The sequence below is a fragment of the Polynucleobacter sp. MWH-UH25E genome (genome assembly GCF_018687095.1).
Classification (GTDB): Bacteria; Pseudomonadota; Gammaproteobacteria; order Burkholderiales; family Burkholderiaceae; genus Polynucleobacter.
The window spans coordinates 915,842-1,146,527 of sequence record NZ_CP061286.1 but is presented as its reverse complement, the minus strand read 5'-3'; the positions used below and the strand labels follow the sequence as shown (position 1 = coordinate 1,146,527).

Annotated in this window: 241 protein-coding genes and 1 tRNA gene (2 of these 242 cut by a window edge); 69 read left to right on the top strand and 173 right to left on the bottom strand. The window is 45.2% G+C overall.

The window, feature by feature from the left end:
* A protein-coding gene (locus tag ICV39_RS06050) for a YqaA family protein (RefSeq protein WP_251372763.1) crosses the window boundary here: on the bottom strand, nt 1-314 show its 5' portion. Its footprint begins 190 nt before the window's first position; the window shows 314 of its 504 coding nt (coding positions 1-314); it begins with the start codon at nt 312-314; its stop codon lies beyond the left edge, outside the window.
* A 147-nt stretch (nt 315-461) separates the two neighbouring features.
* On the opposite strand from ICV39_RS06050, the gene ICV39_RS06045 reads away from it, so the two are divergent.
* Entirely contained in the window at nt 462-1,631 is a 1,170-nt protein-coding gene (locus tag ICV39_RS06045) for an acyl-CoA dehydrogenase family protein (protein WP_215389253.1), read from the top strand.
* A 12-nt stretch (nt 1,632-1,643) separates the two neighbouring features.
* Entirely contained in the window at nt 1,644-2,828 is a 1,185-nt protein-coding gene (locus ICV39_RS06040; RefSeq protein WP_215389252.1) for a CaiB/BaiF CoA-transferase family protein, read from the top strand.
* Here the strand turns inward: ICV39_RS06040 and cls are convergent.
* The 3 genes from cls to ICV39_RS10125 are packed head-to-tail and all read right to left on the bottom strand — an operon-like array spanning nt 2,825 to nt 5,249.
* Nucleotides 2,825-4,300, bottom strand: coding sequence for a cardiolipin synthase (gene cls / locus ICV39_RS06035; protein ID WP_215389251.1), 1,476 nt, complete (start codon nt 4,298-4,300; stop codon nt 2,825-2,827). The two genes, ICV39_RS06040 and cls, sit on opposite strands and share 4 nt — an antisense overlap.
* Complete coding sequence (locus ICV39_RS06030) at nt 4,297-5,040, bottom strand: endonuclease/exonuclease/phosphatase family protein (RefSeq protein ID WP_251372762.1); 744 nt, start codon at nt 5,038-5,040, stop codon at nt 4,297-4,299. The genes cls and ICV39_RS06030 overlap by 4 nt, the downstream gene beginning before the upstream one ends.
* 14 nt (nt 5,041-5,054) lie before the next feature.
* The gene (locus tag ICV39_RS10125) at nt 5,055-5,249 is read right to left on the bottom strand and encodes a (2Fe-2S)-binding protein (protein ID WP_215389249.1); all 195 of its coding nucleotides are present in this window, start codon (nt 5,247-5,249) and stop codon (nt 5,055-5,057) included.
* Nucleotides 5,250-5,316: 67 nt separating this feature from the next.
* Between ICV39_RS10125 and ICV39_RS06020 the strand changes: the two genes are divergently transcribed.
* Both ICV39_RS06020 and ICV39_RS06015 read left to right on the top strand, forming a co-directional pair.
* Nucleotides 5,317-6,012 (top strand): ABC transporter permease, encoded by a 696-nt coding sequence (locus ICV39_RS06020; protein WP_215389248.1) that lies wholly within the window; start codon nt 5,317-5,319, stop codon nt 6,010-6,012.
* On the top strand, nt 6,005-6,712 hold the full coding sequence (locus tag ICV39_RS06015) for an ATP-binding cassette domain-containing protein (protein WP_215389247.1): 708 nt from the start codon (nt 6,005-6,007) through the stop codon (nt 6,710-6,712). Before ICV39_RS06020 ends, ICV39_RS06015 begins: the two co-directional genes overlap by 8 nt.
* 11 nt (nt 6,713-6,723) lie before the next feature.
* On the opposite strand, the gene ICV39_RS06010 is transcribed toward ICV39_RS06015, so the two are convergent.
* From ICV39_RS06010 to ICV39_RS05945, 14 genes are all read right to left on the bottom strand, one after another.
* On the bottom strand, nt 6,724-7,005 hold the full coding sequence (locus tag ICV39_RS06010) for a hypothetical protein (RefSeq protein WP_215389246.1): 282 nt from the start codon (nt 7,003-7,005) through the stop codon (nt 6,724-6,726).
* 10 nt (nt 7,006-7,015) lie between these two features.
* On the bottom strand, nt 7,016-8,068 hold the full coding sequence (locus tag ICV39_RS06005) for a formate dehydrogenase subunit gamma (RefSeq protein WP_215389245.1): 1,053 nt from the start codon (nt 8,066-8,068) through the stop codon (nt 7,016-7,018).
* Between the two features lie 54 nt (nt 8,069-8,122).
* Complete coding sequence (locus tag ICV39_RS06000) at nt 8,123-8,356, bottom strand: hypothetical protein (protein ID WP_215389244.1); 234 nt, start codon at nt 8,354-8,356, stop codon at nt 8,123-8,125.
* The gene (gene fdh3B, locus ICV39_RS05995) at nt 8,356-9,012 is read right to left on the bottom strand and encodes a formate dehydrogenase FDH3 subunit beta (protein WP_215389243.1); all 657 of its coding nucleotides are present in this window, start codon (nt 9,010-9,012) and stop codon (nt 8,356-8,358) included. Before fdh3B ends, ICV39_RS06000 begins: the two co-directional genes overlap by 1 nt.
* Nucleotides 9,013-9,046: 34 nt before the next feature.
* Nucleotides 9,047-12,025, bottom strand: a complete 2,979-nt coding sequence (locus ICV39_RS05990; RefSeq protein WP_215389242.1) for a formate dehydrogenase subunit alpha — start codon at nt 12,023-12,025, stop codon at nt 9,047-9,049.
* A 66-nt stretch (nt 12,026-12,091) separates the two neighbouring features.
* On the bottom strand, nt 12,092-12,313 hold the full coding sequence (locus tag ICV39_RS05985; protein WP_215389241.1) for a hypothetical protein: 222 nt from the start codon (nt 12,311-12,313) through the stop codon (nt 12,092-12,094).
* 115 nt (nt 12,314-12,428) lie between these two features.
* Complete coding sequence (locus ICV39_RS05980) at nt 12,429-13,079, bottom strand: molecular chaperone (protein ID WP_215389240.1); 651 nt, start codon at nt 13,077-13,079, stop codon at nt 12,429-12,431.
* On the bottom strand, nt 13,076-15,166 hold the full coding sequence (locus tag ICV39_RS05975; protein WP_215389239.1) for a 4Fe-4S binding protein: 2,091 nt from the start codon (nt 15,164-15,166) through the stop codon (nt 13,076-13,078). Before ICV39_RS05975 ends, ICV39_RS05980 begins: the two co-directional genes overlap by 4 nt.
* A 10-nt stretch (nt 15,167-15,176) precedes the next feature.
* A complete protein-coding gene (locus ICV39_RS05970; protein WP_215389238.1) occupies nt 15,177-15,794 on the bottom strand; it encodes a DUF3306 domain-containing protein in 618 nt (205 codons plus the stop codon).
* Complete coding sequence (locus ICV39_RS05965) at nt 15,791-16,309, bottom strand: DUF3305 domain-containing protein (RefSeq protein WP_251372637.1); 519 nt, start codon at nt 16,307-16,309, stop codon at nt 15,791-15,793. Before ICV39_RS05965 ends, ICV39_RS05970 begins: the two co-directional genes overlap by 4 nt.
* A gap of 31 nt (nt 16,310-16,340) precedes the next feature.
* Nucleotides 16,341-17,429 (bottom strand): iron-sulfur cluster carrier protein ApbC, encoded by a 1,089-nt coding sequence (gene apbC / locus ICV39_RS05960; RefSeq protein ID WP_215389236.1) that lies wholly within the window; start codon nt 17,427-17,429, stop codon nt 16,341-16,343.
* 132 nt (nt 17,430-17,561) lie between these two features.
* Nucleotides 17,562-18,503, bottom strand: coding sequence for an anion permease (locus ICV39_RS05955; RefSeq protein ID WP_371816573.1), 942 nt, complete (start codon nt 18,501-18,503; stop codon nt 17,562-17,564).
* Nucleotides 18,504-18,583: 80 nt separating this feature from the next.
* Nucleotides 18,584-19,231, bottom strand: coding sequence for a DUF47 domain-containing protein (locus ICV39_RS05950; protein WP_173956107.1), 648 nt, complete (start codon nt 19,229-19,231; stop codon nt 18,584-18,586).
* 67 nt (nt 19,232-19,298) lie between these two features.
* Entirely contained in the window at nt 19,299-19,493 is a 195-nt protein-coding gene (locus ICV39_RS05945; RefSeq protein ID WP_215389234.1) for a heavy-metal-associated domain-containing protein, read from the bottom strand.
* Nucleotides 19,494-19,543: 50 nt separating this feature from the next.
* Here ICV39_RS05945 and ICV39_RS05940 point away from each other — a divergent pair, with 50 nt between their 5' ends.
* The gene (locus tag ICV39_RS05940) at nt 19,544-21,820 is read left to right on the top strand and encodes a cation-translocating P-type ATPase (protein ID WP_215389233.1); all 2,277 of its coding nucleotides are present in this window, start codon (nt 19,544-19,546) and stop codon (nt 21,818-21,820) included.
* Between the two features lie 18 nt (nt 21,821-21,838).
* Here ICV39_RS05940 and ICV39_RS05935 read toward each other — a convergent pair whose 3' ends face one another.
* Nucleotides 21,839-22,636: a DUF3047 domain-containing protein gene (locus tag ICV39_RS05935; RefSeq protein WP_215389232.1), complete on the bottom strand. Its 798-nt coding sequence runs from the start codon at nt 22,634-22,636 to the stop codon at nt 21,839-21,841.
* A 47-nt stretch (nt 22,637-22,683) separates the two neighbouring features.
* On the opposite strand from ICV39_RS05935, the gene ICV39_RS05930 reads away from it, so the two are divergent.
* From ICV39_RS05930 to ICV39_RS05910, 5 genes are read left to right on the top strand one after another with little or no spacing between them, the layout of a single operon-like run.
* Nucleotides 22,684-24,180 carry a glycosyltransferase family 39 protein gene (locus ICV39_RS05930; RefSeq protein WP_215389231.1) on the top strand — a complete coding sequence of 499 codons (1,497 nt, stop codon included), beginning with the start codon at nt 22,684-22,686 and terminating at the stop codon, nt 24,178-24,180.
* A 49-nt stretch (nt 24,181-24,229) separates the two neighbouring features.
* The gene (locus tag ICV39_RS05925) at nt 24,230-25,279 is read left to right on the top strand and encodes a lysylphosphatidylglycerol synthase transmembrane domain-containing protein (RefSeq protein ID WP_215389230.1); all 1,050 of its coding nucleotides are present in this window, start codon (nt 24,230-24,232) and stop codon (nt 25,277-25,279) included.
* Nucleotides 25,280-25,294: 15 nt separating this feature from the next.
* Nucleotides 25,295-26,554, top strand: coding sequence for a glycosyltransferase family 9 protein (locus ICV39_RS05920; RefSeq protein ID WP_215389229.1), 1,260 nt, complete (start codon nt 25,295-25,297; stop codon nt 26,552-26,554).
* A complete protein-coding gene (locus ICV39_RS05915; protein WP_251372636.1) occupies nt 26,460-27,350 on the top strand; it encodes a phosphatase PAP2 family protein in 891 nt (296 codons plus the stop codon). Before ICV39_RS05920 ends, ICV39_RS05915 begins: the two co-directional genes overlap by 95 nt.
* Before the next feature lie 5 nt (nt 27,351-27,355).
* Nucleotides 27,356-28,225: a 23S rRNA (adenine(2030)-N(6))-methyltransferase RlmJ gene (locus ICV39_RS05910; RefSeq protein WP_215389227.1), complete on the top strand. Its 870-nt coding sequence runs from the start codon at nt 27,356-27,358 to the stop codon at nt 28,223-28,225.
* Nucleotides 28,226-28,235: 10 nt separating this feature from the next.
* Here ICV39_RS05910 and ICV39_RS05905 read toward each other — a convergent pair whose 3' ends face one another.
* Genes ICV39_RS05905 through ICV39_RS05850 form a run of 12 tightly spaced genes read right to left on the bottom strand, consistent with a single transcriptional unit; the run spans nt 28,236 to nt 36,978 of the window.
* A complete protein-coding gene (locus ICV39_RS05905) occupies nt 28,236-29,180 on the bottom strand; it encodes an LD-carboxypeptidase (RefSeq protein WP_215389226.1) in 945 nt (314 codons plus the stop codon).
* Nucleotides 29,177-29,635 carry a tRNA adenosine(34) deaminase TadA gene (tadA, locus tag ICV39_RS05900; protein WP_215389225.1) on the bottom strand — a complete coding sequence of 153 codons (459 nt, stop codon included), beginning with the start codon at nt 29,633-29,635 and terminating at the stop codon, nt 29,177-29,179. The genes ICV39_RS05905 and tadA overlap by 4 nt, the downstream gene beginning before the upstream one ends.
* A complete protein-coding gene (gene queD, locus ICV39_RS05895) occupies nt 29,636-30,100 on the bottom strand; it encodes a 6-carboxytetrahydropterin synthase QueD (RefSeq protein ID WP_215389224.1) in 465 nt (154 codons plus the stop codon).
* A gap of 39 nt (nt 30,101-30,139) precedes the next feature.
* Entirely contained in the window at nt 30,140-30,793 is a 654-nt protein-coding gene (gene queE / locus ICV39_RS05890) for a 7-carboxy-7-deazaguanine synthase (protein WP_215389223.1), read from the bottom strand.
* 28 nt (nt 30,794-30,821) lie between these two features.
* Nucleotides 30,822-31,550: a hypothetical protein gene (locus ICV39_RS05885; protein WP_215389222.1), complete on the bottom strand. Its 729-nt coding sequence runs from the start codon at nt 31,548-31,550 to the stop codon at nt 30,822-30,824.
* A complete protein-coding gene (locus ICV39_RS05880) occupies nt 31,526-32,023 on the bottom strand; it encodes a hypothetical protein (protein ID WP_215389221.1) in 498 nt (165 codons plus the stop codon). Before ICV39_RS05880 ends, ICV39_RS05885 begins: the two co-directional genes overlap by 25 nt.
* A 40-nt stretch (nt 32,024-32,063) precedes the next feature.
* Complete coding sequence (locus ICV39_RS05875) at nt 32,064-32,228, bottom strand: hypothetical protein (RefSeq protein WP_215389220.1); 165 nt, start codon at nt 32,226-32,228, stop codon at nt 32,064-32,066.
* A gap of 27 nt (nt 32,229-32,255) precedes the next feature.
* Nucleotides 32,256-33,053, bottom strand: a complete 798-nt coding sequence (locus ICV39_RS05870) for a ferritin-like domain-containing protein (protein ID WP_215389219.1) — start codon at nt 33,051-33,053, stop codon at nt 32,256-32,258.
* A gap of 16 nt (nt 33,054-33,069) precedes the next feature.
* Complete coding sequence (guaA, locus tag ICV39_RS05865) at nt 33,070-34,677, bottom strand: glutamine-hydrolyzing GMP synthase (RefSeq protein ID WP_215389218.1); 1,608 nt, start codon at nt 34,675-34,677, stop codon at nt 33,070-33,072.
* 36 nt (nt 34,678-34,713) lie between these two features.
* Nucleotides 34,714-36,177 (bottom strand): IMP dehydrogenase, encoded by a 1,464-nt coding sequence (gene guaB / locus ICV39_RS05860; RefSeq protein ID WP_215389217.1) that lies wholly within the window; start codon nt 36,175-36,177, stop codon nt 34,714-34,716.
* A 26-nt stretch (nt 36,178-36,203) separates the two neighbouring features.
* The gene (locus ICV39_RS05855) at nt 36,204-36,554 is read right to left on the bottom strand and encodes an RnfH family protein (RefSeq protein ID WP_215389216.1); all 351 of its coding nucleotides are present in this window, start codon (nt 36,552-36,554) and stop codon (nt 36,204-36,206) included.
* Nucleotides 36,547-36,978, bottom strand: coding sequence for a type II toxin-antitoxin system RatA family toxin (locus ICV39_RS05850; RefSeq protein ID WP_215389215.1), 432 nt, complete (start codon nt 36,976-36,978; stop codon nt 36,547-36,549). Before ICV39_RS05850 ends, ICV39_RS05855 begins: the two co-directional genes overlap by 8 nt.
* Before the next feature lie 25 nt (nt 36,979-37,003).
* On the opposite strand from ICV39_RS05850, the gene smpB reads away from it, so the two are divergent.
* The 5 genes from smpB to ICV39_RS05825 all read left to right on the top strand — a co-directional run bounded on the left by smpB (nt 37,004) and on the right by ICV39_RS05825 (nt 41,731).
* A complete protein-coding gene (gene smpB, locus ICV39_RS05845) occupies nt 37,004-37,456 on the top strand; it encodes an SsrA-binding protein SmpB (protein WP_215315717.1) in 453 nt (150 codons plus the stop codon).
* A 126-nt stretch (nt 37,457-37,582) separates the two neighbouring features.
* Nucleotides 37,583-38,995 carry a circularly permuted type 2 ATP-grasp protein gene (locus tag ICV39_RS05840; protein WP_215389214.1) on the top strand — a complete coding sequence of 471 codons (1,413 nt, stop codon included), beginning with the start codon at nt 37,583-37,585 and terminating at the stop codon, nt 38,993-38,995.
* Between the two features lie 3 nt (nt 38,996-38,998).
* Nucleotides 38,999-39,976, top strand: coding sequence for an alpha-E domain-containing protein (locus ICV39_RS05835; RefSeq protein ID WP_215389213.1), 978 nt, complete (start codon nt 38,999-39,001; stop codon nt 39,974-39,976).
* Between the two features lie 12 nt (nt 39,977-39,988).
* Nucleotides 39,989-40,786: a transglutaminase family protein gene (locus ICV39_RS05830; protein ID WP_215389212.1), complete on the top strand. Its 798-nt coding sequence runs from the start codon at nt 39,989-39,991 to the stop codon at nt 40,784-40,786.
* Nucleotides 40,787-40,849: 63 nt separating this feature from the next.
* Nucleotides 40,850-41,731, top strand: a complete 882-nt coding sequence (locus ICV39_RS05825; protein WP_215389211.1) for a proteasome-type protease — start codon at nt 40,850-40,852, stop codon at nt 41,729-41,731.
* Between the two features lie 39 nt (nt 41,732-41,770).
* On the opposite strand, the gene ppsA is transcribed toward ICV39_RS05825, so the two are convergent.
* Nucleotides 41,771-44,176, bottom strand: a complete 2,406-nt coding sequence (ppsA, locus tag ICV39_RS05820; RefSeq protein WP_215389210.1) for a phosphoenolpyruvate synthase — start codon at nt 44,174-44,176, stop codon at nt 41,771-41,773.
* A gap of 105 nt (nt 44,177-44,281) precedes the next feature.
* Between ppsA and ICV39_RS05815 the strand changes: the two genes are divergently transcribed.
* A complete protein-coding gene (locus tag ICV39_RS05815; protein WP_215389209.1) occupies nt 44,282-45,109 on the top strand; it encodes a pyruvate, water dikinase regulatory protein in 828 nt (275 codons plus the stop codon).
* A gap of 10 nt (nt 45,110-45,119) precedes the next feature.
* Here ICV39_RS05815 and ICV39_RS05810 read toward each other — a convergent pair whose 3' ends face one another.
* From ICV39_RS05810 to rpsB, 16 genes are all read right to left on the bottom strand, one after another.
* Nucleotides 45,120-45,944: an RNA methyltransferase gene (locus ICV39_RS05810; protein ID WP_215389208.1), complete on the bottom strand. Its 825-nt coding sequence runs from the start codon at nt 45,942-45,944 to the stop codon at nt 45,120-45,122.
* Nucleotides 45,945-45,947: 3 nt separating this feature from the next.
* Nucleotides 45,948-46,541, bottom strand: a complete 594-nt coding sequence (gene rnhB, locus ICV39_RS05805) for a ribonuclease HII (RefSeq protein ID WP_215389207.1) — start codon at nt 46,539-46,541, stop codon at nt 45,948-45,950.
* Nucleotides 46,538-47,806 carry a lipid-A-disaccharide synthase gene (gene lpxB, locus ICV39_RS05800; protein WP_215389206.1) on the bottom strand — a complete coding sequence of 423 codons (1,269 nt, stop codon included), beginning with the start codon at nt 47,804-47,806 and terminating at the stop codon, nt 46,538-46,540. The genes rnhB and lpxB overlap by 4 nt, the downstream gene beginning before the upstream one ends.
* On the bottom strand, nt 47,766-48,563 hold the full coding sequence (lpxA, locus tag ICV39_RS05795; RefSeq protein ID WP_215389205.1) for an acyl-ACP--UDP-N-acetylglucosamine O-acyltransferase: 798 nt from the start codon (nt 48,561-48,563) through the stop codon (nt 47,766-47,768). The genes lpxB and lpxA overlap by 41 nt, the downstream gene beginning before the upstream one ends.
* Nucleotides 48,563-49,012 carry a 3-hydroxyacyl-ACP dehydratase FabZ gene (fabZ, locus tag ICV39_RS05790; protein ID WP_173956137.1) on the bottom strand — a complete coding sequence of 150 codons (450 nt, stop codon included), beginning with the start codon at nt 49,010-49,012 and terminating at the stop codon, nt 48,563-48,565. Before fabZ ends, lpxA begins: the two co-directional genes overlap by 1 nt.
* Before the next feature lie 69 nt (nt 49,013-49,081).
* The gene (gene lpxD / locus ICV39_RS05785) at nt 49,082-50,134 is read right to left on the bottom strand and encodes a UDP-3-O-(3-hydroxymyristoyl)glucosamine N-acyltransferase (RefSeq protein WP_215389204.1); all 1,053 of its coding nucleotides are present in this window, start codon (nt 50,132-50,134) and stop codon (nt 49,082-49,084) included.
* Nucleotides 50,135-50,137: 3 nt separating this feature from the next.
* Nucleotides 50,138-50,665: an OmpH family outer membrane protein gene (locus ICV39_RS05780; RefSeq protein WP_215389203.1), complete on the bottom strand. Its 528-nt coding sequence runs from the start codon at nt 50,663-50,665 to the stop codon at nt 50,138-50,140.
* Between the two features lie 19 nt (nt 50,666-50,684).
* A complete protein-coding gene (gene bamA / locus ICV39_RS05775; protein ID WP_215389202.1) occupies nt 50,685-53,000 on the bottom strand; it encodes an outer membrane protein assembly factor BamA in 2,316 nt (771 codons plus the stop codon).
* 29 nt (nt 53,001-53,029) lie between these two features.
* Entirely contained in the window at nt 53,030-54,157 is a 1,128-nt protein-coding gene (locus tag ICV39_RS05770; RefSeq protein ID WP_215389201.1) for an RIP metalloprotease, read from the bottom strand.
* Between the two features lie 26 nt (nt 54,158-54,183).
* A complete protein-coding gene (ispC, locus tag ICV39_RS05765; RefSeq protein ID WP_215389200.1) occupies nt 54,184-55,374 on the bottom strand; it encodes a 1-deoxy-D-xylulose-5-phosphate reductoisomerase in 1,191 nt (396 codons plus the stop codon).
* The gene (locus ICV39_RS05760; RefSeq protein ID WP_215389199.1) at nt 55,374-56,201 is read right to left on the bottom strand and encodes a phosphatidate cytidylyltransferase; all 828 of its coding nucleotides are present in this window, start codon (nt 56,199-56,201) and stop codon (nt 55,374-55,376) included. Before ICV39_RS05760 ends, ispC begins: the two co-directional genes overlap by 1 nt.
* 18 nt (nt 56,202-56,219) lie before the next feature.
* The gene (uppS, locus tag ICV39_RS05755) at nt 56,220-56,993 is read right to left on the bottom strand and encodes a polyprenyl diphosphate synthase (protein ID WP_215389198.1); all 774 of its coding nucleotides are present in this window, start codon (nt 56,991-56,993) and stop codon (nt 56,220-56,222) included.
* A gap of 21 nt (nt 56,994-57,014) precedes the next feature.
* Complete coding sequence (gene frr, locus ICV39_RS05750) at nt 57,015-57,575, bottom strand: ribosome recycling factor (protein ID WP_215389197.1); 561 nt, start codon at nt 57,573-57,575, stop codon at nt 57,015-57,017.
* A gap of 11 nt (nt 57,576-57,586) precedes the next feature.
* Nucleotides 57,587-58,297, bottom strand: a complete 711-nt coding sequence (gene pyrH / locus ICV39_RS05745; protein WP_173956146.1) for a UMP kinase — start codon at nt 58,295-58,297, stop codon at nt 57,587-57,589.
* A gap of 179 nt (nt 58,298-58,476) precedes the next feature.
* Nucleotides 58,477-59,361 (bottom strand): translation elongation factor Ts, encoded by an 885-nt coding sequence (gene tsf / locus ICV39_RS05740; RefSeq protein ID WP_173956147.1) that lies wholly within the window; start codon nt 59,359-59,361, stop codon nt 58,477-58,479.
* Nucleotides 59,361-60,110, bottom strand: a complete 750-nt coding sequence (gene rpsB, locus ICV39_RS05735; protein WP_215389196.1) for a 30S ribosomal protein S2 — start codon at nt 60,108-60,110, stop codon at nt 59,361-59,363. The genes tsf and rpsB overlap by 1 nt, the downstream gene beginning before the upstream one ends.
* 268 nt (nt 60,111-60,378) lie before the next feature.
* Between rpsB and map the strand changes: the two genes are divergently transcribed.
* Together map and ICV39_RS05725 are read left to right on the top strand one after the other, a co-directional pair.
* Nucleotides 60,379-61,215 (top strand): type I methionyl aminopeptidase, encoded by an 837-nt coding sequence (gene map / locus ICV39_RS05730; RefSeq protein ID WP_215389195.1) that lies wholly within the window; start codon nt 60,379-60,381, stop codon nt 61,213-61,215.
* A 31-nt stretch (nt 61,216-61,246) separates the two neighbouring features.
* Nucleotides 61,247-63,814: a [protein-PII] uridylyltransferase gene (locus tag ICV39_RS05725; RefSeq protein ID WP_251372635.1), complete on the top strand. Its 2,568-nt coding sequence runs from the start codon at nt 61,247-61,249 to the stop codon at nt 63,812-63,814.
* Here the strand turns inward: ICV39_RS05725 and ICV39_RS05720 are convergent.
* From ICV39_RS05720 to smc, 6 genes are all read right to left on the bottom strand, one after another.
* Entirely contained in the window at nt 63,803-64,267 is a 465-nt protein-coding gene (locus ICV39_RS05720; RefSeq protein WP_215389193.1) for an NUDIX hydrolase, read from the bottom strand. The genes ICV39_RS05725 and ICV39_RS05720 overlap by 12 nt on opposite strands.
* Nucleotides 64,268-64,270: 3 nt before the next feature.
* Nucleotides 64,271-65,467, bottom strand: a complete 1,197-nt coding sequence (locus ICV39_RS05715; protein ID WP_215389192.1) for a multidrug effflux MFS transporter — start codon at nt 65,465-65,467, stop codon at nt 64,271-64,273.
* Nucleotides 65,468-65,480: 13 nt separating this feature from the next.
* Entirely contained in the window at nt 65,481-67,112 is a 1,632-nt protein-coding gene (locus ICV39_RS05710) for an FAD/NAD(P)-binding protein (protein WP_215389191.1), read from the bottom strand.
* Nucleotides 67,113-67,185: 73 nt separating this feature from the next.
* On the bottom strand, nt 67,186-69,201 hold the full coding sequence (gene ligA, locus ICV39_RS05705) for an NAD-dependent DNA ligase LigA (protein ID WP_215389190.1): 2,016 nt from the start codon (nt 69,199-69,201) through the stop codon (nt 67,186-67,188).
* An 8-nt stretch (nt 69,202-69,209) separates the two neighbouring features.
* On the bottom strand, nt 69,210-70,286 hold the full coding sequence (locus ICV39_RS05700; protein WP_251372634.1) for a cell division protein ZipA C-terminal FtsZ-binding domain-containing protein: 1,077 nt from the start codon (nt 70,284-70,286) through the stop codon (nt 69,210-69,212).
* On the bottom strand, nt 70,287-73,808 hold the full coding sequence (gene smc / locus ICV39_RS05695) for a chromosome segregation protein SMC (RefSeq protein WP_215389189.1): 3,522 nt from the start codon (nt 73,806-73,808) through the stop codon (nt 70,287-70,289).
* A gap of 175 nt (nt 73,809-73,983) precedes the next feature.
* Here smc and dapD point away from each other — a divergent pair, with 175 nt between their 5' ends.
* From dapD to prmB, 3 genes are read left to right on the top strand one after another with little or no spacing between them, the layout of a single operon-like run.
* Nucleotides 73,984-74,811: a 2,3,4,5-tetrahydropyridine-2,6-dicarboxylate N-succinyltransferase gene (dapD, locus tag ICV39_RS05690; RefSeq protein WP_215389188.1), complete on the top strand. Its 828-nt coding sequence runs from the start codon at nt 73,984-73,986 to the stop codon at nt 74,809-74,811.
* Nucleotides 74,812-74,832: 21 nt separating this feature from the next.
* Nucleotides 74,833-75,984, top strand: coding sequence for a succinyl-diaminopimelate desuccinylase (gene dapE / locus ICV39_RS05685; RefSeq protein ID WP_215389187.1), 1,152 nt, complete (start codon nt 74,833-74,835; stop codon nt 75,982-75,984).
* A 40-nt stretch (nt 75,985-76,024) separates the two neighbouring features.
* Nucleotides 76,025-76,921: a 50S ribosomal protein L3 N(5)-glutamine methyltransferase gene (gene prmB / locus ICV39_RS05680; RefSeq protein ID WP_215389186.1), complete on the top strand. Its 897-nt coding sequence runs from the start codon at nt 76,025-76,027 to the stop codon at nt 76,919-76,921.
* Nucleotides 76,922-76,943: 22 nt separating this feature from the next.
* Here prmB and radA read toward each other — a convergent pair whose 3' ends face one another.
* Genes radA through ICV39_RS05665 form a run of 3 tightly spaced genes read right to left on the bottom strand, consistent with a single transcriptional unit; the run spans nt 76,944 to nt 80,796 of the window.
* A complete protein-coding gene (gene radA, locus ICV39_RS05675) occupies nt 76,944-78,308 on the bottom strand; it encodes a DNA repair protein RadA (RefSeq protein WP_215389185.1) in 1,365 nt (454 codons plus the stop codon).
* A gap of 38 nt (nt 78,309-78,346) precedes the next feature.
* A complete protein-coding gene (locus ICV39_RS05670; RefSeq protein WP_251372633.1) occupies nt 78,347-78,838 on the bottom strand; it encodes a hypothetical protein in 492 nt (163 codons plus the stop codon).
* A gap of 14 nt (nt 78,839-78,852) precedes the next feature.
* On the bottom strand, nt 78,853-80,796 hold the full coding sequence (locus tag ICV39_RS05665) for a potassium transporter Kup (RefSeq protein WP_371816524.1): 1,944 nt from the start codon (nt 80,794-80,796) through the stop codon (nt 78,853-78,855).
* Between the two features lie 155 nt (nt 80,797-80,951).
* On the opposite strand from ICV39_RS05665, the gene ICV39_RS05660 reads away from it, so the two are divergent.
* A tRNA-Met gene (locus tag ICV39_RS05660) sits at nt 80,952-81,028 on the top strand.
* Between the two features lie 190 nt (nt 81,029-81,218).
* Nucleotides 81,219-81,620, top strand: a complete 402-nt coding sequence (locus ICV39_RS05655; protein ID WP_215389183.1) for a hypothetical protein — start codon at nt 81,219-81,221, stop codon at nt 81,618-81,620.
* A 5-nt stretch (nt 81,621-81,625) separates the two neighbouring features.
* Here ICV39_RS05655 and ICV39_RS05650 read toward each other — a convergent pair whose 3' ends face one another.
* From ICV39_RS05650 to ICV39_RS05635, 4 genes are all read right to left on the bottom strand, one after another.
* On the bottom strand, nt 81,626-84,058 hold the full coding sequence (locus tag ICV39_RS05650; protein WP_256437488.1) for a DNA internalization-related competence protein ComEC/Rec2: 2,433 nt from the start codon (nt 84,056-84,058) through the stop codon (nt 81,626-81,628).
* A 64-nt stretch (nt 84,059-84,122) separates the two neighbouring features.
* The gene (locus ICV39_RS05645) at nt 84,123-84,959 is read right to left on the bottom strand and encodes a TatD family hydrolase (protein ID WP_215390904.1); all 837 of its coding nucleotides are present in this window, start codon (nt 84,957-84,959) and stop codon (nt 84,123-84,125) included.
* Nucleotides 84,960-84,969: 10 nt separating this feature from the next.
* Nucleotides 84,970-85,665, bottom strand: coding sequence for an ABC transporter ATP-binding protein (locus ICV39_RS05640; protein WP_215389181.1), 696 nt, complete (start codon nt 85,663-85,665; stop codon nt 84,970-84,972).
* Complete coding sequence (locus ICV39_RS05635) at nt 85,658-86,917, bottom strand: lipoprotein-releasing ABC transporter permease subunit (RefSeq protein ID WP_215390903.1); 1,260 nt, start codon at nt 86,915-86,917, stop codon at nt 85,658-85,660. Before ICV39_RS05635 ends, ICV39_RS05640 begins: the two co-directional genes overlap by 8 nt.
* 70 nt (nt 86,918-86,987) lie before the next feature.
* Here ICV39_RS05635 and ICV39_RS05630 point away from each other — a divergent pair, with 70 nt between their 5' ends.
* From ICV39_RS05630 to lysS, 4 genes are all read left to right on the top strand, one after another.
* Nucleotides 86,988-87,953 carry a hypothetical protein gene (locus ICV39_RS05630; RefSeq protein WP_251372632.1) on the top strand — a complete coding sequence of 322 codons (966 nt, stop codon included), beginning with the start codon at nt 86,988-86,990 and terminating at the stop codon, nt 87,951-87,953.
* Nucleotides 87,950-89,707 carry a single-stranded-DNA-specific exonuclease RecJ gene (recJ, locus tag ICV39_RS05625; RefSeq protein WP_215389179.1) on the top strand — a complete coding sequence of 586 codons (1,758 nt, stop codon included), beginning with the start codon at nt 87,950-87,952 and terminating at the stop codon, nt 89,705-89,707. Before ICV39_RS05630 ends, recJ begins: the two co-directional genes overlap by 4 nt.
* A gap of 35 nt (nt 89,708-89,742) precedes the next feature.
* A protein-coding gene (gene prfB, locus ICV39_RS05620) for a peptide chain release factor 2 (RefSeq protein WP_215389178.1) occupies nt 89,743-90,847 on the top strand; the annotation gives its coding sequence in 2 pieces (ribosomal slippage) (nt 89,743-89,814 and nt 89,816-90,847; 1,104 coding nt in all).
* 12 nt (nt 90,848-90,859) lie between these two features.
* Nucleotides 90,860-92,416 carry a lysine--tRNA ligase gene (gene lysS / locus ICV39_RS05615; protein WP_215389177.1) on the top strand — a complete coding sequence of 519 codons (1,557 nt, stop codon included), beginning with the start codon at nt 90,860-90,862 and terminating at the stop codon, nt 92,414-92,416.
* A 77-nt stretch (nt 92,417-92,493) separates the two neighbouring features.
* On the opposite strand, the gene ICV39_RS05610 is transcribed toward lysS, so the two are convergent.
* Nucleotides 92,494-92,976, bottom strand: a complete 483-nt coding sequence (locus tag ICV39_RS05610; protein WP_215389176.1) for a disulfide bond formation protein B — start codon at nt 92,974-92,976, stop codon at nt 92,494-92,496.
* 163 nt (nt 92,977-93,139) lie between these two features.
* Here ICV39_RS05610 and ICV39_RS05605 point away from each other — a divergent pair, with 163 nt between their 5' ends.
* The 8 genes from ICV39_RS05605 (at nt 93,140) to ICV39_RS05570 (ending at nt 100,671) form a co-directional block, all read left to right on the top strand.
* Nucleotides 93,140-93,916, top strand: a complete 777-nt coding sequence (locus ICV39_RS05605; protein ID WP_215289257.1) for a ferredoxin--NADP reductase — start codon at nt 93,140-93,142, stop codon at nt 93,914-93,916.
* A gap of 127 nt (nt 93,917-94,043) precedes the next feature.
* Nucleotides 94,044-94,208 (top strand): hypothetical protein, encoded by a 165-nt coding sequence (locus tag ICV39_RS05600; RefSeq protein ID WP_173956168.1) that lies wholly within the window; start codon nt 94,044-94,046, stop codon nt 94,206-94,208.
* A 13-nt stretch (nt 94,209-94,221) separates the two neighbouring features.
* On the top strand, nt 94,222-95,016 hold the full coding sequence (locus tag ICV39_RS05595) for a sulfite exporter TauE/SafE family protein (protein WP_215389175.1): 795 nt from the start codon (nt 94,222-94,224) through the stop codon (nt 95,014-95,016).
* Nucleotides 95,013-95,741, top strand: coding sequence for a phosphoadenylyl-sulfate reductase (locus ICV39_RS05590; RefSeq protein ID WP_215389174.1), 729 nt, complete (start codon nt 95,013-95,015; stop codon nt 95,739-95,741). The genes ICV39_RS05595 and ICV39_RS05590 overlap by 4 nt, the downstream gene beginning before the upstream one ends.
* Nucleotides 95,742-95,787: 46 nt before the next feature.
* Entirely contained in the window at nt 95,788-96,711 is a 924-nt protein-coding gene (cysD, locus tag ICV39_RS05585; RefSeq protein WP_215389173.1) for a sulfate adenylyltransferase subunit CysD, read from the top strand.
* Nucleotides 96,711-98,057, top strand: coding sequence for a sulfate adenylyltransferase subunit 1 (locus ICV39_RS05580; RefSeq protein ID WP_215389172.1), 1,347 nt, complete (start codon nt 96,711-96,713; stop codon nt 98,055-98,057). Before cysD ends, ICV39_RS05580 begins: the two co-directional genes overlap by 1 nt.
* A gap of 131 nt (nt 98,058-98,188) precedes the next feature.
* Nucleotides 98,189-100,018, top strand: a complete 1,830-nt coding sequence (locus ICV39_RS05575) for a putative nucleotidyltransferase substrate binding domain-containing protein (RefSeq protein ID WP_215389171.1) — start codon at nt 98,189-98,191, stop codon at nt 100,016-100,018.
* On the top strand, nt 100,015-100,671 hold the full coding sequence (locus ICV39_RS05570; RefSeq protein ID WP_215389170.1) for a 3'-5' exonuclease: 657 nt from the start codon (nt 100,015-100,017) through the stop codon (nt 100,669-100,671). Before ICV39_RS05575 ends, ICV39_RS05570 begins: the two co-directional genes overlap by 4 nt.
* 48 nt (nt 100,672-100,719) lie before the next feature.
* Here ICV39_RS05570 and ICV39_RS05565 read toward each other — a convergent pair whose 3' ends face one another.
* From ICV39_RS05565 to uvrB, 10 genes are all read right to left on the bottom strand, one after another.
* A complete protein-coding gene (locus ICV39_RS05565; protein WP_215389169.1) occupies nt 100,720-102,447 on the bottom strand; it encodes a cation acetate symporter in 1,728 nt (575 codons plus the stop codon).
* Entirely contained in the window at nt 102,444-102,752 is a 309-nt protein-coding gene (locus tag ICV39_RS05560) for a DUF485 domain-containing protein (protein ID WP_215389168.1), read from the bottom strand. Before ICV39_RS05560 ends, ICV39_RS05565 begins: the two co-directional genes overlap by 4 nt.
* Nucleotides 102,753-103,025: 273 nt before the next feature.
* On the bottom strand, nt 103,026-103,364 hold the full coding sequence (fdx, locus tag ICV39_RS05555; protein WP_215389167.1) for an ISC system 2Fe-2S type ferredoxin: 339 nt from the start codon (nt 103,362-103,364) through the stop codon (nt 103,026-103,028).
* 35 nt (nt 103,365-103,399) lie between these two features.
* Complete coding sequence (gene hscA, locus ICV39_RS05550) at nt 103,400-105,265, bottom strand: Fe-S protein assembly chaperone HscA (protein WP_215389166.1); 1,866 nt, start codon at nt 105,263-105,265, stop codon at nt 103,400-103,402.
* Between the two features lie 17 nt (nt 105,266-105,282).
* Nucleotides 105,283-105,810, bottom strand: a complete 528-nt coding sequence (hscB, locus tag ICV39_RS05545; RefSeq protein ID WP_371816523.1) for a Fe-S protein assembly co-chaperone HscB — start codon at nt 105,808-105,810, stop codon at nt 105,283-105,285.
* Nucleotides 105,788-106,111: an iron-sulfur cluster assembly protein IscA gene (iscA, locus tag ICV39_RS05540; protein WP_068948041.1), complete on the bottom strand. Its 324-nt coding sequence runs from the start codon at nt 106,109-106,111 to the stop codon at nt 105,788-105,790. Before iscA ends, hscB begins: the two co-directional genes overlap by 23 nt.
* A 40-nt stretch (nt 106,112-106,151) precedes the next feature.
* Nucleotides 106,152-106,538 (bottom strand): Fe-S cluster assembly scaffold IscU, encoded by a 387-nt coding sequence (iscU, locus tag ICV39_RS05535; protein ID WP_173956180.1) that lies wholly within the window; start codon nt 106,536-106,538, stop codon nt 106,152-106,154.
* A gap of 34 nt (nt 106,539-106,572) precedes the next feature.
* Nucleotides 106,573-107,832: an IscS subfamily cysteine desulfurase gene (locus tag ICV39_RS05530; RefSeq protein ID WP_371816522.1), complete on the bottom strand. Its 1,260-nt coding sequence runs from the start codon at nt 107,830-107,832 to the stop codon at nt 106,573-106,575.
* Between the two features lie 28 nt (nt 107,833-107,860).
* Nucleotides 107,861-108,430 (bottom strand): Fe-S cluster assembly transcription factor, encoded by a 570-nt coding sequence (locus tag ICV39_RS05525; protein WP_215389164.1) that lies wholly within the window; start codon nt 108,428-108,430, stop codon nt 107,861-107,863.
* Between the two features lie 145 nt (nt 108,431-108,575).
* Entirely contained in the window at nt 108,576-110,732 is a 2,157-nt protein-coding gene (gene uvrB, locus ICV39_RS05520) for an excinuclease ABC subunit UvrB (RefSeq protein ID WP_251372631.1), read from the bottom strand.
* A 159-nt stretch (nt 110,733-110,891) separates the two neighbouring features.
* Between uvrB and ICV39_RS05515 the strand changes: the two genes are divergently transcribed.
* The 5 genes from ICV39_RS05515 to ICV39_RS05495 are packed head-to-tail and all read left to right on the top strand — an operon-like array spanning nt 110,892 to nt 115,216.
* Entirely contained in the window at nt 110,892-112,091 is a 1,200-nt protein-coding gene (locus ICV39_RS05515) for an amino acid aminotransferase (RefSeq protein WP_215389163.1), read from the top strand.
* Between the two features lie 38 nt (nt 112,092-112,129).
* Nucleotides 112,130-113,398 (top strand): polyhydroxyalkanoate depolymerase, encoded by a 1,269-nt coding sequence (locus ICV39_RS05510; RefSeq protein ID WP_215389162.1) that lies wholly within the window; start codon nt 112,130-112,132, stop codon nt 113,396-113,398.
* A 51-nt stretch (nt 113,399-113,449) separates the two neighbouring features.
* The gene (gene rsxB / locus ICV39_RS05505; RefSeq protein WP_215389161.1) at nt 113,450-114,142 is read left to right on the top strand and encodes an electron transport complex subunit RsxB; all 693 of its coding nucleotides are present in this window, start codon (nt 113,450-113,452) and stop codon (nt 114,140-114,142) included.
* Nucleotides 114,142-114,798, top strand: coding sequence for an endonuclease III (gene nth, locus ICV39_RS05500; RefSeq protein WP_215390899.1), 657 nt, complete (start codon nt 114,142-114,144; stop codon nt 114,796-114,798). The genes rsxB and nth overlap by 1 nt, the downstream gene beginning before the upstream one ends.
* The gene (locus ICV39_RS05495) at nt 114,785-115,216 is read left to right on the top strand and encodes a DUF1841 family protein (protein ID WP_251372630.1); all 432 of its coding nucleotides are present in this window, start codon (nt 114,785-114,787) and stop codon (nt 115,214-115,216) included. Before nth ends, ICV39_RS05495 begins: the two co-directional genes overlap by 14 nt.
* Before the next feature lie 14 nt (nt 115,217-115,230).
* Here the strand turns inward: ICV39_RS05495 and ICV39_RS05490 are convergent, their stop codons facing one another.
* The 9 genes from ICV39_RS05490 to ICV39_RS05450 all read right to left on the bottom strand — a co-directional run bounded on the left by ICV39_RS05490 (nt 115,231) and on the right by ICV39_RS05450 (nt 123,470).
* Nucleotides 115,231-115,641: a Zn-ribbon domain-containing OB-fold protein gene (locus tag ICV39_RS05490; protein WP_215389159.1), complete on the bottom strand. Its 411-nt coding sequence runs from the start codon at nt 115,639-115,641 to the stop codon at nt 115,231-115,233.
* Nucleotides 115,638-116,819 (bottom strand): thiolase domain-containing protein, encoded by a 1,182-nt coding sequence (locus tag ICV39_RS05485; protein ID WP_215389158.1) that lies wholly within the window; start codon nt 116,817-116,819, stop codon nt 115,638-115,640. The genes ICV39_RS05490 and ICV39_RS05485 overlap by 4 nt, the downstream gene beginning before the upstream one ends.
* A gap of 34 nt (nt 116,820-116,853) precedes the next feature.
* Nucleotides 116,854-117,828 (bottom strand): tripartite tricarboxylate transporter substrate binding protein, encoded by a 975-nt coding sequence (locus ICV39_RS05480; protein WP_215389157.1) that lies wholly within the window; start codon nt 117,826-117,828, stop codon nt 116,854-116,856.
* The gene (locus ICV39_RS05475) at nt 117,829-118,494 is read right to left on the bottom strand and encodes a 3-oxoacid CoA-transferase subunit B (protein ID WP_215389156.1); all 666 of its coding nucleotides are present in this window, start codon (nt 118,492-118,494) and stop codon (nt 117,829-117,831) included. It lies immediately after the preceding gene.
* Entirely contained in the window at nt 118,491-119,162 is a 672-nt protein-coding gene (locus ICV39_RS05470; RefSeq protein WP_215389155.1) for a 3-oxoacid CoA-transferase subunit A, read from the bottom strand. Before ICV39_RS05470 ends, ICV39_RS05475 begins: the two co-directional genes overlap by 4 nt.
* Before the next feature lie 65 nt (nt 119,163-119,227).
* On the bottom strand, nt 119,228-119,668 hold the full coding sequence (locus tag ICV39_RS05465; RefSeq protein ID WP_215389154.1) for an HIT family protein: 441 nt from the start codon (nt 119,666-119,668) through the stop codon (nt 119,228-119,230).
* 103 nt (nt 119,669-119,771) lie between these two features.
* Nucleotides 119,772-121,070, bottom strand: a complete 1,299-nt coding sequence (aceA, locus tag ICV39_RS05460; protein WP_173956193.1) for an isocitrate lyase — start codon at nt 121,068-121,070, stop codon at nt 119,772-119,774.
* A gap of 262 nt (nt 121,071-121,332) precedes the next feature.
* The gene (locus tag ICV39_RS05455; protein WP_251372629.1) at nt 121,333-122,199 is read right to left on the bottom strand and encodes an amidohydrolase; all 867 of its coding nucleotides are present in this window, start codon (nt 122,197-122,199) and stop codon (nt 121,333-121,335) included.
* Between the two features lie 8 nt (nt 122,200-122,207).
* Entirely contained in the window at nt 122,208-123,470 is a 1,263-nt protein-coding gene (locus ICV39_RS05450) for an MFS transporter (RefSeq protein ID WP_215389153.1), read from the bottom strand.
* Between the two features lie 110 nt (nt 123,471-123,580).
* Here ICV39_RS05450 and ICV39_RS05445 point away from each other — a divergent pair, with 110 nt between their 5' ends.
* Together ICV39_RS05445 and ICV39_RS05440 are read left to right on the top strand one after the other, a co-directional pair.
* A complete protein-coding gene (locus ICV39_RS05445) occupies nt 123,581-125,308 on the top strand; it encodes a 5-oxoprolinase/urea amidolyase family protein (RefSeq protein ID WP_215389151.1) in 1,728 nt (575 codons plus the stop codon).
* 11 nt (nt 125,309-125,319) lie between these two features.
* A complete protein-coding gene (locus tag ICV39_RS05440) occupies nt 125,320-126,054 on the top strand; it encodes a 5-oxoprolinase subunit PxpA (RefSeq protein WP_215389149.1) in 735 nt (244 codons plus the stop codon).
* On the opposite strand, the gene ICV39_RS05435 is transcribed toward ICV39_RS05440, so the two are convergent.
* Together ICV39_RS05435 and clpB are read right to left on the bottom strand one after the other, a co-directional pair.
* Complete coding sequence (locus ICV39_RS05435) at nt 126,051-127,283, bottom strand: MFS transporter (protein WP_215389148.1); 1,233 nt, start codon at nt 127,281-127,283, stop codon at nt 126,051-126,053. The two genes, ICV39_RS05440 and ICV39_RS05435, sit on opposite strands and share 4 nt — an antisense overlap.
* A gap of 50 nt (nt 127,284-127,333) precedes the next feature.
* Complete coding sequence (gene clpB / locus ICV39_RS05430) at nt 127,334-129,937, bottom strand: ATP-dependent chaperone ClpB (RefSeq protein ID WP_215389147.1); 2,604 nt, start codon at nt 129,935-129,937, stop codon at nt 127,334-127,336.
* A gap of 108 nt (nt 129,938-130,045) precedes the next feature.
* On the opposite strand from clpB, the gene ICV39_RS05425 reads away from it, so the two are divergent.
* Nucleotides 130,046-130,297, top strand: a complete 252-nt coding sequence (locus ICV39_RS05425; RefSeq protein ID WP_215389146.1) for a GIY-YIG nuclease family protein — start codon at nt 130,046-130,048, stop codon at nt 130,295-130,297.
* A 3-nt stretch (nt 130,298-130,300) separates the two neighbouring features.
* Here the strand turns inward: ICV39_RS05425 and ICV39_RS05420 are convergent, their stop codons facing one another.
* A complete protein-coding gene (locus tag ICV39_RS05420) occupies nt 130,301-131,020 on the bottom strand; it encodes a sulfite exporter TauE/SafE family protein (RefSeq protein ID WP_215389144.1) in 720 nt (239 codons plus the stop codon).
* 62 nt (nt 131,021-131,082) lie between these two features.
* Here ICV39_RS05420 and fnr point away from each other — a divergent pair, with 62 nt between their 5' ends.
* Nucleotides 131,083-131,853 carry a fumarate/nitrate reduction transcriptional regulator Fnr gene (gene fnr, locus ICV39_RS05415; protein ID WP_215389143.1) on the top strand — a complete coding sequence of 257 codons (771 nt, stop codon included), beginning with the start codon at nt 131,083-131,085 and terminating at the stop codon, nt 131,851-131,853.
* Nucleotides 131,854-131,855: 2 nt separating this feature from the next.
* On the opposite strand, the gene ICV39_RS05410 is transcribed toward fnr, so the two are convergent.
* The 10 genes from ICV39_RS05410 to ICV39_RS05365 all read right to left on the bottom strand — a co-directional run bounded on the left by ICV39_RS05410 (nt 131,856) and on the right by ICV39_RS05365 (nt 141,071).
* A complete protein-coding gene (locus ICV39_RS05410) occupies nt 131,856-132,116 on the bottom strand; it encodes a hypothetical protein (protein WP_215389142.1) in 261 nt (86 codons plus the stop codon).
* Nucleotides 132,113-132,316, bottom strand: a complete 204-nt coding sequence (locus tag ICV39_RS05405; protein WP_215389140.1) for a FixH family protein — start codon at nt 132,314-132,316, stop codon at nt 132,113-132,115. The genes ICV39_RS05410 and ICV39_RS05405 overlap by 4 nt, the downstream gene beginning before the upstream one ends.
* Nucleotides 132,317-132,346: 30 nt before the next feature.
* Entirely contained in the window at nt 132,347-133,804 is a 1,458-nt protein-coding gene (gene ccoG / locus ICV39_RS05400; protein ID WP_215389139.1) for a cytochrome c oxidase accessory protein CcoG, read from the bottom strand.
* 21 nt (nt 133,805-133,825) lie between these two features.
* On the bottom strand, nt 133,826-134,752 hold the full coding sequence (ccoP, locus tag ICV39_RS05395; protein WP_215389138.1) for a cytochrome-c oxidase, cbb3-type subunit III: 927 nt from the start codon (nt 134,750-134,752) through the stop codon (nt 133,826-133,828).
* Complete coding sequence (locus tag ICV39_RS05390) at nt 134,749-134,916, bottom strand: cbb3-type cytochrome oxidase subunit 3 (protein ID WP_371816520.1); 168 nt, start codon at nt 134,914-134,916, stop codon at nt 134,749-134,751. The genes ccoP and ICV39_RS05390 overlap by 4 nt, the downstream gene beginning before the upstream one ends.
* Nucleotides 134,917-134,929: 13 nt before the next feature.
* Nucleotides 134,930-135,580: a cytochrome-c oxidase, cbb3-type subunit II gene (gene ccoO, locus ICV39_RS05385; protein WP_215389137.1), complete on the bottom strand. Its 651-nt coding sequence runs from the start codon at nt 135,578-135,580 to the stop codon at nt 134,930-134,932.
* An 11-nt stretch (nt 135,581-135,591) separates the two neighbouring features.
* Nucleotides 135,592-137,031, bottom strand: a complete 1,440-nt coding sequence (gene ccoN / locus ICV39_RS05380; RefSeq protein ID WP_215389135.1) for a cytochrome-c oxidase, cbb3-type subunit I — start codon at nt 137,029-137,031, stop codon at nt 135,592-135,594.
* Nucleotides 137,032-137,194: 163 nt separating this feature from the next.
* The gene (ccoS, locus tag ICV39_RS05375) at nt 137,195-137,374 is read right to left on the bottom strand and encodes a cbb3-type cytochrome oxidase assembly protein CcoS (protein ID WP_215389134.1); all 180 of its coding nucleotides are present in this window, start codon (nt 137,372-137,374) and stop codon (nt 137,195-137,197) included.
* Between the two features lie 9 nt (nt 137,375-137,383).
* Entirely contained in the window at nt 137,384-139,825 is a 2,442-nt protein-coding gene (locus ICV39_RS05370) for a heavy metal translocating P-type ATPase (protein WP_215389132.1), read from the bottom strand.
* Nucleotides 139,826-139,835: 10 nt separating this feature from the next.
* Nucleotides 139,836-141,071 (bottom strand): nitrate/nitrite transporter, encoded by a 1,236-nt coding sequence (locus ICV39_RS05365; protein WP_215389131.1) that lies wholly within the window; start codon nt 141,069-141,071, stop codon nt 139,836-139,838.
* An 85-nt stretch (nt 141,072-141,156) separates the two neighbouring features.
* On the opposite strand from ICV39_RS05365, the gene ICV39_RS05360 reads away from it, so the two are divergent.
* Nucleotides 141,157-142,128: a tripartite tricarboxylate transporter substrate binding protein gene (locus ICV39_RS05360; RefSeq protein ID WP_215389130.1), complete on the top strand. Its 972-nt coding sequence runs from the start codon at nt 141,157-141,159 to the stop codon at nt 142,126-142,128.
* Nucleotides 142,129-142,133: 5 nt separating this feature from the next.
* On the opposite strand, the gene ICV39_RS05355 is transcribed toward ICV39_RS05360, so the two are convergent.
* From ICV39_RS05355 to ICV39_RS05255, 21 genes are all read right to left on the bottom strand, one after another.
* Nucleotides 142,134-142,457 (bottom strand): hypothetical protein, encoded by a 324-nt coding sequence (locus tag ICV39_RS05355; RefSeq protein WP_215389129.1) that lies wholly within the window; start codon nt 142,455-142,457, stop codon nt 142,134-142,136.
* Nucleotides 142,454-143,827 carry an acyclic terpene utilization AtuA family protein gene (locus ICV39_RS05350; protein ID WP_371816519.1) on the bottom strand — a complete coding sequence of 458 codons (1,374 nt, stop codon included), beginning with the start codon at nt 143,825-143,827 and terminating at the stop codon, nt 142,454-142,456. Before ICV39_RS05350 ends, ICV39_RS05355 begins: the two co-directional genes overlap by 4 nt.
* A 13-nt stretch (nt 143,828-143,840) precedes the next feature.
* Entirely contained in the window at nt 143,841-144,596 is a 756-nt protein-coding gene (locus ICV39_RS05345) for a 2OG-Fe dioxygenase family protein (RefSeq protein ID WP_215389128.1), read from the bottom strand.
* Nucleotides 144,597-144,622: 26 nt separating this feature from the next.
* Complete coding sequence (locus ICV39_RS05340) at nt 144,623-144,781, bottom strand: hypothetical protein (RefSeq protein ID WP_215389127.1); 159 nt, start codon at nt 144,779-144,781, stop codon at nt 144,623-144,625.
* A 70-nt stretch (nt 144,782-144,851) separates the two neighbouring features.
* Nucleotides 144,852-146,156, bottom strand: coding sequence for a TAXI family TRAP transporter solute-binding subunit (locus ICV39_RS05335; protein ID WP_215389126.1), 1,305 nt, complete (start codon nt 146,154-146,156; stop codon nt 144,852-144,854).
* 17 nt (nt 146,157-146,173) lie between these two features.
* Complete coding sequence (gene ccmI, locus ICV39_RS05330) at nt 146,174-147,358, bottom strand: c-type cytochrome biogenesis protein CcmI (RefSeq protein WP_215389125.1); 1,185 nt, start codon at nt 147,356-147,358, stop codon at nt 146,174-146,176.
* A gap of 4 nt (nt 147,359-147,362) precedes the next feature.
* Entirely contained in the window at nt 147,363-147,836 is a 474-nt protein-coding gene (locus ICV39_RS05325; protein WP_215389123.1) for a cytochrome c-type biogenesis protein, read from the bottom strand.
* Entirely contained in the window at nt 147,833-148,363 is a 531-nt protein-coding gene (locus tag ICV39_RS05320; protein WP_215389121.1) for a DsbE family thiol:disulfide interchange protein, read from the bottom strand. The genes ICV39_RS05325 and ICV39_RS05320 overlap by 4 nt, the downstream gene beginning before the upstream one ends.
* The gene (locus tag ICV39_RS05315; protein WP_215389119.1) at nt 148,360-150,279 is read right to left on the bottom strand and encodes a heme lyase CcmF/NrfE family subunit; all 1,920 of its coding nucleotides are present in this window, start codon (nt 150,277-150,279) and stop codon (nt 148,360-148,362) included. The genes ICV39_RS05320 and ICV39_RS05315 overlap by 4 nt, the downstream gene beginning before the upstream one ends.
* Nucleotides 150,276-150,710 carry a cytochrome c maturation protein CcmE gene (gene ccmE / locus ICV39_RS05310; RefSeq protein WP_215389118.1) on the bottom strand — a complete coding sequence of 145 codons (435 nt, stop codon included), beginning with the start codon at nt 150,708-150,710 and terminating at the stop codon, nt 150,276-150,278. Before ccmE ends, ICV39_RS05315 begins: the two co-directional genes overlap by 4 nt.
* Nucleotides 150,707-150,895, bottom strand: a complete 189-nt coding sequence (gene ccmD / locus ICV39_RS05305) for a heme exporter protein CcmD (protein ID WP_215389117.1) — start codon at nt 150,893-150,895, stop codon at nt 150,707-150,709. Before ccmD ends, ccmE begins: the two co-directional genes overlap by 4 nt.
* Complete coding sequence (locus ICV39_RS05300) at nt 150,895-151,671, bottom strand: heme ABC transporter permease (RefSeq protein ID WP_215389116.1); 777 nt, start codon at nt 151,669-151,671, stop codon at nt 150,895-150,897. Before ICV39_RS05300 ends, ccmD begins: the two co-directional genes overlap by 1 nt.
* A complete protein-coding gene (gene ccmB / locus ICV39_RS05295) occupies nt 151,668-152,333 on the bottom strand; it encodes a heme exporter protein CcmB (protein WP_215389115.1) in 666 nt (221 codons plus the stop codon). Before ccmB ends, ICV39_RS05300 begins: the two co-directional genes overlap by 4 nt.
* Nucleotides 152,330-152,977 carry a cytochrome c biogenesis heme-transporting ATPase CcmA gene (gene ccmA, locus ICV39_RS05290; protein ID WP_215389114.1) on the bottom strand — a complete coding sequence of 216 codons (648 nt, stop codon included), beginning with the start codon at nt 152,975-152,977 and terminating at the stop codon, nt 152,330-152,332. The genes ccmB and ccmA overlap by 4 nt, the downstream gene beginning before the upstream one ends.
* A 192-nt stretch (nt 152,978-153,169) precedes the next feature.
* On the bottom strand, nt 153,170-153,721 hold the full coding sequence (locus ICV39_RS05285; protein WP_215389113.1) for a flavodoxin family protein: 552 nt from the start codon (nt 153,719-153,721) through the stop codon (nt 153,170-153,172).
* Between the two features lie 48 nt (nt 153,722-153,769).
* Nucleotides 153,770-154,198 carry a DoxX family protein gene (locus ICV39_RS05280; protein WP_215389112.1) on the bottom strand — a complete coding sequence of 143 codons (429 nt, stop codon included), beginning with the start codon at nt 154,196-154,198 and terminating at the stop codon, nt 153,770-153,772.
* 26 nt (nt 154,199-154,224) lie between these two features.
* Nucleotides 154,225-154,644, bottom strand: a complete 420-nt coding sequence (locus ICV39_RS05275) for a MarR family winged helix-turn-helix transcriptional regulator (RefSeq protein ID WP_215389111.1) — start codon at nt 154,642-154,644, stop codon at nt 154,225-154,227.
* A 136-nt stretch (nt 154,645-154,780) separates the two neighbouring features.
* Nucleotides 154,781-155,635, bottom strand: a complete 855-nt coding sequence (locus tag ICV39_RS05270; protein ID WP_371816518.1) for a metal-dependent hydrolase — start codon at nt 155,633-155,635, stop codon at nt 154,781-154,783.
* Between the two features lie 105 nt (nt 155,636-155,740).
* Nucleotides 155,741-157,177 (bottom strand): transglycosylase SLT domain-containing protein, encoded by a 1,437-nt coding sequence (locus ICV39_RS05265; protein ID WP_215389110.1) that lies wholly within the window; start codon nt 157,175-157,177, stop codon nt 155,741-155,743.
* A gap of 6 nt (nt 157,178-157,183) precedes the next feature.
* Entirely contained in the window at nt 157,184-157,594 is a 411-nt protein-coding gene (locus tag ICV39_RS05260; RefSeq protein WP_215389109.1) for a carboxypeptidase-like regulatory domain-containing protein, read from the bottom strand.
* Between the two features lie 73 nt (nt 157,595-157,667).
* Complete coding sequence (locus ICV39_RS05255) at nt 157,668-158,648, bottom strand: quinone oxidoreductase (protein WP_215389108.1); 981 nt, start codon at nt 158,646-158,648, stop codon at nt 157,668-157,670.
* Between the two features lie 111 nt (nt 158,649-158,759).
* Here ICV39_RS05255 and ICV39_RS05250 point away from each other — a divergent pair, with 111 nt between their 5' ends.
* Complete coding sequence (locus tag ICV39_RS05250; RefSeq protein WP_251372628.1) at nt 158,760-159,659, top strand: histone deacetylase; 900 nt, start codon at nt 158,760-158,762, stop codon at nt 159,657-159,659.
* 8 nt (nt 159,660-159,667) lie between these two features.
* Here the strand turns inward: ICV39_RS05250 and ICV39_RS05245 are convergent, their stop codons facing one another.
* Together ICV39_RS05245 and ICV39_RS05240 are read right to left on the bottom strand one after the other, a co-directional pair.
* On the bottom strand, nt 159,668-160,210 hold the full coding sequence (locus ICV39_RS05245; RefSeq protein WP_215389106.1) for a phasin family protein: 543 nt from the start codon (nt 160,208-160,210) through the stop codon (nt 159,668-159,670).
* A 108-nt stretch (nt 160,211-160,318) separates the two neighbouring features.
* Nucleotides 160,319-160,978 carry a hypothetical protein gene (locus ICV39_RS05240; RefSeq protein ID WP_215390805.1) on the bottom strand — a complete coding sequence of 220 codons (660 nt, stop codon included), beginning with the start codon at nt 160,976-160,978 and terminating at the stop codon, nt 160,319-160,321.
* A gap of 212 nt (nt 160,979-161,190) precedes the next feature.
* Here ICV39_RS05240 and ahpC point away from each other — a divergent pair, with 212 nt between their 5' ends.
* A complete protein-coding gene (ahpC, locus tag ICV39_RS05235) occupies nt 161,191-161,754 on the top strand; it encodes an alkyl hydroperoxide reductase subunit C (RefSeq protein ID WP_173956236.1) in 564 nt (187 codons plus the stop codon).
* 100 nt (nt 161,755-161,854) lie between these two features.
* Nucleotides 161,855-163,435, top strand: coding sequence for an alkyl hydroperoxide reductase subunit F (gene ahpF, locus ICV39_RS05230; RefSeq protein WP_215390804.1), 1,581 nt, complete (start codon nt 161,855-161,857; stop codon nt 163,433-163,435).
* Between the two features lie 82 nt (nt 163,436-163,517).
* Here the strand turns inward: ahpF and ICV39_RS05225 are convergent, their stop codons facing one another.
* Genes ICV39_RS05225 through ICV39_RS05215 form a run of 3 tightly spaced genes read right to left on the bottom strand, consistent with a single transcriptional unit; the run spans nt 163,518 to nt 165,021 of the window.
* Complete coding sequence (locus ICV39_RS05225; RefSeq protein WP_215390803.1) at nt 163,518-164,066, bottom strand: DUF3833 domain-containing protein; 549 nt, start codon at nt 164,064-164,066, stop codon at nt 163,518-163,520.
* Nucleotides 164,063-164,626: a chalcone isomerase family protein gene (locus ICV39_RS05220; RefSeq protein ID WP_215390802.1), complete on the bottom strand. Its 564-nt coding sequence runs from the start codon at nt 164,624-164,626 to the stop codon at nt 164,063-164,065. The genes ICV39_RS05225 and ICV39_RS05220 overlap by 4 nt, the downstream gene beginning before the upstream one ends.
* Nucleotides 164,626-165,021 (bottom strand): thiol-disulfide oxidoreductase DCC family protein, encoded by a 396-nt coding sequence (locus tag ICV39_RS05215; protein WP_215390800.1) that lies wholly within the window; start codon nt 165,019-165,021, stop codon nt 164,626-164,628. Before ICV39_RS05215 ends, ICV39_RS05220 begins: the two co-directional genes overlap by 1 nt.
* A 59-nt stretch (nt 165,022-165,080) precedes the next feature.
* Here ICV39_RS05215 and ICV39_RS05210 point away from each other — a divergent pair, with 59 nt between their 5' ends.
* On the top strand, nt 165,081-165,776 hold the full coding sequence (locus ICV39_RS05210) for an SDR family NAD(P)-dependent oxidoreductase (RefSeq protein WP_215390799.1): 696 nt from the start codon (nt 165,081-165,083) through the stop codon (nt 165,774-165,776).
* 7 nt (nt 165,777-165,783) lie between these two features.
* Here ICV39_RS05210 and ICV39_RS05205 read toward each other — a convergent pair whose 3' ends face one another.
* Genes ICV39_RS05205 through ICV39_RS05195 form a run of 3 tightly spaced genes read right to left on the bottom strand, consistent with a single transcriptional unit; the run spans nt 165,784 to nt 167,752 of the window.
* Nucleotides 165,784-165,945: a DUF2256 domain-containing protein gene (locus ICV39_RS05205; RefSeq protein WP_215390798.1), complete on the bottom strand. Its 162-nt coding sequence runs from the start codon at nt 165,943-165,945 to the stop codon at nt 165,784-165,786.
* A gap of 5 nt (nt 165,946-165,950) precedes the next feature.
* Entirely contained in the window at nt 165,951-167,486 is a 1,536-nt protein-coding gene (locus ICV39_RS05200) for a cryptochrome/photolyase family protein (protein WP_215390797.1), read from the bottom strand.
* A complete protein-coding gene (locus tag ICV39_RS05195; protein WP_215390796.1) occupies nt 167,483-167,752 on the bottom strand; it encodes a TIGR03643 family protein in 270 nt (89 codons plus the stop codon). The genes ICV39_RS05200 and ICV39_RS05195 overlap by 4 nt, the downstream gene beginning before the upstream one ends.
* A 108-nt stretch (nt 167,753-167,860) precedes the next feature.
* Between ICV39_RS05195 and ICV39_RS05190 the strand changes: the two genes are divergently transcribed.
* Nucleotides 167,861-168,157, top strand: coding sequence for an HNH endonuclease (locus tag ICV39_RS05190; protein ID WP_251372739.1), 297 nt, complete (start codon nt 167,861-167,863; stop codon nt 168,155-168,157).
* Nucleotides 168,158-168,240: 83 nt separating this feature from the next.
* Entirely contained in the window at nt 168,241-169,002 is a 762-nt protein-coding gene (locus ICV39_RS05185; RefSeq protein ID WP_215390794.1) for an SDR family oxidoreductase, read from the top strand.
* A gap of 49 nt (nt 169,003-169,051) precedes the next feature.
* Here the strand turns inward: ICV39_RS05185 and ICV39_RS05180 are convergent, their stop codons facing one another.
* The 4 genes from ICV39_RS05180 to ICV39_RS05165 form a co-directional block, all read right to left on the bottom strand.
* On the bottom strand, nt 169,052-170,107 hold the full coding sequence (locus tag ICV39_RS05180) for an alpha/beta hydrolase (RefSeq protein WP_215390792.1): 1,056 nt from the start codon (nt 170,105-170,107) through the stop codon (nt 169,052-169,054).
* Between the two features lie 85 nt (nt 170,108-170,192).
* Nucleotides 170,193-170,588, bottom strand: coding sequence for a VOC family protein (locus ICV39_RS05175; protein ID WP_215390791.1), 396 nt, complete (start codon nt 170,586-170,588; stop codon nt 170,193-170,195).
* Nucleotides 170,589-170,611: 23 nt separating this feature from the next.
* Nucleotides 170,612-171,538, bottom strand: coding sequence for a hydroxymethylglutaryl-CoA lyase (locus tag ICV39_RS05170; RefSeq protein WP_215390790.1), 927 nt, complete (start codon nt 171,536-171,538; stop codon nt 170,612-170,614).
* 15 nt (nt 171,539-171,553) lie between these two features.
* Nucleotides 171,554-172,747 (bottom strand): CaiB/BaiF CoA-transferase family protein, encoded by a 1,194-nt coding sequence (locus tag ICV39_RS05165; protein ID WP_215390789.1) that lies wholly within the window; start codon nt 172,745-172,747, stop codon nt 171,554-171,556.
* A 129-nt stretch (nt 172,748-172,876) separates the two neighbouring features.
* Here ICV39_RS05165 and ICV39_RS05160 point away from each other — a divergent pair, with 129 nt between their 5' ends.
* Genes ICV39_RS05160 through ICV39_RS05150 form a run of 3 tightly spaced genes read left to right on the top strand, consistent with a single transcriptional unit; the run spans nt 172,877 to nt 175,973 of the window.
* Nucleotides 172,877-173,791: a LysR family transcriptional regulator gene (locus tag ICV39_RS05160; protein ID WP_215390788.1), complete on the top strand. Its 915-nt coding sequence runs from the start codon at nt 172,877-172,879 to the stop codon at nt 173,789-173,791.
* Nucleotides 173,792-173,840: 49 nt separating this feature from the next.
* Complete coding sequence (locus tag ICV39_RS05155) at nt 173,841-174,476, top strand: NAD(P)H-dependent oxidoreductase (RefSeq protein WP_215390786.1); 636 nt, start codon at nt 173,841-173,843, stop codon at nt 174,474-174,476.
* Nucleotides 174,477-174,497: 21 nt separating this feature from the next.
* On the top strand, nt 174,498-175,973 hold the full coding sequence (locus tag ICV39_RS05150) for an MmgE/PrpD family protein (RefSeq protein ID WP_215390785.1): 1,476 nt from the start codon (nt 174,498-174,500) through the stop codon (nt 175,971-175,973).
* A gap of 68 nt (nt 175,974-176,041) precedes the next feature.
* Here ICV39_RS05150 and htpG read toward each other — a convergent pair whose 3' ends face one another.
* The 7 genes from htpG to ICV39_RS05115 all read right to left on the bottom strand — a co-directional run bounded on the left by htpG (nt 176,042) and on the right by ICV39_RS05115 (nt 182,832).
* Complete coding sequence (gene htpG, locus ICV39_RS05145) at nt 176,042-177,943, bottom strand: molecular chaperone HtpG (RefSeq protein WP_215390784.1); 1,902 nt, start codon at nt 177,941-177,943, stop codon at nt 176,042-176,044.
* A 76-nt stretch (nt 177,944-178,019) separates the two neighbouring features.
* Complete coding sequence (locus ICV39_RS05140; protein WP_215390783.1) at nt 178,020-178,976, bottom strand: sodium-dependent bicarbonate transport family permease; 957 nt, start codon at nt 178,974-178,976, stop codon at nt 178,020-178,022.
* A gap of 158 nt (nt 178,977-179,134) precedes the next feature.
* Nucleotides 179,135-179,668, bottom strand: coding sequence for a hypothetical protein (locus ICV39_RS05135; RefSeq protein WP_215390782.1), 534 nt, complete (start codon nt 179,666-179,668; stop codon nt 179,135-179,137).
* Between the two features lie 88 nt (nt 179,669-179,756).
* Nucleotides 179,757-180,062 (bottom strand): hypothetical protein, encoded by a 306-nt coding sequence (locus ICV39_RS05130; RefSeq protein WP_215390781.1) that lies wholly within the window; start codon nt 180,060-180,062, stop codon nt 179,757-179,759.
* A gap of 23 nt (nt 180,063-180,085) precedes the next feature.
* Entirely contained in the window at nt 180,086-180,985 is a 900-nt protein-coding gene (locus ICV39_RS05125) for an alpha/beta fold hydrolase (protein WP_215390779.1), read from the bottom strand.
* A 93-nt stretch (nt 180,986-181,078) separates the two neighbouring features.
* A complete protein-coding gene (gene ppk2 / locus ICV39_RS05120) occupies nt 181,079-181,984 on the bottom strand; it encodes a polyphosphate kinase 2 (RefSeq protein ID WP_215390778.1) in 906 nt (301 codons plus the stop codon).
* Nucleotides 181,985-182,046: 62 nt separating this feature from the next.
* Nucleotides 182,047-182,832 carry a 1-acyl-sn-glycerol-3-phosphate acyltransferase gene (locus tag ICV39_RS05115; RefSeq protein WP_215390776.1) on the bottom strand — a complete coding sequence of 262 codons (786 nt, stop codon included), beginning with the start codon at nt 182,830-182,832 and terminating at the stop codon, nt 182,047-182,049.
* Between the two features lie 100 nt (nt 182,833-182,932).
* Here ICV39_RS05115 and ICV39_RS05110 point away from each other — a divergent pair, with 100 nt between their 5' ends.
* Genes ICV39_RS05110 through ICV39_RS05095 form a run of 4 tightly spaced genes read left to right on the top strand, consistent with a single transcriptional unit; the run spans nt 182,933 to nt 186,166 of the window.
* On the top strand, nt 182,933-183,739 hold the full coding sequence (locus ICV39_RS05110) for a UDP-2,3-diacylglucosamine diphosphatase (RefSeq protein WP_371816566.1): 807 nt from the start codon (nt 182,933-182,935) through the stop codon (nt 183,737-183,739).
* The gene (locus tag ICV39_RS05105; RefSeq protein WP_215390775.1) at nt 183,739-184,767 is read left to right on the top strand and encodes a glycosyltransferase family 1 protein; all 1,029 of its coding nucleotides are present in this window, start codon (nt 183,739-183,741) and stop codon (nt 184,765-184,767) included. Before ICV39_RS05110 ends, ICV39_RS05105 begins: the two co-directional genes overlap by 1 nt.
* Before the next feature lie 12 nt (nt 184,768-184,779).
* On the top strand, nt 184,780-185,184 hold the full coding sequence (locus ICV39_RS05100; RefSeq protein ID WP_215390774.1) for a diacylglycerol kinase: 405 nt from the start codon (nt 184,780-184,782) through the stop codon (nt 185,182-185,184).
* Nucleotides 185,185-185,236: 52 nt separating this feature from the next.
* The gene (locus ICV39_RS05095; RefSeq protein ID WP_251372738.1) at nt 185,237-186,166 is read left to right on the top strand and encodes a GNAT family N-acetyltransferase; all 930 of its coding nucleotides are present in this window, start codon (nt 185,237-185,239) and stop codon (nt 186,164-186,166) included.
* Nucleotides 186,167-186,235: 69 nt separating this feature from the next.
* Here ICV39_RS05095 and ppx read toward each other — a convergent pair whose 3' ends face one another.
* The 8 genes from ppx to ICV39_RS05055 form a co-directional block, all read right to left on the bottom strand.
* Complete coding sequence (gene ppx / locus ICV39_RS05090) at nt 186,236-187,798, bottom strand: exopolyphosphatase (protein WP_215390773.1); 1,563 nt, start codon at nt 187,796-187,798, stop codon at nt 186,236-186,238.
* A 117-nt stretch (nt 187,799-187,915) separates the two neighbouring features.
* A complete protein-coding gene (locus ICV39_RS05085; RefSeq protein WP_251372737.1) occupies nt 187,916-188,128 on the bottom strand; it encodes a GDCCVxC domain-containing (seleno)protein in 213 nt (70 codons plus the stop codon).
* A 53-nt stretch (nt 188,129-188,181) separates the two neighbouring features.
* Nucleotides 188,182-188,898, bottom strand: coding sequence for an MgtC/SapB family protein (locus tag ICV39_RS05080; RefSeq protein WP_215390772.1), 717 nt, complete (start codon nt 188,896-188,898; stop codon nt 188,182-188,184).
* A 9-nt stretch (nt 188,899-188,907) separates the two neighbouring features.
* Entirely contained in the window at nt 188,908-190,653 is a 1,746-nt protein-coding gene (locus ICV39_RS05075) for an alkaline phosphatase (protein WP_215390771.1), read from the bottom strand.
* 76 nt (nt 190,654-190,729) lie between these two features.
* Nucleotides 190,730-192,088, bottom strand: a complete 1,359-nt coding sequence (locus ICV39_RS05070) for a DUF2252 domain-containing protein (RefSeq protein ID WP_215390770.1) — start codon at nt 192,086-192,088, stop codon at nt 190,730-190,732.
* Between the two features lie 127 nt (nt 192,089-192,215).
* The gene (locus tag ICV39_RS05065; RefSeq protein WP_215390769.1) at nt 192,216-192,656 is read right to left on the bottom strand and encodes a tautomerase family protein; all 441 of its coding nucleotides are present in this window, start codon (nt 192,654-192,656) and stop codon (nt 192,216-192,218) included.
* A gap of 25 nt (nt 192,657-192,681) precedes the next feature.
* Entirely contained in the window at nt 192,682-193,182 is a 501-nt protein-coding gene (locus ICV39_RS05060; protein ID WP_215390768.1) for an arsenate reductase ArsC, read from the bottom strand.
* A gap of 24 nt (nt 193,183-193,206) precedes the next feature.
* Complete coding sequence (locus tag ICV39_RS05055; RefSeq protein ID WP_215390767.1) at nt 193,207-193,383, bottom strand: hypothetical protein; 177 nt, start codon at nt 193,381-193,383, stop codon at nt 193,207-193,209.
* Nucleotides 193,384-193,513: 130 nt separating this feature from the next.
* Between ICV39_RS05055 and ICV39_RS05050 the strand changes: the two genes are divergently transcribed.
* Together ICV39_RS05050 and ICV39_RS05045 are read left to right on the top strand one after the other, a co-directional pair.
* Complete coding sequence (locus ICV39_RS05050) at nt 193,514-193,990, top strand: MgtC/SapB family protein (protein ID WP_215390766.1); 477 nt, start codon at nt 193,514-193,516, stop codon at nt 193,988-193,990.
* An 83-nt stretch (nt 193,991-194,073) separates the two neighbouring features.
* A complete protein-coding gene (locus ICV39_RS05045) occupies nt 194,074-194,274 on the top strand; it encodes a hypothetical protein (RefSeq protein ID WP_215390765.1) in 201 nt (66 codons plus the stop codon).
* Here the strand turns inward: ICV39_RS05045 and phoR are convergent, their stop codons facing one another.
* The 7 genes from phoR to pstS all read right to left on the bottom strand — a co-directional run bounded on the left by phoR (nt 194,275) and on the right by pstS (nt 200,902).
* Nucleotides 194,275-195,576, bottom strand: a complete 1,302-nt coding sequence (phoR, locus tag ICV39_RS05040) for a phosphate regulon sensor histidine kinase PhoR (protein WP_215390764.1) — start codon at nt 195,574-195,576, stop codon at nt 194,275-194,277.
* Between the two features lie 74 nt (nt 195,577-195,650).
* Entirely contained in the window at nt 195,651-196,364 is a 714-nt protein-coding gene (phoB, locus tag ICV39_RS05035; RefSeq protein ID WP_215390763.1) for a phosphate regulon transcriptional regulator PhoB, read from the bottom strand.
* Nucleotides 196,365-196,377: 13 nt separating this feature from the next.
* The gene (gene phoU / locus ICV39_RS05030) at nt 196,378-197,085 is read right to left on the bottom strand and encodes a phosphate signaling complex protein PhoU (protein WP_215390762.1); all 708 of its coding nucleotides are present in this window, start codon (nt 197,083-197,085) and stop codon (nt 196,378-196,380) included.
* Between the two features lie 14 nt (nt 197,086-197,099).
* Nucleotides 197,100-197,936 carry a phosphate ABC transporter ATP-binding protein PstB gene (pstB, locus tag ICV39_RS05025; RefSeq protein WP_251372736.1) on the bottom strand — a complete coding sequence of 279 codons (837 nt, stop codon included), beginning with the start codon at nt 197,934-197,936 and terminating at the stop codon, nt 197,100-197,102.
* An 8-nt stretch (nt 197,937-197,944) separates the two neighbouring features.
* A complete protein-coding gene (gene pstA / locus ICV39_RS05020; RefSeq protein ID WP_215390761.1) occupies nt 197,945-198,811 on the bottom strand; it encodes a phosphate ABC transporter permease PstA in 867 nt (288 codons plus the stop codon).
* A complete protein-coding gene (gene pstC, locus ICV39_RS05015) occupies nt 198,808-199,797 on the bottom strand; it encodes a phosphate ABC transporter permease subunit PstC (protein WP_215390760.1) in 990 nt (329 codons plus the stop codon). Before pstC ends, pstA begins: the two co-directional genes overlap by 4 nt.
* A gap of 82 nt (nt 199,798-199,879) precedes the next feature.
* Nucleotides 199,880-200,902, bottom strand: coding sequence for a phosphate ABC transporter substrate-binding protein PstS (gene pstS, locus ICV39_RS05010; protein WP_215390759.1), 1,023 nt, complete (start codon nt 200,900-200,902; stop codon nt 199,880-199,882).
* A gap of 204 nt (nt 200,903-201,106) precedes the next feature.
* Here pstS and ICV39_RS05005 point away from each other — a divergent pair, with 204 nt between their 5' ends.
* Together ICV39_RS05005 and ppk2 (ICV39_RS05000) are read left to right on the top strand one after the other, a co-directional pair.
* Nucleotides 201,107-201,370, top strand: a complete 264-nt coding sequence (locus ICV39_RS05005) for a hypothetical protein (protein WP_215390758.1) — start codon at nt 201,107-201,109, stop codon at nt 201,368-201,370.
* Nucleotides 201,367-202,140, top strand: a complete 774-nt coding sequence (gene ppk2 / locus ICV39_RS05000) for a polyphosphate kinase 2 (RefSeq protein WP_215390757.1) — start codon at nt 201,367-201,369, stop codon at nt 202,138-202,140. Before ICV39_RS05005 ends, ppk2 (ICV39_RS05000) begins: the two co-directional genes overlap by 4 nt.
* A gap of 16 nt (nt 202,141-202,156) precedes the next feature.
* Here the strand turns inward: ppk2 (ICV39_RS05000) and ICV39_RS04995 are convergent, their stop codons facing one another.
* The gene (locus ICV39_RS04995) at nt 202,157-202,831 is read right to left on the bottom strand and encodes a CDP-diacylglycerol diphosphatase (protein WP_215390756.1); all 675 of its coding nucleotides are present in this window, start codon (nt 202,829-202,831) and stop codon (nt 202,157-202,159) included.
* Between the two features lie 144 nt (nt 202,832-202,975).
* On the opposite strand from ICV39_RS04995, the gene ICV39_RS04990 reads away from it, so the two are divergent.
* From ICV39_RS04990 to ICV39_RS04980, 3 genes are all read left to right on the top strand, one after another.
* A complete protein-coding gene (locus tag ICV39_RS04990; protein ID WP_215390755.1) occupies nt 202,976-203,200 on the top strand; it encodes a hypothetical protein in 225 nt (74 codons plus the stop codon).
* Between the two features lie 35 nt (nt 203,201-203,235).
* On the top strand, nt 203,236-204,075 hold the full coding sequence (locus tag ICV39_RS04985; protein WP_215390754.1) for a hypothetical protein: 840 nt from the start codon (nt 203,236-203,238) through the stop codon (nt 204,073-204,075).
* Between the two features lie 206 nt (nt 204,076-204,281).
* Nucleotides 204,282-204,821, top strand: coding sequence for a GNAT family N-acetyltransferase (locus ICV39_RS04980; protein ID WP_215390753.1), 540 nt, complete (start codon nt 204,282-204,284; stop codon nt 204,819-204,821).
* Between the two features lie 13 nt (nt 204,822-204,834).
* Here the strand turns inward: ICV39_RS04980 and ICV39_RS04975 are convergent, their stop codons facing one another.
* The 7 genes from ICV39_RS04975 to ICV39_RS04945 form a co-directional block, all read right to left on the bottom strand.
* Nucleotides 204,835-205,020, bottom strand: a complete 186-nt coding sequence (locus ICV39_RS04975; protein WP_215390752.1) for a hypothetical protein — start codon at nt 205,018-205,020, stop codon at nt 204,835-204,837.
* A 94-nt stretch (nt 205,021-205,114) separates the two neighbouring features.
* Entirely contained in the window at nt 205,115-205,798 is a 684-nt protein-coding gene (locus tag ICV39_RS04970) for a haloacid dehalogenase type II (protein WP_215390751.1), read from the bottom strand.
* A gap of 48 nt (nt 205,799-205,846) precedes the next feature.
* The gene (locus ICV39_RS04965) at nt 205,847-206,911 is read right to left on the bottom strand and encodes an alkene reductase (protein ID WP_215390885.1); all 1,065 of its coding nucleotides are present in this window, start codon (nt 206,909-206,911) and stop codon (nt 205,847-205,849) included.
* Between the two features lie 137 nt (nt 206,912-207,048).
* Complete coding sequence (locus ICV39_RS04960; RefSeq protein ID WP_215390750.1) at nt 207,049-207,732, bottom strand: DUF2461 domain-containing protein; 684 nt, start codon at nt 207,730-207,732, stop codon at nt 207,049-207,051.
* Nucleotides 207,733-208,031: 299 nt separating this feature from the next.
* Nucleotides 208,032-209,291, bottom strand: a complete 1,260-nt coding sequence (locus ICV39_RS04955; RefSeq protein ID WP_215390749.1) for a DASH family cryptochrome — start codon at nt 209,289-209,291, stop codon at nt 208,032-208,034.
* Complete coding sequence (locus tag ICV39_RS04950) at nt 209,288-210,697, bottom strand: 3'-5' exonuclease family protein (protein WP_251372735.1); 1,410 nt, start codon at nt 210,695-210,697, stop codon at nt 209,288-209,290. The genes ICV39_RS04955 and ICV39_RS04950 overlap by 4 nt, the downstream gene beginning before the upstream one ends.
* Before the next feature lie 24 nt (nt 210,698-210,721).
* A complete protein-coding gene (locus tag ICV39_RS04945) occupies nt 210,722-211,327 on the bottom strand; it encodes an Rrf2 family transcriptional regulator (protein ID WP_215390747.1) in 606 nt (201 codons plus the stop codon).
* A 35-nt stretch (nt 211,328-211,362) separates the two neighbouring features.
* On the opposite strand from ICV39_RS04945, the gene ICV39_RS04940 reads away from it, so the two are divergent.
* Nucleotides 211,363-211,929, top strand: coding sequence for a DUF4149 domain-containing protein (locus ICV39_RS04940; protein ID WP_215390746.1), 567 nt, complete (start codon nt 211,363-211,365; stop codon nt 211,927-211,929).
* Here ICV39_RS04940 and ICV39_RS04935 read toward each other — a convergent pair.
* The 9 genes from ICV39_RS04935 to rpsU form a co-directional block, all read right to left on the bottom strand.
* Nucleotides 211,909-212,337 (bottom strand): DUF2244 domain-containing protein, encoded by a 429-nt coding sequence (locus ICV39_RS04935; protein WP_215390745.1) that lies wholly within the window; start codon nt 212,335-212,337, stop codon nt 211,909-211,911. The two genes, ICV39_RS04940 and ICV39_RS04935, sit on opposite strands and share 21 nt — an antisense overlap.
* A gap of 149 nt (nt 212,338-212,486) precedes the next feature.
* Entirely contained in the window at nt 212,487-213,536 is a 1,050-nt protein-coding gene (gene arsB / locus ICV39_RS04930; protein ID WP_215390744.1) for an ACR3 family arsenite efflux transporter, read from the bottom strand.
* Complete coding sequence (locus ICV39_RS04925; protein WP_215390743.1) at nt 213,533-214,012, bottom strand: arsenate reductase ArsC; 480 nt, start codon at nt 214,010-214,012, stop codon at nt 213,533-213,535. Before ICV39_RS04925 ends, arsB begins: the two co-directional genes overlap by 4 nt.
* 9 nt (nt 214,013-214,021) lie before the next feature.
* On the bottom strand, nt 214,022-214,498 hold the full coding sequence (locus tag ICV39_RS04920; protein ID WP_215390742.1) for an ArsI/CadI family heavy metal resistance metalloenzyme: 477 nt from the start codon (nt 214,496-214,498) through the stop codon (nt 214,022-214,024).
* Complete coding sequence (locus ICV39_RS04915) at nt 214,498-214,824, bottom strand: helix-turn-helix transcriptional regulator (protein ID WP_215390741.1); 327 nt, start codon at nt 214,822-214,824, stop codon at nt 214,498-214,500. The genes ICV39_RS04920 and ICV39_RS04915 overlap by 1 nt, the downstream gene beginning before the upstream one ends.
* A 609-nt stretch (nt 214,825-215,433) precedes the next feature.
* Nucleotides 215,434-217,998, bottom strand: coding sequence for an RNA polymerase sigma factor RpoD (gene rpoD / locus ICV39_RS04910; protein WP_215390740.1), 2,565 nt, complete (start codon nt 217,996-217,998; stop codon nt 215,434-215,436).
* Between the two features lie 233 nt (nt 217,999-218,231).
* Complete coding sequence (gene dnaG / locus ICV39_RS04905; protein WP_215390739.1) at nt 218,232-220,178, bottom strand: DNA primase; 1,947 nt, start codon at nt 220,176-220,178, stop codon at nt 218,232-218,234.
* A gap of 40 nt (nt 220,179-220,218) precedes the next feature.
* The gene (locus ICV39_RS04900; protein WP_215390738.1) at nt 220,219-220,665 is read right to left on the bottom strand and encodes a GatB/YqeY domain-containing protein; all 447 of its coding nucleotides are present in this window, start codon (nt 220,663-220,665) and stop codon (nt 220,219-220,221) included.
* Nucleotides 220,666-220,769: 104 nt separating this feature from the next.
* A complete protein-coding gene (gene rpsU, locus ICV39_RS04895) occupies nt 220,770-220,982 on the bottom strand; it encodes a 30S ribosomal protein S21 (protein WP_011903537.1) in 213 nt (70 codons plus the stop codon).
* Between the two features lie 77 nt (nt 220,983-221,059).
* Between rpsU and tsaD the strand changes: the two genes are divergently transcribed.
* On the top strand, nt 221,060-222,133 hold the full coding sequence (gene tsaD, locus ICV39_RS04890) for a tRNA (adenosine(37)-N6)-threonylcarbamoyltransferase complex transferase subunit TsaD (protein ID WP_215390737.1): 1,074 nt from the start codon (nt 221,060-221,062) through the stop codon (nt 222,131-222,133).
* A 6-nt stretch (nt 222,134-222,139) separates the two neighbouring features.
* On the opposite strand, the gene folE2 is transcribed toward tsaD, so the two are convergent.
* The 4 genes from folE2 to xseB are packed head-to-tail and all read right to left on the bottom strand — an operon-like array spanning nt 222,140 to nt 226,048.
* Complete coding sequence (folE2, locus tag ICV39_RS04885; RefSeq protein WP_215390736.1) at nt 222,140-222,967, bottom strand: GTP cyclohydrolase FolE2; 828 nt, start codon at nt 222,965-222,967, stop codon at nt 222,140-222,142.
* Nucleotides 222,968-222,992: 25 nt separating this feature from the next.
* Complete coding sequence (gene dxs, locus ICV39_RS04880) at nt 222,993-224,894, bottom strand: 1-deoxy-D-xylulose-5-phosphate synthase (protein ID WP_215390735.1); 1,902 nt, start codon at nt 224,892-224,894, stop codon at nt 222,993-222,995.
* A gap of 20 nt (nt 224,895-224,914) precedes the next feature.
* Nucleotides 224,915-225,814: a polyprenyl synthetase family protein gene (locus ICV39_RS04875; protein WP_215390734.1), complete on the bottom strand. Its 900-nt coding sequence runs from the start codon at nt 225,812-225,814 to the stop codon at nt 224,915-224,917.
* A complete protein-coding gene (gene xseB / locus ICV39_RS04870) occupies nt 225,815-226,048 on the bottom strand; it encodes an exodeoxyribonuclease VII small subunit (RefSeq protein WP_215390733.1) in 234 nt (77 codons plus the stop codon).
* Between the two features lie 171 nt (nt 226,049-226,219).
* On the opposite strand from xseB, the gene ICV39_RS04865 reads away from it, so the two are divergent.
* Together ICV39_RS04865 and ICV39_RS04860 are read left to right on the top strand one after the other, a co-directional pair.
* On the top strand, nt 226,220-227,326 hold the full coding sequence (locus ICV39_RS04865) for an SRPBCC family protein (RefSeq protein ID WP_215390732.1): 1,107 nt from the start codon (nt 226,220-226,222) through the stop codon (nt 227,324-227,326).
* A gap of 39 nt (nt 227,327-227,365) precedes the next feature.
* Nucleotides 227,366-228,196: a sulfurtransferase gene (locus ICV39_RS04860; protein ID WP_215390731.1), complete on the top strand. Its 831-nt coding sequence runs from the start codon at nt 227,366-227,368 to the stop codon at nt 228,194-228,196.
* A gap of 23 nt (nt 228,197-228,219) precedes the next feature.
* On the opposite strand, the gene ICV39_RS04855 is transcribed toward ICV39_RS04860, so the two are convergent.
* The 3 genes in view from ICV39_RS04855 to polA are tightly spaced (at most 23 nt apart) and all read right to left on the bottom strand, a layout consistent with a single transcriptional unit that may run on beyond the window.
* The gene (locus tag ICV39_RS04855; protein ID WP_215390730.1) at nt 228,220-228,993 is read right to left on the bottom strand and encodes a ZIP family metal transporter; all 774 of its coding nucleotides are present in this window, start codon (nt 228,991-228,993) and stop codon (nt 228,220-228,222) included.
* 6 nt (nt 228,994-228,999) lie between these two features.
* Nucleotides 229,000-229,884 (bottom strand): dienelactone hydrolase family protein, encoded by an 885-nt coding sequence (locus tag ICV39_RS04850; RefSeq protein ID WP_215390729.1) that lies wholly within the window; start codon nt 229,882-229,884, stop codon nt 229,000-229,002.
* A 23-nt stretch (nt 229,885-229,907) separates the two neighbouring features.
* Nucleotides 229,908-230,686, bottom strand: the 3' portion of a protein-coding gene (gene polA / locus ICV39_RS04845; RefSeq protein ID WP_215390728.1) for a DNA polymerase I. The gene runs 2,038 nt beyond the window's last position; 779 of the gene's 2,817 nt are visible here — the last part of the coding sequence; its start codon lies beyond the right edge, outside the window; its stop codon occupies nt 229,908-229,910.

The window sequence follows — 230,686 nt, the reverse complement described above, 5'->3', positions numbered from 1 at the left end:
AACAATATCTTTGGACCCCAATCTTCCAACCATACCTTTAACTTAGTATTTTTGGGTTCTCCTACCGACTTCATGCCCTGACGTGCAAGGTATCCAAGCCACCAGTCCAACATACCGCCTAAGGTATTGCCAACCGTCGCAACCATAATGGCTACCCAATACAACTGAGGATTTAGAGTGATGTAGCCGAATAATATTGGTTCCGACCCAACGGGTAATAGCGTTGCAGAAACAAAGGCGCTAACGAATACAGCCGGCAACCCTACCGAGGGCATGCCGAACCATGCAAAAAAGTGCTGAAGTGCTTGTTCTATCAAGCAAAAACTCCGGATTTTTTCAAAATAGAACTGCTTTCATATTGGATATCCTCATTTTAAGCTCAAGCACACTTATGCATTCCTCACGATTTTCAAATCTTGCTTAAACTAATGGTTTGCACCTAATTGCTACCGAAATTCATCATGAACCACCCTATTCCAAAGCCCGATCAATACCAAGATATGCGTGAAGCATTACGAGATTTATGTGGCAGCTTTGACTCTGCTTATTGGCAAAAGATTGACCATGAGCGCGACTATCCAGAGGCATTTGTGGATGCGATGGCCCAAGCGGGTTGGTTGGCAGCCTTGATTCCTGAGGAGTATGGCGGCTCTGGTCTAGGCTTAGCTGAAGCCTCCGTCATCATGGAAGAGATTAATTTTTCCGGCGGTAATGCGGGTTCATGTCATGGTCAGATGTACAACATGGGCACTTTATTGCGCCATGGCTCTGATGCCCAAAAGAAACTCTACCTCCCAAAGATTGCAACCGGTGAATTGCGTTTACAAACCATGGCTGTGACTGAGCCAACTACTGGCACAGACACAACCAAGCTCAAAACTACTGCCGTCAAAAAGGGTGATAAGTATGTAGTCAATGGTCAGAAAGTATGGATCTCACGTATTCAGCACTCTGATTTGATGATTCTCTTAGCAAGAACTACTCCACTTGCAGAAGTCACCAAGAAGTCAGAGGGTATGTCGATCTTTATCGTTGATCTCAAAGAAGCTATTGATAAGGGCATGGATATTCAGCCAATTGCCAATATGGTCAATCATGAAACGAATGAAGTGTTCTTTGATAACTTAGAGATCCCTGCTGAAAATCTGATTGGCGAGGAAGGCAAAGGCTTTAAATACATTTTGGATGGCCTCAATGCTGAGCGCACGCTGATTGCCGCAGAATGCATTGGCGATGCCTACTGGTTTGTCGATAAAGCACGCCGCTACGCCAATGAGCGCGTAGTGTTTGATCGCCCAATCGGCAAGAACCAAGGCATTCAGTTTCCAATCGCCGACTCTTATATTGAAACGGAAGCAGCCAACCTCATGCGCTTTAAAGCCTGCGATCTATTCGATGCAAAACAACCCTGCGGCGCTGAAGCGAATATGGCTAAATACTTAGCCGCTAAGGCCTCATGGGAAGCGGCAAATGTATGCATACAAACTCATGGTGGGTTCGGCTTTGCCAATGAGTATGACGTTGAACGTAAGTTCCGTGAGACACGTCTCTATCAAGTCGCGCCGATCTCTACAAACCTGATCTACTCCTACGTTGCCGAGCATATCCTCGGTCTTCCAAGATCTTTCTAATCAAAATTAAATATGAGTGTTCGCCCCTTAGATGGCATTACAGTGGTTGCCTTAGAGCATGTCATTGCCGCACCTTTTTGCACAAGACAACTCGCTGATCTTGGGGCTCGTATTATTAAAATTGAGCGTCCAGGTGACGGCGACTTTGCCAGAGGCTATGACACTCAAGTAGAAGGGCTTTCCTCTCATTTTGTTTGGGTAAATCGCTCTAAAGAAAGTATTACCCTCGACCTCAAGCAAGACTCTGCGCTTGATGTTTTAAAGAGCCTACTAAAAACAGCTGATGTATTCATTCAGAATCTTGCTCCTGGTGCGGCAGCTCGTATGGGACTCACCCCAGAAGCGCTACAAAAAGACAACCCTGGTCTGATTCTGTGCGCGATCTCTGGTTATGGCAACGACGGCCCATATCGCGATAAAAAAGCATACGACCTTCTGATTCAGAGTGAAGCGGGATTCCTTTCTATTACTGGCACACCAGACACACCAAGCAAGGCAGGAAATTCGATTGCTGATATTGCGGCTGGTATGTATGCCTATACCAATATTCTGGCAGCCCTTTTACAAAGAGGTAAAACAGGCAAGGGCACAGTAATTGACATCTCAATGTTGGAAGCATTGAGTGAGTGGATGAGTTTTCCGTTGTATTACGCATATAAGGGCGCTAATCCGCCTTCCAGAAATGGCGCATCACATGCCACCATTTATCCCTATGGTCCTTTTAAAGCCGGTGATGGTAAAACAGTAATGTTGGGTCTACAAAACGAGCGTGAATGGGTACAGTTTTGTGAGGTCGTTTTAGAAAATTCTGCGCTAGCAAAAGATGAACGCTTTGATAGAAACTACAAACGCAACGAGAAGCGCGCTGAGCTATTAGAGATCATCAATTCATGCTTTGAGATGCTCACAGCGGAACAAGTAATTGCGAGGTTGGATAAAGCTCAGATTGCTAATGCGCGACTCAATGATATGGAGGGCCTTTGGAAGCACGAGCAACTAAAAGCTCGTCAGCGTTGGACAGAAGTTGGCACGCCAGCAGGCAATATCCCCGCCCTTCTACCGCCCGGCCTGAATGATAGCTATGACTTCCGTATGGACGCCATCCCTGCGGTGGGTCAACATACCGAATCTATCCTAAAAGAACTCGGTATGACTGATGCAGATATCGCGCAAATGCGTGCTAGCGGAGCGATCTAAAGTAGAGGTGAAGCTAAATGCGCAGCGTTCTCAAGGTAATGACGCCAACGAGGACGATTGGCCCAAGCCTTAGGATCAACAAAATCAGATTGCTGTAAATATGTTTTGATTAACTCTTCAAGTTTGGCGCAGAATTCCTCGTTATACACAATGAGGCTAATTTCGAAATTCAAACGAAGGCTACGTTGATCAAAGTTCACTGATCCGAAGATTGCAACACGCCTGTCGATCAGCAAACTCTTGGTATGCAGCAATCCTCCATGAAACTCTGCGATTTGAACGCCTGCACTCATGAGGTCAGAGTAGAAGCTCTTGCTACTCCAAGCTACAAGTGTGGAGTCATTCAGTTTTGGAACAATCAGAGTGACCTTAACCCCCCTGCCTGCGGCCGCCATTAAGGCCTGAATCAATCCATCATCTGGACCAAAATAAGGTGTGGTGATAGTGAGCTCCTGGCGAGCATCCATAATCGCTGAAAGCAAAACTTGATACAAAACATCGTCTCGATATACCGGTCCAGATGAGAATTCCTGTGCTAATGCCGCACCCTCATGCGGAGATACAGGTGGCTCACGATCATTGAAATGCTTGATACGAGGATTATCAACACTCCAGTCAAAAGCAAAGGTGAGTTCAAATTGGGCCGCCACGGGACCCTCAATGCGAACCATGGCATCAACCCACTCTCCTACACCAGAGTCTTGCTTAAATGTACGGGGATCAACCATATTCATACTGCCAGTCCACACAACGGCGCCATCAATAACAAATATCTTTCGATGTAAGCGTAAATCCGCGCGCCGAAACTGAAATCGGCCAAACTGAATTGGTAAAGCCTCCGTCACCTGAATACCGGCAGCGCGGAAACGCGCCGGCCATTGTGACTTAAACCAATCTTTACTACCCAAAGAGTCCAATAACACTCGGCATGCAACTCCACGCTTGGCGGCAGCAATTAATGCCTCACCCACTTTATCGGCATCGCCACCCAAAGCCCAGATATAAAACTCTAAATGCAAACTCTTTTTGGCTTGATGAATCTCATGAATAAAAAGTTGCAATATCTTCAAAGACTCTGTGTGTAGCTCAATCTTATTTCCCGCGACTACAGGTGATCCATTACGGGATTCTGCAAGCAAACTTAAGGCCTGACCTTCTAATGGCAGCTTCTTGCGATCCGCCAAGTATTGCTGACGCATTTCTTGAGTAATCTTTTCATACTCATGATTCATGCGAACAATTTTTCTAGTTAACTTACGTCCAACTGGACGCTCACCAATCAAGATGTATAGAGATATGCCAATAAGAGGCACTAGGATCACAATGAGGAACCAAGCAAATGCCACTCCCACAGGTCTTCTGGCTGAGATGAGGTAAAGGCCAAATAAAAAAACGATGCTGGCATGCAGAATTGGGATCCAAATTAATGAAAACCCAAAAACTGATCCGAAGATGTAAGACAGTATGTTCATCCCAATTCCAATTCAGCAGCGATACCTAGATGATCCGATAACTTTAGCCATTCATGCAAAATTTCCACTGAATGAATTTTAAGTCCACGCACATAAATACGATCCATGGGCAAAATTGGCTTCACACTAGGAAATGTTCTTGCGGGAGCTCCAGTCAGAACCTCAAAAACCTCATTAAACCCGGCGTCACGCATTGGAAAACCCGCCCTATTTCGCCAATCATTGAAGTCGCCGGCAACAATCGTTGGGGCGCCATCAGTTAATTCTTCAATGTAACGAATAATTTCTCCAACCTGACGCTCTCTGCCTCGCTCGAACAAGGCCAAATGAACGCAAAAGCAATGGATAGCTGGCGCAAGCTCATCAAATTGGATCATGCTGTGCAGCAAGCCACGTTTTTCAAAACGATATGCGGAAATATCGTAATTATTTCCTTTCAATAAAGGACGCTTTGAAAGAATCGCATTTCCATGATGGCCATTTGGATACTCAACATTTTTTCCATAATGCCAATCATGCCAAAAGTCCTCAGACAAGAAATCAGTTAACTCTGTCATTGGCCACTGACCAAAACGACGAATACGCCCACGATGTTCTTGCTGCAATTCTTGCAAGAACAAAATGTCCGGATAATGACTGCGCATTTTTTGGCGCAATTGGTAAATCGTTGAATGACGATGCAAGGGAGACAAACCCTTGTGCACATTCATACTCATAACTGTAAAGCGGGTGGTTTGCATTTGAGTCACTAAGACTATCCCGCAGTACTCTGGCGTCGAATCCGGGCCATATAAATTTCACTCTCAACTAAGTCTTGACATTGCATGCATTTATTGCAGATCGAGGCTTGCTCCCTCAGCTCATCTATTGAGCTGACTGGGTTGGCATCTAAATACTCGCGCAAATCAACATCAAATACCTCATTACAGAGGCAAACTATTTCGGCCATAAGTCAAAAGTAAAGGAAATCGGTCTCATTTCAGTCATTTTGCCATTGCCTTGATAGAATCAAGCGCATGTTGACTGCCTTTTATGATGCCTTTGCGCTACTTGCACACCTTGATAATGGTGTGCTGGGTATCGTTCTGGTGTCGCTGCAAGTTAGCTTAACCGCCCTCCTGTTTGGCACTCTTCTTGGGCTTCCTATCGGGGCATTGCTGGCGACTGAAGAGTTTCAGGGCAAAAAAGCAATCATCGTGACCCTGAACACCTTGATGGGGGTTCCCACCGTCATTGTTGGGGTCATCGTCTACCTATTACTCTCCCGCTCAGGCCCCCTAGGGGCTTGGGGTTGGCTTTTTACCGTGAAGGGTATGACACTTGCTCAAACCCTGCTAACTACCCCCTTAATTGCAGCCCTAAGCAGACAAATCTTGGAGGACTCCTGGAAAATTCATCGGGACTCTTTTTTAAGTCTTCGTCTTCCCTCAATTTCTCGCTACAAGTGGCTAATATGGGACTGCCGATTTTCTCTAACAATAGCGATTTTGGCCGGCCTTGCCAGAGCCATTTCTGAGGTGGGTGCAGTCATGATTGTGGGTGGCAATATTGATCACTCAACCAGAACCATGACTACGGCCATTGCCCTAGAAACAAGTAAGGGCGACTTACCTCTAGCCCTGGCATTGGGAATCATCCTATTAACCATTGTTCTTCTTGCAAATTTATTTACCTTTGCTGTGCGGCAAATTGTGGAGCGTCGCTATGGTTAGTACAAATGAACAATTTGAGCGATTCATCGAGCTCAAAGATATTACCGTTGTAAGGAATGGTCGCATAATTTTGGATATCCCTCACGCACTAATTCCAGCGGATCGACTCACCGCCTGTATTGGTCCTAATGGTGCCGGTAAAACCACTCTACTGAAATTGCTGGCCGGGTTGATACAACCTGATACGGGCTCTATTCAATTTTCATTTGGTAGTAAAACTGCTTTGGTGCTCCACCACACTCCAATGATCAAGGCATCAGCACGTGCCAATTTGGGCTTAGTCAGAGATGTTGATACTTCCATTACCGATCAAGAGATTGATATTGCATTAAAGCAAGTGGGACTCAATGAATTGGCTCAAACCCCGGCCCACAAGCTCTCAGCAGGCGAGCGTCAGAAACTCTGTCTTGCCAGAGCCATACTACAAAAGCCAAACCTGGTTCTGCTAGATGAGCCAACAGCAAATTTAGACCCCAATACCACTGAGCAGGTAGAAGAAATGATTCGTCAATTCGATCAGAACGGCGCAGATCTTGTTTTCTCCTCTCATCAGCTTGCTCAGGTACAAAGATTGGCTAATTACATTCTCTTTATTGATCAAGGACAGATAAAAGAAAGGGGACCCGTAGGCCCCTTCTTTTTAAATCCACAAACTGTGGCAGCGAGACGCTACCTGCATCAAGAACTTATTGCTGATTAATTTCCAAGCAATTATTTTGCAGCCGGCGCTGAAGCAGGAGCAGCAGCTACAGGCGCAACAAATGGTGGTGGTGCAACACAGGCAGCTGGCGCAGGAGTCCCCGCAACCCTAAATTTATCAGCTACACGGTTTTGCGCTTGGCAAAGCTGATAAGCAGCCACTTTGTCGCCATAAGCTGCTTTAGCTTTCGCCAAATCAGCTGCTGCCTGTGCTTCTGGGCTCAATGGAGGCAAGGTTGCAAAAGCAGCCAGAGATGTAGATGCGATGAATACGAAAGCAATGATTTTTTTCATGGCTTTGTCCTTATTTATTCACTTTGTTATACCAGAGCTCATGGTGCTCTTTAGCCCATGTAGCATCCACGTAGCCAGTTTTCATGCCATCGATTGAGCCTTGCATGCCAATGGTACCGATGTAGATATGACCCATTGCCATTGCAGTCATCAAGATCGCGGCACTACTATGAATGATGTTGGCAATCTGCATCGTGCCACGCAAATACTGCATATCCATAAATGGAACAATCATATCAAGCACGAAACCAGAACCAGAAATCACCAAGCCCAAGAATGTCATACCAAACCAGAACCAGAATTTCTCACCCATATTAAAGAAGCCTGATGGCACATGTTTCCCGCTGAATATCCCTCCAAAGGAAAGCAACCATTGAAGATCGCCCTTCTCTGGAATATTTTTACCGACAAACAAGATGAAGAACACCACAATGCTGAGTGTAAATAATGGGCCAGTAAAGTTATGGATGTTCTTGCAAACCATCAAGAATGAGCCATAAGCGGTTCCGCCCATTAATGGCATTGCAAAATACTTGCCATACAAAATCAATAAGCCAGTAAAGGCAAGGGCTAAAAAGCTAAACGCCATCACCCAGTGAGTGAAGCGACTAAAGCCACCGAAACGTTTAATCTTTACCCCAGATAGTGGCTCATGAAGCTTTATAGAGCCCTTAACAGTGTACATCGCGACAATGCCAAAAAAAGCAATTGCTAATAACCAGCCGCCATAAACAGTAATGACGCCATTACGAATCACGCGCCACTCTTGACCAGCGCGCTGGATCAGAACACCAGCCTGCTTATCAGGGATGCTCACGTAATTCTGCGGATCACTGTTGGGGGTAAAGATAGAAGGATTTGCAGGTTGAGACTGAGCCTGAGATCCACTAGCAAGCGCATTAGGATTCGCGGGTACTGATGATGGCGGAATATCCACCCCACTTGGTGAGGGCAATGGCGCCATTGGCGCACGCTCCGCAAAAGCCACACCACTGACTAGCGTGAGTGATAAACCTAAAGTCACCACCAAAGCGCCTAGTACTTTAGAAAATGATCGTTTCATAAAAATGTCCTTGAACGTTATCGACGTTATCGTTTTATTATTGTTTTTAGATGATCACTTAATACGACTGTATTCGTTTTGACCTTGATTACGCTTGTCAATCGACTCAGTCCAGCTAGCTTGATTACCAGGCGTCCATCCTTTTGTCACGAAACCATTATCGGCACCCATATAAGGGGCAACATCAGGACGCTTAGCAGCCTTAGCGGCAATCTCAGGAGGCTCAGAACACGCAGTCAATATGCTAGCAACAATGCCAAGGCCGAGGATTTTGTAATGTGCTTTCATTATTTAACCCCCGGAATTTTTGCTGCAGGTGTTGGGGTTGGCGCTGGTGTATCTGGACCGCCGTAAGCAGTTGTCCAACCGAAGGCTTTAGAGCCTGGATACTTGCCATTTTTCTCGCGGGTTTTAACGCGATTATTAAAGATATCGGTAATCACATCACTATCACCACCGATCAATGCCTTGGTGGAACACATTTCAGCACACAAGGGCAACTTACCTTCTGCCAAACGATTGCGACCATACTTCTCGAACTCAGCAACGCTGCCATTCTCTTCTGGTCCGCCACTACAGAATGTGCACTTATCCATCTTGCTACGAGAACCAAAGGCGCCTTTACTTAAGAACTGAGGGGCTCCAAATGGGCAGGCAAATGAACAATAGCCGCAGCCGATGCAAATATCTTTGTCATGAAGGACCACACCCTCATCGGTACGATAAAAACAATCCACAGGACAAACAGCCATACAAGGCGCATCGGTACAGTGCATACAAGCAACTGATACGGATTTTTCTTGACCAATAATGCCGTCGTTAACCGTTACAACTCGACGACGGTTTACACCCCAAGGCACTTCATTGTCGTTCTTACAAGCGGTGACGCAGCCGTTGCACTCAATACAACGCTCCGTATCGCAGATAAATTTCATTCTTGCCATTGTGTTCTCCTGACTCTATCTCTCTATTTTTTATTTAGGCAAATTTTTCGATTTGACACATGGTTGTCTTGGTCTCTTGCATCATCGTGACCTGGTCATAACCATATGTTGTGGCGGTATTAACTGCTTCACCCTGCACTACTGGAGCGGCGCCTTCTGGGTAGTACTTGCGAATGTTCTCACCTTGCCACCAACCAGCAAAGTGAAACGGCACAAAAGCAGTTCCTTGATCAACGCGCTCGGTAACCAATGCGCGCACCTTGATCTTGGCACCAGTCGGAGATTTAACCCATACATAATCCCAGTTTTTAATACCGCGATCCGCAGCAGCCTTTGGATTGATCTCCACAAAGTTTTCTTGTTGAAGTTCAGCCAACCAAGGATTAGAACGTGTTTCATCACCGCCACCCTCGTACTCCACCAAGCGACCTGAAGTCAGAATGATTGGGAACTTCTCATAAAGCTTATTGTTCAAGTTTTGATCTTGAACAGTCTTATACAGCGTTGGTAAACGCCAGAAGTTCTTCTTATCCGCTGAGGTTGGATACTTACGCATCATTGCTGCATTAGTACTGTAGAGCGCCTCGCGGTGGATTGGAATTGGGTCTGGGAAATTCCAAACTACTGCGCGTGCTTTTGCGTTACCAAATGGATGGCAACCATTCTTCATGACAACGCGCTGAATACCGCCAGACAAGTCAGTTTTCCAGTTCTTACCCTCGGCTAACTTCTTCTCATCTTCGGTTAACTGATCCCACCAGCCCAACTTCTTAACCAATACATGATCAAACTCTGGGTAGCCAGTGGTAATTGCAGAACCTTTTGAGCAAGAACCATCTCCAGCCAACAAACTCACGCCATCACGCTCAACGCCGAAGTTAGCGCGGAAGTTACCACCGCCCTCCATCACACTCTTGCTGGTGTCATAAAGGTTTGGTGAACCTGGGTGCTTGATTGCTGCCGTGCCATAGCAAGGCCAAGGCAAGCCGTAGTAATCGCCAGTTGTGTCATACCCAGTTACTGGATCTACACCACCACGAGACTTCAGGGTCTTCGGATCAAAAGTTGCAACCATTCTCATATGCGCTTTTAAGCGCTCTGGTGTCTGACCGGTATAGCCAATAGTCCAGCATGAACGATTAATCTCACGCAAGATATCCTCAATCTGCGGCTCCCTCCATTGCTTGCCTGCAAATTTAGAATTGAGGATCTTGTAGTTTTTGGAGAGCTCCTCGCCAAAACCAAGACGGTCGGCAAAAGCCTGCATGATTACGTGATCTGGCACAGATTCAAATAAAGGATCGATAACTTTTTCACGCCACTGTAAAGAGCGGTTAGATGCAGTCGCAGAACCACAAGTTTCAAACTGTGTTGCAGCTGGTAATAAGTACACATTGCGATTCTTATTAACAGTATCGCCCTCAGCAGCGGGCATAGCTGCCATTGCCGCAGTCGCGCTTGGGTATGGATCAACGACCACCAATAGATCCAACTTATTCATCGCGCGCTTCATATCCAAACCACGGGTTTGCGAATTAGGCGCATGACCCCAGAAAAACAACCCCTTCACATTTGTCTGCTGATCGATCATGTCATTCTTTTCGAGAACGGCGTCGACCCAACGAGAAACTGTGGTGCCTGATTTTTCCATCATGTCTGGCGCATAACGACCTTTAATCCAATCGTAATCAACACCCCAAACAGTTGCAAAGTGCTTCCATGATCCAGCTGCAAGGCCATAGTAGCCAGGCAATGAGTCTGGGTTTGGGCCTACGTCAGTTGCGCCTTGAACATTGTCATGGCCACGGAAGATGTTTGTACCGCCACCGGATTTGCCGATGTTACCCAATGCCAATTGCAAGATACATGATGCACGCACCATAGCATTGCCAATAGTGTGCTGAGTCTGTCCCATGCACCACACAACTGTGCTTGGGCGATTCATGGCCATTGTTTTTGCAACTTGATAAACCTGAGCCTCTGGAACACCGCATGCCTCCTCAACCGCGGCAGGAGTCCACTTTTCCATGACCTCTTTACGGATCTCTTCCATTCCGTAAACGCGGTCATTGATGTACTTTTTATCTTCCCAACCATTTTTGAAGATGTGATAAAGCACACCAAATAAGAATGGAATATCAGTACCAGAACGAATGCGAACATATTGATCAGCTTTTGCTGCGGTACGTGTATATCGCGGATCTACCACGATTACTTTGCAGCCATTTTCTTTAGCATGCAACAAGCTCAACATCGATACAGGGTGCGCCTCAGCTGCATTTGAACCAATGTACAAGGCGGCTTTGGCATTCATCATATCGTTGTAGCTATTGGTCATGGCGCCATAACCCCATGTATTCGCTACACCAGCAACGGTTGTTGAGTGACAGATACGAGCCTGATGGTCTGTATTGTTTGTTCCAAAGAAAGAGACCCACTTACGCAGTAAGTAGGCCTGTTCATTGTTGTGCTTAGAGGATCCGATAAAGAACATCGCATCTGGTGAATACTTTTCACGAATGCTCTTCATTTGCGCAGTAATTTCTGTGAGCGCTTGATCCCATGAAATGCGCTGATACTTACCATCCACCAATTTCATTGGATAACGTAAACGATAATCGCCATGACCATGTTCGCGTAAGGCGGCGCCTTTTGCACAGTGAGCACCCATATTAATTGGAGAATCGAATACTGGGTCTTGACGCACCCAAACACCATTCTCAACCGTTGCATCTACCGCACAACCTACTGAACAGTGAGTACAGATAGATCGCTTTACCTCAATCTTGCCTTTGCCATCGAGCATAGCTTTGCTTGGCTCGGCAACAGCCTTTTGCACCAGGCTTAATTGGCTGGCAGCAATACCTGCGCCAACTCCAATTCCCGAACGTTTTAAAAAGGTTCGGCGATCCATGGTTGGAACTGCCGCCTTAAGACCGCGTGACAAGCTTCCAATCAAGCGTGTTGTAGATCGACTGCTTTGAGGTGTATTGGATTTACGAGTCAGACTCATGTTTTATCCCTGAGAAATTTTTTATCTATTTATGAGAACAGTAAGCTTGGTAAATGTGTCAATCTTTTAAATCATGGTGCTTGTGTAATATTTGCGCATATGTTCAGTCATGGTTTTTGTCTCCTCCGAACCCTTTGTGACGCCAGCGATTTCTTTGGTAATTGCTTTACCGACAGATGTTTGAGAGGCGACGGCAACAGTACCTACTGCAGCGCCTGCACCAATAAAGAACATTCGACGTGAGGTCTTTGGTTTTTCGCTTGAGGCAACTTTGTTTTTAGCGCTCATGGCATGCTCCTTAGTAATTTTTCTTGACTAGAGTCAAGTTTAATCACTTATTGCACTTTTGACATATCAATGTAACGAAACCTCTATATGGATTCCCCTATATTGCGGCGCAACATTAAATCATGTCAAAACTTTGGCCTTCAATATCTAGGAACTCCCTAGCAAGAACGGCAACGGGATGGTAAAGATGCATTTCGGGAAGGTCTTGGATTGCATCGCATAATTCTCCATACCAAGGGCGAATATGCTCATTGAAAAAAACCCTTTGATTTGTAAGGTTTGATATTTCCACATCATCCCCTGCAATCAGATAGCGCATCACCTCGCATAAGGAGGAAATATGATCTTCGGTTTCGGTAACCTCTTCGGCAGCCTCAAGCCCAAACCCTTCAAGTGCCTTACGAATATTAACCAGCGGCCTTTCATTGAGGTGGCCAGCCATATAAAACGACCCATTTAAAACAATGTTTGGCTTGCCAACGCTAATGAAGTTCAAATCAAATTCATCATGCCAAGCTTTGGCGGGATTATTTTTTGCAACCTCAACCAGATCCAACCATGCTCTAGCCAATGGAGCATCATTGGAGCCATCTTGCTGGTCACCTGTTGCAGCAATTTGATCTAAAAAATTTTGGTCAGGTGGAAGATGAAAAAAACGAGCAATTAATCCATATAGATCGGCACGCGCCAAGTCTTCTGGCAAACCTACATCACCAACTTCAGCAGTTAACGGCTTATCTATCTTGTGGGCGCCCCGATCTGTCATAACTCTTTCTTCACCATATCTACTACCCGGCAATCGCCGCACATTTTTAAACGATCCATAGCCGCGCCACTGAAGGCGCTATGCGCACCTAATTTGGCCAACATGAGATCCACCATTTTTGCAGTTCCAAACGGCTTCCCACAGCTGATGCAATGGAAAGCCTGGGTCTCATTTAGCGTTTGTTTCTGCTTTCGTTGTTCAACACTTTGCAAACGCGGATCCAAGCCTAATGCATTTTCAGGGCATGTTTGCACACAGATGCCACATTGGACGCATTGCTTTTCAATAAAGGACAGAATGGGCTCATCGACATTGTCGAGAAGCGCGCCCTCTGGACAGCTACCAACACATGACATGCACAAGGTACATGCATCACGATTAATCTTTAATCCACCCAATAAAGAATTTTTAGGAAGAGGTGCACCCGCTTCAGGCAATCGAGTCTTTGCTTGCTTTTGCAAATGCTCTAAAACCGCCTCTAAAGTTTCCCGCTTTTGATTTGATAAACCAAAGCTCGCTGGCGTACAAATGGGCTTTAAGCTACCGCGTTGGCGCAGATTACCCATTGACTTAGAAAGTGAACTCAAGTCTGCTTGCGATTCAGCCATTAACAATTGAATACGATCCTCAAATCCATAAGCATTCAGGATGGAATTAGCCAACTTCACTTGATTGATTAGCGCATCCCGATAAGCGGGATCTTCATCTCCACTTAACAATAGGATTACTTCGGCGAAACCATATGACAAGGTCCCAAGCCATAACTCCAGACCGGTCGATGCAATATGCTCAATCCCATATGGAACTAGAAAAGCAGGGAGACCCTCAAACTGTTTTGGCAAAATATGAGCTGATCGGCCAAGACCATCAATCATTTGGGTGCCCGCCTTGAAGTTATGCAGCAATAAACTTGGAGCGAGATCCAAATTATGTTTTGCAGCCTCTGCATTAAATACGCTAGCGATAGTTTTTAATTCTTTTCCTTGATGCGACACACTTGGATAGTTGTAGCGCATAGCCCCAGACGGGCAAACTGCGGAGCAAGCACCACAACCCATACAAAGATTGGGATTGACTTCGACGGTTCCTTGACCATTCTTAAATAGAGAGCCGATTGCCCCCGTAGAACAAACATCGATACAGGCACTACAACCAACCTTACCATTTCGGCCGTGCGCACAAAGCTTATCGTTGTATGCAAAATATTTAGGCTTTTCAAACTCACCCACCATCTCAAGCAATTGATACATGATCAATGCCTGCTCTAAGGGGTCGCTACCAGGCGCAAAATAGCCTTGAGGTGTTTGACTCATGCGCATTGCAGGATTTTGGCGCAAATCTAGAACTAGATCGAATTCAGAAGTACGTTCACGCTCCTCTCGATCAAACGAAATTGCCCCAATACTTGCGCAAGCAGTTACACATGAGCGGTGCGTTTTACATTTGTTTAAATCAATTTGAAATGAAAGATCAATTGCATTTTCTGGACAGGCTTCAAGACATGCCCCGCAGCGAGTACACATCTCTAAATCAATGGGATTTTTCGCCTCCCAAGTCACAGTAAATTTACCAAGATAGCCATCTAGCTTGCTAACTACACCGCTGTATATAGGGTAATCACGCGCAAGTGGCAATTCACCTGGCTCAGTGCAGAGAACAGAAACATCTAAAGAGGTTTGAAGCTTTTGTGCCCAAGGTATCGCTTGGGCGCCAGGACCCAAAATTAATAATCTGCCCTGGCTTTCGTAATTTACTACCGGCACAGCCTCTGCTTCTGGCATCTCACTTAAGGCAAGAAGAGCTGCAATCTTTGGCCCTGATGTTTTTGCTTCTTGCGTCCAACCAGCGACCTCTCGAATATTCACAAACTTTAATGGGGCAATTAATGGCTTTTCAGCTTGATTTGCCAGCTCGCTAAATAAAGATGCTTCTTGCGTACAGGCAACCACTATAGATTCAGGGTTATCCAAGCCCTTCAAGAAAGAACCCACCTCTTGCCTGCATAAAGAGTTGTGCATGGTCACGCCTAACGCCTTAGCGTCTAAAGGCATAGTGCCATTGCAATTACATACGAATTTTTGACCCATGAACAACTTTCTAGGTTTTTTTCTGCTCTAACTCTGATGAGAGCTTACTTAAATTTGTCGCCTCGTTGATAGACTCATTTATCGACTCATCAGAACCCCGGATATGTGAGGATGTTAAATCAGTTTGAGTTTCTGCCGCTAAAGCATGATTGTCAGGGTTAGGTAAAGATTCGGCCGACTTAGAGCCGACCTCCTTTTCAGCAATCGCCTCTGATGCCACCTCTGACTTCTTGCGGAATAGATTCAACATATCGCTTTGAACCATACGCTCTAACATACCCTGCGGCAGTGGATCAGGTTTGGAATAGTCATCGATATAAATATCCAAACCATCCATCGCATTGAAGTGCGGGTCTGTAAACATTTTCTTTAAAGCTGCTTGTTGTACAGCAGGATCAACACCTGGTTTCATAAAGGCAGAAAAATCTGGTGCAAATCGATCGATTTTTTCGACATCCTCAAGTGTTACCGGAGGCGGTGTTTGAATTTCTTCTCTTGTCTTGTCTAATGCGCCGCCATCAGAGACTGGTTTTGCGGAAGCCGGCTCAACCAGCTCTTCAGGCGAATCGACCTCTTTTTCTTTGCCAGACTTGCGACGCGACCAGCGACTAAAGAAGCCTTCGGTCATCTCTCCTCCGCAGGACGCTCAGCACCTTTGAATGAAGCGGGCTTGTGACGTTTTTTGGGCTCTGGTCGGTAATGCTCATCGACATACTCTTGTAACCATGCAGCATGTTCTTGACTCATCGGCACTGTATCAACGGACTCCCCGCCATCTAGTAGGCGAGCCGCTTCGTTATAACTGACGCAAATACGGTGGGGTACAGCAATTGATACGTCAGCCCTAGCCAATGGAAGAGACTGCACATCAATATAACGATCAATGTCTTCCTCTAGACGCCACATCACAAACCAACATGGCGTAGTAGCTGAAGTATTGAGGTAGTAACCTTCTGACTCATCCTGAAAAAGGTCTAATTCAAAGCCGGTAAACAACCAAGTTTCACCATCCGCATCACGCTCATGAAATTTTCCCGTGATTGAATTGGGTGATTTACTTTCGAACTGACCAAAATCAGGGAAAACCTCTTGAGGAACCCATCGATGCGAAACCCATGGGTTATCTATTTTTTGTTTACGCATGAGTACCGCGAAGCGCATAAAAATTTAGCTCTTAAGTATTTTGAACCACTATGTTAGGGAACTTACTGCTCATATCCTTTGATAGTCCAGCGACTCTTATAGCAACTCGTCTAGCAATATTCTTATATATCGCACTAATAGCTCCATCAGGATCGGCAACCACGGTAGGTCTACCCGCATCAGCTTGCTCACGAATGGATAGATTTAAAGGCAAAGCCCCCAAGAACTCAACACCGTAGTCTTTGCACATTTTTTCGCCGCCACCAGTGCCAAACACATGCTCCTCATGACCGCAACTAGGACAAACATAAGTACTCATATTCTCGATAATGCCAACTATAGGCACACCAACCTTTTCAAACATCTTGAGGCCTTTACGTGCATCAAGCAAGGCAATATCTTGAGGTGTAGTCACAATCACTGAACCTGTTACAGGTACTTTTTGAGAAAGAGTTAATTGAATATCGCCAGTGCCTGGTGGCATGTCCACTACTAAGTAGTCTAAGTCACGCCAACGCGTTTGGCGCAACAACTGCTCCAATGCTGAGGTCACCATTGGTCCACGCCATACCATCGGCGCATCATCATCAATCAAAAAACCAATTGAGCTTGCTTGCAAACCATGGCCTTCCATCGGCTCAATCGTATTTTCCTCAAGAGAATCCGGTCTACCAGTAATGCCCAACATCATCGGCTGACTTGGTCCATAAATATCAGCATCCAAAATTCCGACCTGAGCCCCCTCGGCCGCTAGAGCTAGCGCCAGATTAACAGCGGTAGTTGACTTACCAACACCACCTTTACCACTTGCAACGGCAATAATATTTTTAACCCCAGGAAGCAACTTAACGCCGCGTTGCACAGCATGCGCAACGATTTGGCTTGTGACATTCACGCTAACGTTTTTGACACCCGGTAAATTACGTAAAGAATTAATCGCAGCTTTTCTAATTGAATCAAACTGACTTTTTGCTGGATAGCCTAAAACAATATCCAAAGAAATATCGCCATCTTCTACTTTGAGATTTTTAATATTTTTAGCGGTAACAAAATCGATATTCGTATTGGGATCGACTACGCTTTTTAAAGTACTCTGAACCGCTTCAACAGTAACTGACACTACTTTCTCCTATCGCGAGTAAGCCCCGTAATAACTCAGGACGTTACAAAAATATTGAATGAATAAGAAGAAGATTAACCGCACCAGCAAAAATTTGCTTGAAATGAGATGGTGTAATCTGGTGAAGCTAAATTAAAAAATGGTTAGGCTGATGTAATACACAACCATAGACATCAAGGCAGTCGCTGGAATCGTGAAAATCCATGCCCATACAATGTTTCCGGCAACACCCCAACGTACTGCGCTAGCTCTTTGCGTAGACCCCACGCCCACAATAGCCCCAGTGATTGTGTGGGTAGTTGAAACAGGAACGCCCAAAGCGGTAGCGGCAAAAAGCGTAATTGCACCGCCTGTTTCAGCACAAAAGCCACCGACCGGTTTGAGTTTTGTGAGTTTTTGCCCCATGGTTTTAACAATGCGCCAACCACCGAACATCGTGCCCATAGCGATGGCAATGTAGCAAGCAATAATGGTCCAAGTTGGGGGCATGCTGGCAGAGGCATCGGTATAGCCGGTAATGATTAATAACAACCAAATGATGCCGATGGTTTTTTGTGAATCGTTTCCACCATGCCCAAGACTGTAGGCGCCAGCAGATAGTAACTGCAATCGTCTAAACCAACGATCAGTTTTCGATAATGTGACGTGTCGACAAACCCAAGACACCAGTAGCATCATCAATGAGCCCAGCAAAAAACCGACTAGTGGGGATATAAAAATAAAGGCGACCGTTTTAAAGATGCCGCCCCATACCAAGCCAGCAAGACCGACCTTCGGGAGTGCGGCTCCAACCAAACCACCAATTAAGGCATGGGAAGAGCTAGATGGAATTCCGTAAAACCAAGTCACCACATTCCAAACAATAGCACCCACTAATGCACCAAAGATCACATGCAAATCAATTCCTGAGGGATGAACAATACCCTTACCAACAGTTGCTGCAACGCTGAGATGAAAAATAAAGATTGCTAAGAAATTAAAGAAAGCCGCAAAGACCACGGCTTGCTGCGGCTTTAGAACGCCAGTAGACACAACAGTTGCAATAGAGTTCGCTGCATCATGAAACCCATTCATGAAGTCGAAACCAAGCGCAAGTATCACTAAAAGCGCTACAACCCAAAAAGCTACTTCTGTCGCTGGCAACTTAATACGCCTTAAGAGTTTTCAAGAACAATGCCTTCAACCAAGTTGGCAACGTCTTCACATTTATCGGTTACTTCCTCGAGCAATTCATAAATACGTTGGCATTTAATAAGCTCACGCACCTCGATATCCTCACGGAATAACCTTGTAATAGCAGTAGATAGAAGGCGATCGGCGCCAGACTCAAGGTGATCAATCTCATCGCAAGTCTTCAAGGCTGCCTTGGCAACCTCGGGATCAGAAATATCTTTTAAGGTACCCACAGCGTTCTTCATGCTGATGCAGCACTGATTGCATAACTCAGCCATCTGCAACATCTCTGGCGTCATTTGCTTCACATCGTAAAGATGCATCGCTTCTGTGCCGTTTTGTAATAAGTCCGCCACATCATCCATCGTGTTGATGAGCGAAAAAATTTGATCGCGATCGATTGGAGTAATAAATGTTTTGTGCAAGCGGCGATGCACTTCTTTAACAACATCATCGCAGGCATGTTCCGCCTTATCAACTTCTTGCGTGTACTTTGCGCGCAAAGCTTCGTCGTTGTAATGCTCAACAAACTTCAAGAAAGATTCGGATGCGGCAACGATGTTTCCAGCGTGCTCATTAAACAATTCGAAGAAATTACCATCGTGAGGCATTAACTTACTGAAGAACATAAATCACGATCCTTTGGGAACAAAAACTACGGGTTTTGTTAGGTTTGGCGTCATTCTAAACAAAAGCTTATTGAACAACCGGAAAGCCAGCATCTGTTATAAGCTGAGCGGCTTTTTCGGGAGAAAGGGTAGTTTCGAGAGTCACGGTCTGGGCTGCTAAATCGACTTGCACTTTAGCCCCAGAATCTTCAGCCTGCACAGCTCGAGTCACGGCATTAATACAGCCACCACAAGTCATTCCGGACACTTTTAGACTCAACATATCGACCTTTTTAAGTAAATTCGCTTGCTATGGGGTAGATTATCTTCCATATGAGCCCGCAAAAAGACACAAATTCCTCGATTTTTACCCTAGATATTGATGGAATGACCTGTGCCTCATGCGTGGCAAGGGTTGAGAAGGTGCTAGATCGAATCCCTGGGGTAGAGGCTGCCAGCGTCAATCTCGCCACAGAACAAGCAAAAATCCGTCTTGAGCCCGGCTCTACCACCTCAGCCGAGGAAATCATCAATTTGGTGCAAAAAACAGGCTATGGGGCAAAGATCAGTTCGCCATATGGCAATCTTGATCCTAACCCCACCCATGCATTTTGGGGCTCGGATGGCTTGGGTCGAGTGCTGTTGAGCTTTGCCTTGTCTGCCCCCCTCTTCTTGCCTATGTTTTTCATGCCATTTGGTATCCACTGGGCGCTTACTGCGAAATGGCAAATTTTGTTGGCAACTCCCGTGCAATTTATTTTAGGTTGGCGCTTCTATAAAGCCGGCTTTAAATCTGTTTTAGCTGGCGCTGGAAATATGGATTTATTAGTTGCGCTTGGAACCAGTGCCGCATATGGTTTGAGTGTTTATCAAATGCTTGCATCACCACATGCCAACCATGAGCTCTACTTTGAGGGTTCCACAGTCATTATTTGCATGGTCCTGCTTGGTAAATGGTTGGAGGCGAGAGCAAAGCGACAAACTAGTGAAGCGATTCGCGCCCTTCAAAAACTATGGCCTGAGAATGCAAAAGTTCTCAACCCAAATATTGAAATCGAAGAAGGAATTGCCTTTGATCAATATCGCGAACTACCTCTAGACCAAGTTTTTCCAGGCGATCACATCCTTGTATTGCCAGGTGAGCGTATTCCGGTGGATGGCTTGATTCTATTGGGCAATAGTCATATCGATGAATCTCTTTTAACCGGTGAAAGCGACCCTGTTAAAAAATCACTTGGTGCAAAAGTAATTGGTGGGTCGCTGAATGGTGAAGGCGTCCTCATCATTGACGCCAAAGCAGTTGGTATTGAAAGCATCTTGTCAAAAATCATCACCTTAGTAGAAGATGCGCAAACACAAAAAGCGCCTATTCAGAAATTGGTTGACCGAGTTAGCGCTATTTTTGTTCCAAGCGTTGTCATCATTGCATTACTAACCGGTTTAATGAACTGGATTTATCTAGATTCAATTTCTATTGCCATCTTGCGCTCTGTATCTGTCCTCGTGATTGCCTGTCCTTGCGCACTTGGTCTAGCCACACCAGCGGCCATCATGGCGGGAACGGGGGTTGCTGCACGCTTTGGTATCCTCATCAAAGACCCTCAGGTTCTTGAGTTAGCGCATCGCTTAAATATTGTCGCCTTTGATAAGACGGGTACTCTCACTATTGGTAAACCACAAGTACTGGAGTTCATTGATCTGACCAGCGCCAAGGACAAGAATTCCCTTCTAGCAACTGCCGCAGGTTTGCAAATGGGTAGTGAGCACCCGTTAGCAAAAGCACTAATAGCTGCCGCCAAACTCGCAGGCACTAATCCCTCCCCCCCATCTCAAAGCAAGGCTTTGCCTGGAGTTGGTATCAGTGGAGTACCAAGCACAGGGCCGTGGGCAAATCAAAAGCTATCGCTTCAAAGCATTGCCTCACTTGAACTGAATCCTCTCTATTCAGAAATTTTGTCTAAGGCACAGCACTGCCTCAAGCAGGGGCAAACCGTATCTGTATTAATGAATACAGAATCTCCATCATTACCTCTTGCCATCATCGGTTTTGGCGATGAACTCAAGAGCTCAGCAAAAAATGCAATATCTGCATTGCATCAGTTACACATTCGCACTGTGATGCTATCTGGTGATAATTCAGCGGCCGTAAAACGAGTTGGCGACTCAATTGGTATTGATGAAGTCTTTGGACAAGTACTACCAAGCAATAAGGCGGAAATTATTCGTCAATTGCAATCCTCGGGAAAAGACCAATCTAGACAATATGTTGCCATGGTGGGTGATGGCGTTAACGATGCGCCAGCATTAGCAACTGCGGACGTTGGTATGGCCATGTCCACAGGCACAGATGTAGCAATGCAGGCGGCGGGCATCACCCTTATGCACGGAGACCCCAGCTTGGTAGCGGATGCGATTGATATCTCTAAAAGAACTTGGAAGAAGATTCAACAAAATCTCTTTTGGGCTTTTGCATTTAACGCCACAGGCATTCCTCTGGCGGCACTTGGATTCTTATCGCCAATGCTTGCGGGTAGTGCAATGGCGCTCTCTAGTTTTTGCGTACTTAGTAATGCGCTTTTACTAAAACGTTGGCACCCTATGCATCACTAAATAGGCAAGTACTCAGGATTATTTTGCGGGCTTGCGAACAAGCTCGATATCGCCATAGAAAGCACGAGTTTCAGATTTGGTGTTATCCGTATCAGTTAGCAAAGCAATACCAATCACATCCCCCGGAGCTTCACCATAAGCAAGCTTGTAGTCAGCAGATAAATCGCGCTGATGCTTGTGCCACTGACCCAAATTATCCCAGCCTGAATCCACCACAATCATTTTGATACGCGAGGTATGGGCATTGGTAATAACGGAATCAACAGGTGATTTACCAGACCAGATATACATCAGAGTGGCATACGGCATTTCTTGACCGCTGATTAAATTGGCCATCTCAAAATTCATTTTTTCTTTTAATGACAATTTAGATTTATTGCCATCAAACGCAACTAGGATTCTTAAGGGTGCATCATCATGATAACCCTCGCTATTATCAGCTTCAGGCATAGCACTGAGCGCCTTCCACTCCCACTGTAACCACAAGTTATTCACCTTCTTCGGCTTCAACTTAACTGCTAATCCTGATGCAGATGTTTTTGAGTTTGCGCTTAAGACGGTTTTACCTTGGTAATTTTCTAAACGATAGACGGTATTCTTTTTATAAGGAGCAATACGATAAAAACTCCAACCCTGCGGCACACCTTCCTTTGTTGGATCAGCCGAGAACTTTGGCAACTCTTCCTGAGCGGGAATCTGATCAACATGAAACGCTTGCCCAGCCTCATCCTGAACGGAGCCCCCATCAAAGCCAGCGCATCCTGACAGCACGAGGGCTATCAGGATCATCGCGAGGAATGTGGCGAGTTTGCGCATATGGGAATTGTCCCAAAGTTTTGCTCAAGTGAGACTAAAATTGTCGTATGCGCCAATACTCACCATCAAGCTGGGCCGTAATTAGCATTTGCATTGCGGCATTGGTGCACTTTGTTTTGGGCTTTGCAATTGAATTTTCGGTTGATGAGGCTCACTACGCCTTGTACGCACAGCATCTTGCTTGGAGCTACTTTGATCATCCACCGCTAGTCGGCTGGATTCAGTGGCCACTGGTTGCCATTACCTCTTCCGAGGGAATCATCCGCCTTATTCCAGAATTTCTTTGGATACTTTCCTGCTATTTGGTTTATCAAGTCACACTAGAAATACATCATTTAATTCAAGGCAGAAATGCTGGCTACTTAACCAGTACGCTGCCCTCTCAAAATACTTGTGGACTGATGGCTGTGCTCGCCATTGTTGCTGCACCGATTCCCCACGTACTTGCGGTCGGCCTATTGCCGGATACTTTGCTTGCACCTCTAAGTCTTGGACTGATGTTGATGGCACTTCGCTGGCTCAACCAGGATCGCTTTAGCACCCGCGATTGGATTTTTACCGGCACCTTATTAGGTCTCTCAGGTCTCAGTAAATACACAGCTGTTTTTAGCGCTTTTGCACTCTTGCTCGTATTTTTGAGTAGCCCTAGAAAAGCTTGGATCAATACAGCAGGATTTTGGCTGGCTGCCATCATTGCACTGCTCTGCATTAGCCCTGTCTTATATTGGAATTGGGTGAATGATTGGATTTCATTTAAATATCAAATTGCTCATGGCGCAGGTAGTACATGGCTATGGCGAAGACTGGCGGCCTATATCGGTATTCAGGTCTTGGTTTATGGACCACTGCTCGCACTTGGCGCATATTTGTTTATTAAATATTGCATTCATGGCGCCAAACTTTCTATCTGGGCTTTACTAGGATTTTTTGCAATCCCATTTGCAATCTTTGCAACGCTTGCTGGTGGAGGTGGGCTGCCCCACTGGACATCTCCCGCATGGTTTTGTCTTGCTCCATTTGCAGGTATTGGTTTAGCAAAAGCCTGGTCTACCCAACATCGTCGCCTAATTCAAATTCTCTTTGTTTCTCAACTAGCCCTTTGCGCTATTGGATTTACTTACGTACTATCAGGCGGAATTAATTCAGCAATAATTAAATCCAATCCCATTGCAGACCTGTATGGCTGGAAATTAGCGGGGCAAAAAGCGGCAGAACTCACAAGAGCAAGTAAAGCGAATGGCATAGCTGTGCAAAATTGGACACTGGGTAGCAGGGCCGCTTGGTATGCCAAACCGACTCCAGTATTTGTATTGGATCAACGGCAAGACCAATTTGATCTCTGGTTTGGTAAGCCACCTCAAGGGACAAATATTCTTCTCATTAACTGGTCTGGCATGTCATTTGCGCCGCCAGTGGGTAACAAGGACTCTTTTGAGCGTTGCGAGCCCTTAGACAGCCTAGAAATTAGGCGTTTTGGACAAATTTTGTCCAAATTTGACTTCAGCCTGTGTAGCAACTGGCAGGGATCTGAATTAGCAAGGTAGATCGTCAAAATTCAAGACCTTAGGCGCCCAAAGCATTATCCTTACGCCTATGCGTTCACAAGTCACATCCACCCCAAATCCTAAAGTTGCTGCTGGGTGGAAATCCATTCTGAAACGTGCTTGGCCAACGATTCGAATTCTTCTATCGATTGCCCTGCTTTGGAAGGCAACCAGCGGGATTGATTGGCACACCCTGCTTGATTCAGAAATCAAGATGCAGCCCATCTGGCTAGTTGCCGCAATCATTGCGATTTGCTGTGCATTTATTTGTGGTGGCCTGCGCTGGGGCTATCTTATGCGCAGCGTGGGATTTCAAGGAAGTCTATTTAAATATGTCGCTCTATATTTTGCTGGCGGCTTAATTAATCAAGGTCTACCAAGCACTCTCGGTGGGGATAGCTATCGCGCAATTACTGCCACACATCTTAATAGCACTGGCAACCTTAATGAAAAGAAAGAGTTGGATGAAGAGTTACATCACTCGGTTGATTTGGAGCATGCAACACCAAAACTACGTTTGAGTTTTGCGATGGTGCTTGTTGATCGTCTTCTAGGTTTAGCTGGCAATAATTTACTTGGTGGTCTTGGGCTTATATTGGGTGGCGCAACTCTTGCTACTTGGGGGCAAGATCTAGGCTATGCAGTTGTCGCTGTCATGGTGTTGGCTGGGCTAGCAATCGCATCTGTTCTCGCCTGGAAACCTACTACCGAGCTATTGCAGAAATTACTAACTCGCTTGAATATGGGCAATGCAATGCCAGGCATAAGTCTTGCATTCTCATGGCCCATGAATATTGCACAAGCCATTTTTGCGATTGCAATCCACGGATTTATTATTCTGGCTTTTGGTTTTTGCTTAAGAGCTTATGGTGCAGAAGCGCCAATTTCGAGCCTAATGATTGGGCTACCTGCATTAAGTCTTTTATTAATGCTACCAATTAGTATTTCAGGATGGGGTCTACGTGAGGCAACCCTATCTTCCGTCTTAGCACTCTGGGGAGTTAGTCCATCACTAACGGTGCTCGCCTCAATTAGTTACGGCGCACTTACTGTGATATCTGTTTTACCAGGCGCATATTTTTTACTAAAACGAAAATAATCTCAGAGCAAAACTATGGCTATTAGCGTCAACACTATGCGGGCAATTGATCATTGGGTTGGCGTACCCCTTTGCGCAATTGTTAGCCCCCTTGTGGCATTGATGGATCGCATCAAAAATATATTTAGCCGCGGGCCTGAGGTGCCAAAAAAACTACTCTTTATTGAACTATCCGAAATGGGTAGCGCGATTCTGGTAGACCCCGCCATGCGAAACGCCCAAGCAAGAGGTGCGGAGATTTTCTTCTTGATTTTTAAAAGTAATCGCGCAAGCCTCACCTTACTCAATACCGTGAAACCGGAAAATATCTTCACCATTGATTCTTCTAGTTTAGGCGGCCTCATCAAAGATACATTGCGGTTTTTGTTTGTAGCTCGCTATCACCGCATTGATACTGTCATTGACTTGGAGCTATTCTCACGCTTCACCGCTCTTCTTACAGGTCTATGCGGCGCACGTAAGCGCGTTGGTTATCACATCTTTCATGGGGAAGGTTTGTGGCGCGGCTTCATGTTGACACGCAAGGTTCATTACAACCCACACATTCACATTACCAAGAACTTTCTATCCCTGATTCATGCTGCATTTGCCAAAGAGATTGAAGTGCCATTTAGCAAGGTTCATATTTCTGATGAGGCAGTAAAGCTTGAGCAAGCGGTTATTAACCCCGATGTTTTGAAAAAAGTACTTTCTCGTATTGAAAAGAAAGCTGCTGAAGCCGGCATCCCGTTTACCTATGGAAAAAATCGCATTATTTTGATTAACCCAAATGCGAGCGATCTTTTGCCTCAACGTCGTTGGTCGCAACAGCGCTTTTCTGAACTGATTCAAGCGGTTAACCAACGCTATCCCGATGATCTGATTTTGATCACAGGTTCGCCGGCTGAATTTGTATACGTTGATAAGGTGCGCTTCGTCGCTAACGTTAAGAATGCTCTGAATTTCGCCGGCCAAGTGAGTTTTGCTGAGCTACCTCCGCTTTATACGCTTTCAGATGTGATGGTCACCAACGACTCTGGACCAGGGCACTTTTCTGCAGTAACACCACTGAGAACCGTAGTGCTGTTTGGCCCTGAAACTCCTGCGTTGTATGGTTCAGTTGGCAACTCTATTGCAATTACCGCAAACCTTGCTTGCTCTCCATGCGTGAGCGCAGCGAACCACCGCAAGACACCTTGTCATGACAATGTTTGTATGCAAGCAATTAGCGTTGCTCAAGTATTGGAAAAAGTTAGCATTCAACTACAAGAAGCGGATAAGGCTAAAGGCCGCTAGCCAAATGAGCAAGAAAGCGATTTCTACGCTAGCTTGGTTTATCCCGCTCGCGCCATTAAGTCTTGCCGCAGCAATTTATTTTGGAGAACTCCAAAGTACTAGCTTTTTATTTATCAACCGCTTTACCCAACTACTGCCGGACACTTTGTGGGCTTGGCTCACATTCTTAGGTAATGGCTGGGGAATATTCGCACTCTCATTTCCATTGCTTTTGTTGGCACCACGGTTATTTAGCGCTGGAATTTTAGGTGGCGGCATCTCAGCAATAGCGAGTACCGCACTCAAAAATATTTTTGATTTACCTAGGCCAGCAAGCTTATTGGAAGAAGGTAGCTTCTACCGCATTGGCGAGCCCCTACTCTACAAAGCATTCCCATCAGGTCATACGCTGACTGCTTTTGCTATTGCTAGCGCTTTGTATTTTTCTTGCACCAAGAACAAACGTGCTCACCTGTTGGTCCTATTTCTTATTGCCAGTCTTATAGGCTTATCTCGTAATGCTGTAGGGGCTCACTGGTTAACTGATGTCTTGGCAGGTGCAGGAGTTGGTATGTGGTGCGGCATGCTTGGCGCCCAACTGGCGACTCATATCCCTGACTCACAGCTCAAACCACAATCAATCTGGAGTCGCTTTATTGCGATTGGGGGTCTCGTTTCGATTTATGCTCATTACACCCAGGTAATGGACCTCGAGTTAAATCTTCCACTGCAATACACTTCTATTGCGATTGTTGTCATTACCCTGATATTTTTTATCAAGGCACAGACAGACAAGACTCAAGAGAAAGCGAAATAATTCTCATGTTTAGCTATCGACACGCTTTTCATGCGGGCAGTCATGCTGACATTCTGAAGCACATTACCCTCATTCAGTTAGTGCAGTATTTACAAGAAAAGCCTGGCGCATTAACTATCGTTGACACCCATGCTGGCGCCGGAATTTATAGTCTTGAAGATGGCTTTGCGGCTGTTAGCAAAGAGGCTGAAGGCGGAATATTTCGCCTAAAGGATTTCGTTGAGGCCGGCAACCCAATTCCTGAGGGCATTCAGCAGTATCTTGATTGTGTTTATGCAGAAAACGCACCAGGTGAGATTAAGGCCTATCCAGGATCACCATTTATTCTGGCGCGCCTCTTACGGACGCAAGATCGCCTCAAGCTATTTGAACTACACCCCAAAGAGATTGATATTCTTCGTCAAAATATTGCACTGCTCAAACAAGCCAAACAAATAGATATTTATGCCGAAGATAGTTTTAGCAGGCTAAAAGGTCTACTGCCGCCCCCAAGTAGGCGCGGTCTTGTGCTCATTGATCCTTCATACGAGGATAAACAAGATTATCGCAATCTAGAGATCGCAATTGAGGAAGCCTTACGTCGTTTTGCAACGGGTTGCTATGCAATTTGGTATCCAGTCATATCTAGAAGAGAATCCGCCGAACTGCCTGAACGCATGAAGCGAATTGCAAACTCCAATAAACGATCTTGGCTACATGCAGAGTTAAGAGTGGAAAATGCCCCAGGAGAGCGTCGTTTGCAAGCTAGTGGCATGTTTATTATTAACCCACCTTGGACGCTAGAGAAACATCTAGCTGAAGTAATGCCGGTGTTAGTTAAGGCACTTGGATTGGATAGTGGTGCAAAACTAATATTGAAGAGTTTTGAGGCCTAAAAAGGCTCGCTTACCAATTAGCTTTAATACTAAATCCGGCTGGACTGTACTCTAGGGTCGCTTTTGCGCCAACCGGAAGAGTGAGCTTATCAGCCTGATGCCCAAATGGTAAGTCCGTCAGAATTGGAATTTGTACTGGCAAACGCTTGCGAATAGTTTCGATAGCGCGCTCAAGGTTATAACCCTTATCGTTATCGTACAAACGATAAGAAGAAAAACCGCCTAATAATATTGCAGACTGATTTTGTAGAATGCCGGCATCTAAAAGCTGCATTAACATTCTTTCCAATCGGTATGGGTGTTCGTTCACATCCTCTAAAAATAGAATGCCACCCTTCGTTTGCGTTAAAGATGGCAGATAAGGCGTTCCAACAAGACTAGCAATCACTGTTAAGTTACCGCCCCAAAGTAATCCCGAGATCGAACTGTCAGTTGTCTCACCCAAGAAAGATTGTGGCGCTTGAATTTGACAATCGAGCTTACGATCTTGTGCGGCTAATAAGAAATGCTTCCACATAAATGCATCTGGAGAAAGATTCTGGCCACTCTCATCAAAACGGCCAAAGTCGTAATTCAGCATAGGCCCAGACAAAGTGACTGCGCCAGTCTTCGCCAGCAACGCAAGTTCAAAAACCGTGAAATCACTATGTCCACAGATTTGCAATCCGCCTTTGACAGCATTCGCAATAGCATTCCAATCAATGTCGGGTAGTAAGCGATGAATGCCATATCCACCCCGCATTGCCATCACCAGATTTTTTGGGTCAACTTTTGCTAAACCATTCAACTCATTTAAACGCTCAGCGTCACTACCAGCAAAGCGCTCTTGAACGCGATGCGCACACTGGGCATTGGCAATTTCAATCCCTTGGCTTTGAAGGTAGGCAATGCCTGCCTCGGGACTTTTAGGTTCGATATTGGCGCCAGAGGGGGCAATCAGATAAATGGACTTCACCTGCGCTCCTTAAAGAAGCTGCGTAGTAACTGACCGCACTCTTCACCCATAACCCCACCCTCGACTGATGTCTGATGATTGATTTGTTTTGATGAGAATACATCTAAAACGCTTCCAGCGGCTCCTGTCTTTGGATCAGGCGCCCCATACACAACACGATCTATTCGCGCATGAAGCATCGCTCCAGCGCACATCGTGCACGGTTCCAGAGTGACATAAAGGGTGCTGCCTGGCAGACGATAGTTTTCTTCGGTCTTGGCGGCAGCTCTAAGCGCTAACATTTCCGCATGAGCACTCGGATCATGATGCGTAATGGGCTGATTGAATGCCTTAGAAATAACCTGACCATCTCGCACTAAAACCGCACCCACAGGAACCTCTCCCTGTAGAGCAGCTAACTGCGCTTGCTCGATAGCTTGCTGCATAAATTGATGATCAAGTTCGGCTTGAGTCATTTATTGGTGATGGACATCCGCCCAACAATTGGGCGTTTCATAGAGGCGAACTGCGGAGAGTTCAAGTCGACCATCAAAGGCTTTATTGAATACTGGTTGCAAGATTGCAAAAGCAGCATTTGCTAAGTTTTCTACTGTAGGCACATGTTCCATGATTACAGTTTTGTGATTTGGTAGGCTCGACAAAAACGCCACTAATTTTTCATCTTCTTTTGCCACTAGGAATGCATGATCCCAAGGCTCTACCACGTACTGGTTTGCAAGGCGCTTAATATCCCCGAAATCTAACACCATTCCATCGTCTGCCTTACCGGGGTGATCCGCCACTTCGCCAGTGAGGGTTACCTCAATGGCATATCGATGACCATGCAAATGTCGGCATTGGCCATCGTGATTGGGGATACGGTGACCCGAATCAAATTCTAGGCGGCGTGTAATAGAAATATTGGATGGTTTTTTAGTCATTCAGGTTTATTAAAAGCTTGGCCGTAGTAAACGCCCTATTTATCGAATTCCAATCAGTTTATGCGATTGAATGCTTAGCCTCCACAATGGACGCTTTTGGCATAAAGCAACAGCTAACTCAGTGTTGATTTTTAGCTCTGGTCCATCCATTGGCTGCAAGAAGCGATTACGGTAATCCATCTTCTCAAATCGAGACATCAATTTTTCAAGGGCGTCATGACCAGCTTGCGGCACTACTAATTTCAATTCATTTGCTTGGAGCACAACCAAATCAGATCCCGCCTTCGGACTGACACACACCCAATCCACACCCTTGGGAACTTTAATAGTGCCATTTGTTTCAATAGCCACCTCAAAACCTTTTTGATGAAGTGCGAAAATGAGATCTTTATCCAGTTGCAGTAATGGTTCACCACCAGTAAATACAACATATCGTTGCTGAGGGCCGGCCGAAGTGCTTTTCCAAGACCCCTCAATCGCAGCGGCGAGATCTTGCGCAGTATTAAATTTACCGCCACCAATACCATCGCTTCCCACAAAATCGGTATCGCAAAATTGGCAAATGGCACTAGCGCGATCCTCTTCGCGACCACTCCATAAATTACAACCAGCGAAGCGGCAGAAAACTGCTGCGCGACCAGCATGGGCGCCTTCACCTTGAAGTGTGGGGAATAGTTCTTTTACGGTATACATAGCAATACGCTCATTTTAAGCGTATTGCCTACTTCCAGGAGACTAACTCCCACTGCCAATAGTCTTCCCAATAAGCATTTGACCAGAAGACTCCAGGAGTAATGTAGCGCCCAGACCCCCTGCGTATGACCCAGCGACCGATTTCTGGGGAGAACCACACATCCTCTTCACGGATATTCATCACCCTAAATAAATCATTACTCTCAAAATACGGGATTTCATTATGGTAATGAAGGGTAGCAAAATGACCTGCTGGGGAAGCCGTTTGCTCCCAGCCTAATGCCATCATGTTTAGGCCCCAGTAAAAATTATTTCCTGGATTTGATAACACTTCATAACGCGATTTATAAAATGCGTTCCAACCAGATTGCATTTGTGTTGGCCAAAAAGGAATTGGCTGCTGAAATTTCTGCGGCGGACTCCAATGGGGATCTTGCAAAACAAATCCCCAAGGCGACTGAATTTCATCTGGCAGCAGGCCTGCCTTGACGCCGACACGTTGAATCCGAATCACATCACCAACAGAAACCACTTTCTCGGTAACAGTGTCGACAATCTCTTGATTAAAAACATTTCGTACTTGGTATACCCACTCTTGACCAATCTTCGGAGTCCTGACTACTGGCACAGGAATCGGTTGCGGTAGCGCCTGTCCCTCAGGAAAAGGCTGTGAAGAAATACACCCCGCCAATAATATTAATAGAGCGATAGATAAAAACGCCCTCCAAGAGATCACTTGTAAGAAGTTAATTGCCACTGCAGGCTATCTTCTAAATTAGGAGTTCCGAGCTGACCTTGAATCATGTATGAACCAGAAGACTCACGCGCAACCCAGCGACCAATACTTGGGGCGAACCAAACCGTTTCTCTGCGAATGCAATTCACTTTATTGTCATCATTACTTTCGTAGTTCACTAAGCTTTGATAACGCAAGGTTAAGAAAGTGCCTGCGGGAACAGTAATTTGCTCCCAGCCATGGGCACTCATGTATTCCTGCCAGTTATAAGCAGAATCTGAATATCCTGCTAATTTATATTTAGCAACGAATTGCTTATTCCAAGTAGCGCTTAACTCTTGAGGCCACAATGGAATAGCAGGATTAAAGCTCACTACTTTAGGCCACTGTGGATCAGTCAAAACCATGCCCCAAGGACCCTGCACTTCGTTGGCTAATCTTCCGCCACTCTCATCGGTGCGCTCAATCACAATGGTTGAGCCTACACTAGCCACTCGCTCGGTTACCAAACCTAGATTTTTGCCATCAAATACATCACGCTTGATATAAGTCCACTCTTGCCCTACTTTTGGGGGGGCGAACTGAAGGTATTGGATTTGGTTGAGCTACAGGTGTGCCACGCTCATAGCCCAATGGCACACCACAAGCTACAGGGGCCACAGCTGCTGAAGTGATGAAAACACGACGAGATAAATTCAAATTTCCTCCATAGATCTTCTAAATTGACTATAACCCAAGCAAACCTAATTCTTCAACCGTAAACCCCGCTTGCTTACGAGCATCTAGATTGAATGGACCTCTCAATTTTGGGGCACGGTATTGCCTTGCTAAGTCTCGATAAATTGAAATTGGAGATAGCCCTGCCTTATCACATAAATAATTAAACCAATAATTTCCAATAGATACATGCCCAATTTCATCGCGCAGAATAATATCGAGAATCTCAACAGCGCGCGCATCTTTAATTTGTTTGAATCGATCACGAATCATCGGCACGGCATCGAGGCCTCTCGCTTCCATTGTCCGGGGCACCAAGGCCATTCTGGCAATTACCGAATCCTGCGTTCTCTCAACCATCTCCCACAGACTGTTGTGGGCTTGAAAGTCTCCATAGGAATATCCAATAGCTTGAAGATATTCATTAATGAGAGTGAAGTGATAAGCCTCTTCTTTGGCAACCTTTAACCAGTCTGCGTAATACTGCTCCGGCATATCTGGGAAGCGCCAGATGGCATCTAAGGCAAGATTGATGGCATTAAATTCGATATGCGCCAATGAGTGCAGTAGAGATGCTCTGCCCTCAACGGTGTCCATCTTTCTTTTGGGAACATCTAAAGGGGGAACTAACTCTGGTTTTTGTGGTCGACCAGGGAGCCGAAGATTGGAGTAATCATAGATTGCAGCACTATCAATCTTCAGATCTTGTTGTTGATAGCCATCAAACAACTGAAATATACGACCGACCTTGATCTGTGGGTCTGTCATTGCCAAAATTTCAAGGGCAGTTTGGCGCAACTCAGTCATCTCAAAAAAACGATGTTTATTCCCACTCGATCGTGGCAGGAGGTTTTCCGCTAATGTCATACACCACACGGTTGATGCCGCGCACTTCATTGATGATGCGATTAGAAACTTTACCAAGCAGATCATGCGGTAAATGCGCCCAGTGCGCAGTCATAAAGTCTTGTGTCTGTACCGCACGTAGAGCAACAACATACTCATAAGTTCTACCATCACCCATCACGCCAACAGACTTCACCGGCAAAAATACCGCAAATGCCTGACTCGTTAGGTCATACCAAGATTTTTGAGTGGCTTCATCAATAGTATTGCGTAACTCTTCAATAAAAATCGCATCCGCTCTCTGCAACAGACTTGCAAACTCAGCCTTCACTTCACCCAAGATGCGAACACCAAGGCCTGGGCCAGGGAATGGATGACGATACACCATCTCACGAGGAAGTCCTAAAGCCACGCCAAGTTCACGCACCTCATCCTTAAAGAGTTCGCGCAATGGCTCAAGCAACTTCAGATGCATATCTTCAGGCAAGCCACCAACATTGTGGTGACTCTTAATAGTATGAGCACCTTTTTTACCTTTACCAGCAGATTCAATCACATCTGGATAGATAGTGCCCTGCGCCAACCACTTGGCGTTCTTAATCTTTCCAGACTCAGCCTGAAAAATTTCCACAAACTCTTTGCCAATGATTTTTCGCTTAGCCTCTGGATCAGATACACCAGCGAGCTTAGACATAAAGGTATCTTTTGCATCAACGCGGATCACCTTGACACCCAGATTGCGCGCAAACATCTCCATCACCATATCGCCTTCATTTAGGCGAAGTAGACCGTGATCAACAAATACACAAGTCAGCTGGTCACCAATAGCGCGGTGAATCAATGCAGCTGCAACGCTCGAGTCCACACCGCCGGATAAACCCAAAATAACTTCTTCATCGCCAACTTGTTTGCGAATATGTTCCACTGCCTCCGCGATGTAGTCGCCCATTACCCAATCTGGCTTACAGTCGCAGATTTGATGCACAAAGCGATCAAGTATTGCTGTACCCTGAATGGTATGCGTTACCTCTGGATGAAACTGGAACGCATAGAAGCGACGCTTCTCATCTGCCATGCCTGCGATTGGGCAAGAATCCGTCGAAGCCATTAAAGCAAACTCAGGGGGCAGTTTAGTTACTGAGTCGCCGTGGCTCATCCATACCTTCAGAATGCCATGGCCTTCACTGGTAGAAAAATCTTGAATGCCTTTGAGCAAATTGGTGTGACCGTGAGCACGTACTTCTGAATATCCGAATTCGCGAGCCTTTCCAAGTGACTCCGCTGAGGCAACTGCGCCACCCAATTGAGTTGCCATAGTTTGCATGCCATAGCAGATGCCCAATACAGGAACGCCGAGTTCAAACACAATTTGCGGAGCTCGTGGACTGCCAGCCTCTGTAACTGAGCTTGGACCACCAGAGAGAATGATTCCCTTGCCGCCCTGCTCTTGAATAAATTTGCGGATAAATTCTGGATCGCAATCATAGGGGTGTATCTCTGAATACACCCGCCCATCCCGCACACGTCTTGCAATTAATTGAGTTACTTGTGAACCAAAGTCGAGAATCAGTATTTTGTCGTGCACGAAACAATCACTCTTTAAGTCAGCGTTTATTTATTTTTAATCAATATGGTAGTTAGGCGCTTCCTTAGTGATCTTCACATCATGCACATGCGACTCACGCACACCCGCCGATGTAATTTCCACAAAATTGGCTTTTTCATGCAGTTCAGCAATTGTCTTGCAACCCAGATAACCCATGGAAGAACGAATACCACCCGTCAATTGATGCAAGATGGCAAGCACGCTACCTTTATAGGGAACTTGGCCTTCAATACCTTCAGGCACGAGCTTCTCAGCATTCGCAACAATATCACTTTGGAAATAACGGTCGGCTGAACCATCGGCCATCGCACCCAAAGACCCCATACCGCGATAACTCTTGTAAGAGCGGCCTTGATACAGGAACACTTCTCCTGGAGCTTCTTCAGTACCTGCAAACATGCCACCCATCATGACAGCGCTTGCGCCAGCAGCTAGTGCTTTTGCAACATCGCCAGAGTAACGAATACCACCGTCTGCAATCAGTGGAATACCTGTGCCTTTAAGAGCGGTAGCCACATTCACGATTGCGGAAATTTGAGGAACACCTACACCCGCCACGATACGAGTAGTGCAAATTGAGCCTGGGCCAATACCCACCTTCACACCATCAGCACCATGATCAGCCAATGCTTTTGCGGCATCACCAGTAGCGATATTGCCACCGATAACTTGTACTTGAGGATAGTTCTTCTTCACCCATTTCACACGATCGAGGACACCTTGACTATGGCCATGAGCAGTATCTACAACAATGACGTCCACGCCAGCGCGCACTAATAATTCAATACGCTCATCATTATCCGGGCCCACTCCAACCGCCGCGCCCACACGGAGCTTGCCTTCACTGTCTTTACAGGCATTAGGGTGTTCGGTTGCCTTCAGAATATCTTTTACAGTAATGAGGCCGCGCAACTCAAACTTGTCATTCACAACAAGAACGCGCTCTAAGCGATGCTGACTCATCAAACGTTTTGCTTCTTCTAATGAGGCACCCTCTTTTACCGTTACCAAACGCTCACGTGGAGTCATCTTGTTTTTTACTGGCGCATCCAAATCTTCTTCAAAGCGCAAATCACGATTGGTGATGATGCCAACAACTTCTTTGCCAACTAAAACTGGAAATCCGGAAAATCCATGTTCACGTGATAGTTGAATCACTTGGCGCACTGTCACATCCGGACTGATGGTGATGGGATCACGCAGAACACCGGACTCATAACGCTTAACTTTTGCCACTTCACGAGCTTGCTCGGCAGGCTTCAAGTTTTTATGAACAATACCGATTCCACCCTCACTAGCCATGGCAATGGCCAAACGACCTTCTGTGACAGTATCCATCGCAGCGGATACTAATGGCGTGTTAAGTGAAATATCCCGAGTTAATTTACTAGCCAAACTGGCATCTCGAGGGAGTACCGATGAGTAGGCCGGTACGAGGAGCACATCGTCAAAAGTGAGTGCTTTTTGAATGAGTCGCATGCAAAACCCCTAGTCGCAAAAACAGATTATAGCCTCCTAGCCCTCCTTTTGGCTGCCGCAGCCTGGAATTTGGCGTCCTGGTTCTGGTTCGCCTTCTTGCGGCGTACCGCCTTGGGGTCAATCAACAAGGGGGGATAAAGCTCTAGGCGGTCGCCTTCGTAAATAGGGCTATCCCAGTCCTTGCGTTTCCCGAAAACTCCAAAACAGCCCTTTCTGGAGATTGCCGGATCCTCTTGGTTCAATGCGAATCCAGCCTTTACCAAGGCAAGTCCCACCGTCGGACTCTGGCCCGACTCAATGACCAGCTCGAATGGCTTGAGCGTGGGCTCACCCCCTCTTGCATCACAAAGCCAAATATTGAGCATTTGATCAGCCATAAAGCTCTTCAGCGCGCTTCACAAAGCAATCCACAAAAGTTCCAGCAATATGCCCAAATACCGGCCCAATAATTTTGTCCAGAATGACGCTTTTGAACTCCCAATGCAACTTAAACTCAACTTTGCAAGCATCCTCACGCAGAGGGATGAAATTCCATTGACCTGAGAAATGCTTGAATGGCCCATCCACAAAGACCATATCGATGGTTTCAGGGCGGTGATTCACATTTCGAGTATGAAAAAACTGATTAATGCCCTTAAAGCTGATGTTGATTTTGGCATCCAACACAGTTTCGGTCTGCTCAAAGATTTCTACTCCGCCGCACCAGGGCAGGAATTCAGGATATCGCGCTACATCAGTCACCAAACCATACATTCGGTCGGCTGATTGGCCAATTAAAACGGTCTTATAGACGTCTGCCATAATCGTTGTTGGAAGCTAAATAAATATGAGTATCGTCGATAACAAAAAAGCTTTCTTCGATTATTTTATCGAGGAGCGCTTTGAGGCAGGGCTAGTTCTGGAAGGTTGGGAAGTAAAAGCCATCCGGGCAGGCCGCGTGCACATTAAAGAAGCGTATGTAGTGATACGTAAGGCGGAGCTTTTTCTGATCGGCTGCCACATTACCCCCCTTCTTTCTGCGTCAACCCATATTGTTCCCGATAACGTTCGCACCAGAAAGCTATTACTGAACGCGATCGAGATTCGCAAGCTGATTGGCAAAGTAGAACAAAAAGGTTACACGCTCGTTCCATTAAATTTGCATTTCTCAAAAGGTAGAGTGAAATGCGAGATTGGGCTAGCTAGAGGTAAAAAGCAACACGACAAACGCGCAGCCACGAAAGAACGCGAATGGGAAGTTCAAAAAGGCAGGATTGCTCGAGGCGATCTCAACGCGTAACAATCCCACAAGCGGACTGGTTTAAAGAACAGGATTTGAGCGGACTGCACCCGTCTGGTGCATAACAGCACCAAGCTGCTTCACATTTTTAAATTCAGACGCATCAAAGGCATTAGCTTTATAAGCATGAAACTGCCTTTTGATGAAATGCTAGATACCTCTGGCAAAGCACGCCCCCATTACGAAATTTTTCATAATTGGTTGAAGCAACAAAGCGACACCCTCATGGGTCTAAAGCGCGCTGAGGCAGACCTCATCTTCAGACGGGTTGGCATCACATTTGCAGTCTATGGCGATGATTTGGGGGCAGAAAGAACTATTCCTTTTGATCAAGTACCTCGGATCTTTGCTGCAAAAGAATGGGAGCAACTAGAGACTGGCCTAAGACAGCGCGTCAAAGCCCTCAACCGTTTCATCTATGACATCTATCACGATGAAGAAATCATTAAAGCAGGCATTGTTCCAGCTGAGCAAATTTTTAATAATGCGCAATATCGGCCCGAGATGCGCAATATCGATGTGCCCCGAGATATTTATGCGCAAATTGCCGGTATTGATATTGTTCGCGCAGGTGAAGGCGAATTCTACGTTCTTGAAGATAACTTACGCGTCCCATCTGGGGTTTCTTATATGGTTGAAGACCGCAAAATGATGATGCGGCTTTTTCCAGATTTATTTCAAAAATACCGAATCGCACCTGTAGAGCATTACCCAGACCTGCTCTTGGAATGCCTTAAATCCGTTAAGCCAGATGACGTCAAAAAACCCAATGTCGTTGTATTAACACCCGGCATGTATAACTCCGCCTATTTTGAACATAGTTATTTGGCGCAACAAATGGGCGTAGAACTTGTCGAGGGCAAGGATCTGTTTGTAAAAAATGAGCAGGTCTATATGCGTACCACACAGGGGCCCGAGCGAGTAGACGTGATCTATCGCCGTGTTGACGATGACTTTCTAGATCCCCTTGCGTTTCGCTCGGACTCGACCTTAGGGGTTGCAGGATTATTGTCGGCATATCGCGCGGGTAACATCACTTTGGCTAATGCGATCGGCACCGGCATTGCCGATGACAAATCAATCTACCCTTATGTACCAGACATGATTGAGTTTTATCTAGGAGAGAAACCCATCCTAAATAATGTTCCGACCTACCAATGTCGCAAACCAGACGATCTTGCATACACCTTAGCTAATTTAGAAAAATTAGTGGTTAAGCTCACGCATGGTGCGGGTGGTTACGGCATGCTAGTGGGCCCGGCATCGACCAAGGCAGAAATCGAAGAATTTAGGGCGCACTTAGTAGCAAACCCGGATAAATATATTGCCCAACCCACACTTGCGCTCTCTACCTGCCCTACATTTGTGGAATCTGGAGTAGCGCCAAGACATATTGATTTACGCCCATTTGTATTGTCTGGCAAAACCATCAAGATGGTGCCTGGCGGTCTGACTCGCGTTGCACTCAAGGAAGGTTCGCTGGTGGTGAACTCCTCTCAAGGTGGCGGCACTAAAGACACTTGGGTACTGGAGGAATAAGCTATGTTAAGCCGTACTGCTGACTGCCTTTACTGGATGGCGCGCTACACAGAGCGTGCGGAGAATACCGCCCGCATGCTCGATGTAAACCATCAAACCTCTTTACTGCCCCAGCCACCAGAGTTTTTAGAACAAAGCTGGAAAAAATTACTCACGATCTCTAAATTAGAAAATGCATTTCTGAGTAAATACGATGTGATCAATCGCGAAAATGTCTTGGATTTCATGATTTATGAAACCAGTAATCCATCTAGCATCGTGTCTTGCCTGTTCGCAGCGCGCGAGAATGCTCGGGTTATACGCGGCAAGATCACCTCCGAGGTATGGGAAACACAAAACACCACGTGGTTAGAATTGCAACGCATCTTGCAAGCTAGACATCAAGCCGATCCAAGCAGACTGCTTGAATGGGTAAAACACCGCTGCCATTTATTTAGAGGTGTCATGCATGGCACGATGCTTAAAAACGAATCTTTTTACTTTATTAATGTAGGCACATTGCTTGAGCGCGCCGACAATACGGCTCGTATTTTGCAAACCAAATATGAAGATCAGGAATCACTTGCGGGAATAGGTAAACCCCAGGCAATTGAAAAGGAATCAAGTGGTGAATTTTTTGATTTCTATCACTGGGCAGCATTATTAAGATCTGTTTCCGCTTTTGAAATTTATCGTCAAATTTATTCAGATCAAGTCACTCCGAAACAAGTGGCAGAGCTATTAATTTTCAATAAACAGATGCCGCGCTCGCTTGTCAGTTGCGTAAATGAATTAATTCCCCTCATATCTGAAGTGAAGAATCAACAATCCAAAGAAATTGAACGCTTACTAGGAAAACTCAAAGCCAGCTTGGATTATTCAGATGTTGATGAGGTATTTTCACAAGGTCTTGAGGAATTCATCGAGAATTTTCTAGAAAGAATTAATCACATCGCTGATGAATTCAGTAGCGCTTACCTCATTCCCTTAGCCGTGGCCTAGAGTGATATACCTATGCACCTAAAAATACGACACCGCACCGAATATCGATACGAGACCCCAGTACGCTACTCTATTCAAGAGTTACGATTGACTCCGCCCACTACGGACGGACAGAAAGTAGAGCGTTGGAAGATTAATACGCCAATTAAGGCGTCTAACTCTGTTGATGCATTCAATAATCTCTGTAGTATCTTTGTTCAAGAAGCTTCATATACCTCGATGATGATCGAGGCAGAGGGTGAAATCCTGACTCAAGATGCGCATGAGTATGCAGATGACCCTAAGGCAGTTTCACCATATTACCTTTTGCAACAAACGAAACTGACGGAGCCTTCGGAGGAAATGCTAAATTACTTTTCCTCTTCGCTTCCTAAGAAAAATACAATTGATGAGATCCTAAAATTAGCATCCGCAGTCCAAGATGCAATTCAATACGCTCCGGGTAAAACTAACTTTGCCACTACTGCAGCTCAATCATTTGCCATGAAGTCCGGTGTTTGCCAGGATCATGCCCACGTCATGCTAAGCCTTTGCAGAGCAGCGCAAATCCCTGCGCGTTATGTCAGCGGCTACTTTTTCGCAGAAGAATCCCCTAATTTGGCCAGTCATGCTTGGATTGATTTTTGCAGCGATATCAATGGCGGGACTTGGAATAGCGTAGACATTACGCATGCATGCTTAACTGATGCGCGACATGTCCGCCTGGCGATTGGCTGTGATTATTACTCCGCTGCACCCGTAAAAGGGGTTCGAACTGGTGGGGTTGGCGAAGAACTGACCGCGAATATCTCTATTCAGCAACTATCCTAAAGCTTGAGAAGGGTCTTCAAGACGTTAAGGGATAATAGTCAAAACAATTAAGGAAAGATGTAAATGACGTATTGCGTTGGGCTTTGCCTGAAAGATGGTCTTGTTTTTTTGTCTGATACCCGCACCAATGCTGGAGTTGATCAAATAGGGACATTTCGAAAAATGTCTTTGTTTCAAAAAGATGGTGATCGTTTTTTTGCGCTAATGAGCGCTGGTAATCTAGCCATTACACAAGCAGTTAAAGAAATTCTGCTGCAAGGCCAACTCTTTCATGGCAAAAACCTTTGGAACGTAGAAAGCGCTCATGATGCTGCAGTGGTCATCGGTGAAGCGGTTAAACAAGTCTACGATCGAGACCATAAAGCGCTTGAAAAAGCGGGGATTGATTTCAATTGTAATCTCATTTTCGGCGGTCAAGTAAAGAATGAGAGGCCGCGCCTCTTTAACATCTATTCCGCCGGTAATTTCATTGAAGCAACCCCGGAGACTTGCTATTTCCAAATTGGAGAATCTAAGTATGGCAAACCCATCTTGGATCGAGTAGTCAATTTTTCTACTCCATTAAACCTCGCCACCAAGTGCGCCTTAATTTCAATGGACTCTACCTTAAATAGCAATATCTCAGTTGGTCTTCCATTAGATCTGTTGGTCTATGAAAAGAATTCCTTAAAAGCCAGCAAGCTTGTTACCCTGGATGAGTCTAACCCCTACTTTCAGATGATTCATCGCCTATGGGGTGAAAAGTTACGCGATGCATTTAATTCCATAGCGGAACCAAGCTGGAGTGGCGCCCATAAATCTAGCGCGATATCAGAGCCCGCGAAAAAAATGGGCGCAGTTCCCATTCATCGCCTTTCACCCAAGACAGTAAAACCTTCTAAAACCAAAGCGTCCGTAGCTGCTAAGAGACCCGTGAGAAAGGTCGCAACAAAGAAAAAAGCCTAGAGATTTCTCCAGGCTTTTTTACATTGCAACTCTAGATAGTTAGGCTTTTAAACTCTTACCTAGCATTTCCCAGGTTTCCACTACGCTATCCGGATTGAGGGAGATTGAAGTAATGCCCTTCTCTACCAACCAACGGGCAAAGTCTGGATGATCAGAAGGGCCTTGTCCGCAGATACCTACATATTTATCTTGCTTACGACAGGCGACAATCGAGCGCTCCACCATAAACTCAACAGCTGGATCGCGCTCATCAAAGTCAATCGCTAGCAGTTCCATACCAGAGTCACGATCAAGACCAAGGGTTAGCTGGGTCATATCGTTTGAACCGATAGAGAAGCCATCGAAATACTCTAAGAACTGATCCGCCAAGATAGCATTTGATGGAATCTCGCACATCATAATGAGGCGCAAACCATTGATACCACGCTTGAGACCAAACTTCTCCATCATATTAATGACGCGCTCAGCTTGCTTAATGGTACGCACAAATGGAACCATGATCTCGACGTTATCAAGACCCATATCTTCACGAACGCGCTTCATTGCTGCACACTCAAGCGCGAATGCTTCGCCAAACTCTTCTGATACATAGCGGGACGCGCCACGGAAACCCAACATCGGGTTTTCTTCATCAGGTTCATAGCGAGATCCACCAATCAGCTTCTTGTACTCGTTAGACTTAAAATCTGACAAGCGCACGATGACTGGCTTTGGATAAAAAGCGGCTGCAATGGTAGCTACACCCTCAACCAACTTGTCTTCATAGAATTGACGTGGGCTCGCATAACCACGAGCAACACTTTCTACAGCACGCTTAAGGTCAGGGTCAATGTTTGGATATTCCAACACTGCGCGTGGATGTACGCCAATGTAGTTATTAATAATGAACTCTAAGCGAGCCAATCCTACGCCCGCGTTTGGCAATTGGCAGAAATCAAATGCCAATTGTGGGTTACCGATATTCATGGTGATCTTCACAGGAATGTCTGGCAATGCGCCACGAGAAACTTCAGTTACTTCAGTTTCAATCAAGCCATCATAAATGTGGCCTTCATCACCCTCAGCACAAGAAACTGTCACCACCATGCCATCTTGCAATTGCTCAGTAGCATCACCACAGCCCACCACCGCAGGCACACCCAATTCACGAGCAATAATTGCAGCGTGGCAAGTACGACCACCGCGGTTAGTCACAATTGCGGAAGCGCGCTTCATTACCGGCTCCCAGTTAGGGTCAGTCATGTCAGCAACCAAAACATCGCCAGGTTGAACGCGGTCCATTTCGCTTGGGTCACGGATTACACGTACTGGACCAGCACCAATCTTTTGACCAATCGCGCGGCCTTTTGCCAATACCTTGGAGCTGCCTTTGAGTTTGTAGCGCATCTCCACTTGGCCAGCTGCTTGGCTCTTCACGGTCTCAGGACGTGCTTGCAAAATATAGATGCGGCCATCTTGACCGTCTTTGCCCCACTCAATATCCATTGGGCGGCCATAATGCTTCTCAATGATGACTGCGTATTTTGCTAACTCTGTGATGTCTCCATCTTCTAAAGAAAAGCGATTGCGCTTTTCAGGCGTGACATCGACTGTTTGCACTTTTTCAGCAGAACCTTTTGGTGCAAATTGCATTTGAATCAACTTGGATCCCAAGGTGCGGCGAATGATCGCTTTTTTACCTTGCGCTAATGTGGTCTTGAACACATAAAACTCGTCTGGGTTTACAGCACCCTGCACAACCGTCTCACCTAAACCATAGCTAGATGTAATGAAAACCACATCCTCAAAACCTGATTCGGTGTCGAGTGTAAACATCACACCAGAAGCACCCAAGTCGGAACGTACCATGCGCTGAATACCAGCCGACAAGGCAACCTCTTCATGGGCAAAGCCCTTATGAACACGGTAGGAGATGGCGCGATCGTTATACAGGGAAGCAAAAACTTCGCGAATCTTACTTAATACATCTTCAATGCCCTCGACGTTCAAAAATGTTTCTTGCTGACCAGCGAATGAAGCATCAGGCAAGTCTTCCGCAGTAGCGGATGAACGAACCGCAAATGAACCTTTTCCGGAATCATCTAGAGTTGCGAATGCTTTGCGAATATCTTCCTCGAGCTTTGGCTGGAATGGAGCAGTTTCAATCCACTCACGAATCTCCGCACCCGCCTGTGCCAATGCACGCACATCATCGATATTGAGACCTTCTAAACGCTTTTGAATACGTTCGGTCAAATTATTGTGTTTCAGAAAATCCCGAAACGCCAATGCAGTTGTCGCAAAACCGGTTGGTACACGAACCCCCGTTGAAGCGAGCTGTGAAATCATTTCGCCTAAAGATGCATTTTTACCGCCGACTGACTCAACATCCATCATTCGAAGTTGCTCAAAAGGCAAAACATAGGCATTTGCCATACTGCTATTTTGTTGCTGTTGGTTGGACATAAAATACTCTCAAAAGATAAGGAAACTGGTCAAGCGGTCGCCTAAAATGCGACTTCATTTAATATGATTCTATTGTAGTTCTGACCCCACATTTAGGCCAAATTGATGTCTACTGAAACCCGCATTGTTTTTATTGTCTCTGACGGCACAGGTATTACCGCCGAGAACTTCAGCCAGTCGATTTTGGCGCAGTTTGAGGCCACTTTTAAGCATATCCGGATCCCATTTGTGGACAGCGTTGACAAGGCTCATGATGCCGTTAGCAGCATTAATCAGGCAGCCAATAAATATGGGGTCCAGCCTATTGTTTTCACCACCTTGGTGAATGCCGAGCTAAACTCCATCGTTGCTAAGGCTAACGGGCTTATTTTGGACATGTTTCAGACCTTCGTAGCCCCTCTTGAAGCTGCCCTGGGCATGAAATCCACCCATGCCATGAACCGCCTACACCACAACGCCGATACTGAGGCCTATAAGAACCGAATTGAGGCAATCAACTACTCCTTGGCGCACGATGACGGTCAATCCAACCAAAACCTCGCTGAGGCTGATGTCATCTTGGTAGGGATATCTCGCGTCGGAAAAACGCCAACCAGCCTCTACCTAGCAATGCAGTATGGTTTAAAGGCTGCAAACTACCCATTAATTCCTGAAGATTTTGAACGGGGTCAACTACCTAAGGACTTAGTCCCTTATCGCCAAAAAATCTTTGGCCTCATGATTGATGCGGAACGTCTTTCAGAAATCCGCAATGAACGTCGCCCGGGTAGCAACTATGCCAAGCTTGAAAACTGCCGTTATGAAATTAACGAAGCGACAGCGATGATGAAAAAACAATCTATCCCTTGGGTGATGACGACCAGCAAATCTATTGAAGAAATCGCCACCACCGTATTGCAAGCAATCAAATCCGATAAAACGATTTTAGGTTAGAGCTGCTTAATTAATTACGTCGAACGCGGACGGTTTCAAATAAGCAAATAGCTGCTGCTGAAGAAACATTTAGAGACTCTACACGCGGATCAATTGGAATAGAGACGCCTTTTGCCTGCGCCAGTAGCTCTTCGGATACGCCCTGACCTTCGCTCCCCATCACCCAAGCTACGGGTTTCAGTAATTCTTGCTGCATATTAAAAAGGTCTTGCTCAGCATCTGCCGTTGCAGCCATCAGGGGAGCCGTAACCGCACTTAATACTTGTTGATTTGTCCAGCCCTCATATAAATCCAATAAATGATGGGCACCCATTCCTGCACGCAAAACTTTGCTAGACCAGAGATGAGCACAACCCGTTAGGGCAATAATTTGTGTAAAGCCAGCGGCTGCAGCTGTACGCAGAATCGTTCCAACATTACCCGCATCCTGAATGCGATCCAAAATCACGACATCCCCATCTAGATTTGCGATCGATTGGGCAGGTGCTAAGGAGGATTTTGGCAAGCTTAATAGCCCAGCAATGTGAGGAGCATTCACTAAATCACTTAATACATTCCAAAGAGCGCTATCTAGTTGGTATACCTTGGTCTCCGGGCAAATTTCAAGATGAGAATAAACAGCTTGAGCTATCTCGGAATTATGCAACCCCATCTCGGAAGTAAAGAGTGTCTTGAGCGCGGGGTCTCCCACCCAACTTTGAACAAGATGAATGCCTTCAAGCAAAGCGCATCCACTACTTTGTCTGGCCTTCTGACCTTTTGATCCTGTTGCCTGCAATAAACGCAGTTCTTTGAACAGCGAGTTCTCTTTGGAGGTAATTTGATCAAAGTTCATGGTTTAACCCGCGAGAGACTCTAAAACTTTTCGCACAGGAGAAAAACTTCTGCGATGTTCAGAGCAAGCGCCATACTGTTTTAGAGCCGCAAAGTGCGCCTCGGTAGGATAGCCCATGTGTTGGGCAAACCCATATTCTGGATGCCGGTCATGTAAACGCATCATTTGTCGATCACGAGTCACTTTTGCAATGATAGAAGCCGCGGAAATTGCAGGCTCTTTCGCGTCACCCTTCACGATTGCTTCAGCCGCAATAGGAAGCTCCGGGCACCGATTGCCATCAATCAACGCTTTCTCTGGCCAGGCACCCAAGCGAATCGTTAAATCTTCTATGGCACGACGCATAGCTAACATGGTTGCTTGCAGTATGTTGATCTGATCGATTTCGGCAGGGCTAGCTTCACCAACGCCCCAGGCTTTCGCATTTTCTAGAATTTGCTCGTATAAATAATCGCGTTTTGCTGCTGTCAATTTTTTAGAATCTTTTAGGCCATCGATTGGCTTATCGGGATCAAGGACTACTGCGCCAGCAACCACTGCACCCACCAAAGGTCCACGGCCTGCCTCATCCACCCCGCAAACCCAAAGGATGCTCATGATGAAGAAATTCGTCCGACACGACGATCCATGATAGTTTGCGCAACCGCTTGAGCGACTAAGAGACCTGTTGGACGACGTAAGGTTTCATGCATTTTTGCAAAACGCTCTTTTAACTGCGCGACCTTGCTTGGATGATTTAACCAATCCAATATTGCAGCACTTAATTTTTCTGGAGTAGCATCATTTTGCAATAACTCTGGCACGACAAAATCGCCACACAAAATGTTAGGCAAGCCAACATAGGGCAAATATCCTTGGCGCTTCATAATCTGAGCGGTAAGCCAAGGCACCTTATAGGAAATCACCATTGGTTTCTTCCAAAGCGCAGCCTGCAAGGTAGCCGTGCCACTTGCAATCAGTACAACATCTGACGCCTCTAAAACCTCATCAGCCATACCATCAAGCAAATGAATTTGGATATCAGGAAATTGATTCTGGGTTACCTTTAATAAAGCCTCTAAAGGTGCGCGCAATCGTTGAGTGGCAACCGGAATGAGGAAATGCAGATTTTGGCCTTCAAGCTTCTTCGCCAGTAGCTGCATCGTTTCAAAAAACACAGGGGCAATTAACTCGATCTCCGAAGAGCGGCTGCCAGGCAAAACTGCGATCACCAGTCCCTCTAAACAATCTTTGCCATCGCGAGCTAGATGAAGCGCTTGCGCAATCTTTTCTCTTGCTTGAGGTGTATTAGGTTCCAATGGAATTTCACTCGCCAAAGGGTGCCCCACATAAGTAGAGGCTACGCCAGCACGATCATAGATTTCGGTTTCAAAAGGAAAGATGCACAGCATGCGATCAACCGCTTGAGCAATTTTTTTGATACGCCCCGCCCTCCATGCCCAAATGGATGGGGAGACTAAATGTAAAGTGGGGATACCTACCTTACGTAATTGAAGTTCAACACCCAAATTAAAGTCGGGGGCATCAACCCCCAGAAAGACATCAGGTCGCCCATCACCCAATAGCTTAGCAATGAGCTCCTTACGTAACTTCAAAATAGCGGGTAATTGCTTAATCGCCTCAACATAACCTCGAACGCTCAAGGTTTCCATAGGCCAATCTGAGCGCATGCCTTGCGCCTGCATACGCGGACCACCAATGCCGTATACCTCCAGACCCGCCATGTCTGGAATTTGATTTAAGGCATTCAGAACTGGCGCAGCTAATAAGTCACCAGAAGGTTCGCCAGCTACACAAGCTAACTTTGGCAAGGCATTCCCGTTATCGAATGATGCCGCGCGTTGAGGCTGCAATAAAGTCATGGAACTGTGCAAGCTTTTCAGCGGTAGCTTGATCGGCAGCACTCGCAGATACCATCTTCTGGATTTCTGCCTTAGCCTCTTCAAAGCTTAAACCGTCTTTGTAGAGGACTTTATAGGCCTGGCGCAAAGCAGAAATCGTTTCACTTGAAAATCCACGGCGCTTTAAGCCCTCCACATTAATACCATGAGGAGCAGCCTTATCGCCTGCTGCAATAACAAAAGGTGGAATATCTTGCACTAGCGCAGATGCGCCACCCAACATGGCATGCTGGCCAATGCGCACAAATTGATGCACACCAGACATGCCGCCCATAATGGCCCAGTCGCTCACTTGCACATGCCCAGCGATCTGAGCATTACTAGAGAAGATGGTGTGATTTCCTACCTGACAATCATGGGCGATATGAACATAAGCCATGATCCAATTATCATTACCAATGCGGGTAATACCCTCATCTTGCGATGTGCCCGTATGAATAGTTGTGAACTCACGAACAGTATTACGATCCCCAATAATGAGTTGGGTCGGTTCACCGCGGTACTTCATATCCTGCGGTGGCCCACCAATCGCAGCAAAGTGTGCAAAGTTATTTTCTTTGCCAATCGTAGTATGGCCCTCAATCACGGTGTGAGAGCCCACCTTAGTACCAGCACCAATTTTGACATTAGGGCCAATAACAGAATACGGACCAACCTCGACATCACTGGCAAGCTCAGCCTTGCTATCCACTACCGCAGATGCATGAATTCGAGTCATTACGCGCCTTTCGTCCGTACTGCGCAAGTAATATTTGCTTCCGCAGCGATCTCACCGTCAACCGTTGCTTGAACGGCGAACTTATAAATACCAGCGCGGCCACGTTCCAATTTTGCAGTCATGATTAACTGATCACCAGGCAATACTGGCTTTTTAAAACGCGCGCCATCAATTCCGGCAAAGTAATAAATTGCATCTTCAGCACGCTCTTCAGAAAATGTTAGCAATGCAGCTGTTTGCGCCAAAGCTTCAATAATCAACACCCCAGGCATCACCGGAAAATCTGGGAAATGCCCCTGGAAGAACGGCTCATTCATAGTGACATTCTTCAACGCGGTAATGGTTTCGCGAGGAGTAATTTCAATCACGCGATCGACCAATAAAAATGGATAACGATGCGGCAGTAATTGCAAAATTTTATTGATGTCAATTGCGATTGGTGTACTCATAACTTGCTTACCTAAGGTTATATTTTTCGATTGATGTTTTATTGATCCCAACCCAAAGATTGTTGAGCTTTACTTTTTATCCAATAATCGTAAACGTTGACGTATTTTATCTAGCCCACGTAAGATTGCCGCATTCTTTTCCCAAGCGGCATGCAACATCGACGGATAAACGCCCGTGAAATGCTGTCCAGGCTCAGCGATTGAGCGAATAATCGAAGTATTGCCAGAAACAGTGGTTCTGTCGGCAATTGTTAAATGTCCGGCAAAATTAGCTGCACCTCCAATGATGCAGAAGTTACCGATCTTGGTGCTACCTGAGATTGCCGCACAACCCGCAATAACGCAACACTTTCCAATAATGACATTGTGTGCAATTTGCACTTGATTATCAATCTTGGTTCCCGAGCCAATGACGGTATCGGTCATGGCGCCGCGATCAATCGTGGTTGAAGCGCCAATCTCAACATCGTCACCAATCACCACGTTACCAGTTTGGGGAATTTTGACCCACTCACCACCCGTCGCAGAGAATTCTGGAGCAAATCCAAATCCATCTGAGCCAATTACTGCGCCACTATGAATAATGCAACGCTCACCGATTTGTGTTCCGGAGTAAAGGGACGCGGATGGATAAATCAAAGTATCGCTCGCAATCACACTATCTCTTGCAATAGACGCATTACCCAGAATCACAACACGCTCACCTAACTTTACATTTGGTCCAATTTGCACAAATGGGCCAATATGACATGAGGAAGGAACAACTGCTGATGAATCTATTGCCGCACTTGGATGAATACCTGGCGCATGGGTAGGAGTATTTTGTTTTGCAAAATGCTGCGCCATTCTAGCGAAAGTTGCATAAGGATTCTGCGCAATAAAATAAACGCGTTGTGCTGAGTGCTTTCCAGGGTTAGCTTGCAAAAACTCAAAGTCGGATTTACCAACAATAAGCGCTCCCGCACTACTATCAGCAGCCTGTTGACGGTATAAGGGGTTCGATAAAAACGAAATCTGGTTTTGTGTTGCCCGCTCTAATGGGGCCAAGCCAATAAAGGGGCTAGAAGCCTCCCCCACCAAGCTTGCTTGAAACAGATTGGCCAGCTCGATGGCGGTAGGCATAGATTACTTCTGGCTATTTAGTGCCTTGATGACATCATCAGTAATGTCGGCCTTGGGGCTTGCAAAAGCCGCCTCTTGAACAATGATGTCCAACTTGCGTTGTTCGGCAATCTGGCGTAACACCGCATTTGCCTTTTCAGCAATTTTTGCGCGCTCTTCAAAAGTACGCTGATTGAGATCCTCTGTGAACTCGCGCTGCTTACGTTGCAATTCACGATCTTGGTCCGCTAACTCACGCTGGCGACGCACACGCTCCGCTTCATTCATGACTGCCGCATCACGATCCAACTTCTCGGCGGCTGTTTGGATTTTTTGGGCGCTGTCACGCAAATCATTCTGACGCTTGGTAAATTCATTTTGCAAACGAGTTTGCATTGCTTTGGCAAGATTGGATTCGTTGAAAACCTTTTCAGAATTCACAACAGCAACTCGTGTACCAGCATCTTGCGCAAAAACCTGCGGCGCAGAGAAGACCAAGGCAATAAAAGCCAAAACCCATTGAAGCGATTTAGAGGATTGAGCAAACTTCATAAATACTTTCCTTAAACAATTAAAACGCTGTACCAACTTGGAACTGGAGGCGCTGCACATTATCCGTTGGCTGAGACTTGATCGGAATACCGTAGCTAAACTTCAAAGGACCTAGTGGTGATATCCATGATAAACCCAAACCATAGGAATACCGCAAAACCAGGTTGATGTTCTGACCAAACGCATTACCACCGTCAACGAACCCAAAAACTCGCAGAGTCTTATCCACCCCAGATCCAGGAACTGGAACGGTGTACTCCAAGTTACTTACAATCTTGGATTGACCACCAGTTGGCTGCCAAGCACCAATCACCGTGTTGTAGTACTGAGGACCTAGAGATCCTGGCGCGTATCCACGAACAGAACCGATACCACCCACATAGTAGTTCTTTGTAATCGGGAATGGATTATTTCCATATGCCTGACCATACCCGACCTCTCCATTAAAGGACAGAATATTGCCTTTAGAGAAAGAGTGATACTTTTGGTATTGCCCATAAAGGCGATAGAAAGTCATATTACCAACTGGCGTACCAGCCTCAGCAGACAATTGTTGTAGCGATCCATCAGAGGGGATTAAAGCACTATCACGGCCATCGCGAGACCAGCCAACTGTTAAGGGTACGTTATAAGTTGTTAATGTTCCTGGGTAACCAGGGGCCGCAATACCGTAACTTTGCGCATAATTTAAGTATGGAATTGGCGTATTAACTGTAGTCTGAATTTGGAAAGCCTCAACACCGGTTCCAAAAAATACACGGTCTACTTCTGTGTAGGGAACACCGAACTTGATATTAGATCCAACCGATTTAATCGTGTAATCAGGATCGCCAACATAGTAGAGCGGCTTCGAAGATCTGTAGTAAAGATCAGTGTAGCGACTAATACCCTCTTCGGTGAAATAAGGATCGTAGTTTGATAGCGTCAAGTTCTGATTGATCTTACCCAGAGAGGCATTCAAGCCAACAGAGGTGCCAGTACCAAAGGCGTTGTCTTGATTAATACCTGCGGAAAGAATCAGTTTTTCAGTAGAAGAGAAGCCTGCACCAATAGTTACAGCGCCTGTGGGCTTTTCAGTTACCTTCACATTAACATCCACCTGATCAGAAGAGCCTGGTACATCTTCCGTTGTGATATCCGTTTCAGTGAAGTAACCCAAACGACCAAGGCGTTTCTTAGACAAATCTATTTTGTCACTGTCAAACCAAGAGCTTTCAAATTGACGAATTTCACGGCGAATCACCATGTCGCGTGTCTTTGCATTCCCCGAGATTTCGACTTTACGAACATAAATACGGCGACCTGGATCAATCACCAAAGTTAAATCCACCTCAGCCTGCTCACGGCGAATATCTGGCTGCGGATTAATTGTTGCAAAAGCGTAACCGTAAGAGCCCAATACTTCGGCAATTGCCTTGGTGCTCTCAGTTAATTTTGCGGACGAGAATGTATCGCCTGGCTTGAGCACAATTAACTGTTTTAACTCTGCTTCCTTACCCAATAATTCGCCAGCCAAACGCACATCTTTGACCGTGAACTTCTTACCCTCACGAATACTAATTGTTAGATAAATTCCTTTTTTATCTGGGGTAATAGAGACTTGAGTCGACTCAATAACAAACTCCAGATAACCGCGATTCAAATAGTAGGAACGAATAGTCTCCAAATCCGCGGTGAGTTTTTGCTTAGAATACAAATTGTCTTTGCTGTACCAGGAAAGCCAACCGCCAGTCTTGAGCTGCATTTCGCTACGTAAAGTGCCTTCACTAAACGCTTCATTACCAATGAAGTTGATTTCCTCAATTTTGGCGACCGGTCCCTCATCAATATTGAAGTAGATAGCTACTTGATTACGCTCTACAGGGGTAACCGTCGCAACCACCTCGGCAGCAAACATACCCTTACCAACGTATTGACGCTTTAATTCTTGCTCTGCTTTATCAATTAAGGCTTTATCGTAAAAACGAGCCTCCGCTACACCAACGGTTTTCAGGGACTTGCGAACAATCTCTTGATCAAATTCTTTCATTCCCGTGAATTCAATTCGGGAAATCGTTGGGCGCTCATCCACGATCACAATCAATACATCACCCTGAGCTTGAATTTGCACATCCCTGAAGAAGCCAGTGCTGTACAGAGCCTTAATTGCTTCGGCGCCCTTCTCCTCGGTAAAGGTATCACCAACCTGAACTGATAAATAACTAAATACGGTTCCAGGCTCTACTCGCTGCAAACCTTCTACTCGAATATCTTTGACAACAAAAGAATCTGCTGCATGAGCATGCAAACTCAATCCAAGGGATAACAGCAGAATGAGTCTTGCTAAAAATCGCATAAGGCGAAAGGAGGATAGGTTCAGAAAATTCAAGACGAAATATAGCGTTGTAAATCGTTAAACAATGCCAAAAGCGAAAGGGAAATCAGCAATAAAAAGCCCACTTTTTGGAGCTGCTCTTGCACCGAAACCGAAATCCGCTTTCCAGCAACTAACTCCCATGCATCATACAGGAGCTGACCCCCATCTAGCATGTGAAAAGGTAGTAAATTGAGCATCCCAATACTGATGCTAATTAGTGCCAAAAATGCCAAAAAGGGTTGCCAGCCAACCTGGACGGACTTGCCGGCCATATCCGCAATGCTTAAAGGTCCTCCAAGCTGCTTTAAAGAAGCCTGGCCGGTAAACATTCCCAGCATTAGCCTTGCTGACACCTTGGTAATTAGCCAAACCCGCTGGGTGGCAAGCACTGAGGCGTCTGAGGGGCTCAATTTCAGTTCTGGCCACTGATCTAGGGGTGTGGCGATCGGCAATAGGCCGAGCTCTTTCATGGGGTCTATATCCGGCCGCATTCTTGGAAGATCCTCAGCTTTGAACGACTTAATGAGGCGACCACCCTCGGAATCTTCAAGCTCCAAAGCAAATCCAGTATTACCAGTTAACGCATCCATCAAATTCCAGCGTAAGGAATTCCAACTAATAACAGGTTCAAATTCTCCGGCGCTGGGCGCCACATCCGAACTTAACTCTTGCCAACCTAACACTCGATCACCTTGAGAAACACCCAATTGATAAGCGAGTGAATTTTCTGGGGGGCCTTGCAATACCGCTGGCAGTTGAGGAACGCCAGAAAGGTAAATCACAGAAAAAAGAACGACTGCCAAAAAGAAGTTGGCAAATGGTCCAGCGGCCACAATCAAAGAACGTTGCCAAAGTGGTTTGTGATCAAAGGCATCCTTTCGATCATCTTGGCGAATAACTTGATTCCGATCACGACCATCCAAGAGCTTCACATAGCCACCCAAAGGGATGGAGGCCAGCACCCACTCGGTTTGATTGGGTGCTCGATATGTAAACAATGGTTTGCCGAAGCCGATAGCAAATCGCAACACTCGAACGCCACAGGCTCGTGCCGCCAAAAAATGACCAAACTCATGGAAGCTTACTAAGACCCCCAAGGTCAACAAAAATGCTCCAAGAGTAATTAGCGCCTGCATGAAATCATTGCCTTAAAACATTTACTTTACAAAGCTCGAATGAAATCCCGCGCCACGGCTCTGGCTTGCGCATCAACCTGCAAGATTACATCTAGAGAATCAGCATTGCTTGTTGCGATTGCGTTTAATGCTTTCTCAACAACGACGGGTATTTTTAAATACGGTAGACCCTCATCCAAAAATGCAGCAACAGCAATTTCATTCGCAGCATTTAATACAGCAGGTGCCGTACCACCAGACTGTGCTGCGGCAAATGCTAATGACAAGCATGGGAAACGCGCTAAATCCGGCTCCGAAAAAGTTAAGTTAGCCATTTGAGTCAAACTGAGTGGCGCAACTCCCGCAGCGATTCTGTCTGGCCACGCCAATCCATAAGCAATGGGGGTGCGCATGTCCGGTTGACCCAACTGCGCCAACACAGAGCCATCACGATAGCGAACCATTGAATGTACAACGCTTTGCGGATGTATTAATACTTTAATTTTTTCTAGCGGGAGACCAAACAACCAAAAGGCCTCAATTACCTCCAACCCCTTGTTCATCATGGTTGCTGAATCTACAGAGATTTTTCTGCCCATCACCCAGTTTGGATGAGCGCACGCCTGCTCTGGAGTAATGCTTGCAAGCTGATCAAGTGGTGTATTTCGAAATGGTCCACCAGATGCAGTCAGCCATAATTCTTCAACACCCAAGTAAGCATTTTGCAAAGAAGAATCTTGGGTGAAATTATTTGGCAAGCATTGAAAAATGGCATTGTGCTCACTATCAATCGGCAATAACGCGCCACCACCAGCGCTAATGGCTTGCATAAATAAATTGCCCGACATGACCAAAGCTTCTTTATTGGCTAATAAAACTCTTTTACCCGCTTTGGCGGCTGCCAGCGCAGGGACTAAGCCTGCCGCCCCCACAATTGCCGCCATTACCGTATCGCAGTTCGAATCAGTAACGGCTGTAACAAGCGATCCTGGACCATGCATCACTTGGGTCGAGATATTTTTTTGACGCAATAGTGTTTCAAGGCGCTTGGCATCGTCAGCTTCAGATACCACCGCAATAGTAGGCTTAAACTCTATGCACTGCTCCGCCAATCGATCGATCTGCTTGCCTGCAGTCAACGCTACTACCCTAAAGCGATCTGGATGCGCACGAATTACATCTAATGTGTTAACGCCAATCGAACCGGTGGAGCCCAGAATAGTAACGCGTCTTGCCATCACACAAGGCCTGCAAGGATTGCCGCAATGGGCATTGTTGGTATTAATGCATCCACACGATCAAGCACACCACCATGGCCTGGAAGTAACTGGCTACTATCTTTTACGCCAGTTAAACGTTTTAACTGCGATTCAAAGAGATCGCCAAAAATACTAAAAGCCGTTAATAAAGTTACCATCAAGAGCATTGGCACCCATCCGAAACGAATAGCCCAAGCACCAAATAAGGTGGACTCAAATGGCAAGAAGAATACGCACGCTAGGGCATACACATAACAAAGCACAAGACCGCCTACTACACCCTCTACAGACTTACCAGGGCTAATTTGCACAGCGAGCTTATGCTTACCAAAAGCTTTACCAACAAAATATGCGCCAATGTCTGCTACCCAAACCAAGGCCATTGTGGAAAGCAAAAAGACTAACCCTAATTCTCTTAAGAAAACAATTGCGAACCAAGTTGCTGGCAATAATATGAGACCAAGCACAACATAGAAAGGCCGTAATTTTTGCAATGATAAATTCATGCCCTTTGCCAAAATGAAAGGAGCAATAAAAAACCAAAAGATTACTGCTAGTAACAATATAGAAAACTGCCAAGCTACATTTTGCAAAGCAAGCAAAACAAAGATGATCACCATACAAAATGTAGCGTAAAGCCAAGCTGCACGAGGTGCCTCAGGATTCAATAAGCGACTCCACTCCCAAGCGCCGGCTAATACTGCAACAAGAAAAAAGGCGCCGATATATACAGGGGGCAGGAAAAATAGAATTGGCAATAAGACTGCCAATAGAACAAAGGCAGTAATAATTCGGGTCTTCAGCATGAAAAGTGGGCTCTGAAATTAGACGGCATCACTCATTGCCTGCGATGCAAGCTGAGCACTAGTTCGCCCAAAGCGACGTTCACGCCGACTAAACCAATCAAACGCTTTATGTAATTCAGCTTCATCAAAGTCTGGCCAAAGTACATCCGTGAAATACAGCTCTGTATAGGCCAATTGCCAAAGCAAAAAGTTGCTAACGCGTTGCTCACCACCCGTGCGAATAAACAAATCCGGTTCAGGTGCATATGCCATAGAGAGATATGGCTGGAGCAACTCCTCGCTGATGTCTTCGGGCTTCAAGTTGGGGTTCGCTGCAACACAGCGTTGCATTGCCTGCAATATATCCCAACGTCCACCGTAATTCGCCGCAATCGTAAATGTCAGCGCTTTGCAACCCGCAGTCTTTGCCTCGGAGAATTCGACCATCTCCTGAATGGCATTATCAAAACGACTCAAGTCTCCAATAAGCCGCAGACAAATGTCATTATCTGCGAGGCGTGACACTTCGCCTTTAAGGGATTTCAGAAATAGCTTCATTAAAAAGCCCACCTCTTCTGGTGGGCGACGCCAATTCTCAGAGCTAAATGCAAAGACCGTCAAATACTCAACACCAATACGGCGACATTCTTGAACAATCTTTCGAACGGCGCCTAAACCTTCAGAGTGCCCAGCCACCCTAGGCATCATGCGCTTACTAGCCCAACGCCCGTTGCCATCCATAATGATCGCCACGTGGCGAGGAATGGAGCTAACCTCTGGTATTGCCTGCGTTGAGCTAAGGTGTTGAGTCATAAAAGGTGAAACTTATTACGGTTAAACCGTCATGATCTCTTTTTCTTTTTCAGAGATGATTTTGTCTATTTCAACGACAGCTTTATCGGTCATCTTCTGAATTTCATCAGTAGCGCGACGCTCTTCATCCTCAGAAATTTCTTTATCTTTTGTCAAGCGCTTTAGATGCTCATTAGCATCGCGACGCAAATTACGCACAGCAATTTTTGCGTCTTCACCCTCGCTCTTCACGACTTTAGTAAGTTCGCGACGACGCTCTTCTGTTAGCGCTGGCATTGGCACACGGATCACAGTGCCTTGCGAAGCTGGGTTGAGACCCAAGTCAGAATCACGAATGGCTTTTTCCACAACAGCAACCATGGTCTTTTCAAAAGGCTGTACATTGATAGTGCGGGCATCAGCCAAACCCAAACTTGCAACCTGACTCAATGGGGTGGGATTGCCGTAATACTCAACTTGAATATGTTCCAAAATCCCAGGATTGGCACGTCCTGAGCGAATCTTTGCAAGACTAGTCTTTAAAGATTCGAGTGACTTTTGCATCTTTTGATCGGTATTGGTTTTAATTTCTGCTGCAGACATCTGGCCTCCTATTAAACGTGTACCAAAGTACCTTCAGGCTCACCCTGCACTACACGCATTAATGCGCCTGGCTTGAGTATTGAAAATACTTTGATTGGTAATTTTCTGTCACGACACAATGCAAACGCAGTAGCATCCATGACTTGTAAGTTTTTAATCAACGCTTCATCAAACGTAATGGTTTTGTAGAGCGTTGCTGTTGGATCTTTCACCGGATCGGCGCTATAGATGCCATCGACCTTCGTTGCCTTCAGCATCACCTCTACGCCCATCTCCGCACCACGCAAGGCTGCCGCGGTATCAGTGGTAAAGAATGGGTTTCCTGTGCCCGCTGCGAAAATAACAACCTTACCTTCGCTCATTGCACGAATTGCGCGAGGACGAATATAGGGCTCAACCACTTGATCCATTCTTAATGCGGATTGAACCCGAGCCTCAACTCCTTTTTGACGCAATGCATCTTGCAAGGCAAGTGAGTTCATCATGGTTGCCAACATGCCCATGTAATCAGCTGTTGCTCGATCCATGCCTGCTGCACCACCTGCAACGCCGCGGAAAATATTTCCTCCGCCGATCACAATCGCAAGCTCAACTCCACTATTTACTACTTGAGCAATTTCAGAAACCATGGCATCGATGGTGACTGGATTAATGCCGAAAGCATCATCCCCCATCAGGGCTTCACCAGATAATTTTAGGAGGACGCGTTTGTAGCCTGGCATATATATATTTTCCGTAATTTGCCAAGTAATTTTCATACTTAGCTTATTGATCTTTAAGCACTTTTGATACCTGCTCTGAATTATAAATGGCTTAGGAAGATTCAAAGAAAAGGGCACAGAAACTAAGGTTTCTGTGCCCATAAGGCTAAGCCGATCGGGACAAGCCCGAAAAGGACTAATTAAGCAGTTGCTTTAGAGGCGGCGGCAACTTGGGCAGCCACTTCAGCAGCAAAGTCGTCTTGACGCTTCTCAATGCCTTCGCCCACAACAAACATCGTGAATCCCTTCACGCTGGTGTTCGCAGCTTTCAGCATTTGCTCAACGGTTTGCTTATCGTTCTTCACAAAAGTTTGGTTCAAGAGAGATACCTCTTTGAGATACTTCTGAATAGAACCTTCAACCATCTTCTCAACGATCTCTGGTGGTTTGCCAGATTCAGCAGCCTTTTGAACAGCTACGCTACGTTCAATCGCAATGGACTCAGCTGGCACATCTGCAGTAGACAAAGCAACTGGCTTCATAGCAGCAACGTGCATTGCCACATCTTTAGCGGCAACTTCATCGCCGTCAAACTCAACCATTACACCAATACGAGTGCCGTGGAGATAAGAAACCAACTTATTGCCACCAGCAAAACGCTTGAAGCGGCGTGGCATGATGTTCTCGCCAATCTTACCAATCAATGCGCTACGCACTTCGTCAACGGTAGAGCCATTCAAAGGCAATGCCAATAAAGCAGCTACGTCAGCAGGGTTCTTTTCTGCTACCAACTTCACACAATCATTTGCAAATGCCAAGAAATCATCATTCTTAGATACGAAGTCGGTTTCGCAGTTCACTTCTAACAAAGCACCAGTAGTGCCATTGATTGAAGATGCAACGATACCCTCAGCAGTAACGCGTGAAGCCGCTTTACCTGCTTTGCTACCTAGCTTTACACGCAGAATTTCTTCTGCACGAGCCATATCGCCATCAGCCTCGGTCAAGGCCTTTTTGCACTCCATCATTGGGGCATCGGTTTTAGCGCGGAGTTCGCCAACCATTGCAGCGGTAATTGCGGCCATTATTCAGCTTTCCCTTCTTCAACAAACTCTTCTTCACCTTCTTTAACTGCAGTCAATACTTCCTGAACTGCGTTTGCACGGCCTTCCAAAATCGCATCAGCAACGCCACGTGCATAGAGGGTTACTGCCTTGCTTGAATCGTCGTTACCAGGAATAACGTAATCAACACCTTCTGGTGAGTGGTTGGTATCAACAACAGCGATTACTGGAATACCGAGCTTGTTAGCTTCAGTAATAGCAATCTTGTGATAACCAACGTCCACAACAAAAATTGCATCAGGAACGCCGTTCAAATCTTTGATGCCGCCAAGTGCTTTTTGCAATTTGTCGAGCTCGCGATCGTTTGTTAAAGCTTCTTTCTTAGAAAGCTTTTCCCAATCGCCGGCTTCTTTAGCAACTTCCATATCCTTCAAACGCTTGAGGGAACCTTTAACAGTTTTGAAGTTAGTGAGTGTGCCACCCAACCAACGGCTGTCGATATAAGGCATACCAGCGCGAGTTGCTTCTTCAGCAATGATTTCGCGTGATTGACGCTTTGTACCAACAAATAAAATCGTGCCACGATTAGCAGCAACTTGTTTTGCAAATTTCAGGGCGTCCTGAAACATTGGCAATGTTTTTTCCAAGTTGATGATGTGGATTTTGTTGCGATGACCGAAAATGAATGGGGCCATCTTTGGGGACCAGAAACGTGTTTGGTGACCAAAATGGCAACCAGCTTCCAGCATTTGACGCATTGTTACTGACATAACTTCTCCTAAGGGTTGGCTCTAAAGTTGAGTCCTAGCTGCGCTAAACAACGCCACCCTGGAAGGCTCAACTCGCGATTTCAAGTCCAAAATAGACCTGAGAGCGAAATTATAGCTTGAATATCAATGATCTAGCTAGGTAGAGCCCACTCCCATCCTGGGCTGATAGGGGTGCTAACCATCTTAAATGCCCTAAAAAAGGGAATATTGCCTAATTTTTGAGCATTTAGACTCAGAAAAATCCACTCAAGTCGTTGATAATCAAGGCATGAATAGTGTATTTACTGCAGAAAAAGACATCCAAGGGATGCGCGAAGCTGGTCGCTTAGCCAGTGAAGTTTTGGACCATGTTGCTCCCCATGTCAAAGCGGGTGTCACTACAGGCGAGCTAGATCGCATTTGCCACACCTATATGCGCGATGTTCAAAAGACCATTCCTGCGCCACTCAATTACCAGCCACCTGGCTACCCTCCATTTCCAGCATCGATTTGCACCTCAGTAAACGATGTGATCTGCCACGGGATTCCTGGTGACAAAGTTCTCAAGAATGGGGATGTAGTCAACTTGGATATCACCGTGATCACCCCCGATGGTTATTACGGTGATACCAGTCGCATGTTCATGGTGGGGGAAGTATCCGTTATGGCAAAGCGACTCACGCAAATTACTTTTGAATGCATGTGGCTTGGCATCGCACAAGTAAAACCCGGCGCGTCCCTTGGCGACATTGGTCACGTAATTCAAACGCATGCAGAGAAAGCCGGCTATTCCGTTGTTCGTGAATATTGTGGTCACGGCATCGGAAAAGTATTTCATCAGGACCCGCAAATTCTGCACTATGGTCGTCCTGGCACTGGCGAAAAATTACAAGCTGGCATGACATTTACGATTGAGCCCATGATCAACGCAGGTCGTCGTGAAATTCGCACGATGCCAGATCAATGGACAGTAAAAACAAAAGATCGTAGTCTGTCCGCGCAATGGGAACATACACTCCTAGTAACCAATACTGGCGTTGAAGTACTTACTTGGTCTGAGGGTAGCAACCCTCCCCCTGACTGCGTCAAAGGCCTTTCATTTAGACCATCCACCTCTAGCACCTAATATGAATTCGTCGGTAACGACAAGCAAGATCATGGATGCGAAAAGCCTTCGCTCTGCACGCGAGACTGCATATGCAGAATTCAAGCAAACGCAGGCGGTAGGCAAACTTACCAAGCAATTAAGCAAACTTACCGATCAATTACTCGCTCAAATGTGGGGTGCTTGCGATTTAAGTAATGCAGCAACGCTAGTTGCTGTCGGCGGATATGGCAGAGGTGGTTTATTTCCCTACTCCGATATTGATATCTTGATTTTGCTTCCGAATGAGAGCAAAGAGGCTGAAGGGGTAGCAAAAAAAGTAGAGCAATTTATTGCAAACTGCTGGGATACTGGATTAGAAATTGGCTCTTCAGTGAGAACCGTTGCGGAATGCATCTCTGAATCGGAACAAGACATCACAGTTCGAACCTCTCTACTCGAGGCACGCTATCTTTGCGGGCAAAGATCTTTCTTTAAGGAATTTGCTAAAGCTTTTGAAGGCGCAATGGATCCACGCTCATTTTTCCAAGCAAAATTAGCAGAACAGATCCAACGTCACTACAAATATCAAAACACCCCTTATTCTCTAGAGCCAAACTGTAAAGAAAGTCCTGGCGGCTTACGTGATCTGCAGGTGATCTCCTGGGTCAGTAAAGCAGCCCTGCTCGGTAACACCTTCAAAGATTTGCATGAAGCTGGCTTAATCACCAAGCGAGAGCTTACGGAACTCAATCGCAATCAACGACTATTGGAAACCTTACGCGCTAATCTACATCTGATAGCAGGGCGTAGACAAGACGTTATCGCTTTTGATCTGCAATCCCCCCTAGCTCACGCCATGGGCATCGAAGAAGAATCATCGCGCCGCGCAAGCGAAGCCATTATGCGTCGCTATTACTGGGCGGCCAAAGCAGTTACCCAGCTAAATGACGTCCTACTTCAAAACATTGAAGCACTTCTGTTTCCGCAAGAATCAAAAACCACCCACCCCATCCCTGGCGAGGGAAATGAATTCTTCATTGAGCGTCAAGGTGTTCTAGACATCACGGATCCGCAGCTCTTTCAAAAACACCCAGAACAAATTCTGCGAACCTTCCTGGTGTTTGCGCAAACTGCTAGTGTTAAGAGCCTCTCTGCCACTATTTTTAGGGCACTTTATAACGCTCGCACAAAAATGGATGCCAAGTGGCGTAGCAACCCCATTAATCGAGCACTATTTATTGAAATCCTGAAGCAACCAGAAGGTGTAAGTCGAGCTTTTCACCTCATGAACCGTAGCAGCGTGCTCGGAAGATACTTGCCTGCATTCAGAAAAATCGTGGGTCAAATGCAGCATGATCTGTTCCACGTCTATACCGTTGACCAACACATCTTGATGGTGTTGCGTAATGTACGTCGCTTTATGACGCTTGAGCATACTCATGAGTTCCCATTCTGTAGCAGCTTAATTGCTCGTTTTGAGAAGCCCTGGCTACTCGTTATCGCCGCCCTCTTTCACGATATTGCAAAAGGCCGCGGCGGTGATCACTCGCAACTTGGCAAAGCCGATATGCGCAAGTTCGCGAAAGAACATGGCTTAGATAAAAAAGATACTGAGCTTTTGGTGTGGTTGGTAGCTGAGCACCTCAATATGAGTCAGGTGGCTCAGAAACAAGACATTACCGACCCCGATGTTGTGAAGGCATTTGCCAAGAAGATGGGTGATGAACGACATCTCACCGCTCTATATCTTTTAACCGTAGCCGATGTCCGTGGAACAAGCCCTAAAGTGTGGAATGCATGGAAAGGGAAGTTACTTGAAGACCTCTATCGTGCCACCTTGAGAGTTTTGGGCGGCGCAAAACCCGATGCTTCATCCGAGCTAGCGCTGCACCAAGAAGAATCGCGAGCCAAGCTGCGGCTTTATGGAATCAACGATGCTTCCTATGAGGATCTCTGGAAGCAATTAGATGTTGCATTCTTCCTAAGGCAAGATTCTTCTGACATTGCCTGGCTAACCCGTCACCTGTACAACAAGGTTAATACAGAGCAACCGATTGTGAGGGCAAGACTCTCACCTGTTGGAGAGGGATTGCAAGTTGCTATCTATGTAAAAGATCAAGAGGATCTATTTGCTCGGATTTGCGCATACTTTGAAAGGCATGGCTTCTCCATTTGGGATGCCCGCATTCACACAACGCATCATGGCTATGCTCTTGATAGCTTCCAGATTTCAGGAAGTAATCTTGTAGATGAAGGCGGCAGCTATCGCGATCTGATTCAACTAGTTGAGTTCGAGCTGACTGCTGCACTCTCAAAAGCCGATCCTTTGCCCAATCCAAGTATGGGTCGCCTATCAAGGCAATCACGCATCTTCCCAATTCAGCCACGTGTTCATATGATGCCGGACGATCGTGGACGCTATTACACACTTGCCCTTTCCGCAAGCGATCGAACTGGCTTGCTGTACACAATCTCCAGAGTTCTAGCAAAGCACCAAGTCTCTATTCACTCTGCCAGAATTAATACTCTTGGTGAGCGTGTTGAGGACGTGTTGCTATTAGATGCGGCTAACCTTGGGAAAAATCCAAAGCTGCAGATTCAATTAGAGACTGAGCTGCTTGAAGCGTTAAGCGCTTAAGCGGTTTAAGGCCCTCTGAATACGAGTGCTTTCTACTTCATCAAAAGAGAACCAAGCGCAGTCTATGTTCTCAAGAGGCTTTTCTTCACGCAGTACTTTCAACTGATAAAGAAGATCGATGTGCAGATGGGCTGATTCGTTCTTTGCGGGATTAGCGGGTATTCCATGAACATCGACATCAATTGGCTCTGGATTCTCAGCATCAGCAACGCAAACTAAGCCTGTTTCTTCATAAACCTCACGAATCGCCGCCTCAATTGGCAACTCTCCCTCGTCGATATGGCCACCTGGCTGAAACCACTTTTTAATATAAGGATGAAAGATCAATAAGACCTTATTTTCCCGAATAACCAAACCGCTGGCAGTAATGTGGCCATCTTGATTCGTCCTAGAACAGGGATTATTGGATCTCAATATTGCCTCTATTCCAAAATTTATATTGAATATATTCATGGCTTATTTAAATGATATCTTCGACCAAATTTGCAAAGTCTTCACATCAGAGCGGCTATCAAAAAGACAAAGGGCAACGATACAAAGAGATGCAATCAACATCGTTAATGATGTTGACTCCCAACTAGGACTTCCAATTCTGGATAATACAAACCCAAAAATGGCTCCGAAAAGCATTTCGGTTGAATAAAAAATACCTGAAATAAGTCCTATATTGTCATTGTAGGATCTTGCCACACCAGCCTGTGTTGCAGGAAAAACAACGCCAATTCCAAATAAGGATGAAAAAACTGAGACTAATTTAAGTAAGAGACTTTCCACACCAATTACCGACATAACACTTAGTGCTGAAGTTGAAATCAAGATAATAAATCCAGCAAGAATTACAAGTCGCTTTAAATTGAAAGTAGAAATCATCCAACGTATAAAAATCGTTCCAAATACAAAACCGCTGATAGTTGCAGAGAATATATATCCATATTCAACGGCACTAGCTTTATGAATACCCTGAATTAAAGCAGGAGATGATGTGATGAAAGTGAAGTAAATTGCCCAAGCAAAGCTTATGATCAAAGTATTAAATACAAACTCACGATGACCCCACAAGATAAGGGATTGCGATAAAACCTTGCCAAATTGGAAGGTTTTTATGGGACGACTCAAAGTGAGACTCTCTCTTAGATTGAACAATATAAGCACCCAAGTACTTAAAGATAAAATTATTAGGGCAAGAAATATTGATCTCCAGCCGAAATAAATCGAGAGATAGGCGCCAATGATGGGCCCCAAAATAGGAGACACCACTAAACCCGAAGCTAAATAACTTAATACTCTCACCTGAGTATCAGCGGTGTATGTATCACGGACGATCACCCTAGCCACTAAGGTACCGCAACCCCCTCCGAGTGCCTGAAAAAACCGCCACACTACTAATTGCCCAATAGAGGACGCCATAAAGCAACCAACACTTGCAATGAAGAATAGCGCCATTCCCACCAAAACTACCCGTCGGCGGCCGTAGATATCAGACAAAACTCCTGAAATTATCAAACTAAAGGAGTATCCAAGCATGTAGGATGTCAAAGTATCAAGGATATTTGGGCCGCTAATCTCCAGGCGCTCTTCTATAGAGGGAATTGCTGGAAGATAAATATCCGTTGAAATCATTGGCAAGATTACAAGCAACAGTAAGATCGGCATGAGAAATTTTCCGCTAGGGCGCATAGAGACTGTCCTGCTTTAGCCTGTAATCATCATTACCAAGACGAGTAATTAAATGATTGACTGCAGCCTTTGCCCTAAGTGAAACCATATCGAGAGAACTGACGAAATAATATGTCCCAGCAGTTATCTGGCCGATAGCGTAAAAATTATTAACCTTCTCTCCATTTGCATCCATTACAAGAGAAGATTCATAATCCAAACTGATTCCACCATGTAAATTTTTAGCAACCAAACTGGACTCAAGCAAATTTTTAATTAGAACCGACTCCGAACCATTGATAGATTTAGATGGCCCTGATGCATTAATAACCCAGTCACAAAAAATTTGATTATTTGTGACTGATTTTTGTGGACAGGAAATACTTGCAACAAATTTATTTCTGCCAAACGAATCTATTCGTTGTAAATTCGAATAGTGTCTGAGAATGCCCAATCTAAAGAGGGAGAGCAATTTTAGAGCCGTATGTTTTGGCAGGGGAACTCTTTTTGTGGACCATGATCGGTGAAATTTTCTCGTGAATAGACTTTTATCGGCATTACTCAATGAATTCCAATATTCTCCAATGACTGAATCCGTCTCAATCGCAAAACTTTGCCATGAGGAAAAATTAGATTCATTTAACAATAAGGAATGAATCCAGGAACTATATTCCTCTTTACATGGTTTAAAAAATGAATTCCACCGAACGCCTGTTGCCAAAAATTCTTTACGCGCCAATCTTAAAATGCTACGAATAGTGATCTCATTTTTCTCTCTTAATTTATTGAGATTACTAAGGGTCAAATATTTAAGATCATGTCTTTTAATTCGTGACCGAATTAGTGGAAAATTATTCTCTCTAGTAAAGAAGTAGATTGGGCCCTGGTGACTTTGATTCGCTAAGACGACTGCAATATCAGCAGCCGTAAGTTGCCCGCCAATAATCCCCACACTCTCATGTCTTTTTATTAACTGTAGATATTGAGTCGTTGGGTAAGGGTTATTAACGTACTGACTTGCCCCTTTTAATTTAAATATATCTTCGGGGGCTTCATTCCCGGTACATAAAATTATGCAGTTAAACTCTTCAGAACAATTCTTGGGGAAAATAACCTTGAAGCGATTTTTATCTAGGGCTACTATATTCAGCACTTCCATATTAATTAGAACGGTCTCAATTCCTAACTTTTCAAGCGCTGAGGTAACTTTCTCCAGTCGACTTCTCAGATAGGCGCCAAAATATTGACGTGAGACATATCCATCAGGTGCAATGCCTGCTTTTGAAAAAATCTGATCGTCGCCAAAGTGACATCCCTGATCTATCACCCAATTCCAAAAATCATTCTCCTGATTTTGGATGATTGAGGTTGTTGAGCTAATCATATTCATTAATAGCTCCTTACTGTCACATTGATATGCAAATCCAGGACCAAATGCAGGGCCTTTTTCGAAAATTACAATTTTTACTTTTTGTTCGCCTATAGATGGAAGCTCTTTCAGCAACTCAAAGAGCGTAGAAACGCCCGCTGCGCCGCATCCCACAATCGCAATCCTGAACTCGCCATTAGCCCTGAATAATGAGGCTCTCTTACTTACTGAAGAAATGTTGTATTGAAATATTTCTGATAGATTTCTATTCATTTTCCCCCTCAAAAGCTTTTAGCTTATCGACGGGGTTAACTTATAGCTACCTGATCTTTTCGTAAGAAATGGACTACTTAAGTAAATCCAACATACCCGCCTCATCAATGATGGGCACGCCCAGCTCTTCTGCTTTAGTGAGTTTGCTGCCTGCATCAGCTCCAGCAACGACGTAGTCTGTTTTCTTCGATACCGAACCAGCTACTTTTACACCTGCTTTCTCGAGCAGTTCTTTTGCTTCATCACGAGTCATAGTTGGAAATGTGCCCGTAAGAACAAAGGTCTTTCCCGCCACAGCAGCGCTGATCACTTTTTCTTCTACCGCTAAATGCATGCCCGAAGCCAAAAGCTGCTCAATGACCTCACGATTGTGAGCTTCTTCCATAAAACTTGTGATGGAATCAGCAACGACAGGGCCTACATCTTTAACACTTAGTAAGGCTTCCATGTTTGCATCCATTAATGCATGCATCGACTGGAAATGATTCGCCAGATCTTTAGCCGTAGTTTCACCAACGTGACGAATACCCAAGGCAAAGATGAATCTTGCTAAGGTTGTATTTCTAGACTGATTGATTGCCTGTATAAGATTATCAGCAGACTTCTCACCCATGCGCTCGAGATTAGCTAAAGCGGTGAAACCCAAACGATAGAGATCTGCCGGTGTTCTGACTAAGTTTTGATCAACTAGCTGATCCACGATCTTTTCACCCAAGCCTTCGATATCCATAGCCCTTCTGTGGGCGAAGTGAATCAGCGCCTGTTTACGCTGGGCACCACAAAATAAACCGCCGCTACAACGAGCAACAGCTTCATCTGCAAGGCGCTCAATGTGAGAATCGCATACTGGGCAACGAGCTGGCATCTGAAACTCTTTGGCATCACTAGGGCGACGATCTTTAACAACTGATACCACCTCAGGAATTACATCGCCAGCTCTTCTTACAGAAACCGTATCACCAATCCGAACATCCTTACGTCTAACTTCATCTTCATTGTGAAGTGTGGCATTCGTAACGGTGACGCCTCCTACCTCAACAGGCGCTAAGCGGGCAACAGGTGTAATCGCTCCAGTACGACCTACTTGAACATCAATACCTAAAACGGTTGTGAGCGCCTCTTGAGCGGGATACTTATGCGCCAATGCAAATCGAGGTGCTCTGGAGACATAGCCCAACTTGGCCTGCTCTGCAAATGAATTCACCTTGTAGACAACACCATCTATGTCATAAGGCAATTCATCGCGCTTAGCTCCAACAGCATTGTAGAAATCGAGGATATCCTGGACGGAGAGCAACACCTTACGCTCAGAGCAAACAGGCAACCCCAATTCAACATATTTGTTGAGCAATTCTTCATGCGTTTTGGGGAGCCATGATTGCGGCTCAAGTGCGCCTAGGCCATATGCAAAGAAAGAGAGGGGTCGTTTAGCCGTGATTTTGGAATCCAACTGACGCAAACTACCAGCAGCTGCATTACGAGGGTTTGCAAATTCCTTTTCTCCTAAAGCAGCAGCATGTTGATTCATTTTTTGAAAATCTTTGAGGTACATAAATACCTCACCACGCACTTCCAAGACTTTAGGAATGTCTTTACCAATTAATTTCAATGGAATTGCACGAATCGTTTTGATATTGGCAGTGACATCCTCTCCACTAGCACCGTCCCCTCGGGTGGCAGCACGCACTAGAGAGCCATTTTCATAACGCAAGGAGATTGCCAGACCATCAAATTTGAGCTCACCAGCATAAGCGACGTGATCGGCATGTAAGCCTTCTCGACAGCGACGATCAAATGCAACTAACTCTGCTTCTTCAAATGCATTATTGAGAGATAGCATTGGCACTTCGTGCGTTACCGAGTCAAACTCTTTTAATGCAACGCCTCCAACGCGTTGGGATAAAGATTCAGGGGTCACCCATTCTGGATGGACCGCTTCAATATCTAGCAGCTCGCGATAAAGCTTGTCGTACTCAATGTCTGGTAATAAGGGGTTATCAAGAACGTAATAGGCATGCTCTAAGCGAGCCAATTCTGCCTGCAGAAAAGCGTAACGCTCCGCTGAGTTTGTCGGACTATTGGACGACAAGGTAATTCCTAGCTAAAGAGACGACTGGCGGTAGAAGAGCCTGCGGCAATACCAGACTTCTCGAGATTGGCATAAAGCATGTCAAGGTGCTGACGGATACTAATCACAGCTGCTTCACTGAGATTAATACCATTGTCATCGACTAAGCGGCCATGCGCTGCTTGCGCAATCTCGACGCCCTCACCCAACATTCTTTCGAAAGCTCGTTGATCTTGTACCACCAAAGGAACTTCCAGCAACAAGGTCAATTGTGTAACAGGTCTATTTGGATCCAGGTCGGTGCTATTAAAAATGAGATTGCCGTTGCTTAAAAATTCATAGCCACGACCATTGCGCGCTAATTTAAAACCGCGCTGACGCATCAGAGCGTCAAAATTTCCCCAAGGACAAGGCTCATCAAATAAAACATTAATGCTTAGTTGAATATCGCTTTCCGCGGCTACAGCATCCAGCTCTTTAGCGCTCTCCAGCATCGTATTAACGCTTGGCATGTCGATTTGAGCGCCTAATGTATCTGCCAAAGCCTGTGCTCGAGAACAAAAATCTGATAACTCAAGAACACCAATAGGGCCTCGACGACTTGCTAATTGAATTGCTAGCTGTAACTCGGAATAGGAGGCTTCTGATCTGAGCTCCTCCCAATCTTCTGCAGCATCCTGATCTGCATTCAGACCTTCGCAACTCCACCGAATCGCAGAATTCGCGTTCAAATCAGTCCAATTTTGGATTTCAGTAAGAATTTCTGAGCCAGAGATTGCTTCATCGAAGCGAAGTGTGATCACGCAGTCAATCCGTGGATCGATTGCAAATTTTTCAGGCATAGATCCAGCTACGTTACTCACATCGCCAAAGCTAGGCTCTACACGATCCACCGCATCAACATCAGCGAAACCTTTAGCAAAGGATGGCTCGCGCGCAATGCGATCATCAAATACGTATGCGCTTTGCTCATTTGCCTTGCGACGGGCACGAGAGTATTTCCAATTGAGAACGGCAACTAATATCAATATTAGCAAGCCGATAGCGGCCAACGCAAACTGCAAATCAGACAAACCCAACATCGTCATGATTTGTTCTACGTACACTTAAGCAGCCTCCACCATTGAAACCGCTGAAGAAATATCTACAGCAACAATACGAGATACGCCCTGCTCTTGCATCGTGACACCAATTAACTGATGGGCAATTTCCATAGTGATCTTATTGTGCGAAATGAATACAAACTGTGTCTTTTCAGACATTTTGGCAACCATCTGCGCGTAACGCAAGGTGTTTGCATCGTCCAATGGCGCATCAACCTCATCGAGTAAGCAGAATGGCGCTGGATTCAATAAGAATAGCGAGAAAACCAAAGCAATTGCAGTTAAGGCTTTTTCACCGCCAGAGAGCAAATGAATGCTGCTGTTTTTCTTGCCTGGAGGCTGCGCCATTACTTGAACGCCAGAGTCTAGAATTTCTTCGCCAGTCATGACTAATTCAGCGTGCCCACCACCGAACAATTCTGGGAAAAGTTTTCCAAAGTGGGTATTCACTTGATTAAAGGTACCTTGCAATAAATCACGCGTCTCAGCATCGATCTTGGCAATCGCATCTGTTAGAGTCTGCATTGCTTCATTCAAGTCTGCAGATTGGGCATCTAAGAACTGCTTACGCTCGCGTGAGCTTGCAAGCTCATCCAGCGCGGCCATATTGACTGGGCCCAAAGACTGAATTTCAGTATTGAGGCGATTCACTTCGCTTTGTAGCGCACCAATCTTCAGATCGGGACTAAAGTTTGCTTCTAATGCGCTTAGATCAGCCTCTGCATCAGCCAACAATGTCGCGAACTGCTCATAATTCAAACGTGCAGCTTGTTCACGCAACTGCAGATCAACTACCTTATCGCGCATTGGTTGCAAGCTACGCTCAATTTGCATGCGGGCTTCATCAGCTTCGCGCAATTGATGCAATAGAGCATCCTGTTCCGTACGGGCATTTGCTAAAGCAGCCTCACGTGCGCTACGAGCTAATAACAGGCCCTGTAACTTTTCTTGGGCCTCTTCATCACTCAGCGTCTCTAGCTCTTGAGTTGCTAGATCATGCTTATCCTGAATCTCCATGATCTGAGTACGCGCAGTGCTTTGATCACGCTGTAAATCGGCAATACGTTGTTGTAATGAGCGAGTGGCAAATGCGGCTTCTTGAGCGGCCATCTCGGAAACCCGCAAAGACTCACGTAGCCGATCACGCTCTTGCGTAGTGAGCTCTAATTTTTCTTGAGCTTGCGCCAATGCCTCTTGATGCCCCTGCTTAGAATCCTCAGACTGATTTAGCTCTGTAGTTGCTTGCTCATGGGTCAAGCTCAATTGCTCCATTTGCTGACGCAGTTCACTTAACTCATTCTGAATTTGAGCGGCGCGTTGACTGTATTGCTCTTCAGCTTGAGTCAACTGCATTCTTTCTACTTCAAACCCATGGGCCTCTTGTACAGACTGCTCAGCGGCGATACGGGCTTGCTCTGCAGCCTGATGAGCGGCTTGGTAATTCGCCACACACTGGTCAAGCTCGCCCTGCAATTCACTTTGCATTAATTGCTGAGCGCGTAACTGCTTCTCAAGACTTTCCATCTCTTGCGCGCGGGCTAACATACCAGCCTGTTCAGAGTCAGCCGCATAAAGCTGAACACCGACACGACTTACTAAATGACCCTGCTGAGTAACAAATGCGCCACCAGCAGGAAGCTTTTCACGACGATGCAAAGCATCTTCAAGGCTAGAAGCAATATAAATATTGTCTAACCACTCTTGCAACACTGAAGTCAAGCGGGCAGCACCAGCACTTTGAACACGACTGAGTAAGGGCGTGAAATCCGCTGGGGCGGAGGTATGCGCAGGACTAATTTCCTCTGTAAGTAAAATTGCCAAACGGCTTGGAGGCGCATCATTCGCTAAAGCTAATGTTTCTTGAACACTTTTTGCAGTAACCGCAGCCAAACGCTCACGCAATACAGACTCAAGAGCGGCTTCCCAACCACTCTCGACTTTTAGCTCTTGCCAGAGACGCTTGCTTTCTTTAAGTCCCTTGCTTTCTAGCCATGGACCAATCTTGCCCTGTGCCTGTACGCTTGCTTGCAAAGCTGCTAAAGCCGTTAACTTGGCCTCAGTCTGAGCCAATTCCTGATTAGCTGTTTGAATCTTTTGCTGCGCGGCATTACGAGCTTCATCGGCAGCTGGAACGCGTTGCTGAGTCTCGCCAGCGCGTGCCCTTGCCTCCTCAACCTTGCGTTGCGCCATCGCATGGCGATCAATCGCCATTTGTAACGCTTCAGCATCAGGGCGACGCATACCATCGAGTTCGCTCGTTAAACGTGTCTCGCGCCCTTTAAGCTCATCAGCCTGGGCAGACATCGAGCGAATACGCTCACCTAAACTCGCGAGACGTTGCTCGATTGTTGCCAAAGCTTCGCGTGCATTATTTAACTCGCGAGATGCAACCTGGTAAGCCTCATCGCGACTTGGCATTTGCTCTTGCAAGCCATTTAATTCTGTTAATAGTGTTTGCTCTTTTTCGCTTGCTAATGTGAGCTCATGTTCGGTTGTACGTTGTGCCTGTGCAGCATCAGTTTCTTGGACTGTCCAGCGCTGTAACTGAGCTTGCAGATCTTGAGTTTGTTGCTGCAAGCGTTGACGTGCCTCTTGAACGTAATGTATTTGCGACTCAACCTGACTTACATCAGCATTAGTTTGATACAGCTCACCCTGTGCTTCAGATACCTTGTCTTGCAAGGCGTACTGTTGAGTACGCATTGTTTCGAGTTCAGCTTCAGAGTGGCGCAGTTTGGCTGTTTGCTCTTCCAAATTCACTTGGGTGTCACGAATACCGTTGGCGTGGCGCTCTTGCTCTTTACCAGCCTCGGTCTGACGGACAAACCACAAAAGCTGTTGCTGCGATTTCATTTGCGCAGAAAGTTCAGCATGACGCTCTGCAACTGTTGCCTGCTTTTCGAGACGAGTCAGCTGCTGATCGAGTTCGCGCAGAATATCTTCAACACGCGTTAAATTTTCTACGGTATCTTCAAGACGAGCTGCAGTTTCTTTGCGACGCTCTTTATATTTAGAAACGCCGGCTGCTTCTTCAAGGAATACACGTAACTCTTCTGGTTTCGCTTCCAAAATTCGATTGATCGTTCCCTGACCAATAATCGCGTAACCTCTTGGGCCCATACCAGTACCCAAGAAAATATCTTGAATATCTTTACGACGCACCACTTGGTTATTGACGTAATAACTAGAATTACCGTCACGCGTTAATACGCGCTTAATACCCAATTCAGTAAATGCGCTCCACTGACCTTGCGCACGACCTTCAGAATTATCAAAAATGAGTTCAACGCTGGCGCGACCTGATGGCTTGCGTAAACCAGAGCCATTAAAAATGACGTCCTGCATCGATTCGCCACGTAATTCACTGGCGCGGGATTCACCCAAAACCCAGCGAACAGCATCAATAATGTTGGACTTTCCACAACCGTTTGGGCCTACAACACCAATTAATTGGCCAGGCATTTCAAAATGAGTTGGGTCAACGAAAGACTTAAAGCCGGAAAGTTTGATGGATTTCAGTTGCACGGCGTACTTTGCAGGGAAAAAAGGGGTTCTAAATAAAGGGCTAAAAATTACATCTAAAGTGGGAAGATGATAGCAAGCTTGGGGCTACTTAGACGGGTTTTTGCCCCATCGATATAATGATAAATCTACCTTCAGGGGCAAAATCCCTTAACAATCTGATAGTTAACCAAAAAGCATGAGCCAATCACCACAAAACATCATTGAACAAGCCTGGGAAAACCGCGCAAACCTTTCACCAAACAGCGTTCCTGGAGATGTCCGTAGCGCCGTAAATGCGGTCTTGGAGGGCCTGAATAATGGCAGTATTCGAGTTGCTGAGCGCCGTGATGTGGGTAAGTGGGAAGTAAATCAATGGGTTAAGAAGGCTGTACTACTTTCTTTCCGCTTAGAAGACAATATTCCGATGAGCGCCGGGGGTTATACCCAGTTCTACGATAAGGTTCCAAGCAAGTTTGAGGGGTATACAGCCGCTGACTTTGCCGCAGGTGGCTTCCGCGTGGTTCCGCCGGCAGTCGCTCGTCGCGGATCTTTTATTGGTAAAAATGCCGTATTGATGCCTTCCTACGTCAATATTGGCGCTTATGTTGGCGAGGGCACCATGGTTGATACCTGGGCAACCGTTGGCTCTTGCGCTCAAATTGGTAAAAATGTTCACCTATCTGGGGGTGTTGGAATCGGCGGCGTATTGGAGCCAATTCAAGCTGGCCCAGTCATTATTGAAGACAACTGCTTTATTGGCGCCCGCTCCGAAGTGGTGGAGGGCGTAGTGATTGAAGAAAACGCTGTTCTCTCCATGGGCGTCTATATTGGCCAAAGCACCAAGATTTACGATCGAGAGACTGGTGAAGTGCACTACGGTCGCGTTCCAGCAGGCTCGGTGGTTGTACCTGGCTCACTTCCTTCCGCATGCGGCAAGTACAGCCTATATGCCGCTGTGATTGTGAAAAAAGTAGATGCTCAAACCCGAGCAAAAACCGCCATCAACGAATTGCTTCGCGACTAATTTAACTTCTGACACTTACTTATGAGCGCCGCCCTTGAGCTAACTGAAGCTCTCATTGCATGTCGTTCCGTCACTCCGGCGGATGGCGGCTGCCAAGACTTAATTGCCAAACGCTTGCAAGCCATTGGCTTTCATACAGAAAGCGTTGTCAGTGGTCCTGAAAATTTTCAAGTCACAAACTTATGGGCAATTAAGAAGGGTAAAGCTGGCGATCAAGGCAAAGTGCTCATGTTTGCCGGCCATACTGACGTTGTCCCAACTGGCCCACTAGAAAAATGGACTAGTGATCCATTCACACCAAGCATTCGTGATGGCAAGCTATATGGTCGAGGTGCTGCTGATATGAAAACATCTCTCGCTGGCTTCGTTGTTGCCACAGAAGAGTTTGTCACCTCACATCCAGATCACCAGGGCTCGATTGCCTTTCTGATTACTAGCGATGAAGAAGGTCCGGCTAACGATGGCACCGTGATTATGTGTGAGCGCCTCCAAAAACAGGGTCAGCGATTAGATTACTGCGTGATCGGTGAGCCCACTTCAGTGGATCGATTAGGCGACATGATTAAGAATGGTCGCCGTGGATCTCTGTCTGGCAAATTAAAGGTCAAAGGAATTCAGGCTCACATTGCCTACCCTCACCTTGGCAAAAACCCTATTCATTTGTCAGCGCCAGCACTTACCGCTTTAGTTAAAACTGAATGGGATAAAGGAAATGAATATTTCCAACCAACCAGCTTTCAAATTTCTAATGTGCATGCTGGCACCGGAGCAAACAATGTCATTCCCGGTGAATTAGTGGTCGACTTTAACTTCCGCTTCTCCACAGAGAGTAAGCCCGAGCAATTGCGCGAGCGTCTAGAAAAAATCTTGAGTGATGCTGGCTTGGATTTCGAAATTGATTGGGTTCTGGGTGGCAGTCCATTTATTACAGGCGATGGCGATTTAGCAGGCGCATTGCGCAAAGCAATCAAATCTGAAACCCAAGTGGATACTGAGCTCTCTACAACTGGCGGCACCAGTGATGGTCGCTTTATCGCCAAGGTCTGCAAAGAAGTTGTGGAATTTGGACCTCTAAATGCTACTAGCCACAAAATCGATGAGTGCGTAAACGTTGATGATGTTGAGCCACTCAAAAATATCTATCGCAAAACACTTGAGCAACTCATTGCTTAAGCCCAACTTTCATTCTCTCCCAACTACAACCTGATCCATCATGGACCCTGAGCCTTCACAAGCCCTTTCAGTCAATCAATCGATTGAACTTATCAGTCAAAAATTAGAAGCCGCAAATTTACATTACGGGCATGGTGCCATTGATCCGCAAAGTGAAGCCCTTTGGATTGTTAGCAAACAATTAGAACAGAGTCCTGCTGATGCACTTGACCATTTAGATCAAATCCTGACTAGCGAGCAACATCAACAAGCATTAGCAGTTGCAGATGAACGCATCACTTCCCGTAAGCCACTCGCTTATATTCTTGGTGAAGCGTGGTTGATGGGGGTTCCATTTTTCTGTAGCGAACAAAGCATTGTTCCGCGCTCTTGGATTGCAGAGCTCATTGTTGATGGCTCATTAGAGCCCTGGCTTCCTGCGGATGGAAAAGTCTTGGATCTTTGCACTGGCAATGGATCGCTAGCAATCTTATTGGCGCTTTCATGCCCAGACATTCATGTCAGCGCGTGCGACATTAGCTTGCCCGCACTCTCAGTGGCGGCTCGCAACGTTGATCGCCATGGCTTAGGTACTCAGGTGGAATTATTAGAAGGCGATCTATGGGAAGCTTTGCCAGAACCAAACGAAGATAATCTATTTGACTTGATTATTTGCAATCCACCCTACGTAAACGCTGATTCTATGAAAGTTCTCCCAGCCGAATATCACGCTGAGCCTTCATTAGCGCTTGCTGGCGGAGACGATGGCATGGATCTCATTAGACGCATTATTGCTGGCGCACCAGACTATCTCTCTGAGCGCGGTGCGATTCTGATTGAAATCGGCAATGAGTATGAGAACTTCAAAAAAGCGTTTCCTCAAATACCTGCTATTTGGATGGAAGTATCCGCTGGTGAAGAGCAAGTACTACTCATTCAAGCGGAAGATTTGCGCTAACTCAGTTTACCTAGAGAATCTATTAACTTAACTCTGCAGCTGCAGCAATCGCCTGATCAATTCGCTCTACAGGAATCACTCTCAGACCCGCAATTTTTGTCTTTGGCATATTCGCCTTAGGAATAATTGCAATTGTGAAACCTAGCTTTGCCGCTTCCTTTAGACGCTCTTGACCTCGCGGACATGGGCGAATCTCTCCCGCTAAACCCACTTCGCCAAACACAATCAACTCTTTTGGTAGTGCGCGATTACGAATAGAGGACTGAATTGCAAGCAGTACAGCCAAGTCAGCAGCCGGCTCTGAAATCTTTACCCCACCTACCGCATTCAGAAATACATCTTGATCAAAACAGGCTACTCCAGCATGACGGTGCAAGACCGCCAACAACATGGCTAAGCGTGCCTGCTCTAAACCAACGGCTAAGCGACGAGGGTTGGGAACATGCGCAGTATCCACAAGCGCTTGAATCTCAACCAACAGGGGTCTACTCCCCTCTTGCGTTACTAATACACAGGCACCCGGAACCATTTGCTCGTGTTGCGATAAGAAAATCGCTGAAGGGTTCGCAACACCTCGCAAACCTTTTTCAGTCATTGCAAATACACCTAGTTCGTTGACTGCGCCAAAACGATTTTTAATGGAACGAATCAAACGAAATGAGGAATGTGTATCACCCTCAAAGTACAGGACGGTATCAACTATGTGCTCCAGCACTCTTGGACCAGCCAAATGGCCATCTTTAGTGACATGCCCCACCATCAACACACAGATACCACTGGCTTTAGCCGCCCTGGTTAATTGAGCCGCACACTCTCTTACTTGAGCAACTGAGCCTGGCGCTGAACTTAATACTTCAGAGTACAAAGTTTGAATCGAGTCAACCACCAAAACTTGCGGCTTAACGGTATCCATGATTGAAATCAGTTTCTCCAACTGAATTTCCGCCAGGACTTCTAATTGCGGAGCATCAAGTGCAATCCGCTTCGCGCGCAAAGCAATTTGAGCAGCGGATTCTTCGCCACTACTGTAGAGAACGTTCATGCCAGCGGCACTCATCTCTGCAAGGGCTTGTAATAGCAGAGTGGATTTACCAATACCAGGATCACCGCCCAAGAGTACAACGCCACCAGGCACTAATCCACCGCCCAATACGCGATCAAACTCTTCTACACCAGTACTAAATCTTGGTAAATCTTCAGCAGTAATCGCCGAGAGCTTTTGTCTAGGCAAAGATTGAGCCAAACCCTGAAATCGAGAATTCGAAGTTGACTCTGGCAGACCCTCTTCCATCGTATTCCAAGACTGGCAAGATGGACATTGGCCCTGCCACTTCGCTGAAGTGCCACCGCAGGACTGACAGATATAAACCGTTTTTACTTTAGCCAAGGATGACTCAATCAAATATCAGAATAAAGGAAAAGAACTTAATCAAGTTGTGTGCCAGCTTTATTTTCTTGAGCACGCTTAGGCGCATCTTTACGACGTTGCTCTAGATCTGCCGCTCTAGCAGCTGATGCTTTTTGCTTTTCTTCAAACTCACGTTGATTGTCAGCGCGTTCGGCAGCTTTTTCTGGGGAAGCACGCTCTGCAGCACGCTTTTGATCTTCTTGATCCTTGATGCTCTTGCGTAACTTACGTTGCACTTCATGCAAGGCACGTTCTTGCTCGCTAATGGGATCAATTTCCTTTCGGTACTCAGCTCGCGCACTTCGCAAGCAGTAATTGACCCAGTAATTTTGATAGCAATCAGTTTGCGCTTTACCCCAGCGATACTTAGCCCAATCACGTTGCAGCTCCAACTCCTGCTCGATCTTATTTAATTGCTCCAGTTCAGCCTCTTCAGCTGGAGTAGCAAGCACTACTCCACTAATGGAACTGACCAACAGAAAAAGGGCAATGAAAAACTTGGATTTCAAGGGCAGATCTTTTCTCAAATTTCTACCTTGGCACCCAATTCCACCAAACGGTTGGTCGGAATCTTAAAAAAGTCAGACTGACGGCCAGCGTTTTGATACATCCAACAGAACAAACGCTCGCGCCACATTGCCATACCCGGAATTTCAGTTGAAACAATGGTGTCTCGAGAAAGGAAGAATGAAGTGTTCATCAAATCGAATTTCAGATCCGATGATTTCTCAATCAATTCGATGATTTGGCCCATGTCTGGCGTCTCATTAAATCCATATACAGCGCGAACCACATAAACGCCATTACCTAAATCACGCAAAGTAATTCGCTCATCATCTTTCACATAAGGAACGTCCCAGATGCTAACCTTCAAAAAGAAGACTCTTTCATGTAGCACGTGGTTGTGCTTCAGGTTGTGCAAGAAAGACACCGGCACATAATCTACGTGAGCAGTTAAAAATACGGCGGTGCCTTCCACACGATGGGGAGGATGCGTCATCAGAGCCTCAATAAAACTCTTGAGTTCAATACCATTATTCATCGCATTCTGACGCAATATCTTACGACCCTGATACCAGGTCATCAATAACAAGAAACAGGCAGAGCCAAGCAATAGCGGGAACCAGCCGCCCTCCATGATCTTCAAGAGGTTGGCCGTTAAAAATGCAAGGTCTACGGCCAAGAAAGCACTAATAACCAAAGTCACAAATATTGGATTCCAGCGCCACACTACCCGCATCACAATTGCAGCCAAGAATGTAGTCACAATCATGGTAGTTGTTACGGCGATTCCATATGCAGCCGCCAAGTTTTCGGACTTCTTAAACGCCAGAACGACTGCCACCACCAATATAAGCAGCATCCAATTCACTAAAGGCATATAAATCTGGCCAATCTCACGATCAGAGGTATGGCGAACCTTCATGCGCGGTACAAAACCCAGCAAAATTGCCTGACTTGTCATGGAGAACGCGCCTGAGATCACCGCTTGCGAAGCAATCACGGTTGCAGCAGTAGCCAATAACACCAAAGGCAAAACAAAAACTTCCGGGACCATCAAGAAGAATGGATTGCTAATCGTTTCAGGGTTATTTAGAAACATCGCACCCTGACCAAAATAGTTGAGCAACAAACATGGCATTACGATAAAAAACCAACCCATGCGAATTGGCTTCACACCAAAATGGCCCATGTCGGCGTACAGTGCCTCAGCACCCGTCAGCACCAAAAATACCGCGCCTAAAACAATAAAACCTTGCAGCGCATGCTCATCCATAAATTGGATTGCATAGATAGGATTAATCGCGGCAAAAATTGCGGGATGCTGAAGGACCTGATAAATGCCCATGACACCAATTACCAAAAACCAAGCGACCATAATCGGACCAAACAATTTACCAACTACATCTGTGCCTGTTTTCTGAATAACAAATAAGGCAACCAAAATCACGATGGTGATTGGCATTACATAGCGCGTTAGGTCAGGGGAAATTACCTCCAAACCTTCAACTGCTGATAGCACTGATATTGCTGGAGTAATGATGGCGTCACCATAAAACATGCAGGCCCCAAAAACGCCAGCCATGATGATGAGCAAGGACCTCTTAGAACCCGTCGGCGCCGTCCTCAGAGCCAATGCCATGAGTGCCAAAATTCCGCCCTCGCCATGATTGTTTGCGCGCATCACAAACAACACATATTTAAGAGATACAACAATGGCAAATGCCCAAAACACCATTGAAATAACACCATAGACGGCGTCTGCCGAAAATGGAATTCCGTGATCAGGGCTAAAGCATTCTTTTAGAGCGTAAAGTGGACTTGTTCCGATGTCGCCGAATACCACCCCAATTGCCGCGAGCATTAATGCGAGTGAAGCACCTTTTTTATGTGGCGAATTCCCCCTAGTAATCTCGACTGGTCTCAATAAGGAAGATTGCGAGAATTCTGGATTGCTAACTGACATGGATAAATCCTAGCGTGATATTGCGTGGCAATATGTTACTCCTTTAAAGGAAGCCCTAAATTTAGAATTTTTAGCAAAAAACCGCTTATTTGAGCCTTATTTACAGGAATAGCTCGACACTGCACTGCAAAAAATGGTAGAATCTTAGTCTCAGACGCGGGGTGGAGCAGTCTGGCAGCTCGTCGGGCTCATAACCCGAAGGTCGTAGGTTCAAATCCTGCCCCCGCAACCAAATATCATACGCTAAGCCCTTAATTTTTAAGGGCTTTTTGCTTTTTAGGCTCCCACGCTCTTAATTTGGTACAGACAACGCTCGGCGCCACAAGGTAGCATCTCAGTTTTTACCCTTAGCAACGACATCAGTAGTTATCCTTGTACGCATAAGTATGACTATCACCCCACTAATGTCTTAGAGGGCAAACATGAAAAAAATATTTCTACTTATTGTTTTTTGCTTGATGGCTTGCTCTAGGAACAACGAGACTTCCTACTCGCTTGATTGTGAAGGTACGCTTATTGAGATCTCAGCATCAGGATCCTCATCCAAAACATCAAGACAAAACAGGCGCTATGAAATTGATTCCAATCAAATGACACAAAGAAGTTGCGTAAAGGAAGGCACACAGCTTACTTGTTACAAAGAGACCGAATTGCCCGATCAACAACGTAGCAAAGAACAGCTTGTCTACAATACAGGCGACTATTCATTGAGCGAAGTGCTTGTTCTTATTGGCGTTGATAACTCAAGTGGTAAACCCATATTTATTAAAAATGAACTTTTTAGGGCAACATGTCCAATGACTGTGAAAAGAAAATCTTCATAGAGAATTCAATTGATTGCAGAATTGCGATGCCACAGCCTTTTTGCCGCATCCCTCCAGAAAAGCGGTATCAACTGAGATTCTTTTAGGCTCTTAAAAAACCATATCTGCGCACCCGTTTCTGGAGTTTGATAGAACGGGATCCCGAGACCCTTATATCTGGCTGTAACCGTTGGATGTGGATGCCCATAGCGGTTGCGATAACCATTTTGAGCAAACGCAATATCTGGTCCTAAGGCGTTTAATAACTCCATTGATGATGAAGTTTTGCTGCCATGGTGTGGCGCCATAAAAATAATTTGTCGATCCCCAATGTCTCTCAGCATCTCTGCATCTAAACGCTCAGTAATTTCAGTTTCACCTTGACGCTCTACATCACCAGTCAACCAGAAAGAGTGATCTTTATTACGCACCTCTAGAACACAACTCATTTCATTTGGCTTCAAGGGGTATTGTTTTTGAAAGTTAGTGGATTCATGTGGATGCCAAATCACAAATTCTACCCAATCCCAAGTCCACCGCTGGCCATAACGACAAGGAATACTTGGAACCTTTCTTAAGCCTAAATTGAGTAATAGCGGGTTATCGCTTGGCAAAGAACCCATCATTTCGTTAAATGTAATTTTCTTTAGCAATGAAGCGGCGCCGCCCACATGGTCGCTATCGCTATGGCTTATTACCATGCGATCAATTTGAGCAATTCCTCTGCCTCGCAAATATGGCAATATAGTTCGCTGCCCAGCGTCATCTTCTTTGCCTTGTATAGGCCCAGTGTCATAGAGCAAGCTTTTGCTCGCGGTTTCAACTAGGACTGTGGTGCCTTGACCAATATCCAGGACCGTCGCCCTGAATTCACCCGACCTTAAGTTATTGCCCATGAAATGAGGCCAAGGCATAAAAAGTATTGCGGTTGGTATTAGCACGCATAACCTTGACCGCCAAGACGACGACAACTCACCAGGTCGAATGGCATAAATTATTCCTATGATTGATGGAGCCAAAATCCACCACATAGGCTGGCTTGACCACACCACAGCCCAATCCCAACTTGCCATCCATTCTAATAAGGTTGCCAAGCACTCCATCACTGCGTGAGCTGGAATTAGAAGCCACTTACCCAAAAATTCTGGTAACAACGCTCCAGCAATTGCCAAAGGAGTAACGATATAACTCACCACAGGAATTGCAAAAGCATTGGCTAGTGGCGAAACTATCGACACTTGATAAAACCAAAATAGCGTTATCGGCAAGAGGGCAATGGTTACAACAGCCTGTACTCGACAAGCCTCACGACATGCTTGCAGAAGTCGCGATATCAATGGCGCCTCTAACTCTCTACCCGTAGGGACGCCAAGCAAACCAGAAGAGTCTTTCATGGCGTATAGGATGGCAGCCACTGCGCCAAACGATAGCCAAAACCCTGGGGTGTAAGGTGCCATCGGGTCAATCAACAAAACAAATACTAGCGCCCACCACCAAATATCAAATGATCTTGGGTTTCTGCCAGTCCATAGGGCAAATGCAACCACCCCAACCATATACATGGTTCTTTGAGCTGGTATCTGAAACCCAGCTAGCCATGCGTATATAAACGCAGTCAAAAAACCAGACAATGCTGCAACCTTACCCACAGGAAGCAGTAGCGGCAAAGATCTACGCCTCCAAAAAAATGCGGCCAAAGCTGCCCCAACACCAGCTAACATGGTGACATGTAAGCCAGATATTGAAATCAAATGACCAATCCCAGTTGCATTAAATACACCCCAATCATCTTGATGAATCGCATTTTGATCACCCATTACGAGAGCAATAATCACACCTGCATAGCGCGCATCTGGTGATAAAGCTGATTTAATTTTTTTGCGCAACTTATAACGTGCTAGTTCCATTTGCAAAGAAAATTCGGTTAAGCCAATCTCCTTTACCGTCAACAATTCGCCTGATCTAACCGATCCGCTTGCTCCAAAGTTTTGATGAAAAGCCCAGCGCTCAAAATCAAAGGTATAAGGATTTAAAGACCCATAAGGCCTTTTGAGTTTCACCTTGAATTTCCAACATTGGCCAGGAATAATTTCTGGAATGATTTGATAGCTTCTCCAAGCAGGTTGCCAGCTAAGATAAATTTGTTGCGGGAATTGGGTCTTGCTTTCACCTCTAAGAAGCATCTGTGTGATTTCAAAAGCAAACTTTGCGCCAGTATCACCACCCTGAGGCAAACCAATCACTCTGCCCTTAATACTTAATTCTTCACCCTCCAACTCTTGGGCAAGAATATTTTGCAAACGACCATCGGCATAGTACGCATTCCATGCAAAACCGAAATTAAATAGCAATGTGCAAATCAAAAAATATCGCACCCACCTGATCTGCTGAATCAAACAAATAAGCAACATACAAAAGATGGCGACCCCACCAGAAGCCCAATGCCATTGAGATGGCACCTGCGGCAAAAGAAAAAGGAGCGATCCCCCGGCAATAAATGCCGTAATTGCTAAGCGCAATGATTTAGGAGGCTAAGTTTAGGGTTGGATTGTCAGCACAGAGCGCCGACCAGCGAGGTAAAACCTGCAGGGCATTACGCCAAACCGCTGAGGCAAACTCCAAATCATTCACGCCGCGAATGACTGCGAGTTCTTTGGCGATTCTGGGTAGGAAAGCAGGTTCATTAAATGCTAAATTTTCAGCCTTCAACCAAGCTGGCGGAATATCTGGCGCATCGGTCTCGGTAACAATACACTCTAGCGGCAATTCTTTTAGTAATCTACGAATTTGTAATGCACGTTCATAAGTTGCCGCCCCACCAAAGCCTAACTTGAAACCAAGCTCGATAAATTGTTCCGCCTGTTGAAGGCTACCATTAAATGCATGCGCAATACCTCCTGGTATTTTGCGTCGGCGCAAAGCTTTTAATACAGCGTCTTGCGAACGGCGCACATGCAATATGACAGGTAACTCAAATTGTTCTGCCAAATCTAGTTGCGCATGAAAGAAATGCTCTTGCTTATGAGGATCCAAGCCCTCAACAAAATAATCCAGGCCAATTTCTCCAACCCCAACAAATCTCGGATCGGTGAGGGCTTTACTAATCTGCTCTCCTAATAAATTGAGATCAGTCTCATGCGCTTGATTGGTGTATAGAGGGTGAATACCTAAGGTATAAACCAACCCTGGAATTTCTTTGCTGTATTGAGAGACAAGGAACTGCACGTGCTGTGTATCTGCCACCTTCACTGCGGGCAAAAGAATTGCTCGCACATCCTTTTCTCTCGATGCGGCAATGATTTCCGCCAAAGATGATGAGAACTCTGGTGCATCTAAATGGCAGTGCGTATCAATCCACATGGGAGCGAAATTACTGCTCAAAGGTATTGAGTACTCCGCGCTCTAAATGCAAAATCCGATCACAACGTTGAGCGCGAACTGGATCATGAGTCACAATTACAAAGGCGGTGCCTTGCTCGCGAGCGATATCCAACATTAAATCGAATACGCCATCAGCAGTTTCAGTATCCAAATTTCCTGTAGGCTCATCAGCCAATACACAACTTGGATTACCCACCAAGGCTCTAGCCACGGCAACACGCTGACGCTCTCCACCCGATAGCTCTGCAGGAGTATGAAGCTCGCGATTAGCTAAACCAACTGCTTTGAGCATCTGACTAGCGCGATCCATCGATTCTTCATTGCTTAAGCCACGAATCCGAAGCAATAAGGCAACATTTTCTACCGCGCTGAATTCATCCAAGAGATGATGAAATTGATAAATGAATCCTAAATTCTGGTTGCGCAATTTATCCAACTTGGCAACTGAGAGTCGATTGATATCTGCACCACCAAGAAGTACTGAGCCAGCACTAGGGGTATCTAAGCCCCCTAATAAATGTAGCAAAGTACTCTTGCCCGAACCAGATGAACCCACTATGGCAACTTTTTCTGAATTGGCTACGCTTAGATCAACCGCCTTGAGCACCTCAACAGCGGTTGGGCCTTGACCATAAGTTTTAGCTAGGCCTTTCGCCAGCAATACTGGGCTATTTAAATTACTCATAGCGCAGCGCCTCCGCTGGCTTAATCTTCGCAGCACGACGACTTGGATATAAGGTGGCTAAAACCGATAGGCCGAAAGCCATTAATCCCACAGTAACCACATCACCCATGCGCACATCTGATGGCAGTTCACTAATAAAGTACACCTCGCGTGGCAAGAACCGCACTCGGAAGATTGCTTCAATCGCTGGAACAATGACATCAATATTGCATGCAATTAATAAGCCAAGACCAACACCAGCCAGTGATCCCATTAAACCAATCGCCAATCCCTGAACTAAAAATATTCTCTGTATTAATCCTGGGCTCGCACCCATGGTTCTGAGGATTGCGATATCAGCCTGCTTCTCATTGACAGTCATCACCAGGGTAGAAACTAGGTTAAATGCAGCGACAGCAATAATGAGTGTCAGGATGATGAACATCATCTTCTTTTCAGTTTGTACTGCTGCAAACCAATTGCGGTTAGATCGGGACCAATCTGTAACCCACAAGGCCTGAGGGACTACGGAGGCAAGCTCAGCCGCAACTTCAGGAGCGCGCTGCATATCATCTACTTTGATGCGCAAACCCGATGGATCATGCAATCGCAATAAGGCCGCTGCATCTCTCCAATGCATGATCGCCAGAGAGCTATCGTATTCATAATGACCACTATCCACAATGCCTACTACCTGAAGAGTGCGCATTCTTGGCATTGCACCTGCTGGAGTTAAATCACTCTCAGGAACAATTAAATTAATTCGATCACCAATACGGGCGCCAACGATAGATGCCAATTGCGCACCTAATGCAACGCCAAAACTGCCTGGCTGAAGATCGTTAATATTTCCGGCGATAAATTGTTTTGGAAGATCGGAAACCTTTCCTTCCTCGCTTGGAGCAATTCCACGAATAGCAACGCCACGCATGACGTTATCGCGAGTGAGCAACCCTTGTGAGCTCACCATCGGCGCAACTCCAACAACGTGAGGCTCTTTACCAAGCTTTTGGGCAAGTGACTCCCAATTTGCCAAGCCATCCGGCGCAGTAATCTCGACATGTGAAAGCACGGATAGCATGCGATCACGCACCTCTTTCTGAAAACCATTCATCACTGACAAAACCACAATTAAGGAAGCAACTCCTAAAGCGATGCCGGCAGTAGAAATCCCTGAAATAAAGGAAAGGAAGCCATCACGCTTGCCAACAGCCTTCCGGCGCTTGGAGCGGGTATAGCGCAAGCCAATTTCTAGATCGATTGGAAATCTCAACATAGCCACAGTTTAGACAATTGCGAGCGCAAACTGATGGAAACTCCAAATGCCACCTAAAATTAGGGGGATGACTCAGAATTCAGCGCAAGCTCAAAATACCCAAGACCAGCCAAGACGCTTTACCCTGATGCTAACGGGGGAGGATGTCTTGGACGAACAAGACGACAATCAAGCTCGCCAGGGGTTGCCACATGAGCGCTATCTACTGGGTGACCAGGTACCGCTTGCACCGATTCTTCTTTTGGGGCAGTCCACAATAAACTTTGATCCCAATCTAGAAATCGCATGCTTACAGCCAGTTCATTTGCATGCTACGCGAGATCACCTGATTTTGATGGGTCAGAATCAGATTGATCTGACAGAAACTGAATCAACGCAATTACTCAATGTGGCGCTACCTTTGCTTCAAGAAGACTTTGAGCATCAGGTGCTATTTCATAATCAACACTACTGGTTCATTCCAGTTGGACCATTTAATAAGTTAGCTAGCTACAGCGTTGATCAAGCACAAGGTCGCAATATTGATTGGTGGATGCCCCATGACACGCATGAGCAAGGTATCGCGAAGCGTTGGCGCAAATTACAAAATGAAATTCAAATGCTTTGGCATATCGATTCCGTAAACGAGGAACGTCAAGCAAGAGGCTTGCCAAGCATCAACTCCATTTGGATTAGTGGAATTGGCAGACTAAGGGATGTCAAAGTACCACTAGTGTTTGGACAAGCTAGCAAGATAGTTGGTCAACACCCATTACTATCGGGGCTTGCTAAATTCTGCGGCATTCAATTTAGCAACTCGGTCTCTACCGCAAGTCTCGATGGCGCTTTTGCTTGGCTAGATAAGCCAGAAGCTCTTTGGCCTCAGTTGGTCAATCAATTCCTAAATAAGCAACTAGATGAAGTGATGATCATTGATTTTCCCGAAGGTAGAACTCGAGAGCGGGTATTTACCTTGCATGATATTCAGAAGAAATCTTGGATGTTCTGGAGAAAGCCAGAAGTCCTAACTTGGAAAGATGCAATTCAATCGTGAGTTCTTTTTCTAAACGATCTTTTTCAGAGAGGGCTGCTGCTTGGCTAGAACAAAGTGACTTGCATCCACTATTAGCTAGGCTGTACGCAGCACGGGGCGTGGAATCTCCCGAGGAACTTTCTCTTGAACTAAAAAACCTGCTCTCCCCAAATGATCTAAAAAATTGCATCAGTACCGCGTCTTTACTCGCCGATATTTTGGAAAAAAAAGAGCCAATGCTGATCGTTGCAGACTATGACTGTGATGGGGCAACTGCCTGCGCCGTCGGTCTGCGCGGCCTTAGAATGCTTGGCGGAGCGGATACACCCATTCAGTTTTTAGTACCAAATCGTTTTACGATGGGTTACGGCTTAACGCCTGATGTCGTCGAGTTAGCTGCTCAACAAATCCCAAAACCGAAATATTTAATTACTGTCGATAACGGCATTGCTAGCGAAGCGGGGGTTGATCGCGCTAATGAATTAGGCATGGCTGTGATTGTGACTGACCATCATTTGCCTGGCGACAAGCTACCCAATGCGGCGGCTATTGTGAATCCCAATCAACCGAACTGCACGTTCCCAAGTAAAGCCTTAGCAGGTGTTGGAGTAATGTTTTATGTATTGGTAGCGCTTCGTGCGGAATTGCGTAAACGCGGCAAATTTACCAACGAGACGCAGCCCAAATTAGAGAACCTATTAGATTTGGTGGCGCTTGGTACTGTCGCAGACGTTGCACAATTGGATCGCAATAATCGGATATTGGTTTCTAATGGATTAAAGCGTATGCGTGCTGGTATATCGCAACCTGGAATGCAAGCGCTCTTCCAAGTGGCGACTCGAGATCTCCGCAAAGCCAATACCTTTGACCTTGGTTTTGCCATTGGGCCAAGACTTAATGCCGCGGGGCGGCTTGCAGACATGACACTAGGTATTCGCCTGTTATTAACTGATAGCACGGATGAAGCTTTGAGTCTTGCCCAAGAGCTTGATCGCATCAATCGAGAGCGACGCGTGATCGAAACGGGTATGCAAGAAACCGCTCTTGCATACCTCTCTGAAGACCAACTATCGGGCACGATGGCGCAGCGCTCTAGTATTTGCTTATGGAATCCGGAATGGCACCAAGGTGTTGTTGGTATCGTGGCATCACGCTTAAAAGAACGTTTTAATCGCCCAGCTATTATCTTTGCACCTGATGGCAATACCGGTGATGAATTGCGAGGCTCAGGACGATCCTTAACAGGATTTCATTTGCGTGATGCCTTGGATATTGTCTCGAAAAAAGAACCTGGCTTGATCCTAAAGTTTGGCGGGCACGCGATGGCTGCAGGCCTGACTATCCGAAAAAGTGATTTTGATCGTTTTGATATGTGCTTCCAGGAAGTTGCCAATAGCTTACTAAGCGCAGAGTTACTAGAGCGACAGCATATTCACGATGGTGCCCTCCTTCCATCTGAATTTACCCCTGAAATTGGCGACCTTCTTGCCGATGAAATCTGGGGCCAAGGATTTCCACAGCCCATTTTCTATGGCGACTTTGAAATTACTCAACAGAGCTTGATGAAAGAAAAACATCTGCGTTTATTGGTAAAGCCATTGAGCGGCGACTCAAATCTAGCCCCTACCAAACCACTAACAGCCGTTTGGTTTAATCGCACCCAAAGCCTACCCAGCCAAGCCAAGCTTGCGTACCGTCTCGTGACCGATCGCTATCAAGGACAAGCTCGAGTCCAACTGATGATTGAAGCTCATGATGAAAGCCCAGCCGGCTGAGGGGGCAATTGGAATAACCCCCTTATAATCAGGGGATGGAAGCTGAACAACTAAACACCATCTCAAATACCTTGTCCGATCTGCTCACCCGCGAGCAAGCCCTTCGGGGGTATCTTTGACTACGAAGTAAAGTCTCGTCGTCTCACTGAAGTTAACTCCATCCTAGAAGACCCTAGCATCTGGGATGACCAAAAGAAAGCACAAGCCTTAGGCAAAGAAAAGAAATTGCTTGATGGCGTGGTTTCCACACTCACCGATCTCAATACCAATATCACTGGCGCTATCGAACTATTCGATATGGCTAAAGAAGAGAGTGATTTCGAGACAATCGCTGCTATCGAGAAAGATGTAGAGAGTTATAGCAAGATCATTAATGATCTTGAGTTCCGCCGCATGTTCCACAATGAGATGGATTCATGTAACTGCTTTATTGATATTCAAGCTGGTGCAGGTGGCACTGAAGCCTGCGATTGGGCAAGCATGCTTTATCGTCAATACTTAAAGTATTGTGAACGCAAAGGCTACAAAACGGAAATTCTGGAAGAATCCGATGGCGATGTTGCAGGCATCAAGAGCGCAACGATCAAAGTCGACGGCGAGTATGCTTACGGACATCTGCGCTCTGAAACAGGCGTGCATCGCTTAGTGCGCAAATCTCCTTTCGACTCGTCTAACGGTCGTCACACCTCCTTTGCCTCGATCTATGTCTATCCAGAGATTGATGATTCCATCGAAATTGAAGTGAATCCTGCTGATATTCGTACCGACACCTATCGTGCGTCAGGCGCTGGCGGTCAGCATATTAATAAAACCGACTCTGCCGTGCGATTAACGCACGTTCCAACTGGAATTGTGGTGCAGTGCCAAAACGATCGCAGCCAACATCGCAACCGCGCAGAAGCCATGAGCATGCTCAAGTCTCGTCTCTACGAACATGAAATGCAAAAGCGTCGAGCTGAGCAAGATAAGTTGGAAGCTAGCAAAACCGATGTGGGCTGGGGTCACCAAATTCGCTCCTATGTTTTGGATCAGAGCCGCATTAAAGACTTACGCACCAACGTTGAGATTTCGAATACTCAAAAAGTATTAGATGGAGATCTCGATGCATTTATTGAAGCCAGCCTGAAGCAAGGCGTTTAATTAATCAAGAATATGAACGATAAAACAAATTCAGCCAACACCCAAGCTCCAGCAACCGAAGCGGTTGATGAAAATCACATCATCGCTGAACGTCGCGAGAAGCTAGCGAAACTTCGCTCAAATGGAGTTGCCTTCCCCAATGATTTTGTGCCAACCCATTTAGCGGCAGATCTTCATGCTCACTACGATAGCCTGACCAAAGAAGAGCTTGCAGAGAAAAAGATTCATGTGAAGGTAGCTGGGCGTATGGTACTGAAACGCGTGATGGGTAAGGCCAGCTTTGCCACCATTCAGGACCGTAGCGGACAGATTCAGTTTTACATTAACGATGAACTCACTGGTGCAGATACCCATGGCGCTTTCAAGCACTGGGATATGGGTGACTTTATTTCCGCAGAAGGCAATCTCTTTAAAACCAATAAGGGCGAACTTTCTGTTGAATGCAATCAATTACGTTTATTGAGCAAATCATTACGTCCTTTGCCCGATAAATTTCATGGCCTCTCTGATTTAGAAACAAAATATCGCCAGCGTTATGTTGATCTGATTGTTAACCCAGAAAGCCGTAATACCTTTAAAGCGCGTAGCAAGGCTATTGCTTCCCTGCGTCGCCATATGCTTGATGCTGACTTCATGGAAGTTGAGACGCCGATGCTTCACCCCATTCCCGGTGGCGCAGCAGCTAAACCATTTATTACCCACCACAATGCTTTGGACATGCAAATGTTCTTGCGTATCGCTCCAGAGCTTTACTTAAAGCGTTTAGTAGTAGGTGGCTTCGAACGCGTATTTGAAATTAACCGCAACTTCCGCAATGAAGGCGTAAGTCCTCGCCACAATCCAGAATTCACCATGATGGAGTTCTATGCGGCATACACAGATTACCGCTGGTTGATGGATTTCACAGAAGGTTTAATTCGTGCCGCAGCAATTGATGCGCAAGGTACCGCAGTGCTAACCCATCAAGGACGTGAACTTGATTTAAGCAAGCCCTTCCAACGCTTAACCATCAATGAAGCCATTTTGAAGTACTGCGGCCAGTCAGGCAAAAGCTATGACCCCGCCCAACTTGAGGATGCCGCATTTATTCGTGCGGAACTGAAAAAAGGTGGCGAGAATCCAGACTCCCCAACCCTCAAAAACGCAGGTATAGGTGCATTGCAGTTAGCTTTATTTGAACTTGTTGCTGAGGAACACCTTTGGGAGCCAACTTATATCATTGATTACCCAATCGAAGTCAGCCCTCTCGCAAGAGAATCGGATAGTCGCCCAGGCATCACCGAGCGCTTTGAGCTGTTCATAACTGGTCGCGAGATTGCTAACGGCTTCTCAGAACTGAATGATGCTGAAGATCAAGCCAATCGTTTCCGCAAGCAGGTAGAACAGAAGGAAGCCGGCGATGAAGAGGCAATGTACTTTGATCACGACTTTATTCGCGCACTCGAATACGGCATGCCTCCTACAGGCGGTTGCGGCATCGGTATTGACCGTCTGGTTATGCTCCTGACTGATGCACCGAATATTCGTGACGTGATTCTATTCCCACACTTGCGTCGCGAAGAAGAGTAAGTAAGTCATATTTACAGACTTCAATCTATAGAGAATTAAAAAGGCACCAAATGGTGCCTTTTTAATTTCAAGCTAATTTAGATCCTAACTTTTCTAAAGAAACCAATTAGCAAAATAATAAAGATCACTCCAAACCAAAATAATGACCACTCCGGCACTTGCAAACCCAAAATCGCTGGCAATTTTGCGGAGCAAAGTCCATCCGCTTTAAATAACCACGGAAGACCTTGAGTCAATTGAAATTGGTTAATCCATGTCTCCAACGGATCAATGCCACACGAATTTTCGGGATGAGACAGCAGCCACACCTGGCGAGCTGCCACTGAAAATCCATAAGCAGCCGACAATGTCGCTAGGCCATGAAAAAGTTTTCTCAATGGATTTACCCCAACGGCCAAGAAGCAAAAGACAGCGATTCCCAGATAGCCAATTCGCTGCAAGATACAGAGGGGGCAAGGCAAAAACGAAACGCCTTGATACCCTGTTTGCTGCAAGATAACCGCGAAGACAACCAAACAAAGGCTTAACAGAGATAGATATAGGTATTGGGATCGAGTCATATGCAAATGATAGCTGGCTACCTAAATATGAGCGCAAACTCATCGTTTTCATACTCTTTATTACCAAAAGTTGACTAAATATAAAAAGTTAATTCATCAAACACTTCGAAAGTAGTCAAATAATGAGGATAATCAAGGTTTTGCAATATTTATTACGCTTGTCATGGCCGCATATCACACTGAAACCGTTTTAACCGTTCACCACTGGAACGACACCTTATTTAGTTTTACAACAACCCGCAATAAAGGCTTACGCTTTCGCAGTGGACATTTCCTAATGATCGGGCTGGAAGTTGAAGGCAAACCCCTGGTTCGCGCATATAGCGTAGCAAGCCCCAACTACGAAGAGCACTTGGAATTTTTAAGTATCAAAGTTCAAGATGGTCCACTAACATCTCGCCTGCAAAAGATTCAGGTTGGTGACCCTATTCTTGTAAGCGAAAAGTCCGTTGGCACTTTGGTGCTAGATGATCTCAACCCTGGAAAGCACCTCTACCTCTTTAGCACAGGCACAGGCCTTGCTCCATTCATGAGTATTATTCGCGACCCAGAGACTTATGAGAAATTTGAGAAAGTAGTTCTCATTCATGGCGTTCGCTTGGTGAGCGAGCTTGCTTATGCTGACTACATCAAAAATGAATTAACCCAAGATGAATACCTTGGCGAACTGATTCGCGAAAAACTCATCTATTACCCAACCGTTACGCGTGAAGCGTTTAAGCATACTGGCCGTCTAACAACTGCAATTGAATCAGGTCAGCTCTTTAAAGACATCGGCTTACCGCCACTAGATCCAGCAGTTGATCGAGCAATGATCTGCGGTAGTCCATCCATGCTTAAAGAAACCTCGGAAATGTTGGATGCAAAAGGCTTCAAAGTTTCACCAAGCCTCGGTCAAATGGGTGACTACGTCTTTGAGCGCGCCTTCGTAGAGAAGTAACCCAAGCCACTCAGTTACCGCCAGTTTCTTTATATCCAAAAGTAATATAAATATCGCTATATATTTCTTGTAGATATATAGAACCCTTGGTAAATTCTCTTTAACGAGTTATTACCAAGGAATTTCGATGTCCCCCGTTCGCGAGCATTACAACCCCGTTATCACTAAATTACTTCGGGAACATGACCGCCTTCCACATGAGAAGGTCGCAGAACGCAAGCAATTCCAGCGTCAAATTCTATTTCTCATGAACACCATCAAGCTCGAAGAGTTTGAACAGTCTTTTGCTTGATAAGGAATAAATCATGATTCAATATTTCATTGATTCCACACAATTCATTATTTCCGGCGCACTTGTTGGGCTTTTAGTTGGCATGACTGGTGTTGGTGGTGGCTCGTTAATGACACCGCTCCTAACCATTATTTTTGGCGTAGCGCCAACAACTGCTGTTGGAACTGATCTTGCATTTGCGGCAATTACAAAAGGGTTTGGCACAGCCGCACACAGATTGCATGGCAATGTTCGCTGGGATATTGTTCGCTTACTATGCATTGGTAGCTTAACGACCGCAGTGATTTCGATTTTGACGTTGAAGTTTGTTGGTCCAGTTTCAAAAAATTTCAATCACTTTATTAGCGTCTCCATTGGCATCTCTGTTTTATTAACAGCAATTTCATTGCTATTTAGAGCAAAGATTCTTAAATGGGTTCAGGACAACCCAAAATTTCTACCAAGTGGGTCTCGCCTAAAGGTTGCAACTATTGCGGTTGGCGCCGTTATTGGAGTTCTTGTAACTATTTCATCAATTGGCGCTGGCGCAATTGGCGCAACCCTCATTTTGGCTCTATATCCACACCTCAAGCCATCTGAAGTTGCAGGCACAGATATTGCTTATGCAGTTCCGCTTACAGCGCTAGCTGGTCTTGGCCACTGGTGGCTAGGAAATGTTCACTTTGATCTACTTTTTGGTCTTTTGCTTGGATCAGTTCCAGCAATCTGGTTGGGCGCAAAGCTATCGAGCACCCTTTCCGAGCGTGCAACTAGAACCACATTGGCCGCCACCCTATTTCTAGTTGGAATTAAATTAGTCTCATCATGATTGCACCAAAATTTTGGTCAATTCCGCAAAGCTCTATATCGCCTGCTGAATTTTCTAAAAAATCTAATTCGCTAATAAAACGCCTATCTGATATTTCGTCTCGATTTTCAGATGTCCGCTTTGCTACTAGTCTTGCTGCAGAAGATATGGTGGTCACTGACGCTATTCAGAAAGCAAAAGCCAACATCAAACTTTTTACATTAGCCACAGGACGTCTTCATCAAGAGACTGTCGACATGGTTAAAACTACCGAAGACCATTACGGGGTAACGATTGAAAAAGTCTATCCCCAAGAAAACGATGTTCAAGCATTCATCGATCAATATGGCATGAATGGTTTTTATGATGGTGAAGAACCCAAAAAAGCCTGCTGCGGCGCACGCAAAATCAAACCTTTGAACGCCGCATTACAAGGTGCAGATGCTTGGATTACTGGTCAACGTCGCGAACAATCAACTACCCGCACAGAACTCAATCTTGAAGAGTTAGATGACGCAAGAGGTATTGCTAAATTTAATCCACTGTTTGATTGGAGCGAAGCCGATATCTGGGCTTACATCAAACAAGAGAATGTGCCTATACACCCTCTTCACCTCAAGGGTTACCCCAGCATTGGCTGCGAGCCCTGTACCCGCCAAGTAAAGCAAGGCGAGGATATCCGCGCTGGACGCTGGTGGTGGCTACAAAGCGCTAGCAAAGAGTGTGGACTGCACGTCAACAAATAACGTATTCATTATTAAAACTTAGTAGAAACAAGAAGCGATTTACAGAATGTCAGAAAAAAAATTACTTGATGATCACTTAGATTGGCTCGAAGCTGAGTCTATCTACATCATTCGTGAGGTGGTAGCACAGTGCTCCAACCCCGCCATGCTATTTTCAGGCGGAAAAGATTCGATCGTGATGTTTCACTTAGCACGTAAGGCATTCCAATTTGGCGATCGTCCTGTCAAGTTACCCTTTCCGATTTTACACATTGATACAGGGCATAACTATCCTGAAGTAATTCAATATCGTGACGATGTTGTTAAAAACACTGGTGTCAAACTCATTGTTGGTCACGTAGAAGACTCTATTAAAAAGGGTACTGTTCGTTTACGTAAAGAGACAGATTCCCGTAATGCCGCTCAAGCGGTAACCTTGCTTGAGACAATCGCCGAGTATGAATTTGATGCCCTGATGGGTGGCGCACGTCGCGATGAAGAGAAAGCCAGAGCTAAAGAGCGCATCTTCTCTTTCCGCGACGAATTTGGCCAATGGGATCCCAAGGCGCAACGTCCTGAACTCTGGAATCTCTATAACGCCCGTATCGCTAAAGGCGAGAATATGCGCGTATTTCCGATTTCCAACTGGACCGAGCTCGATGTCTGGCAATACATTGCCCGCGAAAACCTTGCTTTGCCTAGCATCTATTACACCCATCAACGTGAAGTGGTGAAGAAAAACAATCTCCTGGTACCGGTGACCGATGTCACTCCAAAAGCACCTGGTGACGTTAGTGAAATTTTAAGTGTGCGCTTCCGTACTGTTGGCGACATCAGTTGTACCTGCCCAGTACTCAGTACTGCTGCAAACCCGCTCGATATCATTGCCGAAACCGCCATCACCGAAATTACTGAACGTGGCGCAACCCGCATGGACGACCAAACCAATGAGGCCTCCATGGAGCGCCGTAAGAAAGAAGGTTACTTCTGATGACAACAACTCAACATCTAAATGCGCATCAAAACGTAGTGCGCTTTATTACCGCCGGTAGCGTTGATGACGGTAAGAGCACCTTAATTGGTCGTTTACTTTATGACACCAAATCTATTCTGGTTGACCAGCTTGAATCCCTTTCCAAGACGAAACATGCGCGCGTTACCTCCTCTGATGCTGGTGTTGATTTGGCACTTTTGACTGATGGCCTAGAAGCTGAGCGTGAGCAAGGTATTACGATTGATGTGGCGTATCGCTATTTTTCGACACCTAAGCGTAAATTTATTGTGGCTGACGCTCCGGGTCACGAACAATACACTCGTAATCTTGTTACAGGCGCATCGCAGTCTGATGTAGCAGTCATATTAGTGGATGCTACTCGCGTTGATCTAAATACCTCGCCAGCAACACTATTAGCCCAAACCAAACGTCATGCCGCAATAGTGCATTTATTGGGTTTGCGTCACGTGGTATTTGCGATCAACAAAATGGATTTGTTTGAATTCGATGAGAAGGTTTACAACACCATTAAATCTGCCATCGAAGATCTCGCTATCAAAATTGGTTTGCCAACCCCAACATTAATTCCTATCTCAGCCTTACTGGGAGCCAATGTTGTTACTAAAAGTCAACATACTCCTTGGTACAAAGGTCCTACTCTATTGGAATTACTCGAAGGCCTTGATACCAGCCCTAAATCCGAAAAATTAGCCCTACGTTTCCCAGTGCAATATGTGGCACGCCAAGATGGAAGCGCTTCAGATGATTTCCGTGGCTACCTGGGTGAGATTGAATCAGGCAGTATTCGCAAAGGCCAAAAGATTAAGGTGTTGCCAGGTGGTTCGGAGGCTACGGTTGCTGAGATTTATCTCGGGAATGGCTCTGATAGCAAGGGTAATAATGCTGTTGACTCAGCTCAAACTGGCGAAGCCGTAGCGATTCAATTGGCTGAAGATATTGATGTATCGCGTGGCTCTCTATTTATTAGCGCGGAAGATTCTAAACCGCCTGTGCTCAGCAAGCAGCTTTCTGCTGACTTATGCTGGTTAGATGGCGAACCACTCTCATTGAGTCGGAAGTACGCATTGCGTCACACTACTAATACCATTGGCGCAAAGGTTAAAAATATTCAACAAGTCTTGGATGTTCAAACCTTATCGCATGCAAGCGATGTACATGCACTCTCCACGAATGAAATTGGTAGAGTCGATTTTATTTTGCAAAAACCCATCGTCGCAGACTTATTTGATCAGTCCCAACGAACAGGTTCCTTCATTTTGATTGACGAAGCGACCAACCACACAGTTGCTGCCGGAATGATTCGCGAGGCAGTAGAGCAATAAGGTTTTGCGTGTTAAGCATTTAAAAGCCTCGTGATTTTCTAATTACGAGGCTTTTTGCTTTAAATCAAAAATTGAATACCTAAGGGAAGCCCCCTTCTTCCCAGATTTCGGCTAAGGAAATAGAATAAGGAATGCCTAATGCCTTTAATTTCCAAGCCTCTCCGTTTGACTGCCTCAATACCCAAGAGCAAGACCTAGTCAGAAATAGTGTCGATATCGCCTATTTCAAGGAAGGCGAAACTATACTAGACGTAGGCTCAACACCAACGCATTTGTTTATTCCCATTAAAGGATATGTTCAACAACTTGAGAATGGCGAGGAAGTTGCGACCTATGACCCTGATGACTGCTTTGATGGACGAGGGCTGATTGCTGGAAAGGTATCGAGTCAATTCATAGCTTCCGAAGAAGTGGTTAGCTATCAACTAGCCAAGTCAACAGTAACCGAGCTCATCTCTACCAATGCAACATTTGGCGCCTTACTATTTGCAGATCTTTCTAAAAAGCTCAATGCTTTAGCCGAAAGACGTAGTCAGTATGAAATCAACTCCCTTAGTCTTGCGCAAGTCAGCGAGGCGTTTCTGAGGGAAATTCATATTGTCGAATTTGATACCAACTTATTTGATGTTGTCAGAATTTTCAACGACAAAAGGACTAACAATGTTTTGGTTCGCAGCAATGTTGTTGACAATAAAGAGCTAGGAATCTTCACAACAACAAGCCTTCAACGTGCCATACTTGCCAAATATCCTCTTGATTCAACACCCGTAGGGCCTTTAAGTAACTACAAACTGATTACCGTTGAAGCCAAGGACCATTTATATGAGGCTTTAGCCATCATGATCCGTCACTCGGTTCATCGCGTCATTGTGATGAACGAGGGACAGCCAATTGGCACTTTAGAGCAGGTGGATCTATTAAGCTTTATAGCCAATAGCTCATCTCTTGTAGTACAAGGCATTCTTAGCGCTAAGACGCTAGAGGATTTGAAGGAAGCCGCTAATCAAATCACCAACCTCATCACGCTATTGCATCGCAATGGCACAAAAGTTGCCATGATTGGCCGTTTGGTTCAAGAGCTAAATGCCAAACTCTTTGAGAAGGCATGGTCGTTAATAGCAAGTTCAGATCTTCAAAAGAATAGCTGTCTCTTTGTCATGGGTAGCGAAGGACGGGGCGAGCAGATTCTGAAGACCGATCAAGATAATGGCCTCATCGTTGCTAATGATTATCAAATCACCCCTGAGGTAGTCAGTGCCTGTGATCAATTTTCCGCAGCATTGATTCAATTTGGTTACCCAGAATGTCCAGGGAAGATTATGGTCAATAATCCAGCTTGGCGCATGTCGGAAAAGGACTTTACCGAGACCGCAAAGCATTGGCTGCTTCAACCCACGCCAGATAGCCTAATGAATTTGGCTATCTTTTTAGATTCTCATGCAATTAGCGGCAACTCATTACTACTTGAAAACGTCAAACAGAATCTCTTTAATTTGGCCACTGATAATCAATTCTTAATGGCGCGCTTTGCTGCCGCCATCGAGAGTTTTAATTCAGAAGTGGGTTGGTGGAATCGCTTGCTTACCCTTGGTGGTGATCATTCGGATAACCGCATCAATCTCAAAAAAGCGGGTATCTTCGCCATAACCCATGGAATTCGCTCGCTAGCCCTAGAGAATCACATACGCGCAAACTCCACAGCGGAACGAGTGCGTGAACTCATTCAAATCCATAAGATCCCCCAAGATCTTGGAAACGAGGTTGTTGAATCTTTGCATCTCTTAATGGAGTTGCGACTAAAAAGCGGCATAGCCGAACTAGAAACCGGCAAAGCCGTTTCTGGTGAAATTGATCTTAGCCGACTATCAACCCTTGAGCGAGATCTTCTAAAGGATAGCTTGAGTGTAGTGAAACGTTTTAAACAGTATTTGCGTCAACACTTTCACCTTGAGTTTGCATGAGCCAGTTACTGCCTGGATTCATACAAAAACTCTATCGCTCCGTTTGGCGTGAATGGCTCATCTTTCATCTTGGCGATGAACGCTATAAGTTTATGTTTGATAAGCCACCTGCTAATGAATGGGTAGCTATTGACTGCGAAACAACCGGCTTAAATATCGCTAAAGATCAAGTTATCTCAATCGGAGCGGTCAAGATTGTTGGCAATAAGATCATGACTAGCGAACGTCTTGAGATCTTAGTCAAACCAAGCAAAGAAGTCTCCGCAGAGAGCGTTAAGATCCATCGGCTTCGCGAGCTTGATGTTGCGAATGGCTTAGATCCTGAGGTTGCAGCCGCCAAACTGATGCAATTTATTGGCAGTCGACCCATTGTTGGTTATTACCTAGAGTTCGACTTGGGTATGCTGCATAAAGTGATTTGGCCAATGCTAGGACAAGGCCTCCCTCAAGAAAAGATTGAAGTTTCAGAAATGTACTATGAGTACAAAAACTCGAAATTGCCACCAAATCAGCGCGGTCAAATGATTGATTTACGTTTTGATACTCTAATGAAAGACTTAGGTCTACCGACGCGCGATGCCCATGATGCAATGAATGATGCCGTCATGACGGGTATGGCATTCATTAAATTACGAGAACTGCTCGGGAAATAAAAAACCAGGATTGCTCCTGGTTTTTTATTCTTGTAACTTCGCTTTGGTTTAGTGACCAGAAGCTCCTGAAGCACCAAGACCGGTCTCAGAACGGACTTGCTGTGCAGCAAATGAAGCGCGCTCTTTCTTAGCGTTCTCGCTGTTATCTAATACAGAGAACAACCAAACACCCACGAAACCAATCGTGATTGAGAACAAGGCTGGTGATGAGTATGGGAACAAAGCTGAACCTTTAGGGTTACCTAAAACTGCTTCCCAAACGGAAGGCGATACCACCGTCAAAGCAACAGAAGATACCAAGCCCAAGAACCCGCCAATAACCGCACCCTTGGTTGTGCAATTCTTCCAAAGTACTGACATAAACAATACTGGGAAGTTTGCAGATGCTGCAATGGCAAAGGCTAAGGACACCATGAAAGCGATATTTTGCTTTTCAAAGGCGATTCCTAATACCACGGCGATTACACCCAAAGTCAAAGTTGTCAAACGAGACACTTTCAACTCAGCGGCGCTATCAGCATTACCTTTTTTGATCACTGTCGCATAAAGGTCATGTGAAACTGCGGATGCACCAGACAATGTCAAGCCAGCCACCACAGCCAAGATGGTTGCAAAGGCTACAGCAGAGATAAAGCCGTAGAACACGTTGCCGCCTACAGTTTTAGCAACCAATACAGCTGCCATATTTGCAGTACCAGCACCGCCTTTGATAATACCTTTAGCAACATCAGCCATATCAGGATTGGTCAATACTAAAGTGATCGCACCAAATCCGATGATGAAGATGAGGATGTAGAAGTAGCCAATCCATGTAGTTGCCCACAATACAGATTTACGAGCCTCTTTTGCATCAGGTACGGTAAAGAAGCGCATCAAGATGTGTGGCAAACCAGCAGTACCAAACATCAGGGCCATACCAAATGAAATCGCAGAAATCGGATCCTTAATGAAGCCGCCTGGGCCCATGATGCTCAAGCCTGCTTTTGCTGCCTCTTCTGGGGTTTTACCTGCATTACCTGCAATTGCTGTTTTTACTTCAACAGCTTTAGCAAATAATGCCTCTGGACTAAATCCATATTGAGCTAACACCATGAATGCCATGAATGTTACGCCGGCTAACAATAAGCACGCTTTAATGATTTGAACCCAAGTTGTCGCAGTCATACCACCAAACAACACGTAGATCATCATCAAGCAACCAACAATCACAACCGCCATCCAGTACTCAAGACCGAAGAGCAACTTAATTAATTGACCAGCACCAACCATTTGGGCGATCAAGTAAAAAGCCACAACAACCAATGTGCCAGAAGCAGCAAATGCTCTGATTGGGGTTTGCTGGAAGCGATAGCCTGCTACGTCAGCAAATGTGAACTTACCAAGATTACGCAGACGTTCAGCCATCAAGAAGGTAATCACAGGCCAACCCACCAAGAATCCAATGGAGTAGATCAAGCCGTCATAGCCATTAGCCATCACTGCTGCTGAAATACCCAAGAAGGAAGCTGCAGACATGTAGTCACCTGCAATTGCCAAACCATTTTGGAAGCCAGTGATACCACCGCCACCTGTATAGAAATCAGCTGCAGATTTCGTTTTTGTAGCAGCCCACTTGGTAATGTACAAAGTGCCAGCCACGAATGCAGCAAACATTCCAATCGCTACCCAGTTGGTCTCTTGCTTTTCAACTTGGCCCATATCGGCACCAGCAGCAATTGCCAAAATTGGCAAAGCGAATAGCGCCAATGCGCTAAGAATTTTTTGAATACGTGTCATTTGTTTGCATCCTTCAAAATCTCTGCAGTTAATGTGTCGTATTCATTGTTTGCTCTACGAACATAGATGCCAGTAATCAAAATAGTAAAAATGATTACGCCCATACCAATTGGAATGCCCAAGGTAATAACGCCATCGCCGATTGGTTGCGCCAAAAATGGCTTATCAAAAGCAATTAAAGCGATGTATCCGTAATAGACGATAAACATCAAGATACAGAGGGCCCAACCAAAAGAACTGCGCTTACGCTTTAGCTCTTGGTATTTTGGATTAGCCTCTATGCGTGTTACGACAGCATCAGACATGCATCTCTCCTTCAAAAAAACTACCCGTGGAACAACTAAAAGAAACCACGATTCTAATGAGGGATTTACGCATAAAGCCTGTATCTAAGGGTCTATCTCCATACGACTAGGGTTGATCCTATGAAGGTAATCCCTAAAAAGAAAAGCCATCGTTTCCGATGGCTTAAAGAGATTTATGGAGGTACAGAACAACAACTCCATATTAGCTATACGTTTATCGAGGATTCAAACCAAATGCATAGTTATAAAGCACTACGCACTAATTTAGTGCGTTTAATGATTCTCTTTGGCGTGATTGATTGAGTATTTGGGTATTTCAATCACCAAATCCTCTTTGGCCACAATCGCCTGGCAAGATAAGCGTGATTGAGAATTCAACCCCCAGGCGCGATCAAGCATATCTTCCTCATTCTCATCAGGCGGATTTAGGCTTTGATACCCCTCTTTCACAATCACATGACAAGTTGTGCAAGCACAGACCATATCGCAAGCGTGCTCAATCGGAATGTCGTTTTCTAGTAGAGCCTCGCAAATAGACGTGCCAGGCAATGCTTCAACAACTGCACCCTCGGGACAATATTCACTATGAGGAAGAACAACGATTTGAGTCATGATGGCTTCTTAATTTTTATTTACTGTTATTTAACTTAAATCTCGGTAACATTTTTGCCAGCTAAAGCTTTTTGAATGCTTGCATTCATACGCTTTTGCGCAAAATCATCGGTAGCTTTTGCCGCATGATCAACAGCCTTGCGAACAACTGAGCTATCTGTTTCTTCATTCAAAATCTTTTGCAGTAATTTAATTTCGAGATCAATAGCGGACTGCTCATCCTGACTCAGAAGATCTCGATCACTTGCTAAAGCAGCCTGTACGGCATCAATCAAGCGTTGTGCGCTGACCTGTTCTTCCCTCAGCGATCTTGCAAGTAAATCCTCCTTGGCAGAAGCAAAACCATCCTGCAACATTCGAGTGATCTCAGCATCCGTTAAACCATATGAAGGCTTAATATCTATAGAAGCCTTCACACCCGAACCTTGCTCTGTGGCACTGACTGACAATAAGCCATCAGCATCCACCTGAAAGGTCACGCGTATGCGCGCGGCACCAGCTGCCATTGGCGGAATGCCTCTTAACTCAAAGCGACCAAGAGAGCGGCAGTCTTGAGCTAACTCACGCTCACCCTGAACCACTTGTATGGCGAGAGCTATCTGACCATCTTTAAAAGTTGTAAAGTCCTGCGCCCTAGCAACAGGGATCGGAGTATTGCGGGGAATAATTTTCTCCACCAAGCCGCCCATAGTCTCTAAACCTAAAGACAAGGGAATCACATCCAACAACAACCATTCGTCATCTTTGCTTTGATTGCCAGCCAACAAATCGGCTTGCATTGCAGCGCCTAAAGCAACCACTTGATCAGGGTTCAAATTATTTAATGGTTGGGTGCCAAATAGTTCACCAACTGCGCGCTGCACATTAGGCATACGCGTAGAACCACCTACCATTACAACGCCTTTGACATCTTCAGCCTTAAGGCCCGCATCACGCAATGCTTTTTTACATGCCATTAAGGTTTTAGTCACCAAGTTTTGAGTAATCTCAAAAAACTGGGCTTGGCTAACACCAACATTTACGACGGTTCCATCAGATAGCGTCTCATGCACGCGGGCTAAAGGGTTGTGACTTAGTAATTCTTTTGCATGCTTGCAGGCCTGTAGCAATGTGCGATGGTCGTGCACAGATAAAGGCGGAAGCTTTGCCTGCTCTAGAACCCAACAATACAAACGATGATCAAAGTCATCACCACCCAATGCAGAATCGCCGCCAGTAGAAAGCACCTCAAAGACGCCCCTGCTCATTCGTAGAATAGAGATATCAAAAGTTCCGCCGCCAAGATCGTAGACGGCATAAACACCTTCGGAAGCGTTATCTAATCCGTAGGCAATCGCTGCGGCAGTCGGCTCATTTAATAAACGCAGCACTTCAATACCCGCCAACTTAGCAGCATCTTTAGTTGCCTGACGTTGCGCATCATCAAAATAAGCCGGCACAGTAATTACTGCACCAACAATATCTTCTGAAACAGAATCTTCTGCCAACTGACGCAAACGCGCCAAAATTTCTGCAGAAACTTCAATGGGACTCTTATCTCCAGCAACCGTTCTTAACTTCAGCATGCCAGGCTGATCTACAAAATCGTATGGCGCACTTTCACTATTCTCTACATCATTGAGGCCACGACCCATGAAGCGCTTTACTGAAATAATGGTATTTTTTGGATCGCTTACAGCGCTCTCTAGCGCCTCAAAACCCGCCTGAGTACGACCATTGGGCAAGTAACGCACTACCGAGGGGAGCAATTCACGACCTTGCTCATCTGGCAATACTTTTGGTAACGCATCGCGAACAATCGCCACCAAAGAGTTTGTTGTCCCCAAATCAATACCCACAGCTATACGGCGCTGATGCGGTGCCAGAGATTTACCGGGTTCAGAGATTTGTAATAAGGCCATAAGGTTTCAGTGTATCGCTAGATGAGTGAAGCAATTGCATCATCTAACTCAATAGCAAATTTGTCGACAAACAATAAACCTCGAAGAAGCTCAGCGGCACGCTGATAGTTTTTGGCGCTATCAATCGCTTGTGCAATTTCTACCAAGGTATCTGATTTGGATTGCTCTACCTCAGTCATCAAGGCCTCAAGCTCCGGCAACTCTTCTGCTTGCTCATCGAGAGTCTCACGCCACTCCATTTGCTTCATCAAAAAAGCAGCTGGCATCGCAGTATTTGTTTCTAGTTTGGCATCCACACCATGCAACTGACATAAATAAAGTCCACGCTGAATTGGGTTCTTGAGAGTTTGGTATGCCGTATTAGCTAGTGTTGCCATTTGCATAGCAACTCGTTGCTCTGCCTCAGTGCCACGTGCGTGGCGATCTGGGTGGACTTCTTTCTGAATCGCTAAATATGCCTGATCGAGTGCAGGCAAGTCGATGTTGAATTGCTGATTTAGACCAAAGAATCGAAAGTAATCGTCAGACGCGGAAAGATTCGCCACAACCACACTCATCTTTAACGTTCGGATTCTGAAACTTAAATCCCTCGTTCAAACCCTCACGCACAAAATCCAATTCAGTTCCATCTAAGTAAGCCAAACTTTTTGGGTCTACAAATACCTTCACGCCGTTGGACTCAAACACTTGATCTTCAGCGGCAGGCTCATCGACATACTCCAACTGATAAGCCAAACCAGAGCAGCCAGTAGTGCGAACGCCCAAACGTAAGCCACAACCTTTGCCGCGCTTCTCAAGGTTGCGATTAACGTGCTTTGCAGCTTTTTCAGTTAAGGTAATTGCCATAATGAATCTCGAATTAAATCTCTAGTATTTCTTGCTCGACTTATTTTGCAGGGTGCTTTTCTTTGTAATCAGCAACCGCTGCTTTAATCGCGTCTTCCGCCAAGATAGAGCAGTGAATCTTCACAGGTGGCAAGGCCAACTCTTCAGCAATTAAAGAATTTTTAATTTCAAGAGCTTGATCCAAAGTCTTGCCCTTGACCCACTCCGTAACCAAAGAAGAAGAGGCAATCGCAGAACCGCAACCATAGGTTTTGAACTTGGCGTCCTCAATAACGCCTTGATCGTTTACACGAATTTGCAATTTCATAACATCGCCGCAAGCGGGGGCGCCAACCATACCGGTTCCTACGCTGTTATCGCCCTTTTCAAAAGAGCCAACATTGCGGGGATTTTCATAGTGGTCAATGACTTTATCGCTATATGCCATGGTATTTCCTCTTTAATTTCTCTAATTTGTTTCTTTAATGCGCAGCCCATTGAATAGTGCTGAGATCAATTCCATCTTTATACATTTCCCATAATGGGGATAACTCGCGTAACTTCGCAATCTTTTCCTTAACCAACTTAATTGTGAAGTCCACTTCTTCTTGAGTAGTAAAGCGACCCAAGGTAAAACGAATTGAGCTATGAGCCAACTCATCATTGCGACCCAAAGCGCGCAATACATAAGAAGGCTCTAATGATGCTGAAGTACAAGCAGAACCTGATGAGATTGCCAAATCCTTGAGAGCCATCATCATGGACTCGCCTTCAACATAGTTGAAGCTGATATTGAGGTTGTGCGGGACACGGCTTTCCATGTCGCCGTTGACATATACCTCTTCGATATCTTTCAAACCAGCCAATAAACGATCGCGCAAGGCACGAATACGCTTGTTCTCTTCAGCCATTTCGATACGTGCAATACGGAATGCCTCACCCATACCCACAATTTGATGAACCGCCAAAGTGCCAGAACGCATACCGCGCTCATGTCCACCACCGTGGATTTGCGCCTCAATACGGATTCGTGGCTTACGACGCACAAACAGAGCGCCAATGCCTTTTGGACCGTAAGTCTTATGCGCAGAAAAACTCATCAAATCTACTTTGATCTTCTCAAGATCAATCTCAACTTTGCCAGTCGCTTGGGCTGCGTCTACGTGGAAGATCACACCACGAGAACGGCATAAGTCGCCAATGCGAGGAATATCTTGCACTACGCCAATTTCATTGTTGACGTACATCACAGAAGTCAAAATGGTTCCCGGCTTCATTGCAGCCTCTAGTTGCGCAAAGTCAATCAAGCCATTTGGCAATACGTCTAAATAAGTTACTTCAAAACCTTCGCGCTCTAATTCGCGACAGGTATCTAAAGTTGCTTTGTGTTCCGTCTTAACGGTAATGATGTGATTACCGCGATCCTTGTAAAAGTGAGCAGCGCCTTTCAAGGCCAAGTTAATACTTTCAGTAGCACCACTGGTAAAGACGATCTCTCTTGGGTCTGCATGAACCAATTGCGCAATCTCAGAACGCGCCCACTCAACCGCTTCCTCCGCAGCCCATCCGTATGCATGGCTTCGAGAGGCAGCATTACCAAATTGCTCGCGCAAGTAAGGCAACATCTTGTCAACAACGCGTGGATCTATTGGTGTTGTAGCCGAGTAATCCATGTACACCGGAAAGTGTTTAGGACTAAACATCGGAACCGGTTGTTGTGGAAGGTCTTGTGGTGCGTTCATGTTGTATTTCTAAATAAGGTATTACTAATTAACTTTGCCGCGCCAAATTAAATACTGAATTCACGAGTGGCGCCTTTGGGGCAACTTCTTTTTTTACCGCTAGCACTGGAGCTGGTTTTTCAGCCTTTGCGCCTTCAATTTTGACTTTCTTAGGACGCATGTCTTGAATCACAATACCGCGTCCTTCTTGCTGCTGTACTAAATCACGCAAGGTCACAGAGCTAAGGTACTCAACCATCTTTAAATTGAGATTGCTCCAGAGGTCATGCGTCATGCAACGGCCATGATTTTCTTCATCGGTATGGCAATTGCCTTTACCGCCACACTGGGTAGCATCCAAAGGTTCATCAACCGCGACAATAATGTCGGCAACACTAATTTCATTCGAAGGACGAGCCAATGTGTATCCACCTCCGGGACCACGCGTACTTTCAACAATATTGAAGCGGCGTAGCTTGCCAAATAGCTGCTCGAGGTAAGAAAGCGAAATTTTTTGTCTCTGACTAATTCCTGCTAACGTCACAGGACCATGCGTCTCACGCAGGGCTAAATCAATCATTGCGGTTACTGCAAAACGACCTTTAGTTGTAAGTCTCATATGTCACCTTGGTAATGGATTGTTATGGACAGCTAATAGACTGGTGGGTAATACCTGACTATTCCGCTCAACTTTACCATAATCCCTAGCAAACTGCTCGGGAATTATCTCAAAAAACCCCATTACTCATGAGGCAAAAGGGAAATTAGTTCGGAAGGTCCCTAGAGCGCGCGCCAAACGCCATCTCCTTGATCTTGGAGAGCCTATCCCGCGTGCTGGCTGCCTTCTCAAACTCGAGATTTTTGGCTTCAGCAATCATCTGCTTTTCTAAGCGCTTGATTTCATTGGACAATTCTTTCTCACTCATATCTTCATAGTGAGCCCGCTCTTGCTCAACAGCCATTTCTTGACGTTTCTCTTTGACGTCATAAACGCCATCAATAATGTCCTTAATGCGCTTTTGGACCCCTTTAGGCTCGATGCCATGAGTCTTATTGAAGGCAATTTGTTTGCTGCGACGACGCTCTGTCTCGCCCATCGCCCTACGCATGGAATCAGTCACCTTATCGGCATACAAGATTGCTTTGCCACGAACATTTCGTGCAGCACGACCAATCGTTTGAATAAGGGAGCGCTCGGATCGTAAGAATCCTTCTTTATCTGCGTCCAAGATGGCCACCAAAGATACCTCGGGAATATCCAAGCCCTCTCTTAGCAAGTTAATGCCGACCAAGACATCAAACACACCCAAACGCAGGTCGCGCAAAATTTCAACGCGCTCAACGGTATCAATATCAGAATGCACATAACGCACTTTCACACCATTGTCAGAGAGAAAGTCAGTCAATTGCTCTGCCATACGTTTTGTGAGTACCGTTACTAAAACCCGCTCACCAACTTTGACGCGTTCATGAATTTGACTGAGCAAATCATCAACCTGAGTACTTGCTGGCAATACTTCAATTTCTGGGTCAACCAGACCAGTGGGTCTAGCAACTTGCTCAACGACTTGGCCTTGATGTTGACTTTCGTACTCTGCAGGAGTTGCTGATACGAAAATTGTTTGACGCATCTTGGTTTCAAATTCAGTAAATTTGAGTGGGCGATTATCCATTGCAGATGGCAAGCGAAAACCAAACTCAACCAAAGTATGTTTGCGTGACTTATCGCCGTTATACATGGCATTCAGCTGCCCAATAAGCACGTGACTCTCATCTAAAAACATCAAAGCGTCATTCGGCAAGTAGTCCACCAAGGTAGGTGGGGCCTCGCCTGGCGCCGCTCCCGAAAGGTGGCGAGAGTAGTTCTCAATCCCCTTACAAAACCCAAGCTCATTCAACATTTCTAAATCAAAACGCGTGCGCTGCTCTAGACGCTGCGCCTCAACTAATTTCCCATCCTTAACAAACTCATCCAAGCGAATTCGTAATTCCTCTTTGATCGTTTCAATGGCCTTCAATACCGTTTCTCGAGGAGTCACATAATGCGAACTTGGGTAAACCGTAAAGCGCGGAATTTTTTGGCGAATCTTTCCAGTCAATGGATCAAAAAACTGCAAGCTTTCCACTTCAGCATCAAATAATTCAACTCGCAATGCTAGCTCGTTATGTTCAGCCGGGAAGATATCAATGGTGTCGCCACGCACTCGAAATACACCGCGCTTGAAATCCATTTCGTTGCGCTCATACTGCATAGCAATCAGTCTGGTCAAAATATCGCGCTGACTCATTTTGTCACCAGGTCGCAAAGTCATCACCATACTGTGATAGTCGCCAGGGTTACCAATACCGTAGATCGCGGAAACTGTCGCCACAATCACTACATCGCGACGCTCCAACAAACTTTTAGTCGCCGATAAGCGCATCTGCTCAATGTGTTCATTGATGGAAGAGTCTTTCTCAATAAAGAGGTCACGCTGAGGAACGTAGGCTTCTGGCTGGTAATAGTCGTAGTAGCTTACAAAGTACTCAACGGCGTTTTTAGGAAAAAACTCCCTAAATTCACTATAAAGCTGGGCCGCAAGGGTCTTATTAGGAGCAAAAACAATGGCTGGGCGCCCTGTTCTGGCGATCACATTTGCCATTGTGAAGGTCTTTCCAGACCCAGTGACCCCCAATAAGGTCTGATAGGTCAAACCGTCCTGAACCCCTTCAACTAGGGCATCAATAGCCGCTGGTTGATCACCGGCTGGCGGGAAGGGCTGGTATAGCTGATAAGGAGAGTCAGGAAAGCTGACAAATTTGGCCGGATCGAGCTCATGCCCGGGATTTTCAAGGGAATCCGAGCCAGCTTTTTTCTGAGCCACTTTTGGCTCGTTTTTTGCTTCAGTTTTACTTAACTTTGAGGGCATCTCGGCTATCATTTCACCTGTGAGTTTTCTTCACAGCGAATTTTGTACAAACAATGATTTTGCCGTTTTTATTAAGAAATAGTTAGCTCTGATCACAAAAACAGCCAATTTAGCCTAATTTAACGTCAATTAATAACAAAACTACCCTTAAACCACCATTTTCGATACCAAATGACCCTGTTTGCCTCAGTTCAATTAGCCCCAAAAGACCCTATTTTTGGCCTCACAGAAGCTTATGTTGCCGATCAACGGGCTGACAAAGTAAACCTTGGTGTTGGTGTGTATTACACCGACGAAGGCAAAGTACCTCTTTTGAAGGCAGTTATTAAGGCTGAAGAGGCAATTGTGGCAAAGCATTCTCCACGTAGCTATATCCCGATCGAAGGTCCAAACCCATACAACACTGCGGTGCAAAACCTATTGTTTGGCGCTGATTCAGCATTAATTAAAGATGGCCGAGTAGTTACCGCGGAATGTTTAGGCGGAACTGGCGCATTACGTGTTGGCGCCGACTTTATTAAACGACTGAACTTGAACGCACCTTGCGCAATCAGCAATCCTACCTGGGAAAACCATCGCGGCATTTTTGAATCCGCTGGTTTTGAAGTACTTGAGTACACCTATTTTGACGGCAAAACGCGTGGTGTTGATTTTGACGGCATGGTGAAGTCTCTTGAGTCTTTCCCAAAAAATACTACTGTGCTGTTGCACGCTTGCTGCCACAATCCAACAGGTGCAGACATTACCGAAGCGCAATGGCGTCAAGTCATCGACATCTGCAAAAACAAAGGCTTGATTCCTTTCTTAGATATGGCTTATCAAGGCTTTGCCGATGGTATTGATAAGGACGGTATCGCCGTACGCCTCTTTGCTGAATCTGGCATGTCCTTCTTTGTATCTAGCTCCTTCTCCAAATCCTTCTCACTGTATGGTGAGCGCGTTGGAGCTTTATCCATTGTTACGCAAAGCAAAGACGAGTCCACACGTGTTCTCTCGCAATTGAAGCGCGTCATTCGTACAAACTACTCGAACCCACCGACCCATGGTGCAGCGATTGCTGCGGCTGTTTTGAATTCACCTGAACTTCGTCAACTTTGGGAAGATGAGTTAGCGGAGATGCGTGATCGCATTAAAGCAATGCGACAAGGTTTGGTTCAAAAATTAGCCGCTGCAGGTGTTAAACAAGATTTCGCGTTTATTGAAAAACAGCGCGGCATGTTCTCTTATTCTGGCTTAACCGCTGAACAAGTAGAACGTTTGCAAAAAGAAGATGGCATTTATGCCCTTTCAACTGGACGTATTTGTGTTGCTGCTCTCAATACCAAAAATATTGATAAGGTAGCCAAAGCAATTGCCCGCGTGCTGGCCTAATAAGCCTAAAGCGGTAATCGAGATTTAGAGGAGGTAGCATGCTTTATCAGTTACACGAGTTCCAAAAAGCCTTACTTCAACCAATGAGTTCATGGGCACGCGCTGCTTCTGAGGCATTGATTAATGCAGCCAATCCTGCATCAAAAGTTCCAGGCTCTGAGCGTCTAGCTGCTAGCTATGAACTACTCTATCGTTTAGGCAAGAACTACAAAAAGCCAGAATTCGGCATTCGCTCTGTTATTGCACATGGTCATGAAGTTGCCATCCATGAAATGGTCAAGGTTGCAAAACCATTCTGTAACTTGATCCGTTTCAAGCGCTTCTCCGATGATGTAGAAACGATCAAGAAGTTAAAGGACGACCCATCTGTTTTGATCGTAGCACCACTCTCTGGTCATCATGCCACTTTGCTACGCGATACCGTGCGTACCTTGTTACAAGATCACAAGGTTTACATTACTGACTGGGTTGATGCTCGCAATGTTCCCGTAAGCGAAGGTGAATTTGGCTTAGATGACTACGTTCACTATGTTCAAGAATTTATTCGCTACATCGGCGCAGAAGATTTGCATGTCATTTCTGTTTGCCAACCTACCGTACCTACATTAGGCGCCATTTCATTAATGGCTTCTGCTGGTGAAAAAACTCCTGCCTCAATGATCATGATGGGCGGTCCTATTGATGCTCGTAAGTCACCAACTGCTGTAAACAACTTGGCAGAGCAAAAATCACACGACTGGTTTGAAAGTCACGTGATCTATAAGGTTCCACCAACCTACCCAGGCGCTGGTCGTCGCGTATACCCAGGCTTCTTGCAACACACCGGCTTTATCGCCATGAATCCTCAAAACCATTTGCAATCACATTGGGATTACTTCACTAATCTCGTGCGTGGTGATGAAGAGGATGCTGAAGCGCACATTCGTTTCTATGATGAATACAACGCTGTTCTGGATTTAGATGCGAAGTTCTACCTCGATACGATTAAAACCGTATTCCAGGACTACGCATTGCCAAACGGCACTTGGGAAGTTGCAGGTAAGCTTGTAAAACCAGAAGACATTAAAAAGACTGCCTTACTCACAGTAGAGGGTGAGCTTGACGATATTTCTGGAAGCGGTCAAACACGATCAGCCCATGGTTTATGCGCTGGTATTCCTAAAGAAGCGAAAGCGCATTATGAAGTCGCAGGCGCTGGTCACTACGGCATCTTTGCAGGTCGTCGCTGGCGTGAAAAGGTTTATCCAAAAATTAAATCTTTTATTCGAGAGCATCAGCCGGGAAAACGCAAATCAGGCGCTAATTAATACAATTGAGAGACCTTAGCGTCTCTCATTTAAATTGGGAACTAGCAATTCATGAAGATCAACGAGGTGAAAGAGCTTGCCGATCGCCTAGAGGATCTTCTTCCTCAAACTCAATGCACTAAATGTGGCTACCCAGATTGCAGGGGATATGCCGAAGCCTTAGCCAAAGGTGAAGCGCTTCCTAACCAGTGTCCACCAGGTGGGGTTGAGGGCATCAAAAGGCTGAGCCAAGTATTGGCGCCAATTTATCCACAAGATGCATTTGATTTGCATCCAAGCATCAATCCCGAATGCGGTATTGAGCGCACACGAGCAGTCGCTTTTATTGATCCGCAGAAATGCATCGGCTGCACTCTTTGTATTCAAGCATGTCCCGTAGATGCAATCGTGGGAGCATCCAAGCAAATGCATGTGGTGCTCTCAGACTGGTGCACTGGTTGCGATCTTTGCATTCCGCCATGTCCTGTTGATTGCATCTCCATGATTAATGTCACCGGCGATAAGACTGGTTGGGATGCCTGGAGCGATGATTTAGCCCGGCTTACACGACAGCGCTACCATGATCGCGAACAGCGATTGGATCGCGAGCAAAAAGATAATGATGAGCGCTTGGCAAAGAAGGCAGCTGTTAAATTAGCCGCCGTAAATGCAGAGCAACCCTCCTCAGCAGAAGAAGAAAAAGAGAAAGAGCGCAAGCGCGCAATTATTGCCGCAGCAATTGCGAGGGCCCAGCAAAAATCATGATGAACCCAGAAAAGCGTCGTGCCTTTTTTGAGCAACTCAAAGTAAACAATCCAAAACCTACTACCGAGTTGGAATATAACTCGCCTTTTGAGCTACTCATTGCAGTGCTCCTATCAGCTCAGGCTACCGATGTATCAGTAAACAAGGGTACTCGCAAACTTTTTAAGATTGCCAATACCCCTCAAGCACTGCTAGATCTTGGCGAAGAAGGTGTACGTCCTTATATTCAACATATCGGCCTTTTTAATTCCAAAGGTAGGCATATCCAGGAGACCTGCCGTCTACTGATTGAAAAGCATGGTGGCGAAGTACCGCAAAACAGAGAAGATCTTGAGGCCTTACCAGGCGTTGGTCGAAAAACAGCCAACGTCATTCTCAATACCGCCTTTGGTCAACCGACTATCGCAGTCGATACACACATCTTTCGCGTATCCAATCGCACTGGCTTGGCACCCGGTAAAGACGTTCTGGAAGTAGAGAAGCAATTACTTAAACGAGTTCCAAAAGAGTATCTTCTAGATGCGCATCATTGGCTCATCTTGCATGGTAGATATACTTGCAAAGCGCGAAATCCTGAGTGTGCACAATGTATTGTTGAGCCACTATGTGGATTCAAGCAAAAAACAGCAAAAGGAAAAGTTCGTGGCGCTATTTAATCCCACTCGTGAAGAAGTTAGGCGTTTTTTCTGTGATACCTGGAAGAAAAAAAGTGATGGGCATATTTTGGATTCAATGGAGACACTGGCTAGTGACTGGATAGCGCAGCATCCGGAATATCACGCCCTATTAGCAGACCCAGAGGGAGCCTTATCTCAAGACTACACGCCAGAGCGCGGAGAAACCAATCCCTTCTTGCATCTATCCATGCATCTATCGATTAGCGAACAAATTTCTATCAACCAACCACCTGGCATCAAAGAGATTGCTGAAAAACTGAGTAAGAAACTGGGTTCGGAACATGAAGCCCAGCATCTCATGATGGAATGCTTGGGGCAAGTGATGTGGGAATCACAGAGAGAGGGCAAGCCCCTTAACCCCGAGAATTATCTCGAGGCCCTCAGGAAACTTTGTTAACGCTATACCAAGAATTAAATGGGTTCAAAAAGATGGGTTTTTTGACCATCTTGCGTTTCCTGGAACACTACCCTGACCTTTTGCCCAACTTGAATTGAATCAAAATCGCAATTGGTCAGGTGGGTCAACATAGAAATCCCTTCTTGCAATTTGACATAGGCCATTGCAAAAGGAACCTCTACACCGCGCCTCATTACGGTATAGGAATAGATTTCACCTAACCCTGGCGACTTTACCCAAGTAGTGTCGTCACTGCCACAGTGCGGACAAATAGTGCGCGGATAGTAATGCGACTCTTTGCAAGAATTGCAATACTTGATAAGTAACTCATCCTTCTGCGCAGCCTCGAGGAATGCTTTGTTCTCAGGATTAGCAACAGGACTTGGCAGGCGATGTTCTGGTTGCTTTTGATTTGCCTGGCTCATTGCAATCTCCCCATAATTAATACAGAGGCACCATGACGTGTGCCTAACGCACCTCCAATGCCAGATGCAAGTGCAAACTCCAGATTGGGAACTTGCACAGCTGGATGCGCCTCTCCACGTAACTGCCTAACAGCCTCAATTACTTTAGTCATACCACCGCGGTTTGCCGGATGATTGTTACATAGGCCGCCACCATCAGTATTAAATGCCAATTTTCCTTTTCCAGAAATGAGTTGGCCACCCTCGACAAACTTACCGCCTTCACCCTTTTTACAAAATCCGAGATCCTCCAGCTGAATCAATACGGTAATAGTGAAGCTGTCATAGATTGAGGCATAACGAATTTGCTCTGGCGTCAACTTTGCCTCCTTAAATGCCAAAGGCGCTGCCCAAGCAAGACCCGAGTAGGTTAGATCGACCTTGCCACCCATTTGACCCTTGGTTGTTTCACCGGCACCCATCATGGTAACCACAGGCTTTTTTAAAGTCTTAGCAATGTCAGGATGAACCACCACCAACGCGCCACCGCTATCAGTGACTACACAGCAATCAGCACGATGTAGTGGATCCGCAATCATCGGTGAATTCAGCACATCTTCCACAGTTAATACATCCTTCAAAGCAGCATTCGGATTATGTTGCGCATGATGGGATGCCGCAACCTTAATCCAGGCCAGTTGCTCACTCGTAGTCCCAAACTCATACATGTGACGCATCGCGCACATCGCATAGGTATTTAATGGTGCCGGTGAATAGGGTTTCTCAAAAGCAAAGTCGGGAGCGCTGGCCCATTGACTACGCACTTGTGTACCACTCGATCCTTCAGACTTTGGGCGACCTGCCAAAGTAATGAGCGCCACCTTGCATTGACCAGCGGCGATAGCACGAGCAGCGTGATTAACGTGCGTTAAGTAGGATGATCCGCCGGTATCAGTAGAGTCAAGATAAGTTAATTTCTTTAAACCTAGGTAGTCAGCCATAGACACCGGACCCATTCCCGGTGCATCACCAGCACAAAAATATCCATCTACATCATCTAAAGTGAGCCCTGCATCTTGCAAGGCACCTCGAGCAACTTCAGCATGCAACTGAGCCACCGTATGATTTGGTGCGACCCTTAGCGGATGCTCATAAATGCCCGCTATACAGGCATCGTACTTATTAGCAGCAAATGACATGAATGTTTAACGCCTTTCTACATCTTTTGATGAATTAATCAATCGTAATTTGAGACTGTGCAATTAATTTACGCCACTTCTCAATTTCAGCCTTAATGAAAGCCGAGAACTGCTCAGGCGTTCCCGGCATTGGGTCAGCTCCCTGCGCAATTAACTTATCTTTAAATTTTGGATCGGCCAGAATACCCTGCAGCTCTTTATTAATTCGATTACGAATCTCTACTGGTAAATTTGCTGGCGCCACCAAACCATACCAAGTAGCCATGTCATAACCGGGAAGCCCAGATTCAGCTATCGTCGGAATGTTTGGCGCTGCCGCCGATCGTTTTGCAGTGGTAACACCAAGTGCTCTTAAGCTGCCTGACTTTACATGCGGTAACCCACTTGGCAGGTTTGGAAAACTCATATCGACCTGCCCTGAAATGACATCAGGCATAGCACTACCGGTACCTTTATACGGCACATGAATCATGTCGATCTTAGCCATCTTTTCAAACAACACTGCTGATAGATGAACAGATGTACCGCTACCGCTAGAAGCAAAAGTGAGCTTACCTGGATTGGCTTTCCCTGCCGCAATTAATTCACTAACGGATTTATAAGGGGAGTTTGCGGGGACGATCAAGATATTAGGCGCTGAAAACACACCACCTATTGCTGTGAAATCTTTTACAGGATCATAAGGAAGATTTTTATAGAGCGAAGCATTTACAGCATGGCCAATTGAAGGGAAATATAAAACATAACCATCCGGTGCTGAACGTGCAACATACTCAGCGGCGATATTGCCGTTTGCGCCTGCTTTATTTTCAACCACAACAGGCTGGCCTAGTCTGACTGAAAGCCCCTCCGCCAATGCTCGCCCAACTGTATCTGCGGAACCTCCAGGAGAAAATCCCACAATCAAGTGAATTGGCTTACTTGGGTAATCCATTTTGCTCTGAGCACAAACGATTCCAGAAACTAGCCAAGTAGTAAGAATGATTATTGATTTGAGACGCACCTTCATTTATTGTGCCGAACCCTGAATCATTGGTACGCCACTCAAAGATTGCAACTCTTCAAAACTAAGACCATCGACCCAATCTACTGCAACGAGACCTTGAGGCGTAACAGCGATTGTTGCCAAATCGGTATAAATACAGTCAACAGCAGCCAAAGCAGTCAAAGGATATGTGCACTCTTTAGCCAATTTGGACTCACCGGATTTAGTGAGATGCTCCATCATGACAAATAACTTCTTGGCACCCAAAGCCAAATCCATTGCGCCACCAACTGCTGGGATAGCTTTTGGATCGCCGGTACGCCAATTTGCGATATCGCCCTTTATTGAAACCTGAAAGGCGCCTAAGACACAAATATCAATATGACCTCCACGAATCATCACAAAAGAATCTGCATGATGACAAAGTGATGCGCCCGGCAACATGGTTACCGGCTGCTTGCCAGCATTCACTAACTCCTCATCAATCTCATGATCTTTTGCAAGTGGCCCCATGCCAAGCAACCCATTCTCGGAGTGCAAGAGAATCTCTTTATCCGAAGGCAGGTAATTAGAAATGGTCATCGGTTGACCAATACCCAAGTTAACATGTGCACCGTCAGGAATATCTTGAACGATCCGCTTGGCAATATCCGCTGTTGTGCGTTTTTTGACTTTGGAGAGATCAATCATGATTTGCCTCCTACCAGCACAATACGTTTCACAAAAATTCCAGGGGTGACGATTACTTCAGGATCAAGCTGACCTAGTTCCACGACTTCATTCACTTGCGCAATGGTGCAACGCGCAGCAGTTGCCATAATGGGACCGAAGTTACGACCTGTGCGGTGATAAGTTAAATTACCCCAACGATCCCCCCTGTCGGCCTTAATGAGCGCATAGTCCGCCTTAATCGCTGTTTCAAAAATATGATCAATGCCATCGATAACACGCGTATCTTTTCCTTTAGCCAACTCTGTGCCAAAACCGGTAGGCGTATAGAAGCCACCAATTCCAGCACCACCAGCACGTATCCGCTCGGCTAGAGTACCTTGCGGAACTAACTCAAGCTCAATTTTTCCATCGCGATACAGGTCATCGAAAGCACCAGATTCTGGCTGGCGAGGAAATGAGCAAACTACTTTTTTAACCTGACCATTGCCAATTAACTTGGCAATACCGATTCCTGAATTTCCGGCATTGTTGCTGATGATGGTGAGATTCTTGGCGCCCTGCTCCGCAAGTGCGTCTAATAAATAAATTGGTAGACCCGCCCCACCAAAACCGGAAACTAAAATGGTTGAGCCATCAGATATATCCTGGACGGCCTGCGCCACGCCAGGAATGATTTTGTTTATCACTACTTGTCTCCATCTATTTTTATTATGGGTGCTGCTTTTCAGCTTTGCGCTGATTTTCTATTAATTTAATACATTTGCGAAATCGCATCCCGAATAATGGCGGGCAGCCTCTTGGCGAGCGCTCTTCTAGACTCAAGCGCCGTTTTTGAACCCTCTCTCACCTTGGCAGACCACGGTGAACCCGGGAAATACGCGTCATCCTGGTAACGGGGAATCACATGCCAGTGAATATGAGGAACCATATTGCCCAAGGTTGCGAGATTGACCTTATGCGGCTCCATTACCTCACGAATAACCTCTTCAACAGCAAACACTAGAGACATGATGTGCTCACGCTCACCATAAGTGAGATCAGACATCTCCGGAACATGGCGATTCCAGATGACCCGACAAAACCCCGGTAAATCTGGATCATTCACCATAATCACTCGGCAGTCGTCACCACGCCAAACTAACTCACCCTCTTCGGGCTTGAGCTCATCCTTACAAAGTGTGCAATTGGTCATGCAATGAATGTATACGAAAACGGCATCTAAGTCACCTTTGTGAGGTAATTTAGATGCCGCGGCAGTAAGGGTGTTACTGCTACTACAGACTACTTAGGGATTCTTAGTGGAACTGCTCTTCTTCAGTAGAACCAGTCAATGCTGTAACAGATGACTTGCCACCTTGAATAACAGTTGTTACATCATCAAAGTAACCTGTGCCAACTTCTTGCTGATGTGATACGAATGTGTATCCACGATCACGAGCAGCAAATTCTGGCTCTTGTACTTTCTCAACATAAGCAGTCATGCCACGCTTGGAGTAATCTTGCGCCAAGTCGTACATGTTGTACCACATAGAGTGAATACCAGCGAGAGTAATGAACTGATACTTGTAACCCATTGCACCCAACTCACGTTGGAATTTCGCAATCGTTGCATCATCCAAGTTCTTCTTCCAGTTAAATGATGGTGAGCAGTTGTATGCCAACATCTTGCCTGGGAACTTCGCACGAATTGCTTCAGCGAATTGACGCGCAAAATCCAAATCAGGCGTACCAGTTTCACACCAAACCATATCAGCATATTCAGCGTAAGCCAATCCACGTGAAATCGCTTGATCTAAACCTTTACGAGTCTTGTAGAAACCTTCTGCAGTGCGCTCACCAGTTAAGAATGGCTTGTCGTTTTCATCGTAATCAGATGTCAACAAATCAGCAGCTTCAGCATCGGTACGAGCCAAGATAATTGTTGGAACACCCATTACGTCGGCAGCCAAACGGGCTGCGATCAATTTCTGTACAGACTCACCTGTTGGCAACAATACCTTGCCACCCAAGTGACCGCACTTCTTCACAGAAGAGAGTTGGTCTTCAAAGTGAACGCCAGCAGCACCTTGTTTGATCAATGCTTTTGCCAATTCAAAAGCGTTCAATACACCACCGAAACCGGCTTCCGCATCAGCAACGATTGGCGCATAGTAGTCGATATAACCTGCATCGCCAGGGCCAATACCTTTAGCAGTTTGAATTTCATCGGCACGTTGGAACGAGTTGTTAATACGCTCAACCATCTTTGGAACAGAATCAACTGGATACAAAGATTGATCTGGGTACATCGCTGCATATGAGTTACCGTCAGCAGCTACTTGCCAACCAGATAAGTAAATCGCTTGAATACCAGCTTTAACCTGTTGCATTGCTTGACCACCAGTCAATGCACCTAAGCAATTTACATATGCTTCGTTATTCACAAGATCCCACAATTTTTCAGCGCCGTGCTTTGCCAATGTGTGCTCAATCATTAATGAGCCGCGAAGACGTACAACATCCTCTGCCGTATAGCCACGTTTGATGCCTTTCCAACGTGGATTGGTATCCCAATCCTTCTGAATTGCTGCGATTTCAGCTTTGCGATCTGCCATGTTTTTCTCCCTAAGTTAAACAAGTAATTCAAAAATTCGAAGAACCTTAAGAACTGATTTAAGTCTTATGTCTTATATAAGAGTTTAGAGAGATATCAAAAGCAGGCAAGATCAATTTCAATCTTTTTTAAAAATATTTAACCTTTAATTTTCAGTTACTTATGAAATTATTTCCGCAATGCGGAATGTATGTCCGCCCTACGAAATCAGAAGGGTAACGCTATGCTGCAGTGCATTTTACGCAGTGTAATGAAGTTTCATATTATGAAAAATAAAGACGCTGTGGATTGTCACAAAGTATCCGATTGCGCTGCTGCTCGTCGGGAGCGTATAAAGCCAAGCTTTCTAGCATTTGGGACACTCGCGGCATGATCCCCCAGTTTGCAACATGCGGCCAATCAGATCCCCATACACATCTATCTGGTGAGGCAGCAATTAATGCTTTGGCATAAGGCACTACATCCAAATATGGAGGTGGTTCATCGGTTAAACGATATGCGCCTGAAACTTTTACCCATGCTCTTTCTTTTACTAAATCCAGCAAGGCGCGAAATCCAGATGAATGTAATCCAACGGATGTGCGTAAATAACCCATATGATCAATAACTAAAGTTGACTGCAACTTTTGCATGCGTGGCATCAAACCAGGCAAATCATTTGCATCTAATAAGAATTGAATATGCCAACCCCAATCCTTGGCAAGCGCATCACACTCTTCCAGCTTTGAGATATCTAAACCACCGCCAGAGAACATCAAATTCATACGGATGCCGACAACACCAACATCTTTCATTCTTTGGTAATAAGCATCCGACTGATTGAGCAAGGGTACAGCGACACCACGCAAGCGTTTAGGATGATTCTCAAGCACCCTCAACATGGGTTCGTTATCCTGACCATTCACACTCACTTGAATGAGAACCCCATAGGTCATACCGACCTCATCAAGCATACGAATATATTGCTCTTCCGTTGCTTCTGGTGATGTATACGAGCGATCGGGCACAAAGCTCGCTGCGCTAATCACATGCGCATGCGTATCCACCGCGCCATGTGGCAGCTTAAAAGAAAAAGGACCGCTCTGATGTTCAGGCGGTCCAGGGCAAAACGGAATATCTACTGCAGACACAAACTTCCTTAATTGGCTTGTAGCTCTCGTCCACGAGTCTCCGGAAGAATCACTGCCGCAATAAAGAATACGCCATACGCAATCACTGCGAAAATCGCAATCGCCATTGCTAATCCATATTGAGCTGAGAAGTAACCAACTAATGCTGGAAACAAAGCGCCGATGCCACGACCAAAGTTATAGCAAAAGCCTTGTCCGGATCCACGCAAACGCGTTGGAAATAACTCTGTCAAGAAAGCGCCCATGCCAGAGAAGTAACCGCTAGCAAAGAAGCCCAATGGGAAGCCAAGCCACATCATCATCTCGTTAGTGATTTCTAACTGAGTGTATGCGATCACCAAGACAATCGCACCAAGTGAGAATGTCATGAATAATTTCCGGCGACCATAACGGTCTGCCATCCATGCGCCCACGAGGTAGCCAATAAAGCTTCCCACAATCAAGAAAGCCAGATAACCAGTGGATCCAACCACAGTTAACTTACGTTCCGCTTTGAGGAAGGTTGGTACCCAAGTAGTGATAGCGTAGTAGCCACCTTGCGCACCCATCGTCAGCAATGAAGCCAAGATAGTTGTTTTCAAAATACCAGGCTTGAAGATTTCCAAGATCGAAGGTGCTTGACCCGCTGCAACCACTTTTTCACGAGCGACTTTTGCAATCTCTGGCTCATCTACATGGCGACGAATATACAAGAGCAGTAATGCAGGGAAGAAGCCAACTACGAACATTGCGCGCCATGCCATATCAGCCGGTAATAGACTAAACATAATAGCTTGCAAGAGAACCGCAGCGCCCCAGCCGATCGCCCATGCAGACTGCACGGTACCAACCGCGCGACCACGATATTCAGCGCGAATGGTTTCACCCATCAATACCGCTCCCGCAGCCCACTCACCACCAAAACCAAATCCCAAGAGTGCGCGAGCAATCATGAGTTGATTGAAGTCTTGCGTGAATGCGCAGATCAGGCTAAAACTAGAAAACCATAAGATGGTGAATTGCAAAGTGCGAACACGTCCAATTCGGTCGGCGAGATATCCAGCAAACCATCCACCGAATGCGGAAGCAAGCAAGGTTCCTGTAACTGCTAGACCAGCCATTCCACGATCTACCTGCCACACGGCAATAATGGTGCCGATCACCAATGGATAAATCATGAAATCCATGCCATCAAGCGCCCAACCTAAAAAGCAACCCCAGAATGTTTTCTTTTCTTTGGGGTTCATGACCTTATAGAAACCGGTCAGACTAGTATCCGTTTGTTGACTCATTTTGTCTCCTTTTTGTTTTAGGCTTTAAATTAGCGAATGAGTAACGCATTTATAACCCAAATATTCTGCTTATAGGGCAAACTAGAGTAAACCCTTAATTTCATTTCATAATGCACTGCACACTCATCGGCGACCACAGCGTACTGATTGATTTCTCGAAGTCAAATGAACCTCTTAAAAGTATTCATGCGCTTAGCAAGGTTCTCTTTGCCAATAAACCCAGTTGGGCTGCCGAGATCGTGCCGGGGCTTGACTCACTTGTCATTCAACTACAGCGCACTTCAGACAACTCCAAGACTACGCGCGAACAAGCGTTAGCAGATATTCAAAAAATTGGGGAGCAATTTGAAAAACAGAAAAGCCGAAAAACAAGTCCGAACAAGATTCACCGCATTCAAGTCTGCTACCACCCAGATCTCGGATTAGATTTGCTTGCTATCGCCAAAGCTTGCAAGCTATCTACTGAAGAGGCTATTCGTCTGCATAAAGAAAGTGTATATACCGCAGACATTCTCGGCTTCATGCCGGGCTTCACATATTTCAGCGGGCTTAACCCGCAATTGCGTCTACCAAGATTAGCCTCACCTAGACCAGCCGTACCCAAGGGCAGTGTCGCGATTGCGGAATTACAAACAGCTATCTATCCACGCGTTACACCTGGTGGCTGGAACATTATCGGTAGATCACCTAACAAGTTATTTGATATCAACATGAATCCGCCAGGTTTATTTATGGCTGGCGATCAAATGCAAATTGAAGAAATCTCGCTTGATGAATTTCATCGGCTAGATCAAGCAAATATATCTAAAGAAGTAATTCGCTCGCTTGATAAAAATAAATCAGAAGCATCAATTGAGGTTTTACAAGCGGGCACATTTAGCACTATTCAGGATGGACCACGCTCAGGTCTTTCCCATTGGGCAGTAGGCCCTGGAGGTGCGTGTGATATTGCCTCCCTACATTTAGCAAATGCATTAGTCGGCAATTCACCAGAGACAGTAGCTATTGAAATGACCTCTACTGGCCCTAGCCTGTTTTTTCATGAGGCAGCTTGCGTAGCTTGGGTTGGTGCTCGATGCGAAGGAATTGTGAACAATCAACGCATTCCAGGCAATCGACCTGTGTGGATTCCAAGGGGGGCGTCTCTCAAATTTTCGCCCTTGAATCCAGGACTAAGAAGCGTACTCGCTATTGGTGGTGGACTAGATCTCCCCGAAACATTGGGTCGCTTTGGTTCACACATCAGCGCTGACATTGGACCTAAGCGTTTGGAAAAGGGAGATCAAATTACTCTCGCAAATCCTAAAGCACCACTGAAATCTAGTTTCCTAAAATCACTTTACAAAGAAGATGATTTACCTAGTTATCCAAAGTGGCAAATTCGATCACCATTTTTGCCAACCAATTCAATCACCCAAGTTCGCTGCTTGGCTGGTCCGCACTTATCATTTCTCAGCGCAAAAGAGCGTGAATTATTTTGGTCTACAGTTTGGACGGTGAGTAACCAAAGCAATCGTATGGGCGTTCGCCTGCAGGGCGACTTCAAAGCAAAAAAAGATTTACCCAATACTCCGTCTCAAGCAATTACATTTGGAACGGTGCAATTCCCCCCATCCCATGAGCCAATCATTATGTTGGCTGAACACCAAACAACTGGCGGATATCCGAGACTAGCTGAAGTTATTCGTTCCGATCTTGTCAAATTAGCCCAGGCAAAACCGGGCAGCAGATTACAACTCCAATTGATTGATCTAGAGGAAGCAGACACTTTCAATGCAGAGGCATTAAAGTTACAAGAATCCACTATGAACGCAATTCAGACCATCATTGATAACTAACGGAAATTTGTATGGATATTAATAGCGATATGGGCGAAGGTTTTGGGGCTTGGGAAATGGGAAATGACGCCCTTTTGCTTGACTACATTACCTCTACGAACATTGCTTGCGGTTGGCATGCTGGCGATCCTGCTCGCATGCAAAAGTTAGTTGAGCTCGCAATTCAAAAAAAGGTTCGCATTGGCGCACATCCAGGCCTACCAGATTTAGCTGGCTTTGGCAGACGTGAAATGGCCATCTCAGATCAAGACGCCTATCGCTACACCCTATATCAAGCTGGCGCTCTACAGGCATTTGTAAAAGCAGCAGGCGGAGTGCTTCATCACATTAAACCTCACGGCGCCCTTTACAACCAAGCAGCTCGAGATATCAAACTTGCTCGCGGAATCGCGCAAGCTGTAAAAGATCTAGGCAATGAAGTGATTTTGTATGGCTTAGCAGGGAGTTGTCTTGTGAAGGCAGCCAATGAACTCAATGTACCCATTTGGCAAGAAGTATTTGCTGATCGTCGCTATACGCAAGAAGGATTTCTGGTACCACGAACTCAAGCGGGCGCAGTAATTGAAGATGATGAACAAGCGCTTAAACAAGTGCTAGGAATGGCAAATGATGGGATTGTTACTTCAATTGATGGGAAGGAGATTGCCATTCAGGCTGATACTTTGTGCATCCATGGCGATAACCCACACGCAGTCGATTTTGCAAAGAAAATTAAAGGCGCCCTACAGTCGCACCCAAATATTTAAGCAGGCTTGTGAGTAGTTGATGAAACTTTAAATACGGTTGGAATAATCATCAACTGGAATAGGGCAATACCAATGAAAAGCGCTTTGGGCAGTCCGGCATCCATAAAGAAGCCGAACACGAAGGGTCCTACAGCTGCACCCAAATCAATTCCTGAATACACGATGCCATAAACCCTTCCGGCAACGCCTTTGGGGGTTGCTAATTTCACCAACAAGTCTCTTGATGGGGCAACAACACCGTACCCAAATCCCAGGGTGCAAAAAACAATCGGGATAATCTGCAGCGGAATTAAGCCTGTCGCCAAAAGCAAACAAATGATGATGGTGATAGATAGAAAGCTCGACACTATTCGCTCTGGGGTATACAACTTCGCAGCTAGATACCCGCCCACCAAAACACCTGCTGCACTACCAAGCGCCAAGAGTGTTAAGTAATAATTTCCGACATTGACGGGTAAATCATAAATCTTGAAAAGCGCGCTGGGCGAAAACGATTGCAAGCTTGAGGTAGAGGCCATGCTAAAGAAAAAGAAAATCCAGCACAACCAAACCGCTTTTAACTTTAGAAACGCAAATGCCCCTTCTGGAGCCACCCCAGACTTGCCGGATGAATTATTTTCTTGAGCGCCCTCATGACGTTCTTTAACGTTATCAATCAACTGATTCTTATTCATCCAAAGAATTAATAGAATTGTTGCCTCTAATAAAGCTGCTGACAAGAAAGCAATACGCCAATCTGAAATCTGCGCAATCCCCACCATGAATGCCGGCGCTGCAGCCCAGCCCAGGTAACCTGTTACACCATGCATGGAATAGGCATAAGGCAAATTTGGCGGCGAGATTTTGTGATTAATGAGCGTGTAATCAACTGGATGAAAAATACCGTTGCCACACCCTGCGATCATCGCGCCCATCACCAACATCCAATACCCATTGCTTTGAGAATAAGTAAGTGCAGCTAAAGCCAATAAACCCACTCCAGCGAAAAGAATGGGTCTTGCGCCAATGCGATCAACCAAAAACCCTGATGATGCCTGCACCACGCAAGAAACCACAAAGAAGATGGACATCAATAGCCCAAGCTCGGCGTAATTGAGTGCGAATTCATTCTTCAACCACGGAAACATTGGCGGAAGAATCAGATGAAAAAAATGGGAGCTGCCGTGCGCTAGGCTAATAAGACTAATAACCCGGACATCACTGGCACGCCTACTAAGCGCAACAGTCATGTACCGAGTGTACTAGCGCAGGATGATTCCTGCAAAAAAACTACTAAGGTTTAATGCACTTGGCGGGTAAAGCTGAACTCGCCATTCTTATCCACATCAACCGGAACAACATCCTTAGGACCAAACTTGCCCTCCAGAATCATCTTAGAAACAGGGTTCTCGATGTGCTGCTGGATGGCGCGTTTTAATGGACGCGCACCGAAGATCGGATCAAAACCAACCTCAGCAAGCTTACTTAAAGCAGCATCACTCACCTCAAGTTGCATATCCACTCTCGCCAAGCGTTCCGACAAGTTCTTCAACAAGATCTTGGCAATATTAGAAATATTGTCTTTATCCAAACCATGAAACACCACGATTTCATCAATGCGGTTTAAGAATTCAGGGCGGAAGTGATTCTTTAATTCTTCAAAAACTGCTTCCTTGATTTCAGCCTGTTTCTTATCCGCCATAGACTGAATTAACTGCGATCCAATATTGCTGGTCATCACAATGACAGTGTTCTTGAAGTCTACAGTACGACCCTGACCATCAGTTAGACGACCATCATCAAGTACTTGCAACAGTACGTTAAAGACATCTGGATGCGCCTTCTCGATTTCATCAAACAAGATCACGCTATATGGATGACGCCGTACCTGCTCAGTCAAATAACCACCCTCTTCGTAACCAACATAACCAGGAGGCGCGCCAATTAAACGAGCAACGCTATGTTTCTCCATAAATTCACTCATGTCGATACGAATTAAATGGTCTTCACTGTCAAATAGGAACCCGGCCAATGCCTTGCAAAGCTCAGTTTTACCAACACCTGTTGGTCCTAAGAACAAGAAAGATCCGTAAGGGCGATTCTCTTCAGCCAAACCAGCACGAGAACGACGAATTGCATCGGATACAGCACGAATAGCCTCATCTTGTCCAACCACACGCTTGTGTAATAGCTCTTCCATTTTGAGAAGCTTGTCGCGCTCGCCTTGCATCATCTTAGATACAGGTATACCTGTCGCACGGGAAACTACTTCAGCGATTTCTTCTGCGCCAACTTGTGTGCGAAGAAGCTTATTCTTCACAACACCATCCTTATCACCCTTTGCCTCAGCGGCAGCAGCTGACTTGAGCTTTGCTTCAAGCTCAGGCAATTTGCCATATTGCAACTCAGCCACCTTTTCGAGCTTGCCCTCACGTTGCAACTTGGCGATTTCTGCACGAACCTTCTCAATCTCTTCTTTGAGATGAGCAGCGCCTAATACAGCACCTTTCTCTGCCTTCCAGATTTCCTCTAGATCGGCATATTCAGCACCAAGGCGTTTAATTTCATCCTCAATCAAAGCAAGACGCTTCTGAGAAGCCTCGTCCTTCTCCTTCTTGACTGCCTCACGCTCAATCTTGAGCTGAATCAAACGGCGATCCAATTTATCCATGACTTCAGGCTTGGAGTCAATCTCCATGCGAATGCGTGAACCCGCTTCATCGATCAAATCGATGGCTTTATCTGGCAAGAAACGGTCAGTGATGTAGCGGTGAGATAACTCAGCCGCAGCAACAATCGCTGGATCAGTAATTTCGATTCCATGGTGAAGCTCATAGCGCTCTTGTAAACCGCGCAAGATAGCAATTGTTGCCTCTACGCTTGGCTCTTCTACCATGACCTTTTGGAAGCGACGCTCTAATGCGGGATCTTTCTCGATGTACTTACGATATTCATCTAAGGTAGTTGCGCCAATGCAATGTAGCTCGCCACGAGCTAAAGCAGGCTTAAGCATATTGCCAGCATCCATTGCGCCATCACTCTTACCTGCGCCGACCATCGTATGAATTTCATCAATAAAGATGATGGTCTGACCTTCGTCTTTAGCGACATCGCTCAGGACTGCTTTTAAGCGCTCCTCAAATTCGCCACGATACTTCGCACCCGCCAATAGCAAAGCCATATCCAACACTAAAACACGTTTGTCTTTCAATGTCTCAGGCACCTCGCCATTCACTATGCGTTGCGCCAAACCCTCCACAATCGCAGTTTTACCTACGCCTGGCTCACCAATTAAAACGGGATTATTTTTACCGCGTCTTTGCAGAATCTGAATGGTGCGACGAATTTCATCGTCACGACCAATGACAGGATCGAGCTTGCCCATACGAGCACGCTCAGTTAAATCCACGGTATATTTTTTCAAGGCCTCACGTTGACCTTCAGCATCTGCACTATTCACTGACTCTCCTCCGCGGACTAAATCAATCGCCGCCTCTAGTGATTTACGATTTAAACCATTCTCACGAGCCACTTTACCGAGCTCGCCTTTATCGTCAGCTACTACTAGCAAAAATAATTCACCAGCAATGAACTGATCATTTCGTTTGTTAGCTTCCTTTTCGCATAAATTGAGCCAATTGGCGAGATCGCGCCCTACTTGAACTTCGCCGCTGGTGCCTTGCACCTCTGGGAGGTTATTAATGATTTTTTCCGTGCCTTTTTCTAGACCAGCAACATTCACCCCAGCACGAGTTAATAAACTCTTAGCGGCACCATCAGAGTCCCGCAACATTGCCAACAATAGATGTGCTGGCTCGATATATTGATTATCTTTAGCTAAAGCAATACTTTGAGCCTCGCTCAAAGCCTGCTGAAATTTGGTAGTTAATTTATCTATTCTCATTTTTATTGCCTCATGTTTTCCATATATTTATATCTATAGAATATATGGGCAATCTTGCGAATTTCAAGGCTTTTTAAAGCCCTTTTTTAACCCAAATTTGACCTCATTTTGACCTGGTTTGTTTACCTTCTTGAATGTTCAGACGGCAGCTACTATGCTGGCATTACCAATCGCCTTGAACATCGGATTAATGCCCATAATTCAGGACAAGGTGCGCGCTATACCCGATCCCGCGGACCAGTCCAATTATTGGCAACTCAAGAGCACCCAAACCGATCCGAGGCTTCTAAAGCTGAGGCCCAATTGAAGCGTCTTGCCCGATCTGAAAAATTGGCATTCTTTCAAGCTAAAGAGGGGTAGCAACTAACTTAGGCAGAAACCGCCTTTAAGCAATGCGTCAGGCAAAATCCACGCACGATACAACCCAAACCCAGCACCAATAAATAGTAAGGAAGCAGCAAAATACCGCACCCATGCGTATTGCCCAAACTGAGTTAATGCTGCAGAAAACTTGGATATCAATAATAAGTTTGGCAAAGTTCCCAAACCAAATACAAACATGATGGTTGCGCCTGTCAATACATCACCAGATAAAAAAGCTAATGGCAATACACCATAGACCAAACCACAAGGCACGAGCCCCCACAACATCCCACTAAACCAGCGCGAAGGGCTATTTGCATAACGGCCTAAATATTTGGCCCAATAATTTGCAATTTGAGCACCAAGCCATCTGGCGCTAATCCGCTTACTAGACCCACCTAAGTTCAGAAGGCGAATACCCATTAAAAATAACAGGATGGAAGTCACTACAAATAAGCTGCGTTGAATCGGTAAGACATTTTGCTGCCAGACTACTACCCCAATCCAAGCGGCGAGAGCACCCAATAAGACATAGGTAGTTATACGACCCATGTGCATAATGAGTTGGTCATATAAAAGCTCAAATTTGGTTTTTAAGGGCATCTGGGATGCTACAGGGCGCTCAATGGCAGCAGCAATACCGCCACACATCAAGGCGCAGTGCCAACCACTGACGAGTGCGCCCAAAAAAACCGCAGTCAACAGGCTGGCGGTCAGCATTTAAAGGGGATAGGACTATCGTTCACCCTAGTAGAATAAACTGTCTGCATAATTAAGCCATTATGAATTACAAGTCTACCGATACCCCTACCAGCAAATGCTCGGTTTGCGTCTTGGGGCAATTCTGCCTACCGGTTGGCCTCAGCTCTAGCGATGTATCCAAAATTGACACCTTAGTAAAAGAGCGGGTGCATTTACAAAAAGGTGAAAGCCTTTATCGCCACGGCGATCCATTAAGTTCAGTCTATAGCGTCCGTTTTGGCACCCTCAAAACTGAGTACTGCCTGCAAGATGGCCGACAACAAGTCATTGGCTTTCATCTACCCGGTGAAATTTTGGGATTAGATGGCATCGGGGATGGTCATTACCAATCTGACGCGATTGCCCTAGAAGAGAGTGACGTATGCATTATTCGTTACGATGCATTTGAGGATCTTGCACGACAAATCCCTGTTCTACAAAATCAGTTTCATCGCATCATGAGTCGCGAGCTCACGCAAGATCAGCGTCATTTACTTTCTCTTGGCACAATGCGTGCCGAAGAACGATTGGCTGCTTTTCTACTCAGCCTCTCGCAACGCCTAGCGGCACGTGGTTATTTAAATAATGAATTTGATTTACGTATGAGTCGTGTCGACATTGGTAGCTATCTCGGCATTCAGATAGAAACGGTCAGCCGCATGCTTTCGCGCTTTGCCGAATCAGGACTCATTCAAATCAAACAACGCCATATCAAGCTCATTGATATGAACGGCCTCTATGAGTTAGCGGGTATACCAAATCCAGATAGAACCGCCTGCGTTAGCCCTGATATCCCGCTAAAACAGGGATAGGACTAAATCAATCCGCGGTCGATTTCTTTATTGTCTGGCGATTCGATACCAGGCAAGATATAAGCTGTAAGAGCGCTAGAGACAGCGCAAAAAGTCCAGATAACAAAAAATCCAATGGTGTAAATACCCTCATCAGATACGTCTGGATGGTATCCAAAGAACAATAAATCTTGTGGGTGGATAACGGTAAACAACAAACCCTCTGCCATACCAGCAACCAAGAATGAAGGCCACAAAATCCAAATGAGTAGACGATATTTCATTTGTGAGCCTGCGCATCTTTAAGTTGCTCAACTTTTAAACCTTGCTTTACCACTCCATCACGCAAAGGTTTATCAGCATACATATTGACTGCAAGCCAAATCGTAATGATGCAACCAATCATCGCGACTGCAGGGCCGCTAATTAAGAGCCAAGGCCATAGCTGCTTCCACCAAGGCTTACTAATCTGCTGTTCGGTCATATGCTTGCTCTCCATCTTTCGCTTGCTAGCTTAACGAGGAATAATAAAGCTGGATTTTTCATTACGTGTTCTCGTAATAAATTCATTGCCAGCCTGCTCTTGCGCAGTGACATCAAAATGAATTGGGTAGTTACCAGGATCGTTTTGGCCAATATTGGTGCTCACTTTAATTGGCATTAATTGATTACTTGCAGGACTAACATTAATTTCGGTTACCTCTTGACCTTGAGAATTTAAAATCCTCAAATCATTCAGACCAGTTGCTTTAACCTGAACCTTCATTGGGTTCTCGGATGCATTCATGATTTGAATGCGATAAATATTTTCAATCCGCACACCCTCTACCTCGCGCGCCAAAGCACCACGGTCACGCATGACATCAACACGGAGCGGATTTCTGGTGGCCAAAGAAAATAGGAAGGCGGAAGCCAACAGCGTAATAAATCCTGTATAGAAAATCACCCGTGGACGCAATATATGCCTAATGGCACTTTGATTGGTCTCTTTATCCAACATCGCTCTCTCGGTGGTATACCGAATTAAGCCTTTTGGATAATTTACCTTCTCCATTACCTGATCACATGCATCAATACAGGCGCCACAACCAATACACATGTATTGCAAACCATCTCGAATATCAATGCCTGTTGGACAAACTTGCACGCAAATACTGCAGTCAACGCAATCACCCAAGCCTAAAGCAGCATGATCAGCAGACTTACTGCGACTTCCACGAGGCTCACCGCGAACCTTGTCATAGGTCACTAAGAAGGTGTCTTTGTCGACCATCACGCTTTGGAAGCGTGCGTATGGACACATGTATTTGCAAACTTGCTCTCGCATAAAGCCTGCATTACCCCAAGTGGCAAAGCTGTAGAAACACAACCAGAATGTCTGCCATGGGCCTAAGGACAAATGCAAAATAGCGGCACCCAAGGTTTCAATTGGGGTGAAATAACCAATGAATGTGAAACCGGTCCAAAAGGCAATCACCAGCCACAGGAAATGCTTGGTGATCTTCAGGCGCCACTTTTTAAAGCTCCATGGCCACTCTTCGCCATCTAGACGTATCCGCGCAAAACGATCACCCTCGACCTTGCGCTCGATCCACATAAAGATCTCTGTATAAACCGTCTGCGGACATGCGTAGCCACAAAATAAACGGCCTGCTACCGCAGTAAATAGAAATAAGGCTAAAGCAGAAAGAATTAGCAGCAGCGTGAGATAGATCACATCTTGCGGCCATAAAACCAAACCGAAGATGTAAAACTTACGCTGAATTAAATCAAAGAGAACTGCTTGACGACCATTCCAACTCAGCCAAGGCAGGCCATAAAAGAGGAGTTGTGTGGCGAATACCAAGATAAAACGCCAGCGGGCAAACAAGCCCGAGACAGAACGCGGGTAAATCTTTCGCCGGACCTCGTAAAGAGATTCCTCTATTACCTCTATCGGAACGGGCTTTCCACCCGGCGAATTCTCTGACACTGTTACTTCACTTACCCTGTATTACTTACTTGCAGGTGCCTGCTTATTATTTGATAAGCCCCATACATAAGCGGTTAACAACTGAATCTTCTCAGGACTTAACACTTTATCTTGAGCAGGCATCATTGCCATGCGACCCTTAGTAACCGTCTCAATAATGGTTGCCTCAGAACCACCATACAGCCAAGTTTTATCTGTAAGATTTGGGGCGCCTAAAGCAATATTGCCTTTTCCGTCTGGACCATGACAAGCTGCACAGTTTGCTTTAAATACTTCTGCCCCACGTGCTACTTTGAGATCATCAGCAGGCAAGCCGGATAAGCTACGAACATAATTGGCTACGTCCACAATTTGCTTGCTATCTAATTGTGGGAATGGAGGCATCACACCGCCGCGACCATTGGTAATGGTTGTTTTGATGTTTTCTGGTGAACCGCCATACAACCAGTCGCCATCGGTCAAATTCGGGAATCCTTTAGAGCCACCAGCATCAGAGCCATGACATTGTGCACAAGAATTCAAGAACAGACGTTGACCCATTTCACGGGCTTGTGGATCGGCAGCAATTTGTTCGATATCCATCTTCACATATTTTGCATAGACTGGCTTGAGCTCATCATTTGCATTCGTCATCGACTTCATCAAGGCGCCGTCAGTGCTATAGCCCAATATGCCTGGATAGGAGCCGAGTCCTGGATAGAGCACTAGATAAACCAAAGCAAATATGCAAGAGATTAAGAACATCCACATCCACCAACGTGGTAGCGGATTATTTAGTTCGCGTAGATCTTCATCCCAAACATGGCCAGTATCAGCAACGGCACCGTCTGCAGTGTGAACTACCTTTGCTTTTCTTTGTGAAAATAAAAGCCATACACACCAAATAATACCAATCAATGCCACGAGGGCAATATATGTGCTCCAACCGCTACTCAGAAAGTCACTCATGATTTTTCCTTACTAAATTCATCCGGCAGATCAAATGGAAGTTCAGCCGATTCCTGATTAGCTTCTTTTCTTCGTGGTGACCATGCCCACCAAACAATTCCAAGAAAAAAGATTAAACCTATGACAGTAGAAAAAGCTGAAAGATAGGGAATAATTTTTTCCATTTGTTTTGCAGCTTTACTTATTGGTTACTTCATCAACAATAATGTAACGACGCGAAACTCCAAGACCCTGAAGATATGCAATCAACGCGTCAAGCTCGGTCTTTCCTTCTAATTCTTTTGGTGCATTTGCAATGTCTTCATCGGTATAAGGCACACCCAAGCGACGCATTGCAGTCATATGCGACTGGATAGTGCCCGCATTAGCTGCATTCTTTGATAGCCATGGATATGCAGGCATATTGGACTCGGGCACCACATCACGTGGGTTGTTTAAGTGGATTTGATGCCAAGCATCGGAATAACGACCCCCAACGCGAGCTAAGTCTGGACCGGTACGCTTGCTACCCCAAAGGAATGGGTGATCAAAAACAGACTCACCAGCCAATGAATATGGGCCATAACGCTCTACTTCAGAACGAAGAGTACGAATCTGTTGTGAATGACACCCAACACAACCTTCGCGCTGATATATGTCACGACCCGCTAAACGTAACGCAGTGTATGGCACTACCCCCGGGCTGGGCTCAGTTGTAGAGTGTTGAAAAAATAATGGAACAATTTGTACAAGTCCTGCAATTGAAACAACCACAATAGTGGCAATAATCAACCAACCAACATTTTTCTCAAGCGTACCATGGGAAAAGAATTTATTTTCGCTAGACATTTTCTTCCCCCTTAGTGAGCAACAACTGCATTAGGAATCGGCGCATTTACAAATTTCTTGCCCTGCACAGTTTTAAATACGTTATATGCCATTAACAACATTCCACTCAAATAACACAAGCCGCCCAGCAAACGAATAGCATAAAAAGGATAGGTTGCTTTTACAGATTCCACAAAGCTATAAGTCAATGTGCCATCTGGCTCAAAGGCTCTCCACATCAAACCTTGCATCACACCAGCAATCCACATTGCAGCAATATAAATAACCACTCCGATTGTTGCGATCCAAAAATGCAGCTCAATTAACCTAGTGCTGTACATATCTTTCTGACCAACCAAACGTGGAATGAGATAGTACAAAGAACCAATAGTGATCATAGCAACCCAGCCTAAAGCGCCAGAGTGCACGTGACCAATAGTCCAGTCTGTGTAATGAGACAAGCTATTGACAGTCTTAATTGACATCATGGAGCCTTCGAAGGTAGACATGCCGTAGAAGGATAGGGCCACGACCAAAAACTTCAAAATAGGATCACGGCGCAACTTGTACCATGCACCAGACAATGTCATGATGCCGTTGATCATGCCACCCCAAGAAGGCGCTAACAAAATCAGTGAGAACACCATACCTAAAGATTGAGTCCAATCAGGCAGAGCGGTATGTTGCAAGTGATGAGGACCCGCCCACATATAAGTAAAGTTCAGTGCCCAGAAGTGAACGATTGACAAACGATATGAGTAAATTGGACGCTCTGCCTGCTTAGGAATGAAGTAATACATCATGCCCAAGAAGCTGGTAGTCAAGAAGAAACCTACTGCGTTATGGCCATACCACCATTGAACCATGGCATCTTGAACCCCTGCGTATGCAGAATAAGATTTCCATAAACTTGCAGGCATCTCAATATTGTTAAAAATATGAAGGATGGCAATTGTTAGGATGTACGCCCCAAAAAACCAATTCGAGACGTAGATATGCTTTGTTTTCCTCTTCATGATAGTGCCAAAGAAGACTATTGCATAAGCAACCCACACTACTGTAATCAGTAAATCAAGTGGCCACTCGAGCTCGGCATACTCTTTCGAGGTAGAAATTCCAAGCGGCAAGGTGATCGCTGCACCAACTATGACTAACTGCCAACCCCAAAAAGTGAAAGCAGCTAATTTATCGCTAAATAATCGAGCCTGACAGGTCCGCTGAACAATGTAATAGGAAGTTGCAAAAAGCGCTGAGCCTCCAAATGCAAAAATCACCGCATTTGTATGTAATGGACGTAAACGACCATAACTTAACCAAGGAATGTTGAATGTAATCTCAGGCCAAATTAACTGTGCAGCGAGTATGACGCCCACGAGCATACCAACAATTCCCCATAAAACAGTAACAATAGCGAATTGACTAACTACTTTGTAATTGAAGGTATCTTGATTGCTCCCCACGGCTAGTCCCATGGTTTCTCCTTTTTTGACCAAACAGCGACATAATTCAAATAGATAGTGTCAATTATCAAATTAAGATGACTGTCGAGGTTTGATCTACATCAAAAAGGGTAGGGCAAATTCACGATATAAACGAAAACCGCCTATATAAATCATATATTATTGATTTATATAGCTATTTTTTATAGCGTTCACTAACTTTATCTTGTTTTGGAGTGTCATCATCCATCAAGATAGCCTCTCCTGGGCCATCCAAGTCATCAAATTGACCACTCTTGATAGACCAATTTAAAAACCAAACAATCAAAACTAATAAACCTAATGAGATAGGAATTAGCAAATATAAACTTTCCATTCCGACAGTCTATGCCTTTCTCAAACGCCAGGCATTTAATGTGACTGCCAGCGAAGATAGAGACATTCCTATTCCCGCTATCCATGGATTTACTAGACCCAGCATCGCAGCCGGGATTGCCAATACGTTATATACCAATGCCCACAACAAGTTTTGCTTAATGATTGCTTGCGTCTTATCAGCCAATGCTAAGGCTTTAGCTAAAGGTTCTAAAGAATTTGCCGTCAATATTGCATCCGCACCAGCAGCAGCAAGTGGTGCACCCGCACCCACTGCAACAGAAACATCAGCACGCGCAAGCAAGGGCGCATCATTTACACCATCTCCAATTGCCCATACAAAGCGCCCTTCTTTTTGCAAGTGCTCGATGTAATCAAATTTATCTTCGGGCGTACAAGCACCGCGATAATTTTCAATCCCCACTAGCTTTGCCCACCAAGCAACTGTGCGTGCATTATCACCAGATACCAAATGCACTCGAATATTTTTTTTCTTAACTACCTGTAATAAGTTTTCTAAACCAGGTCTTGGTGCATCTAAGAAAACAAAGCTTGCAATGACGCCTTGTTCATCTGCTAAATGCACTTGCCCATATTGGCCATCAGATGAATTGATTGGATCCTGCTGAAAGCCCAGCCAATCAGCGCTTCCAAGACGATATGAACTAGAACTCAGGCCCTTTCCAAGCAGGTTATTTACTGGCTCAGATAGCGTAATGGGAGCTATGTTTTCCAGTTCAACAGCGCGTAATATTGATAGAGCCAACGGATGCTTTTGACCAACCTCTAGTGCTGCTGCAATGGCTAATGCATCTTGCCTAGCAAAGCCACTACGGAGAATCACAATCTCTTTCAGCTCAGGCTGACCCATAGTCAAGGTACCAGTTTTATCTAAAACCAAATCGCTTGCTTTAGATAAGCCCTCGAGCACATGGCCACGCACAATCAGTAAACCTAATTTTGTAATAGCGCCCTGTGCCGCAGCGAGCGCAGTTGGCACAGCCAATGAAAGTGCGCATGGACAGCTTGCAACCAATACCGAAACCAATACCGTCCAAGCTTGGTTAGGATCAAAGTACAACCAAATCGTTGCAGAAATAAATGCACTGAGCAAAAGAAATCCGACAAAGTAAGCCGTCCATTTTTCAGCCAGGCTAACCATGACCGGTTTGGCAAGCAGAGCTTGATCCAACAAGGAGGCAATGCCAGCAATACGGGTGGATTGCCCTATCGCTTCAACACGCATAATCAAGGGGTTGAGAATATTGTGAGTTCCAGCATAAACACGATCACCAATTCCTTTATCGACAGGTTTGGACTCACCGGTTAGCAAGGACTCATCTAAGGAACTGGGGCTTTCAACCAAAACGCCATCAGAAGGAAGTACTTCGCCTGGTGATACACGTAAGAAATCCCCTGCGGTGCAATTGACTACAGGCACAACCGAGGTTGCTCTTGACTCTGGGTAATTACTTAATCGTTCACAGGTTGCTGGAAGTTGTTTTGCTAAGGCTTCCGCACCACCTTGTGCATCCTGCCTTGCCAATAGCTCTACATAACGAGCCGCCAAAATAAATGCGACAAACATCGTGATCGAATCAAAGTAACTCTGACCCGATCCTTTGATGAGATTAATCGTGCCAGCAGTAAACGCTAAAAATAATGCCAAAGCAATTGGGACATCCATACCCAACATATGGGTTTGTTTAAATGTTCGTACGCTACGCCATGCGGCTTGAAATATAGGGCCAGCCGAATACACCATCACGGGCACGGTTAGGGCCCAGCTTGTCCAGCCCAATAACACCTCAAACTCGGGAGTAATGTCAGCGCCTACATAGCTTGGCCATGCATACATCATGACTTGCATCATGCCTAACATCGCCACGCCAAGCCGAGTTAATAGTTGGCGACGCTCCTTCTTGGATCTCTCGGAAGATAAGGAAGGCTCAAACGGCCAAGCTTCATAACCAATGCGCTCAATCTCAAATAGCAAACGAGCAAGACTAGTTTTCTCAGGCGAATAACGCACAATTGCTTTCTGCGTTACATAATTGATTTGCACATCTTTCACACCAGAGATTCTTCTGAGATGTTGCTCACACAACCACACACATGCAGCACAACGAATCTTCTCTAAACGCAAAGTTGTTTCTAAATCACCCGCGTCACCATAAGGTCGAGTAAAACGCGCACCCAATGATGGATCATCGTAAGGCTTTAGATTTTCAGGAATCTCATTACTAGCAAGATATGCCGCAGGCTTCTCGCTTGATTGCGCGCGTCGCGCATAAAACACCTCAAGGCCTTCGCCATGAATCGTTTGGGCAATCGCCATACAACCCGCACAACAAAATTGACGCTGTACACCAGCTAGCTCGGCTTCTATCAGCTCATGAGGCAGGATGCTGTTTGAGCAGTGGTAACAAGTAAATAAAGGGTTGCTACTCATGTTTAGTTGCTCATGAAGTGGTTTTATCAACCCAACCACTGCGACGTTCATAAATCACAAATAGAACACCCCAAATCACGACAGCTGCGTAAGCCCAAATCCACGCAATCGAAGAAGAGCGTGAACCAGCAACGTCTAATACAAAACCAAAAATAGCCGGCCCCATTAAGCCGCCACCAAATCCCATCAAGGAATGCAAACCCATTGCAGCACCCTTGATATTTTCTTGAGCGCTAATCACTAGACCGGCAGTTAATGTTGAAGAGTCAGCCATAATGAAAATAGCGTGTCCAATGGCAAGTGCGACAATCAACCACCATGAGTGCCCAGTCGAAGAGGCTAAAGCAATTCCCATAATGGCGCTGGTCAACATCACAATGCAAACCCACTTTTGGCGCCCAACTCGCAAGGCGATTTCATTGCCAAGAATGGATGAGGGCACCCCAAAGAAATTAATCACGCCGGCTAATGTGGTGGCGGTTAAGAAGAAGCTTTCCCCGGAAGCAGCAGCACAAAACGCAAAGAACGCCACAATCCAACTTCTAGAGGCAAACAACTCTAAAGAGTGCGCGGTATAACCAAAAATAAATCCTGATGCTTTTTTATCCATCAAGACTAACTTCCATTTATCCACTGGAAATATGTCATGCAAGCGAATTCGAATCGGACCCTTCCACTTTTCATGGGCCAACGGCGGAATACAAAAGAGCACAATTAAAAATGCCGCGAATGGTCCCAGCGCAATAATGCCAAATACATAGTGCCAACCCAAGGCGCTCAAGATCCAACCGGAACATAAATAAGAAAAGCCAGTGCCAATACCAAAGAACGCCGTGTAAAAAGCAATATGTCTAGTTAACTCCCCAGTCTGGATGCGATCAGACAATATTTTGAGTCCTGGCATATAGGTGCCAGCAAGACCAGCGCCATTAATAGACATAAATAAAAGAGCTGTCCAAAAATTGTTTGCTAATAGCGCCATTCCCAATAAGCCGGAGGTTGCCGAAATACCGCCCACCAAATACACCTTACGAGCATCCACTCGGTCGGTAAGTGCTGTCGCTAGAGGTACGGCCAACATATAGCCAAAGAAAAAAGCACTCGCAATTAAGCCAGACTGGAGATTAGAAAGATGCCATTCTTCCTGAAGGGGGGCTAGAACTACGGCATAGCATGCGAAACCCAATAAGGCACAGGTTTGCGCCATAAGCATAAAGGGGGTGTAGCCAACTGATCGAAAACGCATAGAGCACCGGTGAAATCGTCAGCTCATTCTACTCGCCCAGATCATCCATTCCCGCTACACTAATAAAAAATAGGATGGAGACCACATGAAACGCACAACATTCCTTGGATATCTTGCTGGTGCATTGCTGACACTATCAAGTCCGCTAACTTTTGCGGATAACTACCCTTCTAAACCCATCAAAGCTATTGTTCCCTTCGCACCCGGTAGCGCCACCGATCAGATTGGTCGAGCATTTGCTGCCAAGATGGCTGAGTCTCTTGGTCAACCAGTGGTTGTCGAAAATCGTCCTGGCGCCAATGGCATGATCGGGGCCGATGTAGTTGCTAAATCACCCGCGGATGGCTACACCCTGCTATTTGGAACCAATAGCACCAATGCTGCGTTAAAAAGCCTGGTCAAGAACTTACCTTACAACCAAGATACCGCATTTACACCAATCGGTTACTTTGGCTCAGTACCGCTAATTGTTGCCATCAATAATGATGTGCCGGCTAAATCACTAAATGGTTTTGTATCTATCGCCAAAGCGAATCCTGGAAAAATGACATTTGCATATGCCAGCACTTCTCAGCGCGTCTCTTCTGAAATGCTAGCAAATGATGCGGGCATCAAGATGACTGGCGTTTCATATAAGAGCGGCCCGAATGCAATGACTGATCTTATCGGAGGTCAAGTCAATATGTTCACGGCTGACTTTGCGGTGACATTGCCACAAGTTCAAGCAGGAAAAATTCGAGGTCTAGCGGTGACCTCACTAAAACGTTCCCCAGCGATTCCTGAGTTGCCCACCGTCAATGAGGCGCTAGGCATCAAGAACTATGAATTGATTGCATTCTTTGCAGCCTTTGGTCCAGCTGGGATGTCTAAGGATGCGGTAATGAAACTTAATAAGGCAATTAACGATGCCGCTAAATCTAAAGAGTTAACAGAGCGCTTTGCTTCACTGGGTTTTGAGACACAACCAGGAAGCCCTGAAGCACTTGACCAGAAGATAAAACTAGAAACTGCGAAGTGGGCCAAAGCAATTAAAGCCGCCGGAATGGAAGCGGAATAAGAAGCTTACTCTGCATCAATCTCCATGGATAAGAGCCAATAAGAAAGGCTCTTACCATGAGAATCTAGATTCAAAGATAGATTAACGCCACCATCTAATAGATCGTCAATAACAAAATTGAGTGCCTGTAAATTTGGTAAGTCATAACGCGTTACTGCGCTTGGATGACGGAACCCAAAATGTTCTTTGACTTTTTCTTCCGTCAACTCTCTTTGCAAGATTGGAAAATCTTCTTTTCGATACGCAATCACACTAATGTTTGACCGAGAACCTTTATCACCCGTACGTGCATGGGCAATGTGGTGAAGAGGCACTAAATGATTTTTCATTTTGAATGCTCCTCCTTATAAAACACGTAGGAAGGTTTTACTTCAGCACGAGGAATAAGGGCAACCAAGGTATTCAATCTAGGTTTTAGGCTTGTTCGAACGCCGCCACCCCCGGCAGGACCGCAAGTATATAAAGCAGTCACTTCGCGACATACTCGCATTGCTAACTGTCGATCCTGATGGGCCGCAGCAACACGAAGGCGAATATCTTCAAAAGATTTTGAAGGAATGATTGCAGGCCCCTCTCCAGAATCACTCACAAAAACACTAGATGACCCAATGAAATCAACTCTAAGATCTAAGTCTTTGTCAATTCGATCACGGATAATTTGTGCCGCTAACTGTGCACGCTCAAGAGCGTGGTGACCCGCATACGAAATCTCCGCCTCAGCGAGCCATCCCCCATCAATACAAATATTTGCCTTCAAAGAATCTGGCTTGGGATGTCCTTTGACATCCTTCAATTTAACTCGGTTATTTCCAAGATCGGAAATCGTAGCTTGAGTAATATCCGCAACAACATCAGGGGTCAAATAAGCTGCAGGATCATGCAACTCGTATAGCAATTGCTCGGTGACGGTTAAACGGTTAACAACACCCCCAGTACCCTCAGGCTTAGTAACGCAGATATTGCCTTGTGCATCAAACTCTACAATTGGAAAACCGACATTACTTAAGTTGGGAGCGTCCTTATAACCTGGATCTGCAAAATAACCGCCGGTAACCTGAGCTCCACATTCCAGTAAGTGCCCAGCCATCGTGGCGCTAGCCAAGAAATCCCAATCTTCCCAACTCTTTTTAAAGTGAGACATCAATGGACCCACAGTAAGAGCGGGGTCAGCAACGCGACCTGTCACCACAACTTGAGCACCAGCAGTTAACGCATCCGCAATCTCTTTTGCACCAAGATATACATTCGCACTAACTAGCTGACTATGTGCCAATAACTCTTGATCTGGCTTTGCAAGATGCGCCTCAATTATCTTTCGATAGCTAGGCCCTGAAATGTCATCACCCATAACAACTGCGATCTTTAATTCTGGCAAATTCTTTTCTTTTGCCAAGCGCGTAATAACTGCAGCAGCCGCAAATGGATTGGCAGCACCAAAATTCCCCACAATTGGAATTCCTGCCTGCACACAAGCAGACAAAATGGGCTCAAGCATTTCTTCAAGCAAGGGCTCATACCCCAGTTGATCGTTTTGTCGACGCTCTAGTTGAGCAAGAGCAAGCGTTCTTTCGGCTAGGCTTTCAAAAATAAGGCATCCCGGTCCTCCATGCTTTATCAAAGCATTAACCAGTGGCTTGGCAACCCCTAGGCGATCGCCTGAGAACCCTGCGGCACAAGCTACGCGATAAATGTCCGACACGATGAATTAGTGGCTATTGTTGGCTGCGGTTAGGAGAGTCTTGAAAACCGTTAGATCTAAATGTCAGAACCAAGGTATCGCGATATCCATAGTCGGCTAATGGCTGAATAGGGGTAGATTCATGAATCATTCGCTCATCATTCATTAATAACAATGACCAAGGCTGAGTTAATGTGAAACGCAATCCCGCAGAACCTTTTGCATCAAAGATTCGGGTTTCGCCACCCTTAATACCCACGCGATCCAATAAAAATACCGCAACAAAATCCACTCCATCACGATGTGCACCTTCAGGTGTTGGACGACCAATACCATCGGCTGTATCAATTCGAAACTGATGAGCCTCAACAAACCATGTCCTTGCTGGCTTTAAACCACTTAAGAGATTGGCTAGGCCAAGCAATACACCTTGCCAAGCAGGATCATTTAAGACGACGGGAAGCACAGGCTCAAACCAACGCTCTATACCGCCATGCAAGGCGTTGTAGTCTAGCGATTGCCAGTGAGCGCGATGCGGGACTAAATTCAAGCTTTGATTTTGAATCTCAAAACTGGCATGTCGACGAAAACGATAGCGACCACCATCCTTAAGATAAGGATCTCGCGGCAAACCCTCCCAATATTGAGAGAGATTCTGCAAATTTGCCAGAGGCGCACCACTCATTTCCGCCACCGTTTCTGGTGATGCCACAACAAAACCGTCTTGACTTAATGCTTGAGCAAGCTCTTTTGCCGGAGTCAGTCTAGGAGAAAGAATGGTTGCAGTCATAGATTCATTGTAGGGCAAGCTAAGGCTTAATCAAGCTGCGCGCCAGATGCCTTCACAATTTTTGCCCACTTAGCTAATTCATCTTTAAGTAATCCAGAGAGTTTTGCCGGTGGCACTGGATGTAGATCCAAACTCTGTGCAATCAATTTTTCCCGAACATCGGGCTTGGCAATCATTTTATGCATTGCATTGTCTCCCACTATTTTTATTTTTTAACCACTAAAAATCTATATGCCTTCTATTTGAAGCGCTGAATTAAGAATACAAGTGATTCAATCGTGCTCGCACATCCCCAACGTGACCCTTTAAGTCATATAACTCTTTTGAGTCCATCATGGATACCTTGATATTGCCAACACGTTTCTCAATAATTTCCAAATCCCGGAAATTTTTTTCCTTCAAATCTGGATTAAACGCATTCCTTTCAAGCTCACGTAATTCTGCATAGACTTGGGCAAGCTTCAATCTGAGCAAGAAGTTCTTTGCCGATGGAATATAAGTAAAGAGTGGAATAAAAATCACCAATAGTGGAATCACAATCTTCACAAAGCGACCAACCCAAACCGCCGTCCAGAATGGTAGATGGCGATGCAAAAATGATGGGCCATCCTTCAAATAAATCTCTGCATCGACATGCAAAGGAAAATCCATGCCAACACTTGAGGGAAACTCTCCCGGCTTTTGCAAGCGAGAATAAGATTTGAGAATGTCATAAGAAGCGCTCAGCATAAGCGAGATCATAGCAGGGCTAACATTGGCTTGAGTCACCAAAGTAGCGGTTGGTGCGATCACCTGAATATCTTGCTTTGGAATGTCGTGTTCAATGCTTAACAAGCCTCTTGGCACATTTACCTTAGATAAATACGGCAAATTACGCGTATAGGCGTCTGCTTGATCAAAACTCATCAAGCGGATGCCAGGCACTTCATAGAATTTCTTCAAAATTGGGGCTTCTGCTGCCGCCACAATAAACACTGCATCAAGCTCGCCATTGCTGAGCTTAGCTAAAGCCTGATCTGGCTTTAGCTTTTCACTGTGGATTTCATTTTCTTTAATACCACTGATTTTCAAAAGAGCCGTGCTTAAAGCAAGAGTACCGCTTCCCTCGTTGCCAATCGCTACTCTCTTACCTTTGAGCTGCCCCAGTACTTGTAAGCGGCCACCTTCGTTTTTAAATCCAGGCTCGCGATACCAGACCCAAATCGGTTCATAAAACATACCGGCGATAGAGACTAAATTCGGATACTTGCTTACATCCGCAACACCGCCTTGCACCATCGCGAAAGTGACGCCGGAGTTTGGATCATTCAATAAGCCCAAGTTATCAATTGTTCCACCAGTTGCTTTAACCTCTAAGCTGACGCCGTCTTTAGCGACCTCTTCTTTGAGGCGCTCGCCAAACTGGTAATAGAGGCCCGTTGGAAATCCAGTGGCCATTTCAATGACTTTTGGTGGCGGTGGCACCAAAATCCATAACACTGCAAAAATGGCAACCAGCACCACACAAAAACCTACAGCTATTGCAAATGGGTTGTATAGATATTTCTTATAAGTTGTCATAGATTGAAATTCAGTAATTACGGATAAACCTGATTAACCAAAATGCTCACCTTAGATGAGCCAAGCTTTACGGTTTGCGTATCCGATATCAAATCTCCTGGCTCAGCCTTAGCCATACCCGTCTTTGAGATTCTAACTTCAACACTGACCTCAGAAAGCTGAGAAATCCGCTTATTAGGATTCATAGCTAATGAATCATCCAATACAAAGCTAAATGGAAATTTAGTGACTGGCACTTTAAGAACTGCCACTGGCATACGCTCACCTGGCTGCCTTGCAATCACCATCAACATATCACCTGGCTTGAGCTTGGACTTCAGCTCAGGAGCTAAATCAATTTGACCAGTGATTGTTTTTCCAGCAAGCGCAGGGGAGTTGGAAAGCCCACCTTTAGAACGCGCATCTTCAATAGAGGCGGCGATCGCACGTGCCTCATCCGACCCTGGAGGCAGTAGCTTTGCGAGTCGCCCCCAAGTTTCCGCTGCCGCAGAATAATTTCCACTCGTATATGCAGAAGTACCAGACAACCACAGAGCCAATAAATTATTAGGATCCAATTTGAGTGCTTGCTGAATTAATTGCAGTGGCTTACCTTTGAAACTTCCATTGGCAGTACCAACCAAAACATCCGCATACTCAGCCAGAAGCTCGGGATCGTCGTTAATGAAATTACCTGCACGCGCATAGGCTTTTGCAGCATCTTCATTGCGTCCCAAGATGCGATAAGAGCGAGCCAACATTGCCCACCCTTTTAAATTATCTGGATCCTTTTCCATCTTCAGCGCGAAATCAGCAACCATTTGCTCAACGCCCGCCTGAGTCATAGGCTTTTGATCATTTCTTTGCGCCACTCGAAATACGTCACCCAAGACGAGATATAGAGCGGAGGATAAAAGCACGACAAATACGATCAAACCAATAATGACCTTTTTAGCGGAGCCCATCGTAGCTTTATCATCTTCAACTTCGGCATCCTGAAAAAGACGCTGACGCATCTCAGCATGACTCATCTCATATTCTTGAGCATCAATTCTTCCGGCAGCCTGCTCTGCCGCCAACTTTTCTAACTCTTCTTGATAGATAGCGGCATTCATTTGACGGCGTGATGTACTTTCTTCCCCTTTACTAAAGATGAATGGTCTGAGCAATAAGACCAGCACTACTACCAATAGAAGAAATGCGGGAATGAAAAAGCTAATCATGAGGTCAATCCCGATCATTCTTAGAAAGCGTATTTAGAAGAGCATCAATCTTTTGATTGTCTTCAGCGCTCAGTTCTTTTGCGGCCACATTAGTATTGCGACGGCGTAAGTAGGAAAACAAAAAACTAATGCCCATCAGCAAAATCACAAACGGACCGATCCACAAAAGCCAAGTAATTGGCTTGACGGGTGGACGATACAGCACAAAATCACCATATCGCTCCACCATAAAACTACGAATCTGCTCATCACTCTTACCTTCTTTGATGAGCGTACGAATTTCTCTACGAAGATCGTTTGCTAGATCAGATCTGGATCCCGCCAAAGATTCATTTTGGCAAACTAGGCAGCGCATTTCTTCGGAGATGCTAATCAGACGCTGCTCTGTTACAGGATCATCCGCCAGTGGTGCAGCATCATTTGCATATGTCACCTGCAATATAAAAATGGAAGCAATCGCCAAGAAAATGGATTTCATGATTTCTTGATCTCACGAATTAATGGGTATATTTTTTCGTTCAAGACCTGCATAGTGATGGGGCCAATATGCTTGAATCGAATAATGCCCGCCTGATCGATGATGTATGTTTCTGGAACGCCATACACACCATAATTAATTCCCACTCGGCCATTCCCATCAAATGCTGATAGTACGTAGGGGTCACCTTGACGTTGCAACATTGCTAAAGCATCTTCACGTTTATCTTTGTAATCGAGCCCAACAACTGGTGCTACCCCAGACTTTGATAGCTCAACCAAGACTGGATGCTCCTCACGACAAGCGACGCACCAAGATGCCCAGACATTCAGAACCCAAACTTGGCCCTTCATGCTGACTGGAGAAAATGTTTTATTGGGCTGAGCTAGTTGCGCAACCTCAAAAGCAGGTGCTGGCTTATTAATAAGAGGTGAAGGAACCTCACGTGGATCACGGTTAAGGCCAATGCCCAAAAATACCACTAAGACAATAAACAAAAGCAATGGGATTAAAAATTTAACTTTCATGACGAAGCCTTCTTTAATTTCATGCGATAACGTTTATCCATCATCGCAAAGATTCCGCCCAAAGCCATTAATAGGCAGCCACCCCAAATCCAATCTACGAATGGCTTGTAATACACGCGCACAGCCCAGGCCTTATCACTTAATTCCTCACCCAGAGATACATAAACATCTCGAGTTAAACCAATATCGATTGCCGCCTCCGTCATTGGCATCGTTGATGAGAAGTAGTTACGCTTTTCAGGGTACAGAATAGCTTGGGTCGATCCATTCTTGCTTAAGGTGAATGTGCCACGCATTGCCTGATAGTTGGGTCCAGGGACAAGCTCAACGCCCTCTAGTTGAATTTGATAGCCCCCAACGCTTACCGTGTCACCGGCAAGCATGCGTACATCTTTCTCTTCTTGATATGCGCCCACCATGGTTACGCCAATAACAAAGATCGCGATGCCAAGATGCGCAATTTGCATACCAATAAAGGAGCGTGTTGGCTTACCCAATTTGATCTGACGCAGAATTTGCAAAGAGCCAGAAGCAATAATCCAAAAAGCCAATAAGAAGCCAAGTCCCGCTAACCAGGTGAACTGGCCCATGATTAAAGGAATCGCTACACCTGCAATCACGGCAACCAAACCTGCAGACCACAAACGCTTGAGCACTGATATCAACTCAGTATTTTTCCAATTAGCCCATGGTCCAACACCCATTAACACTAAGAGCGGTACCATGATTGGGACAAAAACACTATTGAAGTAAGGAGGGCCTACTGAAATTTTTCCCAAGTGGAGAGCGTCTATCAACAAAGGGTAAAGAGTCCCAAGCAATACAGAGCCTGCAGCAACCACTAAGAACACATTACCTAACAAAATAAAAGTTTCTCTTGAGCTCAAGCTAAATTTGCCGCCCAAGGTATTTTTGGGTGCGCGCCACGCATACAAAGTTAATGATGAGCCCACTACCAAGGATAGGAATATCAAGATAAATATTCCACGTCTTGGGTCGGTAGCAAATGCATGAACGGAAGTAAGTACGCCAGAGCGCACTAAGAATGTTCCCAACAATGAGAGTGAGAAAGCGGTAATTGCTAAGAGTACAGTCCAGCTCTTAAAGCCACCACGTTTTTCTGTTACCGCCAAAGAGTGTAATAAAGCTGTGCCAACTAACCACGGAATAAATGATGCATTCTCAACAGGATCCCAGAACCACCAGCCACCCCAACCAAGTTCGTAGTAAGCCCACCAAGATCCCAGTGCGATACCCAGCGTTAAAAATATCCAAGCTGCTGTTGTCCACGGACGTGACCAGCGAGCCCATGCTGCATCCAATCTTCCAGAAAGCAAAGAGGCAATTGCAAAAGCAAACGCTACTGAGAAACCAACATACCCCATGTACAACATCGGCGGATGGAACACCAAGCCAGGATCTTGTAGCAAGGGATTTAAAGATCGTCCATCTTGTGCGGCAGGTAATAAACGCTCAAAAGGATTTGATGCAGAGAGTACAAATAACAATAGACCACTGCTTACTAAACCTAAAATACCGATGACTCTCGCAACCATAAACTCATCTAAGGCTTTTGAAAGCTGGGCAACCAAAATAGTCCAAGTGCCTAATAAAAAGATCCACAGTAATAAAGAACCCTCATGACCGCCCCATACCGCACCTAAACGATAAATTACCGGTAACTGTGAATTCGAGTGCTCTGCCACATAAAGAACAGAGAAGTCGTTAACGTAAAAACTCCACGCGAGAGTTCCAAAAGCAATTGCCAACAGTAGAAATGCGGTTTGCGCAGCGGGTCTTGCAAGCACTAAAAATTCGCGACGGCCATAATGCGCGCCCACCAAAGGCAAGATACCCTGTATTAAAGCTACACAAAGCGCTAGGATCAGCGCGTAATGCCCAAGCTCAGGAATCATTTTTGACTTCCATTTTTCTGCGCTTGCTCTAGAGCATGCTTCGCTTCAGGGGGCATATAGTTTTCATCATGCTTCGCAAGCACTTCACTTGCGACAAACTCACCATTAGTGTTAAGACGTCCTTGTATCACAGCGCCCTTACCTTCTTTAAATAAATCCGGCAAGATACCGGTATAAGACACAGAAATATCTTTCACCATATCGGTGATCACAAAGTGCACAGTCAAACCATCGCGCTTCAATGAACCGTCTCTCACCATACCGCCGATCCGAAATGCTTGACCTTGCGGAGCTTTGCCAGCAGCAACTTCGCTTGGCGTTACATAAAGAGCAATATTGCTATTTAGCGCATTCAAAATAAGTAAAGCTGCTATAGCAATCACTGCTAGAGCAGCGACAATGATGAGTGCACGTTTATGTCTTGGCTTCACTGGCGACCCTCTTGATCAAACTGCTCCGCTAAGCGCTCTTGCTGAAGTCTTTGAATGACGGCTTTCCTGCGAATACAAATGTTAATCGGCTCAATGAGCATCACTAAAACGCACACCCCAAAGCTGCACCATACATACAGGGCGTAACCGCCCATTGCAAAAAACTCTGCTGGACTATTCCACATTAGCCATTTACCTCTTTTACTTCATGTAACTGCTTCACCCAATCCGCATGAGCTTCACGCTCCAGAATGATTGTGCGCACCCGCATTAACCCTACCGCAATTGAATACATCCAAAAACAAAGCGCCATCATCAACATTCCCCACAACATCGTTTGCGCCATTGCAGGAGCTTTCGTTAATGAAACTGAGGCGCCCTGATGCAAGGTATTCCACCACTTCACCGAGAAATAAATAATTGGCACATTCACAACACCGACTAAAGCCAAGATTGCACCTGCTTTATCAGCTCTACGTGGGTTATCAATAGAGGCTTGTAACGCGATAAAACCCAAGTACAAAAATAACAAAATTAATTCTGATGTCAGGCGCGCATCCCAAACCCACCATGCGCCCCACATTGGCTTACCCCAAAATGCACCAGTCCATAAGGATAGAAATGCCATCCAAGCACCAACGGGTGCTAAGGCTTGAGCCATCATTGCAGACAAACGTGTATTAAAGATGAGGCCTATTCCCGCCCAAGCCGCCATCACGATATAAATAAACATCGACATCCAAGATGCAGGAACATGAATAAAAATGATGCGGTAGCCCTGTCCTTGCACAGCATCAACAGGCGCAACAAAAAAACTAATCCACAGTCCGATCGCACCAAAGATTGCAGTTAAGACCCAGAAGAAAGGGATGAGCTTACCCGCCACCGGATAGAAGATGCTTGGGCTTGATAACTTAAACCAATTGATCAAGCGGCTATTAGAAAAAGTATTCTCTGTCATTCAATTGCAATCTTTACGGCGCTGGCGCTGACCCACGGTACAAATGCTAAAGCCAAAATGAAAATAGCGCCCAAGAGCGAAAAATGTCCTGAAGCATCCAAGCCAACATTATTCGCATATACCGCGCCAGCACCGAAAATTAATACTGGAGTATAGAGAGGCAATATCAGCAAACTCACCAGCAAACTTCCTCCACGCACACCCAAGGTCAGAGCCGCACCAATAGAACCTAATAAAGACAAAACTGGGGTACCCAATAGAAGCGTTCCCATTAATACATACAGAGAGCTTTTATCTAAGTCAAACTGAATACCAATAACAGGTGCCAAGATCACAAGCGGCAAACCGCACACAATCCAATGCGCCATAATTTTTCCCGCGACAATCATCACCATTGGCTGAGGTGACAATGCCATTTGCTCGAGAGCGCCATCCGCATAATCAACTGCGAACATCCGATGCAGCCCCAGTAAAGTCGACAACAAAGCCGCCACCCAGATCACTCCTGGCGCAATCTTGCGCAAGAGTGCCGCATCAGCACCAATGCCCAGCGGGAAAAGACTAGTGACAACTACAAAGAAGAATAACGCGGTAAGCACTTCACTCTTACGGCGTGCCACTAATAATAAGTCACGACGAACAACTGCAAATAGGGCGCTCATAGATCCAGCACCCTTACGCCAGGAACGCTGACTGCCTGGTGGCTAGTCAATACCAATAAGCCACCTGATGCTAGATGTTCAGTCATTAGCTCTTCAAGCTGAGCAACTGCGTTTACATCAAGCGCATTAAAGGGCTCATCTAATATCCACAATTTCGCTTGACGCGTAAGCATACGCGCCATCAATACCCTGCGCTTCTGTCCAGCCGACAAACAATTGACTGGCAAACTTTCACGGCCACGCAATCCAAAACGCCACAATGCCGCCAATGCTTTTTCAACAGGCAATGCAATTCCATCAAGCTCAGCATAAGTTTGAAGATTCTCAAGGGCGGTTAACTCTTCCTTAAGAGCATCCCGGTGACCTAAAAACAATAGTTCGCGGTGGTATCGATCAGTCTGTTTTGAGATGGATTCTTGATTCCACAAAATCTGGCCTGCATCGGGCTTCGATAAGCCAGTCAATAAGCGCAGCAAACTGGTTTTTCCAACGCCATTTTCGCCACGTACATGAAGACAATCACCCGAGGACAAATCAAAACTGAGCTTAGAGAATAATTTTCGCTCCCCACGTACACACGCCAAATCTTGAGCTTGTAGAGTCAAGCTGTCGTTACTGGAGGTCGAGGAAAAATGGGCTGTCATGAGGGCTTAGGGCTTGAATCAAACCGCCAAACGCATTGTCCAAGAGCCCCTATTGGCTGTCAAACGTACAGAAAGGGATTTTTAGAGAATAATCTCTTTTAATTCAATTGCTTACGCCATTATAAGCCCTGTCTCTCCGAAAAGAAAAAACCACCCGAAGGTGGTTTTCCATAAGCCAAAAATAAAAGTCGTTTATTTCAAGCGTTTTGTGATTTCGGCAATGCGCTGACCATAGAGTCTGGCAGTCTCAAGATCGCCAGGGTTCACCTCATCGGCCCCAGCATCTGATGGGGTTTGCATCATCGCACCAGCGAATGAGCCAACATAGTTCACGTCATCACGTTTTGCCGCTTTGGAGTTTGACGGCATTAAACCAGTACCAACCCACAAGCCAGAATGTTGCATCGCCAAGGTAAAGAAATAGTGCAATGTTGAATGCTTATCGCCATTCATCGTTGCGGAGTTTGTGAAACCACCAAACACCTTATCTTTCCATTGCTGTGAAAACCATGGCTTTGAACTAGCATCGGCAAATTTCTTAAATTGCCAGCTCACGGTACCCATATAAGTTGGCGATCCAAATACAATCGCATCAGCTTCATTTAAAGTTGTCCACTGTGCATCGGTAAGATTACCTTCAGCATCAATAGCAACCAAAGTACCGTTTGCACCTTTTGCAACCGCTTCCGCTTGCTTTACTGTGTGGCCATAGCCACTATGAAATACAACAGCTACTTTTGTCATTTCATTCTCCTATTAATACCGTATGAATATTGTTTATTAAGTTACTAATTAAGACTCATTTGCCTTGTTTTTAGCATCGATAGAAAATCCACCAGCGCCAAAAACAGTCAACAACAACAAGCCACCAGCCATACTCAAATTCTTCATAAACATAATATTCTGGATGTAGGCTTGATCAGCAGGAACCGCCCAGAAATTATGAAAAATAAAGGCGGCAACCACTGAAAAACCAGCCAGCAAGAAACCTGCTACACGGGCTTTGTAGCCGATCACCACAGCAATTCCACCTAACACTTCCAAAGCGATTGTGAGGGTAGCCAATACCGCTGGAAGAGGTAAACCTTTTGATGCAATATAGCCAACTGTTCCATCAAAGCCAGAGAGCTTTGATAAGCCAGCAGAGATAAAAATTGCTGCTAATAAGATACGTGCTGTCAATGTCAATGGACCTGCGCTAGATTTGCAAACTGCGTTCATATTGATTCCTTTTCTTTATAAAAAATTTATTTGTCAAAAACAGTAGTTAGGGTTTGCAAAGCATCTGAAACGCTTGCAAGCTCTTTAACGCTTAATTGATTAAATGCTTTCCCCAGATGCTGCAAATGGGCTGGGAACACTCTTTCAAATAACTTCTGCCCTTCTTGAGTTAATCCAATCATCTGACTGCGTGCATCCTCTGGATTTAACTTACGCTCCAAGATGCCCTTTGATTCCAATCGCTCCAGTACACCTGTTAAGGTGCCTTTAGTAACCAAGGTTTTTTCACCCAGCTCCTTGCAAGTCATGGGCGGTTGATTACCTAATGTCGCAATGACATCAAACTGGGTCATGGTTAAACCCATAGATCGAAGATCTGGCGCTGAATACCGCTCAAATGCCTGATAGGCAGACACCAAATTTCTTAAAACGGGCAAAAAAGTCATATCGATTCAATTAACTCTAAAAGTACTAACTAGAACTAGTTTAGTACTAATTAGAACTAATTGCAATACCCACCTGTTTTCCCAATAAAAAACCCCACAATATATGTGGGGTTTGAGGTTTTGAGCTGGTAAGCCATCAAAACTGGACTGTTTCTCCCTCGGTCATAGGAATAATTTTGATATTGCTGCCTTTCATGGCAGCCTGGAACTCAGCCAACGTGCCCTTTGCCATTGGATTGGAGTTGTAATGCATTGGGATCACCATTTTTGGCTTCACCCAAGTTTTTAAAGCATAAGCCGCATCATCTGGCGCCATAGTGAAATTGCCACCAATCGGAATCAATACCAAGTCTGGCTTGTAATGCTCGCTAATGAATTTCATATCACTAAATAAGCCGGTATCGCCCATGTGCCAAATCTTGAATCCGTTCTCCAGTTCAATGATGTAGCCTACTGGCTCACCTGCAGGATGAGATTCCATTTTGTCAGTGGCTGGATTTTTCCAAACCAGCAAGGAAGAATGCTCAGCTTGTACTGCAGTTACTTTTACACCTGGCAATGGAGTAACTCGTCCAGTCTTATTAAAGCGCCAGCTAAGCTCTGGGGGTAATATTCCTAAAGTATTGAGTGGCGTCATCATATCTGCTGGGCCATACAACTTCACATTATTCGATTTAGCAACAGTCGGTGCATCACCAATATGATCGACGTGCGCATGGGTAACCAGCACAACATCAATTGGCCCAATGGCAGCAAGATCATTCTTATACTGCGGAGGTGTTTTAGGTCCGCCAGTAATCCAAGGGTCAATCAAAATCATCTTGCCTTCGGGTGTTTTAATCCGAAAACCAGCCTGGCCAAACCACAACAACTCTGTTTTACCTTGTGCACTAGGGGCACTCTGAGCATAGACAGAATGTCCGGTAATAAATAGCAAGGGAATCGCCAATGCAATACCAAGAGCTTGTTTAAGTGAATGACTTCCTATCATGCTGTCTCCTATGATCTTTTTATGTAACTTGGAAAACTATAGCGCAAATTGAAATCGTGAGTACTGCCATTTCTTATATGGCACTGCACCAATACTTAGGGCCGCTTAAGGCTGAATACTTTGAATCTTTTTAAGCTTTAACTCATAAGAAATAAAGTACTTATAGACGTTCCTCACGTAAACCATGGGCTCATAGCCCATATGCTCTGCCGCAGCAAACTCAACATTACCAAACCATTGGTCTGGATCAAATCCTTGCTGCTTAGCAAGATCCCTGGCCTTAGCAACATTATTGGGGCCGATATTGTATGAAGCCACGGCAAATATGGCGCGATTATTGCCGGCAAAATTGATATTTGGAAAATACTTTGTGATGAGCTCATTCATATAGTCAGCGCCTGCATGAATATTAGGCTCCAATAAATGAATATCCCCCACTTCAAGAGCATTGCCGGTAGTAGGCATGAGTTGCATTACACCTACTGCACCAACTTTACTTACGGCATTTTGATTGAGTAATGTTTCTTGAAAACCAAGCGATGCAATGAAAAGCGGATCAATTTTGTATTCAGCGCCATACTTATCAAAGAGCAAGCTCATAGACTCAAAACGCTCCCAAGCAGATTTTTCGACAGGATCTTTTAAACCCTTTGCATGATCTTTGTATTCTTGCTCATGAAATGCATCTAAGGCTTTATTAAATATATCAGTTCGATAAAACTCCGAAAGTTCTGCATTTAAGTCCGCATTACTGGCTCGAACAGCTGAGCCAACCCATCCTAAATCATCCGCATAAATATCATTGTGGATCTGCAATTGCTTATAAACCGGTTGCCACAGCCTGGCCTTCCAATCAGCAATGATGACAAATGGAATCAGGCCTGCATCCACCATCTCCAGCAAATCCTCATCATCCAAGACGCCTAAGGGGGAAACAAGATTAACAGGTGCCTTACCAGCCTTTTTCAAATCTTTGTTTAAGGGCTGCAAGGTGGCATCAAAATTAATATTGGGCCCACCATAGATAGTTTGCCCCGAAAGATCTTGAATGCTAGAAATATTGATTGAGCTGGGACCAGATATCAGCACTTCTCGATTAAATCGAAATGCATGATTGAGTAGAAACTCATTGGAATTTGGTAAGGATTGATTCACACCCAGATTACCAATCACGATATCAGCTTTACCGGAACTCAGGGCGGTAAAGAGCTCAGCTCTAGCAACAGGAATTAGCTTAACAGCAACTTTCTTCTTTCCTTGACCCACGTTTTTAGCATTAGCCCATGATTCATATACACGAGCCATATTCACTGCAAGCCCTCGAGGCGTTCCTTTATCGTTAATGTAGATTGTTCGGTCGTATGGAACGGCAACTCGGATCAATCCGCGCTCAAGCATCTGATCGTAAGTACCCAACCAAATTTCATCCCCAGAAGCCAACGAGGGGGATGATTGCGCATGAGATGGGGCGGAAATAAAGCAAAGGCTAGCAATCGCCAGCCAAGAAAATATTTTCTGCAGATTTGCGGGAATTAAAGACAAAACTACTTATTTCCAGAAAAGAGAGATTTTTTGTGATGCATTTGCTTTCACGCTTAACGCCCTTTTCTGCTCAACACCCTGATAACTTGCCTCAATAGAATAATCTCCCGGCTCCAAGTTAATCAGCATGTATGGGCCATCAGCCGAGACATTAAACACTACCTGCTTCTTGGTGTTAGTTATTTGAATATTGGCACCAAAGATCCATACCCCTCTACCATTCTCAATTTGAGATAACTCAAGTAGCACTGGCCACTGTTTTGCTTGAGCCAAAATCGCAACAGTCTCCTCCTCTCCAACTCCACCGGAAATGTAGGAGATGCCATTCGAATGCTGGGTAGCAGGAATTTGCGCAAACGCAAAACCTCCCAGGACAAATAACAAGCATGTGCAAGTATGTTTAAGCAGTGTTCTCATCCTTTAATATTACAACTTGCGCACAAAATAAAAAAGCCCTGCTGAGCAGGGCTTGAATTGAGGCGCTGTTGATTTAAGGAATCATCACGATTGCGCCAGATACTTTTCTACCCTCAGCGGCACGGTGCGCATCCGCAGCCTGCTCCAGGGGGAATTTAGCGCCAAGCTGCACTTTGACATACCCTTTAGAAATTGCATCAAATACTGCCTTCGCATTTTCTTGAAGCAAAGCATGTGTTGCATTGTGCGGGAAAACAGATGGTCTAGTTAAGAATAGGCAACCTTTCTTGTTCAAGATCTCTGGCTGAATTTCAGGAGCAGGACCAGAGGCTGCACCGAAGAGCGCAACAGTGCCAAAAGGTGCAGCGCAATCCAGGGAACCCAAGAACGTATCTTTAGCTACAGAGTCATAAACCACATTGGCTTTCTTGCCACCGGTTGCCTTTAAAACTTCCTCAACCCAATTTGGATTGGAATAATCTACTACCGCATCGCAACCCGCTGCTTTTGCTGCCGCTACTTTTGCTTGCGAGCCAACCGTACCAACCACAAAGGCGCCCAATGCTTTTGCCCAACCTGCCAAAATTTGGCCGACACCACCAGCAGCGGCATGTACCAAAACAATATCGCCTGCTTTCACTTTATAAGTCTTTTGCACCAAGTATTGCGCTGTCATTGCTTTAAAGAAAACCGCGGCAGCCACTTCATCAGACACATTGCTTGGAACGGGAACTAATTTATCGGCAGCCACATTACGTGCACTTGCATAAGCGCCGATACCAGCATTCATATACATAACGCGATCGCCCACTTTGAGTCCAGTCACGCCATCGCCTAATGCTTCCACCACGCCAACAGCCTCATGACCCAAGCCTGTAGGCAGATCCAATGGGTAAATCCCTGATCGTTGATAGACATCGATGAAGTTAAAACCAATCGCTGTTTGTCGCAATTGCACTTCACCTTTAGCTGGCGGAGGTAATTCTTTATCAATCAATTTAATTACGTCTGCACTGCCTAGCTTATCTAAGCTCACTACTCGCGCTTTAGTCACGTGTCACCTATTTATATTTGTTATGAGAAAAAATATCATACCCCAAAAGACATTCCTAGGCAGGAGTCGAAAAGCACGGCTAGAATGAATTAAACCGCCAACTGATTAGCCTTGAACGCCTACTATTCCGACCATTTTGTTTTACCTCTTCCGCCGGGACATCGCTTCCCGATGGAAAAATATTCTCGCTTGCGTGATTTGGTTAGTGAACTACCCAATCTTTTTCTAATCGAAGCTCCCGCTGCCAGCGATACGCAATTACTTTACGCCCATGACCCAAGCTATCTATTAAGAGTTGTAAATGGTAAATTAAGCGATGCCGAGCAAAAGGAGATTGGCTTTCCATGGAGCGAGAAAATGGTGGAGCGCTCTAGACGCTCCGCCGGCGCGACTATTGCCGCAGCTAAATCATCTATGCAAGATGGCATCTCAGGAAACCTTGCCGGCGGCACACATCATGCTTATCGTAATCGTGGCAGTGGGTTCTGCGTTTTTAATGATGCGGCGGTTGCCGCGTGCACCCTACAGAAAGAAATCAACCCTAAACTCAGAATTGCAATTGTTGACCTCGATGTTCATCAAGGTAATGGGACTGCTTCCATACTTCAACACGATTCTTCGATATTTACTTTATCTATTCACGGGGAAAATAACTTCCCATTCCAAAAAGAGGTAAGCGATTTAGATTGTGGCCTTCAAGATGGCTGTGATGACCAAACTTATTTGCAGACTCTCAACGATTGTCTTGATCAATTAGATAATCGATTTAAACCTGACTTTGTCATTTACCTTGCCGGCGCAGATCCCCATGAAGATGATCGCCTCGGTAGACTAAAAATCTCTAAAGAAGGAATGCAATTAAGGGATGAGGCCGTATTTCAATATGGCCTTGACCGAAACATCCCCATTGCATTTTCAATGGCAGGTGGTTATGGTAAAGAAATTACCTCCACCGTCGAAATCCACTATCAAACTATTCAAACCGCACTGCAGCTCCAGATGCGATATTGATGCCAGCCCTAGTCTTTGCCCTGCTTCTTCTTTGAAGAACCTTTAGTGGTAGATAAGTTGGTGACACTCTCAACACTCTTTTCAAAGTTTGCGAATGAATCAGCCATTGCAGCGCGCACTAATTCAAAATTCTGAAGCGCATTATTAAATGAGGTCTTGAATACAGATACGTATGCCTCACTGCCAACGGGTGCGTTATTGGTCGCATCATTTACAAAATGAATCAGATCAGCCTTTGAATCTTGAATCATCTCTTCAGCGATTTCAGACAATTCTTTATTTCCGCTTCGGAGCACGTCTAGCAACTGCTGGTGATAGTGAGCAACTTCTTTAGCAGCGTCTTGCAAAACCTCAGCATGAACAAAATCAAATGCCGTTTTTGGGTCTTGCGTTTTCATGAGATCAGAAACCCGCTTTTGAATTAATTCAGCGAATTCTTGGGCTACCTTTTGATTAATGCTAGCAATCGCTTGCGCACTTTCCATGGCAACTCGACTTACTGCCTTACTGGCGTCTATCGCCTTTTGCGGACTTTTGCTCAACCCCTCCATAAGAGATATTGGTATATACCAATCTACTCCGGTTTTGGGGTGTTGCTATAGAGAAATACCAGTAGAGCCTGACTTACAGAGATACCAGGCTCTTATTTTTGAGGGCTGTTATTTGGCGGGAGTAGCCGATGTCGGTTTCTTTGGCATGCTTTTTAAGGTAGCGGCATCGTTCAATTGCTGATCCACCAAATACAAAGCACCACCCCAGTTTGCCTGTAAATCATAGCCAGATAACCCAACCGTATAAATCGTAATACTTGGGTTGAATGATCGAATCGTTCCGCCAGATCCGGCTGAGAAGTTTGCATCTACATCAATTCCGCCCTGCTGACCATCTATAGTGGAGAGTAAGAATTGATCAATCGCTGAAGCTGTCTTAAAAATGACAACTTGATATTGCGTTTGATAGCCTGCTCCAAGACCTTCGCCTGTTTTAAGGTCTTGCATAAAGACGGGCTCTTTGCGACGCTTGTCGAACAATACGCCCTCGCCACGCGCTACGACTATCAACACAATATTGACATTGGTTGCATCAAAAACCGCATACCCTGCTGCCGCATCAATTTCTTTCTTGACTGCTGGGTTTTGCTTGAGCAAAGCATCCAATCCCGTTTGCGCCATCTTCAGAGTAGCCTCGCGCTTTTGAATGATCTCTTCTTGAGTAAGCGGTTTGCCATCTTTTCCAGTGGACTGACAACCTGAAAGTGCAATAAGAGCAAAGGCAATTAAGGAAATTGGCTTTGCAAGCCTGAGAAATGAAACGTGCATAAAGATGTCTTATTAAAGTGGTTATCAAAGGAATTGAACTAAGCCATCATTATCCCGCTTTTTAGGGGTTTATAACCCAGTTTTTGTTATCTAATAAATCGATTATTTATATCAATATTATTTGTTATACAAATATCAAGATAGTGCCTAGAATGGACTCCGTTGTCACAGTTTTTCACGAATCATTTAGTTAAAAAAGGAAAAGGAGCACCATGTCTATTATCAATACAGCCGTACAACCATTCAAAACCGAAGCGTTCCACAATGGTAAGTTTGTAACTATCACTGACGAGACCCTCAAGGGCAAATGGTCAGTTCTCATTTTCATGCCAGCAGCATTTACATTTAACTGCCCAACTGAAATTGAAGACGCAGCTGAGAACTATGCTGAGTTCCAAAAATTAGGTGCTGAAGTGTATATCGTTACAACTGACACGCATTTCTCACACAAAGTTTGGCATGAGACATCTCCTGCTGTTGGTAAAGCAAAGTTCCCTCTCGTTGGCGACCCAACACACACATTGACAAACGCATTTGGCGTACATATTCCTGAAGCAGGTTTGGCATTGCGTGGCACATTCATCATCAACCCAGAGGGCGTGATCAAGACAGCTGAGATTCACTCTAATGAAATCGCTCGTGATGTTTCTGAAACATTGCGTAAGCTCAAAGCCGCTCAATACACAGCCGCTCATCCAGGTGAAGTATGCCCAGCAAAATGGAAAGAAGGCGCAGCTACTTTGACTCCATCTTTGGACCTCGTAGGCAAGATCTAATCGATCGATCTTAACCAATCAGACTCTCTCCGGAGAGTCTATTGGAGAGGACAAGATCCTGCCCAATGGACTCACTGAAATTTACACAAAGGATGTCACCATGTTAGATAACAACATTAAGACCCAATTAAAAGCGTATTTTGAAAAGATTGTTTCACCAATCACACTAATTGCATCGCTAGACGATAGCCCTGCTTCCGCACAAATGCGTGAGCTACTCAATGAAGTGGCTGAGCAATCAGACAAAATTACAGTAGCAACTAACGGTAGCGATAAAAATGTACCGAGCTTTACTGTTAGCAAGACCGGTGAAGCAGCCCGTATTCGCTTTGCTGGCCTGCCAATGGGCCATGAAATGACTTCATTCATTTTGGCAATCTTGCAAGCCAGCGGCTATCCACCAAAAGTGGAAGAAGATATTCTGGCGCGTATTCGTAAATTGGATGGCAAGTTCCGTTTCCAAACATTTATCTCCTTGTCATGCCATAACTGCCCAGATGTAGTTCAGGCACTCAACTTGATGGCTGCGCTTAACCCCAATATCGAACATGAAATGATCGATGGCGCCCTTTTCCAGCCATTGGTAGATCAATATCAAATCATGGCTGTACCAACAGTGATCTTGAATGGCGAAGTCTTTGGCCAGGGTCGCATGGGTGCAGAGGAAATTATTGCCAAACTCGACACTGGTAGCGCCGAAGAAGAGGCGGCCAAGCTAAATGCCAAGGGTGACTTTGATGTTTTAATCGTTGGCGGCGGCCCTGCTGGATCAGCGGCAGCAATTTATGCGGCTCGTAAAGGTATTCGTACGGGCATTGTTGCTGAGCGTTTTGGTGGCCAAGTAATGGATACCTTAGGCATTGAGAACTTCATCTCCGTTTCACATACTGAAGGCCCTAAATTAGTTCAAGCTCTTGAACAGCACGTCAAAGACTATGAAGTCGACATCATGAATTTGCAACGTGCTAACGCATTGCGTAAAACTAACTCTGGCATTGAAGTAGAAATGGCGAATGGTGCAGTATTAAAAAGTAAATCCGTCATCATTAGCACCGGCGCACGCTGGAGAGAAATGAATGTTCCTGGCGAACAAGAGTATCGCAACAAAGGCGTTGCCTACTGCCCACACTGTGATGGCCCTTTATTCAAAGGTAAGCGCGTTGCAGTAATTGGCGGGGGTAATTCTGGGGTTGAGGCAGCAATTGATTTGGCAGGTATTGTGAGCCATGTCACCTTGATTGAGTTTGATAATCAATTGCGTGCTGACGCTGTATTACAGAAAAAGCTATTAAGCCTAACTAATGTGACCGTTATCAAGAGCGCGCTTACTAAAGAAGTATTGGGCGATGGCAGCAAGGTTAACGGCCTACGCTATCAAGATCGCACTAATAATGCCGAACATACAGTTGAGCTAGAAGGCATCTTTGTACAAATTGGTTTGTTACCAAACACCGAATGGCTCAAAGGGACGATAGAACTATCTCCACGCGGAGAGATTATGGTGGATGCAAAAGGTGAAACCTCTGTTCCAGGCGTATTTGCAGCAGGCGATTGCACCACCGTTCCCTACAAGCAAATCATCATTGCCATGGGCGAAGGTGCAAAAGCTTCTCTAGGCGCGTTTGATTACTTGATTCGCCATTCGGTTACCGAGGAAGAGCCGGCTGAGGTTGCTGCATAAGTAGCATTATTCGCAGCAACAAAATAAAAACCCCAGAGTCATGTCTGGGGGTTTTATTTGGGTAATCCGTTATCTATTGACATTAACGCTTGTAGAAGCTCAGAGTCACCTCGCCAAGCTCAATACCAAACTTGCTCATCTTGGCTTTATTGATCATCACTTTTGAGTTCATGAGATACATCCAGTCGTCGAACTGAACGTGATAGATCGTGCCATCCACAGGTAGCGCTAGCGTATAAGCCCAATTGAGGGCATTACCTGCAGCAGTGCCACTAGCATCACCCACTACATCGTCAGCTCTGCCAACATACTTGCCCGGTGAAACTTCGGTAATCACCCAAATACGCTTTTGTTTAGTGCCATCTGAATATTCAAAACTCTCATCCAAAGTGCCTACTTTTTTGCCATCCACTACTTTCCAACTAGCCTGCATTAGCACGGTAAAACGCTTGACCACCTCACCACTTCGATTCGTGAAAATGCCGTAAGCGTCAATCGTGCCATTGAAATACTCACTTAAATCAAGAGTTGGCTTTTCATTGGCATATTGAGATACCTGAGGTCCCGCGCACCCTAATAAAAGAGATGAGCAGAAAATGAATGTTGATAGACTTTTAGATAAGCTTTTCATTGCTTACACGACTCCTGCAATAAAGGTGGCGGGCAGTGTTGCCCCAATAGTTGCTCCCGTAATTTGGGAGCACTGGTTTTTGGATCAAGCCAGATCCCAAAAAATGCTTTTGAAAAATCCGCGCCAGCAATTTGCGCCAACGGATTCCCATCGAAATAGAAAGTAGTTCCTTGTTTGGGGTTATAGATTGCTGTCAAACTTTGACCTGGTTCTACGTTTGGCAAAAATATCGCCAATTGCTTTCCCCAAAGCTGGGCTTGGGTATCAGGAACACCTAACTTACTCATTTCCTCTGCAGAGCGATTGGCAATAGCAAGCCCACTCAGAGATTTGTGATACTGAAGATGTAAGGCAAACTCAGGTGAGCTGAACGAGCCAGCTCGATAAAAGCTGGCATCATAAATATGCAAGCCCCACCAAGTAAGCTTGCCACTTCCTTGAAGTTTTGCAGGATTGAGCACCTGGTCTATGTATACCAGATCACGGGCAAAACTAGTGAAGTTCATTGCATAAGCCACCAGCAGTACTGCAGCCAAAAATAACTTTGCAAAATATTTCATTATTTTTTCTGTACCAAACGTAAAGCAATAGGTCCAATGACACTGGAAATCGCATGCCGATTTTTAGCAAAGACTTGATAAGAAAATCTCAGAAATGGTTGCAGAGATTTTCTGGAGAAAAGCCAGGTTAAAAAACGAAGGTTGGCCCTTCTGTAGGCCTCAGGGAATACCGCCGCACCTTGAACCAGGGAACCATCAGCATACTGTCCATACATTGCAGCTAAGGCTTGCTCACAAGTAACCCCGACTTTTTCAGGATCATATTGGCTCGAGTGGATATCCACAAAGCGCAATAGATTTTCTTGATTCCGGCCAGATAAAAACAAAATTTCAGCCTGGCACAAAGGGCATGCGCCATCGTAAAACAAGGTGAGTTGTTGTAAATTGCCAGCCATGAAGCAAGTGTAAGACTTATTGAATAAACTGGCAGGGCAACAATTAATTTAATAAAACTTTGCAAATTCTATCCAAGCCCTTTCGCGCACTAGTCATCGGCTCCTCGGGAACGATTGGATCAGCATTTGTTGAGCTTCTAAACAATGACCCTTCTTGTATCGGGGTTGCAGGTATTCACCGTAAATCTATACCCGCCATTGATTATCTCGATCCCGAGACTATTCAAACTTGTGCAAGCTCGCTAGCCCAACAAGATCCCTATCAGCTAATTATTAATACGATCGGAGTTTTGCATACAGATCGCTGGATGCCTGAAAAACGATTGGATGACCTCAAGTCTGAACAGCTCATTGAGCTTATGCAAATAAACGCCATTGGACCCGGATTAACCATGCGTCATTTTTTACCTCTATTAGATCCCTTGGGAAGTTTGATGGTGACGCTTTCCGCAAAGGTGGGCAGCATTGAAGATAACCGTCTTGGAGGTTGGTATAGCTATCGTAGCTCTAAAGCGGCATTGAATATGCTCATCAAAACAGCTTCGATTGAGCTTGCAAGGACCAAACCCAATATTGCCCTTATCGCAATGCATCCTGGCACTGTGAACTCTAGGCTATCCAAACCATTCAAGGGCCAACAAATCGGTAGACCCGCAATTGATGCCTGTACCGATATGCTAAATGTCATGAAGAGCATTGAGGCAAAAGATTCTGGTGGCTTTATTTCTTACTCTGGAGAAAGGTTGCCCTGGTAAGAACGGTCTAGGCTTGAGAATTACCAGAGCGCTTCCGGCAGGCATCAGAGCAGTACTTAATCGACTCCCAGTTTTTCTCCCAAGACTTTCGCCAAGTCATTTCCTTTTTACAAACAACACAAATCTTTCTTGGTAGGTAAGATTTATTACCCTTAAAAGATGACTTCATGGAATTTATAAATGATTCAGATTATTTAATACTTGTTGGGCATGCTCAACTATTGCAGATTGATCGGCATCATTTATCTTCTTCAGATTTGCCGTCATCAATCGCGTACGCGGATTGCTATCAAATTGCTTGCGATGTTTGATTAAGAAATTCCAGTATAGAGTTGTCACAGGGCAAGCATTTTCACCAAACCGTACATCAGGCTTATATTGACAGCCCCCACAGTAGTTACTCATGCGCTTAATGTAAGCGCCACTGGCGATATAGGGCTTGCTTGTAAAACGTCCGCCATTAGCAAATAAGGCCATTCCAGCAGTGTTGGGTAACTCAACCCACTCAATCGCATCTACATAAACTGCTAAATACCAATCACAGACAGCGGACGGCAATATCTCGGCCAATAATGCAAAGTTGCCAGTTACCATTAGGCGCTGAATATGGTGAGCATATCCATATTTGAGTGTATGACCAACGGCATCTTGCATACAACGCATTTTTGTTTTGCCAGTCCAATACCAATCCGGCAAAGCGCGTTGATGGCTATAGTAATTATCTTGGGCCATTTTGGGCATATCAAGGTAATACATACCCCGAACAAATTCACGCCAGCCCAATATTTGACGAATGAATCCCTCAACAGTTGATAGATCAAGGGAATATTTCTTCCAAGCATCCAAGACGGTAGAAATAACCTCGCGTGGATTGAGTAGCTTGAGATTTAAGGAGCTCGACAAAATAGAGTGCCACCCATAAGGAGTGTCTGTCCACATCGCATCTTGGTAAATGCCAAAATTTCTGAGGCGATAGTCCACAAAGTACTGCAAAGCCTCCAAAGCCTGATCTCTGTTTACCGGCCAACGAAAGTGCTCAAGTGAACCTGGGTGCTCAGAATGATTTTCCTCCACATATGCAAGCACCTCTTTTGTAATTTCATCAGGCTCAAACAGAATAGGCGCCTCAATAATGCCGGGACCTGATTTAGGATATGGTTTGCGATTATCTTGGTCAAAGTTCCACTGACCGCCTTCGGGATTGCCCTCTTTATCCAAAAGAATGTTGTGCGTTTTACGCATGAGCCTGTAGAAAAACTCAAGACGTAACTCTTTTTTATTGGCGGCCCACTCTCTAAACTCCCGATGACTGCAATAAAAGTGTTCATCCTCGCGCATATCTAACTGCAGACCAGAGCCTTTCGCTAAATCTTCAATGGCAATCTTAAGGCGCCACTCTCCAGGCTCGACACAAATTAAATGAGTAATATTTTTTTGCTTTAATAATGTTTTGAGGGTATCGACTATCGATAATTTTGAGTCGCGTACGTAATGAACTGCATATCCTTCTCCGACAAGTTCTTTAGCAAAGTGGCGCATAGCCGATAGAAATAAAGCAATCTTGGCTTTGTGGGACAATACCACTTGAGCCTCTGGGATTGACTCAATCATCACTACTTCATCATGCTTAAAGTCAAAATCCTTTAAAGCAGAGCTCTGCCTATCCAGCTGATCGCCAAGAATCAACACCAGTCTTTTAGGTTTGCTCATTTATTCTTATATTGAGTTGGGCAATAAGCACGTTGAACCAATTTGCTTCGGAGTGCTATATGCTTTGTGACTCTGCCGGAGACTCGCTCTCTCCATAAATCAAATGAACCCCTCTTGAGTTCTCGGCGCATTAATTGAATCACTTGAGGCTCTGAATATCCAAATGTTGCTTCAATGGCTTCAAATGGCGTTCTATCCTCCCAAGCCATCTCGATCAGGCGGGATAGGTCTGATTCGGATAGGGATTTAGATGGAACTTTTGCCATCCTGCAAGTTTAAGACTTATTCAATAAACTCGTATTGATCCATTAATTCTGCAATTCAAGATGATTGGCAAAATTCGTCGAAAATTGATCTCGCAAGCCCCAAGGGAAATGACAAAGTTCCAAGAGGTCATATGCCCGATTTGTGATCGCCCGATTCCAGCATCCCAGCAGGATGCTCACCACCTTATTCCCAAATCCAAAGGTGGCAGAACCACAGAATTTCTGCATCGCATTTGTCACCGTCAAATTCATGCCCTCTTTACCGAAACTGAGTTAGCCAACCAATTTAATAATGCAGTCGCTCTACAAGACCATCCTGAGATGCAACGATTTATTCAATGGGTCAAAACGAAGCCCAATGCGTTTTATGAAAGAACGCGCAAAAGCGCGCGCATCAAAAACTAAGGTCAGGGACTTCATTTAGCGTAGACTGACGCTAAATGAATAAAAAGTATTAATTCATTAAGAGACAAACTAAGAAAGACATCATGACCCAAATAAAAACTAAAGTAGCCTTAGTTACTGGCGCTGGCGCTGGTATTGGACGAGCAGCCGCCAAGGCCCTATTAAAAGGCGGCTATCAGGTTGTGCTCACAGGGCGAAATTTAGAGAAATTGCAGAAAGCAATTGTTGATATTGGCGGCAACAATGAAAACTGTCTTGCTGTGTCATGCGATGTGGGCAATCCAGAGCAAGTAAAAAAGCTATTTGCAGAAACAAAAGCAAAGTTTGGTCGCATTGATGTTCTATTTAATAATGCAGGCATGGGTGCACCCGCTATTCCAATGGAAGATTTAACGTATGAACAGTGGATGAATGTGGTTAATGCCAATCTGTGTGGCGCCTTTCTGTGTTCTCAAGAAGCTATTCGCATGATGAAAGCGCAATCACCACAAGGCGGCAGAATTATTAATAATGGCTCAATCTCAGCACATGCGCCCAGACCCATGTCGGCACCCTACACCGCTACTAAACATGCTATTAGCGGACTTACAAAAACAATCGCTTTAGATGGTCGTCCGTTCAACATTGCTTGCGGGCAAATCGACATTGGCAACGCCGCCACTGAAATGACTGAGCGTATGGCTGCAGGCATCATACAAGCAGATCAATCAATCAAGGTAGAGCCCCGTATGGATGTTGATCATGTTGGTCAGGCAGTACTTCATATGGCACAACTTCCTTTAGAGTCCAATATTCTGAATATGACCATCATGGCAACCAAAATGCCTTTTGTAGGTCGAGGTTAACTCCGCATTCACCTCTGGTAACTAAAAAGCCACCCTAGGGTGGCTTTTGTTATTTCTCTGGCTTGAAATTGCTATCCAAAAAGTCTTGAACCCCAGTGAACATCAGCATGCGGTTTTTTTCCATGATGATGGTATGGGTGCCTTCGCTAATCTGCAACATGATTTTGTATGGCGCATTCTCTAGCTTTGTGTAGTACTCATACATCATGTAACTTGGCAAGTCTGCATCCCATTCAGCATGTACCAGCATGACTGGCACACGAATATCTTTAGGATCGTAAACAGGGATACCTGCAGTCCAAAACTCACGTGCATCTTGAACAGTGCCATTTGGCGCACGCAATTTTTTAGGGTTTTGTGTTTTGCCCCAGGGGTCAGTCTCAAATGTAGCTTCCGCCCACTTCTCAAACCAACCTTCAGGTATTAAGCTTGCTTTTGCGCTTTCAGGAACCCCAGTTAACCAACGATTTTTCGCATCTGCGACGGAAGCCACACGATAGGCACCCAATTGACCGCCTTTATCAGTCAACGGCGCTCCACCCTGACGCAACCATTGTGGAGCGTAGAGAACCAATTTGTTTACTTTTTGATTATTAAGAGTTGTGTATTTACCCATGATGGTTGTACCCCAAGACCAACCAAGTAAATTAAGTTTATTGATGTTGCGTTTAGCAAGAATGTAATCAACAGCGCTAGAAACGTCACGAACAGCAACATCAGTGCGCACTATTGGCGGATTTTGATCTGCTGGTTGATCCATTTCCGGTGGACGAGTAGATTTGCTGTAACCACGTAGATCGACCAACCAGACGTCATAACCCCTAGCAGCAATATATTCCATCCAAGAAGTGCCGCCCAGAGATAAATCAAAAGCTGTTTCAGCTGGATAGGTTGAACCATGGACATACAGCAACGTTTTCTCTGGAGAGAATTTTTTCATTCCCGCCAAATGTTTATTGCGCACGTACAGGGAGATGCCTGGTGTATCGCTCTGAATCATGTACTCATTCATTTCGATTTTCCCTGCGGCAAATGCTTGGGAATATCCAACCGAAACGAGCAAGCTAAAAGCAAATAGCTTGAGTGCTTTGATGATTAATTTCATATTGTCTCCAAGATACTTTTTTTGTTTTAACTACTCTACACCAGATTCTTGGAAACACCATCTGCTACTCGGAAAACTTAGGGAATTACCGAATGAGCTCGCTAATCTCTATAAGATTTAAATCAGGGTCACGTACATAGACAGAATTAATCTTTGATGTCGCACCTGTCCGTATAACTGGACCCTCAATGATTGGCCATTGCTCTTTTTCTAAGCGGGCAATTACCTCGGTTAATGGGCGATCAGCGATAAAACATAAATCTAGTGAGCCAGGTGTTGGGATATTGGCTTTGGGCTCAAATTCCTTACCCTTGATATGCAGATTAATTTTCTGATTACCAAATAGAAACGCCTTGCGTTCCACTGGAGGGGTGCCACCAATAAATGATTCCAACTTCATATCAAGCACACGCGTATAAAAATCTATACACGCAGCTTCATTAGCTGTTGTTAACACTAAATGGTCTAAGTGATCAATCATATAAGCCCTTTATTTTCCCCTGCTTACTTAAGATCATTTATATATCCTGGGGCAGGATGTAAATCACAACTACGCCCCGCTTTGGCAACTTGACCTGGAACGGTGTGACCGACGATTTCTGGCAACTCTCTAGCTAACTCTAATAATTTAGGGATATTTATACCCGTGTCATATCCCATAGCATCCAACATATGAATGGCATCTTCGCTGGAAATATTGCCGCTAGCACCAGGCGCATATGGACAACCGCCTAAGCCGCCAAGTGAGCCGTCAAAACGAATGATGCCGCTTTGCACCGCTGCCAGCACATTGGCTAGCCCCATACCTCTCGTATTATGAAAGTGCATTGTCATTTGCAATTGAGGAAACTTCTTCTGCAAAGACTCGGACATTTTTGTAACTTGTGCTGGATTTGCCATGCCAGTGGTATCGCATATAGTTAAACCACGAGCTCCCAGATCAGCAAAGCGTTGGCAAAATTGCTCAACCACTTCCTGCGGTACATCGCCCTCCATTGGACAACCAAATGCCGTAGATAAAGAAACATTAATTGGCGTTTTTCCATCCACGTACTTAATTACTTCTGCCAAACCTGCAAAACTTTTTTCACGTGTCATGCGTAAATTAGCGAGATTGTGCGTTTCCGATGTGGACATCACTAGATTAAATTCATCTGCGCGAGATTCCAGGGCACGTTCTGCACCACGAAGATTGGGCACGAGGACCGTATATTCAACGCCAGGAACTCGTTTGATTTTGCCCATCACCTCTTCAGCATCCCTAAGCATCGGAATAGCCTTTGGAGAAGTAAAGGAGGTTACTTCGATTTTTGCGAAGCCACACTCACTCATAGCATCAATCAAGCGCACCTTATCCTCGGTTGGAATAAAGTTTGGCTCAATCTGAAATCCGTCTCTAGTGACTACGTCATTGAAATAAATTCTGGTCATGATCTTTTTCTTCTCTTATTGAGTAAAGGCAACGCCACGTTCTTTTAGGGAGGCAATTTGCGATTCATTCAAACCGATTTCTTTTAAGACCTCATCGGTATTTTGTCCAATCGTTGGCGCAAGAGTCTTAATTGATCCTGGTGTGCGCGATAACTTTGGTAGAACACCCGGCACCTCTAAATGAGTGCCATCTTGCATTTGAATGCTTTGAATATTCTCACGTGCACGATAGTGTGGATCGTTAGCGATATCTGCTACAGTATAGATACGTCCCGCAGGAACAGCAACTGAGTCTAGCAATTCAAGTGCTTTATCAGTAGTAATCGATTGTGCCCAAGCGCCAATTGCTTGATCCAATTCTTGAACTCTTTTGACGCGCCCATCATTGTTTTCTAGCTCGGGATCGTTACCCAAATCATCACAGCCAATGAGTTTCATCAAGCGCTTAAAGATACTATCGCCATTGCCCGCAACTAAGACATAGCCACCATCAGCGCATTGATAAGCATTGGATGGTGCAATACCTGGCAGTGCACTACCAGCAGCTTGTCTTACTTCACCAAAAGCACTGTACTCAGGCAACAAGCTCTCCATGCAATTAAAGACTGCCTCATATAGAGCAACATCAATCACTTGACCCTTGCCACTACGATGACGTTCTTGCAGTGCCAGCAAAATACCGATAACGCCATGCAGTGATGCCAAGGTATCGCCAATGCTCACGCCCACTCGTACCGGAACCCTTCCAGGTTCAGCAGTTAAGTGTCGTAGGCCGCCCATTGCTTCCGCTACAACACCGAAGCCAGGCTTATCTTTATAAGGACCTGTTTGACCATATCCACTAATTCGCAGAATGATGAGTTTTGGATTGAGCTCAAGTAATTTTTCTGGATCAAGACCCCAGCCCTCTAATGTTCCAGGACGAAAGTTCTCAATCAAGATATCCGCTTCTGCAGCGAGCTTTCTAACAATGTCTTGCGCATCCGTTTGTCGCAAATCTAATGAGAGTGATCTCTTGTTTCTCGATTGCACTTGCCACCAAACCGAAGTGCCATCTTTTAATAGACGCCATTTACGTAGCGCATCACCTACTTTTGGTGGTTCAATCTTGACCACATCTGCACCAAAATCTGCCAAGGTTTTTGCGGCGAATGGGCCGGCGATCAACTGACCCATCTCAATCACTTTTAATCCTGCTAGTGGCTCCATACGAGATTCCCCTGCTTTTTGCTTCTTGATTTATTCAATAGTAGAAAAATAACCTTAGTCCTCCCCTTTGGGAATTGCTATCTATCTAGCAAGCCTTCTCATTTTGCGAAGGCTTGCTAGAATATCCCCATGAAACCCCAAATAAACCCCGCCAGAGTGGACTTTGTTACCCTCAAGCTCTTCTGCGCAATCGCCCAGTCGGGCAGTATTACCAAGGGGGCCAATGAATGTAGCCTCGCCCTTTCGGCGGCCAGCAGAAGAATTTCTGAGCTAGAAGAAACCGTAGGGCTTAGCCTACTCGATCGCTCAGCCAAAGGTGTGACACTTACTCAAGCCGGTCATGCAGTGATGCAACATGCATTACGACTATTTCAAGGCTTTGAACAATTTAGCAATGAACTAGGTGAGTACGCCAAAGGTGTCAAAGGTCATGTGCGATTGTGGGCGAATATGTCAGCCTTAACAGAGTTCTTGCCAATATCCCTCGCCAGTTTTTTAAAAACACATCCTGATATTCAAGTGGAAGTGGAAGAACAAATTAGTGGCGATATTGTCAAAGCGTTACTCGATGGCATTGCAGATGTAGGTGTATTCGCGGATGGCACACCAACAGCCGGGTTGGAAACCCACATCATTGGCCAAGACGAATTGGTTGTAGTTTGCAGTAAATCACACCCAATTAAGAATCGCAAAAGCATCTCTTTTGAAGAATGTTTGGACTACGACTTTGTTGGACTCAATCGTGGCAGCTCATTACTCGAACTGACTTCAAGGCAGGCAGAACGCCTAAGCAAGCAAATGCGACTACGAATCCAGGTTCGAAGTTACGATGCGATGTGCCAAATGATTGCGGTTAATCTGGGTGTAGGCATATTACCCTTACAGGCTTGCGCGCCTCAAATTAAGGCCATGGATCTCAAGGTTGTACGCCTTGAAGATGGCTGGGCAAAACGCAACCTACTCCTGGCCACCAAAGAGCATGGACGCCAATCTCCCGCTAGCATATTGCTCATTGAGCATCTCCTTCAAAGATCAAAAAGTTAAGCTAACATCTATCAATCTTAAAAATGCAATAACAAAAGGACAAAGAAAAATGAGCCTCTTAGATAAACTCAAATGGCGCTATGCCACCAAGAAAATGGACCCTAGCAAAGTGGTTCCAACAGAGAAAGTCGAACAAATATTAGAAGCCATCCGATTTACAGCAAGCTCTAGCGGCTTACAACCATACGAATTGATTGTGATTACAAATAAAGATCTTCGTGAAAAAATTAAGGCGATTGCGAATAATCAGTCTCAAGTTACTGACTGCTCACATCTAGTCGTTTTTGCAGCATGGGATCACTACACAGAACAGCGTATTAATGATGCATTTGATATGACTGAGAAGATTCGTAACTTCAAAAATGATGCGGGCGTCGCTTACCGTCAAATGCTACTGAAAAATTATCCTGCTAGAGATCCAGAGGTGAACTTCACACACACCGCCAAACAAGCTTATATTGGCCTAGGCACTGCACTGATTGCAGCAGCAGAGCTCGAAGTAGATGCCACACCGATGGAGGGCTTTGATCCTAAAGCCCTAGATGAGATTCTTGATCTCAAAGCAAAGGGATTGCGTAGTGTAGTTATGTTACCGCTAGGCTATCGTAAAGCTGATGAAGACTGGCTGTTGAATCTCAAAAAAGTTCGACGTCCTGCTGATCAATTTATTAGCTGGATTAAATAACACCCGACCAGGAGACAAGACATGCCGGCAAAACCAATATACAAATCAGCCAGCCTTTGCAGTCTTAATAGACGCAAGTTCTTATATAAAAGCAGTGCTTCAGTTGCGGCTCTGTTATTACCCAGCATCGATACATATGCGGCAAACGATCTTACAGGACGTCTAGCTACATACATGGCAAGCGCACGCAATTTAGAATTGCCTCCCAACGTATTACAGGATGCAAAATTTCGGATCTTAGATACGTTTGCCGCCATGATTTCTGGATCCAAACTTACTCCTGGAGAGATGGCAACTCGCTTTGCACGAACCCAAGGCGGAACACCCGAAGCTTCTATCTTGGCAAGTAATATCAAAACGACCGCAATTAATGCAGCCATGATTAATGCGATGCTTGCTCACTCTGATGAGTCTGATGATTTCGAACCCGTCACCAAAGCCCATCCTGGATCTGCCACCGTTCCAGCAGCTCTGGCATTTGCTCAAAAAGAACGTCGCTCAGGAACCGATCTTATTCGGGGCGTTGCCTTGGGTTATGACGTAGGGTGTCGCTTTCTCATGGCTTTGGGACCAGATCACGTCAGAGGAACCCATCGTGGAGCAGAGGCATATAACGCAACTATGGGAGCGATGGCTTCTGCGGCATCGCTTGCACATCTCACTGAGCAACAAATGCGCTACGCCATTTCCTATGGCGCCCAACAGGTATCTGGATTATGGAGCTGGGTTGATGATCATGATCATATTGAGAAGTCATTTGACTTTAGCGGCATGGGTGCACGCAATGGAGCCACAGCTGTAGCAATGGTCCAACAAGGCCTTACCGGGGTTAAGGATGTATTGGATGGAAAACACAATTTAATCATTGCCCTATCTACCCAACCAAATCCTGAAGCACTCGTTGCTGATCTAGGATCACGTTTTTTCATTACCGAATCCAGCATTAAGACTTTCCCTGTTGGCTACCCAAATCAGGCGCCACTAGATGCATTCCTCAAACTCTATCGCACAAACAATATCACCCCAGATAAAGTTAGCAAGATTGTGGTGCGCTTGCCAGAGGATGCTATTGGCATTGTTGGCAGAAGTCCTATGCCAGATGTGAACTGCCCTTACCTTATTTCAACTGCCTTACTCGAAGGCACTATCTCCTTTGCCAATGCGCACTCGCAAGAGCGCATGAAAGACCCTGCAGTAAGAGCGCAAATGGAGAAAGTCACCGTCATTGGAGACCCCGCCTTAAATGACCCCCTAGCACCACGGGGTGGCATTGTTGAGGTCTACTTGACTGATGGCACCGTTCTAAAGCAGCATACCCGCTTCCCTCCCGGAACCAAAGAAAATCCACTAAGCGCAGAAACGGTGAGTGCAAAAGCCCGTGATCTTATGGGGCCTGTTTTAGGGAAAAATAAAACGGAAACGGTTATCGCTCAATTACTTGAACTTGAAAAAGTGAAAGATATGAATCAATTAGTGGCTTTAATGATTACCAAGTAAGTCTTAGTTGATTCCAAATAAAAAAACGCCAACCTCAGGGTTGGCGTTTTGGCTTGTAGACTAACAAATTACTTCAGTAGCAATTGATTCATGCGCTTCACAAAGCTGGCGGGGTCATTTAATTGACCACCCTCAGCCAGAAGAGCTTGATCAAATAGCAAATTGGTCCAATCATCAAACTGCTTGTCATCGCCCTTGAGTTTTAACAGCAGTGGATGCTCTGGGTTAATTTCCAGAATAGGCTTCATATCTGGAGCTTGCTGACCAGCGGCTTTTAGCATACGCAACAGATTGCCCGAGAGCTCATTCTCATCCGCGATCAAGCAAGCGGGAGAGTCCGTTAAGCGGAAAGTAACTCGCACATCTTTAGCCTTATCCTCAAGGACTTTTTTCATGCGCTCGATCAAATCCTTGAATTGCTTCTCGGTCTCTTCGTGCTCTTTTTTCTCTTTTTCATCGCTGAGACTGCCAAGATCTAAGCCGCCCTTAGCAACTGAGGCTAATTGCTTACCATCAAATTCGGTGATGAACGACAACATCCACTCATCAACGCGATCAGACAACAGAAGTACCTCAACGCCTTTCTTGCGGAAGATTTCAAGATGCGGGCTATTTTTAGCGGCATTGAAAGACTCACCAGTGACGTAATAGATCTTGTCTTGACCTTCTTTCATTCGAGACACATATTCAGCGAGTGATACTGTCTGCTCAGAAGAATCGGTATGCGTACTTGCAAAGCGCAAGAGTTTCAGAATGCGCTCTTGATTGGCTTGGTCTTCACCAACACCCTCTTTTAATACCTGACCGAACTGAGTCCAGAAAGTGCGGTATTTTTCTTTTTTAGCTTCATCATCGCTATTGGCAAGCTCCTCGAGCATACTTAATACCCGTTTTGTGGAGCTTTCACGAATCACCTTAATATCGCGTGACTCTTGCAAAATCTCGCGAGACACATTTAACGGCAAATCAGCAGAATCAATCACGCCAGTAACAAAGCGGAGGTACATCGGCATGAGCTTTTCAGCGTCATCCATAATGAAAATACGCTTGACGTATAACTTAATACCGCCGCGTTTGTTACGATCCCATAAATCAAATGGGGCGCGAGATGGCACAAACAACAATTGTGTAAATTCGTTTCTGCCCTCTACCCGATTTAAGGAATAGCAGAGAGGATTCTCATAGTCATGAGACAGGTGTTTATAGAACTCGTTGTACTGCTCTTCTGTGATTTCAGACTTATTGCGCGCCCATAAAGCTGAGGACTGATTGATGCTCTCTAGCTCATCTTTAACGACTTGCTCTTTCTTCTCCTCATCCCACTCTTCTTTGCGCATCTGAATTGGTAAAGAGATATGGTCAGAGTACTTACGAATAATTGATTTCAGCTTATAGCTATTCAGGAAATCATCTTCGCCCTCACGTAAATGCAAAGTAATCGTCGTTCCACGCTGTAGTCGATCAATGTTTTCAATTGTGAATTCACCAGAGCCATCGGATTCCCAACGTACGCCATCTGCTGCAGGCAATCCAGCACGACGGGTTTCTACGGTAATACGATCGGCAACAATAAATGCCGAGTAGAAACCTACCCCGAATTGGCCAATTAATGCCGCATCTTTTTGTTGATCGCCTGAAAGTTTGGAAAAGAACTCTTTGGTACCCGATCGGGCAATAGTGCCGAGATTGCTAATGACCTCTTCACGGCTCATACCAATGCCGTTATCGGAAATCGAAATAGTTCTAGCGGCTTTATCAAACTCAACCTTGATTTTGAGTTCTGGATCGTCACCATACCAATCGGGGTGCGCGATGCCCTCAAACCGCAATTTATCTGCAGCGTCTGATGCGTTCGAAATCAGCTCACGCAGGAAGATCTCTTTATTGGAATACAAAGAGTGAATCATCAATTGCAGAAGTTGTTTTACTTCTGCCTGGAAACCCATCGTTTCTTTAGTTGCAACTGTCATTTCAGAATCCTATAAAAATCCAATAACTCCCTGTATATAGGGGCTATTTTCTGAATTTCAAGACCCCAAAAGGGGCTTAATAGGTCAATCTAGCGATGTAGATATAAAGGGGAATGCCTAAAATGATATTGAATGGAAAGGTGATGCCTAAAGACATGCCCATGTAGAGCGCAGGATTGACCTCCGGCAAGGCGTGCCTCAGGACTGCTGGCACTGCAATATAAGAGGCACTAGCAGCAAGCACCATCAATAAGACGGTATCTCCGAGTGGTAAACCTAATAACTTACATAAGCCCAGTGCTATTGATGCATGTAAGAGCGGGGCCAAGATGGCGTAGCACAGAGTAATGGGTGGCTTACCCTTCAATCCCTCAAAGTTCTTTGCCGCCATTAAGCCCATATCCAACAAAAAGAATGCCAGCATTCCCTTAAACAGATCAATTGAAAATGGCGCCATCAACTTTTGGCCCGCATCGCCACTAACAAGGCCAACTACCATCGAGCCCAACAACAAGAGTTGTGCACCATCGGTAAATGACTCATGAAGAATTTTGGACAAACCAACAGACTGACTACTGCCAGAATATTCAGCGCGTGCTTTATTTGCTAATAAGATCGCCAAGATAATCGCGGGCGACTCCATCAATGCCATTGCCGCTGCCATGTGGCCACCATACTCAACGCCATACTGACCCAATACCTGGGTTGCGGTAATAAAAGTTACCGCACTAACCGAACCATAAGTGGCAGCGATTGCAGCGGCATCAAAACTATTGAGCCTACTTCTTAAGATGGCGTAACCTATTAGAGGAACAAGGATTGCCAAAAATACTGCGAGGCCAAGAGCTAAGCCAATTTCAGTGGTGAAGCCCGATTTATGAAGAGCAAAGCCCCCTTTTAAACCTAGGGCCATTAATAGGTAGAGAGATAAGAACCGAGCAATCGGTTGCGGTATCTCAAGATTTGACTTCACTAAACCAGCAAATACACCAAATATAAAAAATAAGATTGCTGGATCTAGGAAATTTGCCATGTTTCTATATTAGGGAATTTCTGGAATCTTTGCATTAGCCATACACGGCATAGGCTTAATAGCCATTAAATGAACAAAACCCCCCAAGATTGGGGGTTTCTGAGTACTGCTTAGAATGCGCCCTTAAAGCACAAGGATTATTTACCTCATCAGTTTATTTAAAGATTGGAATACTCTGGGAACATGACTTGAAAAGCTACAAAGATTCCCAGCAAAACAAACAGGGCAACTGATACTGCGTTAATTACCTTATCAGAAGCCTCACTAGATTGATTACGCAATACACCAATCAGCGAGATCACTATAGTGATTGCTGCATAAGCAGATAAGGCGATTAACAAATTGGTCACATCATTCCAAAACCCATGATATCCCGGGATCTTGTCTTGATTTACGATGTATTGCTCTTTTCCAGCACCCAACATGCCTATAAAAAGAGTGCCAATCATGTTTGTCCAAAGACCTAACTGCAAACTAAAATCACTAATCCACAAAGATAGCTTTGGTAAATTCAATACAGGCCATAAAACAGCTAGAGTGAAAAATAATAAAGCCTGAACCTCGCCAATTAAATGGGCCTGCAATAAGCCAAATGGGGCAGCCGCATGTTTGTGAGCCATAGGTGCTAAAAGCCCAATAAAGATCATCACCAGCCCAGATGCTACAAACGGCTTATTAAATTGCAGCTTCATAAATTTCCTTGCTGGATTAGCTCAATAGAATGGTCAGCCTATCTTCACATACAGCACTGGATTAAACAAGCAAAATCAGGTTTGCCAACTAATCAAAGGTAAAGCGCTTACGAAGAGTTGCGGTACCGCCAGCCGGTCTGTTCGTTGAACCGCCATTACCATTGATCTGCAGACTTGTATCTTTAGGTGAGCTCTTTTGCTTATCGGCCGAACTCGATACTTGATCTGCATTGGTATCAGCAGCATCTTTATTAGCACTATGAATCACCGCAGTATTTCTTTGCACAGGGAAAACTTTAGACTTATCAATTTCAACTGGTTCCTCACTTGCATTCGCCGGCAAATGTAGAGAAAACAGTGCGAGGCTCAATAAGATGATTCGAATATTTGGCATCAATTTAGTAGCAGAGAATGGAACTAATGTTGTTTATTTAAATACAGAAAGTTCTCATACATCTTGGCGAGCTCATTGGGTTTTTCTAACATAATGAGGTGCGATGCATTCGGAATTGCGGTTGAGCTTGCTTTAGGATATTTTTTGTCCAAAAGCTTTCTTCCAGATACATTAAAAATACCGTCATCCTGCCCCCAAACAATGAGTGTGGGCTTGGATGATTTCTCAAGCGGGTCGAGAACAGCAATATCGAGATTCACAATATCCCAGACCTGCTGATAGTGTCGGTTATTAACTGAATACTCTTTGATCGCTGATTCTTTTACTGATTGATCTATTTTGGGAGGATTGGCAAAAAGTAAGCGCATCTCTAGATCAAACTGATCAATAGTAATCGGTATAAATGGATTGACACCTTGATACATTGCCCCTTTGATTTGATCACTCCAAGGAACAATACCCATTGGCGCACCAAAAAATGCCAAAGTGACAACGTCGCCTGGATAACGCTTTGCTATAAGCGCTGCAATTGCACCACCCATCGAATTTCCTGCAATATTAAATCTGTTTAGGTTGAGTTTTTGCGTGAAGAGATGAGTTAACTCAACTTGCTGAGAAAGTCTGTAGTCCGCAATCGTAAAACCGGTGCTTTGACCATATCCTGGCAAGTCCGGCATGTAAACAGTAAACCCACTCCTGGATAATTGACAGGCTAAATCGTTCCACTGTTCTTTTTGTGCAAATAAGCCGTGTAATAAAACGACCGGCTTTCCAGTGCCTACATTGAGATAGGCAATCTTTCCAGCGCCAATATCAACAGAACTAGCAACAAATTGGCACTTACCATCATCAGCCTGGACATTACAGAGAACTCCAAGCCACATGAGTGCAAGAAAAAGAAATTTTGATAAAGGTGATTTCATGACTGATAAAGGCGAAATAGGCAATTTCAGTCTAGTGGAGCTTTATCTAAAAGTCCATACTCATAAAACTAGAGACAAGCGAAACTAATTTAGTTAATAAATTTCTGGCACATACATCTCAGGGGGTACAGGCCCACGGAGATAGTCAGGATTATGAACACGCGCCGGCAAAGTGATCTCAGGGTGAGGAATCTCTTGATACGGAATCTGAGTCAAAAGATGGCTAATACAGTTCAAGCGCGCCTTTTTCTTATCATTCGCGGCAACTACCCACCAAGGCGCCTCAGGAATGTGGGTGCGCTCCAACATGGTCTCTTTTGCTTTGGTATAAGCCTCCCAAAGTCTGCGAGCTTCTAAATCCATAGGACTTAGCTTCCATTGTTTCAAAGGATCATGAATGCGCATCATGAAGCGGTTGTACTGTTCATCATCAGAAATCGAGAACCAATACTTGATCAAAATGATTCCCGAACGAATCATCATTCGCTCTAGATCGGGTACGGTGCGCAGAAACTCTTCATATTCATCGTCAGTACAAAAGCCCATCACTTTTTCAACGCCGGCTCGGTTGTACCAACTACGATCAAATAAAACAATCTCACCACCTGCGGGCAATTGAGAAATGTATCTCTGGAAATACCACTGAGTCTTTTCACGCTCGTTTGGCGCTGGTAAAGCGACAACCTTACAAACACGAGGATTTAATCGTTGAGTAATTCGCTTAATCGCACCCCCCTTACCTGCGGAATCTCGACCTTCAAACAGTACTGCCACTTTGACTTTATTGGCAACTACCCAATCTTGCAGTTTTACAAGTTCACCCTGTAGTCTAAAAAGCTCACGAAAGTAAACATTACGTGGCACCTGCGAACCCGCATCTCCATCGGGAGATAAACGGTCGTCATCCAGCTCCATCTCGAGCTCTTCGTCCATGCTATCAAGAATCTCTTCTTGAGCGCGCTGGTACCAATCCGCCATTTCTTTATGTCTGGAAGTCATTCGATGTCCACAAGTAACAACTTAGTTTACGCCCTTACTTGTGACACTTTTGTGACATTGAACTAATTGCTGTCTAGTAAGTATTGGCTAATTTGCTCATGGCTATGAAGGGCAAGCCATTTGCGATCAGTGGGCATCTCAGGTGCTGAGCCAGATGGAGGGAAAAAGGTCAACTCAACTAGCAAATTACGATTCTTCAAAATCAAGCTCATTGACTCCAAAAGCCCCATATCTCCAACAAAGGCTGGGGCATCCGATCTTTGCCCAGTAGACTTGGAGAGGTAACGTATTGCTAGGCTATAAACCGGCGCGTCTGCCATCACTGCTGATTCAAATAAATTGGGCTTAAAAGGACGAACGGACTCACCATTTGTTGAGGTGCCCTCTGGAAATATGCACACAGACTCACTTTGTAGTGTTTTGGCCAGCTCGCCAACGACAAGCTGGGCATGCCTTGAGCTATCTCGCTTAATAAAAACCGTACCCAGCTGTTTTGCCATCCACCCAAAAATAGGCCACTTCTCAACCTCTGATTTCGCAACGAAGCGAATTGGCATCAAGGCATTAATTGCATGGATATCCATCCAAGAAATATGATTGGAACAGAGTAAAAAGGATCGTTTTGGCAATATCTGAGTGTTTGCCGCTTTGAGCTCAATACCAAAAATCTGAAGAAGCCTAGTGGACCACTTTTGAATGTGGCATTTTTTAGACTCTGGGCTAGCCAAGGGAAAAATCACGAAAAGTGTGATTAAACCGGATATCACATGAGTCCAGATCGCAAGCCATAAAAAGACTCGAATCAAAAAAGGGGTCTGCTGTTCGATTGCTTCTGGATGGCTGGTCATACTGAGGAATATATCCTAAGTCTAGAAATTAACTAGAAGTCATCAAACTGACTTGAAAGTGTCATGAAGCTTACATACTGGATTGGCTTAATACAAACTCATGATGCATTACAGAGCCATCTGGATTTCAGACGTACATCTTGGCACATCAGGATGTCAGGCAAACTACCTTCTCGATTTTCTGAAACACAATGAAGCCGATAAGTTTTATCTCGTTGGTGACATCATTGATGGCTGGCGACTCAAGAAGTCATTTTACTGGCCACAAGCACATAACGACGTAGTTCAGAAACTATTGCGCAAGGCTCGTAAAGGTGCTGAGGTGATTTATGTACCAGGCAATCATGATGAGAGCGCCAGACAATTCTTTGGTCTGTCTTTTGGCGATGTCAAAGTTGTAGAGGAAGTCATTCATACAACCCTAGATGGCAAAAAGTTATGGGTAACTCACGGCGATATGTTTGATGGCGTGATGCAGTACGCCAAATGGCTAGCTTATGTAGGGGATACGCTTTACTCCTTCATTCTCTATATCAACCGCTACTTCAATATGCTGCGCGTCAAAATGGGTCTACAGTATTGGTCACTCTCCCAATATCTCAAACATCAAGTTAAGAACGCCGTAAGTTATATCGCAGACTTTGAACACATCATGGCTAGGGAAGCTCGCCTGCGTGGCTGTGATGGCGTAGTTTGCGGGCATATTCATAAAGCAGAGATTCGAGAAATCGATGGTCTTTTGTACTGCAATGATGGTGATTGGGTGGAGAGCCTTACTGCTTTAGTGGAAACATACACTGGCGAACTAAAAATTATTCACTGGCCACATATTAAGGGTGAGCCAATTGATTCAGCTGAATTTACCTTCCAACCTGCAATTGAGTCCTTGCTGAAAGAGGCTGTGTAATGAAAATAATAATCATCACGGATGCATGGGATCCACAAGTCAATGGCGTAGTTCGTACTTTGAAACAAACTAGCGCTGAACTTACCGCCATGGGTCATGAAGTGAGAATGATCACACCCACGGGTTTTAAATCCATACCATGCCCAACCTACCCTGATATTGCCCTTTCTTTATTTCCAGGAAAAGAAGTGGCGCGTCGTATTAAAGAATTTGCGCCAGATGCAATGCACATTGCTACCGAAGGCCCGCTTGGCCTATCCGCTCGATCTTATGCCGTTAAAAATAACCTACCTTTCTCTACTGCATATCACACCCGCTTTCCTGAGTATGTAAAAGCACGTACCGGAATACCGCTAGCCATTACCTATGCATTTATTCGCTGGTTCCATGGTCCTTCTATGGCAGTAATGGCCCCTACTGTTGTAGTTAAAGATGATCTTGAAAAATATGGGCTCACTAATGTAGTCCTCTGGTCACGCGGTGTCGACTTAGACATCTTCAAGATGCAAGGATCAAAGGCGCTCAATACAGCGCATCCAATTTTCCTGTATGTAGGTCGAGTTGCCATTGAAAAAAATATCAATGCCTTTTTAGAAATCGATTTGCCAGGTTCGAAGTGGGTGGTAGGAGACGGTCCAGCTATGGCTGGCATAAAAGAAAAATATCCAGATATCAATTATCTAGGCGTATTGCAGCAGCATGAGTTAGCTAAAGTCTACGCTGCAGCTGATGTGTTTGTATTTCCGAGTAAGACAGATACCTTTGGCTTAGTACTGCTTGAGGCGATGGCTTGCGGCACACCAGTTGCAGCCTATCCAGTAACAGGTCCTATCGATGTTCTGGGAAACTCCAAAGCTGGAGCAATGAATGAGGATTTGCGTGAGGCCTGCATTGAGGCGCTCAAGATTCCACGCGAAGTGGCTCGCGCGCATGCAGAAAATTTCTCCTGGAGAGCAGCATCCGAAGAGTTTGCAAGACACCTAAAACCCGTTCCCACACCAGAAGTACACATCACGGCAATTGCTTAAGAAGGATTTTCTTTGACGCCCCCTTACAACATCAATCAAAATCCCCACAAAGGAAACCGCGGACTTACCAGAGCCTGGCATGCGGCCAAAAACTCGTGGCACGGATTGGTGTATGCCTATCAAGAAGAGAGCGCCTTTAGGCAAGAGCTCACTCTGCTTGTGTTGTTGACGCCAATTGCGCTAGCACTATCGATTAGCTATTTAGAGAAGGCATTACTTATTGGTTCACTACTAATGGTACTTGCTATTGAATTACTCAATTCAAGCGTAGAAGCAGCGATTGATCGCATTTCTTTTGAGCATCACGACCTTTCAAAGCGCGCTAAAGATTTTGGTTCAGCTGCAGTCATGTTAGCCCTTCTCATTGCCGTATTAATGTGGGCTGCCATTTGTATACCACTTGTCTTCAAACCGTAATAAATGATCTCTACGATCATGGCTAACACTCAATAGACTATATAGGCTCACTATGTCTGATATTCCAAACCCAATTGGCGCTTTTGAAATCTTTTCTCCAAGAAAGAAAAAAGAAGTTTCTGCCAAATCTAAATCTAATCCATTCAAAAAGCTTTCTAAAAAGTTAGCCAAGAAGCTATTTGGCAAAAAGTTTGCAACTAAAGCACGCGTAGAACTTACAGCAATACCAGAAGCTCTACCAGCTGCACAAATTGCTAAGGCCAAAAAACCTGCATTTCAAATTGAATGGGCCAGCAGCGCAAGGGAAGTAAAAGAAGCACAACGCCTACGTTACAAAGTATTCGCTGAAGAAATGGGCGCTAACCTCCCTAAAAATCCAGAGGGATTAGATATAGATGAGTTTGATGCCTATTGCGATCATTTATTGATCCGTGATCAAGATACCCTCAAAGTTGTTGGAACTTATCGAGTCCTTCCACCCCATAAAGCTCAAGAAATTGGTCGCCTGTACTCTGATTCAGAATTCGATCTATCTCGCCTTGATCATCTTCGTCCAAAACTTGTAGAGCTAGGTAGATCCTGCGTTCATCAAGACTATCGCTCTGGAGCGGTCATCATGGCACTGTGGAGTGGTCTTGCCCAGTACATGCTCAAGAATGGCTATGAAATTATGCTGGGCTGCGCTAGCATTCCGATGGCTGATGGTGGTCACTTCGCTGCTAGCCTCTATAACTCTTTAGGAAGCAATCAATTAGCACCAACTGAGTTCCACGCCTTCCCACGTCTACCTTTGCCACTCGAAAAATTAAACGGTGGACTTGATGTGGAAGCACCACCCTTAATTAAAGGTTACCTCAAGCTTGGCGCCAAGATTTGTAGTGCGCCTGCATGGGATCCAGACTTCAATACTGCTGATTTACTCACTATGCTGCGCTTGTCTGATATCAACCCTCGTTATGCGAAGCATTTCTTAGGAATGTAATTCAGGTTTAGCTTATTAAAAAAGCCGCTAGTGCAACGGCTTTTTTATTTTCTAAGACTTTTTCCAAGACTACTTCAAACTCACCTCATAAGAGCGGCCTATGCGCTCCCACTCGGCCGCCTCTTTCATTAAACTAAATTCCGTTAATGGGTGCTCTGCAGCCCATTCTTTAGACAGGCTCACTAGATAGGAGCCTTCATGCTCAGACACTTTAATTTTTGGAAGATGGGTATCGTTACGACCCCTGCAAAGTACTTGGGCTAAACGTAAGCAAAACAGCATTCTCCAGTCGTTAAAGCCGTGATTATTTGCTAATTTTCCAAGCTTGCCGGCATGGCCAATTAATAGAGCGGCCAGTCTAGCTTGGTCATTTTTTGAGAAGCCTGGCATATCAGCATTTCCAGCGATGTACGCAGAGTGCTTATGATATCCATTATGAGAAATGGATAAGCCAATTTCGTGAAGGTTGGCAGCCCATTGCAGTAATGCCACATTATCTGCACGACTTTCTGCTTCTGGTTTTGGTAGTTGCTTTAAAAACTCTGCTGCTAATTTACCAACTCTGTCAGCTTGATCACGATCAACGGCATAGCGTTGCATAAATTGCTCAACCGTTACATAACGCATGTCGTGATGCTGTGATCGTCCAAGCAGATCATATAAAACACCACTACGTAAGGCGGCATCAGTAACTTCCATCTCTTCAATGCCTAACTCATCAAATACAGCCAGCATGATCGCAAGACCACCAGGCCAAACTGCTCTTCGGTCATCTTTTAAACCAACTAATTCCACTTGGCTCACATGATCATATTTGAGTAAATGTTTTTTGAGTGCTTTGAGCCCATCTCGAGTAATCACACTACTTCCAGCATTGACTCGACCCATGGTTAAGCTATCACCATAACCATTGAAATCATTTGCTGCAATCAGTTCCGCAAGGGCTCTAGCAGTACCTGAAGAGCCAATAGCCTGCTTCCAGCCAGTACTTAAATAGGCACCAGCAATGACTTGTATCTCTCGTCTAGCAGCAAGTTCGGCCTCTTTGAACTCATGCGCATCAATATTTCCCTTGGGGAAAAATCTCATACTGTGAGAGACGCAACCAATGTATAAGCTCTCCAATAATTTAGGCTCATAGCCTTTACCGATGATAAATTCGGTTGAACCACCACCAATATCAACTACCAAGCGATTGCCCTGGACTGCCTGTACTTCATGTGCTGCGCCGATATAAATCAGGCGCGCTTCCTCAACACCAGCAATCACCTCGATTGGAAATCCCAAGGCTTGTTGAGCATCATCAACAAATTGCTGGGCATTTTTTGCTACGCGTAGTGTATTTGTCGCAACCGCACGAACATTAGCCGGATCAAAACCACGAATGCGCTCACCAAAGCGGCGAATCGCAGTTAAACCACGCTGATAAGCATCATTTCCTAATAGCTTGTTTTCAGTTAATCCTGCAGCGAGACGAACTGAATCACGCAAAGTATCAATTGGGCGTAATTGGGTTCCAGAGGGAGTATTTACCGCTTGGGCAACCAGCATGCGAAAGCTATTGGATCCCAAATCCACAGCAGCGACTAAATCCGCAGAATTCGATACTGGATCAACGGGATTGCTGGCCAAGATTTTCCCCAAAAAGTCATGCAATAGTAAATGTGACTATTTTATGTAAAAACCATGACACATTGATGAAATCATCATGCACACAAGGACTACAAGGAATGAATCCTTTGGGGAGCACTAAGCAGCTAAGTTCTGCTCAGAACTTAGGCAATCTCTATCACCAAAACTACACAATATGCAGCAGTCGCCTGATTTAGGCTTCATGATAGCCGCACAAGATTTACAACGATAAAAGTGATAGCTTGAGCCAGCCTCTAGTGGCAACACTTCAGTAGCTTGGCAATGAGAGCAAGTAATTGTTGATTCTTGGTAAACGATATTTGAATTCACCAAGCAATAGTGCGCTTCAAATATTTCAATATGATGTCAAACTTTGGTAATTCTTAATCGGTTGTGCTTGGACTCCAGAAAGCCTGTGTGACGAATTCCTGGTCAGCAATTTTGGCGATCAACTTATCCATTTCATCGCCATCAACAGCTGAGGCAGTTAATACCGCCTGAATTTCTACATCATCGCTACCAAATTGATGCACTTGGACATCTTGAGTTTGGTAGCCAGCCTCTTCTAGAGTTTGAATAAATTGTTTTAAAGCATGCTTTTGAGCATGCTTAGGCGTAATAATGTAAACCGAATTCGTCACCTCGACAGAGATCGTATCGAGAGGTTGCTTGTTGATAAAGCTGACTACTGGACGTAGCAAGGTATTTGCAGCCAAGATAAAGGCTGTTGCTAATCCAGCCTCAAGAATAAGATCGGCACCAGCGCAAGCACCTACTGCGCCAGATGCCCACAATGTCGCGGCAGTATTGATCCCTCGGACATTGCCCTCCTCACGCATGATGACACCAGCACCCAAAAAGCCAATTCCGGAAACGACATAAGCCATGACATGGACTGCGCCGTCGTGGCCAGTTAAGCGATTACCTGCATCTACAAAAATCGCTGCGCCCAATGCAACCAAAATATTGGTTCTTAATCCAGCGGTTCGTTGGCGATATTGACGCTCAAGCCCAATCAGCCCACCAAAGATAAATGCAGCACTTAGACTAAATGCGGTATCCGCTAATGAAATCAGGTTGATGTTATTGATAAATTCCATGAGGCTGCTTTATTGAGACCCTAATCCTAAGGACTCTACCATCACTTTAAACACCTCAGTGTTATCCATGAAACCCTTGAACTTTTCTGCACCGGGCCCCTGGGCATTGAGAACAGCATCATCTGCGGTATGGACACCAGAATCTTGATGACTTGGCAAATTACCACCCACATGAATAGCATCCTCTTGCATCTGGATATATTTAGGATTTGCCACATACTTACCAGCTTCATCCTTTACTGCAGGAACAAAAGTGCCGTCTAATTTTGGATGCAGGGTTTCGTAGTGATCGGGGTAGTTGCCATAGAAAAACGCAATTCGCTTACTCACATCGATGGTGTTTGGATACCCTAAAGCATCTGCCTTGGGATAATTAGGATATCCCGCATCAGCATAGATGCCCACCTTCTCGCGCAAAGGCCCTGGCTTCTCATCGTGCACCACTCCACTAATGGAACCACTATGGGTATGGTCTGGGGTAACAATAATCAATGTATCTGGATGAGTCTTGGCGTAATCCTTGGCGATTTGCACTGCATTACTGAGCATGATGGTGTCAAAAGCAGCCCTCTCCCAATCTAAAGGGTGATTGAACTTATCAATTAAAGCGGCTTCGACCATCAAGAAGAAACCATTGGGATTTCTTGATAAAACCTCAATAGCTGATTTGGTCATCTCTGTTAAATCAGGCTGGTTGGGATACTGCTCTACTGTGTTTTTTCTGAGATACAAGCGATCTAAAGAGCCATCCATATTATCCGGATGAAATACGCCAAATAATTTTTTAGTCTCTTTGCTATTTGCGGCACTCAATAACTCTTGTTTGGTGAACGCAAGCTGATACCCATTTTCTTTAAAGACCGCAATGACATTTTTCTCATCCTTGCGTTTTGAGCCTTTTGCGGATTGGGGGTAAAAATAGGCTGAACCACCACCTAAAATCACCTCAGCACCGCTGGCGAATAACTGATCAGCAATGTACTGTTTATCAGCCCGACGACGTGTGTGTGCCACCATGGCACCAGGAGTAGCATCTTCTAATTCAGCATCAGAGACAATACCAACTGACATTTTTGTCTTGCGCTTAATTAACTCAGCAATAGTTTCGACTTTAGGGTGCGAAAGATTATCCCCGGAGCGAGACACATACACACCCATCGCATTTACCGCCGTCTTATGACCGGTGGTATAGGCACTCATTGAGTTTGCTGAATCTGTAATTAAGGAATCCGAGCCAGAAGTGCCGATCATGGCCGTATACGGCATGTCATCAAAAGCCAATTTGCCTTGATATTTTCCCTCTTGCATTCCTTTGGATAGCACTCTTGCAGTAGTACGATTTGCAATCGTCATGCCATCACCGATGAAAAGGATGATATTTTTTACACGACGTGGTCCGCTTGCATATACATCCCAAGACACTTGCAAGCGCTCTTGTGAAGTACGAGCAACTAACTCGTATTTACCGGGCTTGCGTAACTCTATATCTCGAAATATGAATGCGCTTCCCTTCCCATTTTCATTGGCAATGAATTCACCATCTTTACCTAAGCTGGATTTCAAAGGCTTGCCATTTAATTCCAAACTCACAGCGCTTGGATCGGCAACTGTATTCAGTTCGACTTTAATATCAAACTTAGAGCCTGCCAATATAGAGGCCTGATCGATAGGGTAAATTGCCGAGGCTTGCAAGGCGCCCGCAAACAAAGCAAGCGCGCAAACTGCTACTGCTTCAATAAAACGAATGGCGTTCATAAAGTAATAAACAAAAATATGGGGAATTTAGACTATCGCCCATAAAAATGACAAATCAATGACGGTCACTGAAGCCTTAAATGGCTGTTTTCTTGCTGGCAGCCTTTAATCGACCACTTTTGATCGCTGCCTTGAAAACTTCAAAGTCTTGCTGATTCTGCTTTTCATATGCACGAGCAAAAGAATAAAAGGCTTCACAAAAGTCCTCTGATTCTCCGCAATACCCTGCAATCATCGCCGCATCTCCAGAGCGCGCATGCCCCAAAGCCAAGGCCCAGCCAAAGAGCTTTGCGTAATCCAAGAAGTTTTTAAGAGAAATGCCGCCGGGCCCAATATCTAAGCCACCCTTCATATCTCTTAACTGGCGCATATAAAAACCCTCGCCCTTATTAATGTCGTATTGCAAAGAGCCATAGCTCAAAAAGATATCTGGCGCTCCTTGTAACAGACGCTGACCTGCCACAACGCGACGACCCATATCCCGATAGATAGACTCACCCAGGTAGGGAGTTAAGACAGATTTTTGAGCTTCCTTATATTGCAAGAAGAGAGGGTCTTTCCCGCTATCGCCTTCAAAATACAAGACCATACAATTTGTTCCAACGCTGCCGATTCCCACGACTTTGCGAGCAAAGTCTTTGAGACCATAGCGCTCAAACAAAATCTTTCTATCGGCTAATAAATTACTGGAGTAATTTAACAACGCTCGATCAACGAGCTTTTTCAAGGAAGTACCATAAGCACTTTTTTTAAAGTGCTCTATCAACGGCGGCTTATCAATGATCTTGCGATCTTTCCCAACCAAAGTGGTCATTTTTTGCAAAACCTGAATATTGCCTTGGCCTTTGGTTTCCTTTAGAAAACTATCAATGTTCTTTTGATGCTCTTTGCTAAAGTGCTTTCGAATGTCTTTCTCACCAATAAACTCTTGTGCGAGCTCAAGATAGGGCATATGAGCGTATTGAGCCATCCGCTTTTGATATTCAGTGCAAATTCGATAAACCAATTTTTTACTCAGAGTTTTATCTCCACCAATGCTCTCGCAGGCAATCACGGCGCTCGCAACCAATCTCTTTAAGTCCCACTCCCAACTGCCAGGAAGGGTTTCATCAAAGTCATTAATACCAAATACCAGGCGATGCTCAGCGGTACCAAATAATCCAAAATTGGATACGTGCATATCGCCGCAAAGTTGAACGGTGATTCCCGTAGTTGCTTGGTTTGCTAGATCCTGCGACATAATCGCAGCCCCGCCTCTATAAAAGGCAAAAGGTGATTGCAACATTCGCTCATATCGAATTGGAATGAGGGATTCGATACGAGATTTAGCCTGACTCTCGAGAATCGTTGCAGGATCAACCCTATTTTGAGGTGGTATGTAAGTACCCTGGGACTTGAGACTTACCTGTTTGCGCAATGCCTTACCATCGCGCATCCGGTGCTTAATACTCGGACGAGGATTAGCAAAAGATTCTACGGATCTTAAGACGGCAAATTTTGGCTTACTCGCAGTCGACATCGGATTGCTTCTTTGAATATCAATCCCGTCATCTTAATGCTATTTAGGAATCCAAATAGGTAAGCCTTTTTTGGATATTGGCTGGCAAAGTAGAGAACCAAACCTTATCCGCCCCCACCGAAGGCAGGATCTGCCCGTATTCGATCATTTGACTAGGTTTTACCTCATCAATGTAAGCCCATATTTGATGGCTTGAGAGTCCGGCAGTACGCTGTAAAGAGATCTCCAACTCGACAAGTAATTGCTTAATCACTTGCTCACTGCGACCACTTCGAATTTGTCCACCGAGAAACAAATGCGGCTCGTCTAATAACACTCCACCTATAAAACAATCATGAATATCTAACTGCTTAAAAATCACTTGGGCAAAATAGGCCTCGGCCCCTGTTACCTCTGCATGAATCTTGGTGATCGCTTGAGCTATCGTATATTTTTGATGTGTGCTCAAAGAGATACCAGCAAAATATACGCTATAGGTTGCCATTTCTATTCCTTAGCTAAGTTCAGCATTACTTACTAGCCCTGCGATGAATATCTTGCAACTTTTCTTTTATCTGCAAGTGATCCAGTTGCTCAACTGAAAGGTCCATCAGCAGCTCAATACGATTTCTTAAGCCAATTTCTATCTGCCTAAATGCATTACGCATTTCCTCATCGCTACCATTCACAGCAGCCGGGTCAGGAAACCCCCAATGTGCAGTGGCAGGATGCCCTGGCCAGTAAGGGCATTCTTCACCAGCTGCTGAATCACACACCGTAATAATGAAATCCATTTTTGGCGCACCACTTGCGCCAAACTCATCCCAACTTTTACTGCGTAAAATCTCGAGGGGATATCCGATATCTCTAGCAATCTGCATCGCAAGAGGATGCACGAAACCATTAGGCTTTGAACCAGCGGAATAGCCGACAAACCTTCCATGACTGAGTGTAGTCGCTAACACTTCACCCAGAATAGACCTAGCGGAATTACCAGTGCAGAGAAAAAGAATGTTGTAGTGATCACTCATGATTTTTTTGAAAGGATTACCCAATCAAATTATTTCATCAAGTGCAAGAGAATATCGAGAGTCCACTAAAAAAAGATCTTTAGCCGGATCTCTTCCTTTTTCATCATCGGCTTGCTGAGTCATACCTAAACAGGTAACCGAGGGATCACTTAAATTTCCCCGAATAACCGCTGAAAGATATTTCACTAGATCTACATTCATTAAGTAGCCCCTTATAAAAATGTAATTTCGATCCTAAGGAAACTTTATTGCAGATTTATTAATTGCCATCAATTTAAGGGTAGTTTGGGCTACACTGAATGAACCACATCAATATCGAAAGGACGTCCCCATGACCGAATGGGAAACTTACGAGACTATCGCTATTCGCCTTGGTTTTGCCCTCATTGTGGGCGCCATTTTGGGGCTAAATCGCTGGCTTCACCATAAATCAGCCGGCATACGGACTCACGCCCTAGTTTCAATAGGCTCAGCCACTGCAGTCCTACTAATTAGCAACTTTGTTCGCGACGATGCCCAATCCGTCAGCCGCGTCCTGCAAGGCTTGATCACCGGCCTTGGCTTTTTGGGGGCCGGTGTCATTATTCGTGAGCAACGTTCTGAAAAGATACTCGGCCTTACCACCGCAGCCAGCCTCTGGTCTTGCGCACTCATTGGAGCCGCTTTCGGAGCTGGTCAATTCATTCTTGGCTGTCTTAGCCTTGGGGCGATTCTTATCACCCTCGTTTTGGGCGGCCCCTTAGAAAAATTGGTTTCTCGATTTATCGGAATCAAAAGAAGCTCGGAAGTATCAGGGGAGCCAGACTAAAAATTGGCTTTTCCCACAAAAATCCGCTTTGTCATATTAGTTTGATAGGATTGCCTCGTAATTTATTCATGAGCTAAATGACTATGAGCAAATATTTATACGAAGACGCAGTGAAGCAATTGCAAGAATCTGGAAGTATTGGGCTTGTGGACCTGAAAAGCCTTCCCCACGAGGATCTTGTTGAGCTATTCGAGGAGATCAAGGTCTGGTGCCTTTATGCCAATGGCAAAGCTGACAAACTGCCCAAAGAATCCAAAAAGAAGAAAAGGAAAAAGAAAGAATAGCTATTGGTTAGCCATTCTTTCCTTCGGAAACCGAAGGGTAAATGTACTGCCCCTACCAGGCACGCTTTCGATAATTAACTGTCCTTGATGTCGATTGGCGATGTGTTTGACGATTGCCAATCCTAAACCCGTTCCACCCGTATCTCTGGACCGACTCCTATCAACACGATAGAAACGCTCTGTGAGCCTTGGTAAGTGCTCAGATGCAATACCAGGCCCTGAGTCCGTAACAGAGAACTCACCTTGACCTTGCTCATTCACGCCCCAGGAAACTCGAATTGATCCCACTTCAGGGGTATACCGAATCGCATTAGATACCAAATTGCTGAATGCAGAGTGAATTTCTCTCTCTTCGCCGAGTAAATTCATCGGCGTATGGGTTTCAAAATTAATTGCATGCTTTCCTTGTGAGAGGGCTTCAGCATCATTCTTCAACAACGCCATGAGTGTCTCTACTTTAATTACCGAAGTAGAAGCTGGCAGAGTATTAGCCTCTAGATTTGCAAGGGTCAAGAGGTCTTCAACCAAGCTTTTCATCCGCTGTGCTTGCGCCATCATCAACTCAAAATACTGATCTTGCTGGTCCTTTGGCAATTCAATTGTTTGGACAGTCTCTAAGAATCCCATTAGGACCGTAATTGGTGTACGCATCTCGTGAGAAACATTGGCCACAAAGTCTCTGCGCATCGCATCCGCTTTTTGCAAATCTGTAACGTCTTGAACCAATAATAAGTGACGCTTTTGACCAAATGGGAAGGCTTGCAACATCAAACTTAAATTACCATCAGGGCCCATTCGCTCTAATAACAATGGCTCTTCAAATGCGCGCTTATGTAGATACTGAACAAACTCGGGTCGGCGTATTAAGAAATTAATACGCTGCATCACATCACGCTTAAATACGAGCCCGAAAAAGTGTTCTGCAATTGAATTGCACCATTCAATCTGGTCGTTTTCATCGAGCATGACGATGCCATTTGGTGAGGCTTGAAACGCCTCAATAAAATGCTCGTGTTGCTGCTCGATATTCCGAATCCGCTGCTTTAGATTACGAATTAAGCGCTGTAACCTAAAAAATACTTCCTCCCAAAAACCACTAGGCAATGGCATATTTTCGAGAGAGTCTTCTAGTATGTATCTGCGGAGTCTAGCTAAATTGATATAGGCATATATCAGTGGTATTGAAATAACAAAGATGCAAGCAGCAATTGCGAACTCTACACCCCATAAAGTGAGAGTGATGTAGGCAGCAACTAGCACAACGCAGATGATGACAAAGAATCGGGTTAATACAGATAACATGCTGCAATATTAGAGCATCTCCAGGATCACCCAGAGATTCATATCAAACTACTGGCAGGTAGACTAGTTCCAGGCTAGATTTCTGTTGGGATCTTAGTGATGCGGTAACCACTACCACGAACAGTCTCAATGAATTTATCGCAAGCAAAAGGAGCTAAAGCCGCCCTTAAACGCTTAATATGAACATCGACTGTTCGTTCTTCGATGTAGACCTCATTACCCCAGACCTTATCCAATAAGCTAGCTCGTGAATGAACGCGTTCTGGGTTAGCCATAAAGTACTGCAATAGACGAAACTCGGTTGGTCCAAGCGCGATTGGCTTTGACTCTGCGTCTGGCCAAACAGCGAGAACCCGATGAGAACTGGGATCCAACTTCAAGGGGCCAACTTTTAACGGCCCAGTATCTTCAATAGGAGTCTGTCTCCGCAAGATGGCTCTCACCCTTGCAACCAGTTCTTTTGGAGAGAATGGTTTAGTGACGTAGTCATCAGCACCAGAATCTAAGCCCAAGACCTTATCAGACTCTTCACTTTTAGCGGTCAGCATCAAAATGGGCAAAGCTTTGGTGCGATCATTTGCCCTGAGCTCTTTAGCAAATTGCACTCCTGATTTTCCAGGAAGCATCCAATCCAAGATCAGCAAGTTAGGCAACTGATATTTCATCATGTTGAGGGCTATATCTGCTTGTAAGGCCTTCTCAACCTCATAACCCGCATGAGATAAGTTAATCGCAATCAATTCTGCAATTGATGGCTCATCCTCTACTATGAGTATGCGGTGAGTCATTATCTTTATCCGCTTATTGTCTGCTAGCTTCGCGCACTAAATCTTCATGAGGTATATGACGAACGTCAGAACCCTTGGCAATATAGATTACAAACTCAGCAATATTTTTAGCATGATCACCGATACGCTCAATTGCTTTAGCAATAGTCAGCATATCCAAGCCGGTGCTAATCATATGTGGATCTTCAGACATATAAGTGATGAGCTTACGCACAAAGCCACGGAACTCTTCATCAATTTGACGATCTTCTTGTACCACTTCGGCAGCAGCAATGGTGTCTAAGCGAGCAAAGGCATCTAAACTGCGACGCAATAAAGAAATTGCCATTTGGCCAGACAATCGAATTTCAGCAACGTTAATGTTGTGCGGCAAACCAGACTCGATTAATCGCTTCGTTCTCTTCGCAACTCTCTCAGCCTCATCGCCAGCACGCTCTAAATTCGTAATCGCCTTAGATACCGCCATAACCAAGCGTAAATCACGTGCAGTTGGCTGTCTACGTGCGATTAATTCTGTGCATGCGAGATCAATCTGAATCTCTAAGTCATTTACGAGCTTTTCGTTCTCGATTACCACGTTGCAGGTGTCAAGATCCATTTGCGTAAACGCACGCATCGCAGTGGATATTTGAGACTCAACCAATCCGCCCATTTCCAGCAAGCGACTGGATAAGGAATTTAAATCAGCATCAAATTGCGATGAAAGGTGTTTATCTGGCATAAGTGTCTCCCCCATTAACCAAAGCGGCCGGTGATGTAGTCTTCAGTTTCTTTGCGCTTTGGCTTAATAAATATCTCGTCAGTTTTACCGTATTCAATCAAGCTACCCAAATACATGTAGGCTGTGTAATCTGAAACACGGGCAGCCTGCTGCATATTATGGGTCACGATTGCAATGGTGTAATCCGCTTTAAGCTCATGAATCAATTCTTCCACTTTACCTGTAGAAATTGGATCCAGAGCTGAGGTTGGCTCATCCAACAAAATAACGGATGGTTTTACTGCTACGCCACGGGCAATACAGAGACGTTGCTGCTGACCGCCAGACAAAGAAAGACCGCTCTGGTTTAGCTTGTCTTTAACCTCATTCCACAAGGCCGCTTTATTCAAAGCCCATTCAACCCGCTCATCCATCTCAGAACGAGATAGCTTTTCATACAAGCGAACGCCAAATGCGATGTTTTCGTAGATGGACATCGGAAATGGAGTTGGCTTTTGGAAAACCATACCAATACGAGAGCGCAGCAAGTTTAAATCTTGGCCTGGCTCAAGAATATTTTGTCCATAAAAATTAATCTCGCCCTCAGCACGTTGGCCAGGATAAAGATCATACATACGGTTCATTGTTCTGAGGAGTGTAGATTTACCGCAGCCAGAAGGACCAATAAATGCCGTAACTTTCCCTTGCTCGATATCAAGATTTATTTTCTTGAGACCCTGAAAAGCGCCATAATAAAAATTCAAATTACGAACCTCAATCGCATTGACTGCTGAATTTTGCGGCTCTTGATTTGATGTATTCACTCTACCCCCTTGACTATCAATCTGATTTAAGTCAAACATTGTTTTCATATTACTCATCATCCCTGTGCCTTATCCCTAAATACCACGCGTGCAAGAATGTTTAATCCCAGCACCGCGAACGTAATTAACAAAGCACCTCCCCATGCAAGACCAACCCAATTGTCATAAGGACTCATAGCAAACTGGAAAATGACCACTGGCAAATTCGCCATTGGTGCATTCATGTTGGTTGAAAAAAATTGGTTATTCAAAGCGGTAAACAGTAATGGCGCTGTTTCACCGCTAACACGTGCTAAAGCAAGCAAAATACCTGTCATCACACCACTCTTTGCGGCACGTAAGGTGATGTAGAAAGCCACTTTCCATTTTGGTGTGCCAAGTGCGTATGCAGCCTCTCTCAAGCTACCTGGCACTAATCGCAACATATTCTCGGTCGTTCTCACAACCACAGGTACTGCGATCAGTGCTAGCGCAATCGTTCCGGCCCAGCCTGAAAAGTGTCTTACTTGGGCAACAACAAATGCATACACAAATAAACCGATCACGATCGATGGCGCCGATAACATGATGTCAGTAACAAATCGTGTAACAGCAGCAACTTTGCTGCGATCACCATACTCAGAAAGATATAAGCCCGCCAAAACACCAACCGGAGTACTAATAAGTGTGCAGCAAGCAACCAATAACAAGCTTCCCACAATGGCATTTGCCAAACCACCACCATCAGAGCCTGGGGCTGGTGTACTTTGGGTAAATAACGCTAGATCTATAGATGAAAAGCCTTTGATCATCAGAACGCTCAGAATCCAGAACAAAAAGATCATTCCAAGACCCATAGCGCTCATCGATAAAGTGAGGCCAATCTTATTGGCACGCTTACGACGCGCGAATACTTCAGGATTAATATTGCTGGCTTGGTTCATGATTTCAGACCCTGCTTTTTCTCCATATTACTCAACATCCACTTAGCGCAGGCAAGAACAATGAAGGTAATAATAAATAGCGCTAGGCCGAGGGCAAACAATGAAGATAAATGATTACCAGCCTCTGCTTCACCAAATTCATTTGCAAGGGTTGAAGCGATCGAAGTGCCTGGTGAGAATAGTGATGCTGAAAGACGATGGGCGTTGCCAATAACAAAGGTAACTGCCATCGTTTCACCTAAAGCTCTGCCAAGGCCCAGCATCACTCCACCAATCACACCCGCTTTGGTATAAGGAAGCACAACATTTTTTACAACTTCCCAAGTAGTGCACCCAATCCCATAAGCAGACTCTTTTAATACTGGAGGCACGATTTCAAATACATCGCGCATCACCGATGAGATAAAAGGCAGAATCATCATTGCCAAAATCAATCCGGCACATAAGACGCCAATTCCGTTGAAAGCGCCAGAAAATAAGATTCCCAATCCTGGAATCTTGCCAAGTGTCATTGCCAGCGCAGGCTCGATGTACTCAGCGAACAAGGGGGCAAAAATGAACAAGCCGAACATGCCGTAAATAATAGATGGAACAGCTGCTAATAACTCAACAGCTGTACCAAGGGGTCTGCGCAGAGGACCTGGACAAAGTTCTGTTAAGAAAACGGCGATACCAAAACTGAGTGGTACCGCAATTAACAAGGCGATGATAGAAGTAACTAAGGTGCCGTAGATCGCAATCAAGCCACCAAACTCACCATTCACAATATCCCACTCTTGGGTGAAGAAAAATCCTATCCCAAAGGTATGCAATGCAGGCCATGCGTTGATTACCAAGGAGATGATGATTCCTAGTAATGTAATTAAAACGCTACATGCAAAGAATTGGGTAATTCCGTGAAATAAGAAATCCTGCACGCGCTGAATCTTAGCGATTCTGAGTGCCTGGCGGGATGGCGCAGAATAGGACTGTGCGTTTTCGGTCATGATGATCAGAGCTCAAACAATCAAACAGCCCCACATTGGTGGAGCTGTTTTTTTAACTACTATTGAAATAAGATTTTCAAGATTACTTGGTAGCGATCTTGGTGAAAACATTCTTGCGAATGAAATCGGTTGTTTTATCTGGCATTGGTACGTAGTCAAGCTCTTCAGCCATTTTTTTGCCATCTTTGAAAGCAAAGTCAAAGAACTTAATCACTTCAGCAACATTTGCCTTGTTTTCAGGGTTCTTGTAAATCAAGATAAATGATGCGCCAGTAATAGGCCAGGATTTTGCACCTGGAGCATTCGTGATGAATGTACCCATGCCAGGAATCGCTGACCAATCAGTACTTGCAGCAGCAGCAGCAAAAGTAGCGTCATCTGGAGCAACATAGTTGCCATCTTTGTTTTTCAAAGAGATAAAAGTCATCTTGTTTTTCTTAGCGTATGCGTACTCAACATAACCAATAGAGTTCTTAACACGAGTTACGTTTGCCGCAACGCCTTCGTTACCTTTACCACCTACAGTGGAAGCAGCAGGCCACTTTACTGAAGCACCAGATCCTACAGAATCTTTAAACAAGGTACTGGTCTTAGCTAAGTAGTCAGAGAAAATTGCTGTTGTGCCAGAACCGTCAGCACGAACTACCACGGTAATTGGGCCGCTAGGAATTTTTACGCCTGGGTTCATGATCGCGATACGCTTATCGCCCCAATCGGAAATAACACCTTGGAAAATGTCGGCCAATGTTGGGCCATCTAATTTGATTTCGCCGGGCTTTACACCATCCACGTTAATGACAGGAACCACGCCGCCAATAATTGCTGGAAATTGAACTAGGCCATCAGCCTCTAAATCAGAAAACTTCACTGGATTATCAGTCGCGCCAAAATCCACTGTCTTTGCTTTGATTTGCTTGATGCCGCCAGAAGATCCAATAGATTGATAGTTAAGGTTTGAACCTGTTTTTGCTTTAAAGGCCTCCGCCCATTTTGCATAGATTGGGTATGGGAAGGTAGCGCCAGCGCCAGTCATATCCACCGCAAATGCTGCGGGCGCAAGAGCTATAGCACCAATAACGAGAGCTTTTTTAAAGAGGGATTTCATGATTTCCTTGTCGTAGCAAAATGCGCAAATGCGCGATAACAGGACGATAAAACTGAAATATGACGGATTTATGACAGAACTTAACTCACTGAATTTAATAGATTTTTTCTATACTTTTTGAGGACTGTCATATAACCTTGAAAACTCTCACAAATACCCATACGATGAAAGACCATCTAACAATAATGTAGGCAGGAATGAATCATGAGCCAAACCAAAACGATTAAAAAATTAGCCAAAAAACTAAACAAGCTAGAAACCACTAAAGTCAAAGTAGAGAAAAAGTTAGCTAAGGCGACTAGCGCCAAAGAAGCAAAAGATGCAAAAAAGGTTGCGAAGAAGGCAGCTAGTGCAGAGAAAGCCGCAGCTAAAAAAGCTGCTAGCAAGAAGACTCCCTCCAAAAGCAAGTCCAAAAGTGCCACGGAAGCCGTTGCCAATCCAGAATCCCCTGATGGCAAGGCTGCATGAGCAAGCTTACTAAAGACAAAATCACCGAGTCTGATTACGAATCCAAGCTTCGGCTATTACAAATAGAGCTTGTTAAGCTACAAAACAGTCTTATTAGTAATCAGGATCAAATTCTGGTGATCCTAGAAGGCCGAGATACCGCAGGCAAAGATGGCAGCATCAAAGCGATTACCGAACATCTCAGCCCTCGCGAAACAAGGGTGGTAGCCCTCAGCAAGCCAACTGAAGCAGAATCTAACGAATGGTACTTCCAGCGCTATGTTGCTGAGCTTCCCAAAAAAGGGGAGTTTGTGCTGTTCAATCGCAGCTGGTACAACCGCGCTGGCGTTGAACGCGTCATGGGATTTTGCACCTCAGAGGAATACCGCACGTTTATTGAAACAGTTAATGATTTCGAGGCGATGCTAAAAAAGTCAGGCATCATCCTGATGAAATACTACCTAGATATTTCTAAAAAAGAGCAAGCTGCCAGACTAGAGGCAAGAGCCAAAGATCCGCTCAAACAGTGGAAGATCAGCCCAGTGGATGAACAGGCTCAGAAAAAATGGTCCGCTTACAGCAAATGTCGGAATGACATGTTCCTCACCACGAGTACTAGTATGACTCCATGGACAATCGTTCGGGCAAATGACAAAAAATTAGCGCATCTGAATTTAATCCGGAATTTACTCTCTAGAGTAAGCTACCCTAAGAAAAATAAAGATCTTCTAAAAGCCGATAAATCCATTGTTTTTGAATGGAATGGAAAGATATCAGATCTCGAAAAATAAGTTTGTTAAGTTGGCGCTAATTACATTGCCATTTTGTAAAAATCGCCTCTGGGCTATCCTTTGACACGATCACAATAAATCGATTATCAGAGTATTTGGAGACTAATACTCCGTAATCACTTAATCCACTGATTTTTGCGACCCCCTCAGCAACTTTCCATACATGATTAATATCGCCAATAATAGCAAAACCATATTCTGTAAATTTTTGACGGGCACCCTGATTCAAGCGAAGAATATGCACGTGCAATTGATTTTGCGTTCTCTGAGATTTTGGATTGACCACCAAAGCAAGAGAGCCTTCTTCAATCCGCTCAACACCAACACTCCATGCGAATGGCCAAATTTTCTCCGGCCTTAATGGATCTTCAACGCCAGTTATTGTTTCTCTAGGCATTGCAAGTCCATGAATAAAACTGGAAGGACACCCACACATTTTGATGTCTCGGATAGCAACAAAATGGGGATTAAGTTGCCATACTTCATTGGTCTTTTTGCAAGCCAATCCCTGGCCGCAACTGCTATCTATTCGCGGCAAAGTGCAGCGAGCACAATAATTCACAGTCGCTGGATCCACGCATTGAGATGCAATATGTAGCAGGATGTCACTTCTTGCGATAGTGTCAGCAACCGATAGATTGCCAAAAATGGCAATCAGCAGGAAGAAACTAAATTTGCTCAGAAATTTCAAGGAATTAGACCTTTATGAGGAATTGAATAGTCTTATGAATTAATGACATTTTGATGAATCCCTACTGTAAATAAGAGTGTCATATTTGAATTCCATAATTTAGCTTATTTAAAAACGCTTTGGTGTTGAGCCATCGAATGGACTATGAGCAATACGGAATTTGAAGATGACTATTCTCATCATGGTTTAAATGCCAATAATGTTCCATTATTTAAGAGTTTTGATTCATACATAAACTATCCCTCTACGGCACTTTGGGTTAGCGAAATTCTATTGGCTACTTTTATTACAGGAGGATCTCTTCCTGTGGCTACCTATATTGGCTCAACTAAGTTATTCAAAAATACTCCCTACAGCCTGATTCTTTAGTGTCTTTATTTAGTCTCTTTATTTAGTCTCTTTAGTTGCTTAAATTCTTACTCTCATCAGCCCTCTTGATCTCGTGTTCTGCATTTGCATTTGAACCCTTGAATACTGATGATGCTGGCACCGTCAAAGCAGGCGGCAACCAAATAGAGCAATACTTTTTTACGATTCAGCGTCATGGCAGCACTAACTCGGCTCCCATAGAACTAGTTACACCCGGCGAGGAGTTTATAGGCTCAGGAAATGCTCGAGCATTTCCATTTACTTACACAAGAGGACTGACAGAAGCAGTAGAAGCTTCATTTTCTTCGACTTACTTCAATGAGCCTACGGGCAACTACTCGAGGTTTTCTAACTTCGTAGTTGCTGCTAAATGGCGATTTTTTGAGACAGAGAACAATCAATTTGCCCTTGCAATCAAACCTTCCTTTACCCTACCCGCAACCACTCAACAACAGGTTTATGGGCTTGGATTAGCAGCCGTGAACTATGGAGCTAATTTAATTGCTTCAGCGTATTTTGATACGCTAGAGGTTCATATGAACGCCTCATATATGAGGTCTCCATACAATACCAACTACGCAATTGGGCAGAGCATGGACCCCAATCGAATCAATATCTTCTTGATCTCTATCGCTCCAGTGTGGTCACTATCATCCGATTTTAAACTCGCCCTAGATATTGGCGCCACCACAAACCCACCTCAACCAGAACAGTACTTTAGTAACTATCTAATGGGAGCACTAATTTATTCACCAGTCCAAGATGTTGATATTGGCTTATCAGCAATGAGGAGTGCCTTTAGCTATGGCAATGCACTCACAGGTAATGGCCCTAATGCCACAAGAACAGAGATTGGCGTGACTTGGCGTTTTTAGAGATGTCCCATGAGGAGATCGATATGACCACACACAATACCCCAGGTTGCAAGCTAGTTGAACTGAAAATTACAGCATTCAAGCCTTGCGAAGGCCTTGATGATTAGCCAAGCTAATGTCATGCAACATTCATGATGTGAGATTAATGTAGTTGTGGTGTGTAAAAGATTAACTGGACATCCAAAATCATTACCTAGAGAGAAAGCATGCTAACAACAGAATTTTTGCCGCGCAATCGTTTTAATGAATATGGTCATTGGCTAAAAGCTCAAGACCCAGAAACAATTCGTGAGTATTTTGGATGGCCTTTAAATAATGATGGTATTGATTCGCTAATCGAAAAATGGCACCAACAACCAACACAAAATTATTTTTTAGTAGCGAAATGCAACAACTTTTGGGCCGGGACTATTCATATTGCAACTCATGAAAATTCTGTTGAATTTGGCATCATCGTAGCATTGCACTATCGCAAACAGGGGATCGCAAGCTACATGATGGAAGAGGCAATTACATGGGCTAGAAACCGCTTCTATAGCAACCTTTACATGCACTGCATCCGCAGTAACCAGGCCATAAAGAAACTTTGTGAAAAACATGATTTAAAAATCAAAAGCATGATGGGTGATTCTGAGGGGAATTTAGCACTTCCTCCACCAACTCCACTTACTTATCTTCAAGAACATGCAAGAACATCTCAGCAAAATTGGGATAGACTGCTTCGAATGAGTCAATTTACTTTTTAAAGCAGGTCATCAATTATTCGCCATCAAATTCATCTCGCGAATTTTCAGAGGGCTCGTTTAAATCTTTTAGGCTATCTTTTCTATCTCTCTTCAAATGCTGATGGATAAGCCTGTCCTTAAATTGACCCTTAATATCCAACTCCCTGCCAAATAGCGCATCAAGTCTTTTGCCCTCGTTGTGCGGTATTTTTTCTGTCATGTCTCCACTCCTTTTGAAATCATTCCCAGGGAAATGGATTTAACCGCTAAATTATGAAAGCTTGATGTCACGTTTGTGACAATCAAATAGAAGCTTAAATAACCCCTAAAACTTCCGTTAGGGACTTTCCTTCATAGTCGGGCTTCTCACCAATTTCCTCAAAAGGATGATTGAGGCGATTAACCCAAAATACATCAAAGCCGAACCACTTGGCTGCCAAGGCATCCCAAGCATTACTAGAAACAAATAGAATCTCTTCCTTTTTTACTGGGAATGCTTTAAGCAACAGCTCATAGGCTTGGGGTGCTGTTTTAAATAGACGCACATCTTCGATAGTCACAACCTTATCCAAATAAGGCTTCAGACCATTGCTTTCCACCACAGTTGCAAGCATCTCTCGACTGCCATTAGAGAGGATGGCGGTCGATATCCCCTTATCCTTGATTGCCTTCAAGACACTTTGACTATCTTCGAAACCTGTCAGCTTAGCGTACTGATCCATAAGACGTTTCTCATGCTCGGGAGAAAGAGGAAGGTCTAAGCGCTTGCATACATAACGCAAAGATCGAATAGTCAGCTCCCAAAAAGGTAGATAGTACTTACTACCGTTTGGGTTGGGGTCACTCATCGTTACTAAACGGGTGTACTCAATTTGTCGATCACGCCACATTAGAGATAATGCCTGTCCGTGACCTGGAAACAATTCCTCCGCTAACTGCCCCATGGAATAAACATCAAACAGTGTTCCATAAGCATCAAAAGCAATTAGTTTGTACATATTTATCTCCGAGGTCTTTCGAATCAAGGCTTACAAGCAACAGGCTGCTTAATAATCTGTGTAACCTTTTTCACCTGGGGTATAAAAAGTACTCATATCAGGATCAGTCAATGCAGCACCAGTCTTGAGCTTCTCAACCAAATCCGGATTAGAGATAAACGGTCTACCAAATGCAATTAGATCGGCCTCCTTAGCCTCCAATGCCGTTTCAGCTGTTTGTGCAGTAAAGCCTCCAACAGCAATATAGGTTCCCGCAAATGCTTGACGGATTTTTTTCTTCAGCTCCGTTGATACAGCAGGTGCACCCATTGCCGAATGATCAACTAGGTGCAGGTATACCAAGCCTAATTTGGATAGATCTCGACTAAGCGCTAAAAACTGCGGCTCTAGCTCTGGAAAATCGCCAGTGCTATTAAAGACGCCCTGCGGTGAAATACGAATACCCACCTTAGTAGCGCCAATCGCCTTGACACAAGCATCAGCCACCTCAAGAACAAAGCGATTACGGCCAGCAATATTTGCGCCATAACCATCAGTGCGCTTATTCACATTAGGGTTTAAGAATTGCTCCATAAGATAGCCATTAGCAGCATGCAATTCAATACCGTCAAATCCTGCTTGAATAGCCAATTTGGCAGCATTTGCATACTCCTGAACTACATTCTTAATCTCAATCTCACTCAAAACATGTGGGGCTGTGTGTGGCTGCATGCTGCCGGTCTTGTCTACCCACATCTCGCCCGGACAAATTTCAGGTGATGGGCCCACTACTTGAGCCCCAGTCGGCAAATTATCTTGGTGTGAAACACGTCCGGTATGCATCAACTGAACAAAAATCTTTCCACCTTTGGCATGGACTGCATCAGTAACCAATTTCCAGCCAGCAACTTGCGCCTCATTGAATAATCCTGGGATACGAGCATAGCCCAAACCATTTGGTGACGGTGAAACACCCTCAGTCACGATCAAGCCAGCACTAGCGCGCTGACTATAGTACTTAGCCATGAGCTCATTAGGCGTATTGTTTTCTACTGCCCTGCTTCTCGTCATGGGCGCCATAACAATTCGGTTTTTCAGCTCAACACCGCCCAATTTATAACGATCAAATAACAACATAGCTACCCCTTAATTAAATACACTTATTACGGTGATTATGAATCATGGATAGAAATGCTGCATGAGTCGCAAACACAATCTTTCTCAATGGAAGCCGGCCGGGGCTAACTGATTGAGACCCGGGATGCCTGATCCTAATTAGTAAACTTTTCGAGAGCATGCCATCCAAAACTCAGGAGTGGCAGCATATCCTTCGCAAAAACAGTTACTTCATTAATTAAATTTTTAGAGCAAATTACTGATCTGGGTAATTGCTTTCTAATAATCCAACCTTTGAGCTTGATAGCTTTCTCAACTTCAGCAGGAACATCCTCAAAACCCCTAGGAAGACGTGCCAATGTGTGCGAGTAATCCAAGGCATAGCCCTTTCGCTTTAAATTTCTCTCAAGAGAAAGCCAGGCTTTTGGATTATCCAAAATTCCTTGTCTGAGCTTCTTAAGGATATGGGATTCAGGTTGCATATAACCTGCAGCGCATCTACTGCCCAATGGATCCAAGCGGAAGTACAAAACGCCTGGGGAGTACTTGTCACCAGTTCTTGTAAATAAGCCACTTGCATGCATGTTGTAAGGGTGCTTAGCCTTTGAAAAACGTGCATCACGATTTATTCTAAAAAGAGATCGTTTTGGATCACCCCATAGAGGAATGTCCTTCTTGGACAACGCCTCAGAGAGCGCAACCGTAAAAAGCTTCATTGGTTCGCGCACAAATTCTTCATACTCAGAGCGATGCTCAGCGAACCAAACTCGATTTTGATTGTTAGTTAGCTCTTCAAAAAATTTGAAAGCCTTAGGACTGAACTCAACAAACTCTGACATTTAATGATGGCTTATTTCTTTAGCTTATTAGAATCAAGAAAGAACATCATACCGCCCTCCAAAAACAACATTGATTATTCATGGGGCCTTGACCTTAACTAAAGAGATAAATCACGATAATTTCATTCGCAACCCATATTAATCTCTAAAGAAAAAAGCTGCGCTATTTCAGATAAGAATGCGGTTTTCTGCTGAGCCTAATAGAACTTGAAACCAGGACTAGAGGATTATGAGGTCAGGAACCCGAGATAGAACTCCATAAGTGAGAAATCTACAGTTAGCCATCGGTCCTTAGCGTGCTAATCCAGCCACATGCGTTGATAAACCCCATCAGGATCATGATCTTTGGCTTGCTTCTTCACATTAAAAGGCCTTCCGCCTCTGGGGTCGGTTCCTTTGCCGGCAATATATAACCAGTTACCTTGGTTGCTATACACATCATAGTCAATTAATTGAGATTCAAACCAAGCTGCTCCCGCTCGCCAGTCACCTTGCATATCGTAAATCCAATAACTCGCAACAATTTGACGCATACGATTAGATAGAAAGCCTGATTGCCTTAATTCACGCATACCGGCATCTACAAAGGGCTCTCCAGTATTACCAGTAACCCATCGCTCAAATTTCTCTTGATTCAAAGGATGGCTTTTCTGATTTCCTAAACCGCTAGAAACATATAACTTTCTGCCGTACTTGAAGTGCAAAAAGCGAAAGTAGTCGCGCCATAGCAGCTCAAACCATAACCAGTAAGTTCCTTCATTCGAACCATGCGTCGCCTCATAATCAGCAATCACTCTTGCAATAGTCCTCGCAGAAATACAACCCTGCGAAAGCCATGGAGAAAACTTACTCGAATAATCTATCCCAATCAGCTGATTACGGGTTTGCTTATATGAATCAACCAAGCGACGTTCAAAATACTGTCTCAAGTGTGCCTGCGCATGGGTCTCTCCGCCAATAAATGCAACAGAAGCGTTAGGGCTCAGATGATTGATGGGCGAGTGAGCAAGTGATTCTTGCTTAGGCAGCGGGGGTAATGACTTCACAGTGGCAGCTGGCTTGGTGAACTGGTGTGGTTGCTTTTCAACTTGCTGCCTAAACTGGGTAAACACATCAGGCATCTTTTCTGGTGCAAACGGTAGAGACCGAGCATCCAGCATGCTGGATTGCCATAGGTCGATAACTTCTATGCCCAGCCCTCTTAGTACTTGTAATTGTCTTAACTCCTCTGGCGCCACTATCGACTCACAGTAAACTCGCTCAATCCCAAGCTCCGCCTTTAGCCTTAAAAATATCTTTGTTAAATCTCCAGATATTTCAAATAAGTCTGAGCCATATTGCTGTAATTGAGCCCTAAGATCCTGTAAGGATTCTTGTAAAAAAGATTTGCGATAGATGCCTACTCTTGCGAATTCATAAGAGCTGGCATCTTGTTGCTCATCATGAGTGTAGATTGGTAACAAGCAATCTACACCCGCACAAGCAAGGGCAAATGCGGGATTATCAGTAAGGCGCAGATCATTTCTGAACCAATAGATGGCAGACTTAGAGCTAGTCACTCGCTTATTGCGCTTTCGATATTGATTGGAATGATTTGCTTTTTATAGGGCCCAGAAAGCGCCTTTTTAACTATCTTATAAATATCTAGATCAAATTCCGCTTCGCCGGACTCAGCTAACTCATAAAGCTCGTCATGATTAATGGCAGTTCCAAGGTAGCACCACTTATCCATCACAATCATTTCATCGCCATCTTTGATTGCAATCGGGCCAGCATATGGCCAAACTTGAACCTTAAAGAACTCAAGAGCTGTCGTGAGTTGTAAGTTATGCGTGGTAAGTGGTGTTAACCCAATACATGCACCAGCACATTGTTTTACTTGATACCCAAAACAAGATTTTCCTTCGATGCGCTTCTCTAATCCCAGTAAAGCCTCACATAGCTGATATTTTTTAGCGACCGCTTTCAGATATTGATGCGCCTCTCGCTTGCTATAGAACAAACCGTATAAATTGTCTTGCAAGCCTGGTGTTAATTGTTGGTGCGAGACCAACTTGGGGACAAGCAAGCCACCTTCATCCTGAATCAGACTCCAGCCGCAAAGGTCTTTTGATCTGCGCAGCTTAACATTCATGCTCGGCATGCGCTCTTTAATTAATCTTGATTCCAGAAGCAAAGCGCTTAACTCTCCACTGGTCTCGATCCAATCAATATCCCGAATCTGCATGGATAGCTTCATTTCTTTGCGCTGCGTCAGTGCTCCCTGAAAATGACTCATCACCCTATTGCGAAGCGAGATGCTCTTGCCAATATAGAGCGGGACTTTGTTTTCGCCATAAAAGATATAGCAACCAGGCGCGTCCGGAATGGAATCAATCAATTCTTTATCTATATTGGGAGGCAAGCTGGGATTGCCAAGTAACTGGCTGATTGCTTTATTGAGTCTTTCTCTTCCGAACTTGGCTTCACATACCTGCCAAAACTGGAACAACAGATCGGCGTCACCAAGCGCTCGGTGCCTAGCGCTCACCTCAAGCTGATGCGTCTGAATAATCGTATCTAAATTGTGTCTAGATTGTTCCGGAAACAAAAGTCTCGAGAGTTTTACAGTACATAGGACCTTGGGCTTAAATTCGATCCCAAGCCTTTTGAAGGACGCTTTAATAAAGCCATAATCAAAGCGGGCATTGTGAGCAATAAAGATTTTGCCATCGAGCTCTTGCATCAACTCCCTAGCAATCTCCTCAAAATTAGGTTGATGCCGAACCATCGCAGGGGTTATTCCCGTTAATCGTTGAATATTTTGCGGAATAAATGTCTGCGGATTGATTAGTCTTTCCCAAACATAGGTCCGATCATTGCTTAAGGTCTTAATGCCAATTTCTGTAATGCGATCTCTATCGAAATGAGACCCAGTCGTTTCGATATCAACAAAAGCTAAATCGGGGTAATCACCTTCCGCCATATCCACAGTATTGATTTTTGAGGATCAGTTTACAGATGATTTTTTATTCAGGTAGTCGGCGAAACTAAAGATAGAATTGGGCCCCTGTGGGATGTCTTCCGCCTTTTTGAAGGGAGCTTTAACCACCCTTTGAATCTCCCCTTTAGCACCCTTGGAACAAGCAGAAGCTCCAGACTGTTTGTTTTCAATATCGATTTGGAGCGGCATAAAGATCTTTCTCTCCGGAGCCTTTTTTAACTCGCTAAAGCTAGGAATATGTTCTTTTAATGAAGATGTCAGGTTTGAGCTTGTCATGTAGTTTTTCATGTACGTCTCCAGAGTCTGATAGAGGTCCCTCGCCATATCTGAAACCTCTACTTGACGTTTTTTAATCCGATTCATCGCCAAGACAATGTCTTTGATCGTAATCATACGGGGGTCTTTTAAAAGCTGATAACCACCAGTACGGCCCTTGATGCCTGAAACTAAACCAGACTCTCGAAGAGGTCTTAATAAAAACTCGATATGACTAATGGACATCTGTAGCCTTTGCGCAATCTCGGGAACGGTTACCAATTTTCCATTTCGAGAATTGCTGGCAATGTCAGCCAGAGCATTTAGGGCTACTTTGACAGCTTTAGTGACTTCCATGGTGCTATGAGCAAGAATGAGTAATTAGAGCTAGTATGAGACCGATTGAAATGTTGTGCTGCGGCGCACTAATTAACCCTGATCACTCTATGGTTGAAGACATAAGTAATAAGCACCTCAGGCCAATACGCTTTATGAGCATTCTTGCTTTTGCGCTGGCAGGAAGCACGATCGCCCTGGCAACGTGTTGCCTTGTTACCTATCTTTCAATAGAAGACTCTCAAGTTGCAGGCATGATTTCTCATTTAGTAATGCAGCATCTCACCTATTGGTATCTCGGATGCTCTTTTGTCATTTTGAGCTTATCCAATATCCTCATCAGACGCGGGTCATACCAGTTAAAGTCGATTCGCATTCCCGCACTAGTCTTCATTATTGTCGCGGCTTTCTCGAGTTTTTTATTAATTCCTCGCATGGATTACCTCAGAGAAAGCGCACTCCAAGATGGAATGCCAGTGAACGTCTCGCCTTTTGCAAACTACTTTCTGATATTGAACGGCCTATTGTTCCTTCTACTGTTGATTCAGTTAATTTCCAGCATATTAGTTAGCTGGAGGCTTAGCGAGCTTAGTGGGAGTCGCTCAACGCAAATAAGGACGTAGCTCTTTGAGTAGTGCGACTTGTTGCTCATGCCGTATGAATTGACCAAGCTCAACGCGGAGGTTTGATTGACTGATATGAAAGGTCTTCGCATCCTCTGCTGGCCACTCAATCTTTGCCCATGCGGCATTGAACTGAAAAAGCGTCTCTTTACTGCCAATAAACTTCTTCACTAAAAGTGTATTGCTATTAATTTCAATCGTTTCAGAATCAAGTGCGTGTCTGCAGTAGATTAAAAATCCTGTTGTAACTGCGCTTAATTCAATGGCTGTAAAAATGATGATGACCCAGACGCCCGCAATCAAAAATCCGGTTGCTACAACCAAGGAGAGACAGACCAAGGCGATATAAAACCTCAGCAATTGCTTGGGGCTTAAAGCGCAATTTCTTCGCATTTGCCAGGTTTTCATACGATTAGCGTGTCATCTTTAACTCACACATTAATTTATACAAATATTGGATTTGCTGCAGGGTAAAAGTAAAAGCCACTCCGAGGAGTGGCTTTTGTTTCTGGTGGGCCCACCAGGACTTGAACCTGCTTCTAGGAGCTCAGATTGCTCTAAAACGAATTATTGAAAAATGTGTTTTTAAGCCACAGAGCAACCGACACCAATCCCACCATGATTGGCACTTCCACTAGCGGCCCGATTACAGCGGCAAATGCGGCGCCAGAGTTAATGCCAAACACCGCAATGGCTACCGCAATGGCTAACTCAAAGTTATTACTGGAAGCGGTAAAAGACAGAGTACAACAACGCTTGTAATCTACTCCTAGCTTAATAGTAATGAAAAAGGTTAATGCGAACATCACTACAAAAAAGATGAGGAGCGGAATAGCAATAGTTACTACATCCATCGGCAATTGAAGAATTAAATTGCCCTTCAAGCTAAACATCACCACGATCGTAAAGAGCAAGGCAATCAAGGTAATCTTGCCAATGCGTGGCACAAAGCTGTCTTGATACCAGTCTTTGCTCACACACTTGAGCATGACAAAGCGGGTTAAGAACCCTGCTACACAAGGTACGCCAAGATAGATAGCAACAGTCTTCGCAATCTCGCTAATCGTAATGTTGACTACCGATCCCGCAAAGCCAAAATATGGCGGCAATACTGTTAAGAAGAAATAGGCATACACGCTAAAGAACAGCACTTGAAATACGGCATTAAATGCCACTAAGCCAGCAGCGTATTCTGTTGAACCTTTAGCTATATCGTTCCACACAATCACCATGGCAATACACGGTGCTATACCAATCAATATCAATCCCGCCATGTATTCAGGCTGGTTAGGCACAAAGGTAATTGCTAATAAGAACATGAGTATTGGTGCAACAATCCAATTAAGCAGGAAGGCCAATCCAAATACCCGTTTATCCCTGAATACATCAGGAAGCTCTTCATACTTCACCTTAGCAAATGGTGGGTACATCATCAAAATCAAACCAATTGCAATTGGAATATTGGTAGTGCCTGACTGAAATTGGTTAATGAAGCCTTCAACACTTGGAACAAAGTAACCCAAGCCAATCCCTAATGCCATAGCAGCAAATATCCAAACAGTAAGATATCTGTCTAAGAATGAAAGTTTGTTGGTAATTGTGCTCATGCTTTTGTATGGATCTCTTTAAGACTCATTGAATCTAATTTTTCTAAAGGCATATGAGCGAGTATCTCAATGCGCTTTTTTAGACCAATCATCACATCCTTAAATGCTTTTCTCTTTTCTTCATCTGAGCCTTGTGCTTGTGATGGATCAGGAAACCCCCAATGTGCTGTAGCAGGATTACCAGGCCAAAATGGACACACCTCACCAGCCGCGTTATCACACACGGTAATGATGAAATCCATCTTAGGCGCATCAGGCAATCCATACTCATCCCAGCTTTTGCTTCTCAGCCTACCTTCGTCGTAGCCCATCTCAATTGCCAACTCTTTGGCAAAGGGATTAACAGCAGTACCGGGAGTTGACCCTGCTGAGTAGCCAACAAATAAACCACTTGGATGTGTTGATGCCAGTGCTTCACCAATAACTGAACGTGCAGAATTATGGGTGCACAAAAATAAAATGTTGTATTGCTTCATTAATGCTCCTTAACAGCAAGATTTTTTTGTTGGGCTTGATGGTGTGCAGCAACTACTTTGCGTTTTGCTACTTGATGCAGGCTCTGGAACGCAGCATCCAGCAGCTTGCTCATCATTAAACACAGGTATTGAGTCAAGCGTATGAAATGTTTCCCATGGGATAGCAGCTGGATCATTTACCCAATACTTGTCTGATTTGGCATAGCAGCAAGCAGCTCCAATCTGCTCAACAACATCTGACTCAATGCTGTCCAATCGCATTTTCATCTCGCTCAATTCAGGCTCACTTTCCACCTGAATACCTAAATGGTTTAAGCCAATTGGCGCTCCACGACTTGAAATTGCAAAGTTAACCTTTGGATCTTCTAGCTGCCATTTTGCATAGTCACCCTTCAATACTGTTGGATCACTTCCAAACATTTTTGAATAAAACGGTATGCTTTTTTGAATGTCTTCAACTGATACGTGAACGTGCAATCTTTTCATTAGCAATACTCCTTCTTTTTAGTTTTTGCTGGCATACATGCTTTACCGCCACAACAGTTCTCTAGCAAAAAATCACTCAACTCTTCAACGAGTTCTGCATTAGGCCTATAAATTAGATTCCTGCTTTGTCGCTCAACCAGCAATAAATCAGCATTCAATAACTCCTTCAGATGAAAACTTAGCGTGGCATTTGGAATGCCCAGTTTCTCAATAAGCTGGCTAGGCTTTAGTCCAACATCTCCTTTTTGAACGATCAAACGGAAGATATTTAGACGTGTTTCCTGACCCAATGCTAGGAAGGCTGAAATGGCATCTGTATTTTTCATATTTCCAATTATATAGAAATATATGTTACAGGTGTATGACAAAGAAAAAGCCACTCCGAAGAGTGGCTTTTTTGTTGGTGGGCCCAGTAGGACTTGAACCTACGACCAAAGGATTATGCTTACCACTACAGCTTTCGCTGCCTGTTTCCAGTTTGTAGTCTGGACTGTCTCTTGTCTTTACGACCTACCCGTACAGTCTCTACACCTTCTAACTATTACTAGTTAGCTTGGCTCGGGATTACCACGCTGCGAACAGCACAGGCTTCCCCGAATTTGAGTAGTTCTACATGCAAGCAGAGTTAACTTACTCACATGCAACCCATATGCAATCAACCATAGCTTTCGCGTTAGGTCTTTTGCCATTAAGTCCTCTGCTCTAACCAACTGAGCTATAGGCCCGTAAAACTTATTCTAGTTGCGTGATTTCCCTATCAAGTTGCTAGCTAAAAATCACACCACCGTAGAAGCGCCGTAGAAGCATTTTTTCACCACCTACGACGCTTTTAACCTGTTGATATATATGCGTTTTCCTTAAAAAGTTAGCTTGAGCAGGTCCTTTATGAGTCCTCTGCTCTAACCAACTGAGCTATAGGCCCGTAAGTCTTTGGTTCAATCTTCCTCGAGGAAGGTCTTCAGCTTGTCGCTGCGGCTTGGATGACGCATCTTGCGCAGCGCCTTCGCTTCAATCTGACGAATACGCTCACGAGTCACATCAAACTGCTTGCCCACTTCTTCAAGAGTATGGTCTGTACTCATCTCCACACCAAAACGCATACGCAATACTTTTGCTTCACGCGGTGTCAGTGAGTCCAACACATCCTTGACAACATCGCGCATGGAGTCATGCAATGCTGCTTCAGAAGGTGCCAAGGTGTTACCGTCTTCAATGAAGTCGCCCAAATGAGAATCTTCGTCGTCACCAATTGGTGTTTCCATAGAGATTGGCTCTTTGGCAATCTTCATAATCTTGCGGATCTTGTCTTCCGGAATCTCCATCTTCAGCGCCAAAGTTGCCGCATCTGGCTCATGACCAGTTTCTTGCAAAATCTGACGGCTAATACGGTTCATCTTATTGATGGTCTCGATCATATGAACAGGGATACGGATCGTACGTGCCTGGTCAGCAATCGAACGAGTAATAGCCTGACGAATCCACCAAGTAGCATAAGTAGAGAACTTATACCCACGACGGTATTCAAACTTATCTACCGCCTTCATCAAACCGATATTGCCTTCCTGAATCAAATCGAGGAACTGCAAGCCACGGTTGGTGTATTTCTTAGCAATCGAGATCACCAAACGTAAGTTGGCTACGGTCATTTCACGCTTCGCTTCGCGGGCACGCTTCTCGCCAGCGATCATTTGCTTATTAACTTCCTTCAACTCGGGCAACGGAATAACCACATTCTTCTGAATGTCGATTAACTTCTGTTGCAATTCTTGAATTGCTGGAACGTTACGCTGCAAGAGTGCGCTGTATGGCTTGCCTTCTTTGAGCAGCTTATCTGTCCAGCCTAAGTTCATGGACATTTTTGGAAAGTCTTTTAATACTTCACCACGATTCACGCCCACTTTATCAACTAGCAAGCTAACGATACCGCGCTCTAGCTTCCAAACTTGATCTACCTGAGCACGCATGGTGTCACATAACTTCTCAACACTCTTCGCCGTTAAACGGAAACCAAGTAACTCTGCACGAATCGCTTCCTGTGCTTTGACGTATGCAGGGCAGTTATAGCCATCTTTATCAAAGGCACGGCGCATTTTGTCAGCCTGCGTACGAACAATCGCGAATTTCTCTAGGGAGATTTGCTTTAATTCTTCTAACTGCTTAGCGTTCGCAGTTGCAGCACCACCGCCGCCACCGCCGCCTTCATCGTCACCATCTTCTTCACCATCTTCAGCGTCGGGATCCACTTCAGATTCTTCAGGCCCTAATTTGATGTCTTCAGCATTTGGATCGACTAAGCCATCCACAAATTGGTCAATCTCTAATTCACCAGCGGCGATCTTGTCTACGTTACTCAGAATTTCTGCAATCGTTACAGGGCATGCAGACAAGGCCATAACCATGTCTTTAAGACCCGCTTCAATCTTTTTCGCAATAACGATCTCGCCTTCGCGAGTCAACAAATCTACCGTACCCATCTCACGCATATACATACGTACTGGATCGGTTGTACGTCCGAACTCAGAGTCCACAGTAGAGAGTGCTGCTTCAGCCTCTTCTTCAGCCTCTTCTTCAGAAGCCGCTGCTGCGGTGTTGTCAGACAGGATTAATGTTTCTGCGTCTGGCGCCTGTTCGTAAACAGTAATACCAATGTCATTTAACAAACTGATCAAGGTTTCCAATGCATCTGCATCAGACAACTCATCAGACATCACGTCGTTCATCTCGCCATGAGTCAAATAACCTTTGGACATACCCATCTTGATCAAAGTCTTCAAGCGAGCACGGCGTAACTCTTGTTGCTCTTCAGTACCTAACTGTTGCGCAGCAAATTCTTTTAGAAGCGCCTTTTCTTTTGCTTTACGCTCACGCGCTTTTTGGCGATCAGTTAATACTGGCTCCGCGCCATCGGTGGCAACTTCTTTAGCTTTACGGCCACGCTTCTTCTCTTCTTGAGGGGCAGCAACTTCAGCTTCAACGGCTTTCGCTTTTTTGCCCTTGAGCTCTTTTGTATCTTCGGCCTTTTCAGTAGCCTTGCCTTTTTTCGCTGGCTCAACTTTTACTTCAGCCTTAGCAGGCTTCGCTGGCTTCTCAACTTTTACAGGTGCCTTTACTGGAGCTTTTGCTTTTGGTGCTGGCTTCTCAACTTTTGCAGGTGCCTTTGCAGGAGCCTTTGCTTTTGGTGCTGGCTTCGCAGGTGCTTTAGCTTTGGCAACCGGCTTTGCAGGTGCTTTTGCCTTTGGCGCCGGCTTGGCAGGTGCCTTAGCAGGTGCTTTAGCTTTAGCAACTGGCTTTGCAGGTGCTTTTGCCTTTGGCGCCGGCTTGGCAGGTGCCTTTGCTTTTGGAGCCGGCTTAGTTGCTGCCTTAGCAGGTGCTTTAGCTTTAGCAACTGGCTTCACAGGTGCTTTGGCTTTCACTGCAGCTTTTGCCTTTGGTGCTGGCTTGGCAGGTGCTTTAGCTTTTGGAGCTGGTTTAGCGGGTTTTTTTGTCTTGGTATTAGGCATTTATTAGCACTTACTCACATAACTGTTGTTGATCGCGACTGTTGAAGAGCAGCCTCGTAACTTATTTACTCACTTACACCCAGAATTTCCTAAAAACTAAGCGCAAGTGGCTGAATTAATTCGTTTTTTTCTTGGGAACAGAGGATTATAGTCGATTGCGACTTTTTTCACCCCTGCTTACCTAAAAATATGGGGTAATTTCAGGTGTTTTCTAGGGGCGTTTCAGAAAATTTTTAGGCAAATTTCAGCTTTTCGCCCAATTCCCGATATCGAGCCTTGTCTTGTTCACTGGCGCTACCCCCAGCAATTTTTTGGGCAATTTCTGTCATTTCTTGCTTCAAGCTCGCTTTCTCCAGCTTATTGAAGGCCCCCTCTAAATCTGCATAAGCGCCCTCAAGCTCAACATCGCTTCCCATAATGCGCTTTCTTAATACCTCATACATAGAGGCGAGCTCACTTCGAGAGAGTTGATCCTGAAACATTGCAAAAGAACCTGCGCCAACGGTCATCTTTCCACTTTCATCAGCAATCAGTTCTACTTGATCACATTGTGAGAGTAAATCTGTCATCAATGTCAAAGCATTTGCCGAGCGCTGCTCTGCCGCCTTCAAGGCTAATGCGCGCTTACTTTCATTCAATGCTTTACCTAAATGAGGAAACTGAATGAGAACTCGCAAAATTTGTTCCGCCAAATCCATTGGTGCTTTAGGTGGCTCAATGACTTGTGCAGCTACCCGTTTTGCAGAACCCTTTGATGCTTGCCATGGCGCACCTTGTCGATTACCCAAACCACTAGGGTTATTTGCAACATAGGTGGATTTTGCTTGTGTCGCTTGATAAGTTGATGTCTGCACTGGCGCAGGTATTACAGTGAGGCCACAAAATGATTCCAACTCCGCAGGAGTGGTATTGGTACGAATCGCTAACTCACGCAATATTTGCGTACGCAAGGCAATTGGCGGCATCGATAAGAGCAAAGGCTTAGCCGCATGGTGTGTTTGCGCCCTACCCTCTGGTGTAGTTAACTCATGGCCCTCACTAGCTACCTTAAAAAAGAAACTGGAAAGTGACATGGCTTCTTTAATCACTTTTTCAAAAGCAGCTTCGCCATAGGCTCTGACATAACTATCTGGGTCATGTTCGGCTGGTAAGAATAAGAAACGAATCTCTTTATCGTCAGACATGAGTGGCAAACAAGCTTCGAGTGCGCGTTGTGCTGCCCGCTGCCCTGCTGCGTCACCATCAAATGAGAAAACCACTTTATCGGTTTGACGCAACAACATGCGCACATGATTTGCTGTACAAGCAGTACCTAATGTTGCTACCGCATTAGGGAAACCCAATTGCGCAAGAGCCACGACATCCATATAGCCTTCGCACACCAATACATATTCTTTAGCGCGAATCGCTTGTCTCGCTTCAAACAATCCGTAAAGCGTATTACCCTTGGAGAACAATGGTGTTTCTGGGGAATTTAAATACTTGGGCTCACCTTGATCCAGAATGCGCCCACCAAACCCAATGGTTTGTCCTTTTGGATTGCGAATCGGAAACATGATGCGATCCCGGAAGCGGTCATAGCGCTTTACTGGCGCACCCTCAGACTGCTCGCCCTGAATAATTAAACCGCCTTCGACCAGAGTCTTCGCAATTTCATCATTTGAGTAAGACCCAAAAACTGCCTCAAGACCTTGCCAGCCGTCAGGGGCATAACCTAGTGCATAGCGCTTCGCTATCTCACCCGTCAGACCTCGCCCTTTGAGGTATTCGACTGCACGCGTGCTTCCTTTGAGTTGCTGGCGATACCAATCTGCTGCTGAACTCATCACTTCACTCAAAGCCATCGCTTGCTGTTGACGCGCAACATCATTAGCGGTGCGCTCTTCGCGTGGAACATCTAGACCAGCAGAGCGTGCGAGTTCTTCAATCGCATCGACATAACCGAGACCGGAATACTCCATCAAGAAACTAATTGCGGAGCCATGAGCTCCACATCCAAAGCAGTGATAGAACTGCTTGGTTGGCGAAACAGAAAATGATGGTGATTTTTCTGAATGGAAGGGGCACAAACCTTGATAGTTTGCACCAGCTTTTTTTAACTTCACATGCTGCCCAACCACATCGACAATATCGACCCGATTTAACAGATCGGCAATGAAGGATTGTGGAATGAGTGCCATACGATCAGTATGAAACGGTTTTCTGAGTTTTGCTAGTGAGTTACTTCGCGAGAGCGGCTTTTACCAAGCCAGACACTTTACCCATATCAGCTTTACCAGCTAGTTGACCCTTGAGCACACCAATTACTTTGCCCATATCCTGTGGGCCTGCAGCGCCTGTAGATGCAACCGCCGCAGCAACCGCCGCCTCTACTTCTGCATCTGACATTTGTGCCGGTAAGTAGGCTTGCAGAATTGTCATCTCTGCAGACTCCACTGCAACAAGATCATCGCGCCCAGCTTTCTCAAACTGCGAGATAGAGTCTTTGCGTTGCTTGATCATTTTTTCAACTGTAGAAATCACTGCAGCATCATCAAGAACAATGCGATCATCTACTTCACGCTGCTTGATAGCAGCTAACAACAGACGAATGGTTCCCAAGCGCGCAGTTTCTTTGGCACGCATGGCGGATTTCATATCTTCAGTGATTTGATCTTTCAGACTCATGGGGTGATCCTAGTTTTCTGATGTGTGTTTAAAAAGCAAAAACCCGCTGCGTTTCACCGTCAGCGGGTTTCAAAGCTTCTCGGTGAAGAGAGCTTTAAATTCTATTAGTAAAGCTTCTTAGGCAACATTTGGCTGCGAATACGCTTGTAATGGCGCTTAGCAGCTGCAGCCTTTTTACGCTTACGCTCAGCCGTTGGCTTCTCGTAAAACTCGCGTGCACGCAAGTCTGTCAAAAGACCATTTTTCTCAATGGTACGCTTGAAACGGCGCAATGCCACTTCAAATGGTTCGTTTTCGCGAAGGCGGACTGTAGTCATACTTATTTAACTCGTATATGCTCGATGGGTATCGAAAAAATTAACTGAATTGCGATTCTAGCACGACCAAGCGAAAAATGATTGTTTTAGGCATAGAAACTTCCTGTGATGAGACTGGGGTGGCGATTTACGACACCAAGCACTGGGAAACTGGAAAACCTGCATTTTTAGGCATTCTGGGCCAGGGTTTGCACTCCCAGATCGCCATGCACCGGGATTATGGGGGTGTTGTTCCTGAGCTAGCCTCCCGAGACCATATTCGTCGTGTTTTACCCCTTTTAGACCAATCTTTAAGCCAATCTGGCCTCAAATTGGGTGATATTGACGCAGTTGCCTTCACCCAAGGACCCGGTTTAGCCGGTGCCCTGCTGGTTGGCAGTGCTTTTGCCAAATCTTTGGCCCAAGGCCTGAATTTGCCCACCATCGGAGTCCATCACCTAGAAGGCCACCTCCTTTCCCCGCTCTTGGGTCAAACTGCCCCGCAGTTTCCATTTATTGCCCTATTAGTTTCTGGTGGGCACACCCAACTCATGAAAGTCTCTGGCATCGGCCAATATGAACTCTTGGGTGAGACCTTGGATGACGCTGCTGGTGAAGCTTTTGATAAGACTGCCAAATTACTAGGCTTGGATTACCCAGGTGGTGCAGCGATATCTAAGTTAGCCGAAAAAGGACGTGTCGGCATTTTTGATTTACCAAGACCCATGTTGCACTCTGGCGATTTAGATTTTTCTTTCTCGGGATTAAAGACTGCCGTTCTTAATCAAGTCAAAAAGTTTGAAGCGCAATCAGTGACAGACTCTGCTGCAGTGACACAGTTTCATGCTGACCTTGCCAGAAGTTTTGTCGATGCTATCGTTGCTGTACTGGTGAGCAAATCTGAGAAAGCACTCAAGCAAACGGGTTGCAAACATTTAGTTCTTGCTGGTGGTGTAGGCGCTAATTTGCAACTGCGTAATGCGCTAAATGAAAAAGCTGCAAAGAATAACTTTGAAGTGCACTACCCACCACTGGAGCTATGTACTGATAACGGCGTCATGATTGCTTTTGCTGGAGCACTTCGCTTGCTAAGTAAAAATAATGGCTCCACAACATCTGGAGCCTTTGACATCAAACCCCGCTGGGATTTGCAAAGCAATAACTTGACTTAGCTTGCTTTATTTTTGATGCGAGATTCTGGCAAACGCGCTGTGGTTATGAATGGATTCAAAGTTCTCAGCCTCAACTACAAAGGACTGTATACGCTGCTCTGCCTTTAAACGGCCAGCAACATCACGCACCAGATCTTCAACAAATTTAGGATTGCTGTAAGAATGCTCAGTGACCCACTTTTCATCTGGGCGCTTGAGTAAACCCCAAAGCTCACTGGATGCTTCGCTCTCTGCTGCCGCAACCAAATCTTCTACTGTCATTTGCGTTGCTGAATCTAAGGCTACTGTCATCGTGACATGGGAACGCTGATTGTGAGCACCAAATTCTGAAATCTCTTTTGAACAAGGGCACAGACTCATCACTGGAACTTGCGCACGCAAACTCAAGTCTACGTCGGTCGCACCACTAGCATTTTGTTTGGCTGTTGCCATCCAAGTCACTTCGTAATCCATCAAGCTTTCAACACCCGATACAGGCGCTGCTTTTTTCACGAAATGCGTATAGGTAAATTGCACATGACCTTCTTTAGCATCAAGCAAAGGCAACATCTCACGCACTAAAGCAACCACTGTGGTGCTATCAACTGCCTGCTCTTGCTTTTGTAGAAGAGCCATGAAGCGGGACATGTGTGTACCCTTCACATGTGCTGGCAATGCCACGTCCATCTCAAAAGTGCCAACCGATGGAAAGTCACCGGTCTTGCTACGAATCATTAATGGATGACGCACGCCACGAATACCAACTTGCTCAATGGGCAAGGCACGCTTATCCAAAGAGGACTGCACGTCAGGCATTGCACTAGCTTTGAGAAAGGCGGGGTTCATGTCATTCATCACTCTATTTTCAAGCAAAACGATCTTATTTGCCTGAAATCACCGAATTTGCCACGAATACCGCTGGAAAACGCTGCTTTATCGAGTTTGTGATGCCTTCAACATCCAGGCCGCACTTAGTCATGAGCAACTGATAGTCACCATGCTCAATGAATTCATCAGGAAGACCTAACTGAAGTAAGGGCTTCTGAATTCCTAATTTTGTGAGTGCCTCTAAGCAAGCGCTGCCAGCACCACCAGCGATCGCACCATCTTCGATGGTGACAAAGTAATCATGATCTGCCGCAAGCAATTGAATCAAATCCACATCCAATGGTTTAACAAAACGCATATTAGCCACGGTGGCATCCAAACTTTCAGCGGCCTCTAATGCGCTATAGAGCAAAGTACCAAATGCCAATATCGCCACCCTCTTACCTGCAGGTGCAGTTGACTTGCGACGTATCTCACCTTTGCCTAATGGCAAGGTGCGCAACTCGCTGGATGGAGTAGTGCCCACACCGGAACCGCGGGGATAACGCACTGCAGTTGGATGTGGTTGATGAAATGCAGTTGTCAATAAATCGCGGCACTCTGCTTCATCTGCTGGCGTCATCACCAACATATTCGGAATGCAGCGCAAGAAAGGAATGTCATACGCGCCAGCATGGGTTGCGCCATCGGCACCCACTAATCCCGCGCGATCGAGTGCAAACAGAACGGGTAAATCTTGCAAAGCCACATCATGAATCAATTGATCGTAGGCACGTTGCAAGAATGTGGAATAGATTGCCACTACTGGCTTCATACCTTCACATGCCATGCCAGCAGCAAAAGTAACCGCATGTTGCTCAGCAATACCTACGTCGTAATAACGCTTGGGGAAATTCTTCTCAAACTCTACGAGGCCAGAGCCTTCGCGCATCGCAGGCGTAATACCGATCAACATTGGATCCGCATGAGCCATATCACATAGCCATTCACCAAAAACTTGAGTGAAGGTTTTCTTGCTAGCCGCTACTTTTTTAACACCTTCTTGTGGATTAAATTTGCTAGGGCCGTGATACAAAACCGGATCTGCCTCAGCTAACTCATATCCCTGACCTTTTTTGGTCACAACATGCAAGAACTGGGGTCCGCGACCTTCCAATGCTAAACGGCGTACGTTTTGCAACATTGGTACAAGTGCATCTAAATCATGCCCATCGATCGGGCCAAAATAGTTAAAACCAAATTCTTGAAAGATCGTTGCTGGTGACACCATGCCTTTTGCATGGTCTTCTAAGCGTTTTGCAAACTCACGCAAAGGGGGTGCAATTGAAAGAACGCTATCAATTCCCTTTTTAGTGGTGGAATAAATATTGCCACTCAGTAATCGCGCAAGGTGTCGATTGAGCGCGCCCACCGCTGGTGAAATCGACATATCGTTGTCGTTCAAAATCACCACCAAAGGCAAATCGTCATAAACGCCAGCGTTATTCATGGCCTCAAAAGCCATGCCACCCGTCATCGCGCTATCGCCAATCACTGCAACAGCTACTTGACGCTCACCCTTTGTTTGAAAGGCGCGCGCCATTCCCATTGCCGCAGAAATACTTGTGGAAGAGTGCCCGGTACCAAATGCATCGTATTCACTCTCAGATCGATGCGGAAATCCTGAGAGACCCTTGTACTGCCGCAAGGTATTCATACGATCACGACGACCCGTCAAGATTTTGTGCGGGTAACTTTGGTGACCCACGTCCCACACAATCCGATCGCGTGGCGTATCAAATACATAGTGCAAAGCAATCGATAACTCAACTGTTCCCAAATTAGAGGACAAGTGGCCGCCGGTTTTAGAAACAGAATCCAATACAAATTGACGCAACTCATCAGCAAGAGCCGGAAGCTCTTCGCGTGTCAGTTTTTTTAGATCATCAGGAGAGTTAATCGAAAGTAAAGTCATTACGTTATTGCATTAATTCTTTATTTACCCCTATTGACTACCAATAGAGCTAAATCTTTCAGTGCTTGGGCTTGATTACCAAAACCATCCAAACTACTCATGGCGATTTCATGCAATTCTTTAGCCTGCTGCTGTGCATAGTCTAAACCCATCAAGGTCACATAGGTTGGCTTGTTGGCGGCAGCGTCTTTCCCAGCAGTCTTTCCAAGTGTTTGACTATCGGCCGTCGCATCCAGGACATCGTCAACAATTTGAAACGCCAAGCCCAGCGCTTTGGAGTACTGACTTAACTGCGCCAGTTGATCTGCATTGAGATTGGCGGCAATACCGCCTAATTCAACCGCGCAAGATAGTAATGCGCCTGTCTTCATGGCATGCATTTGCTTCAAGCCTGCCACATCTAATCTTTTGCCCACACTTTCTAGATCAATAGCTTGGCCACCAGCCATGCCACGTGAACCTGATGATGCTGCTAAACACGCAATCATGCGTAAGCGTTGATTTGCATCACCAGAGGTATTGGCTAAAACTTCAAATGCACGTGTCTGCAATGCATCGCCAACTAATAATGCCGTTGCTTCATCAAATGCTTTATGAACAGTAGGCCTACCCCGACGCAAATCATCATCATCCATGCAAGGCATATCGTCATGCACCAATGAATATGCATGAATGCATTCCACTGCTACTGCAGCAGCATCGAGAATTTCTGTTTTTTGTGATGAGACTACATCGCCTAGCTGACCAGCTGCGTAAACCAATAACGGACGAATACGTTTACCGCCGCCCTGTGCGGCATAGCGCATAGCTTCGTGTAAACGATGTGGAATAGTTTGCGGCGAATCGAGTAAACGATCTAAAGCCGACTCCACTCGTTCAGAGTGAGCCCGGAGCCACTCTTGAAATGCAATTGCTGTCAATTAAGCCTCGAACACGCGCACTTGTTGTTCTACTTGAGCAAGAACGCCTTGGCAATGTTTGAGCAGGGCTGCGCCACGTTGATAGGCCAATAAAGTCTCTTCAAGGGAAAATTTGCCGGACTCCATGTCAGAAATGAGCTTTTCTAACTCCTTTACGGCCTGCTCGTAACGCAGGTCTGGGTCAATTTGAACCTCAAGGCCTGGTTTTGAACTCTCTGACTTTTTCGTTGCCATAAGCAGTTTCCTTCTTTTTCCTTCGTATTTCCCACACAGATAGCCCTACATATTAAAGCGAGAAGACCCCTAGATGGGTATAATTTCCCCCTTCCTTTCCAATATCGATCCGTCGATGGTTGGATTGGTTATTCCGCTTAGCTTCGGCTGACGTTTTCGGGGGTGGGGAGAATGACTAATCTGGCTACCGCGCAGCAGCTTGCGCCGTCCAATCTACAACTGCCGGTTTCGGCATATTTTGACGCTGACTTGTATCAGCGGGAAATTGAACTGCTTTTTAAGCAGGGTCCTGGCTATGTAGGCCACGAACTCATGGTGCCCGAAGTAGGCTCCTATCAAACTTTGGGCGCTGAAAACGAGGGTCGCATTCTGGTGCGCAATCAAGAGGGTGTTGAACTACTCTCAAACGTTTGCCGTCATCGCCAAGCATTAATGCTCAATGGCAAAGGCAAAACCGAAAATATTGTTTGCCCTCTGCATCGCTGGACCTATGACCTAGGCGGCAATCTCTTAGGCGCCCCTCACTTTGAAGACAAGCCTTGTCTCAATCTTGGTAAATCACCACTGCAGAATTGGCAGGGACTCTTGTTTGAAGGTCCACGCGATGTGCGTGCCGATCTCGCTAAACTTGGTGTTGCCGAAGATCTCAAGTTTGATGGCTATATGCTCGACCATGTTGAAGTGCATGACTGCAACTACAACTGGAAAACATTTATCGAGGTTTATCTCGAGGATTACCATGTTGTTCCATTTCATCCAGGTCTAGGTAAATTTGTTTCTTGTGAAGATTTGAAATGGGAGTTTGGTGAATGGCATAGCGTGCAAACCGTTGGTATTCATAAAGACTTGCAAAAGCCAGGCTCACAAACTTATCGCCACTGGCATGAGGCTGTTCTACGCCAATTCAATGGCAAAGCCCCACGCCATGGTGCAATCTGGTTAACCTACTACCCTAATGTGATGGTGGAATGGTATCCGGGCGTGCTGTGTGTATCGACATTGCATCCAATGGGCGTCAATAAAACACGCAACATCGTTGAGTTCTACTACCCAGAAGAAATCGCTCTATTCGAACGTGAATTCGTGGAAGCAGAACGCGCCGCCTATATGGAAACCTGCATCGAAGATGATGAAATCGCCGAACGCATGGATCAAGGTAGAGCAGCCTTACTTGCACGTGGTGTAAATGAGGTTGGCCCTTACCAAAGCCCCATGGAAGATGGCATGCAACATTTTCATGAATGGTATCGACGCGTCATGAACTTTCCGGGCGCATAATCAAAGTAAGTACTTTCCCACTACAACAAAGGAAGCATCATGACTCCTCTAATTACCGCAAATCAGTTAGAAGAAATCATTAATAGTGGCGAGAACGTATTACTCTGTGATTGCCGCTTTGATTTAGTAGATACCCAAGCAGGCAAAAAAGCTTACGAAGAGAGTCACATTCCCGGTGCGATTTATGTCGACCTTGATCAAGACTTGTCAGGCCCCAAAACTGGCAAAAATGGAAGACACCCACTACCCAGTCCCGAAGCGTGGGCACAAACCAAGACTCGTTTAGGGATCAGTCCAAACACCTTAGTAGTCGCTTACGACAAACAAGGTTCTGTCTATGCCAGCCGTCTCTGGTGGATGCTCAAGGCCACCGGTCATGCCAAGGTGCAAGTGTTAGATGGCGGTTTGGATGCCTGGAATGGCCCCATGGGAACCGTACCACGTAAGCCCACGCCATCAAGCACTCCAACTGCAGCAAGACCATACGAAGGACTCGTATTGGTAGACGAAGTAGTTGGCAATCTGCAATCCAAAAAATATGTTGTGATCGATGCCCGTGCAAATGATCGCTTTCATGGACAAAATGAAACCTTAGATCCGGTGGGCGGCCATATTCCCGGTGCGCTCAATCATTTCTTTAAAGAAAACTTATCAGCCACTGCATTTAAATCAGCCGAACATCTCTTTAAAGACTTTGTTGAATTACTGGGTTCACATAAACCAGCACAAGTCATTCATCAATGCGGATCAGGTGTAACTGCTTGCCACAATCTTTTGGCCATGGAAGTTGCGGGCCTTAAAGGTTCACGTCTTTATGCTGGTAGCTGGAGTGAGTGGTGTGCTGATAGCAGCAGACCAATTGAAACCTAATTAGTGATTATTAAGATTTGCGCTTAATGCGCAAGTGATAGCAACACTACAAATCCAACGCCACAAGCTATCAAAACGGTTTGACGCAATGACTCAGCCCAGTGTGGGCGACGGTGCATTTGCGGAATAAGATCGCTCACGGCGATATAAATAAAACTACTCGAAGCAATCACGAGCAAATATGGCATTGCCGCATGAGCCTTTTCTAAGAAGAAATACGCCAGCACACCGCCAACCACCGCAGACAATCCGCAAATGCAGTTATAGAGCAAGGCGCGAGTGCGTGAGAACCCAGCATTTAGCAACACAATGAAATCACCGATCTCTTGCGGGATCTCATGCGCAATGATGGCGATCGCAGTAAAGATGCCAACTTGGTAGTCCGCCATAAATGCGGCGGCAATCAAAATACCATCAACAAAATTATGCAAGCCATCGCCAACCAAAATCATCCAGCCACTACGACCTGCATTCTCGGCATCATGTCCGTGATGATGGTGATGACCGTCGCCTTCATGGTGATGATCATGGCGTAATAAAGCGATTTTTTCTAATAAGAAAAATCCAAGCAATCCCGCTAACAAAGTCGCAAACAAAAGTTGTGGTGTCGCGCCTGGCATGCTGAACGCCTCAGGCAATGAATGCAGCAATGCAGTAGCCAACAAGATACCTACTGATAGGCTCACCATATTGTTGACCATCTTCGCCAGCAAAGCCAAGGAACAACTAGCGGCAACCAACGCACTCGCAGTGCCTGCGAGTGCTGTTACTAGAAGGATGCTTTGTAAGACAGTCATAAGAGATTAAGCAACACCCGTTTTCTTGAACCAGGCGATACATTTTTCCCAGCCATCCTTTGCAGGCCCCTCACGATAAGTGGCACGATAGTCTGCATGGAATGCGTGAGGCGCATCAGGATAGACCTCAATCATTGATGCTTTAGCAGCAGGATTCTTTGCGGCTGCTTGCGCAAGTGCAGCGCGCATCTGCTCAACGCTCTCTAAAGAAATGCCGGCATCAGCACCGCCATAGAGACCAAGCACAGGCGCTTTTAAGTCAGCAGCCAATTCAACAGGATGACGTGGATTGCCTTCAGTCTTTTCACCGACTAAGCGCCCATACCAAGCGACGCCTGCTTTCACTTGCGGCAAGGTTGCAGAAAGCCAGGTAATGCGGCCACCCCAACAAAAGCCAGTAACGCCAACTCGTTTTAAGTCTCCGCCATTTTTCCCAGCCCAAACTAAAGCAGCCTGTAGATCATTTAATACCTGCGCATCAGGCGTCTTTGCCACAATGTTTGTCAAAATATCGGCAACCGTTCCGTAGGTATTCGGATCACCGGCACGGACAAAAAATTCTGGGGCAATCGCTAAATATCCCAATTTAGCAAAACGTCTTGTGACATCCGCAATATATTCATGCACACCAAAGATTTCGCTCACCACAATCACAATAGGTAAGTTACCCTTAGCCTTCTCGGGGCGAGAAACATAGGCAGGCAATTGAAAGCTACCAACTGGAATCATTTGCTCACCCGCTTTGATGCCTTTGAAATCCGTCTCAATCGCAGCGGCTAACACGGGATCTGCTGCAGCGACAAAACCAACACCTAAAGTAGTTGCCGCAGCACCTGCAACCGATGTCTTGATGAAACTTCTTCTGCTTTGATCTTGTGTTTTTTCACTCATGATGTCTGTCTCCGAGTCATTATTTAATGCGCTTCTTCCCAATTATCGCCAATCCCAATGCTAACTACTAAAGGCACCTTCAATTTAGCTACATTGCACATCAAATCGGGTAAGTTTGCTTGCAAGCGATCGATTTCATCAAAAGGCACGTCAAATACCAACTCGTCGTGCACTTGTAGTAATAGTTTGGTTTTGAGTTGCTCTTTTTCTAACCAATCCTCAACCGCAACCATAGCCAGCTTAATCAAATCGGCAGCCGTGCCCTGCATTGGCGCATTAATTGCGGCACGCTCTGCACCTTGGCGACGAGGGCCATTAGATCCTTTGATTTCAGGAAGCCATAAACGCCTACCAAAGACAGTTTCCACATAGCCATTTTCTCTGGCTTCAAGACGAGTGCGCTCCATATACTGCGCTACGCCAGGGTATCGATCAAAGTATTTCGCAATATAGTTCTGAGCGGCTGCGCGCTCGATACCCAAGTTGCCCGCCAAACCAAATGCACTCATGCCATAGATCAAGCCAAAGTTAATCACCTTGGCATATCGTCGTTGCTCCGAATTCACTTCTTCTAAAGGAATGCCAAAAATCTCTGCCGCTGTAGCTTGGTGCACATCTTTGCCTTCTCTGAAGGCTGCTAATAAGTTTTCATCTTCAGCGATGTGCGCCATGATGCGCAACTCAATTTGTGAATAATCCGCTGACAATAGCTTGCAACCCTCCGCGGGCACGAAGGCTTCACGAATGCGACGACCTTCTTCAGTGCGCACCGGAATGTTTTGCAAATTAGGGTCGCTTGATG

Excerpts from the sequence above, each read along its gene's own strand:
- ICV39_RS05760 (WP_215389199.1), bottom strand. The coding sequence starts at position 56,201 with ATGCTGAAGACCCGAATTATTACTGCCTTTGTTCTATTGGCAGTCTTA.
- ccoO (WP_215389137.1), bottom strand. The coding sequence starts at position 135,580 with ATGTCTAGCGAAAATAAATTCTTTTCCCATGGTACGCTTGAGAAAAAT.
- ICV39_RS04855 (WP_215390730.1), bottom strand. The coding sequence starts at position 228,993 with ATGACTGTCTTACAAAGCATCCTTCTAGTAACAGCACTCGCAGGCACT.
- ICV39_RS05445 (WP_215389151.1), top strand. The coding sequence starts at position 123,581 with ATGCACTGCACACTCATCGGCGACCACAGCGTACTGATTGATTTCTCG.
- prmB (WP_215389186.1), top strand. The coding sequence starts at position 76,025 with ATGGACCCTGAGCCTTCACAAGCCCTTTCAGTCAATCAATCGATTGAA.
- frr (WP_215389197.1), bottom strand. The coding sequence starts at position 57,575 with ATGTCTGCAGCAGAAATTAAAACCAATACCGATCAAAAGATGCAAAAG.
- ICV39_RS05840 (WP_215389214.1), top strand. The coding sequence starts at position 37,583 with ATGAAACTGCCTTTTGATGAAATGCTAGATACCTCTGGCAAAGCACGC.
- fdh3B (WP_215389243.1), bottom strand. The coding sequence starts at position 9,012 with ATGGCAAGAATGAAATTTATCTGCGATACGGAGCGTTGTATTGAGTGC.
- ICV39_RS05195 (WP_215390796.1), bottom strand. The coding sequence starts at position 167,752 with ATGGCAAAAGTTCCATCTAAATCCCTATCCGAATCAGACCTATCCCGC.
- ICV39_RS05095 (WP_251372738.1), top strand. The coding sequence starts at position 185,237 with ATGTCTGATATTCCAAACCCAATTGGCGCTTTTGAAATCTTTTCTCCA.
- fabZ (WP_173956137.1), bottom strand. The coding sequence starts at position 49,012 with ATGAGTACACCAATCGCAATTGACATCAATAAAATTTTGCAATTACTG.
- ICV39_RS04940 (WP_215390746.1), top strand. The coding sequence starts at position 211,363 with ATGAGACCGATTGAAATGTTGTGCTGCGGCGCACTAATTAACCCTGAT.
- uvrB (WP_251372631.1), bottom strand. The coding sequence starts at position 110,732 with ATGATAGCCGAGATGCCCTCAAAGTTAAGTAAAACTGAAGCAAAAAAC.
- ICV39_RS06040 (WP_215389252.1), top strand. The coding sequence starts at position 1,644 with ATGAGTGTTCGCCCCTTAGATGGCATTACAGTGGTTGCCTTAGAGCAT.
- xseB (WP_215390733.1), bottom strand. The coding sequence starts at position 226,048 with ATGGCAACGAAAAAGTCAGAGAGTTCAAAACCAGGCCTTGAGGTTCAA.
- ICV39_RS05530 (WP_371816522.1), bottom strand. The coding sequence starts at position 107,832 with ATGAACGCACCACAAGACCTTCCACAACAACCGGTTCCGATGTTTAGT.
- ICV39_RS05850 (WP_215389215.1), bottom strand. The coding sequence starts at position 36,978 with ATGGCAGACGTCTATAAGACCGTTTTAATTGGCCAATCAGCCGACCGA.
- ICV39_RS05325 (WP_215389123.1), bottom strand. The coding sequence starts at position 147,836 with ATGAAATCCATTTTCTTGGCGATTGCTTCCATTTTTATATTGCAGGTG.
- rnhB (WP_215389207.1), bottom strand. The coding sequence starts at position 46,541 with ATGAGCATCCTTTGGGTTTGCGGGGTGGATGAGGCAGGCCGTGGACCT.
- ICV39_RS05435 (WP_215389148.1), bottom strand. The coding sequence starts at position 127,283 with ATGACTGTTGCGCTTAGTAGGCGTGCCAGTGATGTCCGGGTTATTAGT.
- pstS (WP_215390759.1), bottom strand. The coding sequence starts at position 200,902 with ATGAAATCCCTCTTTAAAAAAGCTCTCGTTATTGGTGCTATAGCTCTT.
- ICV39_RS05215 (WP_215390800.1), bottom strand. The coding sequence starts at position 165,021 with ATGGCTGGCAATTTACAACAACTCACCTTGTTTTACGATGGCGCATGC.
- rpsB (WP_215389196.1), bottom strand. The coding sequence starts at position 60,110 with ATGTCAGTAACAATGCGTCAAATGCTGGAAGCTGGTTGCCATTTTGGT.
- ICV39_RS05320 (WP_215389121.1), bottom strand. The coding sequence starts at position 148,363 with ATGAAAGTTAAATTTTTAATCCCATTGCTTTTGTTTATTGTCTTAGTG.
- ICV39_RS06020 (WP_215389248.1), top strand. The coding sequence starts at position 5,317 with ATGTTGACTGCCTTTTATGATGCCTTTGCGCTACTTGCACACCTTGAT.
- ahpC (WP_173956236.1), top strand. The coding sequence starts at position 161,191 with ATGTCTATTATCAATACAGCCGTACAACCATTCAAAACCGAAGCGTTC.
- folE2 (WP_215390736.1), bottom strand. The coding sequence starts at position 222,967 with ATGAATGACATGAACCCCGCCTTTCTCAAAGCTAGTGCAATGCCTGAC.
- ICV39_RS05475 (WP_215389156.1), bottom strand. The coding sequence starts at position 118,494 with ATGATTGATCTCTCCAAAGTCAAAAAACGCACAACAGCGGATATTGCC.
- ICV39_RS05490 (WP_215389159.1), bottom strand. The coding sequence starts at position 115,641 with ATGAGCCAGGCAAATCAAAAGCAACCAGAACATCGCCTGCCAAGTCCT.
- ICV39_RS05590 (WP_215389174.1), top strand. The coding sequence starts at position 95,013 with ATGATTGCACCAAAATTTTGGTCAATTCCGCAAAGCTCTATATCGCCT.
- ICV39_RS05560 (WP_215389168.1), bottom strand. The coding sequence starts at position 102,752 with ATGTCTGATGCTGTCGTAACACGCATAGAGGCTAATCCAAAATACCAA.
- ppsA (WP_215389210.1), bottom strand. The coding sequence starts at position 44,176 with ATGTCCAACCAACAGCAACAAAATAGCAGTATGGCAAATGCCTATGTT.
- ICV39_RS05360 (WP_215389130.1), top strand. The coding sequence starts at position 141,157 with ATGAAACGCACAACATTCCTTGGATATCTTGCTGGTGCATTGCTGACA.
- ICV39_RS05940 (WP_215389233.1), top strand. The coding sequence starts at position 19,544 with ATGAGCCCGCAAAAAGACACAAATTCCTCGATTTTTACCCTAGATATT.
- bamA (WP_215389202.1), bottom strand. The coding sequence starts at position 53,000 with ATGCGATTTTTAGCAAGACTCATTCTGCTGTTATCCCTTGGATTGAGT.
- ICV39_RS05260 (WP_215389109.1), bottom strand. The coding sequence starts at position 157,594 with ATGAGAACACTGCTTAAACATACTTGCACATGCTTGTTATTTGTCCTG.
- phoU (WP_215390762.1), bottom strand. The coding sequence starts at position 197,085 with ATGCCAGATAAACACCTTTCATCGCAATTTGATGCTGATTTAAATTCC.
- ICV39_RS05720 (WP_215389193.1), bottom strand. The coding sequence starts at position 64,267 with ATGAATATATTCAATATAAATTTTGGAATAGAGGCAATATTGAGATCC.
- aceA (WP_173956193.1), bottom strand. The coding sequence starts at position 121,070 with ATGGCAGATCGCAAAGCTGAAATCGCAGCAATTCAGAAGGATTGGGAT.
- ICV39_RS05200 (WP_215390797.1), bottom strand. The coding sequence starts at position 167,486 with ATGAGCAAACCTAAAAGACTGGTGTTGATTCTTGGCGATCAGCTGGAT.
- ICV39_RS05185 (WP_215390794.1), top strand. The coding sequence starts at position 168,241 with ATGACCCAAATAAAAACTAAAGTAGCCTTAGTTACTGGCGCTGGCGCT.
- ICV39_RS05595 (WP_215389175.1), top strand. The coding sequence starts at position 94,222 with ATGATTCAATATTTCATTGATTCCACACAATTCATTATTTCCGGCGCA.
- lysS (WP_215389177.1), top strand. The coding sequence starts at position 90,860 with ATGAACGATAAAACAAATTCAGCCAACACCCAAGCTCCAGCAACCGAA.
- ICV39_RS05770 (WP_215389201.1), bottom strand. The coding sequence starts at position 54,157 with ATGCAGGCGCTAATTACTCTTGGAGCATTTTTGTTGACCTTGGGGGTC.
- ICV39_RS05955 (WP_371816573.1), bottom strand. The coding sequence starts at position 18,503 with ATGAATGGGTTTCATGATGCAGCGAACTCTATTGCAACTGTTGTGTCT.
- ICV39_RS05440 (WP_215389149.1), top strand. The coding sequence starts at position 125,320 with ATGGATATTAATAGCGATATGGGCGAAGGTTTTGGGGCTTGGGAAATG.
- ICV39_RS05050 (WP_215390766.1), top strand. The coding sequence starts at position 193,514 with ATGACCGAATGGGAAACTTACGAGACTATCGCTATTCGCCTTGGTTTT.
- ICV39_RS05965 (WP_251372637.1), bottom strand. The coding sequence starts at position 16,309 with ATGCGTAAACAAAAAATAGATAACCCATGGGTTTCGCATCGATGGGTT.
- ICV39_RS05135 (WP_215390782.1), bottom strand. The coding sequence starts at position 179,668 with ATGAAGCTGCAATTTAATAAGCCGTTTGTAGCATCTGGGCTGGTGATG.
- ICV39_RS05580 (WP_215389172.1), top strand. The coding sequence starts at position 96,711 with ATGACAACAACTCAACATCTAAATGCGCATCAAAACGTAGTGCGCTTT.
- hscA (WP_215389166.1), bottom strand. The coding sequence starts at position 105,265 with ATGGCCTTATTACAAATCTCTGAACCCGGTAAATCTCTGGCACCGCAT.
- ICV39_RS06010 (WP_215389246.1), bottom strand. The coding sequence starts at position 7,005 with ATGAAAAAAATCATTGCTTTCGTATTCATCGCATCTACATCTCTGGCT.
- dapE (WP_215389187.1), top strand. The coding sequence starts at position 74,833 with ATGAGCGCCGCCCTTGAGCTAACTGAAGCTCTCATTGCATGTCGTTCC.
- ICV39_RS05155 (WP_215390786.1), top strand. The coding sequence starts at position 173,841 with ATGAGCCTCTTAGATAAACTCAAATGGCGCTATGCCACCAAGAAAATG.
- ICV39_RS05065 (WP_215390769.1), bottom strand. The coding sequence starts at position 192,656 with ATGGCAACCTATAGCGTATATTTTGCTGGTATCTCTTTGAGCACACAT.
- ICV39_RS05920 (WP_215389229.1), top strand. The coding sequence starts at position 25,295 with ATGGCTATTAGCGTCAACACTATGCGGGCAATTGATCATTGGGTTGGC.
- ICV39_RS05465 (WP_215389154.1), bottom strand. The coding sequence starts at position 119,668 with ATGACCAATTGCACACTTTGTAAGGATGAGCTCAAGCCCGAAGAGGGT.
- rpsU (WP_011903537.1), bottom strand. The coding sequence starts at position 220,982 with ATGACTACAGTCCGCCTTCGCGAAAACGAACCATTTGAAGTGGCATTG.
- ICV39_RS05365 (WP_215389131.1), bottom strand. The coding sequence starts at position 141,071 with ATGCGTTTTCGATCAGTTGGCTACACCCCCTTTATGCTTATGGCGCAA.
- ICV39_RS05280 (WP_215389112.1), bottom strand. The coding sequence starts at position 154,198 with ATGAACGCAGTTTGCAAATCTAGCGCAGGTCCATTGACATTGACAGCA.
- ICV39_RS05600 (WP_173956168.1), top strand. The coding sequence starts at position 94,044 with ATGTCCCCCGTTCGCGAGCATTACAACCCCGTTATCACTAAATTACTT.
- ICV39_RS05115 (WP_215390776.1), bottom strand. The coding sequence starts at position 182,832 with ATGACCAGCCATCCAGAAGCAATCGAACAGCAGACCCCTTTTTTGATT.
- tsf (WP_173956147.1), bottom strand. The coding sequence starts at position 59,361 with ATGGCCGCAATTACCGCTGCAATGGTTGGCGAACTCCGCGCTAAAACC.
- ICV39_RS05410 (WP_215389142.1), bottom strand. The coding sequence starts at position 132,116 with ATGAAATATCGTCTACTCATTTGGATTTTGTGGCCTTCATTCTTGGTT.
- ICV39_RS05345 (WP_215389128.1), bottom strand. The coding sequence starts at position 144,596 with ATGACTGCAACCATTCTTTCTCCTAGACTGACTCCGGCAAAAGAGCTT.
- pyrH (WP_173956146.1), bottom strand. The coding sequence starts at position 58,297 with ATGCCAGGCTACAAACGCGTCCTCCTAAAATTATCTGGTGAAGCCCTG.
- map (WP_215389195.1), top strand. The coding sequence starts at position 60,379 with ATGAATAGTGTATTTACTGCAGAAAAAGACATCCAAGGGATGCGCGAA.
- ICV39_RS10125 (WP_215389249.1), bottom strand. The coding sequence starts at position 5,249 with ATGGCCGAAATAGTTTGCCTCTGTAATGAGGTATTTGATGTTGATTTG.
- tsaD (WP_215390737.1), top strand. The coding sequence starts at position 221,060 with ATGATTGTTTTAGGCATAGAAACTTCCTGTGATGAGACTGGGGTGGCG.
- ICV39_RS05205 (WP_215390798.1), bottom strand. The coding sequence starts at position 165,945 with ATGAAGTCATCTTTTAAGGGTAATAAATCTTACCTACCAAGAAAGATT.
- ICV39_RS05405 (WP_215389140.1), bottom strand. The coding sequence starts at position 132,316 with ATGACCGAACAGCAGATTAGTAAGCCTTGGTGGAAGCAGCTATGGCCT.
- ccmB (WP_215389115.1), bottom strand. The coding sequence starts at position 152,333 with ATGAGCGCCCTATTTGCAGTTGTTCGTCGTGACTTATTATTAGTGGCA.
- pstC (WP_215390760.1), bottom strand. The coding sequence starts at position 199,797 with ATGACCGAAAACGCACAGTCCTATTCTGCGCCATCCCGCCAGGCACTC.
- ICV39_RS05825 (WP_215389211.1), top strand. The coding sequence starts at position 40,850 with ATGACGTATTGCGTTGGGCTTTGCCTGAAAGATGGTCTTGTTTTTTTG.
- dnaG (WP_215390739.1), bottom strand. The coding sequence starts at position 220,178 with ATGGCACTCATTCCACAATCCTTCATTGCCGATCTGTTAAATCGGGTC.
- ICV39_RS05575 (WP_215389171.1), top strand. The coding sequence starts at position 98,189 with ATGCCTAATGCCTTTAATTTCCAAGCCTCTCCGTTTGACTGCCTCAAT.
- rpoD (WP_215390740.1), bottom strand. The coding sequence starts at position 217,998 with ATGCCTAATACCAAGACAAAAAAACCCGCTAAACCAGCTCCAAAAGCT.
- ICV39_RS05815 (WP_215389209.1), top strand. The coding sequence starts at position 44,282 with ATGTCTACTGAAACCCGCATTGTTTTTATTGTCTCTGACGGCACAGGT.
- ICV39_RS05075 (WP_215390771.1), bottom strand. The coding sequence starts at position 190,653 with ATGAACGCCATTCGTTTTATTGAAGCAGTAGCAGTTTGCGCGCTTGCT.
- clpB (WP_215389147.1), bottom strand. The coding sequence starts at position 129,937 with ATGAGAATAGATAAATTAACTACCAAATTTCAGCAGGCTTTGAGCGAG.
- ICV39_RS04850 (WP_215390729.1), bottom strand. The coding sequence starts at position 229,884 with ATGAGTGAAAAAACACAAGATCAAAGCAGAAGAAGTTTCATCAAGACA.
- ICV39_RS05780 (WP_215389203.1), bottom strand. The coding sequence starts at position 50,665 with ATGAAGTTTGCTCAATCCTCTAAATCGCTTCAATGGGTTTTGGCTTTT.
- ICV39_RS05140 (WP_215390783.1), bottom strand. The coding sequence starts at position 178,976 with ATGGCAAATTTCCTAGATCCAGCAATCTTATTTTTTATATTTGGTGTA.
- ICV39_RS05175 (WP_215390791.1), bottom strand. The coding sequence starts at position 170,588 with ATGATTGATCACTTAGACCATTTAGTGTTAACAACAGCTAATGAAGCT.
- ICV39_RS05060 (WP_215390768.1), bottom strand. The coding sequence starts at position 193,182 with ATGAGTGATCACTACAACATTCTTTTTCTCTGCACTGGTAATTCCGCT.
- ppk2 (WP_215390757.1), top strand. The coding sequence starts at position 201,367 with ATGAGCAAGCTTACTAAAGACAAAATCACCGAGTCTGATTACGAATCC.
- ppk2 (WP_215390778.1), bottom strand. The coding sequence starts at position 181,984 with ATGACTTCCAGACATAAAGAAATGGCGGATTGGTACCAGCGCGCTCAA.
- ahpF (WP_215390804.1), top strand. The coding sequence starts at position 161,855 with ATGTTAGATAACAACATTAAGACCCAATTAAAAGCGTATTTTGAAAAG.
- ICV39_RS05300 (WP_215389116.1), bottom strand. The coding sequence starts at position 151,671 with ATGACAGAGAATACTTTTTCTAATAGCCGCTTGATCAATTGGTTTAAG.
- ICV39_RS04915 (WP_215390741.1), bottom strand. The coding sequence starts at position 214,824 with ATGAAAAATACAGATGCCATTTCAGCCTTCCTAGCATTGGGTCAGGAA.
- ICV39_RS05220 (WP_215390802.1), bottom strand. The coding sequence starts at position 164,626 with ATGAAATATTTTGCAAAGTTATTTTTGGCTGCAGTACTGCTGGTGGCT.
- ICV39_RS05655 (WP_215389183.1), top strand. The coding sequence starts at position 81,219 with ATGAAAAAAATATTTCTACTTATTGTTTTTTGCTTGATGGCTTGCTCT.
- ICV39_RS05355 (WP_215389129.1), bottom strand. The coding sequence starts at position 142,457 with ATGAAAAATCATTTAGTGCCTCTTCACCACATTGCCCATGCACGTACG.
- ICV39_RS05715 (WP_215389192.1), bottom strand. The coding sequence starts at position 65,467 with ATGCCGATCTTACTGTTGCTTGTAATCTTGCCAATGATTTCAACGGAT.
- dxs (WP_215390735.1), bottom strand. The coding sequence starts at position 224,894 with ATGACTTTACTTTCGATTAACTCTCCTGATGATCTAAAAAAACTGACA.
- ICV39_RS05315 (WP_215389119.1), bottom strand. The coding sequence starts at position 150,279 with ATGATTCCTGAGCTTGGGCATTACGCGCTGATCCTAGCGCTTTGTGTA.
- ICV39_RS04950 (WP_251372735.1), bottom strand. The coding sequence starts at position 210,697 with ATGGCGGAAGGTGATTACCCCGATTTAGCTTTTGTTGATATCGAAACG.
- ICV39_RS05855 (WP_215389216.1), bottom strand. The coding sequence starts at position 36,554 with ATGGCTGATCAAATGCTCAATATTTGGCTTTGTGATGCAAGAGGGGGT.
- ICV39_RS05950 (WP_173956107.1), bottom strand. The coding sequence starts at position 19,231 with ATGTTCTTCAGTAAGTTAATGCCTCACGATGGTAATTTCTTCGAATTG.
- ICV39_RS05390 (WP_371816520.1), bottom strand. The coding sequence starts at position 134,916 with ATGGAAAAAATTATTCCCTATCTTTCAGCTTTTTCTACTGTCATAGGT.
- guaB (WP_215389217.1), bottom strand. The coding sequence starts at position 36,177 with ATGCGACTCATTCAAAAAGCACTCACTTTTGACGATGTGCTCCTCGTA.
- arsB (WP_215390744.1), bottom strand. The coding sequence starts at position 213,536 with ATGAGCACAATTACCAACAAACTTTCATTCTTAGACAGATATCTTACT.
- ICV39_RS05975 (WP_215389239.1), bottom strand. The coding sequence starts at position 15,166 with ATGGGTCAAAAATTCGTATGTAATTGCAATGGCACTATGCCTTTAGAC.
- ICV39_RS04865 (WP_215390732.1), top strand. The coding sequence starts at position 226,220 with ATGACTAATCTGGCTACCGCGCAGCAGCTTGCGCCGTCCAATCTACAA.
- ICV39_RS05335 (WP_215389126.1), bottom strand. The coding sequence starts at position 146,156 with ATGACAACTTATAAGAAATATCTATACAACCCATTTGCAATAGCTGTA.
- ICV39_RS04980 (WP_215390753.1), top strand. The coding sequence starts at position 204,282 with ATGCTAACAACAGAATTTTTGCCGCGCAATCGTTTTAATGAATATGGT.
- ICV39_RS05105 (WP_215390775.1), top strand. The coding sequence starts at position 183,739 with ATGAAAATAATAATCATCACGGATGCATGGGATCCACAAGTCAATGGC.
- ICV39_RS05665 (WP_371816524.1), bottom strand. The coding sequence starts at position 80,796 with ATGTCAGTTAGCAATCCAGAATTCTCGCAATCTTCCTTATTGAGACCA.
- ICV39_RS05130 (WP_215390781.1), bottom strand. The coding sequence starts at position 180,062 with ATGCCAAATATTCGAATCATCTTATTGAGCCTCGCACTGTTTTCTCTA.
- ICV39_RS04925 (WP_215390743.1), bottom strand. The coding sequence starts at position 214,012 with ATGAAGCAATACAACATTTTATTTTTGTGCACCCATAATTCTGCACGT.
- ICV39_RS05110 (WP_371816566.1), top strand. The coding sequence starts at position 182,933 with ATGATGCATTACAGAGCCATCTGGATTTCAGACGTACATCTTGGCACA.
- ICV39_RS05930 (WP_215389231.1), top strand. The coding sequence starts at position 22,684 with ATGCGCCAATACTCACCATCAAGCTGGGCCGTAATTAGCATTTGCATT.
- ICV39_RS05285 (WP_215389113.1), bottom strand. The coding sequence starts at position 153,721 with ATGACAAAAGTAGCTGTTGTATTTCATAGTGGCTATGGCCACACAGTA.
- queD (WP_215389224.1), bottom strand. The coding sequence starts at position 30,100 with ATGACTAAAAAACCATCCAATATTTCTATTACACGCCGCCTAGAATTT.
- ICV39_RS05045 (WP_215390765.1), top strand. The coding sequence starts at position 194,074 with ATGAGCAAATATTTATACGAAGACGCAGTGAAGCAATTGCAAGAATCT.
- fdx (WP_215389167.1), bottom strand. The coding sequence starts at position 103,364 with ATGACTCAAATCGTTGTTCTTCCTCATAGTGAATATTGTCCCGAGGGT.
- ICV39_RS05480 (WP_215389157.1), bottom strand. The coding sequence starts at position 117,828 with ATGAAGGTGCGTCTCAAATCAATAATCATTCTTACTACTTGGCTAGTT.
- ICV39_RS05725 (WP_251372635.1), top strand. The coding sequence starts at position 61,247 with ATGGATGCGAAAAGCCTTCGCTCTGCACGCGAGACTGCATATGCAGAA.
- ICV39_RS05910 (WP_215389227.1), top strand. The coding sequence starts at position 27,356 with ATGTTTAGCTATCGACACGCTTTTCATGCGGGCAGTCATGCTGACATT.
- ccoP (WP_215389138.1), bottom strand. The coding sequence starts at position 134,752 with ATGAGTGACTTTCTGAGTAGCGGTTGGAGCACATATATTGCCCTCGTG.
- ICV39_RS04970 (WP_215390751.1), bottom strand. The coding sequence starts at position 205,798 with ATGTACAAACTAATTGCTTTTGATGCTTATGGAACACTGTTTGATGTT.
- smpB (WP_215315717.1), top strand. The coding sequence starts at position 37,004 with ATGAGTATCGTCGATAACAAAAAAGCTTTCTTCGATTATTTTATCGAG.
- ICV39_RS05830 (WP_215389212.1), top strand. The coding sequence starts at position 39,989 with ATGCACCTAAAAATACGACACCGCACCGAATATCGATACGAGACCCCA.
- ICV39_RS05080 (WP_215390772.1), bottom strand. The coding sequence starts at position 188,898 with ATGGAATTTATCAATAACATCAACCTGATTTCATTAGCGGATACCGCA.
- ICV39_RS05125 (WP_215390779.1), bottom strand. The coding sequence starts at position 180,985 with ATGAAATCACCTTTATCAAAATTTCTTTTTCTTGCACTCATGTGGCTT.
- ICV39_RS04920 (WP_215390742.1), bottom strand. The coding sequence starts at position 214,498 with ATGAAAAGATTGCACGTTCACGTATCAGTTGAAGACATTCAAAAAAGC.
- ICV39_RS05160 (WP_215390788.1), top strand. The coding sequence starts at position 172,877 with ATGAAACCCCAAATAAACCCCGCCAGAGTGGACTTTGTTACCCTCAAG.
- ICV39_RS05275 (WP_215389111.1), bottom strand. The coding sequence starts at position 154,644 with ATGACTTTTTTGCCCGTTTTAAGAAATTTGGTGTCTGCCTATCAGGCA.
- ICV39_RS05070 (WP_215390770.1), bottom strand. The coding sequence starts at position 192,088 with ATGCGCGATGGTAAGGCATTGCGCAAACAGGTAAGTCTCAAGTCCCAG.
- ICV39_RS05610 (WP_215389176.1), bottom strand. The coding sequence starts at position 92,976 with ATGACTCGATCCCAATACCTATATCTATCTCTGTTAAGCCTTTGTTTG.
- ICV39_RS05640 (WP_215389181.1), bottom strand. The coding sequence starts at position 85,665 with ATGAGTAATTTAAATAGCCCAGTATTGCTGGCGAAAGGCCTAGCTAAA.
- ICV39_RS05630 (WP_251372632.1), top strand. The coding sequence starts at position 86,988 with ATGACTCAGAATTCAGCGCAAGCTCAAAATACCCAAGACCAGCCAAGA.
- lpxB (WP_215389206.1), bottom strand. The coding sequence starts at position 47,806 with ATGACTTTATTGCAGCCTCAACGCGCGGCATCATTCGATAACGGGAAT.
- ICV39_RS04935 (WP_215390745.1), bottom strand. The coding sequence starts at position 212,337 with ATGAAAACCTGGCAAATGCGAAGAAATTGCGCTTTAAGCCCCAAGCAA.
- ICV39_RS05710 (WP_215389191.1), bottom strand. The coding sequence starts at position 67,112 with ATGAATAGAAATCTATCAGAAATATTTCAATACAACATTTCTTCAGTA.
- ICV39_RS05565 (WP_215389169.1), bottom strand. The coding sequence starts at position 102,447 with ATGACACGTATTCAAAAAATTCTTAGCGCATTGGCGCTATTCGCTTTG.
- ICV39_RS05570 (WP_215389170.1), top strand. The coding sequence starts at position 100,015 with ATGAGCCAGTTACTGCCTGGATTCATACAAAAACTCTATCGCTCCGTT.
- ICV39_RS05190 (WP_251372739.1), top strand. The coding sequence starts at position 167,861 with ATGACAAAGTTCCAAGAGGTCATATGCCCGATTTGTGATCGCCCGATT.
- iscU (WP_173956180.1), bottom strand. The coding sequence starts at position 106,538 with ATGGCATATAGCGATAAAGTCATTGACCACTATGAAAATCCCCGCAAT.
- ICV39_RS06005 (WP_215389245.1), bottom strand. The coding sequence starts at position 8,068 with ATGAAACGATCATTTTCTAAAGTACTAGGCGCTTTGGTGGTGACTTTA.
- ICV39_RS05450 (WP_215389153.1), bottom strand. The coding sequence starts at position 123,470 with ATGAGTCAACAAACGGATACTAGTCTGACCGGTTTCTATAAGGTCATG.
- ICV39_RS05165 (WP_215390789.1), bottom strand. The coding sequence starts at position 172,747 with ATGGAGCCACTAGCAGGATTAAAAGTGATTGAGATGGGTCAGTTGATC.
- ICV39_RS05515 (WP_215389163.1), top strand. The coding sequence starts at position 110,892 with ATGACCCTGTTTGCCTCAGTTCAATTAGCCCCAAAAGACCCTATTTTT.
- nth (WP_215390899.1), top strand. The coding sequence starts at position 114,142 with ATGAACCCAGAAAAGCGTCGTGCCTTTTTTGAGCAACTCAAAGTAAAC.
- htpG (WP_215390784.1), bottom strand. The coding sequence starts at position 177,943 with ATGACAGTTGCAACTAAAGAAACGATGGGTTTCCAGGCAGAAGTAAAA.
- ICV39_RS05370 (WP_215389132.1), bottom strand. The coding sequence starts at position 139,825 with ATGAGTAGCAACCCTTTATTTACTTGTTACCACTGCTCAAACAGCATC.
- ICV39_RS05915 (WP_251372636.1), top strand. The coding sequence starts at position 26,460 with ATGACAATGTTTGTATGCAAGCAATTAGCGTTGCTCAAGTATTGGAAA.
- ICV39_RS05980 (WP_215389240.1), bottom strand. The coding sequence starts at position 13,079 with ATGACAGATCGGGGCGCCCACAAGATAGATAAGCCGTTAACTGCTGAA.
- queE (WP_215389223.1), bottom strand. The coding sequence starts at position 30,793 with ATGTATACCGTAAAAGAACTATTCCCCACACTTCAAGGTGAAGGCGCC.
- ICV39_RS05340 (WP_215389127.1), bottom strand. The coding sequence starts at position 144,781 with ATGCATAAAATGATTGCCAAGCCCGATGTTCGGGAAAAATTGATTGCA.
- ICV39_RS05245 (WP_215389106.1), bottom strand. The coding sequence starts at position 160,210 with ATGGAGGGGTTGAGCAAAAGTCCGCAAAAGGCGATAGACGCCAGTAAG.
- lpxD (WP_215389204.1), bottom strand. The coding sequence starts at position 50,134 with ATGCCTACCGCCATCGAGCTGGCCAATCTGTTTCAAGCAAGCTTGGTG.
- ICV39_RS04900 (WP_215390738.1), bottom strand. The coding sequence starts at position 220,665 with ATGAGTCTGAAAGATCAAATCACTGAAGATATGAAATCCGCCATGCGT.
- ccmI (WP_215389125.1), bottom strand. The coding sequence starts at position 147,358 with ATGATTAGCTTTTTCATTCCCGCATTTCTTCTATTGGTAGTAGTGCTG.
- ICV39_RS05225 (WP_215390803.1), bottom strand. The coding sequence starts at position 164,066 with ATGAAAAGCTTATCTAAAAGTCTATCAACATTCATTTTCTGCTCATCT.
- phoR (WP_215390764.1), bottom strand. The coding sequence starts at position 195,576 with ATGTTATCTGTATTAACCCGATTCTTTGTCATCATCTGCGTTGTGCTA.
- ccoN (WP_215389135.1), bottom strand. The coding sequence starts at position 137,031 with ATGGGACTAGCCGTGGGGAGCAATCAAGATACCTTCAATTACAAAGTA.
- cls (WP_215389251.1), bottom strand. The coding sequence starts at position 4,300 with ATGAACATACTGTCTTACATCTTCGGATCAGTTTTTGGGTTTTCATTA.
- ICV39_RS05985 (WP_215389241.1), bottom strand. The coding sequence starts at position 12,313 with ATGAGCGCTAAAAACAAAGTTGCCTCAAGCGAAAAACCAAAGACCTCA.
- ispC (WP_215389200.1), bottom strand. The coding sequence starts at position 55,374 with ATGGCAAGACGCGTTACTATTCTGGGCTCCACCGGTTCGATTGGCGTT.
- ICV39_RS04945 (WP_215390747.1), bottom strand. The coding sequence starts at position 211,327 with ATGGAAGTCACTAAAGCTGTCAAAGTAGCCCTAAATGCTCTGGCTGAC.
- ICV39_RS06045 (WP_215389253.1), top strand. The coding sequence starts at position 462 with ATGAACCACCCTATTCCAAAGCCCGATCAATACCAAGATATGCGTGAA.
- ICV39_RS06015 (WP_215389247.1), top strand. The coding sequence starts at position 6,005 with ATGGTTAGTACAAATGAACAATTTGAGCGATTCATCGAGCTCAAAGAT.
- tadA (WP_215389225.1), bottom strand. The coding sequence starts at position 29,635 with ATGACTCAAGCCGAACTTGATCATCAATTTATGCAGCAAGCTATCGAG.
- ICV39_RS05420 (WP_215389144.1), bottom strand. The coding sequence starts at position 131,020 with ATGCTGACCGCCAGCCTGTTGACTGCGGTTTTTTTGGGCGCACTCGTC.
- ICV39_RS05870 (WP_215389219.1), bottom strand. The coding sequence starts at position 33,053 with ATGACTGAGTTGCGCCAAACTGCCCTTGAAATTTTGGCAATGACAGAC.
- ICV39_RS04975 (WP_215390752.1), bottom strand. The coding sequence starts at position 205,020 with ATGACAGAAAAAATACCGCACAACGAGGGCAAAAGACTTGATGCGCTA.
- ICV39_RS05925 (WP_215389230.1), top strand. The coding sequence starts at position 24,230 with ATGCGTTCACAAGTCACATCCACCCCAAATCCTAAAGTTGCTGCTGGG.
- ccmA (WP_215389114.1), bottom strand. The coding sequence starts at position 152,977 with ATGACAGCCCATTTTTCCTCGACCTCCAGTAACGACAGCTTGACTCTA.
- ICV39_RS05005 (WP_215390758.1), top strand. The coding sequence starts at position 201,107 with ATGAGCCAAACCAAAACGATTAAAAAATTAGCCAAAAAACTAAACAAG.
- rsxB (WP_215389161.1), top strand. The coding sequence starts at position 113,450 with ATGAAGATCAACGAGGTGAAAGAGCTTGCCGATCGCCTAGAGGATCTT.
- ICV39_RS05150 (WP_215390785.1), top strand. The coding sequence starts at position 174,498 with ATGCCGGCAAAACCAATATACAAATCAGCCAGCCTTTGCAGTCTTAAT.
- ICV39_RS05645 (WP_215390904.1), bottom strand. The coding sequence starts at position 84,959 with ATGTGGATTGATACGCACTGCCATTTAGATGCACCAGAGTTCTCATCA.
- ICV39_RS04960 (WP_215390750.1), bottom strand. The coding sequence starts at position 207,732 with ATGTCAGAGTTTGTTGAGTTCAGTCCTAAGGCTTTCAAATTTTTTGAA.
- uppS (WP_215389198.1), bottom strand. The coding sequence starts at position 56,993 with ATGACTCAACACCTTAGCTCAACGCAGGCAATACCAGAGGTTAGCTCC.
- pstA (WP_215390761.1), bottom strand. The coding sequence starts at position 198,811 with ATGAACCAAGCCAGCAATATTAATCCTGAAGTATTCGCGCGTCGTAAG.
- ICV39_RS05970 (WP_215389238.1), bottom strand. The coding sequence starts at position 15,794 with ATGACCGAAGGCTTCTTTAGTCGCTGGTCGCGTCGCAAGTCTGGCAAA.
- pstB (WP_251372736.1), bottom strand. The coding sequence starts at position 197,936 with ATGAAAACAATGTTTGACTTAAATCAGATTGATAGTCAAGGGGGTAGA.
- ICV39_RS05170 (WP_215390790.1), bottom strand. The coding sequence starts at position 171,538 with ATGACCAGAATTTATTTCAATGACGTAGTCACTAGAGACGGATTTCAG.
- ICV39_RS06030 (WP_251372762.1), bottom strand. The coding sequence starts at position 5,040 with ATGCAAACCACCCGCTTTACAGTTATGAGTATGAATGTGCACAAGGGT.
- ICV39_RS05945 (WP_215389234.1), bottom strand. The coding sequence starts at position 19,493 with ATGTTGAGTCTAAAAGTGTCCGGAATGACTTGTGGTGGCTGTATTAAT.
- iscA (WP_068948041.1), bottom strand. The coding sequence starts at position 106,111 with ATGGCAATTACCTTAACTGAAAAAGCTGCAAAGCACGTTAATCGCAAC.
- phoB (WP_215390763.1), bottom strand. The coding sequence starts at position 196,364 with ATGACTCACCGCATACTCATAGTAGAGGATGAGCCATCAATTGCAGAA.
- ICV39_RS05510 (WP_215389162.1), top strand. The coding sequence starts at position 112,130 with ATGCTTTATCAGTTACACGAGTTCCAAAAAGCCTTACTTCAACCAATG.
- ICV39_RS05990 (WP_215389242.1), bottom strand. The coding sequence starts at position 12,025 with ATGAGTCTGACTCGTAAATCCAATACACCTCAAAGCAGTCGATCTACA.
- ICV39_RS05055 (WP_215390767.1), bottom strand. The coding sequence starts at position 193,383 with ATGAATGTAGATCTAGTGAAATATCTTTCAGCGGTTATTCGGGGAAAT.
- ICV39_RS05525 (WP_215389164.1), bottom strand. The coding sequence starts at position 108,430 with ATGAGACTTACAACTAAAGGTCGTTTTGCAGTAACCGCAATGATTGAT.
- ICV39_RS04990 (WP_215390755.1), top strand. The coding sequence starts at position 202,976 with ATGAGCAATACGGAATTTGAAGATGACTATTCTCATCATGGTTTAAAT.
- ICV39_RS05835 (WP_215389213.1), top strand. The coding sequence starts at position 38,999 with ATGTTAAGCCGTACTGCTGACTGCCTTTACTGGATGGCGCGCTACACA.
- ccmD (WP_215389117.1), bottom strand. The coding sequence starts at position 150,895 with ATGTGGAATAGTCCAGCAGAGTTTTTTGCAATGGGCGGTTACGCCCTG.
- dapD (WP_215389188.1), top strand. The coding sequence starts at position 73,984 with ATGAGCCAATCACCACAAAACATCATTGAACAAGCCTGGGAAAACCGC.
- lpxA (WP_215389205.1), bottom strand. The coding sequence starts at position 48,563 with ATGACTCGAATTCATGCATCTGCGGTAGTGGATAGCAAGGCTGAGCTT.
- cysD (WP_215389173.1), top strand. The coding sequence starts at position 95,788 with ATGTCAGAAAAAAAATTACTTGATGATCACTTAGATTGGCTCGAAGCT.
- ICV39_RS05270 (WP_371816518.1), bottom strand. The coding sequence starts at position 155,635 with ATGATAGGAAGTCATTCACTTAAACAAGCTCTTGGTATTGCATTGGCG.
- ICV39_RS05485 (WP_215389158.1), bottom strand. The coding sequence starts at position 116,819 with ATGTCATTTGCTGCTAATAAGTACGATGCCTGTATAGCGGGCATTTAT.
- ICV39_RS05810 (WP_215389208.1), bottom strand. The coding sequence starts at position 45,944 with ATGAACTTTGATCAAATTACCTCCAAAGAGAACTCGCTGTTCAAAGAA.
- ccoS (WP_215389134.1), bottom strand. The coding sequence starts at position 137,374 with ATGGAAAGTTTATATTTGCTAATTCCTATCTCATTAGGTTTATTAGTT.
- ICV39_RS04860 (WP_215390731.1), top strand. The coding sequence starts at position 227,366 with ATGACTCCTCTAATTACCGCAAATCAGTTAGAAGAAATCATTAATAGT.
- fnr (WP_215389143.1), top strand. The coding sequence starts at position 131,083 with ATGAATTACAAGTCTACCGATACCCCTACCAGCAAATGCTCGGTTTGC.
- ICV39_RS05605 (WP_215289257.1), top strand. The coding sequence starts at position 93,140 with ATGGCCGCATATCACACTGAAACCGTTTTAACCGTTCACCACTGGAAC.
- ICV39_RS05935 (WP_215389232.1), bottom strand. The coding sequence starts at position 22,636 with ATGCGCAAACTCGCCACATTCCTCGCGATGATCCTGATAGCCCTCGTG.
- ICV39_RS05240 (WP_215390805.1), bottom strand. The coding sequence starts at position 160,978 with ATGCACGTTTCATTTCTCAGGCTTGCAAAGCCAATTTCCTTAATTGCC.
- ICV39_RS06000 (WP_215389244.1), bottom strand. The coding sequence starts at position 8,356 with ATGAAAGCACATTACAAAATCCTCGGCCTTGGCATTGTTGCTAGCATA.
- ICV39_RS05180 (WP_215390792.1), bottom strand. The coding sequence starts at position 170,107 with ATGAAATTAATCATCAAAGCACTCAAGCTATTTGCTTTTAGCTTGCTC.